The sequence below is a fragment of the Pseudomonas sp. W2-17 genome (genome assembly GCF_041060445.1).
Lineage (GTDB): Bacteria > Pseudomonadota > Gammaproteobacteria > Pseudomonadales > Pseudomonadaceae > Aquipseudomonas.
Genome location: NZ_JAUFNS010000009.1, coordinates 1 through 227,970 on the forward strand (window position 1 = coordinate 1; position 227,970 = coordinate 227,970).

General features: G+C 61.7%; 211 protein-coding genes, 1 tRNA gene, 1 pseudogene and 2 riboswitches (1 of these 215 only partly in view). Of the genes and pseudogenes, 102 read left to right on the plus strand and 111 right to left on the minus strand.

What is annotated here, in order from left to right; all coding sequences use genetic code 11:
• Positions 1-235: 235 nt before the first annotated feature.
• Positions 236-1,981, minus strand: a complete 1,746-nt coding sequence (locus tag QWI20_RS12900; RefSeq protein ID WP_369305803.1) for a phosphoethanolamine transferase CptA — start codon at positions 1,979-1,981, stop codon at positions 236-238.
• Positions 1,982-2,329: 348 nt separating this feature from the next.
• The gene (locus QWI20_RS12905) at positions 2,330-2,503 is read right to left on the minus strand and encodes a DUF6026 family protein (protein WP_108121958.1); all 174 of its coding nucleotides are present in this window, start codon (positions 2,501-2,503) and stop codon (positions 2,330-2,332) included.
• Between the two features lie 321 nt (positions 2,504-2,824).
• Between QWI20_RS12905 and gnd the strand changes: the two genes are divergently transcribed.
• The 4 genes from gnd (at position 2,825) to QWI20_RS12925 (ending at position 8,043) form a co-directional block, all read left to right on the plus strand.
• Entirely contained in the window at positions 2,825-3,802 is a 978-nt protein-coding gene (gene gnd / locus QWI20_RS12910; RefSeq protein WP_369305805.1) for a phosphogluconate dehydrogenase (NAD(+)-dependent, decarboxylating), read from the plus strand.
• A complete protein-coding gene (gene zwf, locus QWI20_RS12915) occupies positions 3,802-5,325 on the plus strand; it encodes a glucose-6-phosphate dehydrogenase (RefSeq protein WP_369305806.1) in 1,524 nt (507 codons plus the stop codon). The genes gnd and zwf overlap by 1 nt, the downstream gene beginning before the upstream one ends.
• Positions 5,322-6,140 (plus strand): HAD family hydrolase, encoded by an 819-nt coding sequence (locus QWI20_RS12920; RefSeq protein ID WP_369305807.1) that lies wholly within the window; start codon positions 5,322-5,324, stop codon positions 6,138-6,140. The genes zwf and QWI20_RS12920 overlap by 4 nt, the downstream gene beginning before the upstream one ends.
• 97 nt (positions 6,141-6,237) lie before the next feature.
• On the plus strand, positions 6,238-8,043 hold the full coding sequence (locus QWI20_RS12925; RefSeq protein WP_369305808.1) for a glycoside hydrolase family 15 protein: 1,806 nt from the start codon (positions 6,238-6,240) through the stop codon (positions 8,041-8,043).
• Positions 8,044-8,517: 474 nt separating this feature from the next.
• Here QWI20_RS12925 and alkB read toward each other — a convergent pair whose 3' ends face one another.
• The 3 genes from alkB to QWI20_RS12940 form a co-directional block, all read right to left on the minus strand.
• Complete coding sequence (gene alkB, locus QWI20_RS12930; RefSeq protein ID WP_369305809.1) at positions 8,518-9,201, minus strand: DNA oxidative demethylase AlkB; 684 nt, start codon at positions 9,199-9,201, stop codon at positions 8,518-8,520.
• Positions 9,202-9,224: 23 nt separating this feature from the next.
• The gene (locus tag QWI20_RS12935) at positions 9,225-9,404 is read right to left on the minus strand and encodes a hypothetical protein (RefSeq protein ID WP_192172114.1); all 180 of its coding nucleotides are present in this window, start codon (positions 9,402-9,404) and stop codon (positions 9,225-9,227) included.
• Between the two features lie 96 nt (positions 9,405-9,500).
• The gene (locus tag QWI20_RS12940; protein ID WP_037010615.1) at positions 9,501-9,806 is read right to left on the minus strand and encodes a DUF1883 domain-containing protein; all 306 of its coding nucleotides are present in this window, start codon (positions 9,804-9,806) and stop codon (positions 9,501-9,503) included.
• Between the two features lie 203 nt (positions 9,807-10,009).
• On the opposite strand from QWI20_RS12940, the gene QWI20_RS12945 reads away from it, so the two are divergent.
• The gene (locus QWI20_RS12945; protein ID WP_122534636.1) at positions 10,010-10,366 is read left to right on the plus strand and encodes a hypothetical protein; all 357 of its coding nucleotides are present in this window, start codon (positions 10,010-10,012) and stop codon (positions 10,364-10,366) included.
• Positions 10,367-10,422: 56 nt separating this feature from the next.
• Here the strand turns inward: QWI20_RS12945 and QWI20_RS12950 are convergent, their stop codons facing one another.
• Together QWI20_RS12950 and QWI20_RS12955 are read right to left on the minus strand one after the other, a co-directional pair.
• Positions 10,423-10,704, minus strand: coding sequence for a hypothetical protein (locus QWI20_RS12950; protein WP_065987192.1), 282 nt, complete (start codon positions 10,702-10,704; stop codon positions 10,423-10,425).
• 180 nt (positions 10,705-10,884) lie between these two features.
• The gene (locus QWI20_RS12955) at positions 10,885-11,070 is read right to left on the minus strand and encodes a hypothetical protein (RefSeq protein ID WP_369305811.1); all 186 of its coding nucleotides are present in this window, start codon (positions 11,068-11,070) and stop codon (positions 10,885-10,887) included.
• 372 nt (positions 11,071-11,442) lie between these two features.
• On the opposite strand from QWI20_RS12955, the gene galU reads away from it, so the two are divergent.
• From galU to QWI20_RS12985, 6 genes and pseudogenes are all read left to right on the plus strand, one after another.
• On the plus strand, positions 11,443-12,285 hold the full coding sequence (gene galU, locus QWI20_RS12960) for a UTP--glucose-1-phosphate uridylyltransferase GalU (RefSeq protein ID WP_369305812.1): 843 nt from the start codon (positions 11,443-11,445) through the stop codon (positions 12,283-12,285).
• 136 nt (positions 12,286-12,421) lie between these two features.
• Entirely contained in the window at positions 12,422-13,777 is a 1,356-nt protein-coding gene (gene gorA / locus QWI20_RS12965) for a glutathione-disulfide reductase (protein WP_369305813.1), read from the plus strand.
• Between the two features lie 192 nt (positions 13,778-13,969).
• Positions 13,970-15,595, plus strand: a pseudogene (locus QWI20_RS12970) (ATP-binding protein); the annotation flags it as partial.
• A gap of 179 nt (positions 15,596-15,774) precedes the next feature.
• Positions 15,775-16,338 (plus strand): alkyl hydroperoxide reductase subunit C, encoded by a 564-nt coding sequence (ahpC, locus tag QWI20_RS12975; RefSeq protein WP_065987199.1) that lies wholly within the window; start codon positions 15,775-15,777, stop codon positions 16,336-16,338.
• 158 nt (positions 16,339-16,496) lie between these two features.
• Entirely contained in the window at positions 16,497-18,059 is a 1,563-nt protein-coding gene (gene ahpF, locus QWI20_RS12980; RefSeq protein WP_369305814.1) for an alkyl hydroperoxide reductase subunit F, read from the plus strand.
• Positions 18,060-18,425: 366 nt separating this feature from the next.
• A complete protein-coding gene (locus QWI20_RS12985) occupies positions 18,426-18,731 on the plus strand; it encodes a DUF1883 domain-containing protein (protein WP_369305815.1) in 306 nt (101 codons plus the stop codon).
• A gap of 69 nt (positions 18,732-18,800) precedes the next feature.
• On the opposite strand, the gene QWI20_RS12990 is transcribed toward QWI20_RS12985, so the two are convergent.
• Both QWI20_RS12990 and QWI20_RS12995 read right to left on the minus strand, forming a co-directional pair.
• Positions 18,801-20,540: a dipeptidase gene (locus tag QWI20_RS12990; protein WP_369305816.1), complete on the minus strand. Its 1,740-nt coding sequence runs from the start codon at positions 20,538-20,540 to the stop codon at positions 18,801-18,803.
• A complete protein-coding gene (locus QWI20_RS12995) occupies positions 20,501-20,800 on the minus strand; it encodes a hypothetical protein (protein WP_369305817.1) in 300 nt (99 codons plus the stop codon). The genes QWI20_RS12990 and QWI20_RS12995 overlap by 40 nt, the downstream gene beginning before the upstream one ends.
• A 62-nt stretch (positions 20,801-20,862) precedes the next feature.
• Between QWI20_RS12995 and QWI20_RS13000 the strand changes: the two genes are divergently transcribed.
• Together QWI20_RS13000 and QWI20_RS13005 are read left to right on the plus strand one after the other, a co-directional pair.
• Positions 20,863-21,891: an alpha/beta fold hydrolase gene (locus tag QWI20_RS13000; protein ID WP_369305818.1), complete on the plus strand. Its 1,029-nt coding sequence runs from the start codon at positions 20,863-20,865 to the stop codon at positions 21,889-21,891.
• Between the two features lie 220 nt (positions 21,892-22,111).
• Complete coding sequence (locus tag QWI20_RS13005) at positions 22,112-22,726, plus strand: hypothetical protein (protein WP_369305820.1); 615 nt, start codon at positions 22,112-22,114, stop codon at positions 22,724-22,726.
• Between the two features lie 908 nt (positions 22,727-23,634).
• On the opposite strand, the gene QWI20_RS13010 is transcribed toward QWI20_RS13005, so the two are convergent.
• The 9 genes from QWI20_RS13010 to QWI20_RS13050 all read right to left on the minus strand — a co-directional run bounded on the left by QWI20_RS13010 (position 23,635) and on the right by QWI20_RS13050 (position 33,256).
• The gene (locus QWI20_RS13010; protein WP_369305821.1) at positions 23,635-24,570 is read right to left on the minus strand and encodes a carbohydrate kinase; all 936 of its coding nucleotides are present in this window, start codon (positions 24,568-24,570) and stop codon (positions 23,635-23,637) included.
• 32 nt (positions 24,571-24,602) lie between these two features.
• Positions 24,603-26,084 (minus strand): xylulokinase, encoded by a 1,482-nt coding sequence (gene xylB, locus QWI20_RS13015; RefSeq protein ID WP_369305822.1) that lies wholly within the window; start codon positions 26,082-26,084, stop codon positions 24,603-24,605.
• 23 nt (positions 26,085-26,107) lie between these two features.
• Positions 26,108-27,625: a mannitol dehydrogenase family protein gene (locus QWI20_RS13020; protein WP_369305824.1), complete on the minus strand. Its 1,518-nt coding sequence runs from the start codon at positions 27,623-27,625 to the stop codon at positions 26,108-26,110.
• A 34-nt stretch (positions 27,626-27,659) separates the two neighbouring features.
• Positions 27,660-28,763 (minus strand): ABC transporter ATP-binding protein, encoded by a 1,104-nt coding sequence (locus tag QWI20_RS13025; protein WP_074885476.1) that lies wholly within the window; start codon positions 28,761-28,763, stop codon positions 27,660-27,662.
• 164 nt (positions 28,764-28,927) lie between these two features.
• Positions 28,928-29,761: a carbohydrate ABC transporter permease gene (locus tag QWI20_RS13030; RefSeq protein ID WP_108121930.1), complete on the minus strand. Its 834-nt coding sequence runs from the start codon at positions 29,759-29,761 to the stop codon at positions 28,928-28,930.
• 10 nt (positions 29,762-29,771) lie between these two features.
• A complete protein-coding gene (locus tag QWI20_RS13035; RefSeq protein WP_133771368.1) occupies positions 29,772-30,704 on the minus strand; it encodes a carbohydrate ABC transporter permease in 933 nt (310 codons plus the stop codon).
• Between the two features lie 81 nt (positions 30,705-30,785).
• The gene (locus tag QWI20_RS13040) at positions 30,786-32,108 is read right to left on the minus strand and encodes a sugar ABC transporter substrate-binding protein (protein ID WP_369305826.1); all 1,323 of its coding nucleotides are present in this window, start codon (positions 32,106-32,108) and stop codon (positions 30,786-30,788) included.
• Between the two features lie 3 nt (positions 32,109-32,111).
• A complete protein-coding gene (locus QWI20_RS13045; protein WP_369305827.1) occupies positions 32,112-32,300 on the minus strand; it encodes a hypothetical protein in 189 nt (62 codons plus the stop codon).
• 50 nt (positions 32,301-32,350) lie between these two features.
• Positions 32,351-33,256, minus strand: a complete 906-nt coding sequence (locus QWI20_RS13050; RefSeq protein WP_369305828.1) for an AraC family transcriptional regulator — start codon at positions 33,254-33,256, stop codon at positions 32,351-32,353.
• 270 nt (positions 33,257-33,526) lie between these two features.
• Between QWI20_RS13050 and cobF the strand changes: the two genes are divergently transcribed.
• The gene (gene cobF / locus QWI20_RS13055; protein ID WP_369305829.1) at positions 33,527-34,288 is read left to right on the plus strand and encodes a precorrin-6A synthase (deacetylating); all 762 of its coding nucleotides are present in this window, start codon (positions 33,527-33,529) and stop codon (positions 34,286-34,288) included.
• A gap of 10 nt (positions 34,289-34,298) precedes the next feature.
• Here the strand turns inward: cobF and QWI20_RS13060 are convergent, their stop codons facing one another.
• Positions 34,299-35,504: a glycosyltransferase gene (locus QWI20_RS13060; protein WP_369306009.1), complete on the minus strand. Its 1,206-nt coding sequence runs from the start codon at positions 35,502-35,504 to the stop codon at positions 34,299-34,301.
• Between the two features lie 88 nt (positions 35,505-35,592).
• Entirely contained in the window at positions 35,593-35,955 is a 363-nt protein-coding gene (locus tag QWI20_RS13065) for a response regulator (RefSeq protein WP_369305830.1), read from the minus strand.
• 269 nt (positions 35,956-36,224) lie between these two features.
• On the opposite strand from QWI20_RS13065, the gene QWI20_RS13070 reads away from it, so the two are divergent.
• The 5 genes from QWI20_RS13070 (at position 36,225) to QWI20_RS13090 (ending at position 43,639) form a co-directional block, all read left to right on the plus strand.
• The gene (locus QWI20_RS13070; protein WP_369305831.1) at positions 36,225-39,734 is read left to right on the plus strand and encodes a response regulator; all 3,510 of its coding nucleotides are present in this window, start codon (positions 36,225-36,227) and stop codon (positions 39,732-39,734) included.
• 48 nt (positions 39,735-39,782) lie between these two features.
• Positions 39,783-40,604, plus strand: a complete 822-nt coding sequence (locus QWI20_RS13075; protein ID WP_369305833.1) for a protein-glutamate O-methyltransferase CheR — start codon at positions 39,783-39,785, stop codon at positions 40,602-40,604.
• Positions 40,601-41,218, plus strand: a complete 618-nt coding sequence (locus QWI20_RS13080; RefSeq protein WP_369305834.1) for a chemotaxis protein CheB — start codon at positions 40,601-40,603, stop codon at positions 41,216-41,218. The genes QWI20_RS13075 and QWI20_RS13080 overlap by 4 nt, the downstream gene beginning before the upstream one ends.
• The gene (locus QWI20_RS13085; RefSeq protein WP_369305835.1) at positions 41,212-42,393 is read left to right on the plus strand and encodes an ATP-binding protein; all 1,182 of its coding nucleotides are present in this window, start codon (positions 41,212-41,214) and stop codon (positions 42,391-42,393) included. Before QWI20_RS13080 ends, QWI20_RS13085 begins: the two co-directional genes overlap by 7 nt.
• A gap of 868 nt (positions 42,394-43,261) precedes the next feature.
• Positions 43,262-43,639: a response regulator gene (locus tag QWI20_RS13090; RefSeq protein ID WP_074885442.1), complete on the plus strand. Its 378-nt coding sequence runs from the start codon at positions 43,262-43,264 to the stop codon at positions 43,637-43,639.
• Between the two features lie 70 nt (positions 43,640-43,709).
• On the opposite strand, the gene QWI20_RS13095 is transcribed toward QWI20_RS13090, so the two are convergent.
• Both QWI20_RS13095 and QWI20_RS13100 read right to left on the minus strand, forming a co-directional pair.
• A complete protein-coding gene (locus QWI20_RS13095) occupies positions 43,710-45,740 on the minus strand; it encodes a response regulator (RefSeq protein WP_369305836.1) in 2,031 nt (676 codons plus the stop codon).
• Positions 45,737-47,221 (minus strand): ATPase domain-containing protein, encoded by a 1,485-nt coding sequence (locus tag QWI20_RS13100; protein ID WP_369305837.1) that lies wholly within the window; start codon positions 47,219-47,221, stop codon positions 45,737-45,739. Before QWI20_RS13100 ends, QWI20_RS13095 begins: the two co-directional genes overlap by 4 nt.
• A 281-nt stretch (positions 47,222-47,502) precedes the next feature.
• On the opposite strand from QWI20_RS13100, the gene QWI20_RS13105 reads away from it, so the two are divergent.
• Together QWI20_RS13105 and nudC are read left to right on the plus strand one after the other, a co-directional pair.
• Positions 47,503-48,315 (plus strand): crotonase/enoyl-CoA hydratase family protein, encoded by an 813-nt coding sequence (locus tag QWI20_RS13105; RefSeq protein WP_369305838.1) that lies wholly within the window; start codon positions 47,503-47,505, stop codon positions 48,313-48,315.
• A gap of 90 nt (positions 48,316-48,405) precedes the next feature.
• Positions 48,406-49,260, plus strand: coding sequence for an NAD(+) diphosphatase (gene nudC / locus QWI20_RS13110; protein ID WP_369305839.1), 855 nt, complete (start codon positions 48,406-48,408; stop codon positions 49,258-49,260).
• On the opposite strand, the gene QWI20_RS13115 is transcribed toward nudC, so the two are convergent.
• From QWI20_RS13115 to QWI20_RS13140, 6 genes are all read right to left on the minus strand, one after another.
• Entirely contained in the window at positions 49,222-49,995 is a 774-nt protein-coding gene (locus tag QWI20_RS13115; protein WP_369305840.1) for a TSUP family transporter, read from the minus strand. The genes nudC and QWI20_RS13115 overlap by 39 nt on opposite strands.
• Before the next feature lie 174 nt (positions 49,996-50,169).
• Positions 50,170-51,309, minus strand: coding sequence for a Gfo/Idh/MocA family protein (locus tag QWI20_RS13120; RefSeq protein WP_369305841.1), 1,140 nt, complete (start codon positions 51,307-51,309; stop codon positions 50,170-50,172).
• Positions 51,310-51,435: 126 nt separating this feature from the next.
• The gene (locus QWI20_RS13125; protein ID WP_122538346.1) at positions 51,436-52,203 is read right to left on the minus strand and encodes an SDR family oxidoreductase; all 768 of its coding nucleotides are present in this window, start codon (positions 52,201-52,203) and stop codon (positions 51,436-51,438) included.
• Positions 52,204-52,228: 25 nt separating this feature from the next.
• Positions 52,229-53,296 carry a phosphotransferase family protein gene (locus QWI20_RS13130; protein ID WP_369305843.1) on the minus strand — a complete coding sequence of 356 codons (1,068 nt, stop codon included), beginning with the start codon at positions 53,294-53,296 and terminating at the stop codon, positions 52,229-52,231.
• 205 nt (positions 53,297-53,501) lie between these two features.
• Entirely contained in the window at positions 53,502-53,816 is a 315-nt protein-coding gene (locus QWI20_RS13135; RefSeq protein ID WP_369305844.1) for an SCP2 sterol-binding domain-containing protein, read from the minus strand.
• Positions 53,817-53,873: 57 nt separating this feature from the next.
• Positions 53,874-54,584 (minus strand): histidine phosphatase family protein, encoded by a 711-nt coding sequence (locus QWI20_RS13140; RefSeq protein ID WP_369305845.1) that lies wholly within the window; start codon positions 54,582-54,584, stop codon positions 53,874-53,876.
• A 207-nt stretch (positions 54,585-54,791) separates the two neighbouring features.
• On the opposite strand from QWI20_RS13140, the gene sohB reads away from it, so the two are divergent.
• Positions 54,792-55,814, plus strand: a complete 1,023-nt coding sequence (gene sohB, locus QWI20_RS13145; RefSeq protein ID WP_369305846.1) for a protease SohB — start codon at positions 54,792-54,794, stop codon at positions 55,812-55,814.
• A gap of 105 nt (positions 55,815-55,919) precedes the next feature.
• On the opposite strand, the gene QWI20_RS13150 is transcribed toward sohB, so the two are convergent.
• The 3 genes from QWI20_RS13150 to metH all read right to left on the minus strand — a co-directional run bounded on the left by QWI20_RS13150 (position 55,920) and on the right by metH (position 62,365).
• Positions 55,920-56,414, minus strand: a complete 495-nt coding sequence (locus QWI20_RS13150) for a DUF934 domain-containing protein (protein WP_369305847.1) — start codon at positions 56,412-56,414, stop codon at positions 55,920-55,922.
• Positions 56,398-58,056: a nitrite/sulfite reductase gene (locus QWI20_RS13155; RefSeq protein WP_369305848.1), complete on the minus strand. Its 1,659-nt coding sequence runs from the start codon at positions 58,054-58,056 to the stop codon at positions 56,398-56,400. The genes QWI20_RS13150 and QWI20_RS13155 overlap by 17 nt, the downstream gene beginning before the upstream one ends.
• 598 nt (positions 58,057-58,654) lie before the next feature.
• A complete protein-coding gene (gene metH / locus QWI20_RS13160) occupies positions 58,655-62,365 on the minus strand; it encodes a methionine synthase (protein WP_369305849.1) in 3,711 nt (1,236 codons plus the stop codon).
• A gap of 169 nt (positions 62,366-62,534) precedes the next feature.
• On the opposite strand from metH, the gene QWI20_RS13165 reads away from it, so the two are divergent.
• The 3 genes from QWI20_RS13165 (at position 62,535) to nfuA (ending at position 66,784) form a co-directional block, all read left to right on the plus strand.
• A complete protein-coding gene (locus QWI20_RS13165; RefSeq protein WP_369305850.1) occupies positions 62,535-64,835 on the plus strand; it encodes a fatty acid cis/trans isomerase in 2,301 nt (766 codons plus the stop codon).
• Between the two features lie 230 nt (positions 64,836-65,065).
• A complete protein-coding gene (locus tag QWI20_RS13170; protein WP_369305851.1) occupies positions 65,066-66,085 on the plus strand; it encodes an acyltransferase family protein in 1,020 nt (339 codons plus the stop codon).
• Positions 66,086-66,190: 105 nt separating this feature from the next.
• On the plus strand, positions 66,191-66,784 hold the full coding sequence (gene nfuA, locus QWI20_RS13175) for a Fe-S biogenesis protein NfuA (protein ID WP_133771305.1): 594 nt from the start codon (positions 66,191-66,193) through the stop codon (positions 66,782-66,784).
• A gap of 78 nt (positions 66,785-66,862) precedes the next feature.
• On the opposite strand, the gene cobM is transcribed toward nfuA, so the two are convergent.
• From cobM to QWI20_RS13195, 4 genes are all read right to left on the minus strand, one after another.
• Complete coding sequence (cobM, locus tag QWI20_RS13180) at positions 66,863-67,609, minus strand: precorrin-4 C(11)-methyltransferase (protein WP_369305852.1); 747 nt, start codon at positions 67,607-67,609, stop codon at positions 66,863-66,865.
• A gap of 133 nt (positions 67,610-67,742) precedes the next feature.
• On the minus strand, positions 67,743-68,168 hold the full coding sequence (locus QWI20_RS13185) for a cobalamin biosynthesis protein (protein ID WP_369306010.1): 426 nt from the start codon (positions 68,166-68,168) through the stop codon (positions 67,743-67,745).
• Between the two features lie 5 nt (positions 68,169-68,173).
• A complete protein-coding gene (locus tag QWI20_RS13190; protein WP_369305853.1) occupies positions 68,174-68,893 on the minus strand; it encodes a CbtA family protein in 720 nt (239 codons plus the stop codon).
• A gap of 11 nt (positions 68,894-68,904) precedes the next feature.
• Positions 68,905-69,114 carry a CbtB-domain containing protein gene (locus QWI20_RS13195; RefSeq protein WP_369305854.1) on the minus strand — a complete coding sequence of 70 codons (210 nt, stop codon included), beginning with the start codon at positions 69,112-69,114 and terminating at the stop codon, positions 68,905-68,907.
• A gap of 96 nt (positions 69,115-69,210) precedes the next feature.
• A riboswitch (cobalamin riboswitch) is annotated at positions 69,211-69,444 on the minus strand.
• 159 nt (positions 69,445-69,603) lie between these two features.
• Positions 69,604-69,806: riboswitch (cobalamin riboswitch) on the plus strand.
• A gap of 125 nt (positions 69,807-69,931) precedes the next feature.
• Here QWI20_RS13195 and cobW point away from each other — a divergent pair.
• The 4 genes from cobW to QWI20_RS13215 all read left to right on the plus strand — a co-directional run bounded on the left by cobW (position 69,932) and on the right by QWI20_RS13215 (position 76,575).
• Entirely contained in the window at positions 69,932-71,023 is a 1,092-nt protein-coding gene (cobW, locus tag QWI20_RS13200) for a cobalamin biosynthesis protein CobW (protein WP_369305855.1), read from the plus strand.
• A gap of 2 nt (positions 71,024-71,025) precedes the next feature.
• Positions 71,026-74,790 carry a cobaltochelatase subunit CobN gene (gene cobN, locus QWI20_RS13205; protein WP_369305856.1) on the plus strand — a complete coding sequence of 1,255 codons (3,765 nt, stop codon included), beginning with the start codon at positions 71,026-71,028 and terminating at the stop codon, positions 74,788-74,790.
• 88 nt (positions 74,791-74,878) lie between these two features.
• Positions 74,879-75,919 carry an ATP-binding protein gene (locus QWI20_RS13210; protein ID WP_369305857.1) on the plus strand — a complete coding sequence of 347 codons (1,041 nt, stop codon included), beginning with the start codon at positions 74,879-74,881 and terminating at the stop codon, positions 75,917-75,919.
• A gap of 101 nt (positions 75,920-76,020) precedes the next feature.
• On the plus strand, positions 76,021-76,575 hold the full coding sequence (locus tag QWI20_RS13215) for a VWA domain-containing protein (RefSeq protein ID WP_369306011.1): 555 nt from the start codon (positions 76,021-76,023) through the stop codon (positions 76,573-76,575).
• Between the two features lie 36 nt (positions 76,576-76,611).
• Here the strand turns inward: QWI20_RS13215 and QWI20_RS13220 are convergent, their stop codons facing one another.
• Positions 76,612-76,878 carry a hypothetical protein gene (locus tag QWI20_RS13220; RefSeq protein WP_369305858.1) on the minus strand — a complete coding sequence of 89 codons (267 nt, stop codon included), beginning with the start codon at positions 76,876-76,878 and terminating at the stop codon, positions 76,612-76,614.
• Between the two features lie 397 nt (positions 76,879-77,275).
• On the opposite strand from QWI20_RS13220, the gene QWI20_RS13225 reads away from it, so the two are divergent.
• Positions 77,276-78,613 carry a sigma 54-interacting transcriptional regulator gene (locus tag QWI20_RS13225; protein ID WP_369305859.1) on the plus strand — a complete coding sequence of 446 codons (1,338 nt, stop codon included), beginning with the start codon at positions 77,276-77,278 and terminating at the stop codon, positions 78,611-78,613.
• Positions 78,614-78,664: 51 nt separating this feature from the next.
• On the opposite strand, the gene QWI20_RS13230 is transcribed toward QWI20_RS13225, so the two are convergent.
• On the minus strand, positions 78,665-79,189 hold the full coding sequence (locus QWI20_RS13230; protein ID WP_369305860.1) for an AAA family ATPase: 525 nt from the start codon (positions 79,187-79,189) through the stop codon (positions 78,665-78,667).
• A gap of 5 nt (positions 79,190-79,194) precedes the next feature.
• Positions 79,195-79,758: a nicotinamide riboside transporter PnuC gene (pnuC, locus tag QWI20_RS13235; protein WP_369305861.1), complete on the minus strand. Its 564-nt coding sequence runs from the start codon at positions 79,756-79,758 to the stop codon at positions 79,195-79,197.
• Between the two features lie 357 nt (positions 79,759-80,115).
• On the opposite strand from pnuC, the gene QWI20_RS13240 reads away from it, so the two are divergent.
• Both QWI20_RS13240 and QWI20_RS13245 read left to right on the plus strand, forming a co-directional pair.
• On the plus strand, positions 80,116-80,946 hold the full coding sequence (locus QWI20_RS13240) for an undecaprenyl-diphosphate phosphatase (RefSeq protein ID WP_369305862.1): 831 nt from the start codon (positions 80,116-80,118) through the stop codon (positions 80,944-80,946).
• A gap of 7 nt (positions 80,947-80,953) precedes the next feature.
• Entirely contained in the window at positions 80,954-81,397 is a 444-nt protein-coding gene (locus QWI20_RS13245; RefSeq protein WP_369305863.1) for a DUF1294 domain-containing protein, read from the plus strand.
• 31 nt (positions 81,398-81,428) lie between these two features.
• Here QWI20_RS13245 and QWI20_RS13250 read toward each other — a convergent pair whose 3' ends face one another.
• The 3 genes from QWI20_RS13250 to QWI20_RS13260 are packed head-to-tail and all read right to left on the minus strand — an operon-like array spanning position 81,429 to position 84,474.
• Entirely contained in the window at positions 81,429-81,773 is a 345-nt protein-coding gene (locus QWI20_RS13250; RefSeq protein WP_369305864.1) for an MmcQ/YjbR family DNA-binding protein, read from the minus strand.
• A 44-nt stretch (positions 81,774-81,817) separates the two neighbouring features.
• Positions 81,818-82,225 carry a Cu(I)-responsive transcriptional regulator gene (gene cueR, locus QWI20_RS13255; protein WP_369305865.1) on the minus strand — a complete coding sequence of 136 codons (408 nt, stop codon included), beginning with the start codon at positions 82,223-82,225 and terminating at the stop codon, positions 81,818-81,820.
• Positions 82,222-84,474 (minus strand): heavy metal translocating P-type ATPase, encoded by a 2,253-nt coding sequence (locus QWI20_RS13260; protein WP_369305866.1) that lies wholly within the window; start codon positions 84,472-84,474, stop codon positions 82,222-82,224. Before QWI20_RS13260 ends, cueR begins: the two co-directional genes overlap by 4 nt.
• A 175-nt stretch (positions 84,475-84,649) precedes the next feature.
• On the opposite strand from QWI20_RS13260, the gene QWI20_RS13265 reads away from it, so the two are divergent.
• The 3 genes from QWI20_RS13265 (at position 84,650) to QWI20_RS13275 (ending at position 88,220) form a co-directional block, all read left to right on the plus strand.
• Positions 84,650-85,585, plus strand: coding sequence for a LysR substrate-binding domain-containing protein (locus tag QWI20_RS13265; RefSeq protein WP_369306012.1), 936 nt, complete (start codon positions 84,650-84,652; stop codon positions 85,583-85,585).
• 565 nt (positions 85,586-86,150) lie between these two features.
• Positions 86,151-86,756: an FMN-dependent NADH-azoreductase gene (locus tag QWI20_RS13270; RefSeq protein WP_369305867.1), complete on the plus strand. Its 606-nt coding sequence runs from the start codon at positions 86,151-86,153 to the stop codon at positions 86,754-86,756.
• A gap of 396 nt (positions 86,757-87,152) precedes the next feature.
• Positions 87,153-88,220, plus strand: coding sequence for an alpha/beta hydrolase family protein (locus QWI20_RS13275; RefSeq protein WP_369305868.1), 1,068 nt, complete (start codon positions 87,153-87,155; stop codon positions 88,218-88,220).
• Positions 88,221-88,253: 33 nt separating this feature from the next.
• Here QWI20_RS13275 and QWI20_RS13280 read toward each other — a convergent pair whose 3' ends face one another.
• The 5 genes from QWI20_RS13280 to QWI20_RS13300 form a co-directional block, all read right to left on the minus strand.
• Positions 88,254-89,150, minus strand: a complete 897-nt coding sequence (locus tag QWI20_RS13280) for a TIGR03915 family putative DNA repair protein (protein ID WP_369305870.1) — start codon at positions 89,148-89,150, stop codon at positions 88,254-88,256.
• Positions 89,147-90,367: a putative DNA modification/repair radical SAM protein gene (locus tag QWI20_RS13285; RefSeq protein ID WP_369305871.1), complete on the minus strand. Its 1,221-nt coding sequence runs from the start codon at positions 90,365-90,367 to the stop codon at positions 89,147-89,149. Before QWI20_RS13285 ends, QWI20_RS13280 begins: the two co-directional genes overlap by 4 nt.
• Before the next feature lie 82 nt (positions 90,368-90,449).
• A complete protein-coding gene (locus tag QWI20_RS13290; RefSeq protein WP_369305872.1) occupies positions 90,450-91,094 on the minus strand; it encodes an HAD family hydrolase in 645 nt (214 codons plus the stop codon).
• 231 nt (positions 91,095-91,325) lie between these two features.
• Positions 91,326-92,279, minus strand: coding sequence for a 2-hydroxyacid dehydrogenase (locus QWI20_RS13295; protein ID WP_369305874.1), 954 nt, complete (start codon positions 92,277-92,279; stop codon positions 91,326-91,328).
• 14 nt (positions 92,280-92,293) lie between these two features.
• Positions 92,294-92,836, minus strand: a complete 543-nt coding sequence (locus QWI20_RS13300) for a cysteine hydrolase family protein (RefSeq protein ID WP_369305875.1) — start codon at positions 92,834-92,836, stop codon at positions 92,294-92,296.
• A 182-nt stretch (positions 92,837-93,018) separates the two neighbouring features.
• Here QWI20_RS13300 and QWI20_RS13305 point away from each other — a divergent pair, with 182 nt between their 5' ends.
• The 11 genes from QWI20_RS13305 to QWI20_RS13355 all read left to right on the plus strand — a co-directional run bounded on the left by QWI20_RS13305 (position 93,019) and on the right by QWI20_RS13355 (position 105,865).
• Positions 93,019-94,140 (plus strand): DUF1615 domain-containing protein, encoded by a 1,122-nt coding sequence (locus QWI20_RS13305; protein ID WP_369305877.1) that lies wholly within the window; start codon positions 93,019-93,021, stop codon positions 94,138-94,140.
• A 156-nt stretch (positions 94,141-94,296) separates the two neighbouring features.
• On the plus strand, positions 94,297-94,776 hold the full coding sequence (locus QWI20_RS13310) for a hypothetical protein (protein WP_192172290.1): 480 nt from the start codon (positions 94,297-94,299) through the stop codon (positions 94,774-94,776).
• A gap of 267 nt (positions 94,777-95,043) precedes the next feature.
• Positions 95,044-95,895 carry an STAS domain-containing protein gene (locus QWI20_RS13315; RefSeq protein WP_369305878.1) on the plus strand — a complete coding sequence of 284 codons (852 nt, stop codon included), beginning with the start codon at positions 95,044-95,046 and terminating at the stop codon, positions 95,893-95,895.
• 4 nt (positions 95,896-95,899) lie between these two features.
• The gene (locus QWI20_RS13320) at positions 95,900-96,262 is read left to right on the plus strand and encodes an STAS domain-containing protein (RefSeq protein ID WP_192172051.1); all 363 of its coding nucleotides are present in this window, start codon (positions 95,900-95,902) and stop codon (positions 96,260-96,262) included.
• A complete protein-coding gene (locus tag QWI20_RS13325; protein ID WP_369305879.1) occupies positions 96,259-96,663 on the plus strand; it encodes an anti-sigma regulatory factor in 405 nt (134 codons plus the stop codon). Before QWI20_RS13320 ends, QWI20_RS13325 begins: the two co-directional genes overlap by 4 nt.
• The gene (locus QWI20_RS13330; RefSeq protein ID WP_369305880.1) at positions 96,654-97,691 is read left to right on the plus strand and encodes an ATP-binding protein; all 1,038 of its coding nucleotides are present in this window, start codon (positions 96,654-96,656) and stop codon (positions 97,689-97,691) included. Before QWI20_RS13325 ends, QWI20_RS13330 begins: the two co-directional genes overlap by 10 nt.
• The gene (locus QWI20_RS13335) at positions 97,684-98,577 is read left to right on the plus strand and encodes a sensor histidine kinase (protein ID WP_369305881.1); all 894 of its coding nucleotides are present in this window, start codon (positions 97,684-97,686) and stop codon (positions 98,575-98,577) included. The genes QWI20_RS13330 and QWI20_RS13335 overlap by 8 nt, the downstream gene beginning before the upstream one ends.
• A complete protein-coding gene (locus QWI20_RS13340) occupies positions 98,567-100,507 on the plus strand; it encodes a response regulator (protein WP_369305882.1) in 1,941 nt (646 codons plus the stop codon). The genes QWI20_RS13335 and QWI20_RS13340 overlap by 11 nt, the downstream gene beginning before the upstream one ends.
• A 156-nt stretch (positions 100,508-100,663) precedes the next feature.
• Positions 100,664-102,919, plus strand: a complete 2,256-nt coding sequence (locus QWI20_RS13345) for an ATP-binding protein (protein WP_369305883.1) — start codon at positions 100,664-100,666, stop codon at positions 102,917-102,919.
• Positions 102,920-102,938: 19 nt separating this feature from the next.
• Complete coding sequence (locus QWI20_RS13350) at positions 102,939-103,400, plus strand: response regulator (RefSeq protein ID WP_369305884.1); 462 nt, start codon at positions 102,939-102,941, stop codon at positions 103,398-103,400.
• Between the two features lie 68 nt (positions 103,401-103,468).
• A complete protein-coding gene (locus tag QWI20_RS13355) occupies positions 103,469-105,865 on the plus strand; it encodes a response regulator (RefSeq protein WP_369305885.1) in 2,397 nt (798 codons plus the stop codon).
• A gap of 295 nt (positions 105,866-106,160) precedes the next feature.
• Here QWI20_RS13355 and QWI20_RS13360 read toward each other — a convergent pair whose 3' ends face one another.
• The 4 genes from QWI20_RS13360 to QWI20_RS13375 all read right to left on the minus strand — a co-directional run bounded on the left by QWI20_RS13360 (position 106,161) and on the right by QWI20_RS13375 (position 111,686).
• The gene (locus QWI20_RS13360; protein ID WP_369305887.1) at positions 106,161-106,502 is read right to left on the minus strand and encodes an FKBP-type peptidyl-prolyl cis-trans isomerase; all 342 of its coding nucleotides are present in this window, start codon (positions 106,500-106,502) and stop codon (positions 106,161-106,163) included.
• Between the two features lie 175 nt (positions 106,503-106,677).
• Entirely contained in the window at positions 106,678-108,261 is a 1,584-nt protein-coding gene (locus QWI20_RS13365) for an aldehyde dehydrogenase (NADP(+)) (RefSeq protein WP_369305888.1), read from the minus strand.
• A 251-nt stretch (positions 108,262-108,512) separates the two neighbouring features.
• Entirely contained in the window at positions 108,513-109,619 is a 1,107-nt protein-coding gene (locus QWI20_RS13370; protein WP_369305889.1) for a Gfo/Idh/MocA family protein, read from the minus strand.
• Positions 109,620-110,240: 621 nt separating this feature from the next.
• Positions 110,241-111,686, minus strand: coding sequence for a PLP-dependent aminotransferase family protein (locus tag QWI20_RS13375; RefSeq protein WP_369305890.1), 1,446 nt, complete (start codon positions 111,684-111,686; stop codon positions 110,241-110,243).
• 214 nt (positions 111,687-111,900) lie between these two features.
• Here QWI20_RS13375 and treS point away from each other — a divergent pair, with 214 nt between their 5' ends.
• The 4 genes from treS (at position 111,901) to mnmH (ending at position 117,722) form a co-directional block, all read left to right on the plus strand.
• On the plus strand, positions 111,901-113,970 hold the full coding sequence (treS, locus tag QWI20_RS13380) for a maltose alpha-D-glucosyltransferase (RefSeq protein WP_369305892.1): 2,070 nt from the start codon (positions 111,901-111,903) through the stop codon (positions 113,968-113,970).
• A 296-nt stretch (positions 113,971-114,266) separates the two neighbouring features.
• Entirely contained in the window at positions 114,267-115,415 is a 1,149-nt protein-coding gene (locus QWI20_RS13385) for an MFS transporter (protein WP_369305893.1), read from the plus strand.
• 163 nt (positions 115,416-115,578) lie between these two features.
• Positions 115,579-116,613 carry a selenide, water dikinase SelD gene (selD, locus tag QWI20_RS13390; RefSeq protein WP_369305894.1) on the plus strand — a complete coding sequence of 345 codons (1,035 nt, stop codon included), beginning with the start codon at positions 115,579-115,581 and terminating at the stop codon, positions 116,611-116,613.
• Entirely contained in the window at positions 116,613-117,722 is a 1,110-nt protein-coding gene (mnmH, locus tag QWI20_RS13395) for a tRNA 2-selenouridine(34) synthase MnmH (RefSeq protein ID WP_369305896.1), read from the plus strand. The genes selD and mnmH overlap by 1 nt, the downstream gene beginning before the upstream one ends.
• An 854-nt stretch (positions 117,723-118,576) precedes the next feature.
• On the opposite strand, the gene QWI20_RS13400 is transcribed toward mnmH, so the two are convergent.
• From QWI20_RS13400 to QWI20_RS13440, 9 genes are all read right to left on the minus strand, one after another.
• On the minus strand, positions 118,577-119,632 hold the full coding sequence (locus tag QWI20_RS13400) for a permease (protein ID WP_369305897.1): 1,056 nt from the start codon (positions 119,630-119,632) through the stop codon (positions 118,577-118,579).
• Between the two features lie 84 nt (positions 119,633-119,716).
• The gene (locus QWI20_RS13405; RefSeq protein ID WP_369305898.1) at positions 119,717-121,309 is read right to left on the minus strand and encodes an ABC transporter ATP-binding protein; all 1,593 of its coding nucleotides are present in this window, start codon (positions 121,307-121,309) and stop codon (positions 119,717-119,719) included.
• An 8-nt stretch (positions 121,310-121,317) separates the two neighbouring features.
• Positions 121,318-122,340, minus strand: coding sequence for an ABC transporter permease (locus QWI20_RS13410; protein ID WP_369305899.1), 1,023 nt, complete (start codon positions 122,338-122,340; stop codon positions 121,318-121,320).
• On the minus strand, positions 122,340-123,410 hold the full coding sequence (locus QWI20_RS13415) for a microcin C ABC transporter permease YejB (protein WP_369305900.1): 1,071 nt from the start codon (positions 123,408-123,410) through the stop codon (positions 122,340-122,342). Before QWI20_RS13415 ends, QWI20_RS13410 begins: the two co-directional genes overlap by 1 nt.
• A 1-nt stretch (position 123,411) precedes the next feature.
• Complete coding sequence (locus QWI20_RS13420; RefSeq protein ID WP_369305901.1) at positions 123,412-125,376, minus strand: extracellular solute-binding protein; 1,965 nt, start codon at positions 125,374-125,376, stop codon at positions 123,412-123,414.
• A gap of 147 nt (positions 125,377-125,523) precedes the next feature.
• Positions 125,524-128,265: a TonB-dependent receptor gene (locus QWI20_RS13425; protein ID WP_369305902.1), complete on the minus strand. Its 2,742-nt coding sequence runs from the start codon at positions 128,263-128,265 to the stop codon at positions 125,524-125,526.
• A gap of 216 nt (positions 128,266-128,481) precedes the next feature.
• Positions 128,482-128,883 (minus strand): biopolymer transporter ExbD, encoded by a 402-nt coding sequence (locus QWI20_RS13430; RefSeq protein ID WP_205483107.1) that lies wholly within the window; start codon positions 128,881-128,883, stop codon positions 128,482-128,484.
• Positions 128,883-129,590: a MotA/TolQ/ExbB proton channel family protein gene (locus QWI20_RS13435; RefSeq protein ID WP_369305903.1), complete on the minus strand. Its 708-nt coding sequence runs from the start codon at positions 129,588-129,590 to the stop codon at positions 128,883-128,885. Before QWI20_RS13435 ends, QWI20_RS13430 begins: the two co-directional genes overlap by 1 nt.
• Before the next feature lie 52 nt (positions 129,591-129,642).
• Positions 129,643-130,479, minus strand: coding sequence for an energy transducer TonB (locus QWI20_RS13440; RefSeq protein WP_369305904.1), 837 nt, complete (start codon positions 130,477-130,479; stop codon positions 129,643-129,645).
• A gap of 1,198 nt (positions 130,480-131,677) precedes the next feature.
• Between QWI20_RS13440 and QWI20_RS13445 the strand changes: the two genes are divergently transcribed.
• Complete coding sequence (locus QWI20_RS13445) at positions 131,678-132,799, plus strand: DUF2817 domain-containing protein (protein ID WP_369305906.1); 1,122 nt, start codon at positions 131,678-131,680, stop codon at positions 132,797-132,799.
• Between the two features lie 15 nt (positions 132,800-132,814).
• Here QWI20_RS13445 and QWI20_RS13450 read toward each other — a convergent pair whose 3' ends face one another.
• Together QWI20_RS13450 and QWI20_RS13455 are read right to left on the minus strand one after the other, a co-directional pair.
• A complete protein-coding gene (locus QWI20_RS13450) occupies positions 132,815-133,657 on the minus strand; it encodes an NAD-dependent protein deacetylase (protein WP_369305907.1) in 843 nt (280 codons plus the stop codon).
• Between the two features lie 253 nt (positions 133,658-133,910).
• The gene (locus QWI20_RS13455; RefSeq protein WP_369305908.1) at positions 133,911-134,780 is read right to left on the minus strand and encodes an HDOD domain-containing protein; all 870 of its coding nucleotides are present in this window, start codon (positions 134,778-134,780) and stop codon (positions 133,911-133,913) included.
• Positions 134,781-135,015: 235 nt separating this feature from the next.
• Between QWI20_RS13455 and QWI20_RS13460 the strand changes: the two genes are divergently transcribed.
• A complete protein-coding gene (locus QWI20_RS13460; protein ID WP_369306013.1) occupies positions 135,016-136,035 on the plus strand; it encodes a branched-chain amino acid aminotransferase in 1,020 nt (339 codons plus the stop codon).
• 1,299 nt (positions 136,036-137,334) lie between these two features.
• Here QWI20_RS13460 and QWI20_RS13465 read toward each other — a convergent pair.
• From QWI20_RS13465 to QWI20_RS13485, 5 genes are all read right to left on the minus strand, one after another.
• Positions 137,335-138,264 carry a LysR substrate-binding domain-containing protein gene (locus QWI20_RS13465; protein ID WP_369305909.1) on the minus strand — a complete coding sequence of 310 codons (930 nt, stop codon included), beginning with the start codon at positions 138,262-138,264 and terminating at the stop codon, positions 137,335-137,337.
• A 59-nt stretch (positions 138,265-138,323) separates the two neighbouring features.
• Complete coding sequence (locus QWI20_RS13470; RefSeq protein ID WP_369305910.1) at positions 138,324-139,253, minus strand: AEC family transporter; 930 nt, start codon at positions 139,251-139,253, stop codon at positions 138,324-138,326.
• Between the two features lie 171 nt (positions 139,254-139,424).
• Positions 139,425-139,745: an RcnB family protein gene (locus tag QWI20_RS13475; RefSeq protein ID WP_369305911.1), complete on the minus strand. Its 321-nt coding sequence runs from the start codon at positions 139,743-139,745 to the stop codon at positions 139,425-139,427.
• Positions 139,746-139,825: 80 nt separating this feature from the next.
• Entirely contained in the window at positions 139,826-140,134 is a 309-nt protein-coding gene (locus QWI20_RS13480) for an RcnB family protein (protein ID WP_369305912.1), read from the minus strand.
• Positions 140,135-140,253: 119 nt separating this feature from the next.
• Positions 140,254-141,111: an SDR family oxidoreductase gene (locus QWI20_RS13485; protein WP_369305913.1), complete on the minus strand. Its 858-nt coding sequence runs from the start codon at positions 141,109-141,111 to the stop codon at positions 140,254-140,256.
• Positions 141,112-141,195: 84 nt separating this feature from the next.
• Between QWI20_RS13485 and QWI20_RS13490 the strand changes: the two genes are divergently transcribed.
• Positions 141,196-141,609: a winged helix-turn-helix transcriptional regulator gene (locus QWI20_RS13490; RefSeq protein ID WP_369305914.1), complete on the plus strand. Its 414-nt coding sequence runs from the start codon at positions 141,196-141,198 to the stop codon at positions 141,607-141,609.
• A 116-nt stretch (positions 141,610-141,725) separates the two neighbouring features.
• Here QWI20_RS13490 and QWI20_RS13495 read toward each other — a convergent pair whose 3' ends face one another.
• On the minus strand, positions 141,726-142,910 hold the full coding sequence (locus QWI20_RS13495; protein ID WP_369305915.1) for an MFS transporter: 1,185 nt from the start codon (positions 142,908-142,910) through the stop codon (positions 141,726-141,728).
• A 106-nt stretch (positions 142,911-143,016) separates the two neighbouring features.
• On the opposite strand from QWI20_RS13495, the gene QWI20_RS13500 reads away from it, so the two are divergent.
• A complete protein-coding gene (locus QWI20_RS13500) occupies positions 143,017-143,958 on the plus strand; it encodes a LysR substrate-binding domain-containing protein (protein ID WP_369306014.1) in 942 nt (313 codons plus the stop codon).
• A 20-nt stretch (positions 143,959-143,978) separates the two neighbouring features.
• On the opposite strand, the gene QWI20_RS13505 is transcribed toward QWI20_RS13500, so the two are convergent.
• From QWI20_RS13505 to QWI20_RS13545, 9 genes are all read right to left on the minus strand, one after another.
• Positions 143,979-144,446, minus strand: a complete 468-nt coding sequence (locus tag QWI20_RS13505; RefSeq protein WP_369305916.1) for a GNAT family N-acetyltransferase — start codon at positions 144,444-144,446, stop codon at positions 143,979-143,981.
• On the minus strand, positions 144,443-148,120 hold the full coding sequence (locus tag QWI20_RS13510) for a transporter substrate-binding domain-containing protein (protein ID WP_369305917.1): 3,678 nt from the start codon (positions 148,118-148,120) through the stop codon (positions 144,443-144,445). Before QWI20_RS13510 ends, QWI20_RS13505 begins: the two co-directional genes overlap by 4 nt.
• An 8-nt stretch (positions 148,121-148,128) precedes the next feature.
• On the minus strand, positions 148,129-148,755 hold the full coding sequence (locus tag QWI20_RS13515) for a response regulator transcription factor (protein WP_065991486.1): 627 nt from the start codon (positions 148,753-148,755) through the stop codon (positions 148,129-148,131).
• Between the two features lie 342 nt (positions 148,756-149,097).
• A complete protein-coding gene (locus QWI20_RS13520) occupies positions 149,098-149,487 on the minus strand; it encodes a response regulator (RefSeq protein ID WP_369305918.1) in 390 nt (129 codons plus the stop codon).
• Between the two features lie 310 nt (positions 149,488-149,797).
• On the minus strand, positions 149,798-151,129 hold the full coding sequence (locus QWI20_RS13525) for a deoxyguanosinetriphosphate triphosphohydrolase (protein WP_192172014.1): 1,332 nt from the start codon (positions 151,127-151,129) through the stop codon (positions 149,798-149,800).
• 95 nt (positions 151,130-151,224) lie between these two features.
• Entirely contained in the window at positions 151,225-152,388 is a 1,164-nt protein-coding gene (locus QWI20_RS13530; RefSeq protein WP_369305919.1) for an EAL domain-containing protein, read from the minus strand.
• 142 nt (positions 152,389-152,530) lie between these two features.
• On the minus strand, positions 152,531-152,872 hold the full coding sequence (locus QWI20_RS13535; RefSeq protein ID WP_192172012.1) for a hypothetical protein: 342 nt from the start codon (positions 152,870-152,872) through the stop codon (positions 152,531-152,533).
• On the minus strand, positions 152,869-153,255 hold the full coding sequence (locus tag QWI20_RS13540; protein WP_369305920.1) for a phage holin family protein: 387 nt from the start codon (positions 153,253-153,255) through the stop codon (positions 152,869-152,871). The genes QWI20_RS13535 and QWI20_RS13540 overlap by 4 nt, the downstream gene beginning before the upstream one ends.
• Before the next feature lie 5 nt (positions 153,256-153,260).
• Positions 153,261-153,575, minus strand: coding sequence for a YqjD family protein (locus QWI20_RS13545; RefSeq protein ID WP_065991492.1), 315 nt, complete (start codon positions 153,573-153,575; stop codon positions 153,261-153,263).
• Between the two features lie 260 nt (positions 153,576-153,835).
• Between QWI20_RS13545 and QWI20_RS13550 the strand changes: the two genes are divergently transcribed.
• Positions 153,836-154,075, plus strand: coding sequence for a glutaredoxin family protein (locus QWI20_RS13550; protein WP_369305921.1), 240 nt, complete (start codon positions 153,836-153,838; stop codon positions 154,073-154,075).
• Positions 154,076-154,118: 43 nt separating this feature from the next.
• Here QWI20_RS13550 and QWI20_RS13555 read toward each other — a convergent pair whose 3' ends face one another.
• Entirely contained in the window at positions 154,119-154,385 is a 267-nt protein-coding gene (locus tag QWI20_RS13555) for a hypothetical protein (protein ID WP_133771176.1), read from the minus strand.
• 411 nt (positions 154,386-154,796) lie between these two features.
• On the opposite strand from QWI20_RS13555, the gene QWI20_RS13560 reads away from it, so the two are divergent.
• Complete coding sequence (locus QWI20_RS13560) at positions 154,797-155,687, plus strand: RluA family pseudouridine synthase (RefSeq protein ID WP_369305923.1); 891 nt, start codon at positions 154,797-154,799, stop codon at positions 155,685-155,687.
• Positions 155,688-155,799: 112 nt separating this feature from the next.
• Here QWI20_RS13560 and QWI20_RS13565 read toward each other — a convergent pair whose 3' ends face one another.
• Together QWI20_RS13565 and mobA are read right to left on the minus strand one after the other, a co-directional pair.
• Entirely contained in the window at positions 155,800-156,024 is a 225-nt protein-coding gene (locus QWI20_RS13565; protein WP_074887297.1) for a YgdI/YgdR family lipoprotein, read from the minus strand.
• An 84-nt stretch (positions 156,025-156,108) separates the two neighbouring features.
• Complete coding sequence (gene mobA / locus QWI20_RS13570) at positions 156,109-156,702, minus strand: molybdenum cofactor guanylyltransferase MobA (protein ID WP_369305924.1); 594 nt, start codon at positions 156,700-156,702, stop codon at positions 156,109-156,111.
• Between the two features lie 78 nt (positions 156,703-156,780).
• On the opposite strand from mobA, the gene moaB reads away from it, so the two are divergent.
• Positions 156,781-157,320 carry a molybdenum cofactor biosynthesis protein B gene (gene moaB, locus QWI20_RS13575; RefSeq protein WP_122538205.1) on the plus strand — a complete coding sequence of 180 codons (540 nt, stop codon included), beginning with the start codon at positions 156,781-156,783 and terminating at the stop codon, positions 157,318-157,320.
• Positions 157,321-157,326: 6 nt separating this feature from the next.
• Positions 157,327-158,541 (plus strand): gephyrin-like molybdotransferase Glp, encoded by a 1,215-nt coding sequence (glp, locus tag QWI20_RS13580; protein WP_369305925.1) that lies wholly within the window; start codon positions 157,327-157,329, stop codon positions 158,539-158,541.
• Positions 158,542-158,771: 230 nt separating this feature from the next.
• Here the strand turns inward: glp and QWI20_RS13585 are convergent, their stop codons facing one another.
• Positions 158,772-160,604, minus strand: a complete 1,833-nt coding sequence (locus QWI20_RS13585; protein WP_369305927.1) for a monovalent cation:proton antiporter-2 (CPA2) family protein — start codon at positions 160,602-160,604, stop codon at positions 158,772-158,774.
• Between the two features lie 254 nt (positions 160,605-160,858).
• Here QWI20_RS13585 and QWI20_RS13590 point away from each other — a divergent pair, with 254 nt between their 5' ends.
• The 3 genes from QWI20_RS13590 to QWI20_RS13600 all read left to right on the plus strand — a co-directional run bounded on the left by QWI20_RS13590 (position 160,859) and on the right by QWI20_RS13600 (position 162,053).
• Positions 160,859-161,047: a hypothetical protein gene (locus QWI20_RS13590; protein ID WP_122538211.1), complete on the plus strand. Its 189-nt coding sequence runs from the start codon at positions 160,859-160,861 to the stop codon at positions 161,045-161,047.
• 149 nt (positions 161,048-161,196) lie between these two features.
• Positions 161,197-161,463: a PepSY domain-containing protein gene (locus tag QWI20_RS13595; protein WP_346629863.1), complete on the plus strand. Its 267-nt coding sequence runs from the start codon at positions 161,197-161,199 to the stop codon at positions 161,461-161,463.
• Positions 161,464-161,621: 158 nt separating this feature from the next.
• Positions 161,622-162,053: a GNAT family N-acetyltransferase gene (locus QWI20_RS13600; RefSeq protein WP_369305931.1), complete on the plus strand. Its 432-nt coding sequence runs from the start codon at positions 161,622-161,624 to the stop codon at positions 162,051-162,053.
• An 18-nt stretch (positions 162,054-162,071) separates the two neighbouring features.
• On the opposite strand, the gene QWI20_RS13605 is transcribed toward QWI20_RS13600, so the two are convergent.
• The gene (locus QWI20_RS13605; protein ID WP_369306015.1) at positions 162,072-163,310 is read right to left on the minus strand and encodes an NAD(P)/FAD-dependent oxidoreductase; all 1,239 of its coding nucleotides are present in this window, start codon (positions 163,308-163,310) and stop codon (positions 162,072-162,074) included.
• A gap of 198 nt (positions 163,311-163,508) precedes the next feature.
• Here QWI20_RS13605 and QWI20_RS13610 point away from each other — a divergent pair, with 198 nt between their 5' ends.
• Positions 163,509-164,564: an Ldh family oxidoreductase gene (locus QWI20_RS13610; protein WP_369305932.1), complete on the plus strand. Its 1,056-nt coding sequence runs from the start codon at positions 163,509-163,511 to the stop codon at positions 164,562-164,564.
• Positions 164,565-164,700: 136 nt separating this feature from the next.
• On the plus strand, positions 164,701-164,937 hold the full coding sequence (locus tag QWI20_RS13615) for a hypothetical protein (protein ID WP_369305934.1): 237 nt from the start codon (positions 164,701-164,703) through the stop codon (positions 164,935-164,937).
• A 39-nt stretch (positions 164,938-164,976) separates the two neighbouring features.
• Here the strand turns inward: QWI20_RS13615 and QWI20_RS13620 are convergent, their stop codons facing one another.
• A complete protein-coding gene (locus tag QWI20_RS13620) occupies positions 164,977-165,132 on the minus strand; it encodes a hypothetical protein (RefSeq protein ID WP_369305935.1) in 156 nt (51 codons plus the stop codon).
• 193 nt (positions 165,133-165,325) lie between these two features.
• On the opposite strand from QWI20_RS13620, the gene QWI20_RS13625 reads away from it, so the two are divergent.
• From QWI20_RS13625 to map, 3 genes are all read left to right on the plus strand, one after another.
• Positions 165,326-165,670: a helix-turn-helix domain-containing protein gene (locus QWI20_RS13625; protein WP_192172000.1), complete on the plus strand. Its 345-nt coding sequence runs from the start codon at positions 165,326-165,328 to the stop codon at positions 165,668-165,670.
• A gap of 92 nt (positions 165,671-165,762) precedes the next feature.
• Positions 165,763-166,017, plus strand: coding sequence for a ParD-like family protein (locus tag QWI20_RS13630; RefSeq protein ID WP_265386147.1), 255 nt, complete (start codon positions 165,763-165,765; stop codon positions 166,015-166,017).
• On the plus strand, positions 166,014-166,799 hold the full coding sequence (map, locus tag QWI20_RS13635; RefSeq protein ID WP_369305936.1) for a type I methionyl aminopeptidase: 786 nt from the start codon (positions 166,014-166,016) through the stop codon (positions 166,797-166,799). Before QWI20_RS13630 ends, map begins: the two co-directional genes overlap by 4 nt.
• A 223-nt stretch (positions 166,800-167,022) precedes the next feature.
• Here the strand turns inward: map and QWI20_RS13640 are convergent, their stop codons facing one another.
• Positions 167,023-167,292 (minus strand): hypothetical protein, encoded by a 270-nt coding sequence (locus QWI20_RS13640; protein ID WP_369305937.1) that lies wholly within the window; start codon positions 167,290-167,292, stop codon positions 167,023-167,025.
• A gap of 83 nt (positions 167,293-167,375) precedes the next feature.
• A complete protein-coding gene (locus tag QWI20_RS13645) occupies positions 167,376-167,600 on the minus strand; it encodes a DUF6555 family protein (protein WP_369305939.1) in 225 nt (74 codons plus the stop codon).
• Positions 167,601-168,079: 479 nt separating this feature from the next.
• Here QWI20_RS13645 and QWI20_RS13650 point away from each other — a divergent pair, with 479 nt between their 5' ends.
• Positions 168,080-168,409, plus strand: coding sequence for a hypothetical protein (locus tag QWI20_RS13650; RefSeq protein ID WP_369305940.1), 330 nt, complete (start codon positions 168,080-168,082; stop codon positions 168,407-168,409).
• Positions 168,410-168,501: 92 nt separating this feature from the next.
• On the opposite strand, the gene QWI20_RS13655 is transcribed toward QWI20_RS13650, so the two are convergent.
• A complete protein-coding gene (locus tag QWI20_RS13655; RefSeq protein ID WP_369305941.1) occupies positions 168,502-169,551 on the minus strand; it encodes an endonuclease/exonuclease/phosphatase family protein in 1,050 nt (349 codons plus the stop codon).
• 172 nt (positions 169,552-169,723) lie between these two features.
• On the minus strand, positions 169,724-169,975 hold the full coding sequence (locus QWI20_RS13660; RefSeq protein ID WP_369305942.1) for a DUF1654 domain-containing protein: 252 nt from the start codon (positions 169,973-169,975) through the stop codon (positions 169,724-169,726).
• A 219-nt stretch (positions 169,976-170,194) separates the two neighbouring features.
• Between QWI20_RS13660 and QWI20_RS13665 the strand changes: the two genes are divergently transcribed.
• Both QWI20_RS13665 and QWI20_RS13670 read left to right on the plus strand, forming a co-directional pair.
• Complete coding sequence (locus QWI20_RS13665; RefSeq protein ID WP_037010898.1) at positions 170,195-170,419, plus strand: YgdI/YgdR family lipoprotein; 225 nt, start codon at positions 170,195-170,197, stop codon at positions 170,417-170,419.
• 141 nt (positions 170,420-170,560) lie between these two features.
• On the plus strand, positions 170,561-173,176 hold the full coding sequence (locus QWI20_RS13670) for a PAS domain-containing protein (RefSeq protein ID WP_369305944.1): 2,616 nt from the start codon (positions 170,561-170,563) through the stop codon (positions 173,174-173,176).
• Positions 173,177-173,244: 68 nt separating this feature from the next.
• On the opposite strand, the gene QWI20_RS13675 is transcribed toward QWI20_RS13670, so the two are convergent.
• Complete coding sequence (locus QWI20_RS13675; protein WP_346629870.1) at positions 173,245-173,916, minus strand: lipopolysaccharide kinase InaA family protein; 672 nt, start codon at positions 173,914-173,916, stop codon at positions 173,245-173,247.
• A gap of 371 nt (positions 173,917-174,287) precedes the next feature.
• On the opposite strand from QWI20_RS13675, the gene QWI20_RS13680 reads away from it, so the two are divergent.
• The 10 genes from QWI20_RS13680 to QWI20_RS13725 all read left to right on the plus strand — a co-directional run bounded on the left by QWI20_RS13680 (position 174,288) and on the right by QWI20_RS13725 (position 182,777).
• A complete protein-coding gene (locus tag QWI20_RS13680) occupies positions 174,288-174,551 on the plus strand; it encodes a DUF1652 domain-containing protein (RefSeq protein WP_369305945.1) in 264 nt (87 codons plus the stop codon).
• A gap of 244 nt (positions 174,552-174,795) precedes the next feature.
• Positions 174,796-175,755, plus strand: coding sequence for a sugar ABC transporter substrate-binding protein (locus tag QWI20_RS13685; RefSeq protein ID WP_192171991.1), 960 nt, complete (start codon positions 174,796-174,798; stop codon positions 175,753-175,755).
• 89 nt (positions 175,756-175,844) lie between these two features.
• On the plus strand, positions 175,845-177,395 hold the full coding sequence (locus QWI20_RS13690) for a sugar ABC transporter ATP-binding protein (RefSeq protein ID WP_369305946.1): 1,551 nt from the start codon (positions 175,845-175,847) through the stop codon (positions 177,393-177,395).
• Positions 177,392-178,390 carry an ABC transporter permease gene (locus QWI20_RS13695; RefSeq protein ID WP_172613085.1) on the plus strand — a complete coding sequence of 333 codons (999 nt, stop codon included), beginning with the start codon at positions 177,392-177,394 and terminating at the stop codon, positions 178,388-178,390. Before QWI20_RS13690 ends, QWI20_RS13695 begins: the two co-directional genes overlap by 4 nt.
• A gap of 1 nt (position 178,391) precedes the next feature.
• Positions 178,392-179,414, plus strand: coding sequence for a LacI family DNA-binding transcriptional regulator (locus QWI20_RS13700; RefSeq protein WP_369305947.1), 1,023 nt, complete (start codon positions 178,392-178,394; stop codon positions 179,412-179,414).
• Between the two features lie 47 nt (positions 179,415-179,461).
• A complete protein-coding gene (gene rbsK, locus QWI20_RS13705) occupies positions 179,462-180,394 on the plus strand; it encodes a ribokinase (RefSeq protein WP_369305948.1) in 933 nt (310 codons plus the stop codon).
• Positions 180,391-180,795 (plus strand): D-ribose pyranase, encoded by a 405-nt coding sequence (gene rbsD, locus QWI20_RS13710; protein WP_282373367.1) that lies wholly within the window; start codon positions 180,391-180,393, stop codon positions 180,793-180,795. Before rbsK ends, rbsD begins: the two co-directional genes overlap by 4 nt.
• 42 nt (positions 180,796-180,837) lie before the next feature.
• On the plus strand, positions 180,838-181,866 hold the full coding sequence (locus tag QWI20_RS13715; protein WP_369305949.1) for a nucleoside hydrolase: 1,029 nt from the start codon (positions 180,838-180,840) through the stop codon (positions 181,864-181,866).
• A 60-nt stretch (positions 181,867-181,926) separates the two neighbouring features.
• Positions 181,927-182,232 carry a hypothetical protein gene (locus tag QWI20_RS13720; RefSeq protein WP_369305950.1) on the plus strand — a complete coding sequence of 102 codons (306 nt, stop codon included), beginning with the start codon at positions 181,927-181,929 and terminating at the stop codon, positions 182,230-182,232.
• Between the two features lie 206 nt (positions 182,233-182,438).
• Positions 182,439-182,777 carry an I78 family peptidase inhibitor gene (locus tag QWI20_RS13725; protein ID WP_369305952.1) on the plus strand — a complete coding sequence of 113 codons (339 nt, stop codon included), beginning with the start codon at positions 182,439-182,441 and terminating at the stop codon, positions 182,775-182,777.
• Between the two features lie 71 nt (positions 182,778-182,848).
• Here the strand turns inward: QWI20_RS13725 and QWI20_RS13730 are convergent, their stop codons facing one another.
• Together QWI20_RS13730 and QWI20_RS13735 are read right to left on the minus strand one after the other, a co-directional pair.
• Positions 182,849-183,061 carry a cold-shock protein gene (locus QWI20_RS13730; protein WP_065991529.1) on the minus strand — a complete coding sequence of 71 codons (213 nt, stop codon included), beginning with the start codon at positions 183,059-183,061 and terminating at the stop codon, positions 182,849-182,851.
• Between the two features lie 297 nt (positions 183,062-183,358).
• On the minus strand, positions 183,359-183,673 hold the full coding sequence (locus tag QWI20_RS13735; RefSeq protein WP_369305953.1) for a hypothetical protein: 315 nt from the start codon (positions 183,671-183,673) through the stop codon (positions 183,359-183,361).
• Positions 183,674-184,062: 389 nt separating this feature from the next.
• On the opposite strand from QWI20_RS13735, the gene thrS reads away from it, so the two are divergent.
• The 14 genes from thrS (at position 184,063) to QWI20_RS13805 (ending at position 195,166) form a co-directional block, all read left to right on the plus strand.
• On the plus strand, positions 184,063-185,985 hold the full coding sequence (gene thrS / locus QWI20_RS13740) for a threonine--tRNA ligase (RefSeq protein ID WP_133771115.1): 1,923 nt from the start codon (positions 184,063-184,065) through the stop codon (positions 185,983-185,985).
• Positions 185,985-186,536, plus strand: a complete 552-nt coding sequence (gene infC, locus QWI20_RS13745; RefSeq protein WP_172613086.1) for a translation initiation factor IF-3 — start codon at positions 185,985-185,987, stop codon at positions 186,534-186,536. The genes thrS and infC overlap by 1 nt, the downstream gene beginning before the upstream one ends.
• Before the next feature lie 60 nt (positions 186,537-186,596).
• Entirely contained in the window at positions 186,597-186,791 is a 195-nt protein-coding gene (rpmI, locus tag QWI20_RS13750) for a 50S ribosomal protein L35 (protein ID WP_003442181.1), read from the plus strand.
• A gap of 28 nt (positions 186,792-186,819) precedes the next feature.
• The gene (rplT, locus tag QWI20_RS13755; protein WP_007905879.1) at positions 186,820-187,176 is read left to right on the plus strand and encodes a 50S ribosomal protein L20; all 357 of its coding nucleotides are present in this window, start codon (positions 186,820-186,822) and stop codon (positions 187,174-187,176) included.
• A 104-nt stretch (positions 187,177-187,280) separates the two neighbouring features.
• Entirely contained in the window at positions 187,281-188,297 is a 1,017-nt protein-coding gene (gene pheS, locus QWI20_RS13760) for a phenylalanine--tRNA ligase subunit alpha (protein WP_369305954.1), read from the plus strand.
• Positions 188,298-188,329: 32 nt separating this feature from the next.
• Positions 188,330-190,708 carry a phenylalanine--tRNA ligase subunit beta gene (gene pheT / locus QWI20_RS13765; RefSeq protein WP_369305955.1) on the plus strand — a complete coding sequence of 793 codons (2,379 nt, stop codon included), beginning with the start codon at positions 188,330-188,332 and terminating at the stop codon, positions 190,706-190,708.
• A gap of 3 nt (positions 190,709-190,711) precedes the next feature.
• Entirely contained in the window at positions 190,712-191,014 is a 303-nt protein-coding gene (ihfA, locus tag QWI20_RS13770; RefSeq protein WP_002553164.1) for an integration host factor subunit alpha, read from the plus strand.
• A complete protein-coding gene (locus QWI20_RS13775) occupies positions 190,995-191,351 on the plus strand; it encodes a MerR family transcriptional regulator (protein WP_074887387.1) in 357 nt (118 codons plus the stop codon). The genes ihfA and QWI20_RS13775 overlap by 20 nt, the downstream gene beginning before the upstream one ends.
• Positions 191,352-191,446: 95 nt before the next feature.
• Positions 191,447-191,523 (plus strand) — tRNA-Pro (locus tag QWI20_RS13780).
• A gap of 740 nt (positions 191,524-192,263) precedes the next feature.
• Positions 192,264-192,518 (plus strand): LexA family protein, encoded by a 255-nt coding sequence (locus QWI20_RS13785; protein WP_369306016.1) that lies wholly within the window; start codon positions 192,264-192,266, stop codon positions 192,516-192,518.
• Entirely contained in the window at positions 192,505-193,785 is a 1,281-nt protein-coding gene (gene umuC / locus QWI20_RS13790) for a translesion error-prone DNA polymerase V subunit UmuC (protein ID WP_369305956.1), read from the plus strand. Before QWI20_RS13785 ends, umuC begins: the two co-directional genes overlap by 14 nt.
• 490 nt (positions 193,786-194,275) lie before the next feature.
• Positions 194,276-194,515: a hypothetical protein gene (locus QWI20_RS13795; protein ID WP_369305957.1), complete on the plus strand. Its 240-nt coding sequence runs from the start codon at positions 194,276-194,278 to the stop codon at positions 194,513-194,515.
• A gap of 63 nt (positions 194,516-194,578) precedes the next feature.
• Positions 194,579-194,800 carry a hypothetical protein gene (locus QWI20_RS13800; protein WP_369305958.1) on the plus strand — a complete coding sequence of 74 codons (222 nt, stop codon included), beginning with the start codon at positions 194,579-194,581 and terminating at the stop codon, positions 194,798-194,800.
• 147 nt (positions 194,801-194,947) lie between these two features.
• Entirely contained in the window at positions 194,948-195,166 is a 219-nt protein-coding gene (locus tag QWI20_RS13805) for a hypothetical protein (protein ID WP_369305960.1), read from the plus strand.
• A 56-nt stretch (positions 195,167-195,222) separates the two neighbouring features.
• Here the strand turns inward: QWI20_RS13805 and pseH are convergent, their stop codons facing one another.
• Positions 195,223-195,777: a UDP-4-amino-4,6-dideoxy-N-acetyl-beta-L-altrosamine N-acetyltransferase gene (pseH, locus tag QWI20_RS13810; RefSeq protein ID WP_369305961.1), complete on the minus strand. Its 555-nt coding sequence runs from the start codon at positions 195,775-195,777 to the stop codon at positions 195,223-195,225.
• Positions 195,778-195,945: 168 nt separating this feature from the next.
• Here pseH and QWI20_RS13815 point away from each other — a divergent pair, with 168 nt between their 5' ends.
• Positions 195,946-196,278, plus strand: a complete 333-nt coding sequence (locus tag QWI20_RS13815; RefSeq protein WP_192131310.1) for a YqjD family protein — start codon at positions 195,946-195,948, stop codon at positions 196,276-196,278.
• A 121-nt stretch (positions 196,279-196,399) separates the two neighbouring features.
• On the plus strand, positions 196,400-196,687 hold the full coding sequence (locus tag QWI20_RS13820; RefSeq protein ID WP_369305962.1) for a DUF2934 domain-containing protein: 288 nt from the start codon (positions 196,400-196,402) through the stop codon (positions 196,685-196,687).
• Between the two features lie 74 nt (positions 196,688-196,761).
• Here the strand turns inward: QWI20_RS13820 and QWI20_RS13825 are convergent, their stop codons facing one another.
• The 3 genes from QWI20_RS13825 to QWI20_RS13835 all read right to left on the minus strand — a co-directional run bounded on the left by QWI20_RS13825 (position 196,762) and on the right by QWI20_RS13835 (position 199,856).
• On the minus strand, positions 196,762-197,973 hold the full coding sequence (locus QWI20_RS13825; RefSeq protein WP_369305963.1) for an MFS transporter: 1,212 nt from the start codon (positions 197,971-197,973) through the stop codon (positions 196,762-196,764).
• Between the two features lie 113 nt (positions 197,974-198,086).
• Positions 198,087-198,692 carry a GNAT family N-acetyltransferase gene (locus tag QWI20_RS13830; protein WP_369305964.1) on the minus strand — a complete coding sequence of 202 codons (606 nt, stop codon included), beginning with the start codon at positions 198,690-198,692 and terminating at the stop codon, positions 198,087-198,089.
• Positions 198,693-198,698: 6 nt separating this feature from the next.
• Positions 198,699-199,856 (minus strand): murein transglycosylase A, encoded by a 1,158-nt coding sequence (locus QWI20_RS13835; protein WP_369306017.1) that lies wholly within the window; start codon positions 199,854-199,856, stop codon positions 198,699-198,701.
• A 288-nt stretch (positions 199,857-200,144) separates the two neighbouring features.
• On the opposite strand from QWI20_RS13835, the gene QWI20_RS13840 reads away from it, so the two are divergent.
• Together QWI20_RS13840 and QWI20_RS13845 are read left to right on the plus strand one after the other, a co-directional pair.
• Positions 200,145-200,831, plus strand: a complete 687-nt coding sequence (locus tag QWI20_RS13840) for a hypothetical protein (protein ID WP_369306018.1) — start codon at positions 200,145-200,147, stop codon at positions 200,829-200,831.
• A 118-nt stretch (positions 200,832-200,949) separates the two neighbouring features.
• A complete protein-coding gene (locus tag QWI20_RS13845) occupies positions 200,950-202,944 on the plus strand; it encodes a methyl-accepting chemotaxis protein (RefSeq protein ID WP_369305965.1) in 1,995 nt (664 codons plus the stop codon).
• Between the two features lie 69 nt (positions 202,945-203,013).
• Here the strand turns inward: QWI20_RS13845 and QWI20_RS13850 are convergent, their stop codons facing one another.
• The 5 genes from QWI20_RS13850 to ppnN form a co-directional block, all read right to left on the minus strand.
• Positions 203,014-203,460, minus strand: coding sequence for a CBS domain-containing protein (locus QWI20_RS13850; RefSeq protein ID WP_369306019.1), 447 nt, complete (start codon positions 203,458-203,460; stop codon positions 203,014-203,016).
• Between the two features lie 157 nt (positions 203,461-203,617).
• Positions 203,618-204,073: a type III secretion system chaperone gene (locus QWI20_RS13855; protein ID WP_369305966.1), complete on the minus strand. Its 456-nt coding sequence runs from the start codon at positions 204,071-204,073 to the stop codon at positions 203,618-203,620.
• A gap of 56 nt (positions 204,074-204,129) precedes the next feature.
• Positions 204,130-209,052, minus strand: a complete 4,923-nt coding sequence (locus QWI20_RS13860; RefSeq protein WP_369305968.1) for an AvrE-family type 3 secretion system effector — start codon at positions 209,050-209,052, stop codon at positions 204,130-204,132.
• An 80-nt stretch (positions 209,053-209,132) separates the two neighbouring features.
• Positions 209,133-209,726: an N-acetyltransferase family protein gene (locus tag QWI20_RS13865; protein ID WP_369305969.1), complete on the minus strand. Its 594-nt coding sequence runs from the start codon at positions 209,724-209,726 to the stop codon at positions 209,133-209,135.
• A 110-nt stretch (positions 209,727-209,836) separates the two neighbouring features.
• Entirely contained in the window at positions 209,837-211,210 is a 1,374-nt protein-coding gene (gene ppnN / locus QWI20_RS13870) for a nucleotide 5'-monophosphate nucleosidase PpnN (RefSeq protein WP_172612611.1), read from the minus strand.
• 200 nt (positions 211,211-211,410) lie between these two features.
• On the opposite strand from ppnN, the gene QWI20_RS13875 reads away from it, so the two are divergent.
• A complete protein-coding gene (locus QWI20_RS13875; RefSeq protein ID WP_369306020.1) occupies positions 211,411-211,938 on the plus strand; it encodes a sterol desaturase family protein in 528 nt (175 codons plus the stop codon).
• 131 nt (positions 211,939-212,069) lie between these two features.
• Positions 212,070-212,789: a dienelactone hydrolase family protein gene (locus QWI20_RS13880; RefSeq protein ID WP_369305970.1), complete on the plus strand. Its 720-nt coding sequence runs from the start codon at positions 212,070-212,072 to the stop codon at positions 212,787-212,789.
• 21 nt (positions 212,790-212,810) lie between these two features.
• On the opposite strand, the gene QWI20_RS13885 is transcribed toward QWI20_RS13880, so the two are convergent.
• The 5 genes from QWI20_RS13885 to QWI20_RS13905 all read right to left on the minus strand — a co-directional run bounded on the left by QWI20_RS13885 (position 212,811) and on the right by QWI20_RS13905 (position 217,833).
• Positions 212,811-213,530 carry an SDR family oxidoreductase gene (locus QWI20_RS13885; RefSeq protein ID WP_369305971.1) on the minus strand — a complete coding sequence of 240 codons (720 nt, stop codon included), beginning with the start codon at positions 213,528-213,530 and terminating at the stop codon, positions 212,811-212,813.
• Between the two features lie 22 nt (positions 213,531-213,552).
• Positions 213,553-214,533 carry a sugar-binding transcriptional regulator gene (locus tag QWI20_RS13890; protein WP_369305972.1) on the minus strand — a complete coding sequence of 327 codons (981 nt, stop codon included), beginning with the start codon at positions 214,531-214,533 and terminating at the stop codon, positions 213,553-213,555.
• 36 nt (positions 214,534-214,569) lie between these two features.
• A complete protein-coding gene (locus QWI20_RS13895) occupies positions 214,570-215,436 on the minus strand; it encodes a carbohydrate ABC transporter permease (RefSeq protein ID WP_369305973.1) in 867 nt (288 codons plus the stop codon).
• A gap of 1 nt (position 215,437) precedes the next feature.
• The gene (locus QWI20_RS13900) at positions 215,438-216,343 is read right to left on the minus strand and encodes a carbohydrate ABC transporter permease (protein WP_369305974.1); all 906 of its coding nucleotides are present in this window, start codon (positions 216,341-216,343) and stop codon (positions 215,438-215,440) included.
• Between the two features lie 155 nt (positions 216,344-216,498).
• Entirely contained in the window at positions 216,499-217,833 is a 1,335-nt protein-coding gene (locus tag QWI20_RS13905; RefSeq protein WP_369305975.1) for a sugar ABC transporter substrate-binding protein, read from the minus strand.
• A 221-nt stretch (positions 217,834-218,054) separates the two neighbouring features.
• On the opposite strand from QWI20_RS13905, the gene QWI20_RS13910 reads away from it, so the two are divergent.
• Positions 218,055-219,206: an ABC transporter ATP-binding protein gene (locus tag QWI20_RS13910; protein ID WP_369305976.1), complete on the plus strand. Its 1,152-nt coding sequence runs from the start codon at positions 218,055-218,057 to the stop codon at positions 219,204-219,206.
• A 146-nt stretch (positions 219,207-219,352) separates the two neighbouring features.
• On the plus strand, positions 219,353-219,952 hold the full coding sequence (locus QWI20_RS13915) for a hypothetical protein (RefSeq protein ID WP_369305977.1): 600 nt from the start codon (positions 219,353-219,355) through the stop codon (positions 219,950-219,952).
• A 43-nt stretch (positions 219,953-219,995) separates the two neighbouring features.
• On the opposite strand, the gene QWI20_RS13920 is transcribed toward QWI20_RS13915, so the two are convergent.
• A complete protein-coding gene (locus tag QWI20_RS13920; RefSeq protein WP_369305978.1) occupies positions 219,996-220,847 on the minus strand; it encodes a CAP domain-containing protein in 852 nt (283 codons plus the stop codon).
• 266 nt (positions 220,848-221,113) lie between these two features.
• Between QWI20_RS13920 and QWI20_RS13925 the strand changes: the two genes are divergently transcribed.
• Positions 221,114-221,650, plus strand: coding sequence for an N-acetyltransferase family protein (locus QWI20_RS13925; RefSeq protein WP_369305979.1), 537 nt, complete (start codon positions 221,114-221,116; stop codon positions 221,648-221,650).
• A 291-nt stretch (positions 221,651-221,941) separates the two neighbouring features.
• Here QWI20_RS13925 and QWI20_RS13930 read toward each other — a convergent pair whose 3' ends face one another.
• The 7 genes in view from QWI20_RS13930 to QWI20_RS13960 are tightly spaced (at most 43 nt apart) and all read right to left on the minus strand, a layout consistent with a single transcriptional unit that may run on beyond the window.
• Positions 221,942-222,994 (minus strand): ABC transporter substrate-binding protein, encoded by a 1,053-nt coding sequence (locus QWI20_RS13930; protein ID WP_369305980.1) that lies wholly within the window; start codon positions 222,992-222,994, stop codon positions 221,942-221,944.
• On the minus strand, positions 222,991-224,187 hold the full coding sequence (locus QWI20_RS13935) for an NAD(P)/FAD-dependent oxidoreductase (protein ID WP_369305981.1): 1,197 nt from the start codon (positions 224,185-224,187) through the stop codon (positions 222,991-222,993). The genes QWI20_RS13930 and QWI20_RS13935 overlap by 4 nt, the downstream gene beginning before the upstream one ends.
• Positions 224,184-225,560, minus strand: a complete 1,377-nt coding sequence (locus QWI20_RS13940) for an FAD-dependent oxidoreductase (protein ID WP_369305982.1) — start codon at positions 225,558-225,560, stop codon at positions 224,184-224,186. The genes QWI20_RS13935 and QWI20_RS13940 overlap by 4 nt, the downstream gene beginning before the upstream one ends.
• Complete coding sequence (locus tag QWI20_RS13945) at positions 225,557-225,847, minus strand: (2Fe-2S)-binding protein (RefSeq protein ID WP_369305983.1); 291 nt, start codon at positions 225,845-225,847, stop codon at positions 225,557-225,559. The genes QWI20_RS13940 and QWI20_RS13945 overlap by 4 nt, the downstream gene beginning before the upstream one ends.
• Positions 225,848-225,890: 43 nt before the next feature.
• On the minus strand, positions 225,891-226,685 hold the full coding sequence (locus tag QWI20_RS13950; protein WP_122535809.1) for an ABC transporter permease: 795 nt from the start codon (positions 226,683-226,685) through the stop codon (positions 225,891-225,893).
• A gap of 3 nt (positions 226,686-226,688) precedes the next feature.
• Entirely contained in the window at positions 226,689-227,552 is an 864-nt protein-coding gene (locus QWI20_RS13955; protein WP_369305984.1) for an ABC transporter permease, read from the minus strand.
• Positions 227,549-227,970: the 3' portion of an ABC transporter ATP-binding protein gene (locus tag QWI20_RS13960; protein WP_369305985.1), read on the minus strand. It continues 607 nt past the right edge of the window; the window shows 422 of its 1,029 coding nt (coding positions 608-1,029); its start codon lies off the right edge, out of view; the stop codon is at positions 227,549-227,551. Before QWI20_RS13960 ends, QWI20_RS13955 begins: the two co-directional genes overlap by 4 nt.

Sequence of the window (227,970 nt, forward strand, 5' to 3'; positions counted from 1 at the left end):
AGCGCACTCGCTACCCACTCTATTGGGATGTTCTGAGTGAAGGTGCTCAGGTCAGAAAAGTTGAAGAGATCGCCAAGGTCGAGCAACTGCTGCTGAATGGGCATAAAAAAAATCCGATGCCAGGGGGCTGACATCGGATTCTCTATAAAGCCCGGCTTGGACTCAAATGCTTAAGTGAACAGCATTATGCATTGCGCAGGCCTTTTCGTTTGCAGCGGAGGTCAGCTCGCTTCTACTACTTCTGTACGACGTCGGGCATGGTGCCGGGCTGGCTGGCGGCTTTCTCCATGTGGGCAAAGTCGCTCAAGCCTTTCTGCGCGTAGGGATCGCCGATCAGGCGTGGGCGTGCCTTGAAGTCCAGGCTGACCAGGCTCTTGGTGGTATCGAGCTCGTCAAAACTCAGTCCCGCCAGTTGCGCCCAGGTGTGGATCAGGTTCGAGCTGGAGTAAGGGCGGTCGTGGATGCTCTCGAAGTTCCAGTCATGGGTCTGCCGCCATTTCGGCGAGGCGTAGGCAATGAAGGGCACGGTGTACATCGGGATGGTCGGCTTGTTCTCGTTGCGGCCCAGGGTGTTGCGGCCTGGCGAGTCATAGACGTCTTCGCCGTGGTCGGAGAGGTACAGCAGGAAGCCGTTCGGGTCGGCCTTGCCGTATTCCTTGATCAGGCTGGAGACGACGAAATCGTTGTACAGCACGGCGTTGTCGTAGCTGTTGTAGAACTCCAGCTTGCTGTCATCGATGTCCGCCGGCACGCCGTCACGGCCGCTGAACTTCGCGAACTCTTCCGGGAAGCGGTACTGATAAGCCATGTGCGTGCCGAGCAAGTGAACCACGATCAACTTGCGAGGTGCGGCATCGGTCAGCGCTTTGGTAAACGGCGCGATTACGTCGCCGTCGTACTGCCGGGCGTTCTGATTGCGGTTGTTGTTCAGGTAGACCTGTTCGTCAGCCTGTTCGGAAAAGGTGGTGAGCATCGTGTTGCGCTTGGTCATCGTCTGCTGGTTGGTGATCCAGAAGGTCTTGTAGCCCGCCTGTTTCATCACGCTGACGATCGACGGCGTCTTCAGGTAAAGGTCGGGGTTTTCCTCGTCGGCGAAGGTCAGCACCTGCTGCAGCGCCTCGATGGTGTATGGCCGAGGCGTGATGACGTTATTGAACACCTGCAACTGGTCCTTCATGGCGTCCAGGTTCGGGGTGGTCTGGCGCGGGTAGCCATAGAGGTGCATGCGCCCGCGGTTGGTCGACTCGCCGATCACCAGCACCAGGGTGGTGGGCAGATTGGCCTGTTGGTCCTTGAGGTTTTTCAGCGGCGCGATGTTGCTGCTGCTGGTCAGCATGTCCTGCATGCCATCCAGTTGCTGGGTGTAACGGTGATAGGCAACGATCATCTGCCACGGGACCGCCGGCTCGATGCGCGACTCGAAGGCTTCAAGCGCCGAGGCGGTGTCGTCATGGCGGGCGAACTGTTTGGCCAGCGGGTAACCGATGATGCCGATCAACAGCGCTGCCGCAACGGCGTAGGCGCGAGCGCGCGGCATGTACACCGGACGCAGGCGTGTCCACAGGAAGATCGCGAACGCAGTGTGGGCGATGAACGCCAGGACGATCCACCAGGCGAAGTACTGGGTCATGTACTCGCCGGCTTCCGAGATGTTCGATTCGAACATGATGAAGATGACGCTCTGGGAAAACTCCTGCTGGTAAATGAAGAAGTAACCCAGGCTTGCCATGGAGCAGGCCCACAGAATCACGCCGATGACCGCAGCCATGATGCGGGTCTTTTGCGGGAACATCAGCATGGGCGCGAGCCAGATGCCACTGATCACGAACGCCTGACGGAAGCCAGCAAAACCGGTGATGCCGGTCAGTTGGATAAGCAGTTGCGTGATGCCGGAGAAGTACCAGAAAAACACGAACAGCCAGATCACTCCCGCCCAGTCGAACCCTTTCGGAGTCGTGGTGCTCCGTTTCATCGTTGTCATCAAGCGCTCCGCTATAGACCGTTCAGGCGACCAAACACCGCCCGAATGAATTCAAGTGCCAGCATTTGGCCAGCAATCAATGTGTTGAGGGTCGGGATTATGTTTTCAACAGGGTGAAAATTTTGTCAGGAGGGTGTTGCGAAACCGCCAAAATCAGCTAGAGACGCGGAGGATAGAGCAGGGCGGGGAACGTAACGGCATGCGTCGGGTCCGACGGAGGGTCGAAAACCGCGCTACGTGTGCGGCAATGCAAGGCGCTGCCGAGGTACGGCGGGGGGGATTGAACGATGCGCCGGCAAGCCTGCAGATCGGGCTTGCCTTGAAGTGTATGGTGCGCAGAATCGCGAATCAGGCGTGCAGGGCGGTGCCGCTGCCGATGAGCTGGGCGTGTTGCAGCATCGAAGTCAGCTGGGCGACTTTGTTCTGCAATACGGCGCGTTCTTCCCTGAGCTGGCGCAGCTCGTCACGACGGATTGTGACGTAAAGGGTCTGTGGAGCATTGGCTGTCAGTACTGTGCCCATTGCACACCTCGCAAATGGCGGGTTCAACTTCATAAGGTTCAAGCGAGGAAGCCATCCACTTGGCATATCCTGCTCACTACCTCTATCGGCCGGAATTCTGATTTCTTTTGCGTAAAAAAGGAACTTTTTTATTTATGATTGTCGCGAACGTTTCTTGATCGCGAAAACCTGCGTCATAGGGCAGTCTTGCAGACCTCTGTGCCGATGCACATGAAACATTTTTCACCGGGAAACCATAGTTTGCCTCCCCGGACTAACCCACTATGCGGCACTGGGCTATAAACTGAGGCACCTCTGAATTTGATTAAGGAGCACCTCTACATGCAACTCGGGATTGTTGGACTAGGCCGCATGGGCGGCAACATCGCACGTCGACTGATGCTCAATGGCCACACGACCGTGGTCTATGATCGCGATGAGAAGTCTCGCACCGTGCTCGCCGCAGAAGGCTCGACCCCGGCAACAGACCTCGCCTCACTGGTCGCTGCCCTGGAAAAACCGCGAGCCGTCTGGGTGATGTTGCCTGCTGGCGCTCCAACCGAAGACACCATCAACGAGCTGGCCGACCTGCTCGATGCCGACGACGTGATCATCGACGGCGGCAACACCTTCTATAAGGACGACATACGTCGCTCCGTGGCGCTGAAAGACAAAAACCTGCACTACGTTGACGTGGGCACATCCGGCGGCGTCTGGGGCCTGGAACGTGGTTACTGCATGATGATCGGCGGTGAAACCGACGTCGTCACGCGCCTCGACCCGATCTTCAAGACCCTCGCCCCGGGCATCGGCGACATCCCGCGCACCAAGGACCGTTCCAAAGACGCCGATCCTCGCGCCGAGCACGGTTACATCCACGCCGGCCCGCCGGGCGCAGGCCACTTCGTCAAGATGATTCACAACGGCATCGAGTACGGCATGATGCAGGCCTTCGCCGAAGGCTTCGACATCCTCAAGACCAAGAACTCGGACAACCTCCCCGTCGAGCAGCGCTTTGACCTGAACCTGGGCGACATCGCCGAAGTCTGGCGTCGCGGCAGCGTGGTCTCCTCCTGGCTGCTGGACCTGACCGCCGACGCACTGGCCACCGACCCGCAGCTCAACGCCTATTCCGGCTCCGTCGCCGACAGCGGTGAAGGCCGCTGGACCATCGAAGCGGCCATGGAGCAGGCGGTGCCGGTTCCGGTGCTGTCCACTTCGCTGTTCGCTCGCTTCCGCTCCCGTCAACAAAGCACGTACGGCGACAAGATGCTGTCCGCCATGCGTTTCGGATTTGGTGGTCATAAGGAACCAAAATAATGGGTTTATCCCGCAGCAAGCAGAATGCTCCGGTCGCTCCGGCGACCACGCTGTTCCTCTTCGGCGCCCATGGTGACCTGGTCAAACGGCTATTGATGCCGGCCCTCTACAACCTGTTTCGCGACGGGTTGGTGGGGGAGGACCTGCACATTGTCGGCGTTGACCACAACACGGTCAGCGATGCCGATTTCGCCAAAAAGCTTGAGGATTTCATTCGTCAGGAGGCGGCCAGCAAGGTCGCCCAGGGCGGCGAAGAGCCTCTGGATCCGGCGCTGTGGGGCAGCCTGTCGAAGCGCATCACTTACATCACCGGCGATTTTCTCGACGATTCCACGTACGCGGACATCGACGCGAAGATCAAGAGCACGGGCACCCGCAACGCCGTGTTCTACCTGGCGACCGCGCCGCGTTTCTTCAGTGAAGTGACGCAGCGTCTGGGCTCTTCCGGGCTGATGGTCGAAGACGACGAGAGCTTCCGTCGCGTGGTGATCGAGAAGCCGTTCGGCCACGACCTGCCCAGTGCTGTGGCGCTGAACAATTGCTTGCTGAAGGTCATGAGCGAGAAACAGATCTACCGGATCGACCATTACCTGGGCAAGGAGACGGTGCAGAATATTCTGGTCAGCCGTTTCTCCAACGGTCTGTTCGAGTCGTTCTGGAACAACCATTACATCGATCACGTGCAGATCACCGCGGCCGAAACCGTGGGCGTCGAAACCCGTGGCAGCTTTTATGAAACCACCGGCGCGCTGCGGGACATGGTGCCCAATCACCTGTTCCAACTGCTGGCGATGGTGGCAATGGAACCGCCTGCCGCATTCGGCGCCGATGCCGTGCGCGGCGAGAAGGCCAAGGTGGTCGGTGCAATCCGGCCCTGGTCGGAAATGGAAGCGCTGGCCAATTCGGTGCGCGGTCAGTATTCCGAGAGCAGCATCGATGGCAAGGCCGTCACCGGCTACCGCCAGGAAGACCGTGTCGATCCCGAGAGCAACACCGAAACCTACGTCGCCCTCAAGGTGATGATCGACAACTGGCGCTGGATGGGCGTGCCGTTTTACCTGCGCACCGGCAAGCGCATGAGCGTGCGCGACACCGAGATCGCCATCTGCTTCAAGCCGGCGCCGTACGCGCAGTTCCGTGATACCGATGTCGACAGCGTCGCGCCGAATTTCCTGAAAATCCAGATCCAGCCTGACGAAGGCATGTGGTTTGATCTGCAGGCCAAAAAGCCCGGCCCGACCCTGGACATGCAGACCATCGAGCTGGGTTTTGCCTACAAGGACTTCTTCGAAATGCAGCCGTCGACCGGGTACGAAACCCTGATCTACGATTGCCTGACCGGTGACCAGACCCTGTTCCAGCGCGCCGACAACATCGAGAACGGCTGGCGTGCCGTGCAACCTTTCATTGATGCCTGGGCCAAGGATCCGCAAGTGGACCTTTATCACGCAGGCGAGGACGGGCCTGTGGAGGCCGATGAGTTGCTGGCCCGTGACGGCCGCACATGGCAGCGCCTGGGATGAGTGACGTTTCGCAGTCCCTCATCCAGTTCATGCTGTCCGATATCGACGGCACGCTGCTGCACCCCGATCACAGCCTGAGCCAGGCCAACATCGACGCCGTGCGTAAATTGCAGGAGGCCGGGATTCATTTCTCGGTCGCCAGCAGCCGTCCCCCGCGGGCCATGCGTCAGCAGATCGAAGCCCTGGGCATCACGCTGCCGACCGTGGCGTTCAACGGTGCCAACATCATCAACCCGGACGGCAGCCTGTTGAAGGCCCACCGCATTGATGCCGCAGCGGCGCGCACCAGTCTGGAGTTGTTCGCCAGCGAGGCGGTGGCGGTCTGGGTCTTTGCCGATGACCAGTGGCTGCTGCTCAATCCCGAAGGGGATTACGTTGACCACGAGCGCAACACGCTGGGCTACGACTTCGTTCAGGTCGACAGCTTCGACGAGTACCTGGACCGCATCGACAAGATCGTCGCGGCGAGCAAGGACTTCGAGCTGCTCAAGCGCCTTGAGGCCACGCTCAACCCGCTGATCGCCAAGTCTGCGTTGGCAGCCCGTTCACAATCCTACTACCTGGACGTTACCGCGCTGGACGCCAATAAGGGTACTGCCCTTGAGACGCTGGCCGATGCGTTGGGCGTGCCGCTGGCCCACACCGCAGCCATCGGCGACGCGGGCAACGATGTGGCGATGTTCCTTCGCGCCGGGCTGTCGATTGCGATGGGGCAGGCCGAGGTCGGCGTCAAGACCCAGGCCAACTACGTCACCGACAGCAATGCCGATGACGGGCTGGCCAGGGCCATCGAGCGTTACATTCTGCCCCGTTGATTCGGGGCGGCGGTTGCGCTGCTACTTATGGGTGCCGCTACTCAAGGGCCCGGCGCACAACAAGAATAAAGTGCTCACCAAGAGGGATAACTGCCCGATGGCTGTATTGATCGAAGATTACGCGCTGCTCGGCAACTGCCGGACCGCAGCGCTGGTGGCCCGCGACGGGTCGCTGGACTGGCTGTGTTTCCCGCGCTTCGATGCGCCGGCCTGTTTCGCCGCGCTACTGGGCGACAGCAACAACGGGCGCTGGAAGCTGGCGCCGGTTGACGGCAGCGCCCGGTCCCGCCGCAGCTATCGTGACGGCACACTGATTCTCGAAACCCTCTTCACCACCGACACCGGACAGGCGTTGCTTATCGACTTCATGCCCATGGAGATCGACAGCAGCGTGATGCGCATCGTCGTTGGCGTGGAAGGGCGTGTGGATTTCTCGATGGATCTGGCGATCCGCTTTGACTATGGCAGCACCGTGCCGTGGGTAGAGAAGCGCGATCCCCACACCATGACGGCCGTTGCCGGCCCCGACATGCTGGTGCTGCGCACGCCTGCCGAATTGCACCCGATGGACCATCACACCGAGAGCCTGTTCAGCGTTGAAGCCGGGCAGCGGCTGGGTTTCGCGCTGTCCTGGCAGGTCTCCCATGAGCCTGTGCGTCCGGGGTTCGACGTGGAATCGGCGCTGCAGCAGACCGAAACGTTCTGGCGTGATTTTTCGGACCGTTGTCCGGATGTCGGGCCCTGGACGGATCAGGTCAAGCGTTCGCTGATCACCCTCAAGGCCATGACCTATGCGCCGACCGGCGGGATCGTCGCGGCGGTGACCACGTCGCTGCCCGAGCAATTGGGCGGCGAGCGCAACTGGGATTACCGCTTCTGCTGGCTGCGCGATGCGACCATGACCCTGCTGGCGTTCATGAACCTGGGCTACTTTGAAGAAGCGACTGCATGGCGCAACTGGCTGCTGCGCTCGATCGCGGGCAATCCGGAACAGGTGCAGATCATGTACGGCCTGGCGGGGGAGCGGCGATTGCTGGAGTATGAGTTGCCATGGCTGGCCGGCTACGAGCACTCGCGCCCGGTGCGGGTCGGCAATGGTGCGGCCAGTCAGGTGCAGCTGGATGTGTACGGCGAAGTCGCCGACGCCATGACCCAAGCCCTTAAAAACGGTTTGCCGGCGCTGCCGCGCAGCACGGACATCCAGAAAGTGATCATGCCGTTTCTGGAAAACGTCTGGCATCAGCCGGACGCCGGCATCTGGGAAATCCGTTCGGCGCCACGGCATTTCACCCACTCCAAAGTCATGACGTGGGTGTCATTCGACCGCAATGCCGGGGTCTTGGCCAAGAGCGATAACCCGGAAGACCGCGAGCGCGGAAGGCATTATCGTGAGGTCGCCGATCAGATCCACGCCGACGTCTGCGCCAACGGTTACGACGCAGAATTGGGCAGCTTCGTGCAGACCTACGGCGGCACGGAGCTGGACGCCAGCCTCCTGCAGATCGCGCTGACCGGCTTCCTCCCCGTCGACGACCCCCGCGTCACCGGCACCGTCACACGGATTGAACAGTCGCTGATGAAAGACGGCCTGCTGCTGCGCTATGACAGCGAACGCAGCACCGATGGCGTGTCGGGCAGCGAAGGGACCTTCCTGGTGTGTTCGTTCTGGCTCGCCGACGTCTACGTGCTGCAAGGCCGCGACGACGAGGCCCAAATCCTCTTCGAACGTCTGTGTGGCCTGTGCAACGACGTCGGCCTCCTCGCCGAACAATACGACCCCCAGCAAAACCGCATGCTCGGCAACTTCCCCCAGGCCTTCAGCCACATCGGCATCATCAATACCGCCCTCAACCTTCACCGCGTCATCTGCCCCGTAAAAAGCCGCGCGGCCGCGCCCTCCTAGCGGGACCGGCTTTAGCCGGGAAGGCGTCAGGTATCACACCGCTGGATTGAGGGTGCCCACACCGGCCTCTTCCCGGCTAAAGCCGGTCCCACTAAAAAGCAGCGTATGCAGTCATTGAGATTGGCGGCGCACTCTGTGGGACCGGCTTCAGCCGGGAAGCTTTTGCCGTTGCTTTTGATCTTCTACGCAGGAAGTCCAGGCGACGACAATCGCGACTTGGGTGCAGGCTGAACGCAGGTCTCGCGCAGTGGGCCGAGCCGCATGGATGCGGCGAGAGCGCCGTCAGGACATGGATGTCCGTTCGGCGCGGGCCCACGGAGCGAGACCGGAGTGAAGGAACCCCGACGGAGGAGGGGCCTAGCCAGGAGCACAAGCCCCTGGTTACTTGGGGCTTTATCAAGTAACTCGCCGAAGGCGAAACAGTCTGCCCCCAGGCAAACGCCTTTGATCTTGATCTTGAGACGTAAAGCCCAATCACCGCGCCTTACGAAACGTAAAATTAATCCGCTGCTCCCCCAACTGCGGATGCTCCGCCTGCCGAATCGGCAATACCCCATGAAAGCGCAGCCGATCAACCCCGCCCCACACCACCACGTCCCCATGAAACAACGGCACCCGCTGAGTCGGATCACTGCGCCCAAGCCCGCCAAACAAAAACATCGCCGGCAAGCCCAGCGAAACCGACACCACCGGCCACTCCAAACCCCGCTCATCCTTATCCTGATGAAGCGACATCTTCGCCCCGGGGATGTAACGATTGATCAGACACGCATCCGGCACAAACCCCGCAAACCCGGCAGCCGAAGCCGCCGCCACCGCAAGCTCCATGAAAACCCCAGGCATCGCCGGCCATGGCTCACCCGTGAGCGGATCGATGGGGGAATATGTATAGCCACTCCGGTCAGTGGTCCAACCGAACTCGCCGCAACTGCTCAACGCCACCGACATCGTGTAACCACCGGGCGTAACCATGTTGCGGAACGGCGCCTGGCTCAGCACCGACTCCAGCGCAGGCAGCAATTGCTCGATGAAGGGCAGGGCGAAGCCACGAAACACAAACGACGCCGGCCCGATCTGCTCCCGTGAAGGCAGTTGCGGCGTATCCTCCGCGAACAGATCAAACGTCGCCGGCGTCGTGCCTTTGCGCTGCATCACCATGGGCTTCCCCGATTCAGTTTCGGCTACAGCGCTTTGCTGACCTTCACATCGCTGATGACATCAGTGCTGTCGCCGTGCATCTTCTGCAGGGCGGCCAGGGCCTCATCGGCGGAAGGCGACTGCAACAGGGCAAACTCGAAACGACGCTCGCCGTTGAGCTTGTAGCTGATTGCGTATTTGACGACGGGGGCAGGGGTGCTCACATTTTACTCCTGGAAAAAACTGACCGGATGTTCGCAAAAAAAATACAAAGATTTCACGCCAGCCGGTGTTCAATGGCGCTTTAGCTCAATGGCGCATCAGCTCAGACGCGAGGACGAGCGGCGGACGATTTTGATCGAATGGGTGAAGGCAGTCTTGCGCCCGCCATGGCTGTCGAGTTTGCGGCCGGCGGTGTCAATGGTGATGTTCCAGAAGCCGGTGCTGGGCACCGCAATCTTCGCGGGGAAACGGTCAAACGCGCCGCCGTGGTAGGTGTGACGACCGCCGTTTTTGAAGCTGCGGAAGTTGGCATCACTCATCAGGCGTATGTTGCAAAGCTGGGAGCATTCGATGACGACCATGTCGTCTTCGTTGAGGTGCTCGCGCTGATGTACGAATTTCATGGGTGTCTCCGGAGACAGCGTTCTCGAAAACCCGAAACCATAGCACGACGAGCCTGGGCATTGATCTTCCCGGCGGGTTTTATTGATCGAGGACTCGCTTGAATCGACGCAAGGCTGACAGCCAGGCTGGCAGTTAAAAAAGCAGACGCGCGGGATTTAATCCGGGTCGGGCTTGTCGTAAGCACCTTTACTGGAGGGATTGTATGAAATTGGCGGTTGTTATTCTGGCCCTGGCGATGACCGGTTGCGCCACAGTTACGGACATCGAACACACCCCGGCGACCATGAGCGTCATGTCCGGCAAGTCGCCGAAGGATTATGCCGCGTGCTTTGTCGGACGCATCTCTGACAGCCGCAAGCCGCCGCAGATCGAGCCGCACAAAGAGGGCCTGCGCATCATCGTTCCACAGAAGTTGCTGACCAGTGACCCTGCTGCCATCGTCGACATCGAGACCCGCTCCAGCGGCAGCTCGATCAAGCTGTTCGAACGCCTGTCGAACAACCCCCTGCGGCCCAAGGACGTGCAGCACGCCGTGACCGCCTGTATCTCGGGCGAGTGACGCGGTTGCGGGGCGGATCAAGGGTGACGCGGTTCAACAGTTAGACGGGCGAGACGTTATTTGCAAACCACCAGCACCGTACGGTTTTTGTAGTTGCCGACATCGACGCCCAGGGTCTTGTCGTCTTCCTTGGGTTGCGGTGTGCCGTTGGTGCTGACGATGTTATAGCCGGTGCCCGCGCAGGAGGCGTCAGCCTTTTCGTAGCAGGCGGCCCAGGACATGGCTTCGCCGGAGCAGTCGATGCTCAACGCCTGCTTGCCGTCTTTGAGGTAAGTGTTCTGCGCAGTCGCGCAGCCGGTCAGGGCCAGTACAGCAATGACGGATAAGATCTTGATCATGGTGGGATGCTTCGCGATGAGGGCCGGTGTGGGAATTGCTAGTCTGAGACTGAGAGGCGGTGCCATCGTTCCGGCATCACCGTAGATTTTTTGCAGGACTTCCTCGGCGACATCCGTGGCCGGGGCTGCGCAAGACGGGCCTCGGCCTCACTCCATTGCAGAGCGGGCCGGGCCGCCTGATCAGTCCTTCTTGTCAGCCCGACGACGCGGCGCTGGCGTGTCTTCGAACACGGCGGCGACTTCGATGGCGCTGCTCTCGCTGGAAAACGGGCCTGCCACGGCTTCACCGTCGTGACCGACCAGCCACCACTGGCCGTCCTGGAGATTTTTGATCTGGTAACCGTTCACGCTTTTGACTTCAGACATCGACTCGTCTCGATTAGTAATTCAGGCGCCCATGATAATCGGCAAATGCCAAAGGGCAATCGCACAATTTCCTGCCGGCGCTGGCGAACATTTCACCCGCGCGCTGCCGAACAGGGCTACGCTTGCGAAGGTCACCGAACGGCGGTTACGCGGCGCTGGATGCCCTCGTACGAAGGACAGCATGGAATTCCAATAATCAGTGGGTGAAGCGTAGCGAGTGAGCTGGTTGCTGAGCTATTGGTGGGACGATCTGCGGAACTATCTGCGTCAGCGTTCCTCTACCTAGGCAGCGAACGGCCAGTAGCGGCATTGTAAGGTTATCGCCGCCTCATTAGACTGCGCCGCAACACCCCCAGCTCATCAAGGATTTATATGATCAAGAAATGCTTGTTCCCTGCAGCCGGTTACGGCACTCGCTTCTTGCCAGCGACCAAGGCCATGCCCAAAGAGATGCTGGCCGTTGTCAACAAGCCACTGATCCAGTACGGCGTGGAAGAAGCACTTGCTGCGGGTTTGACTGAAATCTCCATTGTCACCGGCCGCGGCAAGCGCGCGCTGGAAGACCACTTCGATATCAGCTACGAGCTTGAGCACCAGATCAAGGGCACCGACAAGGAAAAATACCTCGTCGGCATCCGCAGACTGATCGACGAGTGCAGCTTTTCCTACACTCGCCAGACCGAAATGAAAGGTCTGGGTCACGCGATTCTGAGCGGTCGTCCGCTGATCGGGAACGAGGCATTCGCCGTGGTGTTGGCGGATGACCTGTGTGTCAACCTGGAAGGTGACGGCGTTCTGGCGCAGATGGTCAAGCTGCACCAGCAGTACAAGTGCTCGATCGTGGCGATTCAGGAAGTTGATCCGAACGAGACCAACAAGTACGGCGTGATTGCTGGCGAAGAAATCAAGCCGGGTCTGTTCCGCGTTACTGACATGGTCGAGAAGCCGGCACCGGATGTTGCTCCGTCCAACCTTGCCATCATTGGCCGCTACATCCTGACCCCGGACATTTTCGAAAAGATCGAAAACACCGAGCCAGGCAAAGGCGGCGAAATCCAGATCACCGACGCCCTGATGAAGCAGGCTGCCGAGGGCAACGTCCTGGCGTACAAATTCAAAGGCCAGCGTTTTGACTGCGGCGGTGCCGAAGGCTACGTGGAAGCGACCAACTTCTGCTTCGAGCACTTCTACAAGACCGGCAAATCGACTCAGTGATGCATCGGTATCGGTAGTTAGCGTCTAGCTGTGCTGTCAGACAAAGCCACCTTCGGGTGGCTTTGTCGTTTCTGTCCTGCGGAACTTGCCGAGCGCGCTCAAGCGGTTATGCTAGCGCATCGCTTGGGAGAGACACATGAGCTACGACTTTGACCTTTTTGTAATTGGCGCGGGCTCGGCCGGCGTCCGCGCAGCGCGGTTTTCCGCCGGTTTCGGCGCGCGCGTGGCCGTGGCCGAGAGCCGTTATCTGGGGGGCACCTGCGTCAACGTCGGTTGCGTACCGAAAAAGCTGATGGTCTACGGCGCGCATTACTCCGAAGACTTCGAACAGGCAAAAGGCTACGGCTGGAGCAGTGGCGAGGCGCATTTCGACTGGCCCACCCTGATCGCCAACAAGAACCGAGAAATCAGCCGCCTCAATGGCGTCTACCGCAAGCTGCTGGACAGCAGCGGCGTGACGCTGATGGAAGGCCATGCGCGCCTGCGCGGCCCCCACGAAGTCGAAATCAACGGCCAGGTTCACACCGCCGAGCACATCATGATCGCCACCGGTGGCTGGCCGCAGGTGCCGGACATTCCGGGCCGTGAGCACGCCATCACCTCCAACGAAGTGTTCTTCCTCGAACAGATGCCCAAGCGCGTCGTCGTGGTCGGCGGCGGCTACATCGCAGTCGAGTTCGCTTCGATCTTCAACGGCCTGGGTGCTGACGTCTCGCTGATGTACCGCGGCGAATTGTTCCTGCGCGGCTTCGACGAAAGCGTGCGCTCCCATCTGCACGAAGAACTCGCCAAGCGCGAGATGGACATCCGCTTCAAGACCGAAATCAACAGCATCGAAAAGCTGGCCGACGGCACCCTGCAACTGAGCCTGAACGACGGCACCTCGTTCAACACCGACTGCGTGTTCTACGCCACCGGCCGCCGTCCGATGCTCGATAACCTGGGCATGGACACCGTCAACGTCGAGCTGGATGAGAAAGGCTTCATCAAGGTCAACGGTGACTACCAGACCACCGAGCCATCGATCATCGCCGTCGGCGACATCATCGGTCGGGTGCAGTTGACGCCCGTGGCCCTGGCCGAAGGTATGGCCGTCGCGCGGCGCCTGTTCAAGCCCGAGCAGTACCGCCCCGTGGACTACCGCCACATTCCCACTGCCGTGTTCAGCCTGCCGAACATCGGCACGGTCGGTCTCACCGAGGCCGAAGCCATGAAGGACGGCTATGCGGTGCAGGTGTTCGAAAGCAAGTTCCGGCCGATGAAGCTGTCGCTGACCGACAATCAGGAGCGCACCCTGATGAAGCTGGTGGTCGACGCCAAAACCGATCGCGTGCTGGGTTGCCACATGGTCGGCCCGGACGCGGGCGAGATCATCCAGAGCCTGGCGATCGCGCTCAAGGCCGGGGCCACCAAACAGATTTTCGACGACACCATTGGCGTGCATCCTACGGCGGCGGAAGAATTCGTCACCATGCGCACACCGACGCGCTGAGGCTTGCATAACACGCGTTAATGAACACTGTACGGCACACGTAAACGGTCCGGCCTCCATGGAGGTAGCTGGACGAGCCATTGTTTTTAGGGAGGGACCCACTCTTTGACCAGCACGAGTTTTTCGGCAGCCATGCCCTTGAATCCAGCAGGACCTGACGACCAGGCGCTTTCCAGAACCGAAACGCTTGAGGAAAGTGAGCGGCAGTTTCGCAGCCTCGCCGACAACATGAGTCAGTTGGCCTGGATCGCTGACCCGGCCGGGCGCATCCATTGGTACAACGAGCGCTGGTACAGTTACACCGGCACCTCGTACGAGGCGATGATGGCGTTGGGCTGGCGATCGTTGCATGACCCTGACCATGGCCAGCGCGTCGAGTCGCGCCTGCAGCGCTGTTTCGCCACCGGGTCATTGTGGGAAGACACCTTTCCGCTGCGTGGCAAAGACGGCCAGTACCGCTGGTTCTTGTCCCGTGCGTTGCCCATCCGCGACGACCGTGGCAGCATCACCCATTGGCTGAGCACCAGCACGGACATCACCGCGCAAGTCAGTGCAGAAGATGCGCTGCGTGAGCTGAACGAGAGTCTTGAGCAGCGCGTCGCCGCGCGTACCCGTGAACTGGCCGAGAGCAATGAGCGCCTGCAGATCGAAATCAGCGAGCGTGCTCAGGCCGAAGAGGCCCTGCGCCACGCGCAGAAGATGGACGCCATCGGCCAGCTCACTGGCGGCATCGCCCACGATTTCAACAACATGCTGACCGGTGTGCTTGGGGCGCTGGACCTGATTCAGCGTCGGGTGGCCGCAGGCCGCGTGTCGGAGATCGATCGTTACATCGAGGCCGCCATGGGCTCGGCCAACCGCGCGGCCTCACTCACCCATCGCCTGCTTGCGTTCGCCCGTCGCCAGTCGCTCAATCAGTGCCCCGTGGACGTCAATCACATGGTGACGTCGATGGAAGAGTTGCTGCGCCGCACCATCGGCGAAAGCATCGAGCTGGAAGTGGACCTGCACGGGATCTCGTGCCTGACCAACACCGATGAGCACCAGATGGAAAACGCCTTACTCAATCTGGTGATCAATGCCCGCGACGCGATGCCCGATGGCGGGCGGCTGCTGATTCAGACCGAGCTGACCCACATTGCCCTGTTGCAGGATGCGCTGGCGCCGGGCGATTACGTGCGCCTTCGCGTACAGGACACCGGACTGGGCATGTCCAGCGAAGTCATCGCTCGGGCCTTCGATCCGTTCTTCACCACCAAGCCGATCGGGCAGGGCACCGGGCTGGGCCTGTCGATGGTCTACGGCTTCATCAACCAGACCGGCGGCCGGGTCAGTATTTCCAGCGAAGAAGGGCGCGGCACGCGGATCGATTTGCTGCTTCCCTGTCATGAGGCTGCCGCCGAGTGTGCGCCCGCCGTGAACCCCAGCATCGAGCCGCCTCGCGCCAGTCAGGGCGAGCGCGTGCTGGTGGTTGAAGACGAGCCTGACGTGCGCATGCTGGTGGTGGATGTGTTGAAGGAGCTGGGTTACCGCGTGATCGTGGCCTGCGACAGCCATGAGGCGCTCCCGGTCTTGCAGGGCCGCGATCCGGTCGATCTGCTGGTGACGGACGTCGGACTGCCGGGCTTGAATGGTCGTCAACTGGCGGAGGTGGCCCGTCAGCATCGCCCCGGGCTGAAGGTTCTGTTCATGACCGGCTATGCGCGCGAGGCTGAGGTACGTGGTGATTTTCTCGACGATGGCATGGATCTGCTTACCAAACCCTTCAGCATCGACGAACTTGCGGTACGCGTGCGAAGCCTGATCGAGTTGGACTGAACGCGCCTTGCCCGGTCCGGCCTGTTACGCAACAACGTCTTCTATTAATAAAGCATCCTTATAGTCAAAACCAATCGTTAGCATGAGCTTTGCCAATGAGTTCTTGCCGACGATTTTGCGTAGTATCCTCCCCATCGAATTTGTAACACCCATTTCCACAACCCTCAGGAGATTCACTGATGCCTATCATCAACAGCCAAGTCAAACCGTTCACGGCAACTGCTTTCAAGAACGGCAACTTCGTAGAAGTGTCGGACGCCGACCTGAAAGGCAAATGGTCTGTGGTGTTCTTCTACCCGGCTGACTTCACCTTCGTTTGCCCAACCGAGCTGGAAGACCTGGCGGACAACTACGCCGAGTTCCAGAAACTGGGCGTCGAGATCTACAGCGTTTCCACCGACACTCACTTTGCTCACGCTGCCTGGCACAACACTTCGCCAGCCATCGGTAAAATCCAGTACACCATGATCGGTGACCCAACCCTGAAAATCTCCCGCAACTTCGACGTCCTGATCGAAGAGGCAGGTCTGGCTGACCGCGGTACGTTCGTGATCAACCCGGAAGGCGAAATCAAAATCGTCGAGCTGAACGACGGCGGTGTTGGCCGTGACGCTTCCGAGCTGCTGCGCAAAATCAAGGCTGCTCAGTATGTCGCTGCTCACCCGGGCGAAGTCTGCCCAGCCAAGTGGAAAGAAGGCGAGGCCACTCTGGCACCGTCCCTGGACCTGGTTGGCAAGATCTAAGTCGTCATGACCGGATCGGGGGCGATGAGCCCGTAGGCACGTAAACCGCATCGCCCCCAAAAAACGCCCGGGCGGTTATCGCTCGGGCGTTTTTTTTGTAGAACTCGCTGGATTCCGAAGAGAATCCAGACCCTGAAAGTGAAGAAGGAAGCCGAACCATGTTGGACGCCAATCTTAAAGCTCAGTTGAAATCTTACCTGGAGCGGATCACTCGCCCGATCGAGATCATTGCGTCCCTTGATGACGGCGCAAAATCCCAGGAAATGCTGGCCCTGCTCAATGACATCGTCAGCAGCTCCGACAAGATCACCCTGGACACCAATGGCAGCGATGCCCGCACGCCGTCCTTTGCCCTGAATAGCCCGGGCCAGGACATCAAGCTGCGCTTCGCCGGTCTGCCAATGGGTCACGAATTCACCTCGCTGGTGCTGGCGCTGCTGCAAGTCGGCGGCTACCCGTCCAAATCCTCTGAGGACACCATCGAACAGGCCCGTAGCCTGACCGGTGAGTTCAAGTTTGAAACCTACTTCTCGCTGACCTGCCAGAACTGCCCGGACGTGGTTCAGGCCCTGAACCTGCTGGCCGTGCTCAACCCGAACGTGCAGCACGTCGCGATCGAGGGCAGCCTGTTCCAGCAAGAAGTCACCGACCGCCAGATCATGTCGGTGCCGAGCATTTACCTGAACGGCGAACTGTTCGGCCAGGGCCGCATGAACCTGGAAGAGATTCTGGCGAAGATCGACACCAGCGCCGGTGATCGTCAGGCAGAGAAGCTGAATGCCAAAGAAGCCTTCGACGTTCTGGTCGTCGGCGGTGGCCCGGCCGGTTCCGCTGCAGCCATCTACGCTGCCCGTAAAGGCATCCGCACCGCCGTGGCAGCGGAGCGTTTCGGTGGCCAGGTGCTGGACACCATGGCGATCGAGAACTTCATCTCGATGCAGCACACCGAAGGGCCGAAGCTGGTTGTTGCCCTCGAAGAGCACGTCAAGCAGTACGAAGTAGACGTCATCAACTTGCAGCGCGGCGAGCAGTTGATTCCGGGCAAGAATGGCGAGCTGCATCAGGTCAAGTTCGCCAGCGGCGGCGTGCTGAAAGGCAAGACCGTGATCCTGGCGACCGGCGCGCGCTGGCGTGAAATGAACGTCCCGGGCGAGCAGCAATACCGCAACAAGGGCGTGGCGTACTGCCCGCACTGTGACGGTCCGCTGTTCAAAGGCAAGCGCGTTGCGGTGATTGGCGGCGGCAACTCCGGTGTCGAGGCGGCCATCGACCTGGCCGGTATCGTGTCCCACGTCACCCTGCTGGAATTCGACGCCAACCTGCGCGCCGATGCGGTGCTGCAACGCAAGCTTCACAGCCTGCCCAACGTGACGGTCCTGACCAGCGCGTTGACCAGCGAAGTCACCGGCGACGGCCAGAAGGTCAACGGCCTGCGCTACAAGAACCGCCTCACCGGTGAGGAAATCACCGTTGAGCTGGAAGGTATCTTCGTGCAGATCGGCCTGCTGCCGAACACTGAATGGCTCAAGGGCACCGTCGAGCTGTCGCCACGGGGCGAGATCATCATCGACCAACGCGGCGAGACATCGATTCCGGGCATTTTCGCTGCTGGCGACGTGACCACCGTGCCGTACAAGCAGATCGTGATCGCGGTCGGCGAGGGCGCCAAAGCCTCCCTCAGCGCCTTCGACCACCTGATCCGCACCAGCGCCCCGGCGTGATGGTTTATTAGTGGGACCGGCTTCAGCCGGGAAGACTTCGGTTGCCACACTGCAAAATGATGGTGTACAGACCGGCCTCTTCCCGGCTAAAGCCAGTCCCACTAACAGCAGCCCATGCATCCAAGTGGCACCGGGTGTACGCCGACTTGTGGGACCGGCTTCAGCCGGGAAGGCGTCAGCAGCCACATCGCAAAAATGATGGCGTACAGACTGGACTCTTCCCGGCTAAAGCCGGTCCCACTAAAAGCAAAACCTCATGAGCGATCATCAGGTTTTTTTTTGTGCTGTCATTTAGGCGACCCCGCCTTGTGGGGCCAGGCCTGCATGATATTCTCGCGGCCGTTTCATCACTGCCGTGGGATCCCCGTGAAATTCATCCACCAACGCGAACACCTGAATGAAGGCGACATTGTGGTGATCGAGTCCTCGAACGCCTGCAATATCCGCCTCATGAGTGACGCCAACTTCCGCAGCTTCAAGAACGGCGGTCGCCACACCTATCACGGCGGCGCCTTCGACCGCTTTCCGGCGAAGATCGTCGTGCCCAGCACCGGCTTCTGGAACATTACCCTCGACACGGTCACCCAACGGGCGATCAGTGTGACGCGCAAGCCCAACCTCAAACACTCGATCAGGATCGTGCGCAGGACCGGTTCAAAGCTCCAAAACTGAGGGGCTGATGACTGCGCATTCAGCGGCCCGAATCAGGCCCGCCATTGCAGCGGGCCCAGGGCAGGGCGGTCAGAGTTTCGGCAACTGACCGATGCGGCCCATCATCTCGGTGACGATCTGCAAGTCCAGCAGGAACTGCTCGGTGGTCTTGAACTCGGCGTCGGTGTGACCGGTGTATTTGACGTCGGGTTTGGCCAGGCCGAACTGCACGCCGTTGGGCAGCTCATGCACGGACGTGGCGCCGGCGGAAGTGCCGAACTTGTGCTCCATGCCCAGGTTCTCGGTGGCCACGGCCAACAGCGCCTTGACCCACTCGCCTTCGGGATTGCGGTACATCGGTTCGGCGATCGAGTAATTGAAGCCCGGCGTGATATGGCTCTGCTGGGTCCACGCTGTCAGCTTCCGGGCGATGTCCGCCTTCAGCGCTTCCGGTGATTTACCCCGTGGCACGCGCAGGTTGACCGCCAGCTTGAAGGCCTTGTCGTCCATCGCCACGTAGGTCAGCGAGGCCGTCAGCGGCCCCATGAACTCATCGCTGAAGCCGACGCCCAGTTTGCTGCCCAGGTAATCGAGGCCCCAGTTTTCAGCGGCGTAGCGCGCGGCGTCAGTGATCGCGTTGTGCTTGAGCGCGACTTTACCGTCCAGGCCGTTGATGAAGTCGAGCATCCGCGCCACCGGGTTGACCCCCGATTCTGGCTCGGAGGAGTGGGCCGAGACGCCGGTGACGGTCAGCTTGACGTCCTTGCCGGCGACTTCTGTGTCGACCTTGAAGTTGCCACCGTTGCGCTGGGCGTAATCGACGCCGGCTTTCTGCAATTCGGCCGCGAGTTCAGCCGGGCGATCGCTCACCAGGGTAACGACTGATTTCGACGGGATCTGGTTGGTCGCCATGCCGCCGGTCATCGAGGTGATTTCCGCCCCCGTGCCTTCGGCGGTGCGACGGGGAAAGCTGGCCATGACTGTGCCGTAGCCTTTTTCCGCGATGACCACCGGGTAGCTGCCATCGAGGGCCAGGTTGTAGGCCGGCGTCGGGTTGCGCTCGAAGTAATAGGGAATGGCGTCGCCGGAGGTTTCTTCGGTGGTGTCGATCAGCAGCTTGAAATTGCGCGCCAGCGGCAGCTTCTCTTCCTTGATCACTTTCATGGCGTACAGCGCGACGACGATGCCGTTCTTGTCATCCTCGGTGCCGCGCCCGTACATGCGGTCGCCGATCAGGGTCACTTTGAACGGATCGAGGCGAGTGCCATCGGCCAGCACCCAGTTATCCGGGGTGACCGGGACGACGTCGGCGTGGGCATGAATCCCCACTACCTCAGGGCTTGAGCCCTCAAGGGAGACTTCATACACGCGGTTGTCGATGTTGCGGAAGGTCAGGTTGAACGACTGGGCGAGGGTTTTGATTTTCTCGGCAATCTTCACGAACGCCGGGTTGTCGTGCTGTGCGACGCCTTCGGTCTGGAACGTGGGAATGGCGACCAGCTCACGCAGGGTTTCGGTGGCGGCGGCGCCGTATTTCACCCGTGCATAAACCCCCAGCAGGCGATGGATATCGTTCTGCTCATCGGCGGAAAGCTTTTTATTGGCGAGGAAGGCGTTGATCGCCGGCTCGATGCCCGCAGCCTCGACCACGTCGGTGGTGCTGACGGTCTTGAGGAACTGGCGGAAATCAGTGACGGCGTTTTCTTTGAAACTGCCGACAATCGTGCTGCTCTGTTGCGCGGTGAGGTTGGCGAAGGCAGCAGGTGCGAAGGCGGAGACACCGGCGAACATCATTGTGGCGGCGGCGAGGTGCTTGAGCGAAAAGTCCATTGGGTGTGACATTCCTTGGCAGGCATGTTGAGAGAAATGTCTGATCGTTCGATCAGAAACCACAGCACGCTACCATCGCCGATGGAGCAGGGGGAGTCCTCATTCTGATATCTGTCGCCTTGAGGGGTGAAAGCGGCGCGGAACCATAAATGACTCAGGCTATTGAATGGCCTGAAAAAATAGTCATGAACCCGCCTGGCTCCTGCGACATAACCGTCTACGCTGATGGCGCAGCGCGACGGCATGGTGTTGATGTACATGGTTTTCCGTAGGCACAAACCTCTCAGGCGTATCACGCCGGGCTTTATCACTAAGGGACTCCATGAAACTGCGTCAATACGCTGACCGGGCACTGTGTGCATTGCTGGTCATGATGAGTGTGGGCATCTGCCAGGCGGCAGAGCAGCAGCGCGTGAACATCGGCTCGTTGAACATGACCGGGGGCAAGCTCACGCGATGCGCGTTGGGTTATCGCACCTACGGCACCCTGGCAGAAGATCGCAATAACGTCGTGTTGGTGACCACCTGGCTTGCCGGGCGGACGTCCGATCAGGCTGACATGATCGGCCCCGGCAAGTTGGTCGACACTGATCGCTGGTACGTGGTGGCGATGGACGCCCTCGGCAACGGCGTGTCCTGCTCTCCGTCCAACAGCCCCAGCGCGCCGGGCCTGAAATTTCCGCAGTTCGGCATTCGCGACATGGTCAAGGCGCAGCATCGGTTACTCGCCATGTACCTGGGCATCGATCACGCCCACGCTATCGTCGGCATTTCCATGGGCGGCATGCAGGCCTTGCAGTGGGCGGTGATGTACCCGGACTTCGCGAGCAAGGTGGTGACCATTGTCGGCACGCCACACCCGACCGAGCGCGATCTGCAGGCCTGGAATGCAGAACTTGCTGCCATCGAACACGCGCCCGGCTGGAACAACGGCAACTATGCGCCGGGCACGGTGTTCAAGCAGCTCACGGCGGTACACAACGGTTATCTATGGACGCCGGAGCGTGCTGCAGCCAACCCGGCGGGGAACAGGCCTGCGCCTGGCGGCAATGTTCCTGCTTCAACAGGTGGCCAGCCGTTCAGTACGGTCGATTGGTACCGGCAATTACAGGCCATGACGTCCTTTGATCTGTTGCGTCAGGGCGACATGGCCGCACTGGCCGGGAAGATCAAGGCGCAGCTGTTAGTCATCACGTCAGAACAGGACCGCATGGTAGACCCGGCGCCTTCCAAGGCGCTGGCCGCTCAAAAGCGCGCGCAATTGCTGGTGCTCAACAGCGATTGCGGGCACATGGCGCCGGCGTGTGAGGCAGACAAGGTGAATGAGGCGGTGAAGGGGTTCCTCAAATAGGACGGCGGCCTCCGGTTGTCAGCGGCGCACTGGCCAGTACGGCAAGCCGGCGGCGAGAACCTGCCGCAGACGGCAAGCATTGTCGATTATTGCGGCCAGTACCGGCTTGAGGGGTGGTGTGCAGGCCCGTGCTGGCGGGCCTTTCAGGCGGGGGCGGGCGGTATGGCATCGGTTTTGCTGTTGTCGGGGTACATCGGACAACCTGAACAGGAGGTGAAAGATGTTAATCGGCAACAGTGCCATCCAGCAGTTCGTGTCGAAGGCCGTAAGCCACACCCATTACGCCACGACGGACACGGATGCCTACAACAGCGCCATGGCCGGCGCTGCCACACCCGTGGCAGCGATTGCGAGCAATGGTGAAGGCGCGGCGCAAAGCAGCAATGACGGCAAGCAGGGCTACGACGAGTCGTTTGCCAAAATGATGGTGAACCTGAAAGCAGCGGCGGCCAACACGGCGCCGTCGGTGACGGATGATGACAAGGCGGCAGCGGCTGCGGCGTTTGTGTCCAGCGCTGACAAGCAGGTCGCGTCGTCTGACAGCGTCAGCAAGACCGTCTCCGATGAACTGGCGGCCAGCGATGGCACGGCGGGTTCTGACGGCGCGGGTTCGGTGAAGGATCAGTTTCTGTCCTACATGAACCAGACCGATGCGGAGAAGGTGCGGCAGCGGTTGACGGGTGTCACCAAGGCGGAATACGACGCCATGACGCCGCAGGAGCAGGCGGCGGTGGACAAGCAGGTGACCGAACTGCAGAAGCAGAAGACGGATCAGCAGGTCGCTGAGCAGGAGGTGAAGACCAGGATCGCCATGGCAAAGGCGGAAATGGCCTGATTGTTTTCTTCAGATCAAGGGCGTCTGCCTAACGGCAGACATTTCGCCTTCGGCGAGTTACTTTTAAAAGCACTAAAAGTAACCAAAAGTGCCTGCTCTCGGTTGGGCCCGACTTCGTCGGGTTCCTTCACTCCTGTCCCGCTCCGTGGGCCCGCGCCGAACGGACATCCATGTCCTGACGGCGCTCTCGCCGCATCCATGCGGCTCGACCCACTGCGCGAAACCTCCGTTCAGCCTGCACCCAAGTCGCGATAGGTGTCGTCTGAGGGTTATGTGTCTGAAGATCAAGATCAAGATCAAAAGCAGATCAGAAGCAGATCGAGGGCGGGTCAAGCGCCAAGGACTTGTGGGAGTGAGCTTGCTCACGAAGGGGCCGGTACATCCATCGGATATCTGGCGTGTTGGATAAAGCATTCGCGAGCAAGCTCGCTCCCACGGGGAGGGGGGTGTGATCAGCAAAAATGTCGGTGCCTGAGCTGGCCTCTTCCCGGCTAAAGCCGGTCCCACTAACAGCAGCGCGTGCAATCAGCGGGACTGGCTCCGACTGTGGGACCGGCTTCAGCCGGGAATCCGTTGATCTGCTTTAAAGCGCTTTTGATCTTCATACGCAAATGGCTCAAACACCGCCAATCGCGACTTGGGTGCAGGCTGAACGCAGACGGCGCGCAGTGGGCCGAGCCGCATGGATGCGGCGAGAGCGCCGTCAGGACATGGATGTCCGTTCGGCGCGGGCCCACGGAGCGTCGTCGGAGTGAGGGTATTCCGACGAAGGAGGAACCCAACCAGGAGCAAGCACCCTTGGTTACTTGGGGTGCTTTTCCAAGTAACTCGCCGAAGGCGAAACAGTCTGCCCCCAGGCAGACGCCTGTGATCTTGATCTTGATCTTGATCTGAAAAGGACCGGTCGCCTAGACCACCTCCGCCCGATAGGGCAAATCCGGCCCCTCCCGCGTACAGGTCACCGCCGCCGCTGCCACCGCAAACTCCAGCATCTTCGTCAGCGTCTCCCGATCTACGCCCGCCAGAGCAGAGGGCGCATCCAGACCCCGCTCCGTCAGAAACGCAATGAGCGCCGCCTGAAACGTATCACCGGCACCCACCGTATCAACCGTTTCCACCTTGCGCGCCGCCACCGACCACGTGCCCAGTGCCCGCGTAAATATCGTCGCGCCCTGACGACCGCGAGTCATGATCACCCACTGGCAATTGTCCTTCAGCCAGCCCTCGGCCACCGACGCCGCGTCCTTCTGCGGATACAACAGCTCCAGATCCTCATCACTGACTTTGATGATGTGCGCGTGCTCGGCAAACTTCGCCACCTGACTGCGCCACAACTCAATGCTCGGCGCCGGGTTCAAACGCACATTGGGGTCGAAGGTAATCAGCCGCTTGCCGCTTTCCCGCCGAACCAGCGTCAGGAGGGCATCGGCGACCGGCTGCACCACCAGCGAGAACGAACCCACGTGCAAGCCACGCACGCTGTCGTCCAGCGTCGGCAGATGCTCAACGCTCAGCATCCGGTCGGCGCAGCCTTCGCCGCGAAAACTGTACTGCGGCGAGCCGTCGGCACCCACGGCGACCATCGACAGCGTAGTCGGCGCGTCGATGTGCACGAGAAAGTCATCGCGCACGCCTTCTTCCGCCAGCACCTTCAACAATCGCTTGCCCAGGTAATCGCTGGAGATGCCGGCGAAGAACCCCGCATCGATGCCCAGCCGGCGCAGCCCGACGGCGACGTTGAACGGCGAACCGCCGGCGATGGCCTGGTAACCCACTTTGTTGCTTTGTCCGCTGTCCGGCTGACAGAAAAAGTCGAACAGTGCTTCGCCACAGACCAGATACATAGTTGCTCCATAAAGGCCGACGGGGCTGTCCGTCAGAGGCCCTGCAATTGAGTGCGATAGTGCTGATAAACCGACTGATACGCCGTAACGTGTTCGGCAACCGGCCGGGTTTCGCTGGCCGGATCGAGGCTGACGCAACGCTCGGTCAGCGCCTGCAGCGACTCACCGTCACCGCCGACGTGGGAATGACACCACGCCGCCTGAATCGCCGCGCCCAAGGCCGCCGCTTCGGTGCCGGTGGTGCAGATGACCGGCGTATCCATGATGTCGGCGACGATCTGCCGCCAGACCGCGCTTTTGGCGCCGCCGCCGATCAGGCGGATGTTATCGCTCTTGATGCCGCTGTCGCGCAACAGGTCCAGACCGTAACGCAGGCCGAAGGTAGTGCCCTCGACCACCGCGCGGCACAGGTTGGCCTGGGTCAGGTTGGTGCTGTCCAGCCCCAGAATGCTGCCGGTGGCGTGGGGCAGGGCGGGCACGCGTTCGCCGTTGAGGAACGGCAGCACGAGCACGCCCTGGGCGCCAATCGGTGAGGACGCGACCGCCGCGTTGAAAGCGCCGATGTCCAGCGCGAACAGCTCGCGGATGGCACTGGTGGCGTTGGTCAGGTTCATGGTGCAGATCAACGGCAGCCAGCCGCCCGACGAGGAGCAGAAGGTTGCCACCGACGGCTGCGCGCTGACGTTGCCTGCTTCAGCAAAGGCGTAGACCGTGCCCGACGAGCCCAGGCTCATGGTGATCGAGCCCGGTGCGATATTGCCGGTGCCGATGGCGCCCATCATGTTGTCGCCACCGCCGCTGGAGACGATGGCCTTCGGATTGAGGCCCAGCCGCTGAGCGATGGCAGGAAGAATCGCGCCCACCGGCTGGTGCGCCTCGATCAGTTCCGGGAGCGCCTTGACCAGCCGGCCGCTGGGGTCGATATGCTGAAGAATGTCGAGGTCCCACGCGCGGGTGCGCACGTTGAAATAACCGGTGCCCGACGCGTCGCCGAACTCGCTGCAGCTGCGGCCAGTCAGCCAGTAATTGAGGTAGTCGTGGGGCAGCAGAATTTTGTCGATGTGGGCAAACAGGTCGGGAAACTGCTCTTTGCTCCACAGCAGTTTGGAGACCGTGTAGCCCGGCGCGATGGCGATACCTAGGCGCTCCAGCGAACCGGCTTCACCGCCCAGATACGCCAGCAGCCGATCATTTTCCGGGGTGGATTCGGTGTCGCACCACAGCTTGGCCGGGCGCAGCACCTGGCCTGAGTCATCGAGCATGACCAGGCCATGTTGCTGGCCGGACACACCGATGGCCTGGATGTCCGCGCCGGACACCCCAGCCTGCTGCAAGGCCGCCGCCGTCGCCTGCTCGAACGCATCGAGCCATTCCTGCACATCCTGTTCGCGGCGACCGTTGGCGCCGCTGATCATGTGGTGGGCGCCCGAGCCTTCGCCCAGAACCTTGCCGCTGACCGCATCCAGAACAATCGCCTTGGTGCCTTGGGTGCCGCAATCGATGCCGAGAAACATGCCCACCTCTTTAGCTATGAAGCTCAGACGGCTTTCGCCAACAGGTTTTCCAGGGTTTTGCTGACGCCCCATTGCTTCAGGCTGTTCAGGTTGTGCTCGAACGATGCCACGAACTCGGCGGACTGGGGAATCGCCGCGCCGAAGATTTCTTCCACTTCAAGCAGCCGCTGGGTGACCAGCACGTCATCGGCGACCAGCGCCTTGCAGAAGTCGGCGCGCGGGTCGACCACGGTGTACGGCACGCCGTTCTCCCCGGTGAAGCCGCCCGTGCGGTTGCCCTGCAGGTACAGCGCCCAGGCCGCGACCACCAGCGAGGCGCGGTCCATGTTGCCGCCGTCGACGATCAGACGATTAATCGTCGGCACGGTGAATTTCGGAAATTTCGACGAGCCGTCGGAGCACACCCGCTCCAGCTGATCGGCGATGGCTTGGTTGGAGAAACGATCGATCAGGGTCTGTTTGTACTCGGTCAGGTCGATGCCCGGCACCGGCGCCAGCTGCGGCGTGACGTCCAGGTCCATGTAAGTTCGGATGTAGTCGACGAACAGCGGGTCGTTCATGGTTTCGTGGACGAAGCGATAGCCCTTCAGCGCGCCGAGATAGGTCAGGGCCAAGTGGCTGCCGTTGAGCAGCTTGATCTTCATTTCTTCGTACGGGGTCACGTCGTCGGTGAACTGCACGCCGACCTTTTCCCAGGCCGGACGGCCGTTGACGAACTTGTCTTCCAGCACCCATTGCACGAACGGCTCGCAGACCACCGGCCAGGCGTCGTCGATGCCTTTCTGGTCGTGCAGTTGCAGGCGGTGGGCGGTGCTGGTCATCGGCGTGATGCGGTCAACCATGGCGTTGGGGAAGCTGACGTTTTCAGCGATCCAGTCGTGCAGCTCCGGGTCGCGCAGTTGGGCGAAGGCGAGCAGGGCCTTGCGGGTCACGGCGCCGTTGTGCGGCAGGTTATCGCAGGACATCAGGGTGAACGCCGGCGTGCCTTCCGCGCGGCGGCGGGTCAGGGCGGCGCACAGATAACCAAAGACGGTTTTCGGTGTGGCAGGGTGTTCGAGGTCGTACTGGATCTGCGGCAGGTGGCTCATGAATTCGCCGGTGCTGTCATCGATGCAATAGCCGCCTTCGGTGATGGTCAGCGAGACAATGCGAATGTCGGCGCTGGCCAGTTTGTCGATCAGCGCCAGGTCACTGTCGCTGGACATGAGCATCTGGCTCATGGCCCCGATCACGCGGGTTTCGGTGTCCGGGGTGTCGCCCAGTTCGAACAGCGTGTAGAGGAAGTCCTGGCCTTTCAGCGCTTCAAAGTTGCTGCGGTCTTCCTCGCGCAGGCTGACCCCGCAGATGGCCCAGTCCAGGCCTTCGCCGCTGCCTTCATTGGCGCCGAGTGACATCAGCGCGTCGGTGTAAAACGCCTGGTGGGCGCGGTGGAAACCGCCGACGCCGATGTGAGCAATGCCTTGGCGACGATCATCGAGGGAGTAGGCGGGGATGGCAATGCCGGCGCCCAGGTTGGAGAGGTTCTGCTTGTTCAGTTTCATGACGGTGTTCCCGAATTCTGTGATGGGCGATGACTCAGGCAGCGGCCTGCAACGCGCGGCGGATGACCTGGCCCTGGGCGTCGAACAGGTGGCAGTGCGCGCTGTTCAAGTGCAGTTTCAGGGTCTCGCCGTACTGGCTGGCCAGGTCCCCACGAATACGCATGGTCAGCGGCTCGCCGGAAGTGGTGCGCACGTGGCAGTAAGTGTCGCTGCCCAGGCGTTCGCTGACGTCGGCGATCACGGTCAACTGGCAATCGCCCTCGTTGGCCAGCTCCAGGTGCTCGGGACGAATGCCCAAGGTCACTGAGTCGCCCACGCTCTGTTGCGCGTTGGTGAAGGGCAGCAGGACTTTCGTCCCGGCGTCTAGCGTGACTTCGCAGGCCGAGGCCTCGACGCCGCTGATGATGCCCTTGAGGAAGCCCATTTTCGGCGTGCCGAGAAAGCCCGCGACGAACAGGTTGGCCGGGTGGTGGTACAGCTCCAGCGGCGAGCCCACCTGTTCAACGCGACCGCCGTTGAGCACGACCACTTTGTCGGCCAGGGTCATGGCTTCGACCTGGTCGTGGGTGACGTAGATCATCGTTGCCTGCAGCTCTTTGTGCAGGCGCGACAGCTCCAGCCGGGTCTGCACCCGCAGGGCGGCGTCGAGGTTGGACAGGGGTTCATCGAACAGGAAAATTTTCGGGTTGCGCACGATGGCGCGACCGATCGCGACGCGCTGGCGCTGACCGCCCGACAGCTGCTTGGGCTTGCGCTCCAGCAACGGGCCGAGCTCGAGGATACGCGCGGCTTCATCGACCTTTTTCTTGACCTCGGCCTTTGGCGTGCCGGCCAGGTCCAGCGCGAACGACAGGTTTTTGCCAACGGTCATGTGCGGGTACAGCGCGTAGGTCTGGAACACCATCGCCAGGTCGCGCTTGGCCGGTGTCACTTGAGTGATCTCGCGGCCATCAAGTTCGATGCTGCCGCTGGTGACGTCTTCCAGGCCGGCGATCAGGCGCAGCAGGGTGGATTTGCCACAGCCCGAGGGACCGACGAAGACCACGAACTCACGGTCCTTCACGTCCAGGTCGATGCCTTTGATGATCTGGTGGCCGTCGAAGCCTTTTTGCAGATTTCTGATTGTCAGGTTAGCCATGATGGGCTCCAGTTTTATTCTTCAAAATGTCGAAATCATCAACGGCGGCATCGTTCCCACGCTCTGCGTGGTAACGCCGCCCTTGACGCTCTGCGTCGGCGCTTTGGACGCGGAGCGTCCGGTCGCTGGTTACCACGCAGAGCGTGGGAACCCTCCTGTTTCGGTTATTTCACGGCGCCAAACGACAGCCCGCGGACCAGTTGTTTCTGGCTGATCCAGCCGAAGATCAGGATCGGCGCGCAGGCCAGGGTCGACACCGCCGACAACTTGGCCCAGAACAAGCCTTCGGGGCTGGAGTACGAGGCGATCAACGCAGTCAACGGCGCGGCATTCGAGGAGGTCAGGTTCAGCGACCAGAACGCCTCGTTCCAGCACAGGATCAGCGACAGCAGCGCCGTCGAGGCCAGCCCGCCCTTGCAGATCGGAATCAGCACGCGAAAGATTTCCTGGCGCGTGGTGGCGCCGTCCAGCCGCGAGGCTTCGAGAATCTCACCGGGAATGTCCTTGAAGTAGGTGTAAATCATCCACACCACAATCGGCAGGTTGATCAGCGTGTAGATCACGATCAGCGCAATGCGCGAATCCAGCAGGCCAAAGGTCTTGGCCAGCAGGTAGATCGGCATCAGCACGCCCACCGGCGGCAGCATCTTGGTGGAGAGCATCCACAGCAGCGTGCCTTTGGTTCGCTTGGTTTCGAAAAACGCCATGGAGTAGGCCGCCGGCACCGCGATCAGCAGGCACAGGATGGTCGCGCTGAAAGAGATCAGAATCGAGTTCCAGGCGAAGTGGAAGTAGTCACTGCGCTCCTGGATGTGCAAGTAGTTTTCCAGGGTCGGCGTGAAGAAGAACTGCGGCGGCGTCGCGAACGCGTCGATCTCGGTCTTGAAGCTGGTCAGGACCATCCAGAAGATCGGGAAGAAAATCAGCGCCGCGATCAGCCACGACAAGGTGCCGAGCAGGGCACTTTGCAGGCGACGGGATTGTTTGAGCGTCATCATGGCCTTGCCCTCAAGACTTGTCGGTGAGGTTTTTGCCGATCATCCGTACCAGGATGATCGCGGCAATGTTGGCGATCACAACGGCAATCAAGCCGCCTGCCGATGCCATGCCCACGTCGAATTGCAGCAGTGCCTGGTTGTAGATCAGGTACGCCAGATTGGTGGAAGCGAAGCCCGGGCCGCCGTTGGTGGTGGTGAAGATTTCGGCGAACACCGAGAGCAGGAAGATCGTTTCGATCATCACCACCACGGCGATCGGGCGCGCCAGGTGCGGCAGGGTCAGGTGCCAGAAGATCGCGATCGGGCCGGCACCATCCAGACGCGCCGCTTCTTTCTGTTCCTGATCCAGGGACTGCATGGCGGTCATCAGAATCAGGATCGCGAAGGGCAGCCACTGCCACGACACGATGATGATGATCGACAGCATCGGGTAATTCGCCAGCCAGTCCACCGGCTGGGCGCCGAAGAGCTTCCAGACCCAGGCGAGGATGCCCGACACCGGGTGGAAAATCAGGTTCTTCCAGATCAGCGCGCTGACCGTAGGCATGATGAAGAACGGCGAGATCAGCAGCACGCGGACGATGCCGCGGCCGAAGAACTCACTGGCCTCCAACAGCGCCGAGATCAATACGCCGAGGATTACGCTGATGGCCAGCACGCTGCCGACCAGCAAGAGCGTGTTCATGGCACCGGGCAAAAAGCCTGCGTCGGTGACGAAGAATTCGAAGTTCTCCAGCCCGACGAATTCGTTTTCGCCGGGATTGAGCAGGTTGTAGCGGATCAGCGAAAAGTAGATGGTCATGCCCAGCGGCACGATCATCCAGACCAGCAGCAACAGCACCGAGGGGCTGACCAGAAACCAGCCGGGCTTGGTGACGCTGCCTTTGGCGGACGACTTGTCGTCGGCCGCAGCGGTGCGCGGGGTGAGGGTTGAGGTGTTCATGTTGACTCCGAACCGGGCAAAAGCGAGAGCGTGAACGTCGGCGGCAGGCATTCAGCGCCTGCCGCCTTCAAGCAGCGGGTGTCAGCCCTTCTTCGGGTAACCCGCGCGCTTCATGTCACGTTCGGTGGCGCTTTGCGCCTGAGCCAGCGCAGCGTCCACCGTGGTAGAACCTACCAGTGCGGCGGAGAACTGCTGACCGACATTCGTCCCGATCTGCTGGAACTCGGGGATGGTCACCAACTGGATGCCCACGTACGGCACCGGCTTGAGGGTCGGCGCTTTCGGCGTGACGGCCTTGAGGGATTCCAGGGTGATATTGGCGAACGGCGCAGCTTGTTTGTAGGCATCGGTGTAGGTCGATGCGCGGGTGCCTGGCGGCACGTTGGACACGCCGTCTTTCTCGGCGACCAGCGCGGCATACTCTTTGGACGTGGCCCATTCGGTGAAGGCGCGCGCGTCCTTGTCGTTCTTCGCGCTGGTCGGGATCGCCAGTGCCCACGAGTACAGCCACGCCGAGCCCTTGTCGGTCACTTCGTGCGGCGCGTAGGTAAAGCCAACGCTGTCAGCCACTTTGCTCTGAGATTTGTCTGTCACGAACGAGCCGGCAACGCTGGCATCCACCCAGATCGCGCATTTGCCGCTGTTGAACAGCGCGAGGTTTTCGTTGAAACCGTTGCTGGAGGCGCCCGGCGGGCCGTCCTTCTTCATCACGTTGGTGTAGAAGGTCAGCGCGTTCTTCCATTCAGGCTGGTCGAATTGCGGCTTCCATTGTTCGTCGAACCAGCGCGCGCCAAAGGAGTTGGCGATGGTGGTGATCAGCGCCATGTTCTCGCCCCAGCCGGCCTTGCCGCGCAGGCAGATGCCGTACTGTTCCTTGGACTTGTCGGTGAGTTTGTCGGCGAATTCGGAGATCTGCGTCCAGGTCGGACGCTCCGGCATGGTCAGGCCGGCTGCCTTGAACAGGTCTTTGCGGTAGTAGGTGATCGAGCTTTCTGCGTAGAACGGCAGGGCGAAGAGTTTGCCATCAACCGACAAGCCATCGCGTACCGAAGGAAACACGTCGTCCAGCGCGTAGGACGCAGGCAGATCGTTCATTTCCTTGAGCCAGCCCTTGGCGCCCCAGAGTGAGGCTTCGTACATACCGATGGTCAGCACGTCGAACTGGCCGCCCTTGGTGGCGATGTCGGTGGTCAGGCGCTGACGCAGCACGTTCTCTTCCAGCACGACCCACTTGAGCTTGATGTCCTTGTGCTGTTCTTCGAAGGTCTTGGACAGCCGCTGCATGCGGATCATGTCGCTGTTGTTGACGGTGGCGATGGTGACTTCACCGGCTGTGGCGGTGGTGCAGAGAGACAGGAGGGTCAGACAGGTACCGGCAAGGAGAACATGTGCAGAGGTCTTCATTTATCACTCCTCTTCTGCGCCAAGGCTGACGTCAGAAGCTTGGTTATTGTTTTTGTTTCTTCCGGAGGCCAGGAAGAATGTCAGCTGATTACAGCCTTGTACGCGCTGGTTGACAAATCCTGCGGCGCACTTGAACTGATACTTTTTTGCACCGGGATTTCCGGCGGCCACTTCATAGAACTGCGCCCGCACATGATGCGGGGCAGTTCCAGCGTAGTTGAAGGGCGCGAAGGGGTAACGAATCAGTACAGGTTTTGTTCGGTCAGGCGCTGTACGGCGAGGCGGCGATAGTGAGAGGGGGTCATGCCTTTGAGCTTCTGGAAGCGCCGATTGAAGTTGGAGATGTTATTGAAACCCGACTCGAAGCAGACGTCGGTCACCGGCCGGTCGCCGTCGGCGAGCAGTTCGCAGGACTTACTGATGCGCAGGCGGTTGACGAATTCGACGAAGCAACGTCCGGTCGCCTGCTTGAACACCCGAGAAAAGTACGTCGGCTTCATGCCCAGGTAGTCCGCCACTTCTTCCAGCGGCAACTCGCGGGCGTAGTGGGTGAAGATGTATTCCACGGCTTTGTTGGTGCGCTCCACGGCGTGATCGTCGGACAGCTGCGAGGCGGTAGTGCCCGACAGCAGCTGGAAATCATCACTGGCCGCCAGCAATTCCAACAGAATGAAGAAATGCCCCAAGCGGGTCATGCCCGTGGTGTCGGCGATTTTCTGCATCAGTTTGGTGGCTTGGCGGATGGTGCGCTTGCAGCGGAATTCGATGCCGTACCGTGCGCGTTCGAGCAGCGGCGCCAGGGTCTTGAGTTCGGCAAACACCTGATTGCCGCTTTCGAGCAGCTCTTCGGTGAAATTCACCAGCATGTCGCGCTTGGGCACGACCTCGTCTTCTTCGATCTGGCTGATCCAGTTGTGCGGAAGATTGGGGCCGGTGAGGAACAGGGTCTCAGGGTAGAAATTGCCGATGTAATCACCGACGAAGACCTTGCCGGAACTGGCAACGATCAGGTGCAGCTCGTATTCCTTGTGGAAATGCCAGCGCACCAGCGGGCAGGGAAACCCGTGCTCGCGGTAGATGATCGACAGACCGTTGTGGTCGTCCATCAGCTCGTAGGAAGGTTCGGTGACTCTTGTTGTTCTGGTCATGCGCGTGCCGGTCTGGAGAGTGGCGTGGGAATAATGTGCACTATTTGGTGGGCGGAATACAGATACAGGATTTAAACAGATGCAGCTGAACGCACGAATTCAGTGGGACCGCGGCGTTTCAGTAGGACCGGCTTCAGCCGGGCAGAGGCCCGTCTGAGCACCGTCAATTCAGCGGAGTGACGCTCATCTGCGCAGTGAACTAACCACACCCATCAACAACCCGATAGGCTGATGCACCTTCCGCGAATGCCTTCGGAGAACCGCCACCCCATGAAAAAAATCCTCGTGATCGGCATTGGCGCGGGCAATCCCGAGCACATCACTGTTCAGGCGATCAAGGCGCTGAACCGCACCCAGGTGTTTTTCATCCTCGACAAAGGCTACGCCAATGACGACTTGCTGGCGTTGCGCCGGGACATTTGCGAGCGCTACATCGAGGGGCATGACTATCGTCTGGTGCAGGTGAGCGATCCAAAGCGCAGGGACGACTCGGCGTCTTACCGCAGCGGCATCGAGCATTGGCACGAGCAGCGCGCCGTGCTGTTCGAGCAGTTGATTGCAGATGAAGTAAAGGCCGGCCAGACCGGGGCGTTTCTGGTGTGGGGCGACCCGGCGCTGTACGACAGCACGATGAGGATTCTCGATCAGGTGCTCGCCCGCGGCCGCGAGTCATTTGACTATGAAGTCATTCCCGGCATCACCAGCGTGCAGGCGCTGGCCGCCGGGCACCGCATCGGCCTGAACCGCATTGGCGAGCCGATCCACATCACCACCGGCCGGGAGCTTGCAGCGGAGCAGGGCGCGCACATTCGTAACAGCGTGGTGATGCTCGACGCCCATTGCACCTTCGAGCGGTTTATCGATGAAGATCTGCACATCTATTGGGGTGTTTATCTGGGCACCCCTGACGAAATGCTCATTTCAGGCCCGCTGCACGACGTCAGCGCGCAGATACGGCAGGCGCGTGAAACAGCGCGAGCGCAGAAGGGCTGGATCATGGACACCTACCTGCTGCGCCGCGCCGTCCGCTAGACACAATGACTCAGGCGTTTTTGTTTTTGGCTTCGATCCACTGCGACATGTATTGCGTGCTCTTGTGCTGATGGTGGCGAAGCATGGCGCCGGTGAAGTTGGCTGTGCGATGGGCCTGGAGCTTGTCACGCAACGCGAGGATGCGTTCGATGAGCGCGGCGCAATGGCGATCATGGCCAAAGCGCGCCGGCAGCAATTGCCAGCCGTCCCGTTGCGCCTGTTCCCAGCGCGCCTGGTCGGTGTAGAGGCTGACCGCCGCGTCGGCCAGCCCCTGCGCATCACAGGCCACGGCCCCGGGAAACGCCAGCTCGCCGTGCATGGCTTCGGCACCGATGGGCGTCGTGACGGTCGGCGTGCCGCAGACCATGGCGTCGATGATCTTGCCCTTGATCCCTGCGCCGAATCGCAACGGCGCAAGGGACATCCGCGCCGCGCCCATCACCTCCAGCGCATCTTCGGCCCAGTTCATGATGTGAAACCCCTGGGCGGCGTTATGCAGCGCTGCGGCCTTGGGCGGCGTATACGCGCCGTACACATGAACTTGAGCTGCGGGCAGCCGCGCGCGGATCAGCGGCCAGACCGTATTTTTCAGCCACAGCACCGCATCCCAGTTCGGCGCGTGGCGGAAGTTGCCGATGGTGATGAAATGGGCCCGCTCTTCAAAGGAGCGAGCGCCATCGGGCACCTCCCGTACAAGCAGCGGTACCCAATGCAATTGGGCGGCGGGCACTGAAAACAGCTCGGTCAGCAGGCCGATTTCGACATCCGACACCATCAGGCTCAGGTCACTGCGGTGGATTGCGGCGATCTCGCGCTGGGCCAAGTCAGTGGTTGCCATCCGGGTGAACAGCTGATCCCGTGACGACTGAAAATAATCAGTCAGGTCAGCATCGGGCTTGCCGTCGAGCCATTCCTTGACCGCCTGATGACGGGCATGGCGCAGGCTCTGCAGGTCGGAACTTTCAAGCAGACGGATCGCGCCAGGGCAATGTTTTTCCACCCGCCAGCCGAACTGCTCTTCCATCAGGAACTGGTCGAACAACACCACGTCGGGCTGCAGCTCACTGATGAAGGCGTCGAAGCTGCCGTGATTGAGGGCGATGGCGACTTCAGTGATGCCCAATGCGGCGAGATCGGCCTTGTGCTCGCCTTCGGTGGCGGCGCTGGCGAAAGTGATCCGCCAGCCCTGTTCGAGGAAACAGTCGATCAGCTGCATGACATGGCCGCTGGCCGCTGACGATCGCGGCTCTGGCCAGACGTAGCCGATAATCAGCACATGGATCGAGGGTCGCTGCGTCAGATGCTCAGTCGCCAAGAATGCCCTTTACCTTGTCACGCAGCTGGTCGATGGAAAACGGCTTGCCGATATTGTGCATGCCCTCTGGCACATCAACGGAATCCGCGTAGCCACTGGCGAACAGCACCGGAATGTCCGGGCGAATCTCACGTGCCTTCAGTGCGAGATCTTTCCCGTTCATGTCGGGCAGGCCCAGGTCAGTCATCATCAAGTCGATGGTCTGACCCGCGTTGTTCAGAACCGCAAGGGCCTCGGCGGCGTCGGCTGCTTCCAGCACTGAGTACTCAAGCTCCTCGAGGACGTCGACAATCAACATCCTGACGATGTCGTCATCTTCGACCACCAGAATCGTGCGGGGTGAATCGGACATGAAAAGTTCCTTAATTGGGCAGGGAGCGCATCGCACGGCAAGGGGGTGTACAGCATTTCGCTGCGGGCGCAATTGTGACAAGTTCCGCGCCGCAACAACACGATTCAATTGAGTGTAGTGGCTTTTGGAATGCACTCAAATGTACAGTTCGAGCCCGATTGTTCTCGATCTATTGTCAGAAAATTCAACCTTCTACGTCAGATGCTGGAGTTTTTGCCGAGATTTGCGGCAAACTCCGTCGTTTAGACGAATCCGCCTGAGCCCTTGCGATGATCACCAACTCTGCAGTCGATGAGCAACGTTTCCGCAAACTGTTAAGCCGCAACGTCAGTTTACCTTTGGCCGTCGGCGTACTGAGCGCGGCCTTCTTTGTCATTCTGATTTCCTACTTGTTGTCGGCGATCCAGTGGGTCGAACACACCGACCGGGTCATCAACAATCTAAATCGTTCGCTCAAGCTCTCGGTGGACATGGAAACCGGGATGCGCGGCTTCCTGCTGACCGGGGATGAGCGTTTCCTCGACCCCTACGAAGTGGCCAAACCGGCCATCAGCACCGAGCTTCAGGGCCTTGAAGAACTGGTCGCCGACAACCCGCCCCAGGTTGACCGCTTCAAGCGACTCGCGGCGCTGCAGTCGGCGTGGAACGACTTCGCCCAGGAGATGATCACCTTACGGCGCAGCGGAGGCGACTACCAGACGCCGATCAAGGACCGTCGCGGCAAGCGCCTGTCCGACGAGATACGCGAGGAGTACGACCAGGCCGCCAACGTCGAGCATCAACTGCGTCTGACCCGCAACACCGACGTGACCCACACCACGGTGATGTCAGTCTCGCTGTACATCACGTTCATTCTGATCGTCAGCGGTATCCTTGCCTGGGTCGGTCGTCGTGACATGACCACCTTGTCAGACACCTACGCCGCCAACCTCAGGGCGCAACAGCTGGACGCGGATCGCTTGTCCCACGTCGCCTGGCTGCGCAACGGTCAGAGCGAACTGGCCGAGCAGGTCATCGGCCAGCTCACCCTCAATTTGCTGGGCCGCAATGTGCTGCACTTCTTCGCCCAATACCTGGGCGCGGTGGTGGCGGCGGTGTACGTGCGTCAGGAGCACGGCGGTCTGGTGCGCGTCGCTTCCTACGGTTTCTCCCGGGAGCAGGAACAGCACGAGCAGTCGATCTACAGCGGTGAAGGCGTGGTCGGCAAAGCGGCCGAGCAGGATCAGATCATCACTCTGGACAACGTCCCCCAGGATTACTTCAAAGTCACCTCCGGCCTGGGCGAAGGCTCGCCGCGCAGTGTCGTGGTGGTGCCGACCAGCAATGATGACCACGTCAACGGCGTCATCGAGCTCGGCTTCCTTCGCGAGCTGACCCCCCGCGACCTGGAGTTCCTCGAACTGGTGGCCGAGAACGTCGGCACGTCCATCGAGGCTGCGCGCTACCGTCAGCGCTTGCAGGAAGTGCTCGCCGAGACCCAGCAGCTCAACGAAGAGCTCCAGGTGCAGCAGGAAGAACTGCGCACCGCCAACGAAGAGCTGGAAGAGCAGTCGCGGATCCTCAAGGAATCCCAGGCCCACCTGGAAACCCAACAGGCGGAGCTGGAGCAAACCAATGAGCAGTTGGCCGAGCAGGGCAAGGCACTCGCTGACCAGCGTGACGCCCTGGACCGCAATAACGAAGAATTGCACATCGCCCAGATTGAGCTGGAAGCACGCGCCGACGAGTTGCAGCGCTCCAGCAAATACAAATCCGAATTCCTCGCCAACATGTCCCACGAGCTGCGCACGCCGCTTAACAGCTCGTTGATTCTGGCCAAGCTGCTGTCGGAAAACCCCCAGGACAACCTCACCGCTGAACAGGTCAAGTTCGCCGAGTCGATCTACTCGGCCGGCAACGATTTGCTCAACCTGATCAACGACATTCTGGATATTTCCAAGGTCGAGGCCGGCAAGCTGGACATGCGTCCGGAAAACAGCAGCGTCAGCCGTCTGGTGGACGGCCTGCGCATGACCTTCGAACCGCTGGCGGCCGAGAAGAAGCTGGAGTTCTCGGTGGAGATTCAATCCGGCACGCCGGTGTCGCTGTACACCGATCGCCAGCGCCTGGAGCAGATCCTCAAGAACCTGCTGTCCAACGCGATCAAGTTCACCGAAAGCGGCGCGGTCAGCCTGACCGTGTCGCGGCAGCCCGGTGAAGGCGTCGCCTTCACCGTTCGCGACTCCGGTATCGGCATCGCCGAAGAGCAGCAGGAGAGTATTTTCGAAGCGTTCCGTCAGGCCGACGGCACCACCAATCGCCGCTACGGCGGCACTGGCCTGGGCCTGTCGATTTCCCGCGATCTGGCGCGCCTGCTTGGCGGCTCGATCAGCGTGACCAGCGCGCCGGGGCAGGGCAGCATTTTCACCCTGGTGGTGCCGGAAGAGTACGTCGAACAGGAGCCTTCGCAGTACGCCGAGGCGCCCGTGGTTGCCGTGCAGACTGCGCCCGTTGTGGCGCGCGTCACCCCACCGACGCCAACTCCCGCCAGGTCTGCACCTCCCGCAGCGCCGATTCCGCGTTTTGCCGATGACCGTGAAAAAGCGCCGTTCAGTAAACGCTGCATTCTGGTGATCGAAGACGAAGTGCGCTTTGCCCAGATCCTCTATGACCTGGCCCATGAGTTGGGCTACAACTGCCTGGTGGCCCACGCTGCCGACGAGGGCTTTGACCTGGCGTCCTCTTTTGTGCCTGACGCCGTGCTGCTCGACATGCGCCTGCCGGATCATTCCGGACTGACCGTCCTTCAGCGTCTTAAAGAACTGCCGAGCACCCGGCACATCCCGGTGCACGTGATTTCCGTCGAAGACCGTCAGGAAGCCGCGCTGCAAATGGGCGCCATCGGCTACGCCGTCAAGCCGACCACCCGCGAAGAGCTCAAGGACGTCTTCGCCCGCCTCGAAGCCAAGCTGACGCAGAAGGTCAAACGCATTCTGCTGGTGGAAGACGATGCCTTGCAGCGTGACAGCATCGCGCGTCTGATCGGTGACGACGACATCGAGATCACCGCCGTCGGTTTCGCTCAGGATGCCCTTGATCTGCTGCGCGACAACGCCTACGACTGCATGATCATCGACCTGAAACTGCCGGACATGCTCGGCAACGAGTTGCTCAAGCGCATGTCCACCGACGAGATTTGTGCGTTCCCGCCGGTCATCGTCTACACCGGGCGCAACCTGACCCGTGACGAAGAAGCGGAGCTGCTGAAGTACTCGCGCACCATCATCATCAAGGGTGCGCGCTCGCCGGAGCGCCTGCTCGACGAAGTGACGCTGTTCCTGCACAAGGTCGAATCGCAGCTCTCGAACGAGCGCCAGAAGATGCTCAAGACCGCGCGCAGCCGCGACCGGGTGTTCGAAGGGCGCAAGATCCTGGTGGTCGACGACGACGTGCGCAACATCTTCGCCCTGACCAGCGCGCTGGAGCACAAAGGCGCGATCGTCGAAGTCGGGCGCAATGGACTGGAAGCGATCGAGAAGCTCAATACCGTCGATGACATCGACCTGGTGCTGATGGACGTGATGATGCCGGAAATGGACGGCTACGAAGCCACCATCGAGATCCGCAAGAATCCTCGCTGGCGCAAGCTGCCGATCATCGCCGTGACTGCCAAGGCCATGAAGGATGACCAGGATCGCTGCCTGCAGGCCGGTTCCAACGACTATCTGGCGAAGCCGATCGACCTCGATCGCCTGTTCTCGCTGATTCGCGTGTGGCTGCCGAAGATGGAACGTATCTGAATGAACCGGATCAATTGACCGCCTTTTGCCCGATCCAGAGTGTTGCCGATGCACCAAGAACGAGACGCCGATATCGAGTTACGCTTGCTTATTGAAGCGATCTACTTGAAATACAGCTACGATTTCCGCGATTACTCGGGTGCGTCGGTGAAACGACGGGTCGCCCACGCGTTGCGTCAATTCGAACTGAAGACCATTTCCGCGTTGCAGGAGCGGGTGCTGCATGACCCTTCGGCGTTCATGCAGCTGCTGCAGTTCCTGACGATCCCGGTCAGCGAGATGTTCCGCGACCCGACGCACTTCCTGGCCATCCGCGAAGAAGTCGTGCCGCTGCTCAAGACTTACCCTTCGGTGAAAATCTGGATCGCCGGGTGCAGCACCGGTGAAGAGGTCTACTCGATGGCCATCCTGCTGCGCGAGGAAGGCCTGCTCGAGCGCACGATCATCTACGCCACCGACATCAATCCCCGTTCCCTGGAAAAGGCCAAGCAAGGCATTTTCTCGATGGAAAACATGCACGGCTACAACGAGAACTACCTGAAGGCTGGCGGCAAGCGGCTGTTTTCGGAGTACTACACGGCCGCCTACGATTACGCGATTTTCGACAAGACGCTTCGCGAGAATGTCACCTTCGCCGATCACAGTCTGGCGACGGACAGCGTGTTCTCCGAGACTCAGTTGATCTCCTGCCGCAACGTGCTTATCTATTTCAACAAGAAACTGCAGGACCGCGCGTTCGGGCTGTTTCACGAGTCCCTCTGCCACCGCGGGTTCCTCGTGCTTGGCAGCAAGGAAACCCTGGATTTTTCCGGGTACAAAAACCAGTTCGACCCTCTGGTCAAACTTGAGCGGATCTACCGCAAATCATGAGAACGTCGTTTCCTGGACCATCGCCCGAAAAGCCCTTGTTGCCCGTGGTGGACGCGATTGTGGTCGGCGCATCCGCCGGTGGTGTCGAAGCGCTGCTGAAGATTTTCCGTACGCTGCCCAGAGGCTTTCGCTTGCCGATACTCGCGGTGCTCCACGTGCCGGACCAGCGTCGCAGTCAGTTGGCCGAGGTCTTTGCCGTGAACCTGGCGATACCGGTCAAGGAAGCGGACGATAAAGAGACCATCAAACCCGGCACGCTGTATTTCGCCGGGCCGAGTTACCACCTGTCGATCGAGAATGATTTCAGCCTGTCCTTGAGTCAGGAAGAACGGGTGCATCATTCGCGCCCGAGCATCGACATCCTGTTCGAATCGGCTGCAGACGCCTATGGTGAACGGCTGGCAGGCGTGTTGCTGACCGGTGCAAACAGCGATGGCGCGCGCGGCATGGCACGAATCAAGGAGTACGGTGGTCTGACCGTGGTCCAGGACCCGGCCCAGGCGCTCGCGCGGACCATGCCCGAAGCGGCGCTTGCCCTTCATACGCCGGATTTTCTATTGCCTTTGCCCGACATTGGGTCCTTGCTTGTCGAGCTGGAACGAATTGCATGCTGAGTGAAATCAAAGCCAAACTGCTGATCGTGGATGATCTGCCGGAGAACCTGCTCGCCCTCGAAGCGTTGATCAAGCGTGAGGACCGTCAGGTGTTCAAGGCGTTGTCTGCGGACGAGGCGTTGTCGTTGTTGCTCGAACACGAGTTTGCGATGGCGATTCTCGACGTGCAGATGCCGGGGATGAACGGCTTCGAACTCGCCGAGCTGATGCGCAGTACCGAGAAGACCAAGAACATTCCCATCGTGTTCGTCAGCGCCGCCGGGCGCGAGCTGAATTACGCGTTCAAGGGCTATGAAAGTGGTGCAGTGGATTTCCTGCACAAGCCCCTCGATATTCATGCAGTCAAGAGCAAGGTCAATGTCTTCGTTGACCTGTATCGCCAGCGCAAGGCCCTGAAGCAGCAGCTCGAAGAGCTCGAACACAGCCGCGCGGAGCAGGAAGCCCTGATGCGCGAGTTGAAGTCGACGCAGAGCGAGCTGGAGCGTGCGATCCGCATGCGCGATGACTTCATGTCGATTGTCTCCCACGAGGTGCGCACGCCGCTCAATGGCCTGATTCTGGAAACCCAGCTGCGCAAATTGCATCTGGCCAAAGACAATGCCTCGGCGTTCACCATGGAAAAACTCCGGGCCATGGTGGATCGCGACGAGCGGCAGATCCAGAGCCTCATTCGCCTGATCGAGGACATGCTCGATGTGTCGCGGATCCGTACCGGCAAGTTGTCGATTCGTACCAGCCCCTTTGATTTGTCGGAGTTGGTGGTCAATCTGGTGGAAAGTTATTCCGCGCAGATCGCTGCGGCCGGCAGTGTGGTGACGCTGCACGCCACGACGCCGGTGATTGGCGTGTGGGATGAGTTTCGCATCGAGCAGGTGGTGGCGAATCTGTTGACCAATGCGTTGCGCTACGGCGCGCACAAGCCGATCGAGTTGCGGGTGTACAGCGAGGCTGGCGAGGCGCGGGTGGAGGTGCGCGATCACGGGATCGGGATCAGCGCGGAAAACCAGAAGCGTATTTTTCAGCAGTTCGAGCGGGTCGCGGCCAGTCATGCGGTGGCGGGGCTTGGTTTGGGGTTGTTCATTTCCGATCAGATCGTCAGCGCTCATGGCGGGCGGATCAGTGTCGAGAGCGAAGAAGGGGCGGGGTCGATGTTTCGGGTTTCATTGCCGCTTTGATCAGCGGCGTGGCTTAGAGAGATCAAGAGCGTCTGCCTGGGGGCAGATTGTTTCGCCTTCGGCGAGTTACTTGATAAAGCACCCCAAGTAACCAAGGGTGCCTGCTCTCGGTTGGGCCCGACTTCGTCGGGTTCCTTCACTCCGGTCTCGCTCCGTGGGCCCGCTGCCATCCGCCATCCATGGCGGGGGGCAGCTCTCGCCGCATCCATGCGGCTCGGCCCACTCCGCGAGACCTGCGTTCAGCCTGCACCCAAGTCGCGTTTGGTGTCGTCTGGGCTTCCTGCGTATGAAGATCAAAATCAACGGCAACGGCAACGGCAACGGCTTCCCGGCTAAAGCCGGTCCCACTGAATGCACGCGTTGCTGTTAGTGGGACCGGCTTCAGCCGGGAAGAGGCCAGCCCAGGCGCCAACAATTTTGCTGATGGCACCGCCTTCATGTGGGAGCGAGCTTGCTCGCGAATGCTGTTGCTGTTGCTGTTGCTGTTGCTGTTGCTGTGCTCTTGATCTTCATACGCAAACCTTCCAGACGACGCAAAGCGCGACTTGGGTGCAGGCTGAACGCAGGTCTCGTGGAGTGGGCCGAGCCGCATGGATGCGGCGAGAGCGCCGTCAGGACATGGATGTCCGTTCGGCGCGGGCCTACGGAGCGAGACCGGAGTGAAGGAACCCCGACGCAGGAGGGGCCCAACCGGGAGCAGGCACTTTTGGTTACTTTTAGTGCTTTTTAAAAGTAACTCGCCGAAGGCGAAACAGAGGCCGTTAGGCCGACCCATCCGGTGATCAATCAAATAACTGATCACTCTGCGCAACCTCCAGCGCGGGCCATGGTCGTAATGGCAGCTATCTATAAGATCAAAGGCGTTCAAATGAGCTCTGATGCAGAAAATGTCGTACTCATCGTCGAAGACGAGCCGCTCATTCTGATGCTGCTGTCCGACTACCTGTCGGGCGAAGGCTATCGGGTGTTGCAGGCGGAGAACGGGGAGCAGGCATTCGAAATTCTTGCCACCAAACCCCACCTCGATTTGATGATCACCGATTACCGCCTCCCCGGCGGGGTGTCTGGGGTGATGATTGCCGAGCCAGCCGTCAAGCTGCGACCGGAACTCAAGGTGATCTTCATCAGCGGCTACCCGGCAGAGATCGTCGATTGCGGCAGCCCGATCACCAAAAAGGCTCCAATCCTGGCCAAGCCGTTCACCATGGAAACCCTGCACTCGCAGATCCAGACCCTGCTCAACTGATTCCGCCGCCCTTCGGTTACAAACAACAAAGCCGGCATTCGCCGGCTTTTATGTGAAGACCCGTCTCGCGTCAGCCTTCGATCATCTCCCGCACCTTGGCCGTCAGTTGGTCAAAGGCGAACGGCTTGGTGATCATCTGCATCCCTTCCTCAAGGAAGCCCGAGCGGGCGCTGGCGTTTTCCGCGTAGCCGGTGATGAACAGCACTTTCAGGTCCGCGCGCAGTTGCCGGCCGATGTCGGCCAGTTGGCGGCCATTCATGCCCGGCAGGCCGACGTCGCTGATCATCAGGTCAATACGCTGGCCGGATTCCAGAATCGGAATCGCTCCGACCGCATCACCGGCCTCGACGTAGGCATAACCCAGCTCGCTCAGCACCTGGCTGACCAGCGCGCGCACGGCCGGATCGTCTTCGACCAGCAGAATGGTCTCGCCCTCACGGGCCTGCGCCGTGTCGTTGGGCAGGGCGGGAACATCTTGCTGCGCCGCCCCGTGATAACGCGGCAGGAACAGCTGAACCGTGGTGCCGTGGCCAACCTGGCTCTCGATCGCCACGTGTCCGTGGGACTGCTTGCTGAAGCCGTAGATCATCGACAACCCGAGGCCGGTGCCCTGGCCGATCGGCTTGGTGGTGAAAAAGGGATCGAACGCCCGGCTGATGACGTTCTCCGGCATCCCGCAGCCCGTGTCGCGCACGCTGAGCACCACGTAGTCGCCTGGCAGCAGGTTTTCGTAGGCGTTGGTGAAGTCGCGGTCAAGGCGGCGGTTGAAGGTTTCGATCATGAGCATGCCGCCATCGGGCATGGCGTCGCGGGCGTTGAGCACCAGGTTGAGCAGGGCGCTTTCGAGCTGATTCGGGTCAGCCTCGGCGGTCCACAATTCCGGGTCCAGGCACATGTCGAGGCGGATGCTCTCATTGACGCTGCGGTTCAGCAGTTCGCCCATGGAATTGACCAGATCGTTCATCAAGACCGGCTTGGGGTCCAGTGACTGACGGCGCGAGAACGCCAGCAAGCGGTGGGTCAGGGCGGCGGCACGATTCGCCGAAGTCACGCCCAGGTCGATCAGGCCATCGAGATCGTCGGTGCGACCCCGCGCCAGACGACGCCTGAGCAGTTCAAGGCTGCCGATGATGCCGGTCAGCATGTTGTTGAAGTCGTGGGCGATACCGCCGGTGAGCTGGCCCACCGCTTCCATCTTCTGCGACTGGCGCAGGACTTCTTCGTTGTGGCGCAGCTGGGAGGTGCGTTCCTCGACCTGTTGCTCCAGGGTTTCGTTGAGCCGGCGAAGTTGCTGTTCGGCCAGCTTGCGCTCGGTGATGTCGGAGGTCACGCCGGACAGCAGGCTGACACGGCCATTGCGCGCACGGATCGCCCGGGCGCGGATGTCGATCCAGTGCACCGAGCCGTCCGGCCAGACATTGCGAAACTCGATGATGAAATCGGCGCCGCTGTCCAGGGTGTACTGCAACACGGATTGCATGCGCGGCTGGTCTTCAGGGTGCACCGAACTCAGCCACTCGTGGTAGGAGAGGGGGGCTCGCTCATCCCGGCCAAAGTGCGCCTTGGTGATGTCCGAGCAATCCAGCTCGAGGAACTCGGTGTCCAGCTGCCACGACCCCAGCCGTCCGGCTTTCAGCGCATGTTGCAGGCGCTGCTCGCTTTCCAGCAGTTCTTCGAGTCGGGTGCGGGCTTCGTATTGTCGACGACGCCCGCGCACGGCGGTGCTGACCAGGCTGATGAGCGTGGCAGGGTGAAAGGGCCGCTCCAGAAACGTGACGTTGCCGAGCATCTTGCCCAGGTGCGCCGAGGGGTTCTGTTTCGGGCCGCCGTGATGGGTCAGCAACACAATAGGGAAGTCAGACCAGGCCGGTTGATTGGCCAGCAGGCTGAGCAGCGGGTTGATGTCCGCGCTGCGCAACGCCTCATCAGCGATGATCGCAAGCCCCGCACCGGACATCAGTTCACTGCACAGCTGCGGCAGATCGTGGGTGATGATCGCCGGGTAACCGGCTTCCTGTAGCATGGTCAACGCGATCTGGCTGTCCCGTCCGAGGGGGGCCAGGATAATGGCCCGTTCCGATAACTGTCCCGGAGTGCTCACGCGTCGGTGTCCCGCAGCAGCGGATTGTTCTCGCCGTGGTACTGGGGAATGCCACGCAACACGCCCTGAAAGGCTTCCAGCGGTTCGCCGATGGTCATGCCGGACGCACTGATGCGGTATTCACGAATGGTTGACTCATGGGTGCCTGTGCGTTTTTTGATGACGGAAATGGCCCGACGGACCTGACCCAGTGCTTCGAAGTACCGCAGCAGAATCACCGAATCCGCGAGGTAGGTAATGTCCACCGGCGTCTGCATGTCGCCGACCAGACCGTGCTGGGCGACGGTCATGAAGGTCGAGGCGCCATGACGATTGAGGTAGAGCAACAGTTCGTGCACGTGCAGGACCAGCGCGTTCTCTTCAGGCATCGCTGCCTGATAGCCGTTGAGGCTGTCGATTACCACGGTCTGGATGCCCAGTTCGTCGACACAGCGGCGAACGCGGTGGGCAAATTCACCGGGGGACAACTCAGCGGCGTCGACCTGCTCGATAAGCAGATTGCCGGTCGCTTGAAGAGCACGGAGATCAATGCCGAGTTTGCTCATACGCGTGTACAGCAGGCCGAGCTCTTCATCGAAGATGAACAGCGCCGCCTTCTCGCCACGCTCCACCGCCGCAGCGGCGAACGTCAGCGAAATCAGCGATTTACCGGTCCCTGCAGGCCCCAGAATCACAGTGCTCGAACCGCTGTCCAGCCCGCCGCCGAGCAGGGCGTCAATTTCTTTGATGCCGCTACTCGTCTGGCAGCTGACATACCCGGTGCGGTGTTCGGCCGCCACCAGACGCGGAAACACCTGAATCCCGTCGTCCATGATGTTGAAGTCGTGATAGCCACCGCGGTACTTCTGGCCGCGGTATTTCACTACCCGCAGGCGTCGACGCTCGGCGCCATAGGTCGGCGTCAGGCCTTCGAGACGGATGACACCGTGGGCAACGCTGTGCACGGTTTTGTCCAGGGATTCGGTGGTGAGGTCGTCGAGCAGTACCACCGTGGTGTCGTAGCGCGCGAAGTAATGCTTGATCGCCAGGATCTGCCGGCGATAACGCAACGAACTCTGCGCCAGCAGGCGGATTTCCGAAAGACTGTCGATGATCACCCGCGAAGGTTTGACCTGCTCGACAATTTGGAAAATCTGTTTTGTGGCCTCGCCCAGTTCAAGGTCCGAGGAGTACAGCAGACTCTGCTGATGGGCAGCGTCGAGCAAATTTTCAGGGGGCGTCAGCTCGAACACCGAGATGTTCTCGTTCAGTTCCCAGCCGTGGGAGCGCGCACCGTCGCGCAACTCGCGTTCGGTTTCAGACAGCGTGATATACAGACCCCGTTCGCCTGCCGTGGCGCCTGCCAGCAGGAACTGCAGCGCGACGGTGGTTTTGCCGGTGCCGGGCTCTCCTTCGAGGAGAAACACGTGACTGCGCGAAAGTCCACCCGCGAGGATGTCGTCCAGGCCCACGATACCGGTTGCCGCTTTTGATGTAGTCAAGAATCGCCCTCTTGCGACCTGAGAAAGGGTCGGGCGCCGAAACGGGTTCGACTGCCCAGGCTGTCATGGTCGGGAAGTCCTATTCCACGCAGCCATCACTCTGGACCGTTGCCAGCTGAGACCGTTCAGTTTACTGCTCGCCGACAGGTGGCATTTGCGGGGGGTTGGCGGATGCGCTGTCCGGCAAATGGCGCAACCGTGGCCTGCGGGCGCCCATACTGACTTGCTATGCTCCGGCGTCAAGGAATAAACCTCGTCTGGCCCTATAAGGATCTAAAGCCGTGTCTGACTACAGTGCGTTCAAGGTCGAACTGGCCGACCACATTGCCCACGTCCAGATTAATCGTCCGGAGAAAATCAACGCGATGAACGCAGCGTTCTGGCTGGAAATCATCGAGATTTTCCGCTGGGTCGAGGACACCGACGACGTCCGCGTGGTGGTGCTCAGTGGCGCAGGCAAACACTTCTCTTCCGGTATCGACCTGACACTGCTCGCGTCGGTGGCCAGTGAACTGGGCAAAGACGTAGGCCGCAACGCGCGCCTGCTGCGGCGCAAGATCCTGCAGATGCAGGAATCGTTCAGCGTGGTCGACCGCTGCAGAAAACCGGTGCTCGCTGCCATTCAGGGCTATTGCATCGGCGGCGCCATCGACCTGATCAGCGCCTGTGACATGCGCTACGCGGCGGACGATGCGCTGTTTTCCATCCGCGAAATCGACATGGGCATGGCGGCGGATGTTGGCACTTTGCAGCGGCTGCCGCGGCTGATCGGTGACGGCATGATGCGCGAAATGGCCTACACCGGCCGCAACGTTGGCGCCGAAGAAGCGCTGCGCATTGGCCTTGTCAATCGCACTTTCGCCGACCTGTCGCAGTTGCTCGAAGGCGTGTTCACCATCGCCCGGGACATCGCCAGTAAATCACCCATCGCCATCAGCGGCAGCAAGCGCATGATCGGCTATATGCGCGATCACAGCGTGGACGACGGCCTCGAATACGTTGCCACCTGGAACGCTGCCATGTTGCAATCGGCCGACCTGAAGCTGGCGATGGTGGCTCACATGAGCAAACAGAAGCCGGTCTTCGACAATTGACTGACCTATTTGAATACGTAACCGCCTGCCGCTTCTGAGCCTCTCTATCGAGCTGCAGAGGGGCAGGTCGGTGATCAGAGGAGTTGAGGCATGACGCGCCCGAAGCGTTGGACCACCGCCGTGCTTGATGTTCAGGCGCCCGGCGGTTGGGCTGTGGTTCAGAGTGACCAGGGCTTTTTGAAAGACAGTAACGGGATGCTGTTCCCCCGCGAATGGCTGAAGCGGCAGGATTTATCGTTGATGCATGAGCACGGCATTGGCCATTTCGATGGCGAGCCGGTGTACGTGCAGACCCTTCGCGATTCTCGGGCGTTGGCGCTGGAGGACGCCCAGTGGCAGACCCTGCGCCAGTTCATGCTGGTCGACGACGCCGATGTGTTCCAGATGCTCGGCTACGCGGCGCAGATCAGCACCTGGGCCCGTGAACACCGTTTTTGTGGCAGTTGCGGACAACCGGCCCGGCAGGTGCCGGGGGAGCGGGCGATGTATTGCCCGCACTGCGATCTGCGCGCCTATCCGCGGATCTCGCCGAGCATGATCGTACTGATCACCCGTGGCGATGAAGTGCTGCTGGCGCGCTCGCCGCGTTTTGTGACGGGGGTCTACAGCACCCTGGCCGGGTTCGCCGAGCCGGGTGAGTCGGCCGAGGATTGCGTGCGGCGCGAGGTGATGGAGGAGGTGCAGGTCACGGTCAAGAACATCCAGTACAAGGGCAGCCAGTGCTGGCCGTTTCCGCACTCGATGATGCTGGGCTTTCACGCCGAATACGACAGCGGCGACATCGTGCCCCAGGCGGACGAAATCGAAGACGCCCAGTGGTTCAGCATCCACGACCTGCCGCCGTTGCCGGCCAGTCGCTCGATCGCGCGCTACCTGATCGACCTGTATCTGGCCCAGCGCTCAGGGTCAGTTGAACCAGTGCTGCCAGGCCAGGCGGACGGTTAACCCCAGCACCACGGTGATGAACACAGGGCGGATGAACTTGGCGCCGCCCTTGATCGCTGTTTTAGCGCCCATAAAGGCGCCGGCCATCACCGCCACGCCCATCGTCAATCCGATGACCAAGTCCACCGAGCCGTTGATGGCGAAGATCATCAGCGCGGCGGCGTTGCTGACGAAGTTCATGCTGCGGGCGACGCCGCTGGCTTTCACCAGATCGACCGGGTAGATCAACAGCGTGCTGACTGTCCAGAACGCCCCGGTACCGGGACCGGCCACGCCGTCGTAAAAGCCCAGCCCCAGGCCTTGGGGCAACTGCCATTTGGTCTTGATCGGCGCGTTGCTGTCCAGCGGCGCCTTGGGCGTGCCGCCGAACAGCAGGTACAGCCCGCAGCCGAACACGATCACCGGGAGCATCTGGTTCAGCAGTTCGGCGGGCAGATAATGCGCGACCACCGCACCGATCAGCGCGCCCACTGCGGTACCGATCAGCGCGGGTTTCCACTGCGCCGGGTGAAACAGCTTGCGGCGGTAAAAGGTGTAGCCGGCGGTGGCCGAGCCGAAGGTCGAGCTGAGCTTGTTGGTGCCCAATACCAGGTGCGGCGGCAGACCGGCGGTGAGCAGGGCAGGCGTGGTCAACAGACCGCCGCCGCCGGCAATGGCATCGATGAAACCGGCGACAAAGGCAACGACAGCCAACACCAGCAGGGTGGTGGGTTCAACGGTGAGTTCGAACGGCATGGGAAGGCGCTTATCGGGCAGATGGGCAGAATGGCTGCCTGGAAGCGCAGCATTCTACCTGCAAGGCGTGGCAGCGGTGAATGGTTGATTGGGACTTGGGGCACACGGTGTGGGACCGGCTTCAGCCGGGAAGGGGCCGGTTTGCACGCCATCGATCCCGGGCTGCCACCCGACTCAAATATCCGAAACACTCACCCAACGCATCTCCTTCGCCGCGATGCGAATCGCTGTGGCCAGGCGCTCGACCTCCATGGCCTCGGCAAAATCCGTCCCGTTCGAACCCTGCCCACCCAGCGCCTTGATTAGTTCATACACTTCCAGCGTCTTCAGTTCGTTGTAGCCCAACTGATGCCCCGGCGCCGGGCAGAAAGACGCATACCCGGGTTGCGCAGGCCCCGCCAGAATCCGCTGGAAGCCGTCGCGTCCCGGGGCGCCGGCCCGGTACAGCCGCAGCTCGTTCAAGCGTTCCTGATCAAACGACAACGTACCTTCGGTGCCACCGATTTCGAAGCTCAAGTGATTCTTGTAGCCATGCTTGAGCCAACTGCTGCCGAACGTACCCCGCGCGCCGTTGGCAAAGCGCAGCAGGGCGTAGGTCTGGTCATCGATGCTGATCGCCCGTTGCTCTTCGCTGCCGCGGGTGGCCGGGCGCTGTGGGTGCACCGTTTGTGAATCCGCGCACACCGCGTCGACATCGCCGAGCAGGTACCGGGCCATCGCCAGCAAATGGCTGCCGAGGTCGGCCAACGCACCGCCGGCATGGGCCTCTTCGCAGCGCCAGGACCACGGCGACAGCCCATCGCCCATGAAGTCCTCGCTGAACTCCCCCTGAAAACTGACGATCCGCCCCAGCTCGCCGCCCTCGATCATCTGCTTCGCCAGCCCGATGATCGGATTGTGCTGGTAGTTGTAGCCCACCCTCGTCACGACGCCGGCCTTGCGCGCTGCCCCCTGCATCTCACGCGCCTGCTCCAGACTCACTGCCAGCGGCTTCTCGCAATACACCGCTTTGCCCGCTTCAAGGGCGGCCATCGCCATGGGGAAATGCAGCAGGTTCGGCGTGGTGATCGCCACCAGACTGACCGCCGGATCGCTGATCAACTGTTGCCAGTCGCCATGACTGCGTTCGAACCCCCAACTGCCTGCGCACTGTTCGGCGCGCGCAACATCCGCATCGGCCAGCGCGACGAGCTTGAGGTTGAAGGGGAGATCGAAGGTGGTGCGTGCGTTGTGAAACGCCAGGGCATGAGCCCGACCCATAAAGCCCGTGCCGATCAGGCCGACGCCCAATTCTGGAAGAGAATTCTCGCGCATGACAGCGTGTCCTTTGAGACCTGTTGTTGTGCGGAAAATGTAGGCGGTTGGGGGTTCCCGATGGAATCTTTATTCCATCAGGAACGCCTCAGTTTCACCTCAGCGGCTCAGGTGTGCTCAACAGGCTCAGGACAGGAACCCGCCATCCACATTCAATGCCACGCCCGTCGTGTAGCTCGAGGCATCGCTGGCCAGGTACAACACCGTCCCCGCCATTTCGCTCGGCGCCGCCACCCGCTTCAGGGGAATCTGCGCCAGGGCGGTGTTGAGGATCTTCTCGTTGCTCACCAGTGCCGAGGCGAATTTGGTGTCGGTCAGGCCCGGCAGCAGGGCGTTGCAGCGGATGCCGAACTGCGCGCATTCCTTGGCGAACACCTTGGTCATGTTGATCACCGCCGCCTTGGTCACCGAATAGATGCCCTGATACACGCCCGGCGAGACGCCATTGATCGACGCCACGTTAATGATGCTGCCGCCGCCGTGTTCGCGCATCAGCTTGCCGGCCTCCACGGACATGAAGAAGTAGCCGCGGATGTTCACGTCGACGGTCTTCTGGAACGCGCCGAGGTCAGTGTCCAGCACGTTGCAGAACTGCGGGTTGGTCGCCGCGTTGTTCACCAGAATGTCCAGCCGACCGAACTGCTCGCGGATCTGCGCGAACACCGCCGTGATCTGTTCCATTTCACCGATGTGGCAGGCAATGGCCGTGGCCTGGCCACCGTCGGCAATGATCGCGTCCGCCACTTGCTGGCAGCCGTCGATCCTGCGGCTCGAGACGATGACATGGGCGCCTTGCTGGGCCAGCAGTTTGGCGATCGCCTCGCCGATGCCACGGCTGGCCCCCGAGACAAAAGCGATCTTGCCGTCGAGGTCGAACAGTTGAGTCTTGGACATTGTTGTTTTCCTTGTCGTGTCGCAATCAGAGGCTGGAACGCTCAATCACTTGCAGGGCCATGCGTTCGAGCAGGGTATTCATGTGAATGAACTGGGCGAAGCGCTTGTCCTGGGTCTGGCCGTGGAAGAAGCGGTAATAGATTTGCTGGACGATGCCGGCCAGCCGGAACAGCCCGTAGGTGTAGTAAAAGTCGAAATTGTCGATGGCAATGCCCGAGCGCTCGGCGTAGTACGCCACGAACTGCTCGCGGGTGAGCATGCCCGGCGCATGGCTGGGCTGGCGCCGCATCAGTTGCACCGGCGCCGGGTCGTCCGCCTGAATCCAGTAGGCCAGGCTATTGCCCAGGTCCATCAGCGGATCGCCCAGGGTGGTCAGCTCCCAGTCCAGCACGCCGATGATCTGCATCGGGTTGTCGGGGTCGAGGATCACATTGTCAAAGCGGTAATCGTTGTGCACCAGGCTTGAAACCGGGTGGTCCGCCGGCTTTTTCTCGTCCAGCCAGCGGGCGACCTTTTCCCAGCTCGGCGCATCGGCGGTGCGCGCTTTCTCGTAGCGCTCGGTCCAGCCGCGAATCTGCCGCTCAACGTAACCCTGGGGCTTGCCCAGATCGCCGAGCCCACAGGCGGTGTAATCCACCTGATGCAGTTCGACCAGCCGATCGATGAAGCTCTTGCACAGGGTTTCGGTCTGCGCGGCATCGAGGTTCAGCTCGGCGGGCAACTCCGCGCGCAGGATGATGCCCTTGACCCGTTCCATCACGTAAAACTCGGCACCGATCACCGTCTCGTCGGTGCAGTGCAAATAGGCCTTGGGGCAATAAGGGAAGGCGTCGCGCAACTGATTGAGAATGCGGAATTCGCGGCCCATGTCGTGGGCGCTCTTCGCCTTGTGACCGAACGGCGGGCGGCGCAGAACGAATTCCTGCTCGGGGTACTTCAGCAGGTACGTCAGGTTCGACGCGCCACCGGGAAACTGGCTGATCTTCGCGCTGCCGCTCAGGCCGGGGATATGGGCTTTCAGGTAAGGGTCGATTAACCCGGCGTTGAGTTCTTCGCCGGATCGAACCTGAGTGGACTGGTCGGTGAGCGCCATATGTATCCCTGCAGATTATTTTGGTGGGCCAGGATCATTGGCTAATCTAATGCGCCCCGGCGCCAGCAAACAAGGGCTATTGGCGTGGGTGTTACGGGGCAATCAGCCGGCCTGATTCACGGCTGCTGTCGTTGTCCTGCGCACAGTCCGGACGAAAAAAAACCGAAGCCGGGCGGCTTCGGTTCTTTCGAAAGGCAAGGCGTTCTCAGGATGGGAACAGCTCGCTCAGTTTCATCGCCAGCATCATGTCGCCTTCAGCGCGCAGTTTGCCGCCCATGAACGCCTGCATGCCGTCGGTCTCGCCGCTGACGATGCCTTCCAGGGTTTCGCCGTCCATCACCAGCGTGACTTGAGCGTCCGGGTTTTCGCCTTCCTGCAATTCGCAGGTGCTGTCCTTGACGATCAGGGAAAAGTTCTTGGTGTCGTCGATGCGGAAACCGAACACCAGGTCCAGGCCCGCAGCAGCGGCTGGGTTGAACTTGGCTTTCATGGCTTGGACGGCGTTTTCTACGGAGCTCATGGTGTGATCCTTTAATATGAGTGATGACGAGCACTTTGCGAGTGCGATTGGCCGGGCTCAGCGGTAGGTGATGAGCTCCGGCGCCTTCATCAGTTGCAGGTGCGCGTAACTGTTGAAGGAAGCCAGGGACACCTCGCGCTCACGAAACTTCAGGAGGTTGAGCGAGGTGTTGACGATGTGCCAGTTGAGTTCGAAGGCCTGGGTGGCCGGCATTTGCGTGATCAGGTGGAGCAGGGCAGTGATGGTGCCGCCCGAGGTGAACACGGCGATGCGATCACTTGGCCCGGCGCTGTCGAGAATGCCGCTCAGGCCCGCTTCAACCTGCTCGACGAAGGCCTGCCAGCTCTGCAGCGCGGCGGCGTCGTGATCGCCCACCAGCCAGCGGCGAATGATCGCGGCAAACAGGCGCTGGAACTCGGCGCGGTTGTTGGCGGCGTCACGCATGATCTCGAAAGCTTCGGGTTCTTCATCCAGCATCGCGGGGAGTAGCGCGCGGATCACGCCTTCTGCATTGAATTCATTGAAGGCGATGTCGGTTTCGAGTTCGGCTGTAGCGAGGCCGGCGGCGTTGAGCTGGGCAATCACGGTTTCGGCCGTGTGGCGCTGGCGGAACAGGGCGCCGCTGATGCAGCGATCGAAGGTCAGGCCCAGCTGCGCCAGGTGCGCGCCGAGGATTTCCGACTGACGAAAACCGGTGGGCGACAGGACGTCGTAATCGTCCGCACCAAACGAGGCCTGGCCATGTCGTATGAGATAGATGCTGCCCACGACCGCGTCACCCTGGCACGTTGAAAGTGCTGGGAGGTTATGAGGACGGCCCGCGGTCTGTCAATGAAAAAACATACGCTCGTTTGAATTGGCCGATCTGTCCCGTGTTCACCCGTCTCGTCACTGGCCCGGCCATCGGCGCACCGGTATGCTTGGCCCCATTCGCGATCCTCTGCCGAGGATCTGCTGTACCGGTAAGGAGTTTCTGTGGAGTTCATTTTCGATTACGCCAGTTTCCTGGCAAAGACCGTCACCATCGTGATCGCGATCATTATGGTGCTGGTGGTCATCGGTTCGATGCGCGGTCGCGGGCGTCGTAGCGCAGGTGGCCAGTTGCATGTCACCAAGCTCAATGATTTCTACAAAGGGCTGCGTGATCGCCTCGAAGGCTCGCTGCTGGACAAGGCGCGGCTCAAGGCATTGCGCAAGGCCCAGGCCAAAGAGCTGAAGAAGGACAAGAAGTCCACCGAGGTCAAGTCTCGGGTTTACGTGCTGGATTTCGATGGCGACATCAAGGCCTCCGCCACCGAGAACATGCGCAACGAGATCACCGCGCTGCTGACCCTCGCCACGCCCAAGGATGAAGTGGTGCTGCGCCTCGAAAGCGGCGGCGGCATGGTGCATAGCTACGGCCTGGCGTCATCGCAACTGGCGCGGATTCGTCAAGCGGGGATTCCGCTGACCATCTGCATCGACAAGGTCGCGGCCAGCGGCGGCTACATGATGGCGTGCATCGGCACCCGGATCATCAGTGCGCCGTTCGCGATTCTCGGATCGATTGGCGTGGTTGCCCAGCTGCCCAACGTCAATCGCCTGCTGAAGAAGCACGACATCGATTTCGAAGTGCTGACCGCCGGCGAGTACAAACGCACGCTGACGGTGTTTGGCGAAAACACCGAGAAGGGCCGTGAGAAGTTTCAGGAGGACCTGGACATTACCCACGAGCTGTTCAAGAACTTCGTCGCCAGCTACCGCCCGCAGTTGCAGATCGACGAAGTCGCCACCGGCGAGATCTGGCTGGGGATCGCCGCCAAGGACAAACTGTTGGTGGATGAGCTGAAGACCAGCGATGAATACCTGTCGGAGAAGGCCAAGACCGCCGAGGTGTTCCATCTGCACTACGCCGAACGCAAAAGCCTGCAGCAGCGAGTAGGCATCGCCGCGAGCACGTCGGTTGATCACTGGGTGACGGGATGGTGGGGCAAGCTGACGCAGCAGCGGTTCTGGTAGGCGAGCTGATCTACATGAGTTTGTAGGAGCGTTCACCGCTTCAACTAAAAAGCCCCGGCTTCTCACGAAACCGGGGCTTTTTGTTGCCTGTCGATCAGTGCCGCATCAACGCCGCCGGAACAGCGGCAGCGGCTCGTCGGTAGCCGCCTGATAGGTCACGGAAAAGTCCTTCAGACCTTCCAGCGCTTCGTACGGGTCTTTGTCGGCACGAATCGCGAACGCATCGAACCCGCAGCGGTGCAGGTAAAACAACTGATCGCGCAACACATCGCCAATCGCCCGCAGCTCGCCCTTGTAACCGTAGCGGTCACGCAACAGGCGGGCGTTGGAGTAGCTGCGGCCGTCGGTGAATGCCGGGAAGTTCAGGGCGATGACCTGGAACTGATCCGCGTCGTCACCGATTTCCTCGGCTTCCTCGTCGCTGTCCAGCCAGACACCCAGACCGCCGTCGCGGGCCTTCAACGCATGGGCATGCTGGCGCCACAGGTTCAGCGGCACGATCAGGTCGTCGCAGTTGGACAGGCTGTCGAACGTCGTGTCCTTGGGCAGCAGATGCCAGGTCTCGTCGATGACCGCGTTGTTCTTAATGATTCGCTGCATAGACGCGCTCCTTGAAAGGGTCGATGCCAATACGCTGGTAGGTGTCGATGAAGCGCTCGTCTTCGTTGCGTTTCTCAACGTAGACGTTGATCAGCTTCTCGATCACGTCCGGCATGACGTCCTGGGCGAACGACGGGCCAAGGATCTTGCCCAGGCTGGCGTCGCGGCTGGCGCTGCCACCCAGGGACACCTGGTAGAACTCTTCGCCTTTCTTGTCCACGCCGAGAATGCCGATGTGGCCAACGTGGTGGTGGCCACAGGCGTTCATGCAACCGGAGATGTTCAGGTCCAGCTCGCCGATGTCGAACAGGTAATCAAGGTCGTCGAAACGGCGCTGGATCGACTCGGCAATCGGGATCGACTTGGCGTTGGCCAGGGAGCAGAAGTCGCCGCCCGGGCAGCAGATGATGTCCGTCAGCAGACCAATGTTCGGCGTCGCGAAGCCTTGCTCGCGCAGTTCGCCCCACATCGTGAACAGTTGGCTCTGCTCGACGTCGGCCAGGATGATGTTCTGCTCGTGGGACGTGCGCAGTTGACCGAAGCTGTAGGTGTCGGCGAGGTCGGCGATGCCGTCCAGTTGCTTGTCGGTGAGATCGCCCGGCGCAACGCCGGTGGGTTTCAGCGACAGCGTCACCGCTGCATAGCCCGGCTTTTTGTGGGCCAGGACGTTGCGCGAGCGCCAGCGGGCGAAACCGGGATGCTGTTGATCCAGCTTAGCCAGTTCGGCGCTGTAATCGGTCAGCGCCTTGTAGTCCGGGTCGACGAAGTGCTTGGCGACGCGATGCACTTCGGCCTCGGTCAGGGTGGTCTGGCCGCCGCGCAGGTGGGCCATCTCCGCCTCGACCTTCTCGGCGAACACTTCAGGCGTCAGTGCCTTGACCAGAATCTTGATGCGCGCCTTGTACTTGTTGTCACGACGGCCGTAGCGGTTGTACACACGCAGGATGGCGTCGAGGTAGCTCAACAGGTCCTGCCACGGCAGAAACTCGTTGATGAACGCGCCAACCACCGGCGTACGGCCGAGGCCGCCGCCGACCAGCACGCGGAAGCCCAGCTCGCCCGCAGCGTTCTTGACCGGCTCCAGGCCGATGTCGTGCACTTCGATGGCGGCGCGGTCGGACGTCGAGCCGTTGATCGCGATCTTGAACTTGCGCGGCAGGTAGGCGAATTCCGGGTGGAAGGTGGTCCACTGACGGACGATTTCACACCAGGGGCGCGGGTCTACCAGTTCGTCGGCAGCGACGCCGGCGAACTGGTCCGTGGTGACGTTGCGCAGGCAGTTGCCGCTGGTCTGGATCGCGTGCATCTGCACGGTGGCCAGCTCGGCGAGAATGTCGGGGATGTCTTCGAGTGCCGGCCAGTTGAACTGCACATTCTGGCGGGTACTGATGTGCGCGTAGCCCTTGTCGTAATCGCGGGCGATTTTCGCCAGCATGCGGGCCTGGCGTGAAGTCAGCTGGCCGTAAGGCACAGCGACGCGCAGCATCGGGGCGAAGCGTTGGATGTAGAGGCCGTTTTGCAGGCGAAGCGGGCGGAACTCTTCTTCGCTGAGCTCGCCGGCCAGATAGCGGCGGGTCTGGTCGCGGAACTGCTTGACGCGGTCCTCGACGATCCGCTGATCGTACTCGTCGTATACGTACATGGTGGTCCTGTTCTCAGGCGGTTCACTGCTGCTGGGCCAGCCGGGAAGGCGATGCGTTGTCGTCTGCTTCCAGGCTACCGAACAAATCTGCGCGCACGGCCGCGCACTCCTTGCGGAGCCGGGGGAGGTTACCAGTTTGCAGATATGCGCAAAAGTGATGTTTGAGTATATGCAAAGAACCAAAAGTGCTAAGCAGCACGTCGGACCGGCATAACCTCACTTGTGATAAGGGCATGGCTCGACTTTACTCTGGCAATGGCCGACGACGCCCGTCGCTGGTCCGCAAGTTTTGCGATCACCCATAAAACAGACAAAAGGCGATGCAATGCGAAATCACCCGAAAGTTGCCAAATCCGAGAGCCATGTGGATGCATGGGCCATTCTGTTCATTATTGTGCTGGTGGTGGGGGCGGCGGTGTTCTGGGTGACGCACCAGTAGCCAGGACCTCCAGCCAGTGGGAGCGAGCTTGCTCGCGATATTGGGCGGCAATCCACCCAATATTTCAGCGTCTGGAATGTCGGATTCGCGAGCAAGCAAGCTCCCACAGGTTCTGTAATGCCCGAATGATCGAGTCGGCCAATAACAAATCTGCCGCACTTACTCGTCATACCCCAGATTCGGCGCCAGCCAGCGCTCCGTCACGCTCAAATCCTGTTGCTTACGCGCCGTGTAGCTTTCCACCTGATCCTTGTCCACTTTCCCCACGGCAAAGTACTGGGCCTGCGGGTGGGCGAAGTACCAGCCGCTGACCGCCGCCGCCGGGAACATCGCGTAGTGCTCGGTGAGGAACACGCCGCTGACGCCGGGCTTGCCGTCGCCCTGGGCCGGGTCGAGGAGGCCGAACAGCACGCCTTTTTCCGTGTGGTCCGGGCAGGCCGGGTAACCGGGGGCAGGGCGGATGCCGGTGTATTGCTCCTTGATCAGCTCGTCGTTGCCCAACTGCTCATCGCGGGCGTAACCCCAATACTCTTTGCGCACCTGCTGGTGCAGCCACTCGGCGCAGGCCTCGGCCAGCCGGTCCGCCAGGGCCTTGACCATGATCGCGTTGTAGTCGTCACCTTTGTCCTGGTACGCCTTTGACACCTCTTCAGCGCCAATGCCGGCGGTGGTAATGAAGCCACCGACGTAATCGGTCACGCCGCTGCCCTGGGGCGCCACGAAGTCGGCCAGGGAGAAGTTCGGCTTACCGTCGGTCTTGATGATCTGCTGGCGCAGGTGATGCAGCTTGGCCAGTGGCGCGCCGTTATCGTCGAGCAATTGAATGTCGTCGTGATCGACCTGATTGGCCGGCCAGAAGCCGAACACGGCGCGGCTGCGGATCAGCTTCTCGTCGATCAGTTTGCGCAGCAGCTCCTGGGCGTCCTTGAACAGCGAGGTGGCCGCTTCGCCTACCACTTCGTCGGTGAGGATGCGCGGGTACTTGCCGGCCAGGTCCCAGGAAATGAAGAACGGCGTCCAGTCGATGTAATCCACCAGCACGTTCAGGTCGATGTCTTCCAGCACCTTGACCCCGGTGAATGTCGGCTTCACCGGCTGGTAGCTGGCCCAGTCGAACTGCGGCTTCTTGGCAATGGCCGCGCCGTAGCTCAGGCGCTCGGTGCGCGCGCTGCGGGCGGAGGTGCGTTCGCGGACCTCCACATACTCAGCGCGCGTCTTCTCGATGAAGCCGGCTTTCAGCTCCTTGGACAGCAACTGCGTCGCCACGCCCACGGCGCGGGAAGCGTCGGTGACGTAGATCACCGCGTCGTTGCTGTACTTGGGCTCGATCTTCACCGCTGTGTGCGCCTTGGAGGTGGTCGCGCCACCGATCATCAACGGCAGGTGGAAGTCCTGACGCTGCATCTCCCGGGCGACGTGAACCATTTCGTCCAGGGACGGGGTGATCAAGCCGGACAACCCGATGATGTCGCACTTCTGCTCACGGGCGACCTGCAGGATTTTCTCCGCCGGCACCATCACGCCGAGGTCGACGATGTCGTACCCGTTGCAACCCAGCACCACGCCGACGATGTTCTTGCCGATGTCGTGGACGTCGCCCTTGACCGTCGCCATCAGGATCTTGCCCTTGGCTTCGGGCTTGTCGACTTTCTCCTCTTCAATGAAAGGAATCAGGTGCGCCACGGCCTGCTTCATCACGCGGGCGGATTTGACGACTTGGGGCAGGAACATTTTGCCCGAGCCAAACAGGTCGCCGACCACGTTCATGCCGGCCATCAACGGGCCCTCGATGACCTCGATGGGGCGCTTGAACGATTGCCGCGACAGCTCGGTGTCTTCGACGATGTGCGTGGTGATGCCCTTGACCAGTGCGTGCTTGAGGCGCTCGTTGACCTCCCAGCCGCGCCACTCTTCGGTTTCCGCTTCCTTGACCGAGCCGTCACCCTTGTACTGGTCGGCGAGGGCCAGCAGGGCGTCGGTGCCTTCCGGCGTGCGGTTGAGCACCACGTCTTCCACCGCATCACGCAATTCGGCCGGGATCTGGTCGTAGATCTCCAGCTGGCCGGCGTTGACGATGCCCATGGTCAGGCCGTTGCGGATTGCGTGCAGCAGGAACACCGAGTGAATCGCTTCGCGCACGGGGTTGTTGCCGCGGAACGAGAACGACACGTTGGACACGCCGCCCGACGTCAACGCGTACGGCAGCTCGTCGCGGATGTACGCGCAGGCATTGATGAAGTCCACGGCGTAGTTGTTGTGCTCTTCGATGCCGGTGGCGATGGCGAAGATGTTCGGGTCGAAGATGATGTCTTCCGGCGGGAAGCCGACGTCGTTGACCAGAATGTCGTAGGAGCGCTTGCAGATTTCCTTCTTGCGCGCCTCGGTGTCGGCCTGGCCGGCTTCGTCGAAGGCCATCACCACCACCGCCGCGCCGTAGCGCTTGCACAGCTTGGCGTGATGAATGAACTGCTCGACGCCTTCTTTCATGCTGATCGAGTTGACGATGCCCTTGCCCTGAATACACTTGAGGCCGGCTTCGATGACTTCCCATTTCGACGAGTCGATCATGATCGGCACGCGAGAAATATCAGGCTCGCCGGCAATCAGGTTAAGGAAGGTCACCATGGCCTTCTTCGAATCCAGCATGCCCTCGTCCATGTTGATGTCGATCACCTGGGCGCCGGCCTCGACCTGCTGCAGGGCGACTTCCAGGGCTTCGGTGTAGTTGTCCTCGCGGATCAGGCGGGCGAAGCGGGCAGAGCCGGTGATGTTGGTGCGCTCGCCGACGTTGACGAACAGCGAACTGCGATCGATGGTGAACGGCTCCAGACCCGAGAGGCGGCAGGCCTTCGGGATGTCAGGAATCGGCCGCGGCGCATACGGGGCGACGGCGTTGGCGATGGCCTTGATGTGCGCCGGGGTGGTGCCGCAGCAACCGCCGACGATGTTGAGGAAGCCGCTCTGGGCGAACTCCTCGACGACTTTGGCCATCTCTGCCGGGGCTTCGTCGTATTCACCGAATTCGTTGGGCAGGCCGGCGTTCGGGTGCGCCGAGACGTGGGTCTCGGCCTTGTTCGACAGTTCTTCCAGATACGGCCGCAACTCGCTGGCGCCCAGCGCGCAGTTGAGGCCCACGGAGATCGGCTTGGCGTGGCGCACGGAGTTCCAGAACGCTTCGGTGGTCTGGCCGGAGAGGGTGCGGCCGGAGGCGTCGGTGATGGTCCCGGAAATCATGATCGGCAGCTCGAACCCCAGTTCGTCGAACACGCCCTGAACGGCAAAAATCGCTGCCTTGGCGTTCAACGTGTCGAAGATGGTTTCGATGAGGATCATGTCCGCACCGCCTTCGATCAGGCCTTTGGTGGCCTCGGTGTAGTTCTCCACCAGTTCGTCGAAGGTGACGTTGCGGTAGCCGGGGTTGTTGACGTCCGGCGACAGCGAGCAGGTGCGGCTGGTCGGGCCGAGCACGCCGGCGACGAAACGCGGCTTGTCGGGGGTTTCCAGGGTCTTGGCGTCGGCGACCTGGCGAGCCAGGCGCGCGCCTTCCACGTTGAGCTCGTAGACCAGCGCTTCCATGCCGTAGTCGGCCTGGGACACCTGGGTGGCGTTGAAGGTGTTGGTTTCGAGAATGTCGGCGCCGGCGTCGAGGTATTCCTTCTCGATCGCGCCAATCACGTCGGGCCGCGTCAGGATCAACAGGTCGTTATTGCCCTTGACGTCGCTCGGCCAGTCGGCAAAACGCTTGCCACGGTAGTCTTCCTCCTCCAGCCGATAGCTCTGGATCATCGTGCCCATGCCGCCATCGAGGATCAGGATTCGCTGTTGAAGAGCCTGCTGGAGTGCTTGAAGACGCGCGCTGCGATCTGACATGAGGTTACCCGGACGAAGAAGTACGAAATAAGGTGGCGCTGAAAAGAGCGAAATAATAGCAAACCTGCGCGGATTTAAATCATTCCGGGATTTACATGAATTCTGTTCATGTTGCAGGCCATTAGCCACAGGTAGAATTCGGCGGAATCATTTTCAGGACGCCCGTTCCATGTTGCATCGCGTGCTCGCCAGTTCCCTGGCCTTGTTGTTTTGCGGTGCAGCGTTCGCGCAGTCGCCCCTTCAGCCTCCGGCTATTTCCTACAGCCGTGATATCCAGCCGATCTTCACCGAGAAGTGCGTTGCCTGCCATGCGTGCAATGACGCCGCCTGCCAGCTGAATCTGGGCAGCGGCGAAGGTGTGCTGCGCGGTGCATCGAAGGTGCCGGTTTACGAAGGCGACCGCAGCAAGGCGGTCGCACCCACCCGGATTTTCGTCGACGCGCAGGGCCCTGACGCCTGGCGCAAAAAAGGCTTCTATTCGGTGCTGGACGGGCAGAGCAATCAGGCGGCGCTGATGGCAAAGATGCTCGAGTTCGGGCACAGCGCGCCGCTGGTGCCCAACGCGCGGCTGCCGGACGACATCGTGCTGGGCCTGAACCGCCAGAACATGTGCCCGCGGCCCAACGAGTTTGCCGCCTATGCCAAGGCGCGCCCGGGGCAGGGCATGCCGCTGGCGGTGACCGGCCTCACCGACGCTCAATACAGCATGCTGCAACGCTGGCTGGCAGCCGGGGCGCCGGTGGAACAGACGCCGCTGCAACCGAGTGCGCGCGAAGCGGTGCAGATCAACGAATGGGAAAGCCTGCTCGATCGTCCCGGATCGAGCGAAGCGCTGGTCGGCCGCTGGCTGTACGAACATCTGTTTCTCGCCCACGTGTATTTCACCGACGGCGAGCCGGGGCATTTCTTCCAGTGGGTGCGCTCGCGCACACCGAGCGGCCAACCCGTCGACCTGATCGCCACGCGCCGCCCCGACGATGATCCTGGCACCACCTTCTATTACCGCCTGATGCCGGTGCAGGGCGTCATCGTGCACAAGACCCACATCACCTACCCGATGGGCCCGCAGAAGCTGGCGCGGGTCAAGCAACTGTTCTATAGCGGCACCTGGCACGCCACCGAGCTGCCCGGCTATGGTCCGCAGCATCGGGCCAACCCGTTCGAAACGTTCCAGCAGATCCCGGCCGTCGCGCGTTACCAGTTCATGCTGGATAACGCCGAATACTTCGTGCGCACCTTCATTCGCGGCCCGGTATGTCGCGGCGAGATCGCCACGGACGTGATTCGCGATCATTTCTGGGCGTTGTTCCAGGAGCCCGGGCACGACCGGTACATCACCGATGCGGCCTATCGGGCCAAGGCCACGCCGTTGCTGGCGATGCCGGGGCAGGACGATGACATCGGCAGCGTACTCACCCTGTGGCACGACTACCGCGACAAGCGCAATCAATACGAAGACCTGCGCAGCGATGCCTACGCGCACATGCCGCCCCCCGGTTGGGCGACCCTGTGGGCGGGGAATGACAATGCGCTGCTGACCATTTTCCGCCACTTCGACAGCGCCTCGGTAAACAAGGGCCTGATCGGCGCGCTGCCCAACAGCGTCTGGCTGTTCGACTACCCCTTGCTGGAGCGCACCTATTACCAGCTGGCGGTCAATTTCGACGTCTACGGCAACGTTTCCCATCAGGTGCAGACGCGTCTGTATTTCGACCTGATCCGCAACGGCGCCGAGGTCAATTTCCTGCGACTGATGCCGGCGGACAAGCGTGACGACATCCTCGGCGACTGGTACCAGAACGGCGGCAAAGTGAAGATGTGGCTGGATTATCAGGCCATCGACGATGACACCCCGACCGGCCTGAAGCTCGATGAGCACAACCCCAAGCGTGATTTCGAGCGCAAGCTGGTCGAGCGCGCCGGCACCCTGAACGCGACCCCGGACCCGATCAATCGCTGCGACGGCGCCTACTGTTCGCGTGAGGGACTGGACCCGGTGTTCAGCGGGGTCGAGCAGACCCTGAGCCGGCTAACCTCGCGCCCGGCGGCGGGGCTGAAGGTCATTCACCAGTTGCCGGAGGCGACGATGCTGCGGATCCAGGATGGCAGCGGCAAACGCATCATTTACAGCATGCTGCGCAACCGCGCCCACAGCAACGTCGCCTTTCTGATGGGCGAGGATTACCGCTACCAGCCGGGCCTGGACACGCTGACGATTTACCCGGGAGTGCTGAGCAGCTACCCGAATTTCATGTTCAACGTGCCGGCCAGTGAAGTCGGCGCGTTCGTTGACGCGATGGAGCAGGCCCACGATCACAAGCGGGCGTTTGACGCCATCGTCCAGCGCTGGGGAGTGCGCCGCAGCCATCCATTATTCTGGACCTACTTCCACGACCTGGACCGCTACCTTCAGGAAACCGAGCCCCGCGAGGCAGGGGTGCTGGACATGAACCGGTACGAGAATCTGTGACTCGCAGGCGCGCCGTTATTTAAGGAATCTTCACATTCGGCGTCGGCCCGGCTGACGCTGGCCGAAACGGCGAAGCCTTATGGAACATGGCGTGCAGCCATTATGCAGCCCGTCAGTGGCGCCGAACCTTTTTGCAATTTTCGAAGTCGGACCCTGTGAGTCGCTCTCCGACGCCGTGCCTTTGCCGGTATGGCGCCAGGGGTCAATCCAGACGAAGCAAGAGGTTGCAGATGTTGATTTCGGTTCAGGCCCTGCGGGCACTCGCCGCGTGGGCTGTTGTGTGTCACCACTTCATGCAGATTTTTTTCGACTTCCATCCGAGTGGGCCGGTCGGGCGCTTTTTTACTGAAAAAGGCGCCGTCGGTGTCGACATTTTTTTCGTCATCAGCGGCTTGGTGATCTACCTGTCCACCGTCGACAAGGACATTCCTGCCGGCCGATTCATGCTCAACCGTGTCATTCGCATCGTCCCGGCGTACTGGCTGTATACCTTGGTGATGGGCCTTTTAGTCGTGGTAGCCCAGCCGCTGCTGCCCCACCAGGTCGTCGATTGGCAGAGCTTCGTGCTGTCGCTGCTCTTCATTCCTTCGGAAAACCCCGGCGGTTACGGCCTCTATCCCACCCTCAACGTGGGCTGGACGCTGAACTACGAGATGCTGTTCTACGTGCTGTTCTCGATGGTCTTTCTGTTTCAACAGCGTCTGCGCCCGTTGATTCTGGCGGCGGCGCTGTTTGCCATTACCGATGTGCTGGGTCGTTCCGGGCTTGTCAGCCGGTTCTACGCCAATGACATCGTTTACGAATTCCTGCTCGGCATCTTCGTCGGTGTGATGTATCGCCGGGGCTGGATCAGTGAACGGTTGTGGCTGCCATTGATCGCGATCGGCGCGGCGCTGTTCACCATCGACCACCTGCAACCGGCGCCTCGGATCATCAATTGGGGCCTGCCGAGTGCGGTGATCGTGGTGGCCTGCATCTCCCTTGAACCGTACCTGCGCGGCTACCGCCTGCTGAAAGTCATGGGCGACTGCTCGTATTCGGTTTATTTGCTCCACGTGCTGGTGCTGTATGCGGGATGGCTGGTGAGCGAGCGGTACGGCCTTAACCCGTACCTGGTGTTTGCCGTCTGTGTGCCGGTCATCGCCCTGGGGGCGTGGCTCAGTTATGAGTGGATCGAGAAGGGCCTGTACCGACGCATGAAAGGCTGGCTGGACCAGAGGAGGGCGAGCAAGGAGGCAGCGCTGTCCTGACAGACGCCGGGTAGCGGTCGGATCACTTACCCGACTAAAACACTAGGGCTTTGTCAGGCGCAGTTGATTGGCGTAAACTGCGCCCCACGTCTGCGAGGAATTTTCATGACCGCTATTACGATTACTGATGCCGCCCACGATTACCTGGCTGATCTGCTGGAAAAGCAGAACACCCCCGGCATCGGCATCCGCGTGTTTATTACCCAGCCTGGCACCCAATACGCTGAAACCTGCATTGCCTACTGCAAGCCGGGCGAAGAGAAACCTGAAGACACGGCCATCGGCCTGAAAAGCTTCACCGCCTGGATCGACGCATTCAGCGAAGCGTTTCTGGACGACGCCGTTGTCGATTACGCGACTGACCGCATGGGTGGTCAACTGACCATCAAGGCGCCAAACGCCAAAGTGCCGATGGTCAATGCCGACAGCCCGATCAACGAGCGTATCAATTACTACCTGCAAACCGAGATCAACCCGGGTCTCGCCAGTCACGGCGGCCAGGTGACCCTGATCGAGGTGGTGGAAGAAGATGAGGCAAATGTCGCCATTCTTCAGTTTGGCGGTGGTTGCCAGGGTTGCGGTCAGGCCGATGTGACGCTCAAGGAAGGCATCGAGCGCACGTTGCTGGAGCGCATCCCCGAGCTGACCGGTGTGCGCGACGTGACGGACCACACCCAGAAAGAAAACGCGTATTACTGAGAAGTGATGGTGTTGCAGGCAAGCCCCGATTGGTTCGGGGCTTTTTTGTGGGCGCTCGCCGGGGTACAGCGGCGCCTCCTAGGGCCTGAACACATGGGCATGGCCCGCGCGATAGAGCGATGACTCGCCGAACACGTCGTTGCCCAGCACCCGACCCACCAGGATCAGCGCGGTGCGACGAAATCCCTTGATCCGCACCTTCTTCTCGATGTCTGCCAGTGTGCCGGTGACCCAGTCCTGATCCGGCCAACTGGCGCGATGTACCACGGCGATCGGGCAGTCGGCGCCATAGTGTGGGGTCAACTCGGCGACGATCTTGCCTAGGTTATTGACCCCCAGATGGATCGCCATGGTCGCCCGGTGCCGGGCTAGGTCGCCCAGGCTTTCGCCTTCGGGCATGTCGGTTTTGTCGGCGTAGCGGGTCAGGATTACGCTCTGGGAAATGTCCGGCAGCGTCAGCTCTGTCCCGAGCAACGCGGCGCAGGCGGCGGTGGCGGTGACGCCGGGGATGATTTCGAAGGGGATCTGCAATTCGCGCAGGCAGCGGATTTGTTCGCCGATCGCGCCATACAGGCTCGGATCGCCGGAATGCACACGCGCCACGTCCTGGCCCTGTGCATGAGCGAATTTCATCAGCTCGATGATCTGCTCCAGGTGCAATGAAGCGCTGTTGGTGACCTGAGCCGCCTGATGACCTTCCAGCACTGCTTCAGGCACCAGGGAGCCGGCGTAAATGATCACCGGGCAATTGCGGATCAGCCGCTGGCCTTTGACAGTGATCAGGTCCGGATCGCCAGGGCCGGCGCCGATGAAAAAAACGGTCATGGGGTGTCCTGATTGGAATTCATTTGAGCACTGTTTGGATGGCTGCATGCGGTCCCACTAACAGCCCGCGTTCACATTTCGGCAGGTGTACGCGATTCGCTTCTGTGGGGCCGGTCTACAAGGTTGAGCCGGCCTATGAGATTGCTCCAGCCCTAACGTTTGCGGTAGCCAGAGCAAATGTCGCGTGTGGACTTTTTCGGCGGGGGATGACCAAGTTCGCGGGCGCGCCGGTCAACCGCGTGGCCATCGCCAACGCCGCGCTTTCCGCCACGCCGTAGCAGCCGGTGCGTTCGAAGGCGATGTCCGAGCGGTACGTCAGCTGTGCCTCGTAAGCCGCCAGATCACCCGCGCTGAAAAACCCGATCTTCAGCCCCAGCACATGACCCAGTTCCAGCAGTCCCACCTCAGCCGACTTGCCGTCAATGGAGGCGAGGGCGGCAACGTCTGTCAGCTCAAGACCACCCTCCCGCAACCCATCTTCCATCAACTGCCGAAGCTCCAGCGCCGAACAGCCGCGCTGGCAGCCCAGACCGACCACCCACAGCGGCCGATCGCGCACTTCATTCACAGAGCAGGCTTCAAACCGGCGTGCGTCGCGGTCGCTTCATGGCGCCGAAACAACCAGGCGCTGATCCAGCCCAGCGCGATCCAGAAAACCGCATTGGTCAGCAGCGAGGCGATCTTGAATTGCGCTTCGAGGGCTTCCGGCGCCAGTGCCGAATGCACCGCCGGCTGGGGCGCGCCGACGACGTGCGGCACCACCAGAATCAGGGCGCCCAAGGCCTTCAACAGCCAGTGCCGGGCAAACACCATCAATGCCAGGCCTGCAGCCGTCGAGGCGGCGGTGCCGACCCACCAGATCTGCCGTTGGGTCAGGTCCGCCGCGACAGTGCCGGGCAGTTCAGGCGGCAAACCCAGGGTCGGCGCCAGCACGAACACCGCATAACCGGCCAACCCCCACAGCACGCCTTCGCGGGCACTGGTCGGCGTACGCAGGGTGTACAACGCGGCCAGCATCAAGGCGAAGCCGACCGCGACCACCAGATTGCCGCCGGTGGTGGACAGCACGCGCTGCCAACCGTCTTCCGGCTCCCAGGCTTCGGCGTCATGGACGTGGCCGGCCATCTCACCCTCGGCGTGCTTGTGCATCTCAGTAGCCGGGGCCTTTTCGTAGGTCTCCGCCTGCAGGATCAGTGGCGCCACCGAGAAGCTCTGCAGCAGTGTCAACAGCAGGGCGGCGAGCAGTCCGGTGAACCCGGCCGTTTGCGCAATTCGCTTGAACATGGCGGCAGGTCTCAATGGCACGGGAAGGCGGAGCTGTGGCGGGTGTCGTGTGCCGCGTTGTGCACCGCATCGATGTGGGAGAAGCCGGCGAAGTACACCAGAAACGCACCGAGAAACATCGCGCTGACGGCGGCAACAAGGCGTTGGCTTTGCGTGGCGGTCACGGCCGTTGTGGTGTTTGTGGTGGTGCCGGACGTCTGGCGGGGTGTGCTGATGGACATGGCGCTTCCCTCTGAAGTGGATTCAGCGGACGGAAAGGCGCGAAGACACCGCAGGCGAAGGCCGGCAATGCTCAACAGCGCCCGCCCACCGCGGGTTGTTATAGTGCGTTGTCGGGCCGGTCTCCGGGCTCGCGAGGGGCGCATGCATCAGCCGTTACAGCCGTCGTGCCTTCAAGAATCGCCTTCCCATATCGTTGCCGACACAGTGGATCTGACTCTTCACTCGCTTACCGTTGCGGGGGCAGCACCGGACTGATACACACCCGAAGGTCTGCACGCACCGGTTTCCCGTTTCACCCTGTGAAGGGCACCCGTAACAAGGTGTGTAGGAGACCACGGGCTGTTTGGCTCGTCAATCGGCCCTTCAGCCGATGCGTCAATCGATGCAGCGATCGGTGCGTCAATTGGCGCGGCAATCATTGCAAAGCGCGATTGACCGGCCTCCAGTCACTGCGTAGCCTTGCGCACTTGAGGTTCGCCGGCCGCTCGGTTTCAAGTACGTCACAGGGCCACCGGCGCTAAGAAGGGAATGCGGTTCCAAGCCGCAGCTGCCCCCGCAACTGTAAACGGACAGCTTCATTGCACAGCCACTGCGCGAGCGGGAAGGCGCGATGAATGCCAGTCGCCTGACGATGCCTGTCAGCGACCGGCCGCCGTGAGCCAGGAGACCTGCCTCCATCGGACCGCCTGCAAGCGGCCGAGGAATTCCACTACAACCGGGCGGGGTGATCCGGTGGCGAATCGAACCGCGCGCCTGCTTCCGCCGGCCTGCGCTGTTTTCGTCCTCGTTGCCCCGCCGCACGCCTGAGGGCAACCGATGAAAACACTGGCCAAACTCCCCGTCACCATCGTCACCGGCTTTCTCGGCTCCGGCAAAACCACCTTGCTGCGGCACATGCTCGACAACGCCGAAGGCCGACGCATCGCCGTCATCGTCAATGAATTCGGCGAACTGGGCATCGATGGCGACATCCTCAAGCAATGCACCATCGGCTGCACCGAAGAAGAAGCCGTCGGTCGCGTGTACGAACTGGCCAACGGCTGCCTGTGCTGCACCGTTCAGGAAGAGTTTTTCCCGGTGATGCAGGAACTGGTCGCCCGTCGTGGCGACCTCGATCACATCCTCATCGAAACCTCGGGTCTGGCCCTGCCGAAACCCCTGGTCCAAGCCTTCCAGTGGCCGGAAATCCGCAACGCCTGCACCGTCGACGCCGTGATCACCGTGGTCGACAGCCCGGCCGTGCTCGCGGGCACCTTCGCCGCGTTCCCGGACCAAGTCGACGCCCAGCGCAAGCTCGACCCGAACCTGGATCACGAATCGCCGTTGCACGAGCTGTTCGCCGACCAACTGGCCAGCGCCGATCTCGTCGTGCTGAACAAGGCCGACATGCTTGACGCTGATGCTCTCGCCGCCGTGCGTGCCGAAGTCGCCGAAGAACTGCCGCCGGCGGTGAAGATCGTCGAAGCGAACCGGGGCCAGCTGCCGATCAGCGTATTGCTGGGCCTGGGCGCCGAGTCCGAGCTGCACATCGATGGCCGCAAGACCCACCACGATCACCACGAAGGCGACGATCATGATGATCACGACCATGACGCCTTCGACTCGATTTCCATCACGCTGCCCCAGGCCGACGAATCGCTGTTGCTCGACGCGCTGACCCAGGCCGTCGTCCAGCACGGCATCCTGCGCGTCAAAGGGTTCGCCGCCATTCCCGGCAAACCCATGCGCTTGCTGGTGCAAGGCGTCGGCACGCGTTTCGACAAGCATTTCGACCGCGCCTGGAAGCCAGACGAAGCCCGGGAAACCCACCTGGTGCTGATCGGCCAGGAACTGGACGCCGGCGTCCTGGAAGCGCAATTGCGCGACGCGGTGTCATCGCGCGACGCGGTCTCAGGCATAAAAGGCTAACCATGCACCTGCTGCGTACACAGCCCGGCGGCTTCGTTCCCGACGACAGCATCGCCGACCTGGGCCAGACGCCCGCCGAGCTGGTGATCCTGTGCAGCGCCGACTCGAATCTGGCGCTGCTGGCTGAAACCGCGCGGCAATTGCCGGATAGCTACCCGAGCCTGCGCCTGGCCAATCCGATGCAGGTGCAGAACCATGCATCGGTGGATCTGTACGTCGACGAGGTGCTGCGCCACGCCAAAGTCATTCTGATTTCGCTGCACGGCGGCATCGGCTACTGGCGTTACGGCGTCGAGCGGCTGGTGGAGCTGGCGGCCAAAGGCGTCAAGCTGATTCTGGTGCCCGGCTGCGACCGGCCGGACCCCGAGCTGAGCGGCCTGAGCACGGAATCCATCGAAGACCGCGAGCGGCTCTGGCATTACCTGCGTCAGGGCGGCAAGCACAACGCGCTGGCGCTGTTCAATTTCATCGCCACGCGCTGGCTGGGTGGCGACTACCCGTGGGCCGAGCCGCAAACCCTGCCGCGCACCGTGATTTATCACCCGCAGAACGCCAACGCCGACCTGGCCCGCTGGCAGGCCGACTGGCGCGCGGATCAGCCGGTCGCTGCCGTGCTGTTCTATCGCTCCCACCTGCAAGCCGCGAACACCGGGTTCATCGATGTGTTCTGTAAGCGCTTGTCGGCCCAGGGTCTGAATCCGTTGCCGATCGCCGTGGCCAGCCTCAAGGAAGCCGGCTGCATGAGCGCGATACAGGACTGGCTGGACGAGGTGGAGTGCGAGGTCATTCTCAACACCACCGGCTTCGCTCAATCCAGCCCGGAAGCGCCGGATGTGCGGCCGTTTCGTCGGGACATCCCAGTCATTCAGGCCATTTGCGCCCAGGACAACGAACCGGCCTGGCAGGCCAGCGCCCAAGGGCTGGGGCCCCGCGATCTGGCGATGCACATCGCGCTGCCGGAACTGGACGGTCGCATCATCAGCCGGCCGATCAGCTTCAAGGACCTGGCCTGGCACAGCGAGCGCAGTCAGTCCGACGTGGTTTGCTACCGCGCCCAGCCGGAACGCATGGATTTCGTCGCCGAACTGGCCCGGCGCTGGGTGCTGCTGGCCCGCACCGCCAACACCGACAAGCGCGTGGCGCTGATTCTGGCGAACTACCCGACCCGCGACGGGCGCATCGGCAACGGCGTCGGCCTCGATACCCCGGCGGCCGCGCTGAACATCCTCAAGGCGATGCAGGCCGAGGGTTACCCGGTCGACGACTTGCCCGAGACCGGTACTGCGCTGATTCACGCCTTGCTCGGCGGCGTCACCAACGACCCGGACAGCGTCGATCAACGGCCGTGCCATCAGAGCATGGCCATGGACGAGTACCTCGCGGCGTTTCAGGCATTGCCGCAGGCCAATCGCGATGCAGTCATCGCGCGATGGGGCGCCCCTGACACCGATCCCATGTGCCGGGACGGGCGGATGATGATCGCCGGCCTGCGTTTCGGCATGACCTTCGTCGGCATTCAACCGGCGCGTGGCTACAACGTCGATCACAGCGCGGTGTATCACGACCCTGATCTGGTCCCGCCCCACGGTTATCTGGCGTTCTACTTCTGGCTGCGCAAACGCTATGGCGCCCACGCCGTCATCCACGTCGGCAAGCACGGCAACCTGGAGTGGCTGCCGGGCAAGGGCGTCGGCCTGTCCGAGCATTGCTGGCCGGACGCAATCCTCGGGCCGATGCCGAATATCTACCCGTTCATCGTCAACGATCCGGGCGAGGGCGCCCAGGCCAAGCGCCGCACCCAGGCGGTGATCATCGACCACTTGATGCCACCGCTGACCCGCGCCGAAACCTACGGTCCGTTGCGCGATCTCGAACTGCTGGCCGACGAATACTACGAAGCGCAGCTGCTGGATCCGCGCCGCGCCCGGGAGCTGCAAAAGGACATCCTCAGGCTGGTGCGCGAGACACACATCGACCGCGAACTGGCGATGGACGGGGACGCCAACAGCGAGGACGACGCCGCCGTATGGCTACCGCGCCTGGACACCTATCTGTGTGACCTGAAGGAATCGCAGATCCGCGATGGCCTGCACGTGTTCGGCGAATCGCCCACCGGCCGGCTGCGCATCGACACGCTATTGGCGATGGTGCGCGTGCCTCGCGGCGATGGTCGCGGCGGTCAGGCCAGTCTGCTACGGGCGTTGAGTCAGGCGCTGGCGCTGGATTTCGACCCGCTGGACTGTGATCTCGGCGCGCCATGGACCGGCCACAAACCTCAGGCATTACATGAAGTCAGCGCTGAACCATGGCGCACCACCGGGGATACCCGCGAGCGGCTGGAGCTGTTGGCCGCGCAGATGATTGAGCAGATTGCCAGCGGTATGCCTCTCAGTAATCGCTTTGAAAACAACAGCTTGTCCGATGTTGTTCAGTCTCTGCATGAAGTGGTTATCCCTCGCCTTGACGCCTGCGGTCCAGCAGAAATGTCGAACCTGCTCAGCGCGCTAAGTGGGCGATTCGTCCCGGCCGGGCCGAGCGGCGCCCCCAGTCGTGGACGGCTGGACGTGTTGCCCACCGGGCGCAACTTCTTCTCCGTAGACGTGCGCAATCTGCCGACCATGACCGCGTGGCGCATTGGTTTCCAGTCGGCAAATCTGTTGCTGGAGAGGCACTTACAGGATCATGGTGATTATCTACGTCAACTGGGGCTTTCGGTCTGGGGCACGGCGACCATGCGCACCGGCGGTGATGACATCGCCCAGGCCATGGCGCTGATGGGCGTGCGGCCGGTGTGGGCGACGGGCAGTCAGCGCGTCGATGACTTTGAAATCCTGCCCCTGAGCCTGCTTGACCGGCCGCGGGTCGATGTCACCCTGCGGGTCTCCGGTTTCTTCCGCGATGCGTTCGCCAACCTGATTCGCCTGTTCGACGCCGCGGTGCAGGCCGTCGCCGCGCTGGACGAGCCCGACGACATGAACCCGCTGGCCGCCCGCGTGCGCCAGGAGCGCGAGCAATTGCAGCGCGACGGTGTGGATGCCGAGCAAGCGGCGAAGCAGGCTGGCTGGCGCATCTTCGGCGCCAAGCCAGGCGCGTATGGCGCAGGGGTTCAGAACGCCATCGACGGACGCTTGTGGCAAAGCCGCGAAGACCTCGCCGAGGTCTACCTGAACTGGGGCGGCTACGCCTACGGCGGCAGCGACGAAGGCACCCCGGCCCGTGGGGGTTTTGCCAAGCGGCTGAGCCAGGTTCAGGCGGTGCTGCAGAATCAGGACAACCGCGAGCACGACTTGCTCGATTCAAACGATTACTACCAGTTCCAGGGCGGCATGCTGGCGGCGGTGGAAAGCCTGTCCGGCGAGAAAGTTGCCAGTTATCACGGCGACCACAGCCAGCCTGATCTGCCGAAGATCCGTACGCTTAAAGAAGAGCTTAACCGGGTGGTGCGCTCCCGGGCGGCCAATCCGAAGTGGATCGAAGGGGTCAAGCGCCATGGCTACAAGGGCGCGTTCGAGATGGCGGCGACCGTGGATTTCCTGTTCGCCTTCGACGCCACCACCGAGCTGATCGACGATCACCAATACGCACTGGTGGCGGATGCCTATCTGCTGGACGCCTCAACCCGCGATTTCATCCAGCAGCACAACCCGGATGCGCTGCGGGACATGACCGAGCGCATGCTCGAAGCGCAGCAGCGCGGCCTGTGGCAGGAACCGGGGGAGTACCGCGAGGCGCTGGAGAATCTGTTGCTGGACATTGAAGAGTCATGAGCGTGAATGAGGGCCTGCACAGCAGCCCGTGAAGACGCCTGACTGGCTTGAACGACGTGACTGACCCGCAGCTTTACGAGAACCGACCATGACCGACACCCCACATTTTCCCCTCGCTGCCGTCGTCGGTGCCGACGACCTGAAGCTCGCCCTGTGCCTGACCGCCATCGACCCGAAAATCGGTGGCGTGCTGATTGAGGGCCCGCGGGGCATGGCCAAATCGACCCTGGCCCGAGGGCTGGCGGATCTGCTGGCCAGCGGTCAGTTCGTCACGCTGCCGCTGGGCGCCACCGAAGAGCGCCTGGTCGGCACCCTGGACCTTGACGCTGCGCTGGGTGAAGGCCGTGCGGCATTCTCGCCGGGGGTTCTGGCCAAGGCGGACGGCGGCGTGCTGTACGTCGACGAGGTCAATCTGCTGCCGGATCATCTGGTCGATCTGCTGCTGGATGTAGCGGCCAGCGGGGTCAATCTGGTGGAGCGCGACGGGATCTCCCATCGCCATGCCGCGCGCTTTGTGCTGATCGGCACCATGAACCCGGAAGAAGGCGAGCTGCGCCCGCAGTTGCTCGACCGTTTCGGCCTCAACGTGGCGTTGAGCGGGCAGACATTGCCGGAACAGCGCGGGCAGATCATTCGTCGCCGGCTGGATTTCGACGCCGCGCCTGAAGCGTTTTGTCAGCACTGGGCCCCGCAGCAGCAGGCGTTGCAGGCGCGGTGTGAAACCGCCCGGAGGCTGTTGCCGACCATCGAGCTGGATGACGTCAGTCTGGGCCTGATCACCGAGCGCTGTTTTGCGGCCGGGGTCGACGGTTTGCGTGCGGATCTGGTCTGGTTGCGCGCGGCCCGTGCCCATGCCGCCTGGCGCGGCGGTGCTCAGATCACCGAAATCGACATCGACGCCGTGGCCGATTTCGCCTTGCGCCATCGCCGTCGCGAGCCGCAGCCGCCGCATCAGTCCCCATCTCAACCCCCTGCGTCGTCAGAGCAAAACCCGCCGACACCCGACAACGGTGCTCAGCCGCAGCATGACGCGCCAGAAACCGGCGAAGGCAGTTGGGGTGAGTTACCCGCCCGCAGCGTGCAGACGGGCAGTCGCAAAGAAGTGCCCCACTGGCCAAAAAAGCCCTAGGCATTCGCCCCCGCCTGCCGAAGGGGGCGAATGCCAGCCCTCGACCGGGCGCACTCGGTGGCGGTAGAAACGGCGCTGCCCGTCCCGGCGCGGAGGGCGCCATTGCCTGGCTGCCGACCTTGCTGCGCGGCCGCCCTCGAGTTCGTGCTGATCTGGTACGCCAGCCCCGCAGTCGCCGGCCGGAGCAGCTCTGGCTGGTAATCGTCGACGCGTCGGCATCGACCCGGCGCAATCAGGCGTTGAGTCAGGCGAAGGGTTTATTGGCGGGGTTGTTCGATGATGCGTATCGGCAGCGCGCCAGGCTGGCGTTGCTCACCGCCAGTGGCAAGGGCGCCCGCTGGCAGCATCAGGGCCTGAAAGCCAGCACCGCGTTGCAGCCCTGGCTGGATGCATTGGGTGCTGGAGGCGGCACGCCGCTGTTTGATGCGATCAATCAAGGGGCGGACTGGTGTGCGATACGGCAGAAGCGTTACCCGGCGGAACAACAACGGGTGCTGATTCTCACGGACGGGCGCGTCAAGGACATGCCGGCGCTGAGCGTTTTCAGCGGCCCCGTGCTGCTGATCGACATCGAGCGCGGGCCCATTCGACTGGGCCGCGCCCGGGACATCGCCGCGCAGTTGGACGCTGACTACCGCCACATCGACGAGTGCTGAGCGCGCGTCGTCGGCAGGTGAGGAATCAGCAGCTATTCAGGCGGGCATGGTCCATGGCTCAAGGCTGTAGCCTTCGCCGCTGATCTCGGCACGGGCCTGTTCCAGGAACTGCGCCAGTTGTTTCGGATCGGAGTAGGCGCTGCTGGGGATCTGCTTGCGGCCAATGCGGGTGCGGGTGCGGTCGACGACGGTCAGGCTCAGTTCGCCGTTGCCGTCCTGTGGGGCCCAAGCCACGCACTGGAAGGGTTCAAAGGCGTGACCGGCAATCAGCAAAGCATCGTTGAAGCGCAAGGGGGCGTTCATGGACTGTCCTCAAAGTGCCCGTATCCGTTGGCACCGGCGGCGGGCGTTCGCTCGGTGGTTACTCGTATTGCTACTGGTGTTGCTACTTGTACTGATGACCGTCCCCCACGGCTGAGTCACACCCATTTTTGAAATTTCTTGATTTATTTTTAGCGTTGGTTCGGTCGCGCTTACTTGCCGCGCTTGGGCCAAACTTCTGCGACGCCTTGGCCGTGCACGCCAAATCGCCGTCGATCTCTGGCCATGCTGCTAAGCACGTTTCGATCTTAGGCTTATAGAGAATCGATCCAAGGGCGCGTCAAAAATCTTGCTATGGTGTCAATCGGCCTTCACAAGCTACTGTTTAAAAAACGTTTTCCCATGATCACTTCGCGACCCCGGCGCCAAGGAAACTCACATGCATGATCTGGCCTCCATCCGCCGCTTGCTGATCGTCGAACCGTGCGAGGAATGCCTGCAGTTGGTCCCCGGCTTGCGCATCGCGGGTTGGGATGTCGACAGCTGCACCCTTGAAGAGGCAGCGCTGCGTCCCTGTGACGTGGGCCTTATCCGCCTGCTGCCCGAGCATTTCGAACACCCCGAAGTGGTCAAATCCCTTATCTCCCGAAGCAATACAGAATGGATCGCGGTCCTGACCAGCGAGGACCTGCGCCGCGAGCACATCGGTGATTTGGTCTGTGAGTGGTTTTTTGATTTCCATACCTTGCCCTTCGACGTTGCCCGGGTGCAGGTGACATTAGGGCGCGCCTACGGCATGGCACGGCTGCGTGCCAAAGGCGCCAGTTATGCCAAAGGCGTCCCGTACGGAGAGAGCCCGAGTCCGCAACTGCTGGGGGAAAGCCGGCCCATGCGCGAGTTGCGGCGATTGCTGAGCAAGCTGGCGCCCACCGAATCGCCGGTGCTGATCCGTGGCGAAGGCGGTACGGGCAAGGAGCTGATCGCACGCACGCTGCATGCGCAGTCCCAGCGCCGCGAGCAGCCATTCATCTTGATCAATTGCGGGGCGACACCGGCACATTTGCTGCAGGTAGAACTCTTCGGCGAAGCAAGGGAGGGCGTCGACGCATCACGCCAGCGCAAGACAGGGCGCATCGAAGAAGCCAACGGCGGCACGCTGTTTCTAGACGAGATTGGCGATCTGCCCCTGGAGGTCCAGGCCAATCTGTTGCGGTTCCTCCAGGATCGGCACATCGAGGTCGCGGGCGAGCGGGTCCCGGTCGATGTGCGGGTGCTGGCGGCGACCAATGTCGATCTGGAAGCGGCGATTCGCATGAAGCGTTTTCGCGAAGACCTGTATTACCGGCTCAACGTCTTGCAGGTGGGCACCGCGCCGCTGCGCGAGCGGCACGGCGATCTGGCCTTGCTGGCCAATCACTTCGCCCAGTTCTACAGCCGGGAGACCGGCCGGCGGGCGCGTAATTTCAGTCAGGACGCGCTGGTTTCCATGGGCAAGCACGACTGGCCCGGCAACGTGCGAGAGCTGGAAAACCGCGTGCGTCGCGGGCTGGTGCTGGCGGAAGGGCGGCAGATCGAGGCGTTCGACCTCGGGCTGCTGGGCGAAGAAGAGATCAGCTCCAGCATGGCCACTCTCGATGAGTACAAGTCCCGGGCGGAACGGCAGGCGCTGTGCGATGTGTTGACCCGTCACAGCGACAACCTCAGCGTGGCGGCCAAAGTGCTGGGCATCTCTCGGCCGACGTTTTATCGCCTGCTGCACAAACATCAGATTCGCTGATCGAGAGTCGGGCGAGTTACTCGCCGGCGCTTATGTCTGGCTGGTAGGCATTCAGTCGTTAATCAGTTGGGCGACCCGTTGCAACACTCGCTCACTGCGGTAGCTCCAGCTCCCGCCAATCACTTCGAAGTTCTGCCCATGGGCCACCAGCCACTGCCGGCTGGCGTCGAAGAATGCCTGGCGTTCGCTCAGGTCTGGCTGGCAACGCTGGCCGTCGCCGATCCATTCGACGCCTTCCGGCGAAAGCAACAGGTGCAAATCGTAATGACGCTGTGAGAGTGCGGCTTCGAGCCAGCCCGGGCAGTCGTTGAACAACGCGCGACTCCAGAGGATGTTGCTCAGCAGGTGAGTGTCAAGAATCAGCAGCGCCGGCTTCAGCGACCGGGCGGCGTCTTCCCAGGCCAGCTGCTCATGGGCGATGACATCGATGTCCGCGTAAACGGTGTCCCGCTGCACCTCATCAATGAACTGGCGCACGTATTCACCCACCAGCACGCCACCGAACTGCCGTTGAATCTCTTCCGCCAGCCAGCTCTTGCCGCTGGACTCGGGCCCCGTCAGTACCAGCACTTTCATCCCGGTCAACGCGCCAGCGCGGGGTCGGCGCGCCAGTCACGCCAGCCTTGCACGGCGAGCAGGGTGAACAGCGCGTACAAGCCGGCGGTGAGGTACAGCGCTTTATAGAGAAACAGGCCGACGAAGACCACGTCGAGGAGGATCCACAGCGGCCAGCACTGCACGCGCTTCTGCGCCATCCATACCTGCGCCACCAGGCTGTAGCCGGTCAGTGTGGCGTCGAGCCAGGGTTGGGCGGCGTCGGTGAAATGGGCCATGGCCGCGCCGAGGACAAGGCTGACCAGCGCGCCGGCCACCAGACTGAGCAGCAAGCTGCCACTGCCCAGCGAGGTGACGATGCGGCCGTTGTCCGCCGCGCCCCGGCGGGTCCATTGCCACCAGCCATACACCTGGAGCCCGGCGTACACCACCTGCAGCAGCATGTCGGAGTAGAGCTTCACGTCGAAGAAGATCCAGGTGTAGAGCAGCACCATGACCAGCCCGATCGGCCAGCACCACGGGTTTTGTTTGACTGTCAGCCAGACGGCAATGACACCGAGTGCGGCGGCGAACAGTTCAAGCCCTGACATGGCAACTCCTGAGGAAACGATGAAAAAACCGGTCGGCGATTGTAGGCGCTTTATCGCCCGAGGTGGGGCGCGATGATGCGTCGGAAGCGTCTGAAAAGGCAGTGGAAAAACAGCCGGGGCAACCTGCGGGGCTCATAGAGGAAATGTAACGACGATGAGACAAACGTCAAAGCCTTCGCGCCATTATTCATGCTAGCGCGTTCGTCAAAAAGGTCTGCTAGCATCGCCGCGCTCATGCCCAAGCCTGACAGCCTGCGTTCATGCTTTTTTTACGCCCGACCGTTTATCGTTCGCGCAACAGTTTGTAATACAAATCAAGAGAACCTTTGCCATGAGCAGGTTCCAGCCGGGGGAATGATGGATCTTTGGACCGCTGCACAGGCGCTGATACTTGGAGTTGTAGAAGGGCTGACGGAGTTTTTGCCGATTTCCAGTACGGGCCATCAGATCATCGTTGCGGATCTGATCGGTTTTGGCGGCGAGCGCGCGATGGCGTTCAATATCATTATTCAGTTAGGGGCGATCCTGGCGGTGATGTGGGAGTTTCGTCGCAAGATCCTCGATGTCGTCACCGGGCTGCCGACCCGGCCCGAAGCCCGGCGTTTCACCGCCAACCTCATCGTCGGCGTGCTGCCGGCCATGGTCCTCGGGGTGCTGTTTTCCGATCTGATCCACGAATACCTGTTCAACCCGATCACCGTCGCAGTGGCGCTGGTGGTGGGCGGCTTCATCATGCTCTGGGCCGAGCGCCGCGAGCATGTGATTCACGCCGAGACCGTGGATGAGATGACCTGGGTGGACGCGTTGAAGGTCGGCTTCGCGCAATGCCTGGCGATGATTCCGGGAACTTCGCGGTCGGGCTCGACCATCATCGGCGGGCTGCTGTTCGGTCTGTCACGCAAGACCGCCACCGAGTTTTCGTTCTTTCTGGCGATGCCGACCATGATCGCGGCGTCGGTGTACTCGGGTTACAAATACCGTCACCTGTTCCAGCCCGACGACCTGCCGGTGTTCGCCATTGGCTTCATCGCGGCGTTCATCTTCGCGATGATCGCCGTGCGCGGTTTGCTCAAGTTCATCGCGACCCACAGCTACGATGTGTTCGCCTGGTACCGCATCGCGTTTGGCTTGCTGATCCTGGCGACTTGGCAATTCGGCTGGGTCGACTGGTCCAGCGTGCAGGGCTGATGTTCCGATGAATCAACGCTTCGAACCGCAACCCCCGGGTCGCCCGGCCGCTGGCAAACCCGTCGCCGTGCGCTTTCTGAAACTCAAGCTGCTGGCTCTGCTGTTGCTGTGCGGCCTGCCGGTTTACGGGGTCGTTACGTGCTGGACGAGCGGCGTCAGCTGGCTGCCGGCGGCGATCTACGCACTGATGAGCGTCGTCGCATTTGCCCTGTATGGATACGACAAGAAGCAGGCCCGGCACAGCGGACAGCGCACGCCGGAAAAGCTGCTGCACGGGATCGAACTGCTCGGTGGCTGGCCCGGCGCGCTGCTGGCTCAGCAGGTGTTTCGCCACAAGACCCGCAAGTTTTCCTACCAGTTGGTGTTCTGGCTGATTGTGCTGCTGCATGAACTGTTCTGGATGGACCGCCTGCTGTTCGGCGGCCGCCTGATCTCGCGCCACCTGTTTTAGACCACTGACGTCAAAGGCTGGACGAGCGCGGCTACAACTTAAGCGCCACTTGCCTGCGCTTCGACAGTTTGCCGACCACTAACTGGTGGGAGCGGGTCAGCAGTTCCTTCAGCTCCGCCTCGCCCATGGCGAACGGGTAGGTGAGGGTGACCCAGTGGGCGCGGGCCAGGTAGGGCGCCGGGCGCACGCCCGGACGGTCGACGTAGCCGAGGAACAGCTCGGCGCCGACCTTGAACGACAGATCGTTGCCCGCCAGGCCCATCACCGCGAACATCTTGGTGTCAGCGATGGAGAACACCCTGACGCCGCCCCATTTGTAATCCTCCCGCGCGCCCGGAAGATTCAGGCAGAACGCGGCGACTTCTTCAATCTGCATGGGAGTGTTCCTGAAGGCGGGTGAGGGGTGACCGGCAGCCTGCGTTAACCATGAGAACGACCGCCATTGGACGCCAGGTCCGCCAGAATCGGGCAGTCCGGGCGGCGGTCGCCCTGGCAGTGGCTGACCAGGTTCTGCAGGGTGTCGCGCAGCCCGGCCAGTTCCTCGATCTTCTGATTGAGTTCGACGATGTGCTTGTGGGCCAGCGCCTTGACGTCGGCGCTGGCGCGGCCGCGGTCCTGCCAGAGGGTCAGCAGTTTGCCGACTTCTTCCAGGGAAAACCCCAAGTCCCGCGAGCGTTTGATGAACGCCAGGGTGTGCAGCTCGTTCGGGCCGTACAGGCGATAGCCACTGTCGGTGCGGGTGGCGGCCGGAAGCAGGCCGATGGATTCGTAATAGCGAATCATCTTGGCGCTGAGGCCGCTGCGTTTGGCGGCTTGTCCGATGTTCATGAGGCGTCTCCCGTGTCGTAGGGTTTGTCTTTGGGGTCGTCTTTGGATTCGTTGTTGGGTGTCCAGGTTTTCAACAGCAGGGCGTTGCTCACCACACTGACGCTGGACAAGGCCATGGCCGCGCCTGCCAGCACCGGATTGAGCAGGCCGAACGCAGCCAGCGGAATGCCGATCAGGTTATAAACGAACGCCCAGAACAGGTTCTGGCGGATCTTCGCGTAGGTCTTGCGGCTGATGTCGAGGGCGGCGGGGATCAGCCGCGGGTCGCCGCGCATCAACGTGATGCCGGCCGCGTGCATGGCCACGTCCGTGCCGCCACCCATGGCGATGCCGATGTCGGCGGCAGCCAGGGCAGGGGCGTCGTTGATGCCGTCACCGACCATCGCCACCACGCCGGTTTTCTTCAGCGCCACGACGGTCGCGGCTTTGTCGGCGGGCAACACTTCGGCGTGCACGTCGCGGATGCCCAGCGCCTCGGCGACCACCCTGGCGCTGCCGCGATTGTCGCCCGTTAGCAAGTGGCTGCTGATGTGCCGGGCGTTCAGTTGCGCGATGGCCTCAACGGCGCCGGCCTTGAGGGTGTCGCCGAAAGCAAACAGGCCGAGCACTCGACGCTGCGGGCTCAGTTCGATCAGCCAGGACAGCGTGCGGCCTTCGGCTTCCCACGCCTGAGCGCGCTCGTGCAGAGCGTCCCCGGTCACGGCATTTTCTTCCAGCAAGCCGCTTTCCTGCAGCAAGCGCTGATTACCCAGCGCCAGTTCGCGGCCTTGCAGGGTGCCGGCGATACCGCGTCCGGCCAGCGCGCGGCTATTGCCGACGGCATCCAGGCTCAGCCCGCGTTCGGCGGTCACGTCCAGCACGGCTTTGGCCAACGGGTGCTCGCTGCCACGCTGCAGCCCACCGGCCAGTTGCAACAAGGTGTTTTCATCACCGTCGAGCGCGGCCATGTGGGCAATGCGTGGCCTGCCGGAAGTCAGCGTGCCGGTCTTGTCGAAGACCACCGTGGTGACTTCATGGGCGCGCTCCAGGGCTTCGGCGTCCTTGATCAAAATGCCGTGGCGCGCAGCGACGCCGGTGCCGGCCATGATCGCAGTCGGCGTGGCCAGCCCCAGCGCACAGGGGCAGGCAATGACCAGCACGGTGACGGCGTTGATCAGCGCAGCCTCCAGCGACGCGCCGGCCATCAGCCAGCCGGCCAGTGTCGCCAGGGCAATCAGCAGGACCACGGGCACGAACACCTGACTGACCTTGTCGACCAGCTTTTGAATCGGGGCCTTGGCAGACTGTGCGGCTTCTACCAGACGGATGATGCGCGCCAGCACGGTTTCCGCCCCCAGCGCCCGGGTGCTGATCAGCACCCGGCCCTCGCCATTGATCGCGCCGCCGGTGACCCTGTCGCCGGGCTGTTTCGGCACCGGCAGGCTCTCGCCGCTGATCAGGGCTTCGTCGGCGTGGCTCTGGCCTTCGAGCACCTGACCATCCACCGGAAAGCGCTCGCCGGGTTTGACCACCACACAATCGCCGACGCTCAGCGCGCTGATGGCGACGTCCGCTTCCTGCCCGTTAACCAGCCGGATCGCGCGGTCGGGGCGCAAGGCTTCCAGCGCCCGAATCGCGCTGGCGGTCTGGCGCTTGGCGTTGCTCTCCAGGTATTTGCCGAGCAGGACCAAGGCGATGACCACCGCCGAGGCCTCGAAATACAGGTGCGGCATCGTACCGGGCGCAGCGCTCAGCCACTGGTAAATGCTCAACCCATAACCGGCGCTGGTGCCCAACGCGACGAGCAGGTCCATATTGCCGGCACCGGCGCGCACGGCTTTCCAGGCGGCAACGTAAAAGCGCGCGCCGAGGAGGAATTGCACGGGGGTGGCCAGAGCAAACTGCAGCCACGCCGGCAGCATCCCGCGGGCGCCGAACGGCTGCAGAAGCATTGGCAAGACCAGCGGCAAGGCGAGAACGATGGCCACGATCAACTGCCAGCGCTCGGTTTCGTGGCGTTTGCGCCGGTCGGCTTGCCGGGTGGCTGAGTCCTGTTCGAGGCTGGCGCTGTAGCCGGCCTTGTCAACGGCGGCCACCAGCACGGCGGGATCGATCTGGCCGCTGACCTCGATGTGGGCGCGTTCGTTGGCGAGGTTGACCGTGGCGACCTCGACGCCGGGCACTTTGCGCAGCGCGCGCTCGACTCGGCCAGCGCAACTGGCGCAGGTCATGCCGGCAATGGGCAGGTCAAATGTGTGGGCACTGGGCATCGCGGGCACTCCGGCAAGTCTATTGCCAGTAAGGATCAACCTTGCCCTTCTGGCAAGGTCAAGAGGTGCGCGGCGTTGAATGTTTGGACTGGATCGTTTGCACGCGCCGACGCAGGACAGCCCATTGGCAACCTGCGACAATCCCAGCCCCTTTCGGCCAGGCGAGCGGCATACCGTGTACGACTTCAACGATTTGTACTATTTCGTGCAGGTGGTCGAGAACAAAGGGTTCGCGGCCGCCGCGCGCAAGATCGAGGTGCCGAAGACCAAGCTCAGCCGGCGCATCGCTCAGTTGGAGGATCGGCTGGGGGTGCGGCTGATCCAGCGCACCACGCGCAAATTCACGGTGACCGAGGTGGGACTGGATTATTACCGGCACTGTGTGGCGATGCTGGTGGAGGCCGATGCCGCCGAGAAAGTGGTCGAGCAGTCGAGGTCCGAGCCCCAAGGCATCGTGCGCATCAGTTGCCCGCCAGCGCTGGGTTCGATGGGGGTGAGTGACACGATCGCGAAGTTTCTGGTGCTGCACCCGAAAGTGCAGATTCAGGTGGAGAGCACGAACCGTCGGGTGGATGTGTTGGGGGAGGGGTATGACATCGCGCTGAGGGTGCGTTTTCCGCCGCTGGACGATGAGAATCTGGTGATGAAGGTGTTGGGCGAGAGCCATCAGCGGTTGGTGGTTCGCCCGTCGTTGCTGGAGGGCAGGACGATTCGAACGCCGCAGGCGTTGGTGGGGCTGCCGAGTATGGATCTGGCGCCGGCGAACCGTGAGCACCGTTGGGCGTTGATCGGGCCGGGGGGTGAGCGGATTGAGGTTGCTCATCAGCCGCGCTTTGTGACGTCGGATCTGGATGCGTTGCACCGGGCGGCGGTGGAGGGTGTGGGGGTGGTGCAGATGCCGGAGATTATGGTTCGGCATTCGTTGCATGAGGGGCGACTGGTTGAGTTGTTGCCGGGGTTTCGGCCGCCGAGTGGGTTGATTCATGCGGTGTTTCCTTCGCGGCGGGGGTTGTTGCCGTCGGTGCGGGGGTTGGTGGATTTGCTGGCGGAGGATTTTGGGGCGAATGAAAAGGCGGATCGGGAGGCGTGTGAGTTGGCGGGGCACCGGTAGGCTCTTTCAAGATCAAGATCTTTAACATCAAGAGCGTCTGCCTGGGGGCAGACTGTTTCGCCTTCGGCGACTTACTTTTGAAAAGCCCCAAAAGTAAGCAAAAGTGCCTGCTCTCGGTTGGGCCCTTCGTTCCTCAGGGTACCTTCACTCCGGTCTCGCTCCGTGGGCCCGCGCCGAACGGACATCCATGGCCCTCTCGCCGCATCCATGCGGCTCGGCCCACTGCGCGAGACCTGCGTTCAGCCTGCACCCAAGTCGCGATTGGCGGTGTCTGGACCTTTTGTGTTTGAAGATCAAGATCAAAAGCTTCCCGGCTGAAGCCGGTCCCACAGTGTGTACGCGCTGCTGTTAGTGGGACCGGCTTTAGCCGGGAAGGGGCCGGTGTGAACGCTGTCCATGTCGGGATTTTCTACAGATGCCTCCAACCCACATTGATCGCACATTTTGATTGTCCTGTGAGTGGGACGATCTATCGCATTTCCACCCTCTAATCACTTATTACTCCGCAAGGTAGGATGACGCCACTTGATCGCCAGGCGGCGATTCTCACCTTGGGAAGCACTTCATGAAACTCTTGCACATCGATTCCAGCATCCTCGGCGATCACTCCGCTTCGCGTCAGTTGAGCCGCAGTGTTGTTCAGTCTTTTACCGCTATCACCCCAGACACTCAGGTGGTGTACCGCGATCTGGCGAATGAGCCACTCAATCATTTCTCCGGCGCCACGCTGGCCGCTGCCGGTACGCCGGTGGAAGGGCGTGACGCGGCGCAGAGGCTGGAAGTGGAAACCAACGAAGCGACGCTGGAAGAGTTTCTGTCGTCGGACGTGGTGGTCATCGGTGCGCCGATGTACAACTTCAGCATCCCGAGCCAGTTGAAGGCGTGGATCGATCGCATCTGTGTGGCCGGCCGCACGTTCCGCTACACCGAAGCCGGTCCGGAAGGGCTGTGCAAGGGCAAGAAAGTGATCGTCGTGTCGACCACCGGCGGTTTGCATCAGGGCCTGCCGAGCGGTGCTGGCCATGACGACTTGCTCAAGGTGGTGTTTGGTTTCATTGGCGTCACCGACCTGCAATTTGTTGTCGCCGAAGGTCTGGCGTATGGCGACGAGCCGCGTGCCGCTGCCATGGCTGCCGCGCAGAAGACCATCAGCGAAACGCTGTTCGCTTAAGCCCGACCCGTCGAGCGTCCCCGCGAGGGGCTCGAAGCGTTAACAAAGCCGCACCCGAAAGCCCTGTCATCACCGGCCTGCACGCCGTCTGATGACGGGGCTTTCGTCGTTTTGCGGCCGCACGTTCAGCCGGGCGACAGCCTTTATGACTTCTTTGCGCGTAACCTCTTCGAAGCACCGTAGAATGCCGGCCCATCCGGTCGGTTCTGCGTAAAATGGCGGCCGACGTCTTCAATTCATCGAGCTTGGCCCGCCTTGTGCACCATTGATCCTCAAACGTTTCGGAATGTTATCGAACCCCACGGGTCAGATAGCGACAGACGCCGTTTTCGCGGGGCTTCGGCCCTTGAGCGTCTGAATCGGCAGGCATGGATTGATAAGGTGAGGGGCATTGCAATGATGCGTCTTTGTGCAGTGATGATGATCAGCCTGCTGGGCAGCCTGATTTCGGTGCAGGCCAGTGAGCTGCAGAGCTGGAGCGTGGGCTTTCACGAGCTGACGTTTCTCGATCCGCTGGATTCCCGGCCCATGCACGCCTACGCCTTTTACCCCTCCACCGACGATGAGCACATTACCCGCGTTCAGGGTTATCCGATTGAAGCGTCGGAAGACGCGACGATTGCCATGGGCCGTTTCCCGCTGCTGATGCTGTCCCACGGCAACACCGGCACGCCGCTGGCGCAACATGACCTGGCGACGTCATTGGCGCGCAAGGGCTTTGTCGTCGTGGCGGTGTTCCATCCGGGCGACAACTACATGGACCACAGCCGCCTGGGCAGCCTGAGCAATCTCTACGGTCGCCCGCTGCAAATATCCGAAGCCATCAGTGCCGCATTGATCGATCCGATGCTGTCGCCATATATCAGCGCGCGCCGGGTCGGGGTGATTGGTTATTCGGCGGGTGGCGAAACGGCGTTGATTCTCGCCGGTGCCCAGCCTGATCTGCAGCGTCTGCGCCATTACTGCACCGAGCGCCCGCAGGACCGCGATGCCTGCAAAACCCAGGGAGAACTGGTGGCGGACCGTGATGACCTGCACGCCCAGGCCGATCCCCGGGTGGGCGCATTGATGCTAATGGCGCCGCTGGGGTTGATGTTTGGTCGGCAGACGCTGGCGGATGTGCACGTCCCGGTGTTGCTGTACAGCGGCGACGGCGACGAACTGCTCGCCATCGACAAGAACGCCGAAGCGCTGGCGCGCAAGCTGCCCGATGTCTCGGATTTCAAATTGTTCGCCGGGGCAGGGCATTTCGTGTTCATGGCGCCCTGTGACGACGAGCAACGCGCCACCCAGCCCGGGCTGTGCACCGACGCCATTGGCGTCAATCGCGAAAGCATTCACCGCGACCTGAGCACGGAAGCCGTGCGCTTTTTCGGCACCGCTCTGGGCTCGCCGACCAGCACCGCCGGGATGCAGACCGCGGCGCATCGGGAATTTGAACCCGTCAACAGCTTGGATCAGTAAGGCTCACTTAGAAACTGAGCCCACCCGCGCTGCCTACTGGGCGTCCGCCGCGGGTGAGGGCGTGGGCTTGCCACGAATCACTTTGCCGCGCCGCTCGGCAATCTCCCGCGCCTGACCGTCACGCTGCCCGCCGGTACGTGCCTCGCTGATCAACGCCGGAATCAGCGGCCCTTCCGGCAGATTCTTCCAGAACCGCGCCGGCAGATGGCCCTGCATGACTTTGGGATTGAGCCGGGCCGGATTGAAGATGTGGCTGTAGTAGGTCAGCCAGAGATTGCCATGGGGATCGTCGGCATTGCGCGCCAGCGACTGCCACGCCTCCGGGCACACCGGCTGATGAATCAGCTGTTTGCCGTCATAAAACACACCGTCCTTGGGCGTCGCGATCATCCAGCGATGACGACCCATGCGCCCGATGAAATGCTCGCTGGCGGTGCGCAGAATATCGTGGGCGGGCTCGTGCCACGCGACGTATTCCGGCAGGCAGGTCATCTCCAACAGCGCCGCCTTGGCCGCGACGTCTTCGGCATTGTCGATCACCGGCAGCGCCACGAAACGCAAGAATGCATGCAGGTGGTGGGCTTCACGGCTGACCTGTTTCAGGCGCCGGTGCAGTTCGCTGCCCAGTTTGTCGCCGGCCAGCATGGCCGTGCGATCACCGTGGCTCACGCGCCATAGCACTTCATACAACAACGTCCAGCGCTGATCACCGCAAAATTGCGCCGCGTTTTGCAGCAGCTCCAGCAATTCCAGCGGAATGCGCGCGCGGAACGGACCGGGTTCGTCGGGGTAATCGGTGTCGCTGGCGAACAGGTCGGCGTCCTGCTGCACGCTCCAGCTGACCTGATCCGGGTTGATCTGGTGGCTCATCAGCCAGCGCGCCTGCTGCCGCCAGGTGTCGAATGAGTCGGCGCAATCGAGAATGATCATCCCCACAGCGCCATTTGTTGCGGCTGCGGTTTGTCGCGCAGTTGCTCGCGCAGATCGATGCTTGAGCTTTCGGCCTGACGCGGATGGTAGTCGCTGGTGATGATGAACGGCTTGGCCTTGGCCAGCACGCAGCGCAGACGGGTGAGGTCTTCGTATCGAATGCGACGTTGGCGGCGCAACTCGACCAGACGCTTGGTGGTGCGGATGCCAATGCCGGGGATCCGCGCGATCATCGCTGGCTCCGCGCGGTTGAGGTCCAGCGGGAAGATGTCGCGATGCTCCAGCGCCCAGGCCAGTTTAGGGTCGATGTCCAGGGCCAGGTCCCCCGGGCCTTGCAGCAGTTCGTTGGCGCTGTAGCCATAGCTGCGCAGCAGGAAGTCGGCCTGATACAGCCGGTGTTCGCGCATCAGTGGCGGCGCGGCGTGGGGCACGCTTTTCGGGCTGTTGGGAATCGGGCTGAACGCCGAGTAGTAGACGCGCTTGAGGCGGAAATCGCCGTACAGCGATTCAGCGGTATGCAGGATGGTGCTGTCATCGGTTTCGTCGGCACCGACAATCATCTGCGTGCTTTGCCCGGCCGGCGTAAATTTTGGCGCCCGCGGCTCGTTGAGAATGGTTTGCTGGCCGGTGTAGATGGTTTGCATGGCCTGCTTGATCGAGCCCATTTCCTTTTCCGGCGCCAGGGTTTGCAGCCCCAACTGGGTCGGCAGCTCGATGTTGACGCTCAGGCGATCGGCGTAGCGGCCGGCTTCTTCGATCAGCGCGGGATCGGCTTCGGGTATGGTCTTCAGGTGGATGTAGCCACGGAATTCGTGGTCTTCACGCAGCAGTTTGGCCACGCGAATCAGCTGTTCCATGGTGTAGTCCGCCGAGCGGATGATCCCGGAGCTGAGAAACAAACCGCTGACGCAGTTGCGGCGGTAGAAATCCATGGTCAACGTGACCACTTCTTCGGGGCTGAAACGTGCGCGGGGCACGTCGCTGGAACGGCGATTGACGCAGTACTGGCAGTCGTACAGACAGAAGTTGGTGAGGAGGATTTTCAGCAGCGAGACACAGCGTCCGTCAGGGGTGTAACTGTGGCAGATGCCCATGCCGGTGCTTGAGCCGAGGCCGGATTTGCCCTCGGAACTGCGCTTGGGTGCGGCACTGCTGGCGCAGGAAGCGTCGTACTTGGCCGCGTCGGCGAGGATGCTCAGCTTGTCGATCAGCTGCATGGATTTTCTCGATACTGTTTTTATGTACAGTATCGAGTTGTCCGGGGATGAACAAGGCCCGATCGGATGGATGGCCGGTCGATCAACTGATGCGCTGTACCAATTCCTTCAATTCGCCAAAATCTTTGACGCGATGGAAGTTGGCGTGGCCCATGAAGGCCGAAAAATCCGTGTCGCCATAACCCGCCACTTGCGCGCCGGCACCCAGTCCGGCCTCAACGCCCGGAATGCTGTCTTCCACCAGCAGGCACTGAGTCGGCGGCAGGCCCAGCAATTCTGCAGCGTGTTCGATCAGTATCGGGGACGGTTTCCACGATTGCACTTCATAGGCACTGACGATCAGGCCATGGAACACGTCCAGCAGGCCGACGGTGCTCAAACAGGTTTCGATCTTGCTGCGCGGGCCGTTGGAGGCGACGCATTTAGGCAGCGACAGGTTACGCACGAACTCGACCGCGCCGGGCATTTCTTCCAGCCGTTCCCTCAGCAGCGGCAGGGTGCGCGCGCGGAATTCGGTTTCGATGTCGTCGCTCGGCAGCCACGGATAATCGCGGCACAGGCCTTCCAGGCACAGCGCAAACTGCACGCCACGAAAGCGTTGCAGCACTTCGTCAACGGTCAGCAACACCTGGTGTTTGTTGAGGATGTCGCGCAGCAAGCCGGCGGCGAGCCGTTCGCTGTCAACCAGGGTTCCGTCGCAGTCAAAAATGACGCCGGCAATATTCAAACAGGGTTCTCCTTCTTTCTCGATCAGGTTGCTTGATCGGAATGCATGTGCAGATGTCTGGAATTCGGGTAGGGGCTGTTCGACCGGCATTATCCCGAAAAGTTGGCATCGATGTTCGGGCACTGACTTACGGTACGGCCTGTTCAATCCACCCTACGGCAGTGCAGGCCTTTGAACGGCATTGCGAGCAGGCCGACGGCTTCATCGTCAGGCCTGCACGTGAACCGCCGGTTACAGCTCGACCGGCGTGACCAGCGTCCCTTTCTCGAAATGACCACTGACGTTGGCGAACACCAGATCGGCCATGGCCTGACGCGTTTCGTAGGTCCCCGAGCCGATGTGCGGGGTGAGCACCACGTTGTCCAGCTTCAACAGCTCGGCGGGCACGTTGGGTTCGTCTTCGAACACGTCGAGGCCCGCGCCGGCGATTTCCGAGGCCAGCAGCGAGGCCACCAGGGCCTTCTCGTCGACAACGCTGCCGCGAGCGACGTTGATCAGAAACGACTTGGGTCCGAGCGCCCTAAGCACTTCGGCGTCGATCAGGTGCTGGGTGTCCGGGCCACCGGGGACGATGACAATCAGGTAGTCCGAGTCCTGAGCCAGGTGCTGAAGGTTGTCGTAGTGCTGGTAGGACACATCGTCATAGGCACGACCACGACGGAAGTAGGCGATGTTCATTTCGAAGGCCGCAGCGCGTTTGGCGATGGTCTTGCCGATCTTGCCCAGACCGACGATGCCGCAGGTCTTGCCGCACAGGTCGTTGCCCAGGGGAAATTTGCCGTTGGGCCACTGGCCGGCCCGCACGAAGCGCTCCGCTTCGCTGATGCGCCGGGACACGCCGAGCATCAGCGCCATGGCGGTTTCGGCGACGGCGTTGTTGAGCACGTCGGGGGTGTTGCTCAGTTTGATGCCACGGCGCGCCAGGTACTGAGTGTCGACCGCGTCATAGCCGACGCCGAAGCTGTTGACCACCTCCAGATTCGGCAGGCGATCGAGAATGGCGTTGTCGGTGCCGAACACGCCGCTGGTGACGACGCCGCGCACCTTGGTCCCGTGTTGGCTGGCCCAGGCGTCGATGTCATTGATGTCGGCGAGTTTGTGCACGCTGTAATCGCGCTCAAGGTTTTGCATCAGCGAGGCGTGCATCGGGCCCCAGACCAGAATGTCGGCTTTCTTGTCACTCATTGTTTTCTCCCTCGTCAGGCCAGATAGGTTTGGGTACTCAGCACCTCGGCATAGGCAAAGCCCAACGCTGACATGAATGCGGCGTGCACCTGGGCGGCAGGCACTACGCTGCCTTCGAATTCCAGGTCGCGGCTGGCGCAGGCGTCGTGGATGACTTTGACGGTGTAACCGAGGTCCGCCGCCGCACGGGTGGTGGCGTCGATGCACATGTGGCTCATGGAACCGATGATGACCAGGTTCTCGATGCCTTTGTCTTTGAGCAGCGCTTGCAGCCCGGTTTCGCGGAACGAGTTGGGGAAGTGCTTGAGCACCACCGTTTCGCTTTCAAGGTTCAGGACTTTGGGGTGCAGCTTTGCGCCATCGGAGCCGGGGGTGAAGAAGGGTGCGTCAGCGCCTGATTCATGGCGGATGAACACGACCGGATCCCCGGCATCCCGAGCGGCCTGAATCACCTTGGCGGCGTTGTCGGCGGCGGCATCCGCGCCTGCGAGGGGCCATTTGCCGCCGGGAAAGTAGTCGTTCTGGATATCGACTACGATGAGCGCTGTGGTGGACATTCGGGCTTCCTTGTTGAATGGGTGGGGTGGGTCAGAGTAATGCCTGCCCGAGCGTAGGGCCACTCCCGCTACACAGGTTGAACGCGATGTTTTTTGTGGGACCGGCTTCAGCCCCATTTGAATCAGCAGCGCTCCCCGCTGTCCATAGCCCGCCACCCCGTTTGAGTAACCAGCGAGAAGTCATGCCCGTGAATGGAATCAGCCGCCACCTCCATGCCCTAGCCAGCCTGATCCTGCTGGCGGTCCTCGCCGGTTGCAGCTCGCAACGCAGCCAGGAACCCGCGCCGGAACCCTCGGTGGTGCGCAGTGAAATCGTGCGGTTGTTGCCCGCCAATGTCGCCGACCGCCAGGGCTGGGCTCAGGACATTCAGCGGGCATTCGAGGCGCAGCACATCAACCCCAGCGTTGAAAACCTTTGTTCCGTGTTGGCCGTGACCGAGCAGGAATCCAACTTCCAGGTGGACCCGGCCGTCCCCGGCATGGGCAAGATCGCCCAGGATGAAATCGACCGTCGCGCCAGCAAGGCGCACATCCCCAACCTGCTGGTGCGCAGCGCACTGGACATCCGCTCCTCGACCGGCAAGACCTTCAACGAACGCCTCAGCGCCGCCCGCACGGAAAAAGACTTGAGCGCGATCTTCGATGACTTCATCGGCATGGTGCCGCTGGGTCGTACCCTGTTCGGCAATTTCAACCCCGTGCACACCGCAGGGCCCATGCAGGTCAGCATCGAATTTGCCGAGCGGCAGGCCCGGGATTATCCGTATCCGGTCGAGGGTTCTATTCGCCATGAAGTGTTCACCCGTCGCGGCGGCATGTACTTTGGCATCGCCCACCTGCTGGGTTATCCGGTCAGCTACGACAGGCCGCTGTACCGCTTCGCCGACTTCAACGCCGGCTGGTACGCCAGTCGCAATGCGGCGTTCCAGAGCGCTCTGGCGCGGGTTTCCGGCAAACGTCTGGCGCTGGATGGCGACCTGATCAGCTACGGTTTCGGCCCGGCGCTGGGGCAGACCGAACTGGCGGTTCGCAGCCTCTACCCGCAGCTGGACATGCGCAACACGACCATCCGCAGCCAGCTGGAGAAGGGCGAAACCCTGGCCTTCGAAGACACCGAGCTGTACGCGAAGATTTTCGCCATGGCCGATAAGGCCGCCGGCAAGCCGCTGCCGAGGGCGATTTTGCCGGGCATCGTACTGGAAAGTCCGAAGATCACCCGCAAGTTGACCACGGCCTGGTTCGCCCAGCGGGTGGAAGAGCGGCGGGTTCGCTGCATGGCGCGGGCGTCCGGGTCATTGAAGTGAGGGCGTGATTGTCAAAAGCTTCCCGGCTAAAGCCGGTCCCACATTCAATTTGCAGGAGGCACCCTTGTGAGCCGTGACATCGAAACACCCATCATCATCACCAGCAGCAACCCGGTGGCCGAAGAGCAGGCCGCGGATGCTCAGGTCGCTGACGCCATGCTGTTCGGATCGCCGAAGGACCGGCTGGACTTCTACCGCAAGGAAATCCAGTACGAGACGGCCATCCTCTCCAACCGCACCAATGCCTATTTGTCCGCGCAATCGTTTCTGGTCATCGCCTTTGCCTCGTCGATGGCCAACCTCAATCCCGAGTGGGGCAAGATGTTCACGCTGGTGGTTCCGCCATTTTTGACATTGCTCGGGCTGATCAGCTCCATGCACGCCTGGCCCGGCATCCGCGCCGCTTACGAAATCATCGATCACTGGCATTTCAAGCAGGCCCAGTTGCTCAGCAGCCAGCCGGCCATGGGACTCGCCTACGATGACTCGCCCCTGTTCAGCGAGCACGAATCCAGCGAGAAGGGCTATCGTAAATCGCTGATGTTCTCCATGCGCACGCCGTGGTTGTTCACCGTGTTCTGGTTTCTGCTGGGGGCCTTTTCCATCTACGTTCAAGTGGTCGACAGCGTGTTTTAAGTCCGCGACGATCGCGCCGATAAAGAAACAGCGAAAACAGGCTGATGCTACCTTGACACCAAGTCGCGGCAGGCGTATTTCGTCTGCCCGGTTCACGCCCGTTGCAGCGCCTGCAAACCCGTTAGCCAGACAGCCTGTTGGTCCGCGCCTTGCAACAACCTGCCGCTCAACGTTCTGTGCTGTTTTTTTGACTGTTACGCATATTTCACAGGCCCGCTCAAGTCGACCAACTCTAACTCTCGACGTGCACTCACTGGAGCCACCCTCATGGCAGCATTGCAACAAATCACCGTTGACGCGCTCAAGCGCTCGGAATCCCAGCTTGCCGTTCAGTGGCACGCCGACCTTGAAGCCAGCGGCGCGACCCGCAATCTCAAAACCGAAGAGATCCGCCAGCAAGTTACCGACTTCCTGCGCCTGCTGACGTCGACCCTTGAGAAGGGTGGCTCGGTCAACATCACCACCACCGAGTGGGATGACGTTCGCCACTTTCTGGAAAAACTCTCCACCCAGCGTGCGTTGGCCGGTCAGGATTCCCAACAGACCGCCAGCTTCATCTTCGCCCTCAAAGGCCCGCTGTTCGCACAACTGCAGCGCGACTTCGCCGAGCAGCCCGCGCTGGTTGCCGAGCAAGTGATGCAGATCTCCGAACTGCTCGACGGCCTCGGCCTGCACACCATTCGCACCTATCAGAAGTCCCGCGAGGCGGTCATCAAGCGTCAGCAGGAAGAGCTGCTCGAGCTGTCCACCCCCGTGGTGAAGCTGTGGGACGGCGTTCTGGCGTTGCCGATGATCGGCACGCTGGATTCGCAACGCACCCAAGTGGTCATGGAATCCCTGTTGCAGCGCATCGTCGACACCGGCGCGGAAATCGCGATCATCGACATCACCGGCGTGCCGACCGTCGACACCCTGGTGGCCCAGCACTTGCTCAAGACCGTCACGGCGATTCGCCTGATGGGCGCCGATTGCATCATCAGCGGTGTACGTCCGCAGATTGCCCAAACCATCGTCCACCTGGGTCTGGACCTGCAAGGCGTTGTCACCAAAGCCAACCTCGCCGACGCGCTGGCACTGGCCCTGCGCCGTCTCGGCGTCACCATCACCAAGGCGGTATGAGCCCATGGAGCGCATCCCGATTCTGCAGATGGGCGACTTTCTGCTCGTCACTATCCAGGTGGACATGCATGACCAACTGGCGATGACGCTGCAGGACGACCTGTCCGAACGCATCAGCCGTACCTCGGCCCGTGGCGTGCTGATCGACATCTCTGCACTGGACATGGTCGATTCGTTCATTGGCCGGATGATCGGCATGATTTCCGGCCTGTCGCGGATCATGGACGCCGAAACCGTGCTGGTCGGCATGCAGCCTGCTGTCGCCATCACCCTGGTCGAACTGGGCATGACCCTGCCGGGCGTCAGCACTGCGCTGAACGTCGAGCGCGGCATGAAACTGCTGCGCGAGAGAGCCTATTCCCAATGAGCGTGCGCAGCAGCGGCACTCAACCCATTCGCATCGAGCAGGACGTTGTGCTCGCCCGCCAGACCGCTCGCAAGCTCGCCCAGGAATGCGGCATGCGCTTGATCGACCTGACCAAACTGGTGACAGCGGTCAGCGAGCTGGCGCGCAACACCATGGTCTATGGCGGCGGCGGTGACATGGACTGGCAGATCATCGAGGACGGCGTGCGCGTTGGCCTGAGCCTGACCTTTCGCGACGAAGGTCCGGGGATTCCTGACCTGAAGCTGGCGATGACCGACGGCTGGACCTCCGGCGGCGGTCTGGGCCTTGGTCTGACCGGTGCCAAGCGGCTGGTGGACGACTTCGAACTGGACACCGCGCCCGGCGCAGGTACACGTGTGACGATCTGCAAATGGACGTGAGCCTGCACAGCCACTTGACTCAGGTGTTGCCGATCGAGGACATCAGTCAGGTCGGCCACGCCCGACGCACCGCGCAAAAGCTCGCCGAACAGGCCGGGTTCGACGAGGCCGACTGCGGCCGCGTTGCGCTGGTCACCACGGAGCTGGCGAGCAACATCCTCAAGCACGCGCACAGCGGCGAATTGCACGTGCGTGTGCTGCCCGGCGATGTCTGCGGCGACGCATCGGCTGCGGTGCCGGGCGTCGAGATCATTGCCATCGACCGGGGCAAGGGTTTCGACGTGCAGAATTGCATGGCCGACGGCTTCTCCAGCCGTGGCACCCAGGGCATCGGCCTGGGGTCGATTCTGCGTCAGGCGCAAGTGTTCGACGTGCACAGCGACGCTCGCGGCAGCGCCCTGCTGGCGCGTTTCTTTCCGCGCAAAAGCGTGGTGAAGGACCTGCGCATGGGCATCACGCAGCAGTCGCTGCACGATGACCCGGCCTGCGGCGATGTGTGGGAAGTCGCAGTCAAGGGCCAACAGGTGGCGATCATGATGATCGACGGCCTGGGCCATGGCCCTGAGGCCGAAGAGGCCGGGATGGCTGGCGCCCGGGTGTTCATGCAAAATCCCTTCGCCGATCCTGGCGTGCTGCTGGAAGACCTGCACTTCGACATGCGCGGCAGCCGGGGCGGCGCTGTTGCCCTGGCGCTGTTTGACGGCGCGTCGGGCAAGCTGCGCTTTATCGGCATCGGCAATATCGGCGCGACGCTGATCGGCGACGACAAAACCCGGGGCATACCCTCGCACCCGGGCATTGTCGGCCTGCAATACCGGAAGATTCCGCCGATGGACTACGCCGACTGCACCGGTCAGTTGCTGATCATGTTCAGCGACGGCCTGCAATCGCGTTGGAATCTTCGCGACTATCCGGGTCTGATGTACCGACACCCGGCGATCATTGCAGCGGTGTTACACCGCGATTATTGCCGGGGCAGGGACGATGTAACGGTATTGGTGATGGCTCTGGAGACGCTCGATGACTGACAACACTGCCCGCGAGCCGCTCGAGGGCTCCCCCGCACTGGCGACCGAACTCGAGCTTCAACGCGTGCGAGCCGAAGCGGCAGCCCTTCGCGCCGAGCTCGACGAGACCAATCAGGGCGTACTTGCCCTGTACGGCGAGCTCGACATGCAGGCCGAGCAGCTGCGCCAGGCGTCGGACCTGAAAAGCCGTTTTCTGGCCTACATGAGCCATGAGTTCCGCACGCCGCTGGGTTCGATCCTGAGCATCGCCAGCCTGCTGTCCGACGAGTTGGACGGCACGTTGAGCCCGGAACAGCACAAGCAGGTCGCCTTTGTCAGCAACGCCGCGCGGGAATTGAGCGACATGGTCGACGACCTGCTCGACCTGGCGAAGATCGAAGCGGGCCGCATTACCATCTCGCCGGCGTGGTTTGACATGTTCGATCTCTTTTCGGCGTTGCGCGGGATGTTCCGGCCTATCGTCGACACCTCGGCCGTGGACCTCATCTTCGAAGAGCCCGCGGGTCTGCCGAGGCTCTACACCGATGATCAGAAGCTCGGGCAGATCCTGCGCAACTTCATTTCCAACTCCCTGAAATTCACCCAGCGCGGCGAAGTACGGGTCTCGGCGCGGCTGGAGTCCGAGGACTCGATTCGCTTTGCGGTGACCGACACCGGCATCGGCATTCCTCAGGAACTCCATGGCGCGCTGTTTGAGGATTTCATTCAGGTCGACTCGCCGCTGCAAAAACGCCTGCGCGGGACGGGGCTGGGCTTGTCCCTGTGCAAACGCTTCGCCGAATTGCTCGGTGGCCACGTGGGCGTGGAGAGCGAGCCGGGTGTCGGCTCGACGTTTTATGTGGTGATCCCGTTGGCACTGGCCCAGGAGCCTGCGGATGAAGCCTGAAACCCGGTTGCTGATCGTTGATGACAACACCGCGACCCGCTACGCCCTGCGTAGACGCATGGAGCGCCAGGGCTTTGTGGTATCGGAAGCCGGCACCGGCACCGAAGGCCTTGCGCTGATCGCCGAGCAGCTTCCCGACGCGCTGATCCTCGACGTCAACCTGCCGGACATGAGCGGCTTCGACATCGTTCGGCAGTTGCGCGCTGCGCCCCGCACGGCGCTGTTGCCGGTGGTTCACGTCTCTGCGGCCTCGATCCAGACCGGCGACATTGTGACCGGCCTTGAAGCCGGTGCGGACGCGTATCTGGTGCACCCGGTCGACCCCGACGTGCTGCTCGCCACCCTGCGCACACTGCTGCGGGTGCGGGATACCGAATACGCGTTGCGTGACAGCGAAGAGCGCTTTCGCGAAATTTTCGCCAACGTCTCGGCGCCGATTGCGGTGATGGACGGCCATCTGAAAGTCCACGAAGCCAACCACGCCTTTGCCCAGTTGCTGGGGCAGGCCGCTGGCGACAATTCGGTGCTGCGCAGCTTCAGCGACGACCAGGGCTCGGCGCTGGACGGGCTGCGTGAAGCACTGGAAGCGGGCGAGCGCTGGATGGGCACGCTGAGCATGCGGGTCAAGGGCGAGCTGCGCGAAACCGAATGGCAGGTGTCGCCGTATCGGGTCAGCGGCATGAGCCTGGTCTTCATCGAAGACGTCACCGAGCACCGCCGCCGCGAACAGTCGCATCTGCAGCAACTGGACTCGGTCAACAGCCGGCTTGCTCACGAAGTCGCCGAGCGCGCGCGGACCGAAGAGCAGTTGCTGCAGGCGCAGAAAATGGACGCCATCGGCAAGCTCACCGGCGGCATCGCCCACGACTTCAACAACCTCTTGACGGGCATCGTCACCGGGCTTGAGCTGATCAAGAAGCGCACCGAAGACGGTCGCACCGGAAAAGTCATGACCTACGCCGACGCTGCACTGGCCTCGGCGAAAAGCGCGTCGGCATTGACCCATCGTCTGCTGGCCTTTGCTCGTCAGCAGCCCCTCGACACCCGCGCTGCGGACGTCAATCAGTACGTGCGCTCCCTTGAAGACCTGCTGGGCCGCACCATCGGCAAAGGCATCTGCCTGACCCTTGAGCTGACGTCGCGCAGCGCCGTGGCAATGGTCGACGCCGGCCAGCTCGAAAGCGCCGTGCTCAATCTGGTGATCAACGCCCGTGACGCGTTGCCAACGGGCGGCAACATCTGGATCAGTACTTTCGAGACCTATTCCCAGGGTCATTCACGGATGGAGGATGGCGCGTACATCGCCCTGACCGTGCGCGATGATGGCGTTGGTATCGAGCATCACCTGATCGACAAAGTGTTCGACCCGTTCTTCACCACCAAGCCCATCGGCCAGGGCACTGGCCTTGGCCTGTCGACGATCTACGGTTTCGCCCGCCAGTCGGGCGGAGACGTGCAGATTCGCAGCGTGGTGGGGCACGGCACCGAGGTCACGCTGCTGCTGCCGGCGGCGGACGATCAGCGCGTCGAGCCGCAGCAGCCCGCAGCCGTCGCCGCGAAGGGGGCAGGGGAGCACGTACTGATCGTCGAAGACACGGCGTCGGTGCGTATGTTCGTCAATGAAGTCCTCACCGATGCCGGTTATCGCTGCACCCCGGTTGCCGATGTCGGCACGGCGCTGTCCTGCCTGGAGCACGACGGCACTATCGACCTGTTGCTCACCGACGTCGGTATGCCGGAAATGAACGGCCGCGAGGTTGCCCAGCGCGGCCGAAGCTGGCGTCCAGACCTGCCGGTGCTGTTCATGACCGGCTACGCCGAGAACGCGCTCAATCGGCAGGACTTTCTGGGCGAACGGATGGACATGATCCTGAAACCCTTCCAGTTGGTGGAATTTCTGTCGAAGGTGAGGGCCATGCTCGACAGCTGATGCGAATGGATGGGTTTTTTCGCGGCAATCAGTCAGTTCGGAGTGTTTGCGCCGTGCGCTTTTTGTTACCGTGTAGGCCATTTCCATCCGTGCCGCTCACCCGCACACCATGCCGACGCCGTTTGCCCAAACGTTGAAGGTTGAAGGAGCCAAACCTTGACCCTCAGCGACGACGGCCTGAAGAGCGCGATCGAGCATTGCGCCCGTGAACCGATTCAGATCCCTGGAAGCATTCAGCCCCAGGGTTTTCTGCTGGTCATCGACGAAGCGGCGTCCACGGTCATTCAGGTCAGCGCCAACGTCAGCGACTGGCTTGGGCTGGACCCGCCGTCATTGATCGGTGCCGCGCTCACCGGCGTCTTCGCCGAGCCTGAGCGCCTGCTCCAGCGCCTGCATGCCTTGCCTGAAGAAGAACAGAACCCGTTCCACATCGGTGAAGTGCGGTTCCTTTCGGGTTCCAGCGCGGGTCAGCCGATGACCATGATGGTCCATCGTCACGATCAGGTCCTGATCGCCGAGTTCGAGCCGGCCGGGGACATGAGTACCGCCTACGGCAACGTGTATCCGCTCATGCGCGGCTTCATCAGCCAGATGAATGAGCTGGAAACCATCGATGCGCTGTGTCAGCGCGCGGCGGACGAGGTCAAGCGCATTACCGGTTTCGGCCGGATCCTGGCCTACCATTTCGACGCGGACGGTAACGGCCTGGTCAGCGCCGAAGTGGCCGAGGACGGCTATGAAAGCATGCTCGGCCTGAGCTTCCCGGCCTCCGACGTGCCGGCCCAGGCCCGGGCGCTGTATCTGGCCAACCGTATTCGTGTCATCGAAGACGCCAACTACCAGGCGTCGGCGCTGATACCGAGCAACAATCCTCTGACCGGCGCGCCGCTGGACCTCACCTTCGCCACCCTGCGCGCCGTGTCGCCCGTGCATTTGCAGTACATGCGCAACATGCAGACGCTGGCGTCGATGTCGATCTCCATCGTGGTGCGCGGGCAGTTGTGGGGCCTGGTGTCCTGTCACCATGCCACGCCCCGGCGGGTCAGTTTCCAGACCCGCACTGCCTGTGAGCTGCTGGGCAGCGTGTTGTCGCTGCAGATCGAGAGCAAGGAAGCCCACGCCGACAACCAGCGCATGCTCAGCCTGCGGCGGCAGATCGTGCAGATGCTGGCGGCCATGGCCGACCTCGACAGCGTGACCGGGGGGCTGCGCTCCATGCCTCAGGTGTTGCTGGATTTTGTGGGCGCGACCGGTGCCGCGGTGATTTCCGGCGCCAGCGTCGATGCCTACGGAGAAACGCCCGACCGTGAGCAGCTTGTAAAACTCTCCGACTGGCTGGGCGACCGCGACCCCCATGGGGTCTTTCGCTCGGACAACGTCAGCCGCGACATTCCCGAACTGCCCGCGCTGGCGGCCTCGGTCAGCGGCGTGCTGGCAACGACGATCTCCGAACTGCATTCCAACTTCATCGTCTGGTTCCGGCCCGAACAGACCCGCGTGGTCAACTGGGCCGGCAAACCGGAGAAAAGTGTCAGTCCGAGCGGTTCGTTGAACCCGCGCAACAGCTTCGCCTTATGGCAGCAGACCATGGGCGGGTTTTCCCGGCCCTGGGACGACATGGACTGCGAAGCAGTGATCGAGCTGCGGGCGGCGGTGCTCGGCATCGTCCTGCGCAAGGCTGAAGAAATGGCCGCACTGGCCGATGAATTGAAGAAATCCAACAAAGAGCTCGAAGCGTTTTCCTACAGCGTGTCCCATGATCTGCGTGCGCCGTTGCGCCACATCGCCGGCTACGCCGAGCTGTTGAGCGACATTGAAGGCAGCAAGTTGTCCGAGCGCGGCGTGCGCTTCCTGGAGAACATCAGTGACTCGGCGCGGTTTGCCGGCACGCTGGTCGACAACCTGCTGAGCTTCTCGCATATGGGCCGTTCGGCGATGCGCTTTTCCGACGTTGACCTGAATGCCATGGTCGAGTCGATTCGCCGGGAAATGCTGCCCGATTACGAAGGCCGCGCGCTGGAGTGGAAGGTTTCCGAGCCGCTGCCCGTGGTCATTGCCGACGCGGCGTTCCTGCACCTGGCGATGCGCAACCTGTTGTCCAACGCGATCAAGTACACGCGCAATCAGGACCCGGCAGTGATCGAGGTGGGCAGTTACGAGGAAGACGGCAAGGTCGTGGTGTATATCCGCGATAACGGCGTCGGCTTCGACATGGCCTATGCCAGCAAGCTGTTCGGTGTGTTCCAGCGCCTGCACCGCATGGAAGAATTCGAAGGCACCGGCATAGGGCTGGCAAGCGTGCGACGGATTGTCGAGCGCCATGACGGCACCGTATGGGCGCACAGCCAGTTGGGCCATGGCGCCACCTTTTACTTTGCGCTGCCAAAGCGCGGTTCGACCGTAACCCTTTGAGTGTCCAAGGAGACGCCCAATGCTTAAGCCCATTCTTCTGGTGGAAGACAATCCCAACGATCTCGAGCTGACCCTTGTCGCTCTTGAGCGTAGCCAGTTGGCCAACGAAGTGATCGTTCTGCGTGACGGTGCCGAAGCGCTTGATTACCTGCTGCGCCGCAACCACCATCACGATCGTGTGGCAGGCAACCCCGCGGTGATGCTGCTGGACCTGAAGCTGCCGAAAGTCGATGGCCTTGAAGTGCTCAAGGTCATCCGCGAAACCGAAGAACTGCGCAGCATTCCCGTGGTCATGCTGACGTCTTCCCGCGAAGAACCCGATTTGAACCGCGCCTACTCGCTGGGTGTGAACGCTTACGTGGTCAAGCCGGTCGAATTCAAGGAATTCGTCTCGGCGATCTCGGATCTTGGCGTGTTCTGGGCCGTATTGAACGAGCCACCACCGGGTTCTCTGCGACTCGTACGCCGTCCGGGCTCATGATTCAGGGCTTTGCGGCACTGCCTGAACGCACGCCGCACGGGCCCTTTTTGGAACAATGACTTTTATCCATGTCGTTATCGCAGCTTAAATTGCTTTTGGTCGAAGACAGTTCGCTCGATGCGGAGCTGATTCTCCTCATCCTCGAAAACAGTGGGCTGAAGGTCGACGCCACGCTGGTCTACAACCACCAGGACGTGGAGCGCGAGTTGCTGGCCGCGCGCTTCGACCTCATTCTCAGCGACTATCTGCTGCCAGGCTCGTCCGGAGCGGATGTGCTCAATAGCGCATTGCGGCTGGCCCCGAAGACGCCTTTCATTTTTCTGTCCGGGATTTTCGGCGAGCAGCATGCCGTCGAGATGATGCGCATGGGCGCCATCGATTACGTGCTCAAGCAGAACATGAAGATGCTGCCCAAGGCGGTGGTGCGCGCGGTGTCGGAAGTGCAGGAGCGGGAGAAGCGCCTGCACGCCGAGAAGACGCTGCAAGTCGCGGAAGTGCGGGCGCATCTGGCGATCGAGGCGGCCGACATGGGGGTCTGGACGTATGACCCGCGCACCGACACGCTGCTGTGGGATGAGCGCTGTAAAACGCTTTACGGCGTAGGCGCCGACACCTCCGTCAGCCTGGCTCTCATGTTTCTGCTCTGCCATCCGCACGACCGCGATCACTTGCACAGCAAGGTCATGGCCGCGCTGACGGTGGATACCTCGTTTCAGATCGAGCACCGCCTGATTACAGATGACGGCGAGGAGCGCTGGGTGTTCTCCAATGGCCGCTCGCTGTTCGAAGACGGTCAGTGCGTGCGCTTTACCGGCGTCATGCAGGACATCACCGAACGCAAAAATGCGACCCAGGCGCTGCACCAGCTCAACGAAATCCTGGGCGAACGCGTCGTCCAGCGAACCCGCGAGCGCGACCGCACCTGGGAGCTGTCCCGGGAGCTGCTTGGCGTGCTGCATTTCGACATGACACCCATCGCCCTCAACCCGGCGTGGGAGGCAACGCTGGGCTGGAGTCGGGATGAGGTGGGACGCCAGCGTTTAAGCGAGCTGATTCACCCGGAGGATCTGGAGGCCACGTTGCGCGAAACCGCCAGCGTCGCCGAAGGCCATGTCTCGACGCGTTTCGTCAATCGCATGCGCCATACCGATGGCGGATTTCGCTGGTTGTCCTGGACCATCGTGCCGGACGACGGCCTGATGTACGCCGCGGTCCGCGACATTACCGGCGAGCGGGCGGTGGTGGACGAACTGGCGGCGACCAACAAGCGTCTGCGCGACCAGATCAAGGAACGTGAGCGCGTCGAGGCCGCCCTGCAGCAGATGCAGCGGCTCGAGGTAGTGGGCCAGTTGACCGCCGGCGTCGCTCACGACTTCAACAACTTGCTGACGGTGATCCTGACCAGCGCGAATTTCCTCAGCCGGGATCTGGAAAAAGGCGTGTTCACCAAGTCGCCGCAGCGCCTGCAGAACATCCGCGAAGCGGGCGAGCGGGGCGCCAAGCTCACCAGTCAGTTGCTGTCGTTCTCCCGTCGCCAGCGTCTTGAGCCCGTTGCGCTGAACCTCAACGACACGATTGATGGCATGCGCGAACTGCTGGGTCGAGCGTTGGGCGGCAGCGTCTGGGTGGAAACTGAACTGGCGGATGACCTGTGGAGTGCGCTGGTCGACCCGACGCAGACCGAGATGATCATCCTCAACCTGGCGATCAATGCCCGGGACGCCATGCCCCAGGGCGGGGAACTGCGCTTGAGCACCTGGAACGAGATGGTCTATCGCTTGCCGCAGCGTCCCGAAGATCCGGAGCCCGGCGCGTACGTGGTGTTGTCGGTGAGTGACTCCGGTTGCGGCATGAGTGCGGAAGTGCTGGCCAAGGCCTTCGAACCCTTCTTCACCACCAAGGCGGTGGGCAAGGGCTCGGGGCTGGGCCTGGCGCAGGTGTTCGGCTTTGCCAAACAGTCGGGCGGCGGCGTGAGCATCGACACCGCCGAAAACGCCGGCACCACGCTGCGGGTGTACCTGCCCAGTGTGGCGCGCACGGCGGTCCCGGTGGTCAGCGCCTCCGACATGCCCGGCCGCGCCGATGCGGACACCCAGCACCGCACGATTCTGCTGGTTGACGACGACCCGGACGTACGCTCGGTGACGGCGATGATGCTGGTCTCGCTGGGGTATTCGGTGGTCGAAGCGGACAGCGGCGACGAAGCGCTGAAGAAGCTCGACCCCGGCATCGAACTGCTGCTGACCGACTTCGCCATGCCTAACATGACCGGTGGCGAACTCGCGGAAATCGTCCGCCGCGATCACCCGCAGCTTCCGATCATGTTCATCACCGGCTTCGCCGACATCGACATCCTCGACGTCGACCCGAAGCTGATCGTGCAGAAGCCGTACAAGGAAGAAGAACTGGCGAACAAACTGGCGCATGTTTTGATGATGGCGTCAGTCCAGAATTCTGCGGGCTGAAGCCGCTCCTACCGGGATTGCACTCATCTGCACGGCCTGCGACGGGCTCCCATTGTAGGGCCGGCCTTAGCCGGGAAGGCGTCGGATGTCACACCGCGAAATGGTTGGTGTACGCACTGGCCTCTTCCCGGCGGAAGCCGGTCCTGCTCCAGATCGGGCACACCCGCACGGCTCGTGGTCCTGGCGGGATTTTGGGTACGCCGCCATTCCCTGTGGGAGCGAGCTTGCTCGCGAAGGGGCCATAACATGCCGCTGAACACCCATCGGCTGAAACATTCATCGGCTGAAACATCCCTCAATCATCCCGCGTCAGCACTTCCAGCAATTCAATTTCAAACACGAGATTCGAATGGGGTTTGATGTGCGCGCCCATCGAACGCTCGCCGTACGCCAGCGCCGCAGGCACCCGCAACGTGCGTTTGCCGCCGACCTTCATGCCCATCAGTCCGATGTCCCAGCCCTTGATCACCCGCCCGGTGCCGATGACGCACTGAAACGGCTTGCCGCGCCCCCATGAGGAATCAAACACGGTGCCGTCTTCCAGGGTGCCGGTGTATTGCGTGGTGATCAGCGCGCCTTTGACGACGGCCTTGCCGGTGCCTTCCTGCAGATCGATGATGCTTAGTTCTTCAGTCATGTTCCGGTTTCCACAGCGAGATGGCGGGAGATGCTAGTCAGCCAATCGCTCACAGGCAATGCTCCACGCCAATCCCACGCAAAAAAACGGCGCGCCCCTCACAGGGTCGCGCCGTTTTTCGTGGCTCTGAGGAGTCAGGTCTGACGGATCGGACCTGACGAATCAGGCCCCCTCATCACGCGATGACGTCAGTGCTCCACTCGCCATTCACCAGGCGCTTGAGGCCCAGCGGGTTGGCGTTTTGCAGCGCCGCCGGCAGCAGGCTGTCCGGGTAGTTCTGGTAGCAGACCGGGCGCAGGAAACGATCGATCGCCAAGGTGCCTACCGACGTACCGCGCGCATCGGAGGTCGCCGGGTAAGGACCGCCGTGAACCATGGCATCGGACACTTCAACACCGGTTGGGTAGCCGTTGACCAGGATGCGGCCGACTTTCTCTTCCAGCACCGGCACTAGCCACTGGTACTTCTGCAGGTCGGCGGTTTCGCCGATCAGCGTGGCGGTCAACTGGCCGCGCAGGGCCAGCAGTGCGGCTTTCAGTTCCGCGTCGTCCGCCACTTCGATCAGCAGCGTGGTCGGGCCGAATACTTCTTCCTGCAGCAATTCGTCGCCGTTCAGCAACATGCTGACGTCAGCCTTGAACAGCTGAGCCTGGGCCTGCTTGCCTTCCTGCGGCTTGCCGGCCAGGTGCGTGACGCTCTTGTGCGCCAGTAGCTTCTCGACGCCTTTGCTGTAGCTGCGCAGGCCGCCTTCGTTGAGCATGGTCTGGGGTGGCTGACCGCCCATGTGCTCGGTCAGTTGCTCGGTGAACGCGGTCAGGGCAGGGGAACGAATGCCGATCACCACGCCCGGGTTGGTGCAGAACTGGCCTGCGCCCATGACCACGGAAGCGGCGAGTTCGCCAGCGATGGCAGTGCCGCGAGCCGTCAGCGCGCCGGGCAGCAGGACCACCGGGTTGATGCTCGACATTTCGGCGAACACCGGAATCGGCTGCGGACGCTCGGACGCCAGTTTGCACAGGGCGTTACCGCCATGCAGCGAACCGGTGAAACCCACGGCCTGAATGGCCGGGTGCTTGACCAGGCCTTCGCCGACGCCGCTGCCGAAGATCATGTTGAACACGCCCTTTGGCATGCCGGTCTTTTCGGCGGCGCGAACGATGGCGTTACCCACCAGATCAGCCGTCGCCATGTGGCCGCTGTGGGCTTTCACCACAACCGGGCAACCGGCGGCGAGTGCCGAAGCGGTGTCGCCACCAGCGGTGGAGAACGCCAGCGGGAAGTTACTGGCGCCGAACACGGCCACCGGGCCCACGCCGATGCGCTGCTGGCGCAGGTCGACGCGTGGCAGCGGCTTGCGATCCGGCAGCGCTTGGTCGATACGCGCGCCAAGGAAGTCGCCGCGACGCAGGACTTTGGCGAACAGGCGCATCTGGCCGGAGGTACGGCCACGCTCGCCCTGGATACGACCGGCCGGCAGCGCGGTTTCCTGGCAAACGAGGGCCACGAAATCGTCGCCCAGGGCGTCGAGTTCGTCAGCAATGGCATCAAGGAACTCGGCACGGCGGGCCGGGCTCAACTGGCGGAATTCAAGGAAGGCGTCTTTGGCGGCCGAGGCAGCGGCGTCGATTTCTGCGTCGGTGGCCTGATGGAAAGCGTAAGGCAGTGCTTCGCCAGTGGTGGCGTCGAGGCTTTTATGGCGTGCTTCGCCGAGGCCACTGCGGGCGCCGCCGATGAAGTTCTGACCGAGAACGGTAGGCATCTGCTTCTCCTGTTATTTTTGGGGCGAATCGATCAGGCGTTTAGCCTGATGGAGGAATTCGAAATCGTATGAAGCGTAGCGGCGACGAGCTCAGGGCTCATCGCAAAGTCGACAGTCATCATACAACTGCATTTTTTCAGCCGCAAGGCGCGCAGCCGTAAGGGGGCTGAGCAACGCCCGGCCATCAAAATAGCCGGGCGTTGAGCGGTGATCAACGTTCGTCAGGCAGTCATACCCGATCAATAATTCGATCAGGCGTTCGGCTCGTCCGTGTTGATGTACTCAGGCACCTTGGCCAGCGGCAGGCGACGGGCTTGCTCGATGCTGATGCCGGGGCGTTCCGGCAGGGGCTCGAGCTTCTGCGGCTGGCCGGTGGTCAGCGCGCGTTCGATGGCCTCGACCACCCGCACGTCGCGCCAGCCTTCGTCGCCGTCCGGCTCAGGTTCGCGGTCCTGCAGGATGCAGTCGGAGAAGTACTGGGTCTCGCCGCCGAACTGGTCGACCACCGGGTGGGTGTGCTCGGTGGTCTGGCCGTCGATGATCGCCCGGTAACCGATCGCCACGCCTTCGCCGAAACCGAAGCAGGGCGAGGCTTCAAACTCACCTTTGGTGCCGATCAGCTGGAAACGCTCGGTGGACGGCAGGCTGTAACTCACGGTGAAGGTGGCCAGGCGCTCTTCGGCAAAGCGCAGCGTCACGTTGACCGTGTCAAACGTATTGATTTCACGGCCCGGGGTCTTGATGCCGACGGCGTGAACCTCAATCGGTTCGGCGGCAAACAGGTTGCGCACGGCGTTGATCGGGTACGGACCCATGTCGGCCACGGGACCGGCGTCGAAGCCGCTCTGCATGCGGTGGTTGGCCGGGTCGGTGGTCTGGGCGAAGGTCGCGGTGAACAGGCGCAGATCGCCAAGGTCGCCGGCGCGCACGCGGTGGACCATTTCGACGGTGCCGGGCTCGAAGTGCAGGCGGTAGGCGACCATCAGTTTGGCGCCGGAGCGCTTGGCGGCTTCGGCGATGGCCAGGCAGTCTTCTTCGTTGGCGGCCATGGGCTTTTCGAGCAGCACGTGGACGCCGGCTTCGAGTGCCGGAACGGCGAATTCGCGGTGGCGGAAGTTGGGGGTTGCCAGGTAGATGGCGTCGATTTCGCCGGAGTTGAGCAGGGTGTCGAATTCGTCGTAGTGGTAGCTTTTGAGGTCGTAGAGTGCCGCGAGTTGGTCGGCCTTGACGGGGTCGCCGGTGACGAGGGCGGTCATGACGGAGTTGTCGGTTTGTTCGAGTCCCGGCATGAATGCGCCTTGGGAGATCCAGCCTCCAGCGACCACTGCGTAGCGGATTTTGCCGTTTGCGTCTGGCATGTATAAGCCTCCATTTCTCAGCGGACGGTGTGTCCGGCAGCTCTGTAGTCGGCAGGTTCCGGGGTTAGAAGTTCAATCCAATCGTTGGTCGCTTTTCAAGATCTAGATCTAGATCAAGATCAAGAGCGTCTGCCTGGTGGCAGACATTTCGCCTTCGGCGAGTTACTTGGAAAAGCACCCCAAGTAACCAAGGGTGCTTGCTCCTGGTTGGGCCCCTCCTGCGTCGGGGTTCCTTCACTCCGGTCTCGCTCCGTGGGCCCGCGCCGAACGGGCATCCATGCCCTGACGGCGCTCTCGCCGCATCCATGCGGCTCGGCCCACTGCGCGAGACCTGCGTTCAGCCTGCACCCAAGTCGCGATTGTCGTCGTCTGAGCGTTATGTGTATGAAGATCAAGATCAATAGCTTACCGGCTGACGCCGGTCCCACAGGGTGTACGCGGTCTGCTGTTAGTGGGACCGGCTTTAGCCGGGAAGCCTTTGATCTTGATCGTGCCCACGCTCTGCGTGGGAATGCATCCCATGACGCTCCGCGTCACCGGTCTCACTGATGCAACGCGCGCTGTTAGTGGGACCGGCTTCAGCCGGGAAGAGGCCGGTGTGAGCACCCTCAACTTCCCTGATCAACCAAACCCCATCAACAGGTCCCGCAACCGATCCAGCGCCGGGTCGATGTCGAGGAGGTCAATCGCACCAAAGCCCAGCATCAGCCCAGCGCGGGGTGGTGCGTCGATGTAGAAACCGTGGAGGGGGTAGATGCCCAGGGCCATATCCCGAGCGCGGTCGACCAGGATGTGCAGGTCGATCGCCGGCAGCAGCGAGGGCTTGAGCATGACCGCCATGTGAAACCCCGCCGTGCACGGGATGGTTTCCAGCCAGGGCGCCAGGTCGCCGGCGATGCGTGACAGGATGCGTTCGCGGCGCCCGGCGTAGGTGCTGTGGCAGCGGCGGATGTGCTTGTTGAGCAGGCCTTCGCTGATGAATTTGCTCAGCGCCCATTGCGGCAGGGTCGAGGTGTGCCAGTCGGTCAGTTGCTTGGCTTTGATCACCGCTTCGAGGATTGCCGCCGGCAGCACGGCGTACCCCAGGCGCAGTTCCGGCAGCAGGGTTTTCGAGAAGGTGCCGACGTAGGCGACGACGCCGTGCTCGTCCATGCTTTGCAGCGAGTCAGTGGGACGGCCTTCGTAGCGGAATTCGCTGTCGTAGTCGTCTTCGATGATGATCGCGCCGATGCGCCGGGCCTTCTCCAGCAGGGCGTGGCGGCGCGCGAGGCTCATGGGCATGCCCAGCGGCATCTGGTGGGACGGAGTGACGTAGATGGCGCAGACGTTGTCCGGGATTTCATCAACGATGATGCCTTCGCTGTCGACCGGCACACCGGCCACCTCGGCCCCTTGAGCGGCAAACAGCAGGCGCGCGGGTGTGTAGCCGGGGTCTTCCACGGCCACGCGGCTGCCAGGTTCGATCAGCACGCGGGCGATCAGGTCCAGTGCCTGTTGCGCGCCATTGCACACCACCACGTCATCGGCCCCGCAGCGGACGCCGCGGGCAAAGGCGATGTGCCCGGCAATGGCGGCGCGCAGGGCAGGCAGGCCTTCGGGCTGGCTGTAGAAGCCGCGTTCGGTGGACATCTGCCGCACTGCGTGGTGCACGCAGCGCCGCCATTCGTCATGGGGGAACTGGGTTTTCGCCGTCGCGCCGCCGAGAAAATCGTAGCGCAGGGTGCCCGCGCGGGTCGGGTGGCGCAGGGGCAGGGAGATGCGCTCCCATTTCGCCACGATGTGGGCGCTGGCCAGTTGGGAAGGCGCCGGCCGAGGCGGGCTGTAAGCGCTCAAGGCGTTGACGAACGTACCGCTGCCGACCTTGCCGACGAGGTAGTTTTCGTAGGTCAGTCGGCTGTAGGTGTCGGAAATGGTTTTGCGCGACAACCCCAGCTGCGCCGCCAGCAGGCGACTGGGCGGTAATTGAACACCCGCTGCCAGCCGGCCGGACACGATACTGTCGCGCAGCTGTTCATAGACTTGATGGGCGAGGTCCTTGCGGCCCTCGATAACGATGTGTAATTCCACGCAAACCCCTGAACAGCGCCGGCAGTGCGGATGCACACCGGTGGATTTTAGCCAGTGCAGCCGCGCGCGTCACAGCAACCGATGCAACGTTTACGCACCAAGGTGCTCTTAGAGTTAGGCATAAACCTGACACGCACAGGCAGGACGGTCCGGACAGCGCTCGCAGAGCCCTGGGCCGCCGCTCCCATCCACTTGAAGATGGAACCCCGAACACATGACCACCCCGGACAAGCAGTACGTGGAATGGCTGGTTGAGCAATCGATGCTCAACGCCGCAAAGCAACGCGCAAAGCTGTATGGCGGCCAGGGCCGTCTCTGGCAGCGGCCTTACGCCCAGGCCCGTCCACGGGACGCTTCGGCCATCGGCTCGGTCTGGTTCACCGCCTACCCGGCGTCGATCATCACCCGCGATGGCAGCTCGGTGCTCGAAGCGCTGGGCGATGAGCAGCTCTGGCACGCGCTGTCGGAAATCGGCATCCAGGGCATTCACAACGGCCCGTTGAAAGCCTCCGGCGGTTTGAAAGGCCGCGAGCGCACCCCAAGCATCGACGGCAACTTCGACCGCATCAGCTTCGAGGTGGATTCGTCCCTGGGCACCGACGCTCAGTTTCTCAACCTCAGCCGCATCGCCGCCGCCCACAACGCGATTGTCGTCGATGACGTGATCCCGTCCCACACCGGCAAGGGCGCGGACTTCCGCCTGGCCGAGATGGCCTACGAAGAGTACCCGGGCCTCTACCACATGGTGGAGATCAAGGAAGAAGACTGGTCGCTGCTGCCGGAAGTCCCGGCCGGCCGCGACGCCGTCAACCTGCAGCCTGCTACCGTCGATGCGCTGCGCGACAAGCATTACATCGTCGGCCAGTTGCAGCGGGTGATCTTCTTCGAACCCGGCGTCAAGGAGACCGACTGGAGCGCCACGCCCGTTGTCACCGGCGTCGACGGCAAAGACCGTCGCTGGGTCTATCTGCATTACTTCAAAGAAGGCCAGCCGTCGCTGAACTGGCTGGACCCGAGCTTTGCCGCGCAGCAGATGATCATCGGCGACGCCTTGCACGCCATTGACGTAATGGGCGCGCGAGTCTTGCGTCTGGACGCCAACGGCTTCCTCGGCGTCGAGCGCAAGGCCGACGGCACGGCGTGGTCCGAGAGCCACCCGCTGTCGATCACCGGCAACCAGTTGCTCGCCGGCGCGATTCGCAAGGCCGGTGGTTTCAGCTTCCAGGAGCTGAACCTGACCATCGACGACATTGCGGCGATGTCCCACGGCGGCGCCGATCTGTCCTACGACTTCATCACCCGTCCGGCGTATCAGCACGCGCTGTTGACCGGCCGTACGGAGTTCCTGCGGCTGATGCTGCGTCAGGTGCATGAGTTCGGCATCGACCCTGCGTCGCTGATTCACGCGCTTCAGAACCACGATGAACTGACCCTGGAGCTGGTGCATTTCTGGACGCTGCATGCCCACGATCAGTACCTGTATCAGGGCCAGACGTTCCCGGGCAACATCCTGCGCGAGCACATCCGCGAGGAGATGTACGAGCGTCTGGCCGGGGAGCACGCACCGTACAACTTGAAGTTCGTCACCAACGGCGTGTCTTGCACCACCGCAAGCATCATCACCGCAGCGCTGGGCATTCGCGAGCTGGACAGCATGACCGCCGCCGACATCGACAAGATCCAGCACATTCATTTGCTGCTGGTGATGTTCAACGCCATGCAGCCGGGCGTGTTCGCGCTGTCGGGCTGGGACTTGGTGGGCGCGTTGCCGCTGCCGGCCGAGCAGGTAGAGCACCTGATGGGTGACGGCGATACACGCTGGATCCATCGCGGTGGCTATGACCTGGTCGACATGGACCCGGACTGCGAGATCTCGGAGGGCGGCATGCCACGGGCTCGCGCGCTCTACGGCAGCCTCGTCGAGCAGTTGAAGCGGCCGGATTCGTTCGCCTCGCAGCTGAAGAAACTGCTGGCCGTACGCCGCGCCTACGACATCGCTGCCAGCCGGCAGATTCTGATTCCGGATGTCGAACACCCGGGGCTGCTGATCATGGTTCACGAACTGCCAGCCGGAAAGGGCACGCAGATCACCGCGCTGAACTTCAGCGCGGAGGCCATCGTCGAGACCCTGCACCTGCCGGGCATTGCACCGGGGCCGGTGGTGGACATCATCAACGAGCGGGTCGAAGGCGACCTGACCGAGGAGGGGGATTTCACCATTACGCTGGACGCCTATGAAGGCCTGGCGCTGCGCGTGGTGAGCATGGCGGCACCGATGATGTAAACGGGCCTTGCTTAGTGGGACCGGCTTCAGCCGGGAAAGCGTCAGTCGCCACACCGCGGAAGTGAGGGTGTACGGACTGGCCTCTTCCCGGCTGAAGCCGGTCCCACTGAATGCACGCGCCGTTATGAGTGGGACCGGCTTCAGCCGGGAAAGCGTCAGTCGTCACACCGCTGAAGTGAGGGTGTACGGGCTGGCCTCTTCCCGGCTACAGCCGGTCCTGCGAGGGAATGCGTGCAGTGAGGGATCACTTTTTTTCACCGTCTGCCGTTCGCGCAGACCCGTTCAGGTCGTTTTCTGTGTCAGTTGCTCAATCCGTTCGTGCCCCTGTCTTCGTTCACCTGTGGAGTTATCGCCTGACGTTCCTGCTGTCCGGGATGTCCTTGGGCGCGTGGGCGCCGCTGGTGCCTTTCGCCCGTGATCGCGCCGGGCTTGAGGAAGCTCAGCTCGGCCTGCTGCTGTTGTGCTTTGGCCTCGGCTCGATGCTGGCGATGCCGTTGGCGGGCATGCTCACCACGCGCAAGGGCTGCCGCTTTGTCTCGCTGATCGGCGGCGCATTGATCTGCTGCATGCTGCCGTTGCTCGCTACGCTGTCCTCCCTGCCGGCGCTGGCAGTAGCGCTGGCCGTGTTTGGCGCGGGGCTGGGCAGCATCGATGTGGCGATGAACGTGCAGGGCCTGATGGTCGAGCGCGATCACGGGCGGCCGATGATGTCGGGGTTCCACGGGCTGTTCAGCCTCGGCGGCATCAGCAGTGCGCTGTTGATGACCTTGCTACTGTGGCTGGGCGCGTCGCCGTTACTGGCGGTGGCCGTGGTGGTGGCGTTGATCGCCGGGATGTTGCTCTGGCACGCGCGCTACCTAGTGCCCCATGGCGCGGACGACCCATCAGCGCCGTTCGCTCGGCCGACCACCAAAGTGCTGATCGTCGGGATTCTCTGTTTCATCGCGCTGCTGGTGGAGGGCGCAATGCTGGACTGGAGCGCGGTCTTCCTCAACCGCATGCACCAGATTGATGTGTCGGTGGCCGGCGGCGCGTACGCGGTGTTTTCACTGGCGATGGCAGCCGGGCGTTTTTCCGGGGACTGGTTAAGGAACCGCTTCGGCGCGGTGAACCTGCTGATCGGCGGCGGCCTGCTGGTGATGGTCGGGTTTGCCATGGCCATCCTGCTGGATCCGTGGCCGCTGTTCCTATTGGGCTTCGCGCTGATCGGGCTGGGGTTGTCCAACACGTTTCCGGTGTATTGCTCGGTGGTCGGTGCGCAGACCAAAATGCCAGCGGGGCTGGCGATCGCGGTGATTACCGGGATTGGATATTGCGGGATTCTGCTGGGTCCCGCGTTGATTGGTTTTGCTGCCCACGTGATTGGCTTGCGCGAGGCATTGCTGTGCGTGGGTGCGTTGATGCTGGCGCAGGTGCTGACGGCACGGCGGATGGCGAAGGGCTGAGGAAAGCCATCAACTTTGCGGTGTGGCATCTGACGCTTTCCCGGCTGAAGCCGGTCCTACGAAAATCGCGTGCCCAGCCGTCCAGCCATCCAGCCATCCAGCAAATCTTCAACCCACTGGCGCCTCTGGTAGACTTCGGCGCCTTGAAACTCAGGGGCTTCCCATGACCGACCCGATTCGTCTTACCCAATACAGCCACGGCGCCGGCTGCGGCTGCAAGATCTCGCCCAAGGTGCTGGAAACCATCCTCGCCGGCAGCGGCGCGCAGAACCTCGACCCGCGCCTGTGGGTCGGCAATGCCTCCCGCGATGATGCAGCGGTCTATGCCATCGACGACGAAAAGGGCGTCGTCTCCACCACCGATTTCTTCATGCCCATCGTCGACGACCCGTTCGACTTCGGCCGCATCGCCGCCACCAACGCCATCAGCGACATCTACGCCATGGGCGGCGATCCGTTGATGGCCATCGCCATTCTGGGCTGGCCGGTCAACGTGCTGGCCCCGGAAATCGCCCGCGAAGTCATCCGCGGCGGGCGTGCGGTGTGCGATGCAGCGGGCATCCCTCTGGCCGGAGGTCACTCCATCGACGCGCCCGAGCCGATCTTCGGCCTGGCCGTCACCGGGCTGGTGGAAAAGCGCTTCATGAAGCGCAACGACACCGCCACCGTGGGCTGCAAGCTGTTCCTGACCAAGCCCCTGGGCATCGGCATTCTCACCACCGCCGAGAAAAAAGGCCTGCTGCGCGATGAAGACATCGGCCTGGCCCGTGACGTGATGTGCACACTGAACAAGCCCGGCAGCCGTTTCTCCCGACTGGCCGGCGTCACTGCAATGACCGACGTCACCGGCTTCGGCTTGCTCGGCCATCTGGTTGAAATGGCCGATGGCAGTCAGGTCACCGCGCGGTTGAGCGCCGCCGCCGTGCCGCGTCTGGGCAGTGTGGATTTCTACATCGAGCAGGATTGCATCCCCGGCGGCACCCACCGCAACCACGACAGCTATGGCGAGCGCATCGGCGCGTTGACCGAGGCGCAGAAGTTGTTGCTGTGCGACCCGCAAACCAGCGGCGGCCTGCTGATTGCCGTTGAGCCCGCCGAAGAAGCGGCGTTCCTGGCCATGGCCGACGAACTGGGCCTGAGCCTTGCGCCGATTGGCGAGCTGGTGGAGCGACAGCCACTCGCGGTCGAGGTGTTCTGATGCGCGACAACAGCGCCGACCTGCGCGAGATTTTCCTCAACGACGTGCCGATGATGGACGTGCGTGCGCCGGTCGAGTTCACCAAAGGCGCGTTCCCCGGGGTGATCAATCTGCCGCTGATGAACGATGTCGAGCGGCAAAAGGTCGGCACCAGCTACAAACAGGACGGGCAGCAGGCCGCCATCGAACTGGGCCACAAATTAGTGTCAGGCGACTTGAAAGAGGCGCGGATCGAGGCATGGGCGAGTTTTGCCCGCAACCATCCCGACGGTTTTTTGTATTGCCTTCGCGGCGGCTTGCGTTCGCAGATCACCCAGCAGTGGCTCAAGAGCGAAGCGGGCATCGAGTACCCCCGGATCATCGGTGGCTACAAGGCGATGCGCAGCTTTTTGATTGAGGTGACCGAGCAGGCCGTGGCCGAGTGCGAGTTCGTGGTGATCGGCGGCCTGACTGGCAGCGGCAAGACCGAGGTGCTGCAGGCGCTCGACAACGGGCTGGATCTGGAAGGGCATGCCAATCATCGCGGCTCGAGCTTCGGCAAACATGCCACGCCGCAGCCGGGGCAGATTGATTTCGAGAATCTGCTGGCCGTGGACATTCTGAAGAAGCGCGCCCGGAACCTGAATCAGTTCGTGGTCGAGGATGAAGGGCGGATCGTGGGCAGTCGTGCGGTGCCGCTTGAGTTGTACCGGACGATGCAGGACGCGCCGCTGGTGTGGCTGGAGGACAGTTTCGAGAGTCGCGTCGAGCGGATTCTGAAGGATTATGTGACCGATCTGTGTGCGGAGTTCATCGCCGTGCAGGGTGTCGAGACGGGCTTCGCGGCGTACGCCGAGCGGTTGAAGCAAAGCCTGTCGAGCATCGTTCGGCGGTTGGGCGGTGAGCGTTATCAGCGGCTGGCGGCGATCATGGACAGTGCCTTGGCCGAGCAGGCGCGCAGCGGGGGAGTGGATCAGCATCGGGGCTGGATCAGCGGGATGTTGAGCGAGTATTACGATCCGATGTATGCGTTTCAGCGGGACAGCAAGAACCCCAGGATCGAGTTTGCCGGAGATCAGAGGGCTGTTGTCGAGTATCTGAAACAGCGGAAACTGAACTGCCGCGGTTGAAGATCAAGATCAAGAGCGTCTGCCTGGGGGCAGACGTTTCGCCTTCGGCGAGTTACTTGATAAAGCCCCAAGTAACCAAGGGCTTGTGCTCCTGGTTGGGCCCCTCGTTCCTCGGGGTTCCCTCACTCCGGTCCCGCTCCGTGGGCCCGCGCCGAACGGACATCCATGTCCTGACGGCGCTCTCGCCGCATCCATGCGGCTCGGCCCACTCCGCGAGACCTGCGTTCAGCCTGCACCCAAGTCGCGATTGGCGGTGTCTGGGCGTTATGTGTATGAAGATCAAGATCAAAAGCTTCCCGGCTGAAGCCGGTCCTACAGTCGGAGCCAATCCCACTGGATGCATGCGGTGCTGTTAGTGGGACCGGCTTTAGCCGGGAAGAGGCCAGCCCAAGCGCCACCAATTTTGCTCATCTCACGCCCATCCTGTGGGAGCGAGCTTGCTCGCGAATGCTTTATCTCGCACACCTGATATTCGGTGGATGTACCAACCCCTTCGTGAGCAAGCTCACTCCCACAAGTCCTTAGCGACTGATCTGCCCTTGATCTGCTCTTGATCTTGATCTTCTTCCGCAATGGGTCAAACACCACAAAACGCGACTTTGGTGCAGGCCGAACGCAGACGACGCGGAGTGGGTCGAGCGGCATGGATGCCGCGAGAGCGCCGTCAGGACATGGATGTCCGTTCGGCGCGGGCCCACGGAGCGTCGTCGGAGTGAGGGTATTCCGACGAAGGAGGAACCCAACCAAGAGCAGGCACCTTTGGTTACTTGGGGTGCTTTTCCAAGTAACTCGCCGAAGGCGAAATGCTCTGCCGTTAGGCAGAGCCGCTGTAGATTTTGATCTTAATCCTGGCGTTACAACAAAGCGGCGCCGACCAGGCCACTCAGGACCCCGACCAGCATGGTCAGCACCCCAACGGTCACCAGCACCTTGGCGTCGAAAGACTTACGCAGCATCAACAGCGACGGCAGGCTCACGCTCGGCATGGTCATCAGCAACGCCACCGCCGGCGCAGTGCCGAGGCCCAACGTCAGCAGCGTTTGCACGATCGGGATTTCGGCGGCGGTCGGGATCACAAACAACGTGCCGACAATCGCCAACGGCACCAGCCACAACAGGCTGTTGCCCATTGCGCCGTCAACGTGAGGGAACAGCCAGACCCGCGCGGCGCCCAGAATCAGCACGGCGATGACGTAGATCGGGATGGTGGTCCAGAACAACTGCCAAATCGTCTTGCCCCAACGCACCAGCAGGCTGCCTTCCTCCGGCGTCTCGGCATTGGCCACGGCTTCCAGCGCCTGCTCAGGCACGGCTTCCGGGCGCGAGATGCGCTGCGCCACCAGCGAAACACCGATCACCAGCACCAGGCCCGCCACCAGCCGCAGCGCGGTGAAGCCCCAGCCCAGCACGAAGCCCATGAACACCAGCGTGGCCGGGTTGAGCACCGGGTTGGCGATCCAGAAGGCCAGCGCCGCGCCCACCGACACGTTCTGCTTGCGCAAGCCTGCAGCCACCGGCGCCGCGCAGCAGCTGCACATCATGCCGGGCAGGGCGAACAGGCCGCCGCGAAGGGTGGAGCCGAGTCCGGCGCGGCCGAACAGTTTCAGCAGCCAGTCACGGGGAATCAGCACCTGCAACAGCGAACCGAGGATCACTGCCAGCACGGCGGCTTTCCAGATCGCCAGGAAGTAGACCTGCGCATAGGCCAGAGCGGCAGCCCACGGCGTGGCCGGGTTGTCGTTGATGATCGAGCCGCCGATGTTATGGGTGTCGGCCGCGATGAAGGATTTCAGGTAATACGGCGACCACTTGACGTAGTACAAGCCGATGGCAGCCACCAGCAGGAACGCCAGGGGTTTCCACCAGAACGACCAGCCGCGGCGTTCGGAGGTGAGCGGAAGGGCAGTCATGACAGGCACCAGAGCAGGAAATCGAGGGGGCGCGATGATACGCCGTGGCCGGGCATTATAGTAGGTGTCGCAAGGTGTGTCGGCTCACGCCCGTTTGCCGAAATCCAGCCCGGAAGCGCGCAGTAGCTCCTGGGTGTAGGGCTGCCGCGGGTGGCTGAAGATCTCCCGCGCCGCGCCTTGCTCGACCACTTTGCCGTCCTTGATCACGAGCACGTCATGGGCCAAGGCGTGAACCACCGCCAGGTCATGGCTGATGAACAGATAACTGAGGCCGTGACGGATCTGCAAATCCCGCAGCAGCGCGATGATCTGCTTTTGCACCGTGCGGTCCAGCGCCGAGGTGGGTTCGTCGAGCAGAATCAGCTCCGGCTCCAGCACCAGCGCCCGGGCGATGGCCACGCGCTGGCGCTGCCCACCGGAGAATTCGTGGGGGTAACGGTGACGGCTGTCCGGGTCCAGGCCGACTTCGCCGAGCACGCGGATGACGGTCTGCTCACGCTGGGCCGGGGTGCCGATGGCGTGGGTCAGCAGCCCTTCGGCGATGATCTGCTGGACGGTCATGCGCGGGCTGAGGCTGCCGAACGGGTCCTGAAACACCACTTGGATGCGCTTGCGCAACGGCCGCATCAACTGTTGGCTGCGTAGGCTCAGCTCCTTGTTGGCGAAGCGGATGCTCCCTTCGGAATCGATCAGCCGCAGAATCGCCTGGCCCAGGGTCGATTTGCCCGAGCCGGACTCGCCGACGATGCCGAGGGTCTGGCCTTTCAACAGTTCGAAACTCACCCCGTCCACCGCCTTGATGTACTGCCGCTCGCGCCGCAGCAGGGGTTTGGGCAGGGGAAACCAGACCTTCAGCGCGTCTACCGACAGCAGCGTCTGGGTGTGCTCGCCGGGCACCGGTTCGCCGTCGGGTTCGGCGTTGATCAGCAGGCGGCTGTAGGGATGTTGCGGATTGGCGAACAGCGTCTGGCAGTCAGCCTGTTCGACGATCTCGCCCGCGCGCATCACGCAGACCCGCTGGGCGACGCGCCGCACCAGATTAAGGTCATGGCTGATCAGCAGCAGCGACATGCCCAGCCGCTGTTGCAGGGATTTGAGCAGTTCGAGAATCTTCAGCTGCACCGTGACGTCCAGCGCCGTGGTCGGTTCGTCGGCGATCAGCAGTTCAGGTTCGTTGGCCAGGGCCATGGCGATCATCACCCGCTGACGCTGTCCGCCGGACAGTTGATGGGGCAGGGCCTTGAGCCGTTGTGGCGGGTTCTGAATTCCCACCAGCCCGAGTAATTCCAGGGTGCGCTCGCGGGCGGCCTTGCCCTTGAGGCCCTTGTGCATGGCGAGGATTTCGCCGATCTGTTTCTCGACGGTATGTAGCGGGTTCAGCGAGGTCATCGGCTCCTGAAAGATCATGGCGATGCGGTTGCCGCGCAGGCCCCGCAGTGCTTTGTCGCTGGCTTTAAACAGGTCGACGCCCTTGTAGCGAATGCTGCCCTGGGTGCTGACAGACTTGGCCGGCAACAGGCGCAGGATCGAGTGCGCGGTCACCGACTTGCCCGAGCCGGACTCGCCGACCAGCGCCAGGCATTCGCCGGGCTGAATGTCGAGGTCGATGCCGTGCACCACCTCGGCGCCGTTGAAGGCCACGCGCAGGTTGCGGATCTGGATCAGAGGGTCAGTCATGGCGGCGCTCATGTGCGGGGGTCGAAGGCGTCACGGCAGGCTTCGCCGATGAACACCAGTAGCGTGAGGATCAGCGCCAGGGCGCAGAACGCGGTGACGCCCAGCCATGGCGCCTGCAAGTTGCGTTTGGCCTGGCCGATCAGCTCGCCGAGGGACGCGCTTTCGGCGGGCATGCCGAAGCCGAGAAAATCCAGCGCGGTGAGTGTGGCGATGGCGCCGGTGACGATGAACGGCAGGTAGGTGAGGGTGCTGGTCATGGCGTTGGGCAGGATGTGCCGCCACATCAGCGCACCGTCGCTGAGACCCAGGGCGCGGGCGGCTTTGACGTATTCCAGATTGCGCCCACGGAGGAACTCGGCGCGGACCACGTCGACCAGCGCCAGCCAGGAAAACAGCGACATGATCCCCAGCAGCCACCAGAAATCCGGCTCGACGAAGCCCGACAGAATGATCAGCAGGTACAGCACCGGCAGCCCCGACCAGACTTCCTGCAAGCGCTGGCCGATCAAATCCGCCAGCCCGCCGTAATAACCTTGTATCGCCCCGGCGAACACGCCGATCACCGTGCTGATGGCGGTCAGCGCCAACGCGAAGAGTATCGATACGCGGGTGCCGAACAGCACCCGCGCCATGACGTCCCGGGCCTGGTCGTCGGTGCCCAGCCAGTTGCGCGCGCTGGGCGGGCTGGGGGAGGGCTCGCGGAGTTCGTAATTGACCGTGTCATAGCTGAACGGGATCGGCGCGAAGAGCATCCAGCCGCCCTTGTTGGCGATCAGTTTGCGCACGTAGTCGCTGGAATAGTCCGGCTCGAAGGGCAGTTCGCCGCCGAAGTCGGTCTCCAGGTATTGATGCACGGCCGGGAAATACAGCTCGCCCTGGTAGCGGACGATCAACGGCTTGTCGTTGGCGATCAGTTCGCCGCACAGGCAGATGATCAACAGCGCCACGAACAGCCACAGCGACCACCAGCCACGCCGGTTGGCCTTGAAGTTGGCGATGCGGCGCCGGTTTTGCGGGGAAAACTCGAACATCAGGCGCTCCTCGCGGAAAAGTCGATGCGCGGGTCGACCAGCGTGTAGCACAGGTCGCCCACCAGCTTGATCAACAGGCCGAACAGGGTGAACAGAAACAGCGTGCCAAACACCACCGGGTAGTCCCGGGACACGGCCGCTTCGTAGCTCATGCGGCCGATGCCATCGAGTCCGAAGATGGTTTCGATCAGCAGCGAGCCGGCGAAGAACACCTCGATCAGCGCCTGGGGAATGCCCGCCACCACCAGCAGCATGGCGTTGCGGAACACGTGGCCGTAAAGCACGCGCTGCTCGCTGAGGCCCTTGGCCCGGGCGGTGACCACGTACTGGCGGCCGATCTCGTTGAGAAAGCTGTTTTTCGTGAGGATGGTCGGGGTCGCGAAGCCGCCGATGACCAGCGCACTGACCGGCAGCACCAGATGCCACAGGTAATCGCGCAGCTTGCCGAAGGGCGAGAGGCTGTCGAAGTCGTCGGAGAACAGCCCCTGGGCCGGAAACCAGCTCCAGTAGCTGCCGCCGGCAAACACCACGATCAGCAGAATGGCGAACAGAAACGCCGGGATGGCGTAGCCGATGATGATCACCGTGCTGCTCCAGACATCAAAACGGCTGCCATGCAGGACGGCCTTGCGGATGCCCAGCGGGATCGAGATCAGGTAAGTGATCAGCGTCGCCCACAGCCCGAGGGATAGGGTCACCGGCAGCTTTTGCAGTATCAGCCCGGTCACCGTGGCGCCGCGAAAAAAGCTGCTGCCGAAGTCCAGCTGCGCGTAGTGGATGAGCATCAGCCACAGGCGCTCGTGCAGCGGTTTGTCGAAGCCGTATTGGTGCTTGATCGCTTCGACCAGCTCCGGGTCCAGCCCTTGAGCGCCCCGGCTGATCCCGCCGGTCGCCGCCACTTCGCCACCGCCGCCACCAATCCCGCCCGTTGGGCCCATGCCCTGAACCCGGGCGATGGCTTGCTCGACGGGACCACCCGGCGCGGCCTGCACGATAAGGAAATTGACCACCAGAATGCACAGCAGCGTGGGAATGATCAGCGCCAACCGGCGCAGGGTGTAGGCGAACATGTCACTGGCCCTCCGTTTCTGGCATCGATGCAGGCGCAGGACGGTCGTTCGACACACTCCGTTGTGGCTTCAGACGCGCGGCCATCTGCGCGGCCATCTGCACGTTGCTCAGCGGCACGCGGCTGACCTCCCACCAGCTTTCCAGGCCGACGTCGTAGACCGGCTCGATCGCCGGCCGGCCAAACCGGTTGGCGTAGACCACCGGTGTGCCTTGGGAGTAATAGTTCGGAATCATGTAGAAACCCCAGAGCAGCACGCGATCGAGAGCGCGGGCGTAATGCAGCATGTCGTTGCGGTTATTGGCCGCGACCAGACCGTCGATAAGGTGATCGACCGCCGGATTGCGCAGCACCATGGCGTTGGAACTGCCGACCTGACGGGCGCTTTGCGAGCCGAACAGGTTGTACAGCTCACGGCCGGGGGAGAGGATCGGGTTGCCGTTGGCGGGCAGCGTGACCACGATCATGTCGTAGTCCCGGGCGTTCAGGCGGTTCATGTACTGCGCCGAATCCACCCGGCGGAAATTCAGGGTGATGCCGATCTGGGCCAGCACGCGCTTGTACGGCAGCACCAGCCGCTCGAAACCGCCCTGGCCGTCGAGGAAGGAGAACTCCAGCGGCTGACCGTCGGCGTTGACCAACCGGTTGTTCTTCGCGTGCCAGCCGGCGTCGGCCAGCAGCTTGAGGGCCTTGAGCTGTTTGTCGCGGATGTAGCCGCTGCCGTCGGTCTTCGGTGCGCGCCAGACCTGATCGAACACCTCGTCCGGAATCTGCCCGCGCAAGGGTTCGAGGATGCTCAGCTCTTTGGCGTCCGGCAGCTCGGTGGCGGCCATCTCGCTTTTCGGGAAGTAGGTTTGTTCGCGCACATAGAAGTTGCGCATGATCTGCCCGTTGACCCACTCGAAATCCCAGAGCATGGCCAGGGCTTCGCGCACGCGTCGGTCCTGGAACATCGGCTTGTCGAGATTGAACACGAAGCCCTGACCGGCGACCGGGCGGCGTTTGGCCAGAATGGTCTTTTGCAGACGGCCGTCCTGCAGGCTCGGCGCGGTATAGCCGACGACGTAACCGGCCGAGGAGAACTCGCGGTTGTAATCGAAATTGCCGGCCTGGACCAACTGACGGGCCACGTCCACATCGCCATAGAAATTCACCGTCAGCGCGTCGAAGTTGTACAAACCACGGCTGACCGGCAGGTCTTTGCCCCACCAATCCCTGACCCGCTCGAAGCTGACGCTGCGCCCCGCGTCGACCCGCGAGACCCGATATGGGCCGCTGCCCAGTGGCGGTTCGAAGCCGCCGCCCTTGGTGAAGTCGCGGGTTTTCCACCAGTGCTCGGGCAGGATGCGCAGGCTGGCGAGGTCCAGCGCGAGGGTGCGGTTGGTGCCGGTCTTGAAGTCGAAACGGATCTGCCCCGGCGCTTCGATGACCGCGTCCTTGACGTCGGCGTACAGCGGTCGATAGCTGAAGCTGCCCTGGGTGATCAGGGTTTGCCAGGTGTAGCGCACGTCTTCGGCGGTGATCGGCGTGCCGTCATCGAAACGTGCCTTGGGGTTCAGATAGAAGCGCACCCAGAGATTGTCGGGATCGCGTTCCATCTTCTCGGCGACCAGCCCGTAAACGGTGTAGGGCTCGTCCAGTGAGCGATAGGCCAGCGGCGCATACACCCACGTATCGATTTGGCTCACGGAAATGCCCTGATCAACATAGGGCGTGAGGTAGTTGAACTGGCCGATCTCTTCCGACGCGCGGCTCATGGAACCCCCTTTGGGCGCGTCAGGGTCGACGTAATCGAAGTGCTGGAAATCAGCGGCGTATTTCGGCGCTTCGCCATAGACGGTCAGTGCATGCACCGGTGCAGCGAACACCTGAGGCGCGCCAAACAGCAGCGAGGTAAAAAACAGCACCGTGTACAGCAATGCCACGCCCGGCAGCAGGCGTGGCAATGAAAGAGGAGGGGTGCACATGGGCGGACAATCCTTGAGTGCAGGTCGAGGCATCAGTGGCGCCGCGAAAAATCCCTGATCCGGTCCAGTGGATGAGGCCGGGTCAGGGGTGCGATTCCGCAGGAGCAGCCCGACGCGCCGGAGCATGGGCGCGTCGGGCAGTGGCGCTTAGAAGTGGTACGTCGCCCGCGCAAACAGCGTGCGGCCCAGTGGATCGGCGTAACGAGGGTCATAGCCGGACTGGAAGTTGTAGGCCTGGTTGGTGAACGGCGGGTCGCGGTCGAACAGGTTGCGCACGCCGGCATCGACGTCCAGCACCTTCTCGAAGGTGTGGCCCACCGACAGGTCCCACAGCGAGTACGACGGTACGGTGCCGTTGGTGCTGCGGTCGTAGTCGTTGTAGCCGCTGGTGAAGCGGTTGGTCAGGGAGGCACGGCTGTCGCCCAGGGTCCAGCTGCCGATCAGCACGTGTTTCCAGCGCGCGATCACGCCATCACCCTGGAAGTCGCCGACCTTGTCGGTGTACGGACCGTCGATGATGTTCTGGAAGTCGTAGCGATTGACGTACGTACCGGTCAGCCCCAGACCGAACTGGCCATACGGCGTGTTCGGGAAGCGGTAGTCCAGGGTCACGTCGACACCGTTGGTCTTGACGATGCCCAGGTTGGAATTGCCGGTGACGATGTTGGCGATGGAGCCGTCGGCGTTGCGGATGATGCGGTCGCCATACAGATCCGATTGATCGAACACGGTGGATTCAGGAAACGACTGGATCTGGTTGGAGATGTGAATCCACCAGAAATCCAGGCCCATGGAGAGGTTGTTCATCGGCTGATAAACAAAGCCCAGGGTCACGTTGCGGGCTTTCTCCGGGGACAGGCTCGCGTTGCCGCCGCTGCGGTTGAGGAACTGCTGATTACAGTCACGACCCGCCTGACCGCCCGGTTGCACGGTGCCGCCGGCGCACAGCGTCGGGTCATCGTAGTAACCCTGGCTGTAGGCCAGACTCTGCGGGGCATACAGCTCGTACAGCGACGGCGCACGGAAACCTTCGCTGTAGGCGCCGCGCATGACCAGCTCTTTGAACGGCTGGAAACGGAACGAGTATTTCGGGTTGGTGGTGCTGCCGAAGTCGCTGTATTTGTCGTGGCGCACGGCAGCGGTCAGTTCCAGGCTGTCAATGACGGGAACGTTCAGCTCGGCGTATTCGGCCTTGACGGTACGATCGCCGGACACCGAGCCTGCCGAGTCCAGCCCCAGGCTGTTGATGTCGTCGACGAAGTCCTCGTAATCCTGGTGCAGTTTCTCCTTGCGGTATTCGCCGCCCAGCGCCAGGCCGGATTCGCCGGCACCGAACCAGTTGCCGATCTCGCGGCTGATACGTCCATCCACCCCGTAAACGCGGCCGACGGCGGTGGAGTATTCGCCGTGGTACGCGGCGTCGTCGATGAACTGCTGACCCGCCGCCGATTGCGCGCCGAACGGGTTGAGCAGGCCGCTGGCCAGGCCTGCCTTGAGGGCAGCGTCACTGGCGTAACCCGAGGTCACGCTTGAAACGACCTTGCTCTGGTTGTAGTTGGCGCCGAGGTTGTAATCCCAGCCGCCGACGGTGCCGTCGAAGGTCAGCAGCAGGCGCTGGTTGGTGTTCTGGTCCTTGCTGCCACGGGGGCCGGCGGCCGTCTCACGCCAGGCGGTGTCCACCGGCTGGGTTGGGTCGAGGGCGAAGTTGTTCGGGCCGGGGGTGATGCCGTTGCCCGGGTAGTAGGGCGACGACGGGTCGATGCTCAGGCCGGTCAGTGGCGCCGGGCCGATGCTGGTGGCGTTGTTATTGCGGGCAAAGAAGTATTCGAGGCTGACGTTATGGTCTTCGGCCAGCTTGCCGGTGGCGCGACCGAAGAACGAGGTCTTCTCGGTCTGCGGCACCAAGTCGATGTAATCGCGGGTGCTGAACCGGCACAGCCCGTTCACGCTCACCAGGCCCGGTCCGGCGCAGTTCGGCGCGAGCGGGTTGCTGCTGTTGTTGCCCTGATAGTAGTTGCCAGGGTAGGCCGTGCCGGAAGTCTGGTTGAGGCCACGGCCCGGGACGTAATCCTTGTCGAAAGAGCGGTCGTTGGCGTCGAGGTTCTGCTGCTTGTTGTAGTTGAACACGCCCATGACGTTGAAGCGGTCTTCGTCCAGATCGCCGAAACCCCAGCTGGCGCTGACGTCCTTGCTGGCGCCGCCACCGCTGGCCGTCGGGGTGTCGCCGCCGAGGCTCAGGGTGCCGTCGGTCAGGGATTTCTTGGTGATGAAGTTGATCACGCCGCCGATGGCGTCGGTGCCGTACAGCGCCGAGGCACCGTCGCGCAGCACTTCGATGCGGTCGATGGCGGCGAACGGAATCATGTTCAGGTCGATGGCACTGCCGTTGGGCGTGCCGACGCCGGACAAGGCATTGTTGGCCAGACGACGGCCGTTGAGCAGGATCAGGGTCTTGTTGGCGCCGATGCCGCGCATGTCGGCATAGGAAGCGCCACCGGTGGACGCGCCGACCGAGCCTGCGCTGTTCATCATCGACTGGCTGCCGGTGATGCGCTGGACCATCTGCTCGGTGGTGGTCACGCCCTGTTTCTTCAGCTCGTCGGCACGCAGGATGGTCACCGGCACGGCGGTTTCCGCGTCGGCCCGGCGCACCGCCGAACCGGTCACTTCCACACGTTTGAGTTGCGTGGTCGCCGGCGCGGCAGCCACCGCCGCAGCAGCAGGAACAGCGGCTTCACCGCCGGTCGCGGCATCGGCTGCGCCGTCCGTGCTGTCGGCGCCATAGGCCGGGCTCATGCCGACCGCCAGTGCGCAAATCAGCGCACGGGGGTGGCGTTGTACGGCAACAACAAGGGGCTTGAGGGTAAAACCGGGAAAGCTCATCAGCATGGTAGTTTCCGACTTATTCCAGATGTTATTGAAATGGCCTTGTGAGCCCTCGTTGCTCCGAGGCGGTTGTAGCGCTCGGGAATTTCCGTATTTCAAGCAAGCCGCTCCCCTCCGGGGCAAAAACCCGGACGGCGGTGAATCGGGAGTAGGGTGTGCAGCGCCGCAGCAGGTACGACGCCTGTTTCAAGTGCAGATCAACTGCCGGTCATGGGCCGATCATTTCGAGGTCATCACTGAAATCTTGGTGATGCCCGAGCGCTCGATCGACGCCATCGCCTTGGCCACCTGGCCGTAGTTGACGTTGGTGTCGGCCTGCAATTGCACGCGCACCTCCGGGTCCTTGGCCTTGACGTCCTTGAGGCTGAGCTCCAGGGATTCCGGCGCGACTTCGGACTTGGCCAGGTAGAACTTGCCGTCCTGATCAACGCTGACCACCACCGGGTCTTTCTTGTCGGCGGCGGCGACGGCGTCGGTTTTCGGCAGGTTGACCTTGATGGCGTTGGTCATCAGCGGCGCGGTGACGATGAACACCACCAGCAGCACCAGCATCACGTCCACCAGCGGCGTGACGTTCATTTCGCTGAGCACTTCATCGCTGTCTTGAGTGGAGAACGACATCAGCTCGCCTCCCGCACAGCCTGGCTGTGCTTGCTGGCGATGGCCTGACGGTTGATGGCGAAGGCGCTGCGCTGGGCGAGGGCGTCGAAATCGTGGGCGAAATCATCCATGTCGGCGACGGCGAGCTTGAGGCGGCGCAGGAAGAAGTTGTAGATCAGCACCGCCGGGACCGCGACGGCGATGCCGACCCCGGTGGCAATCAGGGCGTGACCGATGGGGCCGGCCACGGTTTCCAGGCTCGCCGAACCGCTGGCGCCGATGCTTTGCAGCGCTTCCATGATCCCCCAGACGGTACCGAACAGGCCGATGAACGGCGCCGTGCTGCCAATACTGGCGAGGATGGCCTGACCGGCTTCCAGAGCGCGGCGTTCTTTCTGGATCTGCTGGCGCAGGTTGCGTTCCAGGCGGTCGGAGCGGTTGATGGTGTGGGCGAGCTGCTGGGTGTTGCGCGGTGTTTCGTCGACCGCCATGGCTTCGAAACCGCTGTTGGCGATCCGCGCCAGTGAGCCCGGGTATTGGCTGGAGTGCTCGGCGGCGGTGAGCAGATCCGGCGCTGCCCAGAACGCTTTGGCGAACTGTTTGTTTTGGGTCTTCAAGCGTAAGTACTGTGCGGATTTGATCAGCAGCAGTCCCCAGCTCAGCACCGAAAACACCACCAGCGCCCAGAGTACGCCGGGGACAATCATCGAAGAGATCGATTCGTTCATGGTTACACCTCACCCGCTATATAAAGAGTTGTTGTTGATGGGCTGACCGTTTTCATTCGGGCAGCTTGAAGTCGATGGTTTGCGTCGCGAAGCCTTCGATCGGGGTGTCACCGCGCTTGGCCGGAATAAATTTCCAGTTGCGTACCGTCTGCACCGCCGCGTCGTCCAGCACCTGTTTGCCGCTGGATTTGGTCACCTCGACCGTGCCGGCGCGGCCATTCGGTAGCACCTTGATGCGCAGGATCACGCGGCCTTCCATGCCTTTTCGCAGCGCCGCGCCGGGGTATTCCGGTGGCGGGTTGCCCAGGCTGGCGAGCCCGGAGATCGCGGCCGATTCCTTGGCCGGTGCCGCCGGTGCAGCAGCAGGCGCGGGTGGCGCGGGTGACGGCGACGGCGCTGCAGGCGCAGGCGGGCTCGGCGCTGCAGGTGCAGCCGGCGCGGGCGGTGTCGGCTTTTTCACCGGTTCAGGTTTCTTCACCGGTTTGGGCTTCTCGACCTTGGGTTTTTCCACCGGCTTTGGCGGCGGCTTGGCGGCGTCGGGGTCCTCGACAGGCTGCTCCGGTTCAGGGGGAGGCGGTGGAGGCGGTGGCGGCTCAGGCGGAGGCGGCGGGGGTGGCGGCTCCGGGGTCGGCGGTGTCGGGCTGGTCAATTCCACGGTCATCTCGGGCACTTGCGGCGCAACTTCCGGGACGTCGGCTTTGGCGGTCTGCATATACCACCAGATGGCGCCGTGAATAAGGACCGAGGCGGCAATCAATACCAACACGTGCGTCCGGCTGAGTTCACCAGGGCGCGATGTGTTTTCCTTGAAAGGAATACGCGGCCAGGCCATGGACAGTTCGTCCGGTGCCGGGTCAGGTATGGCTTTCGTTTTTACCGCGTCATTCATTAAAGCTCCCTCGGGTAGTTGAAGGGCAATAAGGGTCCGTTCAAACAAGTTGCCCTGTTTGAAGTTGACGTCCGTGCTGTCGGGAGCACGAGGCCTGGGGGAGCAGGTCACCAAGGAACCACTCTTATATAAGTGCTGCTGCGTGTGAGCTATGGAGACGACATTGCAGTTCCCTGAATGCTTGTTGAGTACGAAGAAGTACGGCTTTATTTCAGAATGACTACGTAACGATCATCGCTATTGCAACCGCTATGCCAGTGCAGGGCTCTAGTCCGACGTTTCTGGGTCGGAGCAGGGCGATGTCGCATTCCTGTAACTTTTTAACGAATCTCAACCGATCTGGCTCAGTTCGCTCTAGAGACGCCGGGCAATTTTCCTAAAAAGGGGGCGAACCTATCCACCCAGGTTCGCCGCATGCTTGCGCGTTGACCTGTTCGGATTCAATCAGAAGTGCAATGCACCAAACGGGATTAAGTGGGTGCAAGTTGGTGCGTGAGTGTTCAAGTGATCATTGTGATGAGTCCTGAAAGTGTGACTTGTCAGTCAGATAATGAAGTGTCGTTAACAGTGAAGTGCGCTTAATAAAAATGATCAGTGATAGGTTTTAGTGTGCGTAGATCAACAGTGAGCGATCCCGCGCGTTATTCAAAACTTGATGGGAGCAGGCGCACCTGTGCCGAACAGGAACAATAAAAAGTGGCTACGGATCGCTATAAAAGCGACAGCCATTGAAGCGAGACAAATGTCGGGCACTGCAGCGAATTGACGCTGACTTTCAGCCGGAGCGCTGAAGGGAGATGGGGCAGATGGCAGGCTCGCTGACGGATGCGTGCAGCGGGAAAGGCAAGGCGCGGCGTGGGCGGATCGGGTGTGAAATGCGCATGTCTGGCACGAATCGAATTCCTTATCGACGGACGCCCGACTTCTGGTCGGCGTCCTGCACTGTTTCGGACGGGGTAATGTCCGGTTCCTGCACACGGGTGCGTGGTGCGCACCGTTTGGCAGCGTAGACTCGCGGCAGCCTGGGCTGGACGCAAAGCGTTTCGTGGTACTGACGTTCTACAAGAGAAACACTAGAAAGAAGTGTGCCAAAACGTGTCCGGTTGTAACATTTCTGACGCAGTGTCCCTTTTTCGTGGCGGTCGGCCTGTCAATTACGGGCCTCTACGCGCGGTGTCATCGATTCTGGAGCGCATCAATGAGCCACTTTTTCCCAGTTCGTCCGGGTTATCGCCAGCTACGCGAGCGTTTCATTGCCGCAGCCACGGCCGCTGGCGCGCGGTTGAGTGAATACGTCCATCCGATGCCGGGGCCGTTCGGCGAGACGCTGGCCACGGACGTCGCCTGGCTGGGCGATCCGCAGGCGCGGCGGGTGTTGGTGGCGTTGAGCGGCACCCATGGCGTCGAGGGCTATTACGGTTCCGACTGCCAGAGCCGCTGGCTCGAGGGTTTTGATCCACGCGCGCTGCCCAAGGGCGTTGCGATCCTGATCATTCACCTGATCAACCCCTGGGGCACGGCGTGGATGCGCCGGGTCAACGAGGACAACCTCGATCAGAACCGCAACTACCTGGACTTCAGCCGGCCATTGCCGGACAACATCGCCTATGCCGACGTCCACGGGATTTACGCCTGCGAGCAGTTGCGCGGCCCAAAGCGCGATCAGGCCGATGCGTTGTTTCAGGCAGCGATCAACGCGCGGGGCTGGTCAGGGCTGATGTCGGTGGTCGAGGCGGGGCAGTACGCATACCCCGATGGGCTGTTTTTCGGCGGCAGCGGGCCGAGCTGGTCCAATCGCACCCTGCGCAGCATCGTCGGGCAGTACTTGCAGGACGCCGAGGTGGTGACCTGCTTCGACCTGCACACCGGCGCGGGGGATTACGGCCATCCCATGCTGATGAGCATCGTCGAGTCGGCCTACCCCGCGCTCAATGACGCGAAGGCATTGTTCGGGCCGTGGCTGTTCACGCTGATCACCGGCGCCAATCGCGTCAGCGAAACCGGTGTCGCCGCGACGTCAACCGGCTACACCTCGCAGATGCTCCTCGACGCCTTGCCGGTCGTGCACCTGATGCCGTTTGTCATCGAGTGCGGCACGTACCCGGGCGCAGAGGTGCATGGGCATTTGCGTGATGATCACTGGCTGCACCTGCACGGCGATCCTCTGGACGAGACCGGTCGAAGGATCAAGGAAGGGCTGCTGGAGCAGTTTTACCCGGCGGACCCGGACTGGCAGGAAGTGGCGTGGGTGAGGACGCGGCAGGTGTGGGACAGGGCGCTGGCGGCGTTGCCGGGGATTCGCCCATCCACTCCAGGGTGATGAGTGACTCAGCGGCTAAACACTCAGCAGCCGCTTGGCCAGTGCTGGCAATAACACCTCGCACGACGCTTCGATCTTGAGATCTAGCAGATCATCGGCCCGGGTTTTACCCAGGTTGATGGCGATCAGCGGTTTGCCCTGATCCTTCATCGCGCGGCACAGGCGGAAGGCGGAGAACGCCATCAGCGACGACCCCACCACCAGCAGTCCCTGGGCTTCTTCCACCCGATGCATGGCCTTGGCTGCAGTGGGCGGTGCGACGTTTTCACCGAAAAATACCACGTCCGGCTTCATCCGCTCGCCGCCGCAATGGGGACAGTGGGGCACCTGGAAACGTTCTTCGAAGGCCGGGTCGAGCAAGGTGTCGCCATCGGGCGCCTGCACCGCATCGACGCCCGCCAGATACGGGTTTTGCTCGATCAGGGTCAACTGAATGATGTCGCGTTCGGTGCGGTGGTGGCAGTCCAGGCACAGCACCCAATGCAGGCTGCCGTGCAATTCCACGACGTCATGACTGCCGGCCTGATCGTGCAAGGTGTCGACGTTATGAGTGATCACCCCGCTGATGAGATCGTGCTGCTGCAAGCGGGCAATCGCTTCGTGGGCCGGATTGGGTTGCGCGGCGCGAACCCGGGGCCAGCCGAGCATTGCCCGGGCCCAGTAGCGACGTCGGGCCTCGGGCGCATTGAGGAATTCCTGAAACATCATCGGCTGCCGACCCCGGCGCACGCCCTCACTGTCGCGGTAATCCGGAATCCCGGAAGACGTGCTGATCCCGGCGCCGGTCAGCACGAGGAACGAGCGTTCGTGCATCCAGTGCAGCAGGGTGTCGACGTGGGTGTCAGGAACATCAGGCATGCACAGGTCCTCAAGAGCGGCTGTGCGCTGATACTAGAGGGACAGGCTTCAGCCGGGAAGGCGCCAGATGCAACATTGCAGAACTGGTGGTGTTCACACTGGCCTCTTCCCGGCTGAAGCCGGTCCCACAGTTGACTGCAGTGTGTCAGTCGGACCGCGATCTCCAGTGGGACTGCGATCTATTAGTGGGACAGGCTTCAGCCGGGAAGAGGCGGCATCAACACCATCAATCTCAAACCATCCCTGACCCGATCTAACTCAACAACTTCGCAAACGCCTTGTCGTCCTCCAATACCTTCGGCAGCGCCGCGAACACCGCATCCAAATCAACCCCCTCCAGCAACGGGCCGTCCACTTCCTGCTTCGCCTGCGCCGTGGCGCCTCCGTGATTTTCCAGCGCAGCGGAAATGGTCAACGCCTGGGCAACTATTCGTGGCTGGGTCGCGTCTCCCGGCGCCTGCATGGGCCGCGCCTGATAGGCGATGGCGTTCTGAATGACCTCCGGCAATCCCCAGCGCCGGGCCAGTTCCGCGCCGACCTCCGGGTAACCAAAACCCAACTGCAAGGTTTCAATCGCTGCACGGCCGGTTGTCCCGGTCTTGGTCACGCTGTTGATGCGCTCGGCAACGGCGGGCGCGCCGGTCTGGATCAGCAGCTCGCCGATGTCATGCATGACCCCGCAGGTGAAGGCGATTTCCGCATCGGCGCCGGACTGCTTCGCCAGCAAGCGGCAGATCCCGGCCACCTGAAAACTCTTCAGCCAGAAGCCCTTCAGGTCAAAACTCGGCCCTGCCTTGAACGCGCCGGTGACTGCGGAGGCCAGCACCAGCGTGCGCAAGGTGTTGAAGCCCAGACGCATGGCCGCGTCCTCGATGCTCGACGACTCTCGCGCACCGCGAAAACGCGCGGAGTTGGCCAGCCGCAGAATTTTCGCCGCGATCACCGGGTCTTTTTCGATATTGCCGGCAATGCTGCCCAGGTCCGACGACGGGCTGTCGAATTGCTTGATCAGGTCCTGCGCCACCTTGGGAATGCTGGGAAGACTGCTCAAATCGGCGAACAACTGATCGATACCCATGGGTGCTGCTCCTGTCTCAGACGATTTACACACCTTAGGCAACATTGGCGAAACTGCACGCGCCTCTGGGCGGTTTTGCTACAGACGGCACAAACCGGCGCGCACAGGCACGCTAGCGGCGGATCTTTTTCAGCTCATCGGCCGCCGAGGCGGTTTGCAGGGAGAAAAATCAGTAATATGGCGACACACCGGAACGGGTCGTGTCCTGCTCCGGGCCTTATCGATGAAACGCCAGACGCCGGAGACTCCCGGCCGCGCTGGCCTGGACATAGAGGGTGTCATGGGTAACGACAGCATTAATTGGGACAAGCTCGGCTTCGACTACATCAAGACCGACAAACGCTACCTGGCACACTGGCGTGATGGTGAGTGGGACCAAGGCACCCTGACCGAAGACAACGTGCTGCACATCAGCGAAGGCTCGACCGCGCTGCATTACGGCCAGCAATGCTTCGAAGGCCTCAAGGCCTATCGCGCCAAAGACGGCTCGATCAATCTGTTTCGCCCCGACCAGAATGCCGCGCGCATACAGCGCAGTTGCAGCCGACTGCTCATGCCCCACGTGCCGACCGAGCAGTTCATCGAAGCGTGCAAGCAAGTGGTTCGCGCCAACGAGCGCTTCATCCCGCCATACGGCACCGGCGGCGCGCTGTACCTGCGCCCGTTCGTGATCGGCGTCGGCGACAACATCGGCGTGCGCGCTGCGCCCGAGTTCATCTTCTCGGTGTTCTGCATCCCGGTTGGCCCGTACTTCAAGGGCGGCATGAAACCCCACAACTTCGTGATCTCCAGCTACGACCGCGCCGCGCCACAAGGCACCGGCGCTGCGAAAGTCGGCGGTAACTATGCCGCGAGCATGATGCCGGGCAGTGAGGCCAAGAAAGCCAACTTCGCCGACGCCATCTACCTCGATCCGCTGACCCACACCAAGATCGAAGAAGTCGGCTCGGCCAACTTCTTCGGGATTACCCACGACGACGAGTTCATCACGCCGAAGTCGCCGTCCGTGCTGCCAGGCATTACTCGCCTGTCATTGCTCGAACTGGCGCAGAGCCGCCTGGGCCTGAAGGTCATCGAAGGCGAGGTGTTCATCGACAACCTCAACCTGTTCAAGGAAGCCGGCGCGTGCGGCACTGCGGCGGTGATCACCCCGATCGGCGGCATCAGCTACAAGGACAAGCTGCACGTGTTCCACAGCGAAACCGACGTCGGGCCCGTGACTCAGCGCCTGTACAAAGAGCTGACCGGCATTCAGTACGGCGACATCGAGGGCCCGGCGGGCTGGATCGTCAAAGTCTGATCCGACGCGTCCTGCAAGCCTGAAAAGCCACCGCCTTCGTGCGGTGGTTTTTTTTGCCTTCGATTCGGTCAGGTGTGCAATCGCAGACGTCAGGGTATCCAAGGGAATACATTTTTGGTGCGCTTTTATGGATGAGCCGACATTACAGCCTCATGAGCACTTTTACGTAAAAAAGCGCACTGCTTCAGCCGCTTCCTTCGACCTCCGGTAGATGTTCGAACCGAGCAGGCATGTCTTCATGGTCGTCTATTTTTAGAGCTCAATGCTGTACCGCTTGTGTAAAATCTTAAGCTTCAAGCGGTGTTATGCTTCGTCGTTAAAGCGAGCAGACGAGTTTGTGATGAGTAGTGGAACTCTCTTATTTTTTTCCGAAAAAACTGATCCAACCTATGGATGAATCTACAACGATACTGTCTCCAGACCGCCAAGTTTTAGCACAGTTAAGAATCCCGAAGAGTTCCAATGCAGCCGATCTAGATAACTGCCCCACAGTGAAAAAAGTCGAGATTCCGTCAGCAATTACTCTCTTCGTAAATGGCCGACTTGACTGCTCTCGAGCCAGGCGCGCGTTTTATTGCGGATAAGATTGTCGGGTCAATGATTAAGTTCGATTCGGGGCGCGCTGTATTTTTGGCGGTACAGCTGACAGTAGCGTCTCGTTTGATGCAAGAGGTACGGTACCCTGCAACGAGCAGCTAGCGATAAGACACTACTCCGGTCTAATATAACTCATACGCGTCATGCAGAGTTGGAGTTGCTATCGTTATGTCAAAGCCATTGTCCCTTGTGATATGTATTTTACTGGCACTGACGGTGGGTCTTCTGGGTTGTTTTTTGACCGACCCAGTAGGCTATTGCTCAAGTGAAGATCGAAAACTTCAGGATTTGGAATTTCAACGAGTTACATACAATATCTTAAAAATGCAACGTCAGTTAGTGTTTTCTGTTAAACAATTAGGCGGTGCTACACGGTATAACATCAGACCCTACGATGAACGATACTCGAAATGGAATAAAAGTTTTGACGCTAACAACTGTTGCGATGTGGAAAGAAATGCCAGCTTTATTCGAAGAGTGTTGAAGCTCCAAGAGGTGGTGGTGAGAGTTAATCCGCACGCGCCCGAGTGGTACGACGATTGGCTTACATTCAGGTATGACGTATGCGGTAACTTAAAAAGTTCAGACGCTGGTGTTCCGTCCGCTGAAATACATAATGTAAAGACGACAAGTAAGGACTTGCAGGACGACAGCAACAGTTTTTGATTTTGAACTTCTCGACATCTAATCTGCTACCAACTTTCATCTGCGCTGCCCCCGCGAGCCCTTCGACATCACCCCATATTCCTCCAGCAATTGCTCCAGCCAATCCATGAACACCCGGCACCGCTGGGGCAGGTGGCGGCGATGGGCGTAAAGGAGCGACACCGGCATCGCCGTTGGCCGGTATTCCGGGAGAATTTCGATCAAGGCGCCGCGTTGCTGCTGGTAAGCGTCAGCCAGGCGCGGAATCTGGATGATCCCGAGCCCGCCGACACACGCCGCCTCGTAGGCTTCGATGTTGTTCACCGTCACGCTGCAGGGCATCGACACGTGGAAATCCTTGCCTTCGCGGCAGTACTCGAACAGCGCATCGGCAGCGCCAAAGGCTGGTGCGTAGTTAATGAGCCGATGCTGCTGGAGCTCTTCCAGATTCTGCGGAATACCAAAACGCTCGGCATAGCCCTCGCTGACGCAGTTGATCATCCCGAACAGGCCGACGTTGCGCGCGATCAGCGGCGTGTCCGGCAGGGCGCCAATGCGCAGCACGCAATCAAAGCCCTCGCGGACCAGATCGACGCGCCGGTCGGTGCTGCTGATCTCGAGCTCGATCAGCGGGTGCCGCTCAAGGAATTCACCCAGCCGGGGCATCACCAGCCGCCGGGCAATGGCGGTGGGCATGTCCACCCGCAGCCGCCCGCTGAGCGCCGAGTTGTCCTGGCGGAACAGGCCTTCCAGCTCGTCCATCTGACTGAGCACATCCTTGCTGCGCTCATACAGCGCCTGGCCATCGGGGGTCACCTGCACCTTGCGCGTGGTGCGCAGCAGCAGTCGCGCGCCGAGCAGTTCTTCGAGGCTGCGCACATGCTCCGACACCGTGGAACGCGGCAGGCCCAAGGCGTCGCCGGCGTGGGTGAAGCTCGACAGCTCGGCGACCCTGACGAAGGTTTTCAGCAAATCCAGCTTGTTCATTTTGACGCACCCATCTTGTGCCCGAGGCTATGCCCGAGCTTGAGCCTGACCGCTGCCCGTCAACCGTTGATGTAGTAAATGCACAGCGACAGCGTCACCAGCGAGCCCAGCGTCGAGATCAGAATCGTGCTCGACACCACCGACGCCTCGCGCTTGTAATACTCGGCCAGCATGAACGGCCCGGTGCCGGTGGGCAGGGCGCTTAACAGCAGGGCAGAGTTGGCCCACAGCGGCGGCAGGTGAAAGACCCGAAACGCCAGAAACCAGGTCAGCAGCGGGTGGGCAATCAGCTTGATCAGCACCAGCAGCGTCGTGCCTTCACGCGGGCCTTGCTGTTTCTGAGCGAGAAACAGGCCCAGGGAAATCAGCGCGCAGGGCGTCGTCGCGGCACCCAGCAGGCTGAGGAATTTATCCAGTGCGCCCGGCAATGCCACGCCGGTCGATGCCCAGCAGGCGCCCAGTATCGGCGAGACCACCAGCGGGTTTTTCAACAGCGCCAGCAGCACTTTGAGCACGATGCGGTGCACCCGGGCCTCGCTTTGCAACCCGATTTCGATGCACACCAGGGCGATGCCGAACACCACGCAGACCACCAGCAACGAGGCGATGAGCGCCGGTTCCAGGCCGTCCTGCCCCAAGACCATGACGCACAGGGGAATGCCGATGTAGCCGGTGTTGGCGTAGGAGGCGCTGAGGGCGTCTATGCTGGCATCGGCGAAATGCCCGGCCTTCCGGCGCCGCAGCAGCACGGTAATGACGAACATCGCCATAGTCGACAGGGTGAAGGTCAGCACGAAACCCGGGTGCCAGATCTGCGCCCAGGTGGCGTGGGCAGTGGCGGTGAACAGCAGTGCCGGCAAACACAGCCAGACCACCATTCGGTTGATTTCAGAGGCGGCGGTCGGTCCGAGGCGGTTGGTGCGGCGACACAGGTAGCCCACCAGAATGAGGGCGAAGATGGGCAGCAAGACATTCAAGACGGAAGACATCGAACCCGGGCCTATGGCGCAACAAACAAGAGCCGCAGAGTAGAGGGCGCAATCGTTAGGGTGCAACCTTTCTTGTCAGCCGTAGCAAAGAGGGGGCCGAGCGTTTGGAAGAGGGGGAAAGGTAAAGCGGTGCCCGAGGGATGTCGGGCACGGTGGACGTTACGTCGGCAATTACTTTTTCAGCGGTTTGAGATTGCCCGGCGCGATGTCGAGGACCTTGCCGTCTTCCATGTTGATGAGCGCGTACTTATCGCTGATCAGCACCCACTGCGTGCCTTCTTTGGGGGCGGTCAGGCCTTTGCCCTGCCAGTCCTTGACGCCGACGCGCTCGTCTTTGTACAGGTCATGGGTGGTGTCGCCGACCTTGTACTGTACGTTGGTGTGTTCCGCCTGCACGCTTTTGGTTGCAGGGGTTTGCGCCATCGCCGCGAAGCTGGTGCCGCTCAGACAAGTGACCACTGCCGCGCAAGCCATCAGTTTTTTGATGTTCATGGGAATTCCTTTGGTCGTCCGTATAGGTTCTTTCCTGGTGCGCGCCACATGGACCCGACGCGCTGGGTCAATGCCTCAATTTATTTTTCGATCGGGACAATCTTGGTGATCTGGCCGTTGGTGGTCTGCACTTCGACGTATTTGTCGTGGATGCGCGTCCACTGGCTCATTTTGGCCGGCTCTTCCAGGCCCTTGGCTTTCCAGTCCTTGATCGCGGCGTCTGGACGCTGAAATTCCTGCGGCGAACGGCTGCCGACTTCGAGCTCCCGCATATTGTCTCTGGAAGGTTGAATGGTCGGCTCCGTTGCGTTGGCGGCCTGCACCGGGAAACTTGCAACGGAAACGCTACCCAGAATCGCCAGACCGGCAATGAGCGATTTGCTGTTCATTCGAAACTCCTTGGCCAGCGCGTGGTGCGCTGTCATTGGTTTCGACCCTGGGGGGCGCAAATCATTCAGTGCCCGTGCTGGCGCGCCGCCCGGGTGCAGCTGCGAGGCGGCAGCGAAGGTTACCGGGGCAGCGCTTCGGCAATGCTGGCCGACAGCGGTTCGGTCGGCCGGCCAATCAGGCGGCTCAATTGGCGACTGTCGTCGAACAGCGCACCTTTGGCCGCAGCGGCATCGGAGTTGGCGAGCAACTCGGCGACGAATTCCGGCAGCCCGGCGTGCAGCAACGCAGCCCTGTAATCGGCCTCGGGAAGATCGGTGTAGACGACAGGCTTGCCGGATTGCTGCGCGATTTGAGCGGCAAATTCCTTCAGCGTGTAGGACTCGTCGCCGGCCAGCTCGTAGACCTTGCCCGCCTGATTCTCAGGGGATGTCAGTACGACGGCCGCTGCCGCTGCGTAGTCTGCCCGGGCGGCGGAGCTGATCCGGCCTTCACCCGCGCTGCCGTAATGGGCGCCGTTCTCCACCGCGTGGGCGACGCCGGCCGTGTAGTTTTCGTGATACCAGCCATTGCGCAGCACCACCGCCGGAACGCCTGATTTCGCCAGGGCCGCCTCGGTCTGCTTGTGTTCTTCGGCCAGGCCCAGCGCCGAGGTATCAGCGTGGAGCACGCTGGTGTAGCCCAGCAGTTTCGCGCCGGCACGTTTGGCCGCGTCGATCACCGCCTGATGCTGAGCGACCCGCTGGCCCACTTCATTGGACGAGATCAGCAGGACTTTCTCCGCGCCTTCAAAGGCCTGGTCCAGGGTGGCCGGCTGTGAGTAATTGGCCTGGCGAACCTGCACACCCCTGGCGGCGAGATCGGCCACTTTTCCGGGGTCACGGGCGGCCGCAACGATCTGCGAGGCAGGCACGGTTTCGAGCAGTTGAGCGATGACGAGGCGGCCCAGTTGGCCTGATGCACCGGTGATGACGATCATGATGATTCCCGAACGAAGTTGATTGAGCGATCAGCATAGTCACCGTGCTAACCTTTCGTAAGTACGTACGAAAAGGTAAGTGTCATGAACGATATTGCTTCGCCCTCTGCAGGCTCCGTCTCACTGCTCGAGCGTATTCGTACCGGAGCGGTGCTGGCCCGGGACTGCCCGTCGCGGGAAATCCTCAATCATGTGTGCAGCCGCTGGGGCGTGCTGGTGGTGGTGGTGTTGCTGGACGGCATGCACCGGTTCAGTGAACTGCGGCGCAAGATCGGCGGCGTCAGCGAAAAGATGCTGTCGCAGACGTTGCAGAGCCTGGAACAGGATGGGTTTGTCGACCGCACAGCGCTGCCGGTGGTGCCGCCCCATGTCGAATACCGTCTGACGGCGATGGGCGAGGAGGTCGCGTTGCAGATGGACGGGCTGACCACTTGGATCGAGGACAATCTGCCGCGCATTCTGGCGGCGCGGGAAGGGAAAGCGTCGGCACTTGAGTGACCGGTTCTTCTCATTGGCAGATTCGGGATGCCGCGCTCAAAAAGCGGCATCCCGACGCTGCGTGTTCTGCCTGGCAAGACAGCAGCCCAACATCGCTTCACTGCCAGAGCGAGCCCTTAACGCTTACGCATCATCAACAGCGCAACCACAATCGCCAGGGCGGCGATCCCGGTCGCGATCCAGCCCAGCGACCCCAGTCCGAAGTGGCCGATACCCAGCCCGCCAAAAATCGCACCCAAGCCAATGCCGGCGTTAGCCGCCGAAATGTTCATGGTTGCCGCCAGTGCCTGAGCCTTGGCACCGGCCTGCATCACGCGCACCTGGCACACCGGAAACAGCGCGGTGTACGCAACGCCCCACAAGACCAGCGCGGCGATCAGCCAGACGTGGTCCGTGGCCAATGGAATGGCGGCGGCCATGCCGATACTCAGAATCACCAGGAACAGCACCATCGCGCCCAGCGGGCTGCGATCGACCAACTTTCCGCCCCATTGGTTGCCGATCATGCCGACCGCGCCGAAGCCCATCAGCCACCAGCCGACCTGATTGGTCGGAACGCCGGCCAGGGTCTGGAGGATATCGGCCAGATAGGTGTAAGCCGTGAACATCGCGGTGAACGCGAGCACCGACAGCAGCACGTGGGCGAGGAAGCGCGGCTGTTTGAGGATGTCGGTCTGCTTCTCGCCGTGCTTGGCAGGCGAAGAGGGCAAGGTCGGCATGCACAGCTGCATCAAGATGGCGATGACCAAGGAGATGACCGCCAGCACCCAGAAGCTGCCGCGCCAGCCGAGGGTATCGGCGGCGACGGTGCCCAACGGCACACCGAACACCAAGGCGGCGGAAATGCCCAGGTAAACCCGCGACACCGCCTGACCTGATTTGCCGGGTGCTGCCAGTTGCCCGGCAGTTTCGCTGGCGGTGCCCCAGAACACAGGCAGACCCAACGCCGGAATGAAGCGCGCGAGGGCCATGACCCAGATGTTGGTGGAGAGTGCTGCGAGGACGTTGGACGCGGCGAACACCAGCAGGATGATGGTGAAGAGTTTCTTGCGCTCGACGCCGGCCAGTTTTGCCGTGAGGCACGGCCCGCACAACATCACGGTAAAGGCGAACAGTGTCACCACTTGGCCAGCCACGGCGATCGACACGCCCAGGTCCTTGGCCATGGCCGGAAGCAGGCCGACGATGAGGAATTCAGTGGTGACGATGATGAATGCAGCGATCGCCATGATCAGGATTTGTATTCCTGATCGAGACGTGGCATCCGGCGCGGACGCCGTTGCGGAATGTGAAGGTTGCATAGAAGAAGCTCCAAGAGTCGTTGCCATAGCCTATTGGAGATCTATGTTCTCATCCGCGACATAAATGACTTACTATCGCGAACTCAGTTCAGCAATGGTAATGGCCGTGTTCTCATCCGAGCGTCTCAAGGGCATTGACGTATTTGTGGCGGTGGCTGATTTCGGCAGCTTCGCCAACGCGGCATTGAAACTGAACCTGACGGCATCGGCGGTCAGCAAAAGCATTGCCCGCCTGGAGCAGCGATTGGGCCAGCGCCTGTTCAATCGCACCACGCGCCGCCTGGCCCTCACTGAAGCCGGCGTGAAGTTCTACGCCACCTGCAGCGGCGTGCTGGCTGATCTCGAAGAAGCCGAGCTGGCGCTCGCATCGGAGCGGCATGAGCCCCATGGCCGTGTGCGGATTGATTTGCCGGCCTCCTACGGACGTCTCCACGTGTTGCCGCTGATCCTTAATTTCGTCAGGGAATACCCGCTGCTGCAGCCGCACATTTCGTTCTCCGACCGGTTCATCGACCCGGTGCATGAAGGCATCGATATCGTGGTCAGAATCGGCGGGCGCGATGCATGGGCGGCGGGGTTGGGGCATCGTTTCATCGGCGCTCAGCGACTGGTGTTCTGCGCCGCGCCGAGTTACATCGCCGAGCACGGTCGGCCCGAGACGGACGCCGATCTTGAGCATCATCATTGCATCGCCTACGGCCAGTCCGACGGGCAGGTCGGGCCCTGGTATTTTCGCGGGCGCGTGCCGGGGGATCAGGAGCGGCGCGTCATTCATCCGCGCATTGCCGTCGGCGACGGGGAGGGCGAAGTATCGGCCACGCTGGCGGGGCATGGCATCGCGCAATTGCCGACCTGGCTGGTGCAAACCCACCTCAACGAAGGCCGGCTGGTTGAAGTGCTGCCGGAGCTTGCCACCGATGGACTGCCGATGAATCTGGTCTGGCTGAAAACCCGAGAAGCGCTGCCGAAAGTGAGCATTCTGCTGAAGTACCTGAGCGAACACCTGGCGCCCTACGGCAGCGTCGATTCTGCTACCGGGCCGGGGTGATCGGGGGCACACATGGGCGGCTATAAATCCTTGCCCATGGTCATTTCACAGACAGCCATCCCCGACGTTTCGTACAGCCTCCGCGCTGCACGGTTATCGGAAAACACGTTCAACTTCAGACGCAGAATGCCGCGCTCAATGGCCCATGCTTCGACAGCAATCAGTGCTTGCCTGGCCAAACCCTGACGTCTGAAGGCCGGATGAATCTCCAGGTCGTAGATGAACAGCGTCGCCGGCAACGGCGGGTCCTCCACGACGCCGAGCCACAGGCTGCCCACCTCAACGCCTTCGTCAGTGCATAAGCTATAGAACCAATGTCCCTCGGTTTCCAGACCCTCCGTCAACAGGTCGTTGAAGTCAGCGCTGGCGCTTTTGACGGCCGGCGCCTCAGACAATCCGTAGGTGCGCGCGATATCCCGGGCATACCCGGCGACCGAGCGGGCAGCAAATGCCTGAAAATCAGCGGCGGTCATTGGCATCAGCTTCATGTCTGCGTCCCCGCCTGGGGCACAAGCGCTTTCCCGCGATAAGCCACCAACGCCTGCTCCAGCGCGCCCATCGCCTCATAAAGTGCTGACTGCCGCTCGCCGATAGTGGCGGCCGGCGCCTCGGTCTCGCAGGCCGCCTCCAGCGCTTCGCAGCCCTCGATAACAGCCGTCGCGGAAATGATGTTGGCGGCGCCGCGCACCTTGTGGCCGATGTCTTTCAGCTGCTCCGGGCGCGTGGTCGCGTTCAGCTCGGCGCGGTCCTGACGAATGCTGGCGATGAGTTGAGCGAGCAACCGCTCGTTCATGTCGGCCCTGCCGCCGGTCAGCGCTTCGATGGTGTGCGGATCGAACACAGCCTGGGGCGGCTGAACGGGAGAGGCAGACAGCGTGCCCGACGCAGGCGAAGCTCGCAGCGGCATGACCTTGCTCAGGCGGTCGTTCAGCGCGGTCAGGCTGATGGGTTTGAACAGGCAGTCATCCATGCCGGCATCACGGCAGCGTTGCTTTTCCTCCGGCTGCGCATTGGCGGTGTAGCCCAGCACGGTGCAGCGCGGACGTGCCTCGGTTTGCTCCAGCTGGCGGATGGCCCGCGTCAGGTCGTAGCCGTTCATGACGGGCATGTTGCAGTCGGCGATCACCAGATCGAACCGCTCTGCACGCCAGCGCTCCAGGGCTTCGGCGCCCTGAAGCGCCATGTCGCAACGATGCCCGAGGAAGCACAGTTGCTCGAACAGCAGCAGGCGGTTGGCCGGGTGATCGTCGACGATCAGGATGTGCAGCTGGCCCGAGGCGTGGGGTGCCGCTTCGCGGGCAATGCTTTTCGCATCGAGCGGCTCCAGGGTAGTGAATTCGAAGGTCATCTCGATTCGCGTGCCGTCCCCGGGACGGCTGCTCAGCGTCAGGTTTCCGCCCATCATTTCGCACAGACTGCGACAGATCACCAGACCCAGCCCTGCGCCAGTGCGCGCCAGCTGCCCTGATTGATCGACCTGGGCGAAGGGCGCAAACAGCCGCTGCTGGTCCTGTTCGGTAATCCCGATGCCGCTGTCGTGAATCACCACCTGCACGCGCATTTGCTGCGGGCTGCGGCCGGCTTCGGTCTGCAGGCTGATCTTGACCTGGCCCATTTCGGTGAATTTGATGGCATTGCTGATGAGATTGGAAAGGATCTGCTTGAAGCGCAGCGGGTCGATCAGCACGTCCGTGTTGGTTCGCGCGTCCAGATCCAGCGCCAGCGTGAGGTTTTTTTGCCGAGCCAGGCCATCGAACACCCGCACCACGGATTCGACCAATTGGCGCAAATTGGCGCGCTCGGGGCTCAGGCTCAATCGGCCGGACTCGATGCGCGCGATGTCGAGAATATCGCCGATCAGTTCCAGCAAATCCTTCGCCGAGCTGTAGGCCACTTCAATGGCCGGGCGGTCCAGGTGACCATGATCGGCACGCTTCAGGGCCAGCTCGAGCATGCCGATGACGGCGTTCATGGGCGTGCGGATCTCGTGGCTCATCGTCGCCAGAAAGGTGCTTTTCGCGCGGTTGGCATCGTCCGCCAGGTCCTTGGCCGTCTGCAGCTGCTCGATCAATTGCCGCCGTTCGCTGATGTCGATCCAGCCGCCAATGATGCCTTGCACTTTGCCGAGGGAGTCGCGGAACGGCAGGATCCAGTGGTAGATCGTCAGCTCGCGGCCGCCGATGTGCAGCGAGCGATCAAGAATCAGCGGCTCGTTGTCGGCCATGACCCGCTTGTAATCCTCGACGTAGCCCAGGGCCTCTTCGGTATCGCTTAGCACACCGTCCAGAATGCTTTTGCCGATCACGTCCTCGCGCCGCTCGGCGAAGGCGGCGAGGTAGCTTTCGTTGCACATTTTCAGCAGGCCGTCGCGGTCGCGGACGTAGATGGGATGAGGCGTGCCGTTGACCAGCGCGCTCATGAATTCGAACTGATCGTTGAGCGCCCGCTCGGCGCGCTCGCGCTGTTTGATCTGCCGACGCATCCAGGCGTTCCAGGCCAGCGAGCCCAACAGCAAAAGGCTGGCGCCGCCGATGATTTGGTAGATCAACAGCTCATAGTCGTGCCACGCGCCGCTGCTTGGCGGGGTATAGGTGCGCCAGCGATTGTTGATCGCGGCCAGGTCCTCCGGGGCGATGCTCGACAGCGCCTTGTCAAGAATCGAGGTCAGCTCGGTGGCATTGCGTGATGTGGCCATGGCAATGCGCGCCGGTTCCTGCCCGACCGTCACGCGCATCTGCAGCGTGTCGTTCAACGCCCGGGAGGACAGAAAATAACTGGCGCTGAACAGCGACGTGATGGCGCCCTCTGCCCGGCCGTGGGCGAGCATGTCCAGGGCTTGCGCCGGGTTGTCGACCTCCACCGGATAAATGCCCGGGTGGTGGTCGCGCAGGAAGGGCAGGATCGGGCTGCTGAGGGCCAGCGCCACCCGCTTGCCGTCCAGCTGATCGAGATTGGAGGGCGCCGAGGTTTCCTTGCGCGTGACCAGCACGAACACGTTGTCCATGTAGGGACGGCTGAAATTGAAGCGGTTCTGGCGCTCGTCGCTGGGGATCATCGCGCCGATCAGGTCGGCCTGGCCCTGGCTCAACTGATTGGTCATGTCGTTCATGCTGGCGGCATGGCTGACTTTAAAGGTGAGCCCGGTGCGCAGGCGGATGAGTTCGAGCAAATCGGCGGTGACGCCGCTGAAATTGCCGGCCGCATCAAAGAACGTCAGCGGCGCGTAGGCTTCGTTGAACACCACGCGAACGGTCGGATGCTGGGCGATCCAGCGTTCTTCCCGTTGATTGAGCTGCAGCTTCTGGTCGGTCAGCATCAGGTCGCTGCCGGCGCCCCAGCGTTTGGAAATGGCGATGCGCTCCTCCACCGGAATGCCCTTGAGCACCCGATTGACGATGTCCAGCAGTACCGGGTTGGACGCCTCCACCGCGAAGCTGAAACCGTTTGCCTCGTGCTTGCCGAAATTGGCCATCTGCACGTTGTTCAGATAGCCCTTGTTGATCACGTAGTGGGTTGAAATCGTGTCCCCCAGAAACACGTCGGCCTGGTTGAAGGCCACGGCGTTGATCGCACTCTGGAAGGAGGGGAAGGTCTGCAGGCGCGCCTTGGGATACAGCGCGGCGATTTCGTCGGGCGGCAGGTAGTGATAAACCATGCTCAGGCGCAAACCGTTGAGGTCGCCGCTCAAGGGCCGGGTTTCTCCGGCGCGGGTCACCAGCACGGGCTGATCAACGGCGTAGGGCGTGGACAGCACGATCCCGCGCGACGCCGCCTCATAGCCATTGGCGCTGCCCAGCAGGTCGATTTCGCCGTTGCTCAGCGCCTGAACCGCCTCGTCGCGGCTGGCGAAACGCAGGACCTTGACCGGCAGGTCGAGTACGCGCCCGAGAATGCCGACGTAATCGGCGGTAAAGCCTTCATAGTCGTGCCCGGTCAGGGTCATGTCGAAAGGCGGATAGTCCGGCGCGGAGGTGCCGACCACCAGCTCGCGCTTGTTGCGCACCCATTGCCACTGGGCGCGCTCCAGCGTCACGTCCATGTGCGCAGGGTTGGAGCGGCTCAGCAGCGTGTAGCGTTCCGGCGCCAGGGGATCTGCCTGGGTGTCGAAGCCCAGGCAGACCATCACGGCTGCTATCCAATAGTCCTTTAACGCCTTTGGCATCCTGTCTCTCACACTAGCGAATTGCGTTTTGCCATCTCGATAAGTTCTACCAGAGTCTTGGCCTTGAGTTTTTGCATCAATCGGGTTTTGTAAGTGCTGACCGTTTTGTTGCTGAGGAACATGCCTTTGGCGATTTCCTTGTTTGTCCGCCCTTGGGCAAACAGTTGCAACACCATCAGTTCGCGGTCATTGACGAGTTTGAAGCGCTCAAGCTCGTTGGGGTCACCCTCTTTTTTGATCGACGCGGCAAGGGCCTGACTGGGAAAGTAATTGTAGCCGGATAATACCGCCTTGACCGAGCTGACAAGTTCGCTGAGGTCTTCCTGCTTGCACACATAACCCGAGGCCCCCGACTGCATGCATCGGATGGCGAACAGGCTCGGCGCCTGAGCGGTGAGCACGAGAATCTTTGAGGGCAGGTTCATGGCGTTGAAGCGGGCGAGGACTTCGAGCCCGTCCAGCTTGGGGATGCTGATGTCGAGGATGATCAGGTCGGGCATGCATTCACGGACCATCTGCATGGCGTCGACGCCGTTGTCGGTCTCTCCGACCACCTCATAATTTTCGTTTTCCAGAAGCATGCGTATGGCCATGCGTATGACCGGGTGGTCGTCGATAATAAAAATTGAGTTCATGATCAATCCATAACGGGTGGCAAGAAAGCGCGCACCTTATCTCAGATGTTCAAGGCGCACATAAGGAGATCATGCCCGAAGCGCTATATAGGAATGTTCCTACAGAAATAAGCGTATGTGCGTACATGGATGCACGCAGCGGTCATGAATGTTTAATGCGTAACTGCAGTTACCATTGAATTAAATGCATTTAAACGCGCGTGTTTATTTCGAATCGGAATAACCCTACACATTCGCGAAACTGTGCCTACATTTTTAAAAACGTCGCTTTCCGGATATCAACGGCACGTCAGAAATGCGCACTCGGCAGTGGCACTCGATGAGTGCTGACAGATACAAACATTACGCAGGTGCGGACAGCAGACTGATCAGCTCCAGGGTGTTGAGCGGTTTGCTCAGGCACCCCAGCACTGGCAGGCCCATCGCTTTGGCTTCCAACTCAAGGGTCGCCAGGGGATCGGCATCGAGGCCGCTGAGCAGCACGGCGCGCTGGATCAACCCGCGCTGATTCGCCGTCTGTATCAGCTCCAGGCCGCACATGCCGGGCAGACGCTGGTCGCAGAGCAGCAGGTCATAGGGTTCGGCGCTGCGCTCCATGGCCCCGAGTGCTTCGCTGGCATTGAGCGCCGGCGTGATGCGGTACAGGCCGTGGTTGTTCAGCAGGATTTGCAAGGCGATCAGTTGAAACGGATGATCCTCTACCAGCAGGATTCGGAAATCTTTAGTGAACATCGGCGGTTCCAGACGTAGGGGAAGTGAGCGCCGCTGTTTGAAGGCGGGCCGGCGGCGCGCTCGCAGGGCGAGCGGTGTTTTCGGGAGGTAATGGGTCGAGTTGTCCCAAGGCTCGGAATGGCGCGGATTATTCGGCAGGGATGTACGACCAGCGATAAGGGTATTCCGACGGTTGTGTAGGAAATATCCGAAGTTGCTGTTGGATTGCCTGAAGCCCCAACGACAAAGGCCCGAATCCGGGCCCTGATTCAGGGCCTGATTCGGGCTTTTGCCAGCGCTTTCGAAACGGCGGGACCGCTACAAGGCGCCCCTAGACGGGGCTGGAGTGCCCGGTCATCTCACGGGCCATTTCGCTGGCGTAGCTGTCGGTCATGCCAGCGATGAAATCGATGACCCGGAGAAAGGACGTGTGCAGCGGCCAGCTCGGGTCGGGCGCGTTGTTGCCGAGCAGATCGAGAATGCGCCGGCTCTTGAACGACAGGTCATGCCCGCCGAATTGCTCCAGTGCCGCGCCGCAGAACGCATTGAGCAGGATCTCCAGCGTGGTGTAGGCGCCGATTTCGTGGAGCGTCTTGCGCTTGTCCTGAAAGATCTTCTTGCGCGCCATGTCCTTGGCATTAAGCACGCAGCGTTTGGCCGGCCCGTGCATGTGCTCGACCAGATCACCGTGCAGCGTGCCGGCCAGCAGCGCGTCCTGCTGTTCAACGAACGCGCGGGCGGCGGCGTTGGTCAGGTGCTCGATGGCCTTGCCCCGCAGAATCGCGAGCTTGCGACGGCGGGAGTCATTGGGCCCCAATTGGCGATAAGTCTCCGGCAGGTCATCGCCCACCAGACCCAGCAGCAGCGACTCCACTTCGTCGTAGGTGAGCAACTCCATTTCCAGGCCGTCTTCGAGATCGATCAGCGCGTAGCAAATGTCGTCGGCCGCTTCCATCAGGTACACCAGCGGATGCCGTGCCCAACGTTGGTCCTCGATCTGCGGCAGGCCGAGTTTGCCGGCGATCTGCTCGAGGATCGGCAGCTCGCTCTGGTAGCAACCGAACTTGTGCTTCTTGTAGCCCAGCGAGTCGGCGTGACGCGCCGTCCACGGGTATTTCAGGTAGGTGCCGAGGGTGGCGTAGGTCAGCCGCGTGCCGCCTTCGAACTGGTGGTATTCCAGCTGAGTCAGGACGCGGAAGCCCTGGGCATTGCCTTCGAAATTGAGGAAGTCATTGCGCTCGACCTCGCTCATCGCGTCCAGCCAGCCACGGCCGGCGGCCTGTTTGAACCAGTTGCGAATGGCGTCTTCGCCGGAGTGGCCGAACGGCGGGTTGCCGATGTCGTGGGCCAGGCAGGCCGATTGCACGACCATGCCCAGATCGCTGGGGTCACACCAGTCGGGCAGGGCGCTGCGCAGGGTTTCGCCGACGCGCATGCCCAGCGAGCGGCCGACGCAGCTGACCTCCAGCGAGTGGGTCAGGCGCGTATGGATGTGGTCGTTGCTGGTGACCGGGTGAACCTGGGTCTTGCGGCCAAGACGGCGAAAGGCGCCGGAGAAAATGATCCGGTCGTGATCCTTGTGGAACGGGCTGCGCCCCAATTCTTCAGGGCTGTGCAGGGTCTTGCCGAGGCGCTCGCGGGTGAGCAGGGTTTGCCAATCCAAGGCCGGTACTCCGTCGGGTGATTACCGCGCTAGCTTCCCGGTTCGCCCCGCACGCTGCAAGCACAAGATCGCCGACGCGGGATCAAGAAGCCTGATCAAAACCCGGCCGCGTCGACGTCGATCAGTAACAGTCGCTCGCCGTTGTCGAAAAACTGCCCGGCCGTCAGGCAGTACTGATTGCTGGTGGCGTCGCGGTAGGTGCTCGACAGCGTCAGGCGCCGCTCGTGCCAGCCCTCGGCGAGCAGGTGATAGAAGTAGGGCCGCCAGGACCAGTTATGGCCCAGATACCGGGCGTCCGCGGTCCACGCCCCGTTGCGCCACTCCAGATTGGGCGTGAGCTGCGTGCCGTGGCGGTCGCACTGATAAAAGCGCAATAGCCACGGGAAGTCCGTGACCTGGGGCAAATCACTCAGCGGCGCATTGCCTTCGGCCCAGCGCTGCAGCCGGGACATCAATTGCGTGAGTTGCCTGCGCAGGGCCATCAGCTGTTCCCGCTCGGCGACTTTCTTCATCACGTAGCGATCGCGCAGGGCAGCGAAGCGGTCGACGAACGCATCGGCTGCGAAGAAATCCAGCTGCGCCGGGGCGAACAGATAGCCCTGGACATAACGCGATCCGCATTCGAGGGCGAAGTCCAGTTCGGCTTCTGTTTCGACGCCTTCGGCGATGATCCAGCACCCGGTTTTCTCCGCCATCTGCGCAAGGGCCTTGACCACATCGCTGCTGGGGCCGCCCCGCGCTGCGGCCTGAAACAGGCGCATGTCGAGCTTGAGAATGTCGGGTTGCAATGCCAGCACCCGGTCCAGCTGCGAATAGCCGGCGCCGAAATCATCGATGGCGATGCGTGCGCCGGCATCGCGGTAGCGGGCCGCTACCTCATTGAGGCGCTGGCCGTCGCCGCTCAACTCGGTGATTTCGAAAACGATCCGTTCTGCGGGGATCCCATAGCTCTGCAGCTGTTTGAGGCTGGGTGGCGATTCATCGGGGCGCAGGCGGCTGATCCAGCGCGGGGAGATGTTCAGGCTGAGGAACCAGTCGCCCGGCGCCTCATGGAAGCGGCTCAGGGCATTGTCGCGCACCTGCCGGTCCAGCCGACGCAATTGCACGGCCGGGCGCCGCGGATCCGCAAACAGTGGGCCGACCGATTGCAGGCTGCCATCCGCCTGGCGCAGGCGGCCCAGGGCTTCAATGCCGGCGATGCGCCCGGTCGCGGTGTCGATGAACGGCTGAAAACAGGCGAGGGGTTGCCCATCGAACACATGGCCTCCTTAGTGGCGATTGAGTGGAGTGGCGTTGGCGAGGGATTGGCTGCGGGTGTTCGTTCGACAAGCACCGTCGCCTCACCCGATACGCATATTGGGCAAGGCGGGGTTTGTTAGCAAGAATGCAGCCAGAAGGTGTTTAGCGACGGCGGGACGAGTTCTGCAGGGCCATTTTGATCAACGGCAAAACGGTTGCGCTGAACTTGATCAGCCGGGTAACGCTGCCGGTTTTTTTGCTGCGCGTGCCCTTGCCGGTGAGAAATCCCAGCAGGGTGACGACGCCGACGCCCCACAGCGGCCCATGCTTGATGCCGAGGGAGCCGGGCAGGTCGGAGGCCATGCCGCGCATGCGTTGCAGGGGATGCATCAATCGCGAGGATTCCTGACGAATCTCTTGACGGTGCATCTCCATGCGCAGGCGGATCAGCGCCTTGCGCAGCTCGCGACGATTGTGGGTCTGGGGCAATTGAGGTGTGCTCATGGCATCAGTCGCTCGCGGTCGTTAGCCAGTTCTTCCAGGGTCGAATGGAAGGGTGAAGACTCATCGAATACAGCTGCCTTGAGCCGCATTGCACAGAAGATCGCCGCCAGGGTGTAGAACCCGCACAAGCCGATGATCCCGTAGAGGCGATAGCTGTCCCAGACGAGAACCAGCAGCAGCGCGGACAGGCCGATGAGCAGCAGCAACGCGAAAACCAGCGCCAGGCCTGCGAACAGCAGCAGGCTGACCGTGCGGGCCTTCTGTTCCTGAAGCTCGATGCCGAACAGCTCGACATGTGTGTGCAGCAGCCCCAGAAAGGCCGCACCCAACCGCCGTGGCGAAGAGGATTGATCGGTCCCGGTCGGACCTGTCGGCTGCGTCATGGCCGTTAGCGCCGGGTGGCCAGCAGGCCCAGCAGGAAGCCGACGCCAGCTGCGATGCCTACCGATTGCCATGGATTGTTCTGGACATAGTCCTCAGTGACGATGACCGCTTCCTTGCCCCGTGCGCGCAGGGTTTCTTCGGTCAACTTGAGGGTCTCGCGGGCACGGAGCAGGCTTTCGCGAATCTGCTCACGCAGCTCGTCAGCCTGTTCACCGGCCAGAGAGGCCGTGTGCGCCAGCAGTTTTTCCGTATCGGCAACCAGCGTCTGGAAGTCAGACATCAAAATGTCCTGGGCTTTTTCTGCTGTAGGTCGAGCCATGGTTTTCTCCTTAGGGGATGACGATATGGGGTTTCGAGTATGGCGCATTCCTGAAGGTTCATTCCAATCGCGTCAACTGAGCCACCGTTTCGCCTGAAGCGGTTCTGCGCTGTTCCGGTGCACTGGCCGTACGACGCGCTCCAGTGTGGGCGGGCGATTCGAGGAACATCAGGACGCGAGCGCGGACTCGACGGTATGGGCGGCCGGTTCTAGACTTGTCGATCCAACCCTTGGAATCGCAACCACAGAGGGGCCGAGCCATGCCACCGGAATGTCAGCTGTTCGGAACGTTGGGGTGTCATTTGTGCGAGGTGGCCGAGGCCGTACTGATGCCGCTGGTGGAACACGGCTTGATGGTGGAGCTGGTCGACATCGCCGAGCGCGAGGCGCACTACGAAACCTATGGCCTGAGGATTCCCGTGCTGAGGCGGGCAGACACCGGTGCCGAACTGGACTGGCCGTTCGACACCGATCAGGTCGTGCTGTTTCTGAGTGACTGAAGCACACGTGATCAGGGCATGACCACCCGCTTCAACATCGGCTTCAGAGGTATTGCGTGTCGACCACCATGGCTTGAGCGACGGCGGCTTTCTGCTCGTCGGTCATGCCGTCCCAGACGTGCACTTTGGCGTAGTAGCCCAGGCCGGCGACGATATACAGGCTCAGGGTGAGCACGATGAACACCGACATGAACGTCCAGCGACCCACGTCATGGTCTTCGTTGGAAAAGGACTGGGAGTAGTTTTCATCGTTCTGCGATGAAGTCCCGGTGGAGAGACGTTTGATCCATTGAAAGAATTGAACCAGCATGGGCGTAACCTCAAAAGTTGCGAAAGGAAATCAGTGGCCGGCAGCAGCGCTCAGTGCGCGGTACAAATCCTGAAAACGAAAAAAGCCCGTCGATGACGGGCTTTCTTTTTATGAGTTTCAGGTCTGGCAGGCGTTTTCGATTTCGATCACGAGGGTGCTCGTGTCCGCTCGGATTCGCGCCTGCATGCCGATTTCGAAACATTTTAGGACAAATCAATTTGCGCATCCAGCGCTGACCTGTGGTTGTCAGACAACTGGCGCCGGATTTCCGTGCGACATAACGTCGCGCACTTCTGTGTAGCGCGTGCTAGAGCCTTCCGGCAAAACTGTTATTTGCCCGGTCGCGCAAAGATTCTTCGGCGTAGATAATGCCAGCCTTGCCGCCATCACTCTTTTTATTCTGAGCCGTTTATGCCCGCACCTGTGTTTACCGCCGCTCACCGTCAAGCCAGCACGTTGTATCTGCCGCCCGGGCCTTGGCCGACGGTGCTTGAGTGCCTGTGCGAGCGCTTCAGTGCCATCAGCCGCGAGCAGTGGCTGGACCGGATCGCGCGGGGCAAGGTGCTCGACGCTGACGGCCAGCCGATCGCGGTGGACCTTGAGTACCGCGAAGGCCTGCGTATCCATTACTTTCGCGAAGTGCCCAACGAAACGCCGATCCCGGTGCAGGAGTCGATCCTGTACGCCGACGAGCATCTGGTGGTCGCCGACAAGCCGCATTTTTTGCCCGTCACCCCGGCGGGTGAGTACGTCGAGCAGACCCTGCTGCGGCGACTGATTCGCACCCTCGACAATCCCGACCTGGTGCCCTTGCACCGCATCGACCGGCACACGGCGGGCCTGGTGCTGTTCTCGGCCAATAAGCAAACACGGTCGGCGTATCAGGCGCTGTTTCCGACCCGGCAGATTGATAAGCGCTACGAAGCGATCGCGCCTGCGCTCCCGGACATGGCGTTCCCGCGCGTTCACAAAAGCCGGCTGGTCGACGGCGAACCGTTCTTCCGCATGCAGGAAGGCGAGGGGCCGAGCAACACGGAAACCCGCGTCGAAGTCAGCGAACAAAATGGCGGGCTCTGGCGCTACGCGCTGTATCCGGTGACCGGCAAAAAACATCAGCTGCGCGTGCACATGGCCGCTCTGGGCGCCGGCATCTGCAACGACCCGTTCTACCCAAATGTGCTCAAGGATGCCGTGGACGACTACGCCAATCCGCTCAAACTGCTCGCCCAGGGACTGCGCTTCATTGATCCGGTGACGGGAGAGGAAAGGGTTTTCGAGAGCCGGATCACACTGGATTGGTAACGCTGCTCTAGCCGGCGCGGCCCGATTATTTCAGGCAAAAAAAGACCCGCTCGATTGGCGGGTCTTTTACTTTCAGCGGCGGTCTTTTCAAACCGTCGCGATCAAGCGCGGATCACAGTTCTTTAACGGTGCGAACCTGATCTTTGTTGATGCGGGTTTCTTTACCGTCCAGCTGCTTGAACTCGTAGAAGCCCGACTCTTCGTCGTACTTCGGCTCGTCGGTTGCCTGGATTTCACGGCCGTCGTTCAGCGTGATCACCGTTGGCGAAGAGCAACCGGCCAAAGAGGCGAGGCTCAGCGCGAGCAGGAAGGCGGCAGGAAGAGTCCGTTGTTTCATTGCTGTGTCTCCGGGGTATTTTGTTTAGTGATGTGTCTGACGCAGAGTGTAACGGCAAAGTTCCATGAAACCTGCCTGCTGCGCTCAGGGCTTGATCTCGGTCAATAGATCCGGCGTGTTCAGGTTGGCGAGACGCGGGTCGTCGGCCTCGCATTGCAACCCGACGGCGCGCAATTCTGCCAGGGTCCGGCGCGGGCTGCGCTGTCCTTCCTGCCAGTGCTGTTCGAACACCTGCGCGTGACAGGTGGGAATGCAGCACAGAAGCGGCTCCCACTGCTCGCCCTGACGGACCATGACCGGTACGCCCGGATTCGCGGCAGCGGTCTGGCGCAGGCCATCGAGAAGGGCGCGATCCAGGAGCGGCATGTCGCAGGGAATGACCAGCAGATAGTCATGTTTCGCCACGGCAAGGCCGGCGCGAATACCCGCGTAGGGGCCGGGGAAGTCCTGTTGCTCATCCTCGACCAGGCGGTCGGCGTAGCGCGCGTATTGTTCGTGATTGCGATTACACGAAACGATCAGGTCGTCCGTGAGCGGTCGCAGCAGCCCATACAAATGCTCGATAAAAGGCTTGTCGCGCCATGTGATCAGGCCTTTGTCACGCCCGCCCATGCGCCGGCCCTGACCCCCGGCGAGCAGTAGGATGGAGCAGGGCGGCAGGGCTTCGGACGGGGTCATGATCAGCTCGGTCAGCGCGGTAAAAAACAGGTGCTGTGATATAACACCGCCCTGTTTCCTCTACAACCGGACCTCTTCATGAAAGCCAAGGCAGACTCGCCTTTCGTACCCCTGAATATCGCTGTTCTGACCGTCAGCGACACTCGCACCTTTGAAACCGATACCTCCGGCCAGATGTTCGTCGACCGCCTGACCGCCGCAGGTCATGGCCTGATCGAGCGCGTGCTGCTCAAGGATGACCTGTACAAGATTCGCGCCCAGGTGGCGACCTGGATTGCCGATGATGAAGTGCAGGTCGTGCTGATCACCGGCGGCACCGGTTTTACCGGCCGCGACAGCACGCCGGAAGCCGTGGCGTGCCTGCTGGACAAACAGGTGGACGGTTTTGGTGAGCTGTTCCGCCAGATCTCCCTGCCTGACATCGGCACCTCGACCATTCAGTCCCGCGCCCTTGCCGGTCTGGCCAATGGCACGCTGGTGTGCTGCCTGCCGGGCTCGACCAACGCCGTGCGCACCGGCTGGGACGGCATTCTCGCCGACCAGTTGAACAACAGCTTTCGCCCGTGCAACTTCGTGCCGCACCTGAAGAAGGCCGAACCCTGCGCGACGCGCGGGTGAGCCGCCATGAGCGCACCTGAAATGAGTGGTCTCATGCCGGTCGAAGAGGCTATGCAACGATTGATGGACCTCGCCGCCGCCGCACCGATCACCGAGCGTGAAACCGTGGCGCTGGCCGATGCCCAAGGGCGCGTGCTGGCCGAGGATCTGGTCTCGACGCTGGACTTGCCGCCGTGGCCGAACAGCGCCATGGACGGTTATGCGATGCGCGTCGCGGACTGGACCGGCGAGCCGCTGCCGGTGAGCCAGCGCATTTTCGCCGGGCAGGCGCCTGAGCCGTTGCAGCCGGGCACCTGCGCGCGAATCTTCACCGGCGCACCGGTTCCTGAGGGGGCTGACTGCGTCGAGATGCAGGAGAACGCCGAGGTCCAGGCGGACGCGACAGTGCGCTTTCTCGAGCCGTTGAGCACCGGTCAGAACATCCGCCCCAAAGGGCAGGAAACCACCGTGGGCGACAAGGTACTGGACGCCGGTACGGTCATGAACCCGATCGAACTGGGCCTGGCCGCGACCATGGGTTTTGGCCATGTGCAGGTCGTGCGCCGCGCCCGGGTGGCTGTTTTGTCCACGGGTGACGAGTTGATCGAGCCGGGGCAGCCCCTGGGCCCAGGGCAGATCTACAACAGCAATCGCGTGTTGCTGTGCAGCTGGTTGACGCGACTGGGCTGCGAAGTGGTCGATGCGGGCATCCTTCCCGACAACCTCGAGAAAACCCGCGCAGCGCTGGGCAGCCTGAACAACGTTGACTTTATCCTCTCCACGGGCGGCGTGTCCGTCGGCGAAGCGGATTTTCTCGGCCACGCGCTGCGGGAAGAAGGCGAGATTGCGCTGTGGAAACTGGCGATCAAACCCGGCAAACCGCTGACCTTCGGCCATTTTCGTGGCGTGCCGGTGATCGGTCTGCCCGGCAATCCGGCGTCGACGCTGGTGACCTTCGCGTTGCTGGCCCGGCCCTATCTGCTCAGACGCCTGGGCGTGCAGGCCGTCAAGCCGCTGCAGTTCCAGGTGCCTGCTGCATTCACCTGGACCAAACCGGGGAACCGGCGCGAGTACCTGCGCGGACGCCTTGAGCAGGGCCGGCTGGTTGCCTACCGCAATCAGAGTTCGGGCGTGCTGCGCAGCGCCGCCTGGGCCGACGGGCTGATCGAGATTGTGGAAGGGACGACGGTGACGGAGGGCGACCTGCTCAACTTCATTCCGCTGAGCGAAGTTATGGGCTGAAGAGGTGAGCCTTCTTCAAAAGGCTCAATTACACAAGCGGGGAGTGGGCGGGAGTTTTCACCCGCACCGCATAACGTGTGGGAGCGAGCTTGCTCGCGAAAGGGCCGGTGTTCGCTCCACATTTCCGGCGGCCAAAACACTGCCTTCGTGAGCAAGCTCACTCCCACAAGGTCCCATGCGCCGGTGATCGTGGCATGGGCCTGATCTTGCACGTCGAAATTCCGCTTGGCCTACTTCTTGGCCTTGGCTGCAGGCTGCGCATCACTTGCTTCTTCGTCCATCCGGTCGGATTCAAACAGCTCGGACAATTCAGTCCGGGCTTCCAGCGCGCTTTGCATGACCTTCGCGGCATCGTCGTAGATCAGGTGCTGGCGATTCAGCACTTGTTCGTCATGACGCTTGAATCGATCGATGCGCGCGGCCGCCTGGGTTTCACTCAGGCCCAGTCCGATCAGCGTGCGACGGGTCATTTCCAGGCTCGAATAGAACGTCTCCCTTACCGCTTCGGCGTCCAGATCCAGCAAGCGGTGAACGTGCTGGCGGTTACGGGCCCGGGCGATGATCTTCATATGCGGGTACAGCCTGCGCACCAGTTCGGCGGTCTTGATGTTGGTGTCCGGGTCGTCCGTGGCGATGACGAAATATTCGGCCTGGTCGACCTTCGCCGCGCGCAGAATTTCCGGGCGCAGGGGGTCGCCGTAGAACACCGGCACATTACCGAAGCTGCGGGTGAACTCGATGGTTTCCACCGACGTGTCCAGCGCAATGAACGGGATGTTCTGCGCGCGCAGGATACGCGCAACGATCTGCCCCATCCGGCCCATGCCGGCGATGACCACGCGCGGGTTGTCGGATTCGATCTCCTTGTACTCGGCCGGCACTTCCTTGACCACCGCCTTGGGCTTGAGCCAGCGTGCCATGACCAGCAGCAACAGCGGCGTCAGTGCCATGGACAAAGTGATCGTCAGCACCAGGGTGTCGTACAGCGCGGCATCGAACAGGCCCTGATCGCGACCGATCTTGAACACCACGAAAGCAAATTCACCGCCCGCCGCCAGGACCAGCCCGAGACGCAGCGCGCTTTGCTTGCCCAGCCCGCCCGCCAGGCGACCGACGAAAAACAGCAGCGGCAGCTTCAGGCCGATCAACAGCAGCGTCAGGCCCAGCACGGTGAACGGCGAGTTGATCAGCAGGCCGATGTTGGCGCCCATCCCGACGCTGATGAAGAACAACCCCAGCAGCAGGCCCTTGAACGGCTCGATCTGCGCCTCCAGCTCGTGGCGGTACTCAGAGTCCGCCAGCAGCAGACCTGCAAGAAACGCCCCCAGCGCCATGGACACGCCCACCAGGTCCATCAGCCACGCCGTGCCGATCACCACCAGCAGGGCGGTCGCCGTGGAGACTTCCTGCAGCTTGGTTTTGGCGACGATGCGGAACACCGGCCGCAGCAGGTAGCGACCGCCGACCACCACAATGGCGATGCCACCGAGCACTTGCAGGCCGTGACGCAGGGAATCGCCGGAACTGGCATCGTGGGAACCGCCAGCCAGCATCGGCACCAGCGCGATCAGCGGGATGGCCGCAATGTCCTGGAACAGCAGAATGGCAAAGGCCAGGCGACCGTGGGGCGCGTTGAGCTCCTTGCGTTCGGCCAGGCTTTGCAGGCCAAAGGCGGTCGAAGACAGCGCCAGCCCCAGGCCGAGCACCACGGCGCTGTTGAGCGGCTGATTGAAGCCCAGCAAAGCGACGGCGCCAATGACCACCCCCGTTAGCAGCACCTGTGCCATGCCAACGCCGAATACCGATTTGCGCATGGTCCAGAGGCGTCGCGGCGACAACTCCAGGCCAATGATGAACAGCAGCAGCACCACGCCCAGTTCGGAGATGTGCGCGACGCTTTGCGGATCGCCGATCAGGCCCAGGCAAGACGGGCCGATGATCACGCCCGCGATCAGGTAGCCAATCACGGCGCCCAGTTGCAGGCGTTTGGCCAGAGGAACCGTGAGAACGGCGGCGAGCAGGAACACGACTGCGGCCTGCAACAGGCTGCCTTCATGGGGCATTGGGAACTCCTTGTTGAAAGAGGGCAGAGGAAGAATTCTGCGTTTTTTGCAGACCCGTCCTACTGCCCTGAAAACGCTTGAACGACTGAAAAGTGCGCGTATTAAACCACGTGAAAGTGACGGACATCAGCGACCGAGACGCTTCGTCGCAGGCCTGGCGCGGGTGGTGGCGTGTCAGCGTCGACGTGAGCAGGTACCATGTCCGCACATTTGTACCGCGCCCCACATCTCGACCGGTTTTCAGGAATCCCGCAATGACCAACAAACAGCGTCTGATTTACTCGATCATCATCGCCTTGAGCGTTCTGGCGATCATGCTTGGCCTGTCCCATCTGCAGACCACCGGCGTGCTCAGCGAAAAGACCTTTCAATACATCGCGATCTTTGTCGCTGTCGTCGTAGTGGTGCTGAACGGCGTGCTGCGGCGCAAGGTCAAGCGCTGATCCGCGTTGGCGCCGTTTTAGCCGGCGTCGGCGCTGCGATCTAATGCGGCAGCATCAAGCGGTTACAAACGCCGGATGAACTATTTTTCTGGTCACGAACTCCAAAAATTCGCCTTTAAAAAGCCCGAAAAGGGAAATGGAGTTCAATCATGATCAAGAAACTTACCGCTGCCGTCCTCGCCACCGCTGCCCTGACCACTGCTCAGTTCGCTCTGGCGGACAAGCCGGGCGCTGGCTGGATCACCATCGAGAAAGCGATCGAAAAAGCCAAGTCGGCGGGTTACACCGAGATCTACAAGATCGAAGCCGACGACAAAGGCTACTGGGAAGGCGAAGGCCGCAAGGCGGACAGCCTGACCTACGAATTCCGCATCGACGGCACCTCCGGCAACGTCCTGCGCGATCAGAAAGACTGATCACCCCGGCGCTTGCGCGCGTGTGGGAGCCCCCCGGGCTTCCACATCCATCCTCACCGAATTCCTCGCACTGCTTCGCTTTAACCCTTCTCGGCTTTACTCCCGCCTGTATATCCGACAACCTTGCCGTCCCCATTTCCGTCAGCAGGAAGCGACGCATGAGTGTCCGGATCGAATTCAAATCCAACCCCTCCGAAGAAGAACGCCTGCAGATCCTCGAGCCATTGAAGGATTACAACGCAGCCATGGCCGGCGACGGCAAGTCAGAAAAGTTTGCGCTGTTTGTCCGCGACGAGCAGACCGATGCCGTGCTCGGTGGCCTGCACGGCCGAATCCTCTATAGCTGGTTGTTCATTGAACTGCTGGTGGTGCCTGAACAGGCCCGGGGGCAGCGCATGGGCACCCAGTTGATGAAGATGGCCGAAGACCTTGCCCGCGAACGGGGCCTGGTTGGCGTGTGGCTCGATACCTTTGATTTCCAGGCGCCCGAGTTCTATCGCAAGCATGGCTATGAGCAATTTGGTCAGCTGGATGACTATCCGCCCGGGCACCAGCGGCTGTTCTTCCAGAAGCGCTTGCAGGCAGAGTAGTCGGCGGTGTGCTGAGGTTTACCTGAATCGGCCCGGGCTGTAAGGCGCGGGATCGGTGAACGGCGTGGCGCCGGTCATCATTTCCGCCAGCAGTCGGCCTGTCACCGGGCCGAGAGTCAGGCCATGGTGGGCGTGCCCGAAGTTGAACCACAGCCCTTTGTGGGAAGCCGCCGGCCCAATGACCGGGCGCATGTCTGGCAAACACGGGCGACGCCCCAGCCAGGGTTCAGCGTCCAGCCGCTCGCCTAACGGATACAACCTTCGGGCTATCGCTTCGCAGCGGCGCAGCTGGATTTCGTTGATCGGCGCGTCTGGTGCGGCGAATTCGACGCCGGTGGTGAGACGAATCCCCCGCGCCATGGGCGCCAGCACATACCCCGCCTGGGCGTCGATGATCGAGTGCTGCAACGGCGTATCCGGGTTTGCCGCGTAATGCATGTGATAACCGCGCTTGATCCCCAGGGGAATAGGGTACCCAAGGCGAACGGTCACCTCTGTCGATTGCGGGCCCAACGCCACGACTGCGTTTCGCGCCTGCACATGTCCTTCGCGTGTTTCCACCCGCCAGCCGTCGTTGTGCTGACAAAGACTGCGCGCGTCACCCTTGAGCAACAGGCCGCCACGCTCGACGAACAGCGCGGCATAACCACGGACCAGTGCACCCGGATCGCTCACGCTTTTCGGGTCGAGCCAGTGAATGGCGCCCAGCGCTCCACTCAGGCAAGGTTCACGCTCGCGCAATTGGCCCGCATCAAGCACCTCGTAACGCAGCCCGTGACGGTCATAAGTGCGGGCGTCGGCCACTGCCAGATCAAATTCCGCCTGATCGCGATAGAACTCGATCCAGCCCTTGGCGCGGATCAGCGAGGTCATGCCTGAGGCCTCGGCCAGCCGGTCGTGCTCGCTCACGCAGCGTTCAATCAGCGGCAGCATTGCACGGCTGGCGCTGGCCAGATTGGCGGGCGAGGAGTTTTGCCAGTACTGAAACAGCCAGGGCGCGATCTTAGGCAGCCAGGTCGGGCTGAAACGCATGGAGGATTGCCGGTTCAGCGCATAGCGCGCCAGCCGCGACCACTCGCGGGGAAAGGCGTAGGGGACGATGCTGGACCGTTCGATCAGGCCGGCATTGCCGTGGCTGGTACCGGCGCCGGGTTCATCGCGGTCCAGCAAGACGACCCGCTGGCCTGCCGCTTGCAGGTGCAGTGCAGAACAGACGCCGACGATACCGGCGCCGAGGACGACGGTTTGGCAATCCACGATCTGGCTATCAGCGGTGAGCGAATCCATTGAGCGGTCCTCGTTCGGTTGAGGGCAGGGCGGCCATTGCGCGAGGCCTGCAGTTTACCCGCTGGTTGCTGCGCATTACTCTTAAACAAGAGTTCTCCAGAAAGAGCCCTCCAGACGCCCGCCGATTCTGTTTCGCTTCCACTTCCAATAATCACAACGGAGCTTCAGATGCCTTCCACCCACGATCGCCAGGCCACCCGGACGATTTCCTTTACTGATCTCACGGAGCTGCTGCGGCAGATCTTTGTGCAACACGGCACCTCGCCAGAAGTAGCGCGGGTGCTGGCCGCCAACTGCGCGTCCGCCGAGCGCGACGGTTCCCACAGCCATGGCATCTTCCGCATCAAGGGGTATCTGTCGTCGCTGGCAGCGGGCTGGGTGGATGGTCGGGCTGAGCCAAAGGTCGAGGACGTCGGCGCAGCGTTTGTGCGCGTCGATGCCATGGGCGGTTTTGCCCAACCGGCGATGCAGGCCGCCAAGGCCCTTGTGATCGAGAAAGCACGCAGCGCCGGGATCGCCATTCTGGCCATCCGCAACTCCCATCACTTCGCCGCGCTGTGGCCGGACGTCGAGCCGTTCGCCCAGGAGGGGTTGGTGGCCTTGAGCGTGGTCAACAGCATGACCTGCGTCGTGCCCCACGATGCGCAAAAACCCTTGTTTGGCACCAATCCCATCGCCTTCGCCGCGCCACGCGCCGACGGTCAACCCATCGTTTTCGATATGGCCACCAGCGCCATCGCCCATGGCGACGTGCAGATCGCCGCCCGAGAGGGGCGCATGCTGCCGCCGGGGATGGGCGTCGACCACAAGGGCCACCCGACCGAAGACCCTAAAGCCATTCTCGACGGCGGCGCGCTGCTGCCTTTCGGCGGTTACAAGGGATCGGCGCTGTCGATGATGGTGGAGCTGCTGTCCGCCGCACTCACCGGCGGCAACTTCTCCTTCGAGTTCGACATGTCGAAGTCACCCGGTGCGCAAACCCCCTGGACCGGCCAGGTGATCATCGTCATTGATCCGGACAAGGGCAGCGGCCAGGCATTTGCCGAGCGCAGCGAGGAGCTGGTCCGGCAGATGCACGGCGTCGGCCAGCAGCGCATGCCGGGTGATCGCCGCTATCGTCAGCGTGAGCGGTCGTTGAAGGACGGGATTGCGTTGTCGGCAGAGGATCTTGATCGGCTGGAAGCGTTGGCTAAACGTCAACGGCTGGACGCTGAAGCGACGTAAAGAAACGTCGCGGAGGCTGCCTCAGTGAGCCCAAAACTCAGGCTCATCCCATGACCATTCGTCGCAACAGGACTTGCGCTGGAGGGGCGATGAAAATACTGTATGTTTAAACAGTATCGAGAAGAAGAGAGCAGCCATGCAAACCAATCAAGTCAACACCCGTCAGGAATTCGCTGCGCAGAAAAACGAGTCGTCATTCAGCAGCGTGTGGGGCAACGAGATGCAGCGTGAGGACTTTCTTGCTCTTGCGTCGGGACTTCGCCAGTTCAGTGCGAGTCAGGCCGATATCGCATTTGTGCCATCAAGCGCGGGTTACGCCACGGGCAACGCCAACGTCTATGGGGCTGAACTGGGTCAGCTCGCAGGGGAATAATGTCATGAGCGTGCTCCCGGCAAGACAGCCGGGATTGATTCAGGGTTTGAATCGCACCAGGACCGGGACGGGCGTCTGACCGTTCACCGTGGCGTCTGCGTCAGGCTGGCGCATTTTACCGGTGCGAATCATCGCCAGGGCGATCAATGTGCCCACGGCCGATAGCGCCAACCAACCCAGTAAGAAAGAAATCATAGTCTGGTTCTCCGAACTACAGAAATCGGGCTGCCATTCAAAAAGAATAGCGGTACATCAGAACCTATCGGCCACGAAGGTGATTCCTTGAGCCGTCAATTCGGAAGATTGACCAATTGAGCCCAAGGGCGCAACTCCCTCGGACCAATGGGGTCTTGCTCTTTGAACACAGTCAACTTCAGGACCCTCGTTTATGAAAGATCTCGGCTCACGTCTGAAAGAAGAACGCAAACGGCTCGGGCTGTCGCAACAGGACTTCGGCTCCATCGGTGGCGTTGAGGCCAACGCCCAGGGCAAATACGAAAGCGGTGAACGCATCCCGCGTTCGGATTACCTGGCGGCGCTGGGCAAGAAAGGCATCGACGTCATGTACGTGCTGTCAGGCGAGAGGACACCGATCGCTACCGACACGCTGAACGACGCGGAGCGGGCAGTCATTACTCATTACCGGGCGCTCAGCGAAGATGACCGCGAGGCGATTTCGCAATTGGCTACGTCGCTTTCAGAGTGCGCGACCGAGTTTTCCCGCTCTGCGTAAGAAGGGCACGCTTTGCGCAGAGGAGTCACGAGGGCCGGTTGCAAGAAAATATATGGAACGTATATGCTCCGTATATTCTTCGAGAGGTCGGTATGGGACTGGTAAAAATTTCCGAACAGATGCACGCCAACATACGTTGCGCCAGCGCGGCCTTGAGTCGCTCGATCAATGCTCAGGCCGAACACTGGATGCGGGTGGGCATGCTCGCCGAGCTGCACCCCGGTCTGAATTACAGCGAAATATGCCAGTTACTGATCCGCGCTGAAACCTCCGGCGGTGCCGTATTGAGCCTTCAGCCCTGCGATCTGGTACCGGATCTGGCTCCGGCCCGGGCGGTGTCCCGATGAGCATTAGTCTCAAAACCGAAGCCGATCTGGTCGGGTTGCGTGTGGCGGGGCGCCTTGCCGCCGATGTCCTGGCGATGATCGCAGAGCACGTCAAGCCGGGTATTAGCACAGAAGCGCTGGATGACATTTGCAACGCCTACATTGTCAACGAGCTGAAAGTGATCCCTGCCAACGTGGGCTACCACGGGTTTACCAAAACCACCTGTATCTCGCCCAACACCGTCGTCTGCCATGGCATCCCCTCAGCGGATGACGTGCTTAAGGACGGCGATATCGTCAATATCGACGTCGCGGTCATCAAGGATGGCTGGTACGGCGATACCAGCCGCATGTACTACGTCGGGGAGGTCAGCCCGCTCGCCCGGCGCCTGGTTGAAACCACGTACGAAGCTACGCTGGCGGGGATACACGCGGTGAGACCCGGTGCGACCCTGGGCGACATCGGCCATGCCATCCAGAGCGTGGCCTACCGCGAAGGCTTCAGCGTAGTGCGTGAATACTGCGGGCATGGGATCGGTCGCAAATACCACGAAGAACCTCAAGTGCTGCATTACGGCGCGGCGGGCAAGGGGTTGAAGCTCAGGACCGGCATGGTCTTCACCATCGAGCCGATGATCAACGCCGGCAAACCGGGCACTTATGTGCTGGATGATGGCTGGACCGTGCTCACCCGCGATCAGTCATTGTCGGCGCAGTGGGAACACATGGTGGCGGTGACCGAGACGGGCTTCGAGCTACTGACCCCGTGGCCGGACGGCACGGGCGACTACCCGCCGGTCTAAGCGCGGGCGTTGAGCAAGGTTGAGCAAAGGGGTCTGGACGCATGAAGTCACAATAGCGAGCGTGACGAAAACGGGACTTGGCTTGTAGGCTCTTTCTCGTTCCCCTGTGGTGCTGCTTCCTGACAGGCTTGGAATGATCAGTGCAGGTAGCACCAGGGGAGAACACCACTTATCGAACACAAAAAAACCGGCCTTGGCCGGTTTTTTGTTGCCTGCGTAAACCTTAATGTCTGGATGGCTCAGCTTCCAACTGCCTGGCAGCCACGACCCCGGAAGAACTGAGCTTAACGGGGTACTTCAACGTGCGATCCCCTTCAGCAGGTCGGTTAACGCACCCGTCGTGAATCAATCCGGCCGCCTGCAAATGCTCGAGGGTGTCTGCAACCGCATTCTCCCCTCGGTAGTTGTCCAGAACTTCCTTGCCCAGGCCTGCCGGGTGGGCATGCAGCAATCGGGTCAGGACTTCCTGCTTCAGTGCGTTATCGATGGTCATGTTTATCTCGCTTTGCTGGTGTGATGAGCGCTGCTTGTAAATTCCGACCACGTGAATCCGGGTTTGTTTGCAGTTTTCCTCGATCAGGTGCGTTTCCATTGCACCTGCGTGACGCCCAGGCCTTCGGCGTAAAGCAGCGCGCGTTTCACCGGCCCCGCGCAGATGTGGCCCTCGACGGCGCCCACCCCTGCGTGCAAGGTCGCAAAATGCAGCACGTCACTTTCGCAGAGATGATTGCCTTGATGATTGAAGTGCCGCGGCTCGCCCTGAAACCAGTAATGAATTTCAAAATCCTTATAGTCATTCATGGTGCTGGCCTGTAGGGGCGTGCGTTAACGCCGGCTGAATGAGGGGCTTGCTTCATGTACCTGACAGCCTGCACGTCGACTGCATCGGCATTGCTGTCACTTCATTTCGAGATCGATACAGGCTGATCAACTCTCAATGGCCTGGGACCGTAATGCATCTCTACCTGAGACGGGCCATCCGCAATCGGGTTGCGAAGCGGCCGACCGGCGCAGAATTGCACACCTTCACAAGGGTTTGAAATCGTTGGTCGATGGGCGGCCATGTGCCATATCGATATGGATATTCGCCATACATCCAGACGCGTTGACTGGGGATAACAGGGCGTTTTCGAGGGGATGCCGGGGATTAAACTTGCCCGCGAAGGTGAATGCTGGAGGGGTCGGAAATGTTTTGTGTGGAAAAGGCAAATTGATGGCCCGCTTCGGCCGGCTTTTCTGAAAAAATCCTTTTTTATCAATTGATTCCGGGATGAACGGGTATGCGCAGTGTGGGCGTGGCGGTAGTGGCGGTTTTTCTGGCAGCGGTGTCTGTGACCACGCAGGCCAAGGACCTCAGCAAGAACGACCTGCAGGTCTGCAAATGGGGAGCAGGTGTCGCGGGGGCGGCGCAGCAGTCGAAGCTCTCTGGCACCACCCTCTACAGCGCGCGCAAAAAACTGCAGAGCCGTAAGTTCGCCAAGCCGTGGATGAGCAAGATGGCGCTGGGCATCACGGAACAGACCTACAAAAGCCCATCGAAGCTGAAACCTGCCGCGGTCAAGCAAACCTACTACGAGGGCTGCATCCAGCACGACCTGGCGCGTAAATGACTGGCGGATTATTCGGCGTTAGACAGCCATTCAAGTCGCCTTCCACAGCGTGGCAGGCGACTTGAGTAGGGATCAGCGCGCGCTGCTGCGGATCAATGGCAGTTGCCGGCCAAATGATAATGCTGCGCTTCGGCAGCCGCCGGGCTGTTGAACTCCACCCGGTTTTTCTCGGCAATCGCGTTGTACGAAGGGCAGTCAGGACGGTGGTACACCATGGTCTTCTTGTTGCCGCGAATCGCCAGCGTCAGGTTGGCCGGGTTGCCGCCGGCACTCGCGGCAGGCTTCATCGGATTGCTTGCAGTGGCCGGTGCCTTGGCCGTCACGGCAGACGCCCCGGCAGTACCGTTGCCACCGCTCAAATTGGCGCTGAGGAAAATCGGTGCATGGTCGGACACGCTGTCACGGCCCTTGGCGTGGGTCACGCCGAGGAATGTCGGGTAATCGAACACCTCGACCTTGTTCACCCGGATCGCCGACTGCTTGCTGATGAAGATGTTGTCGTAGAGGTTGGCGAATTTACCGTCCTTCGTCGACAGCGTGCTCGCGCCATCAAGTACCAGCGGCCTGGCGCTGCTGTCGAGCTTGTCCCACGCGGGCGAGTTGGGCGGGGTGTTGAAGTCGCCCATCAACATGATCCGGTTGTTGCCCGGGTAGGTTTCCTGCAGCCAGGTCCAGTAATTGGACAGCGCGACGATTTCCGAAGCACGGTCCGCCTGGTTCTTGCCATACAGGATGTGCACGGTGGCCACGACAAAATTCTTGCCGTCCTTGAGCGAGCGGAACTGCGCAGAGTAGGGCTCACGCTCGAAGGTGTCGCTGCGGTCCAGGTAGCTCACGGCGCCGTCTTCATACGCAACGGCATCATCCCGCCAGACGAATCCGTACATTTCCTTGTAGGAAGAGCGGCCCACGGCATGGGACGCCATTGAGCTCCAGTGCTTGCCGGTTTGCCGGGTCAGCTCCTTGGCCAGGGCCTCCAGCGCGTCTTCGCTCATCAGCTCCTGCACCGCGAGAAAGTCGACTTTCTGCGCGACTTTGGCGATGCCCTGAAAGTCCTTGTTCGGGCGCACGCTCAAGTGCTCCAGGTTCCAGGTGCCAATGTTGACGTCAGCGCAAGCGGTTTGCAGGAAAGTGAAAGACAAAAGCAGAGCGACACAAAATCTGAGCATGTTCATCCAACTGGGTTATTCATCGAGGGAGTTTGATTCGGGGTGCAGCGGTGGCGGGTCGATGGCCGTGAGCTGTGCGCCTGCGGCCACCCCTGCCGTCGCGGGGATGTCTGGCCATGACCTCGGCCTCAAGGACGCCGGCAGGTCAATCTTCCTTGGGCACGGTCCAGAAAATCTGCACACCGCCGTCGTCCCGCCAGGCCAGGGTCACGTTGTCGTTCTCGTCGATCTCTTCCAGTAACTGTTTCCAGTCGTCTTCGAGTTCGTCCGCAAGCCGGAAAATCAGTGCCGCGCGGGCTTTCTGTGCGCTCTGCGAGTTGATGATTTTCTGCACCCGCATGGCCATGCGCTCGTAGTGCCCTGGCGATGCTGCGGTTGACGCGTTGGTGTCAGACACGACGTGACCCTCCTGTTCGCTGTATGCGCATACAGTATTTGAGTGTCGGACGTTTCGCAACAGCGGATCGGACAAAAACCTCCTTTGACCCAAGTCGCTGATTTTTCGGTTGATTGTCCGGGGTTGCGAACCAAAGTCGATGGCGCTGATCTGATCTGCTAGATGACGATTCAGCGTTTGAGCGCATGACGCTCGAGCCCTACACACCAGGAGGCTTTTATGAAGATTCAATCATTGCTGATGCCGGTCGCGTTCGCCTGTTGTGCAGCGTTGGCGGGTTGCTCTACGTCGACCGTGGTTACCTTGCAGAACGGCACGCAGTACGTGACCAAGGATGCGCCGAAGACCAAGAGCAAAGACGGCTTTTATGAGTTCGAGGACATCTCCGGCAAAACCATCCGCGTGCGCGCTGACGAGGTAGCCACCGTCAAAGAAGAGGACTGAGCCACGCCGGAGGGCCCGGCTGGCATGGCCGCCGGGCCCACGCTCTGTGCAAATTCATCCCGATCTGAATGGAACGTCTTCGCATTGCCGTCGCTCTAAGCGAGGCTTTCTGCTCACGATATTTCCTCTCAGGCCCTAATTATGGATACCCCACCCAACACCGGGTTCAGCGCAGAACCCCTGCGTTTCCTTGCCAACGGCGGTGCGGTCGGTGATCTGCTTCAGTCCCCATTGATGGACGGCTTGCCCCTCGGCGCGCCCTCTGACTGGCCGGACAGTCTGAAGGCCCTCATGGGCACGATTCTCCCTGTGCAGGCGCAGATTGTGCTGTTTTGGGGACCCGAATTCGTGGCGCTCTACAACGACGCCTATGCGCCGAGCATCGGCGAGAAACATCCCCGCGCCCTTGGCCGGCCTGCGGTCGAGAACTGGCGCGAGTTGTGGGACGACCTCGAGCCGCTGCTGCGCGGCGTGCGGGAAACCGGGCAAACGTTTGCTGCCACGGACCGTGCCTTTTATATCGAACGCCACGGCTACGGCGAAACCGTTTACTTTGACGTCTCCTATTCTGCGGTACACCAGAGCGACGGGGCCGTGGGCGGCGTGCTCTGCGTTGTGACCGAAACCACCGAGCGCGTGCATTTCGAACGTCGTCAGGCACTGCTGCTTGAGCTGGGCCAGGCCTTGCCGTCCATTCGCGACCCCGAGCAGATCGAAGCGGACGTCATCCGGCGTATCGGGCGCGAACTGGGCGCCGCCCGAGTCCACCTCGCGGAGGCTGACGAGCAGGGCGACTTCGTCATTCGCCGTGAATACCGGCAGGGTGACGTGACGACCCGATCAGGGCTGATCGCCGTCAGCGATGACAGCTGTTCTGCGTTGCGCCAGGGCGTTACCGTGCAAGCGGCGATGAAGGCTGATGCCGTTCTGGCTGACCCTCGCGACGTTGCTCTTCAGCAGGACCACACAACGAGTCTGGCCGTGCATGTGCCGTTGATGCGCCATGACGTCCTGGCCGGCGTGTTCACTGTTGAGTTCGACGGGCAACGGGTCTGCAGCCCCCATGACATTCACATCATCGAAGAAACAGCCAAGCTGGGCTGGCAATGGATCAACCACACGCGGGCTGAATCGGCGCTGCACGCCAGTTCCGCGCAACTGGCCGGGATGTTCGAACAGGCAGGCGCCGGGATTGCGCTGTGTGATCACCGAGGCGTTTTTCAGCAGGTCAATGATCGCTACTGCGACATCATGGGGCTGCAGCGCCGGGCCATCGACGGCCGCTCAATCCTCGATCTACAGAACGACCTCGCACCTGACACGCAGTCGATGTTCCATGAGAATTTCTTGACCGCCGAAGCGCCCTTCGAGCTGACCCAGCACCACGTGCGCGCCAACGGCTCCGTGGTGTGGGTGCAGACCCACGTGACGCCGCTGCTCGACGCGGAACAACACCTCAGTGGCTTGCTGTTCGTTTGCGTCGACATTACCGCGCGCGTGGGCGCCGAACATCAACTGATCGAGCTCAACGAAAGCCTCGAACAGCGCGTTGCCACCATGGTGTCCGAGCGCGAGGCGGCCATTTCGCTGCTGCACGAGTCGCGCAAAATCGAGATGGTCGGTCAGCTCGGCGGCGGCATCGCCCATGACTTCAATAATCTGCTGACGCCGATCATGACCTCGCTGGAGTTGCTGCGGCGCCAGCCGGTCAGCAATGACCGTTCCCATCGGCTGATCGACGCCGCACTGCAGGCCGCAGATCGCGCGCGAATTCTGGTCGGCCGTTTGCTGACTTTCGCTCGCAGGCAGACGCTCAAGCCTCAGGTGGTGGCGCTGGACAGCCTGGTCAACGACATGCGTGACCTTATCCAGCGCTCGCTGGGTCCGACCATCGAAGTGATCGTTGAGATTCCTGCCGATCTGCCCAACATCCTCATCGATCCCCATCAGCTTGAACTGGGCGTGCTCAATCTCGCGGTCAATGCCCGGGACGCGATCGCCGAACGCGGCTACCTGAAAATCAGCGCGCGCCCCGAGGTGATTGCCGACAGTCCGGGGTTGGGCCCGGCGCCGGCGCAGGGTTGTTACGTCAGGCTGACAGTGTCGGATAACGGCAGCGGCATGACCGAGGAAGTGCTGCAACGCTGCGTCGAGCCGTTCTACTCAACCAAAGGCGTCGGCAAGGGCACCGGTCTCGGATTGTCGATGGTGCAGGGGCTGGTGCTGCAATCGGGCGGTGGTTTTGATATTCAGTCGGCGCCGGGTCTCGGCACGCGCGTTGACATCTGGTTGCCCGTGTCGAGCGCGGATGTGCTGGCACCGGTAGAAGGCGAGGGCGACTCGGCGCCCGCCGCGGATCACCCTTTTCACGTGCTGGTGGTGGATGATGAGGAACTGGTCCGCTACACCGTTGCGCTGCAACTGCGTGACCTGGGCTATCGGGTGACCGAAGCGGCGTCGCCGTCCGCTGCCGAGCAGATGGTCAGCGCCGGGTTGCGGCCGGACGTGCTGATCACCGATCAGTTGATGGCCGAGAAAAGCGGTACCCAGCTCGCGTTGAGTCTGCGCGAAGTCCTGCCTGCGCTGCCGGTGCTGGTCGTCACGGGGTACACCAGCGATTCGTCGACGCAGATTGCCGGTTTCGAGATGCTGGCCAAGCCGTTCAGCCGCGCTGACATTGCGTCGAAAGTGGCGCAGGTGATCAACGACCGGAAAGCACCGGCATTGATCAGCGAGCAGGCCGGTCACGGCTCTTGATGGGGTGAGCCCTTCACGCCGCGCCCTTCATGCCACGTGCTGCATGGCATGAAGGGTGGCTGCTTCGCCTAAACGGCTCGGCCGATGGCCTGTTCGTAGCACGACAGGAAATACTGCCACTGGGACTCGTCCCAGAATGAGTGCCTTCTGAGTTGCGGAATGTCGTGACGCGCCGCGCCCAGGGTGGTGATCCGGCCGTGGGATTTTTCCAGATCCAGCAGCGCCAGCTCAAAATCAAATCGCGTGTCGGTGACCGTCGCCTTGATGAAGATGTGCTTGGAGCGCATGCAGCCATGCTGCCACTTGCCCAGGTGCATCTTTGCCAGGGTCTCGGCCAGACGCTTGAAGAGTCGCTGATGTTGCTCGACGCTCAAGGTGCTGGCACCGCCCTGGGCATACCAGGTATCAAGATCGATGAAACCGCCCAGATCCTTGGTCACCAGAACGCCTTGCCATACACCGGCAACCTTGCGTGCGCCATAAAAAACCGGTCGTGGTGCGTTGACGCCCAGTTCCTCGAGTTTTGTCAGCGCAATGCCCTCACGCAGTGCAGTCGGGCGGCCTGTGGGGTAACGGAAGCTGCGAAACAGGTGGCCCGTCTGGCGTTTCACGTAAAGCGTCTTGCCGTCATGCACAACGCGTTGCACACCGCTGGTGCCGTTGCGGCGCACGTTTGGTGGCTCGACCCAAGGCCCCGACGTGCCCCACCAGAACTCAAACTCGTTGTTTGCCCGACCCATCATGCGCTCCGAATACTGTAGAAATCTTGCTTGTGCAGCGACTGCCATGTTGCAGTGCGAGCCCCTCTGGCCGTCGCGGGCCTGATTAGTTCACTGCCGCTCAAGGATATTGGCGAATGGCCATTTTGAAGGCGCCCAGCTTACTGGCTTGGCGGGTTCATTAACCAGTCAAACCTGCGGCATTTCCGCCATCCAGCAGACCGTACATGCCGCTTTTGTCTGGTTACGCCGCCAGGCATTCGCGTTGAATGACCCTTGGGACGTGTCCTTCGTGAGCCGCCTCATGCCCGTTCGTCCCATTCCTGTGAAACTCGCGGAATTGCTGGAACCCGGCGACATCCACCGTGCATAACTAAATAAGGAAATTTGCCATGATCTCCACACTTGAACTTTGCCATATCGTCGAATCAGGTTTTCTGCCTGCCAAGTGCAAATGCACCATCGATGCCAACGATCAAATAATGGTGCAGATTTTTGACCGCGAAAGGGGGCATGCCGATCTCTTGGCCGGGGGTATCCCGGTCAGCTCGCTCAACTCCAGCCGCGCCATCGCCAACCTCATTGCCTCGCTCAAAGAAGACTTGAAGCTCCATTCAGCCAGCCGACGTCCGACCGCCCATCAGGAACGTGCGTGACGTAAGCGGCACAACTGATCATTCCTTTCTATCCTCCGATTCAGGGTGCAGGCCACCAGCGCTGCAACGGTGATCGGAGGAGCAGGGCAACACACGGCCCGCCTCTTTTCACCGCTTTGCACAGTTGACAAATCCCTGATCGGTTCCCATAGTTTCGCTCACGCAAACGTTTGCGATTCCGTCGATGCTTCCCCTGACGCGTAAACGCTGCCGATAACAACAATCATAATGTCGGAGTGATTCCATGAAGCTGCCATTCGCTGCACGCCTTCTTGCTGTTGCCATGCTTACCGCTTCCGCTGCAACCCTGCCTCTCTCATCCGCCTTTGCCGACGACGCTAAAAAGCCGACCGTCGCGCTGGTGATGAAATCCCTCGCCAACGAATTCTTCCTGACCATGGAAGACGGCGCGAAGGTCTATCAGAAAGAACATTCCGCTGACTTTGACCTGATTTCCAATGGCATCAAGAACGAGTCCGACACGGCCGCGCAGATCGACATCGTCAACCAGATGATCGTCAAGAAAGTCGACGCGCTGGTCATTGCCCCGGCCGATTCCAAGGCCTTGGCGTCGGTTCTGAAGAAGGCCATGGACGCGGGCATCAAAGTCGTCAACATCGACAACCAGCTTGACGCCGACGTGCTGAAAAGCAAGGGCATGGAAGTGCCGTTCGTAGGCCCGAACAACCGCAAGGGCGCCAAGCTGGTGGGCGACTACCTGGCCAAGCAACTGACCGCGGGTGATGAAGTCGGGATCATCGAAGGCGTGCCGACCACCACCAACGCGCAGCAACGCACTGCGGGCTTCAAGGACGCGATGGACGCTGCGCAGATGAAGATCGTTTCCACCCAGTCGGGTAACTGGGAAATCGACAAGGGCAACGCGGTCGCGTCCGCCATGCTCAACGAATACCCGAACCTGAAAGCGCTGCTGGCCGGCAACGACAGCATGGCACTAGGCGCGGTCTCGGCAGTGCGTGCAGCGGGCAAGGCAGGCAAGGTTCAGGTCGTCGGCTACGACAACATCAACGCCATCAAGCCGATGCTCAAAGACGGCCGTATTCTGGCCACCGCTGACCAGTTCGCGGCGCGTCAGGCCGTGTTCGGTATCGACACCGCTTTGAAGATGGTCAAGGGCGAGAAGCTCGAGATCACCAACGGCGTGATCGAAACCCCGGTCGAGCTGGTGACCAAGCCGCAATAAGCCGGCCTGGTTTTCAGCCAACACATTCCAAACCCGCAGTTTCCAAATATGTACCGCCTGCCCGTGAGGGCAGGTGCGTGGAGATCGTTATGTCAGCGTCTGCTCAGGCCGCTGTTCTATCTGTCAGTGGTATTGGCAAAACCTACGCCCAACCCGTACTCGGTGACATCGACCTGACGCTGATGCGCGGGGAAGTGCTGGCCTTGACCGGGGAAAACGGCGCCGGTAAAAGCACGCTGTCGAAAATCATCGGCGGCCTGGTCACACCGACCACCGGCCAGATGCACTTTCAGGGGCAGCCCTATCAGCCTGCCAGCCGCACCCAGGCTGAAAAGCTCGGCGTGCGCATGGTCATGCAAGAACTCAATCTGCTGCCGACGCTGTCGGTGGCGGAAAACCTGTTTCTCGACAACCTGCCCAGCCGCGCCGGTTTCATCAATCGCCGCAAGCTGCGTGAAGACGCGATCAAGGCCATGGCCCAGGTCGGCCTTGAGGCCATTGACCCGGACACGCTGGTCAGCGAACTGGGCATTGGCCATCAACAGATGGTCGAAATCGCCCGCAACCTGATTGGCGACTGCCATGTGCTGATCCTCGACGAGCCAACGGCGATGCTCACGGCGCGCGAGGTGGAAATGCTCTTCGAGCAGATCACTCGCCTTCAGGACCGTGGCGTTTCCATCATCTACATCTCTCACCGCCTGGAAGAGCTGGCCCGCGTTGCTCAGCGCATCGCCGTGCTGCGCGACGGCAAGCTGGTCTGCGTCGACTTCATGGCCAATTACAACAGCGAGCAACTGGTCACGTTGATGGTGGGCCGTGAACTGGGCGAGAAGATCGACCTGGGCGAGCGCAAGATCGGCGCGGTGGCGCTGTCGGTCAAAGGCTTGAACCGCTCCGACAAGGTCCGCGACGTTTCCTTTGATGTCCGGGCCGGGGAAATTTTCGGGATTTCCGGGCTGATCGGCGCCGGACGTACCGAGTTGCTGCGGCTGATCTACGGCGCGGACGTGGCCGACAGCGGCAGCATCGAAGTCGGCAGCCCGCTGCGCAGCGTGCAGATCAAATCACCGGTGGACGCCGTGGGTCATGGCATTGCCTTGATCACCGAAGACCGCAAGGGCGAGGGGTTGCTGCTGTCGCAATCGATCAGCGCCAACATTGCGCTGGGCAACATGGAAGCCATTTCCAGTGCCGGCGTGGTCAACGGCAACTCGGAGATCGCGCTGGCTCAGCGTCAGGTGGGCGCCATGCGCATTCGCAGTTCCAGCCCGACGCAACTGGTGTCGGAGCTGTCGGGCGGCAACCAGCAGAAGGTCGTGATCGGCCGCTGGCTGGAGCGCGATTGCCAGGTGATGTTGTTCGACGAGCCCACGCGCGGCATTGACGTCGGCGCCAAGTTCGACATCTACGCGCTGCTGGGTGAACTGACCCGTCAGGGCAGGGCGCTGGTGGTGGTGTCCAGTGATCTGCGCGAGCTGATGCTGATCTGCGACCGCATCGGCGTGCTGTCTGCCGGGCGTCTGATCGACACCTTCGAGCGCGACACCTGGACCCAGGATGAACTGCTTGCCGCTGCCTTCGCGGGCTATCAAAAACGTGACGCGCTGCTGTCTGAAGCCGCGCCCAGGATCGACTGATGAAAACTTCTACTTCTCCTGCCGCGCTGCCGTCTCCGGGCAAGCGCAGCGGCAACTACTTCGGCCTGGGCACTTACCTGGGGCTGGCGGGCGCACTGCTGGCGATGATCGTGTTGTTCTCGCTGCTCAGCGATCATTTCCTGTCGTACGAAACCTTCAGCACCCTGGCCAATCAAATTCCCGACCTGATGGTGCTGGCGGTCGGCATGACCTTCATCCTGATCATCGGTGGCATCGACCTGTCGGTGGGTTCGGTGCTGGCGCTGGCTGCCTCGGCGGTCAGTGTGGCCATGCTCGGCTGGGGCTGGGGCGTGTTTCCGTCGGCGTTGCTGGGCATTGCCTGCGCAACGGCGGCCGGTACGCTGACCGGCTCGATCACCGTGGCGTGGCGCATTCCCTCGTTCATCGTGTCCCTCGGCGTGCTGGAAATGGCCCGCGGCGTGGCGTATCAACTGACCGACTCGCGCACCGCGTACATCGGTGACTCGTTCGCGTGGCTGTCCAATCCCTTTGCCTTTGGCATCTCGCCGTCGTTCGTCATTGCCCTGATCGTCATCTTCGCCGCCCAGGCCGTGCTGACCCGTACCGTGTTCGGCCGCTATCTGATCGGCATCGGCACCAACGAGGAAGCCGTGCGTCTGGCGGGCATCAATCCCAAGCCTTACAAGATCCTGGTGTTCTCGCTGATGGGCCTGCTGGCGGGCGTTGCCGCGCTGTTCCAGATTTCGCGCCTGGAAGCCGCTGACCCTAACGCCGGCTCGGGCCTTGAACTGCAAGTGATTGCGGCGGTGGTCATCGGCGGCACCAGCCTGATGGGCGGGCGCGGTTCGGTGATCAGCACCTTTTTCGGCGTGCTGATCATCTCGGTCCTCGCGGCAGGGCTGGCGCAGATCGGCGCGACCGAGCCGACCAAACGCATCATCACCGGCGCTGTCATCGTGGTTGCAGTGGTCCTCGACACCTACCGCAGCAATCGCGCGCGGCGGCGCGGCTGACATGGCCACCATCAAGGATGTAGCGGCGATTGCCGGGATTTCCTACACCACGGTGTCACATGTCCTTAACCGCACCCGACCGGTCAGCGAAGAGGTGCGCAAGAAGGTCGAAGCCGCCATCGTGCAGCTCGACTACGTGCCCAGCGCCGTTGCGCGGTCGCTCAAGGCCAAGGCCACGGCGACCATCGGCCTGTTGATTCCCAACGGCATCAACCCGTACTTCGCCGAACTGGCACGGGGCATCGAGGATTACTGCGAGCGCAACGGTTTCTGCGTGATCCTCTGCAATTCCGATGACAACCCCGACAAGCAGCGCAGCTATCTGCGCGTGCTCCTTGAAAAACGCGTCGACGGCCTGATCGTGTCATCGGTGGGCGGCGGAGACAGCCTCGTCGAGGGCTTGTCCGCGGTGCGCACGCCGCTGGTCATCGTCGACCGCGATCTGGATGGCGTCACGGCTGATCTGGTGCGCATCGATCATGAGCTGGGCGCGTATCTGGCGACGTCGCATTTGCTGTCCCTGGGCCACCGGAAAATCGCCTGTATCTGCGGCCCGGCGCAGACCAGCGTGGCGAAGATGCGTCTGGCGGGGTATCACCGGGCGATGCAGGAAGCTTCGGTCGACGTGCCGGAAAGCTGGGTGGTAGAAAGCGATTTCACCGGGCCCAGCGGCTATCTTGCTGCGGTGAAACTGCTGGAGCAGGATCCGCCGACGGCGATTTTTGCGGCCAACGACATGGTCGGGATCGGCGTGTTGCGCGCTGCTGCCGAGCGGAACGTGCGGGTCCCTGCGGATCTGTCGGTCATCGGCTTCGACGACATCCAGATGAGCCAATACGTTTACCCGGCCCTGACCACCGTCGGCCAATCCATTCTGCAACTGGGCGAGCGTGCTGCCGAGATGCTGCTGCGGCGGATCTCCTCGCAGGGCGAAACCGCTGTCGAACACCTGGTCGTTGCGCCGAGTATCGTGCTGCGCGAATCCACAGCGCCTCCACCCCAGGTATTTACCGAATATCGTTAAGCCGAGCGCTTCGCCCGGTCTAGAAAGTGTTCTGAAGAGTAGACGTCATGCAAGCAAAAGTAGTGATAGTGGGCAGCCTGAACATGGACCTGGTGACGCGCGCGCCGCGTTTGCCCCGGGCCGGAGAAACCCTGGCCGGGCAGTCTTTCGTTACTGTGCCGGGCGGCAAGGGCGCCAATCAGGCGGTAGCGGCGGCGCGACTGGGCGCCAGTGTGGCCATGATCGGTTGCGTCGGCGATGATGCCTACGGCGAACAACTTCGCACTGCGCTGCTGGCCGAAGGCATCGATTGCCAGGCAGTCACCCGGGTCTCCGGCGAGTCCACCGGCGTCGCGTTGATCGTCGTCGATGACAGCAGCCAGAACGCCATCGTCATCGTGGCGGGCGGCAACGGCCACGTGACCGCGTCCGTGGTGGACAGCTTTGATGCGCTGCTGTCCGGGGCCGAAGTCATCATCTGCCAGCTTGAAGTGCCGCTCGACACCGTCGGCCATGTGCTCAAGCGCGGCCACGAATTGGGCAAGACCGTCATCCTCAACCCGGCGCCGGCCAGTGGCCCGCTCCCGGCCGAATGGTTCGCCTGGATCGATTACCTGATCCCCAATGAAAGCGAGGCCACCGCGCTGACCGGTTTGCCCGTCGACAGCACCGCCAGCGCAGACGCCGCTGCATCAGCACTGCTGAAAGCCGGCGTTAGCAAGGTGATTGTGACGCTGGGCGAGCAGGGCGCCCTGTTCGCCAGCGCGTCACGCTCCGAGCACTTCCCGGCGCCCAAAGTGCAGCCCGTTGACACCACGGCGGCAGGCGATACCTTTGTCGGCGGCTTCGCGGCGGCGCTGGCCGATGGCAAATCAGAATCGGACGCCATTCGCTTCGGTCAGGTCGCAGCGGCGCTGTCCGTGACCCGTTCCGGCGCCCAACCTTCCATTCCGACATTTGCCGAGGTTCAGGCCTCTGCGGCACAAGGGCATTCATCATGAAAAAAACCCCACTGCTCAACATTGCCTTGTCCCGCGCCATCGCGTCTCTCGGCCATGGCGACATCCTGATGATTGTCGATGCGGGCATGCCCGTACCGGCTGGCGTCGAGCTGATCGATCTGGCCCTGACCCACGGGGTGCCCGATTTCCTCAGCGTGCTGAATGTGGTGCTGACTGAAATGCAGGTCGAGAGTCACGTCCTCGCCGAAGAGATGCTGTCGAAACAACCGCCAGCGTTGGCCACTGTTTCGAGCTTGCAGGCCTCGGGCAGCCTCGGTGAGCAACGCCTGGTGAGTCATGAGGCATTGAAGCAGCTCAGCCGCGGCGCTCGGGCTATCATCCGCACCGGCGAATGCCAGCCCTACACCAACATCGCGCTGGTGGCGGGCGTGGTTTTTTAACACCGGTTTTTTATTTTCAGCCGTCAGGAACAAGGAGTTCCCATGAATACAACCCGTCATTTTTTCACCGGACTGATCAGGAGTGCCGCGCTGTTGGCCATTTTATCCGCCACGTCGGTTCATGCCGGCGAGAAGCGCGACGTGATCATCGACACCGACCCGGGCGCCGATGACGTCGTCGCACTGCTCCTGGCGCTGGCGTCGCCGCAAGAACTCAACGTCATGGCGATCACCACCGTGGCGGGCAACGTGCGCATCGACAAGACCTCGCGCAATGCCCGGCTGGCTCGGGAATGGGCTGGCCGTGAAGAAGTGCCGGTGTACGCAGGCGCCGGCAAGCCACTGGTGCGCACACCGATCTACGCCGAAAACATCCATGGCAAGGAAGGGCTGCCGGGCGTGGAAGTGCACGAGCCGAAGAAGCCGTTGGCTGAAGGCAACGCCGTGCAGTACCTGGTCGACACCCTGAAGAAAGCTGCGCCCCACAGCATCACCATCGCCATGCTCGGGCCGCAGACCAATCTGGCGCTCGCGCTGATTCAGGCGCCGGAGATCACAGAGGGCATCAAGGAAGTCGTGGTCATGGGCGGCGCCCACTTCAACGGCGGCAACATTACCCCGGTGGCCGAATTCAATATCTTCGCCGACCCCGATGCGGCGAAGGTGGTGCTGGCCAGCGGCGTGAAGCTGACCTACGTGCCGCTGGATGTCACCCACAAGATCCTCACCAGCGAAGCGCGCATCAAGCAGATCGATGGCCTGAACAATCAGGCTGGCAAGCTGGTCAGCGGCATCCTCAATGAGTACGTCAAAGCTGACATGGTCCATTACGGCCTGCCTGGCGGGCCGGTACATGATGCGAGCGTAATTGCCTGGCTGATCAAGCCCGAGTTGTTCAGCGGCAGGGAGGTGAATCTGGTGGTCGATAACCGCGAGGGTCCCACCCATGGCCAGACCATTGCCGACTGGTACGACACTCTCGCTCAGAACAAAAATGTGTTCTGGGTCGAAAACGGCGATGCCCAGGGCTTTTTTGACCTGTTGACTCAGCGCCTGGGTCTATTGAAGTAACAACAGTGCTGCGCTGCGTGGCCTCCCGCTGCGCAGTGCAACGCAACGAGAATGAAAACCGTGTCTATCGATCTCAATAATCCCGATTCCTTCACCCACGATGCAGTTCGGCAAATGATCGCGGCTGCACGGGACAGTGCGCACAACCAGCTGCGTGTCGGTCGCGACGGTCGTGCATGGATCTCCAGCGATGCGGTGGGTGGCGCGGACATCGGCGGACTGCTGTTTCGCCTGGAAACCTGGGCTGCCGGGTCAGGGTGCGTCGGCCCGGTGGCGGCCAGCGATGCCGTGTGGGTAACGCAGATCTACAACGCCCTTCGCGACAACTGGGCCAACCCCACTACCGATTACGTCGACGTTTATTGAGTCGCGCCCGCTTGTTCAACGCGTCCTGCGGGCGCCGCTTTAACGTTTTGTCACGATTTGGATGCGCCGGGCAGGTGATGCTTGGGGCAGACTCCTGCGCTGTCTTCAACAGGGCGCGTGTCCATGCCCTGGCCCGGACATGGCGAAACGAAGCCGCTGGACCGCTGTCGCAGAGGTTCTGCTTTAGATAAATGTTAGGAGGTTGTATGCCCTGGAAATACGCATCATCGGGTCTGGTGCTCGCCGCAGCGCTGCTGGCCGGTTGCAGCAGCACGTCGGAGTCCACGAGTCAGCCCGAGGAGAGCGTCGCCAGTTCCCCGGCCAGTTCCGCGGGTGGTTATGCGCGTTGTGATGCTGCAGCGGTGCAGTTCGCAGTGGGTAAGCTGGCGTCAGCGGCATTGCTCGATCAGGCGAAGGCCAAGGCTGGCGCGCAGACCGCCAGAGTGCTCGGGCCCAATGACATCGTGACACTGGAATACCGCTCGGACCGTCTGAATCTGAACACTGATGATTCAGGGACGGTAAACCGCGTCAATTGCGGGTAGCGTCACCGCAAAATGAAATCGCAGGCATAAAAAAACCCCGTCAGTGACGGGGTTTTTTCAGATCGCTGGGATTACTCCGCGCGAACCTGAGCAGCTTGCATGCCCTTTTGGCCTTTCTCAGCCACGAAGGAAACAGTCTGGCCTTCTTTCAAGCTTTTGAAACCGTCGGATTCAATGGCTTTGAAATGTACAAAAAGGTCGTCGCCGCCACCCTGTGGGGTGATGAAGCCGAAGCCTTTTTCATCGTTGAACCATTTTACGGTGCCGGATTGGCGATTAGACATGGTGTATCTCCAGGAACATAATTTTCAGTAGTGCTGTGTTGCTCAGGCCAACTGGGCACACGAGCGCTATCATAGTCGAATTGTGTGAATGCTGGACTTTTTCGATTAGAACTTTGCGTCAGCATCTTCGATATAACGCCCCAAATGGGCCCTGTAGGCCTGTTTAGCCCGGTCGGCGTGTTCAGCGGCAAACCCTTCTTCAACCCCTGAAACCCGCTGAATTCGCGGGCTTCAGGGTGTCGGTCGATAGGTCCTTCTTTACGCCCCGGTCTGGGGCATCAAGGAAATGTAAATTTTTTATTTTTTGCCATTCAGGCAATTTTTGCTCACCGCAGCCTGCAGACGAGAGGTCATATCGGTACTGGGAGGCGTCGTTTTGTCATTGAGTGACGCGATCTCCTTGTCCGAGAACTTCTGGTTGATCTGTTGAGCGCCGCACTCGCAGTGCGCTTTCACTGCATTGGCGTCCATCGATGGATTGCTCTGGGTGGCTGCGGTGGTGCATTCGTTCATGTAGCTGGTCTTGGTTTTCGCATCCATCGCGGCATGAGCGCTGAGGGGCAGTGTCAGGGCAAGCGGGGCGATAAGGGCGGCAACGCGTAGAAGCTTCATGGTGGATTCCTTTTTGTCGGTGGCCGTCGAGGTGTCAGGCCTTGAACAGGTACTACCGATAATCTGAGGCCCTTGAAGCGCACCAGTTCCGTGGCGCCGCTGCGTCTCGGTTCATTTGCCGATCCCCGTGCAGCACCCACCACCGTTTAGCTGACCCTGCCGTAACGCTGTGATAGCATGCGCGCCTGCAGATTAGCTCGCGTCTCGCGGGGCCCCGTTGCCCTGCTGCAAGTTCTGTCGATTTCGTAAGTTCCAGTCACTCTGGTTCGGTCTTCAGGTTGGCCTTCGGGCTCCTGCCACTGTGAGGCAGGCATACCACCGAATCGCGTACTGGCTCTATCCCACCCACGTGACCTTTGGTAGGGGTCACCACTAGGAGAGGAGGCGCCATGCCAACTATTACTCTTCCCGACGGCAGTCAACGTTCTTTCGATCACCCGGTATCCGTTGCCGAGGTCGCCGCCTCCATTGGTGCGGGCCTGGCCAAAGCCACCGTGGCCGGCAAGGTCAACGGTCAACTGGTTGATGCCAGCGACATCATTGATACCGATGCGAGCCTGCAAATCATCACCCCCAAGGATCAGGAAGGCCTGGAGATCATTCGTCACTCCTGCGCGCACCTGGTCGGCCATGCCGTCAAGCAGCTCTATCCGACGGCAAAGATGGTCATCGGCCCTGTCATCGATGATGGCTTCTATTACGACATCGCCTATGAGCGTCCATTTACACCGGACGACATGGCCGCGATCGAGCAGCGCATGCAGCAGCTGATCGAAAAGGATTACGACGTCATCAAGAAGGTCACGCCGCGTGCGGAAGTGATCGAAGTGTTCACGGCCCGTGGCGAAGACTACAAGCTGCGTCTGGTCGAAGACATGCCGAACGAGCAGGCCATGGGCCTGTATTACCACGAAGAATACGTCGACATGTGCCGCGGTCCGCACGTGCCGAACACGCGTTTTCTGAAGTCATTCAAGCTGACCAAGTTGTCCGGCGCCTATTGGCGCGGCGATGCCAAGAACGAGCAATTGCAGCGCGTTTATGGCACGGCGTGGGCTGACAAGAAGCAACTGGCGGCTTACATCCAGCGCATCGAAGAAGCCGAAAAACGCGATCACCGCAAGATCGGCAAGCGCCTGGGCCTGTTCCATACCCAGGAAGAAGCGCCGGGCATGGTGTTCTGGCACCCGAACGGCTGGACGCTCTACCAGGTTCTTGAGCAATACATGCGCAAGACCCAGCGCGAAAACGGCTACCTCGAGATCAAGACGCCTCAGGTTGTCGACCGCTCCCTGTGGGAGAAGTCCGGGCACTGGGCGAACTACGCCGAGAACATGTTCACCACCGAATCGGAAAACCGCGACTACGCGATCAAGCCGATGAACTGCCCTTGCCACGTGCAGGTGTTCAATCAGGGCCTGAAAAGCTACCGCGAGTTGCCGCTGCGTCTGGCCGAATTCGGCGCGTGCCACCGCAACGAACCGTCGGGTGCGCTGCACGGCATCATGCGGGTGCGGGCGTTTACCCAGGACGACGCGCACATCTTCTGCACCGAAGAACAGATGCAGGCTGAATCCGCCGCGTTCATCAAGCTGACCATGGCTGTCTATGCCGATTTCGGTTTCAAAGACATCGAGATGAAGCTGTCGACCCGTCCAGAGAAGCGTGTCGGTTCCGATGAATTGTGGGATCGCGCCGAGTCCGCACTGGCTGCAGCCCTTGACAGCGCTGGTCTGCCGTACGATCTGCAACCGGGCGAGGGTGCGTTCTACGGTCCGAAGATCGAATTTTCTCTCAAGGATTGCTTGGGTCGCGTCTGGCAATGCGGTACTCTGCAGCTCGATTTCAACCTGCCGATCCGTCTGGGCGCCGAATTCGTGTCGGAAGACAACGGTCGCAAGCACCCGGTCATGTTGCACCGCGCAATCCTTGGCTCCTTCGAGCGCTTCATCGGAATCCTGATCGAGCATTACGAAGGCGCCTTCCCTGCGTGGCTTGCTCCAACTCAAGCAGTGATCATGAATATCACTGATAAACAGGCTGATTTTGCCCTTGAGGTGGAAAAAACATTGGCGCAAAGCGGATTCCGTGCCAAGTCCGACTTGAGAAATGAAAAGATCGGCTTTAAAATCCGCGAGCATACGTTGCTCAAAATTCCGTATCTCCTCGTGATTGGGGATCGGGAGGTTGAAACACAAACTGTCGCTGTGCGTACACGTGAAGGCGCAGACCTTGGCTCGATGCCGGTCGCCCAGTTCTCGGAGTTCCTTGCACAAGCGGTTTCCCGGCGTGGTCGCCAAGATTCGGAGTAATTATTATTAAGCGTGAAATGAGACAAGATAAACGAGCTGCACCGAAAGCCCCGATCAACGAGAATATCTCGGCACGTGAGGTTCGTTTAATTGGGGCTGAGGGTGAGCAGCTTGGGATTGTGTCAATTGAAGACGCGCTTCTTAAGGCTGAAGAGGCCAAACTGGATTTGGTGGAAATTTCCGCCGATGCAGTACCCCCTGTTTGCAAACTGATGGACTACGGCAAATCGATCTTCGAGAAGAAGAAACAGGTTGCTGCCGCCAAGAAGAATCAGAAGCAGATCCAGGTTAAAGAAATCAAGTTTCGTCCAGGGACGGAGGAAGGGGATTACCAGGTAAAACTACGCAACCTGGTACGTTTCCTGAGTGACGGGGACAGGGCCAAGATTTCCTTGAGATTTCGCGGTCGTGAGATGGCCCACCAGGAGCTGGGGATGGAGCTGTTGAAGCGGGTTGAAGCTGACCTGCTCGAATACGGCTCGGTCGAACAGCATCCTAAGATGGAAGGACGCCAGCTGATCATGGTCATCGCCCCGAAAAAGAAGAAATAACCACCAGGGCACGGCAGGCCTTGCGGTTATGTTTATCAACTGAATGCGGAGTATCCGAACATGCCAAAGATGAAGACTAAAAGTGGTGCAGCTAAACGGTTTTTGAAAACCGCGAATGGCATCAAGCACAAGCACGCTTTCAAGAGCCATATCCTGACCAAAATGTCGACAAAGCGTAAGCGTCAATTGCGTGGAAGCAGCTTGCTGCATCCGTCCGACGTGGCAAAAGTCAAGCGCATGCTGCGCCTTTGCTAATTTTGATCAAGAACAGAGGAATTAACTCATGGCTCGTGTAAAGCGTGGCGTCATTGCCCGTAAGCGTCACAAAAAAATTCTGAAACTTGCTAAAGGCTACTACGGCGCGCGCTCACGCGTATTCCGTGTTGCCAAGCAAGCGGTAATCAAGGCTGGCCAATACGCCTACCGTGACCGTCGTCAGAAAAAACGTCAGTTCCGCGCTCTGTGGATCGCTCGTATCAACGCTGGTGCGCGTATCAACGGTCTGTCCTACAGCCGTTTCATCGCTGGCCTGAAAAAAGCGTCGATCGAGATCGACCGCAAGGTTCTGGCTGATCTGGCAGTGAACGAAAAAGCGGCGTTTGCTGCGATTGTCGAGAAAGCTAAAGCCACTTTGGCCTAAGTCCCCGGCAATCACCGGACCCCGCTCGGGGTTCGGTGTTAAACGTCATAAATAGGGGAAGAGCCTTGTAAGCTCTTCCCCTATTTTGTATCTGGAGTCTGTACATGGAAAACCTGGACGCGCTGGTCTCTCAAGCACTTGAGGCTGTGCAAAGCGCCGAAGATATCAATGCCCTGGAGCAAATCCGGGTTCTGTACCTTGGCAAGAAGGGCGAATTGACTCAGGTGATGAAGACCCTGGGGAATCTGCCTGCTGATGAGCGTCCGAAAATCGGCGCGCTGATCAATGAAGCCAAGGAGCGTGTCACAGAGGTTCTCAATGCGCGCAAGGCGTCGTTCGAGGAGGCCGATCTTGCGGCCAAGCTCGCGGCCGAATCCATTGACGTGACCCTGCCTGGCCGTGGCCAGACCACTGGCGGTCTGCACCCGGTTACCCGCACTCTGGAACGAATCGAGCAGTTCTTCACCCACATCGGCTACGGCATCGCCGAAGGCCCTGAGGTCGAAGACGATTACCACAACTTCGAAGCGCTCAACATCCCAGGCCATCACCCGGCCCGGTCGATGCACGACACTTTCTATTTCAATGCGAACATGCTGCTGCGCACCCATACCTCGCCGGTTCAGGTCCGCACCATGGAATCGCAGAAGCCTCCGATCCGCATCGTCTGCCCGGGCCGTGTGTATCGCAGTGACTCCGATATCACCCATTCCCCGATGTTCCATCAGGTCGAAGGCCTGCTGGTCGACCGCGATATCAATTTCGCCGACCTGAAAGGCACCATCGAGGAATTCCTGCGCGTGTTCTTTGAAAAAGAGCTGGCAGTGCGTTTCCGTCCTTCGTATTTCCCGTTCACCGAGCCTTCGGCCGAAGTCGACATGGAATGCGTGATGTGCAGTGGCAAAGGCTGCCGCGTGTGCAAGCAGACCGGCTGGCTTGAAGTCATGGGCTGCGGCATGGTCCACCCGAACGTGCTGCGCATGTCGGGCATCGATCCGGAAGAATTCCAGGGCTTCGCCTTCGGCATGGGCGTAGAGCGTCTGGCGATGCTGCGCTATGGCGTCAACGACTTGCGCCTGTTCTTCGACAACGACTTGCGGTTCCTCGCGCAATTTCGCTAGGTCGGCCGTAACGAATTCTTTAGGAGAGCAGGATGAAATTCAGTGAACAATGGCTGCGTGGCTGGGTAAGCCCGCAAGTGTCCCGCGACGAGCTGGTTGCGCGTCTGTCGATGGCCGGCCTTGAAGTAGACAGCGTCACCCCGGCAGCGGGCGTTTTCAGCGGTGTTGTGGTGGGCGAGGTCTTGAGCACCGAGCAACACCCGGACGCTGACAAGCTGCGTGTTTGCCAGGTCAGCAATGGCGCCGAGACCTTTCAGGTTGTGTGTGGCGCGCCAAACGTACGTCCCGGTCTGAAGATTCCATTCGCCATGATCGGCGCCGAATTGCCGGGCGATTTCAAAATCAAGAAAGCCAAGCTGCGGGGCGTCGAGTCCAACGGCATGCTGTGCTCGCAGGCCGAGTTGCAGGTGGGTGAGGGCAACGACGGACTGATGGAGCTGCCGGCCGACGCGCCGGTGGGTCAGGATGTGCGCGTTTATCTGGAGCTGGACGACGCAAGCATCGAAGTCGACCTGACGCCCAACCGCGGTGACTGCCTGTCGGTCGCGGGCCTGGCCCGTGAAGTGGGTGCGCTCTATGACGCAGTCGTCACGCGTCCACAGGTGGCAGTGGTTCCGGCGGTGCACGATGAAGTGCGTCCTGTAGACGTGATCGCTTCTGCGGCATGCCCACGTTACCTGGGTCGCGTCATCCGCAACGTGGACCTGTCACGTCCTACGCCGTTGTGGATGGTTGAGCGCCTGCGTCGCTCGGACGTGCGCAGCATCGACGCCGCAGTCGACATCACCAACTACGTGATGCTTGAGCTGGGTCAGCCGCTGCACGCGTTTGACCTTGCCGAGATCAACGGCGGCATTCGTGTGCGCATGGCGGAAGAGGGCGAGAAGCTCGTGCTTCTGGATGGTCAGGAAGTCAGCCTGCGCGCTGATACCCTGGTCATTGCCGACCACCAGCGTGCTTTGGCCATCGCCGGCGTCATGGGTGGCGAGCACAGCGGCGTGTCCGCGACCACTCGCGATATCTTCCTCGAAAGCGCCTTTTTCGATCAGATTGCCGTTGCCGGCAAGGCACGGTCCTACGGCCTTCACACCGACGCGTCCCATCGCTATGAGCGAGGCGTTGACTGGCAGCTGGCCCGCGAAGCCATGGAGCGTGCCACTGGCCTGCTTCTGGAAATCACCGGTGGCGAAGCTGGTCCGGTCATTGAGACTGTCAGCGATCAGCACCTGCCTTCGGTTGAGCCGATCATTTTGCGTGCCGAGCGTATCGAGCAGATGCTGGGCATGAAGATGGACGCAGCGGAGATCGAGCGCCTGCTGACCGCGCTCGGCCTGACCGTCGCGCCTCACGCCAGCGAGCAATGGCGCGTTGAAGTGCCGAGCCACCGCTTCGATATCACCCTCGAAGTCGATCTGATCGAAGAGCTGGCCCGCCTTCACGGTTACAACCGTTTGCCGGTTCGCTATCCGCAGGCGCGTCTGGCGCCACAACCGCGTGCCGAGGCGCAGAGTGATCTGCCAGCCCTGCGTCGTTTGTTGGTCGCCCGCGGCTATCAGGAAGCGATCACCTACAGTTTCATCGATCAGAAATGGTTCGAGCTGTTCAGCCCGGGTGTTGAGCCGCTGTTGCTGGCCAATCCGATCTCGGCAGACATGTCGGCAATGCGCTCGTCCCTGTGGCCGGGTCTGGTGAAGTCGCTGCAACATAACCTCAATCGCCAGCAGGACCGCGTGCGCCTGTTCGAGAGCGGCCTGCGTTTCGTCGGTCAACTGGAAGGCTTGAAGCAAGAGCCGATGCTGGCCGGCGTGATCTGTGGCAGCCGTCTGCCGGAAGGCTGGGCGCAAGGCCGCGATGTCGTCGACTTCTTCGACGTCAAGGCCGACGTCGAGGCAGTGCTGGGCTTCGCCGGTGCGCAGGATGATTTCCGCTTCGTACCCGGAACCCATCCCGCGTTGCACCCGGGTCAGACCGCGCGTATCGAGCGTGACGGGCGTGAAGTGGGCTACATCGGCGCGCTGCACCCGGAACTGTCGAAGACCCTGGGCCTTGATCGTCCGGTGTTTGTCTTCGAGCTGGTGCTGGCTGAAGTGGCGACCGGTCGCCTGCCGAAATTCCATGAGCTTTCACGCTTCCCGGAAGTGCGTCGCGACCTGGCGCTGCTGGCTGATCGTGATGTTTCTGCGACTGCTGTGCTGGACGTTATTCGTGAGAATGCAGGGGAATGGCTCACAGACCTCAGGCTGTTTGATGTTTACCAGGGTAAAGGTATTGATCCGCTTAGAAAAAGCCTTGCAGTCGGCTTGACCTGGCAACATGCATCGCGCACTCTTACCGACGATGAGGTAAACGCTTCGACGCAGCAAATTCTCACCTCGCTAGAGGCAAGGTTAAACGCCACGTTAAGGATGTAGCGTATGGGGGCTCTGACGAAAGCTGAGATGGCCGAACGTCTGTACGAAGAGCTAGGCCTGAACAAACGAGAAGCCAAGGAACTGGTCGAGCTGTTCTTTGAGGAAATCAGGCACGCTCTGGAAGATAACGAGCAGGTTAAATTGTCCGGATTCGGCAATTTTGATCTGCGCGATAAACGCCAGCGACCGGGCCGAAATCCCAAGACAGGGGAAGAAATCCCGATTACCGCTCGCCGTGTGGTCACCTTTCGTCCAGGGCAGAAACTGAAGGCCCGAGTTGAGGCTTATGCTGGAACCAAGTCATAACGACGAGCTACCGCCTATCCCCGGCAAACGCTACTTCACCATTGGTGAAGTCAGCGAGCTCTGCGCGGTCAAACCGCACGTTCTGCGTTATTGGGAGCAGGAGTTTCCTCAGCTCAACCCGGTAAAGCGCCGCGGAAACCGCCGGTATTATCAGCGACAGGATGTGCTGATGATCCGCCAGATCCGCGCGCTGCTTTACGATCAGGGCTTCACCATTGGCGGCGCGCGTTTGCGTATGTCCAGCGATGAGGTCAAGGATGATTCGCTGCAGTACAAGCAGTTGATCAAACAGATGATTGTCGAGCTGGAAGATGTGCTGGTTGTGCTGCGTAAATGACACGGCGCGGCAAGTCAAAATACTTCCATCATTCAAAAGCTTAGGGTATATTCCTCGACGCTTTCGCAAGAACCCGCAACACCTTAACGCCTAGTCGGGGCGTAGCGCAGTCCGGTAGCGCACTAGCATGGGGTGCTAGGGGTCGAGTGTTCGAATCACTCCGTCCCGACCATATTTTTCAATGACTTAGCCCAATCTTCTCAGGTTGGGCTTTTTCATGCGCGTAAGTTTTGCGGGACTTGTCTGAGCCCCGCCTGGAACCAGGTTTGAGCGTTGCTCAGACGTACCTCAGGGATGTGGGCCTTCAATAACAGCCTGGCTGATTCGGTGGTGTGCCATTGCAAGGGATGGTTCCGGCTCTGTGTATGCCCCGATAATCGCCCTGGCTGAAATGGTTACACCCCGAAAGCATAACAACTGCAATGGCCAGTGCCAGGATCCTGAGTTTCATCGTGTTCTCCCTGTAAGTTTGACTTTCATAATGAGTGAAGCAGCCATCGGTTGGCATTGATCGGCACGCTGCGCGCCTCTGTCGCCTGAAGCTGATTATCCAGATCACTCGACAGGTTCTTCAAGGGGGATCGACCCACTGCATCCTCTGATTTCTTACACTCCCACGTCCTTGCCACTTCAAACCAAGTGAATTGCGCGGCTAGCATGCCGCACATCTTCATAATCTCAACCCCGAGTCGTCGGCGCGACGCTGTAGCACTCGATCGGCCAAAAGTCGTATTCATCAAACATCCACTGCTCTGGCGCAAGCTTCTTGAGGCAATGTTCCATAGGCTGTTGGGTCGAGCAGCGTCCGCACATGCGGTCACCCGTCGAAATTTCCTGCACAGAACATTGACCGGACGCAGGCTAGAACGTTAACTGTATATAAATACAGTTATTCACAACTAGGCTTGTATCATTAGCGTCACTGTCCTCGGCCCACTGTCGGCCAGCGGCGAAAAGCTGCGTCTTTACGCCTTTCACGTACCTGCCGGCTCTGCATCGCCGGCGGCTGATCACATCGGGAAGCGCATCGCTCTGCACATGCGCGGGGAACAGGTTGTTCTGAAGTCGGAAAACCCGAAGTACCCCTCTCGCCATGTGATGGAAGGGGATGAGTTGGTGATCTGGGGCGTGGTGAAATACAGCGTCCGCGATCATGACAAAGCCTGAGCCCGTCTTTGCGTTGATCGACTGCAACAGCTTTTATGCCAGTTGCGAGCGTGTCTTTCGGCCTGACCTCGCCAAAACGCCCATTGTGGTGCTGTCCAATAACGATGGCTGTGTGATTGCTCGAAGCTATGACGCAAAGCCGTTCGTGAAAATGGGTGCGCCTTACTTTCAGATCAAGGATCAACTGCGCCGAGACGGTGTGATCGCGTTCAGCAGCAATTACGCACTGTATGGCGACATGAGCGAGCGGGTCATGAGCATCATCGAATCGATGGTCCCCGCGCTGGAGGTCTACAGCATCGACGAGGCCTTCGCTGACCTTTCTGGCATCCCCGGCGACCTGACGGCTTTCGGAAGACAGATTCGGTCGACCATTTACAAGCGCACCGGCATCCCGGTGGGCGTGGGCATAGCGCGTACCAAAACACTGGCAAAACTCGCAAATCACACGGCAAAACGCCTGCTGGCGAAAACCGGCGGGGTAGTCGACATCTGTGACCCGTTCAACCGTGACTGGACGTTGCGTAACACCGAGGTCGGCGCGGTATGGGGCGTGGGCAAGCGTATGAAGGCCCACCTCGACGTCATGGGGATCAAGACCGCGATGGACCTGGCGAAGGCTGATCCCTGGACGCTGAGGCAGAAATTCAGCGTTGTGATCGAGAAGACTGCGCGCGAATTATCGGGGACGTCATGCCTGGAATTGGAAGAGCCTGATCCGCCCAAGCAAGAGATCTGCTGCAGCCGAATGTTTGGAAGCCGTTTGACGACTATCGAGCCCATCAAGGAAGCCGTCGCTACATACACCCAGCGCGCCGCGGAAAAGCTCCGGTTACAGAACTCGCTGTGCAAGAGAATCCGGGTCAGTATCCGAACGGGGATGTTCAACCCTGAGGAGGCCAAATATGCCAACGGCGCGATGGTTGAGCTGCCGTATCCCACCAATGACGTGCGCCTGATGACGAAGGCTGCGACAGAGGCGGTCAATCGCCTGTTCCGGCCGGGCTTCAAGTACAGCAAGGCCGAGGTGCTGCTGATGGATCTGCGCCAGCCCGGCGAATTTACCGACGACCTGTTTGCCCATTCGCAACCCATGGAAGCCGAGAAGGTGATGAACGTGCTTGATGAGATCAATGCCAAGTGGGGGCGTGGAACGTTGCGCGCGGCAAGTGTGCCTGCTGCTCCTGGTTGGGCAATGCGTCAAGACCTAATGAGTCAAAGCTTCACGACGCAAATGGATCAGCTGTGGATCGTGAGGTGCAATTAGGTTGTGATGTTCGGCAGAACGCTGGGGGAGGGTCGAAAAGCCTCAGTGACTTTCCGAGTAACTTAGTGATTGGTCGTGTAGCGCGGTTGAGCATCGTTGCAGCGAGCGCCAAACCGGAGAGCCTTACGTTTAGCGGCCTGTAGCGAGGTCCGCTTGCACGGGGTGCTAGGGGTCGAGTGATCGAATCATTTCGTCCCGACCCTATTTCAAAAGGGAGTCAGCCAGTTACCGGCTCGATTCCCTTTTTCATTTTCAGCTTACGCAAAAGTTGCGCAAAGCTGTCTGGCAGCTGCGCTCTCACGAAGTGGTTGAGGTCTATGACCCGGTCACTCCAGCATACTCAGTCGAATACCTGATTAACCTTCTCAACTCACCGCCATTCGCGCGATCAAATGACGGCCAATGGCTACCGCCCGTCCGGCCCTCACGTCGATTTGCAATGAAGCGCTAATCACGGGGTCAGAGTTATCCCTTCGTTACGAGCAAAAATATGCTTGCTTCAGATATGAACGCCGAAGATAGCGGGCGCCTGCTGGATGAGCTCAACCGAGCCACGGCAGAGCTGATGTCCATGGACAGTGCCGCTTTCGGCCGTGAGCAATGGCAGCTGGCGCATCGTCGTCAGCAAGCTGCCTTTGCCGCGTGGCTGCTGTACATCAGAAAAGACCCTGTGTTTCAGCACCGGTCAAACAGCACGCCGCTAAACCGCTCATCCATCACCCGGCACTAATCCTCCTCAACCCACCTCTGTCCTATAAGCGCAGATTTCCTGCGTCTCGTATTGGAGATGATCATGGGTATCGAAGACAACGGGCCGGAGAACGCGTATCCAGGCCCTGCCGAGCCGGGTAGCGAAGAAGAGGTCTATCCCGACGCAAGTGTAGACTCGGCTGAAGGCATCGACAATGAAGAGGATGCCGCCATCGCAGCCCGAAACAAGGGGCTGGATGAGATGGAGATTCCTGACAATCCGCCTGTCGACGAGGACGAAGAACCCTCTCCAGGTAACAGCTAGCGGCCGATGTCACACCAAACCCCACCCAGCGTGGGGTTTTTCTTACAACACGTCGAATGTGTTACACAAATGAGCCACTCGTCGGAACGCGCGCACTATCAACGCGTTGGCTACTCAATTCTGTAGCCAAAAAAAAACGGACCGATTATGCGACCTCAGACTTTCGATATTCCGAACGCACTCGACCTGATCAGCGAACTGGATCAGGCGACCGAGCAAATGATGTCTATCCCCGTTGACCATATTGGGGGCGTCCAGTGGGAAGAGGCGTTCGTCCGGCAGCAGAGCGCCTTCAGAAAATGGCGCGACTATCTGTATTGCAAGGCCGATGAACGTCCCGCTGTCCGGTTGATGAATATCGCGTGATGCGCGGCTGAGTGTTAGGGAATCCTGGCGCCCAGCTTCGAAGCTCGCGCGACTTTTTACCGCCGCCCGGCAATCCGCTCCACTGCGGCTAGCACCTTGGGCCGCTGCGCCTGCCATTCACTTTTGGTGATACCCAGCAGCACTGCGCCGATACGCTTGCCATCGCGCATGATGTGTTCCCGCCGTACGCCTTCTATCACGAAGCCGAATTTCTGGTGCATCTTGATCACCGCCGCGTTGATCTCAAGCACTTCGCAATTGAGTTTTTCCAGTCCTGCGGCACCAAACGCGTGGTCGAGCATCCAAAACTCCACCTGACTGCCGAGCCCTTTGCCCTGCAGCGTGGTGTCGAGGTAGAAGGCCCATTCCGCCGTGCCGTGGGTGGTGTTGATGGCACTCAGGGACACAACACCGACGGGCGCATCTTCCATCACGATGGCGAACACCTGCTGCCGGGCACTGCCACGCAGCGCCTCAAGCCAGTTCAGATGCTCGGCCTCGCCGATTTCATGGTCCGTGTACATGAACTTGCGCACGTCTGGCTGGTTGCGCAGTTGCCGAATGCTGGCCTGTTGATCGGCGGGCAGTTCGAGGATCGGCACGACTTTCATTGAGTCCCTTTTAAACACGTCATACGGCTGTTGAATCTCGATTCAGGCTGCACCGCGAGCGGTGCATGATCAATTGCGGTGCGGCGAAGAGAGGTTTTTTCGAAGTCACTGGAACGAATCGATTAGCGATTTAGTCAACCTTTCTCACACCCAGGAGGCAAAAATATTATGGCAAGCGATATCACTGAAAAACTGCGTGACGATCTTTATCAGAAAACCCGTTCCGAGCTGAACACTTTTCTCGACGAGACCAATGCCTTGCTGGCGGCAGGGGATGCCTTGAATGAGGATCGCACCACTCAGGCCCGTGAGCGGCTGAAGGATTTTCTGGCCCGCGGCACCAGCGCAGTCACCGAGATCGAAATGGACGCTCAACCAGCGCTGACCCGTGCGGTGGGCAATGCCAAATCCTACGTGACGACCCATCCCTGGGCCGCCGTCGGCGTGGCTGCAGGTCTGGGCCTGGTTGCCAGCCTGTTGCTCAAACGCAACAGGGATTGAGGAGGCCATCGTGGTTCGCCGCAGATTTCCGGTGGATCCGTTAAGTCCGACCAGCGGCCGGCATGCGTTCGCCGGCCTTTGCACGCCCGTCATTTACCCTCGTTATCGGCTGGTACTATTCATGGCGGGTACCGTAGCGGACGCTGGATTCGGCACCGCCCTGGCGCCGTCCAATGTCTTGCGCAAGCACAAATGGGGGATACGCATGAATGTCGACGAAGACACTGTTCGTCAGTTGGCCCAGTTGATCTGGGAGACCGAAGGCAAGCCTGAAGGGCAGGAATCCCGTCACTGGGAAATGGCCACACGCCTGGCGGAGTCCGCTGCCATGGCGCCGGTTCGCACTTCAAGCAAGCACAAGGTCGATACGTTGTTCCCGTCGCCCGATGAGGCAGACCCCAACGTGTGATGGGTTTAGAGCTCGCCCGGACGCAGTGTCGGGGCAGAGCTCGGATCAACCGCGCAATCAAACAGCTCGCGGCTTCAGACTGACCCGGAAGCCTGCCGGGCAACGCGGCGATCACCTTGCCGCGCATCCATCAGCGCCCAATACCACATGCCCAGACCGCCCAGCGTCAATGCCGCTGCCACATAGCCCGTGGCCGGCAGACCGTAGCCTGCGGCGATCGCCAAGCCGCCCGCCAGCGGCCCAATCGCGTTGGCCATATTGAACGCGCTCTGCACCAGTGCGCCCGCGAGAGATTGCGCATGGGGCGCAACGTCCATCAGGCGGGTTTGCAGGATCGCCGCCAGGCCCACGCCACAGCCAATGAAAAACACCAGCGGAATGAGCAGCCACAGGTTGTCCGTGGCCGAGGGATACAGCGCCAGCACCAGCGCTGTAAAGCCCAGCGACACGCCAGCGGCGAGCATCGTGGCGCGGTCGGCGGCCCAGCCACAGACCAGGTTGCCTACGGTGGTGCCCAAGCCGAACACGGCCATTACCACCGGGATCATGAAACTCGAGGCATGGGTGACGTCGATCAGCGTGGCAGCCAGATAGGTGTACACGCAGAAGATCCCGCCGAAGCCGATGCCGGCGATGCCCAGGGTCAGCCACACCTGCCGCGAGCGCAGGGCATTGAGTTCGCGCAACGGGCTGGCGTCGGTATCCGCTGGGGACGCGGGCGCGAGGCAGCGGATCAGCACCGCCGTGATGGCAGCCAGCCCGGCAACAATGGCCATGCCCCAGCGCCAGCCGATGGTCTGGCCGATCCAGGTAGCGAACGGCACGCCGATGATGGTGGCGATGGTCAGCCCCATGAACACGCGGGAAACCGCTTGGGCACGGCGATTCTTCGGCACCAGTGACGCGGCCAGCAGCATCGCCACGCCAAAGTAGGCGCCATGGGGGAAACCGCTGAGAAAGCGGAAAAACACCAGCCATGGCAGCGAAGGGGCGACGGCGCTCAGCGCGTTGGCGATCCCGATGAAGGCGGCGAGAGCCACCAACAAGGCGCGACGGGGCAGTCGTACCCCGAGCACCATGATCACCGGCGAACCTATGACCACGCCCAGGGCGTAGGCACTGATGGCATGCCCGGCCAGCGGCTGGGTGACATGGAAGTCGCTGGCAATAAACGGCAGCAGGGTCATCGACGCAAATTCGGTGGTGCCGATGGCAAACGCGCCCATGGCGAGGGCGAAGAGCAGCCAGCCCATGTTGAATTCATGCGGGGTGTGGGAGATATTCATGGGAGATCGAGAAGGGTTTCCGGGAAGAAGCATGCTGTGATACCTGAAACCGATTTCAGTTCAACCTGCATTCGGCGGCCTGGGTTACACGTGGTCTCTGACGCAACATTGCCTCAGATGAACCGCGCCATACGCGCCGCCAGCGTCTTCTTCACCTCGGGCCATTCGTCATCGATGATGCTGAAGCGCACGGAGTTGCGTTTGCGACCGTCGGGCATGATCCGCTCGTGGCGCACGATGCCTTCCTGACGCGCGCCGATGCGCAGAATCGCGGCGCGGGAATTCTCGTTCAGCTCGTCGGTAGTGAACTGTACCCGGACGCATTGCATCACCTCGAAGGCGTAACGTAGCAGCAGGTATTTCATCTCGGTGTTCAGCCCCGAGCGCTGCACTGATTGCCCGAGCCAGGTATGCCCAATTTCCAGCTTGCGGTTATGGCGGTCGATCTTCCAGAACCGCGTACTGCCGACGACCTCACCTGAACTGCGCTGCACAATCGCGAAAGGCATGACGGTGCCGGCGGCTCGACCGGCCAATGCAGTGTCCACATAGTGCTGCACCGTGGACGGCCCCGGAATCACTGTCACCTTCATGTTCCACAGCTCACCGTCCTCGGCCGCGCGCACCAGCAGTGACGCATGATGCGTTTCGAGTGGCACGAGTTCCACTCGCTCGCCGGTCAAGGTCACGTGCTCGCTGGAAACGGTGGCTGGGCTCATGGGTTATCAGTCCTTGGACTTGGCATCGGGCAGGGCGGCGCCCTTGGGCCACAGCATCCAGATCTGGCCTTGCTGCTTCATATTGCCAGCCAGCTCGCCGGCCGCGTCGCCGGTGCCCCAGAACATATCGGCCCGGACCTCGCCGGCGATGGCGCCGCCGGTGTCCTGCGCCGCAACCGGGCGTACCAGCGGCGTGCCGTCGGGGCGGGTCGAAGACAGCCACAACAAGCTGCCGAGGGGAATGACCTTGCGATCAATCGCCACGCTGTAACCGGCGGTCAGCGGTACATTCAGCGAGCCGCGCGGGCCTTCGGTGCTGTCCGGGCGCTGAGTGAAGAATACGTAGCTCGGGTTGCTGCCCAGCAGTTCATTCACGCGTTCGGGGTGCGCAATCGCCCAGTCGCGGATGCGGCCCATGGACACTTCGTCCTTGGTCAATTGCCCTTGCTCCACCAGCCAGCGGCCGATCGGCTTGTAGGGATAGCCGTTCTGATCGGCGTAGGCGATGCGCAGCTGACGGCCGTTCTCCAGCTGAACCCGACCCGATCCCTGGATTTGCAGGAACTGCAGGTCGATGGGGTTCTCCAGCCAGGCCAGCACGGGGGCATTGGCGCCTTTGTTGCCGATGGTGGCGGCGTCGTCGTAGGGCCGCAGCACGCGGCCGTCAAGCCGCCCGCGCAGGCGCTTGCCCTTGAGCTCGGGATAGATGCTGTCGAGGTTGACGATGATCAGGTCGTCGGGCACGCCATAGACCGCGACCGGGTGTGCGTCGTTGCGCTGCTCGCTGCCTTTGTAGATGGGTTCGTAATAGCCGGTGATCAGGCCGTTGGCGCCGTGCTCGGAGGAACGCAGGCTGTAGACCTGCAGCTGATTCTTGAGAAAGTCGCGCACCGCCGCAGGGTTTTGTGGCACCTGGGCGGCGAGGGCGCACGTGCCGCCCCAGACCGGGTCCTTGGCCAGACGCTTGCACGCCGAGAACCAGCTGCTGTAGCCCGCCATCAGGTCGGTGTCGTTTACCGCCGGCAGTTTGTCCCACTCGACGCTGACGTAGGTCGTCGCTTCGGAGGGTTTGGTCTTCGGCGCACCGCCGTCACAGGCGGCGAGCAGGGCGATCAGGGGAGCGAGGCAGAATACGAAACGGCGCCAGTGCAGGCTTGTGGTCATCACGCGGGGTGTTTCCTGAGAATCATGCGAAGGCGGCTAGCTTGGTGAAAGCGGACGGCGGCGTCAAATGGATGAGGGAATCATTTGCATGAAAGCTCACATGCCGCCGAATCGCTTTAAACGCGGATTTGCCGCCGACATTGCACTTTTTTGCCTTCAGCCGTTCTGACTTTGGCCGGGACGCGGCAATTGACGCGGCGTCCCGTTCGTTGCAACCTGGGGTTGATGCTCGCCGTGTTCACTGTTTTATCCGTTTGCCGTCGCCTGCGCCCGCTGTTTGCCCTGTGCATGCTCGGGCTCTGCGCGGCGGGTTGTACGCGCCAGGACGGCCGGGATGTCGCCACGCAGTTCAGCGAGACCCGCCCCCAGGAGTTCTTCCAGACCAGTGTCGACCGCATGGCGACGCTGGCCATGGCCGACAACCTCGACAGCCTCTATCTGCTGATGAACAAACTCTACCTGCGCAATCCCGGCGAATGGCGCAAGTCCGGCTTCGTCGACGCCGCAGGGGCGGAGCGCAATGTGCGACAGGCTATCGAGCAACAAAAGCCGTTGCCGCAGTTGGGCACCCGGCGTGACCTCGCCGCGCTGAGCTACGCCCTGAGCCCGGAATTTCTCGGTGACCGCGTCGGTGCCTTCATTTATGCCATCGGCAGCATGCTGGTCACGGCCCACGGCGGGCGCCTGGAATTCTTCATGACCGACCAGATCAACCCGACCTTCGTCAGCAACGCCGCGCGCAATATCGAGAAGGCCACCTGGCTGTTGAGCCAGCGGCAGAACGCCAATGGCGAGCTGCTGCTGTTCTCCAACGAAATTTCGGAGGAGGGCAGCAACCTCAGTTTCGCCACCGAATTCGGCAAGATCGTGGCGCGCCTCGACCTGCTCACCCAGATGCTCGACGAGCGATATAGACGCATCGGTTTGAATTACGCCCAAAGCCTGCTGTTCCTGAACTTCCTCCCGGTGCAATGACGCCCCGCAGGGCCGGGGGAAAAACCTTTTTTTGTGCCCCTCATCCTTGGCGACTTTCGGTCGATAGCCCATCAGGAGTATGCAAAACAATTACAAAATATTTGGCATGGGGACGACGATGTTTAAAACAGTGCAGGCGCGCTATACGGTCATATTTGTGGCCTTGATTGTGGTGATCGCGGTGATCACCGAACAGGGCATCGTTCACTTGGTCACGCCCAAGGTCCGCGCGACCCAGGAGCAGGTGGTGCTGAGCCAGGTTGATCAGATCGGCACGCGTATCCTGTCGGACCTGGCCCGTGTAGAGGCCCAGTCCCGGGCGATCACCCAGGCGGTGCCGCTGCTGGACAGCGATGGCATCGACAAGGTGCTGCCAGGGCTGGTTGACCAATACGGCGATCAGAAAGTCTTCGGCGGCGGCGTCTGGCCGATGCCGGACAAACGCACCCCGGGGCGCAACAAGCACAGCTCGTTTTTCCACCGTGACGGCAGTGGCCAGCTGGTAGTAAGCACGTTCTGGAACTCCGACCCTGCGCCCAACTACTGGGAACAGCCGTGGCACCGCGCCGGGCAGAACGCACCCAAGGGCAAATGCGCCTGGGCCGCGGCCTATCAGGACGAAGCCAGCCCGCAGCCGCGCACCAACTGCGCCATGGGCATCTACAAGGATGGCGCGCTGTACGGCGTTTCGACCATCGACGTCACCCTGGGCTTCTTCAACGGCCTGATCCAGGAAAAGGAAAAAGACATTCAGGGTCAGGTGATGATCGTCGAGCGCGACGGCAAGATCCTCACCAACCAGAGCCGCATCCCCGGCGAAATCATCCTCAAGAACATTTCCGGCTTCAGCGGCCAGTCGATGTTCGCCAAGGCCATTCAGGAGGGTCTGGGCAAGATCTCCGGCGACGCCGTGTATTCCCAGGAATACATCGACCCGCAACTGGGTGATCTGACCTTCTTCCTGCGTCCGGTCGCGGGCACGCCGTGGGTCATCGCCACGTCGCTGCCGACCGCCATGCTCACCGCCAGCAGCACTGAAGTGCTGAAGACCCTGGGCTGGCTGCAGATCCCGCTGGTCATTCTGTTGCTGGTGGTGCTGGGCTTTGCCTTCCACCGTCTGCTGGCACGCCTGACCGTTCTGCGCACCAACATCGACGCGCTGTCTTCGGGTGAAGCTGACCTGACCCGCCGCATCCCGATCAAAGGCCAGGACGAACTGGACGCTGTCGGCCACTCGGTCAACAAGTTCATCGCCTTCCAGCAAGCCATGATCGTGGAAGTGCGCAACGGCACCGAGCAGATCTCGGCCGGACTGGTGCAGTTGCAGGATCAGTCGCGCAACATCAACCAGATCCTTAACCGTCACGCTTCTGAAACCGATCAGGCCGTGACCGCGATCAACGAGATGAGCGCCACCGCCGACAGCGTCGCCGAGAGCGCGACGCAGACGGCGAGCTTTACCCAATCGGCCAATGACGCAGCGCAGCGTTCCCGTGACGTCGTCGACGAAGCGTCGGTCAGCGTGCGGGCTTTGGTGGCGGAAGTTGAAGACGCGACCAAATACGTGCAGGAAATGCAGGTCGACGCCAAGCGCATCACCGATGTGCTCGGGGTTATCGGCGGCATCGCCCAGCAAACCAACCTGCTGGCCCTCAACGCGGCCATTGAAGCGGCGCGGGCGGGTGAGCAGGGCCGCGGCTTTGCCGTGGTGGCTGACGAGGTGCGGGCGCTGGCCGGTCGTACCCAGCAGAGCACGTCAGAGATCAACGAGATGCTCGCGCGGCTGGAGCAGGGCGTGAGCACTGCGGTGGGCGCCATGGAAAAAACCAAAGTCAGCTGCCAGTCCACCGCCGACCGGACGTCGCGGGTCAACGAAGGCCTGGATGGCATGGCAGGTTCCGTGCTGCGCATTCATGATCTGAGCGCGCACATTGCAACGGCGGCAGAGGAGCAGAGCGCGGTGACCGAGGAGATCAACCAGAACATGATCGCCATCCGGCACATGGTCGGTGAACTGGTGGGCTGTGGTCACCAGACCGACACCAGCGTAGACGCGCTGATGGCGTCCAACGAGCGGCTAGTGGCGATGATCGATCGCTTCAAGGTTCGCTAACCGGCGATTCATTCACTCGCACGACACAAAGCCGGAGCCCTTGAAGCTCCGGCTTTTTCGTGTGGGGGCTCAGTAGCTTTCGCCGCGAATGTATTCCTGCATTTTTTCGATCAGCCTGGCCTGCTCGGCGATGGCCGCCTTGACCAGGTCGCCGATCGACAGCAGACCGATCAACTGGCCTTCGTCCACCACCGGTAAATGGCGCAGGCGGCGGTCGGTCATGATGTTCATGCAGTGCTCGACGGTGTGCTGCGAACCCACGGTCTGTACGTCGTGGGTCATGATGTCGCTGACGGGGGTCCCGGCCGAAGCGCGGCCCTTGAGCTCCATCTTGCGGGCGTAATCCCGCTCGCTGACGATGCCAACCACCTTGCCATCGCGCACCACCGGCACGGCGCCGATGTTCTTTTCGGCCATCAACTTGATCGCCTCGAGGACCATCTCCCCAGGCCCGACGGTGTGAACGTCAGCGTGATGCGGGTCTTTCAACTTCAGTAGTTCGGCTACGGTCGTCATGCTGGCCTCTCCGGCGCGTTTCTTGTGAGCACGGCCGTCTGGCCGTGCATAGAGAATCGTCGAGAGATGGCATTCCGGCAAGTTTGAAAGCGCCATGCCCGGCCCTGAAAACGTCACCGGCCCGGTTTCCCGGTGCAGCATCGGCGCCGGCGCGATGTCAGCCGATCCGCCGCGACAGGCCGCCGTGTCCCTGGGCATGAGTCGGTGCCTTTGCCGGCAATGAAGGGCGCTGTTGCAGCAGGCCGGCAACGTCACGGGTCTGCAGGACGAACCCTTGCACCCAGTCCACGAAGGTCAGCTCATCCAGGGCCTTGAGCGGCAGTTGTGTGCACAGGCGCACCGAGTGTTGTTCATCCAGCGCCAGCCAGCAGCCGCTCATGGCGCCGCTGTCGAAGTTGAGCCTCATCAGCCGCTCGTACAGGCTCGGGTCGGGGCGCAGCGACAGTTTGCAATGCAGGATCGCGACGTCGCCGCCCGCCGGGATCTCGATGATGACCACTTCGCGGCCCTCGTCGAACAGCGCGCACACGCCGTTTTCGAGTTGCAACGCCGTGCCCAGTTGTTTGCCCAGTGCCTGAATGCAGGCGTCTGCTTGTGTCGTCGTGGTCATCATTTGCGGTGTCCTGTCCTGGGTTTCGATTGGATCAATGGAAAGTCATGGGCGTCGGCCTAGCGCGGCCGGAAGGCGCCGTTGCCGACCTGGCCCAGTTCAAGGGCGGGCTGCGCGTCGCCACGGTCGGCAATGTCGCCGTCGGCGGTGGCCTTTTTCGGGTTCGTCGGGTCCATGCCGTACTCGAAGGTGACTTCGCCCATCAGGCGTTCGATGCTCAGGGCGCTGCCGCTCTTGTAGCTGACGAACGGGAAGGGCGTGCCGAACGAGTCTTCCTTGGCTGCGGTCTTGAACACCGCGATGCTCTTGATGCGCAGATTGTTCTTGTCGCTGAGCATGTCCTTGAGCATCGCGTCGGTCAGGCTTCCGTCCAACGCGCCGGTTTCGATGCGTTCCTTGATGTCGTCGCGGACCTCAAGCTTGATTTCCGCGCGGGTGGTGCCCCTGGTGTCCTTCATCGCGTCGAGCAGGCCCTTGAACTGCGGGTCGGCGCTCATCATGTCGTGAATGCGCTGAGCGTTGCCTTCATTGCAGTCGCGGCCGAGCATCTGTTTGACGCGGTCGATCTGCCGCTTGGACGGCGCGGCCTGATCCAGTCGGTTGACGTTGTTGTGCTTGACCACCATGTCCATCAGCGACATCAGGCTCGAGCCCTGGCCGGCCGCGGTGTTCTGCCGATCAAGTTGGCGCAGGCTCTGGCGCGCGGCGTATTGCGCGTCGTTCTCGGCTGGCGTGTCCGTCAGGTATTTGCCCTTGAGTTCCCGCAGCACCTGCTCAGGATTCTTGCCTTCAGGCGACGGATTCTTGCTCATACCGGGGAAGGCCTTCTCCAGGCTCTCGCTCAGGGTTTTGACGTCGGCGTTTTGCAGCGGCAGGGCGTTCTTGAAGCGCACGTCGTAGCTCTTGCCGGTCTTGTTGTCGAACGCCAGTGTCGCGCTGACCCCCAAGGGTGCACCGCCCGCCACGAACAGGTTGCTGGGGCGCGACGTAAACACGGTGCTGAACATCCGCGCATAGACGGTCACCGAGCCTTTTTCGAGGAAGCGGGCGCGGTTGCTGCTGTAGATGTCGGTGTGCAGGCCGTCGCTGCCATGGCCCTCGGTGCGTTCCCGTTCGGCGCTGAGCAGTGACAGGGTTCCCAGCAGGCCGGCGCCGAAGCGCATGAAGCCGGCGACGGGTTCTGCATCGGTCTGGCCCTTGTTGGTACGGGATTCCAGGTTGACCCCGGCATCCAGGTCGAACGCGTGCTTGCCGGTGGTGCGCACTTCCTTCTCGACGCCACGATCCATCAGCTCCATGGGTTTGAGGCCAGCCTGGGTCGGGCGTTTGCTGCTGGCCAGCGGCGTCTGCATCAGGTCGGCCATGAAATCATCGATTTCGTCGTCACGGATGAAAAAGCTCAGCGCCGTGCTGTTGGCGTATTTGTACTTGGCATCCAGGCTGCCGCCGAACCAGCCACCATTAGTCTGGAGGTTGGCGTGGCTGTCGCCGGGTGTGGTTTTGGTGTCGCTTTTCCCGCCGCCAAAACCGAAGCTTCCCGTGCCGCTGATGGCGCCTTCGCGGCTCATCGACACTTTCAGGCCGCGGTCAAAGCGGGTGAAGGTGAGGCCGTAGGTGCGCTCCGGATCGATATTGCCGCGAAAGCCGAGGAAGGCCGGTTCCGCCGGGCCCGCCACGCCACCGGTGACGCCGCCGCCGTAGTTGCGGTTCAGCTTGACGCTTTCCCGGGGTTCAAGGTCCCGAAGTGCCTGGGTCAGGCTGCGCGTGACGTCGGCGTTGTTGGGGCCGGCAGCGGTTTCCAGGCCCTGCAATATGTTGCGCTTGAGCGGGTGGTTGTCCTTGCGGAGGTGCTTGAGCAGGTTCTTGGTGGCGTCGTAGCTGGCTTCGAGGGAGGCGTGGTCACGAAAGCCCGCGTCGGTGTAGCGTTTGACCGGGCTGCCTTCATAGGTGTCGTTGTGCAGCGCGGCCAGCGCCGTGGCGATGGGGGCGAAATCCTTGGCGCCCGGTTTTTTCACTTCATCGGCGAACCCGTCGAGGGCGGTGCTGATGTCGTTGAGCACCTTGACGTCCAAGGCCAGGCGGGCGCGCAGCAGCGCCTGTTTATCGCCCTGGGTGCGGGAGCCATCCAGCGGTTTCTCCGTGTTGCGACGCTCCAGGGTGAAATGCGCATTCTCCAGCGAGTCGAGCAACTGCCCCAGCTCATGGGCGTTGTCGATGCCGCTGTGACGCAGGACGCCGGCCACTTGCGGCAGCATGTCGTTGGTGCGCGGCTTGCCCCGGAAGGCCGGATTGAGGGCACCGTTCTTCAGCAACGCACCCTCGTCCTGAGCCAGTTCACGAAGGGTTTTCTGCAGGTCCTCGGTGACGCTGGTCTGGAACCAGTTGAACAGCTCCGCCAGCTCGCCCGATTCAGGTGACGTCAGGCGGGGCGCCAGGTCATCAATGCGCTGGGCCATTGGCCGCCCCGCAGCGCCAGTCGCCGCCGTCGCGCGGGTGTGGAGTTCGCGCAGCAGCGCGGTTTCTTCGGCGTAGATCGGCCTCAGGCCTTCGCGGCCTTTCCAGGCGTGCTGGAGGCTGTCGGCCGGCACTTTTGCCGCACCGGTCAATGACAGATGAGCCGTCAGGTAATTCTGCCTGAGGGTGGCGGGGGCATATTGCTTCACCTTCATGCTCTCGACGTTGTTGCTGCCCATCACGTTGACGGTGAGCTTGGCCGAGCCCCTGCGCAGGGTTTCCGGCTCGGCCGCTGCCAGCCGATTGAAGGCCGCGTGGTCATTGCGCGGGGCCGCCGGGGCGGGTGTTGCGGCTTCCCACCCGGTCGCGGTTTTGACGAATTCTCCGGCGCTGGTGGTGGCCAGCAAACGTCCGTCGTGATTGGGGCGCAGGTCCTGAAGAACGGCGCCCGGTGGGGTGGTCGGGCCCTGAACCGCTTGCCAGGTCCGCTGGGGATTGAGCTTTCGAGCGTTGGCATCGTCGCCGCTCAGCTGGAACAGGGCGCCGCCGCGCAGGGCGAACCAATCCTTGCCGCCCGTGCTGATCGCTTGGATATCGCCGGTGCCGGGTGGCTTGGGCAACTGCGCGCGTTCGCCGTTCTGGTCATGCAAACGCAGTTCACCGTCGCTCAGGGTCATGAAATTCTGATCGTTCTGAACCGCCAGCTTGTCTGACACCAGATGCTCGGCGCCGCGCAGGGCGGTGCCCTTGGCTTCGGTCCCGCGACCCTGCAGGGCCAGATCGGCACCGCGACCCATGTCATGGGCGGCGGCCTGGGGCGCCACTTTCAACTGTTTGAGCTTTCCGTCCTTGTCGATGATGTAAGCGAAGCCGTCCTGACCTGCCTGCAGGGCTTTGATGTCCTTTTCGGTGGTCTTCTTCCATTCCTCGGTGCGCGGGTCTTGCACCAACAGCGTCTTTTCGACGGTTTCCTGCAATTCTTCCGTGCGCGGGTTGAGCACCAAACGCTTGTCGTCGGGACGTACGTATTCGCCGCGCGGGAGCTGAACTTGCACTGACCGTCTTTCCTCGTGGAGAGCGATTTTGCCGCGCGGCAGCTGAATCTGGGTGGCGGGGTCAGGGGTCAGGGCGGGCAAGCCGCGCTGGCGATCCATGATCAGCGGCGCCATGACCCAGCCAGGCACGAAGTCGTGCGTTGCCTCATCCCACGATGCGCTGTGCTCTACGCCCTGATGGTCCTTCACTTTGGCGTGCAGGACGTTTTTGTCGTCATGAAAAAAGTCGCTGATGGTGTGGTTGCCAAAGGCGTTTTGCAGGGCTGCCGAGGGGCGCGCTGGCTGCAGCGTGAGCTCACCCGCGACGAAAAGATTGTCGCGTCGCTCGGCCACGGTCGGTAGATCCCCCTCCAGGAGTTTGCCCGAGGCGGTAGTCACCAGCAGACGATCACCGATGAGCGCCACGGATTTGGCTTTCATGGCCTCGTCGTTATCCGTGCCGGTGGGGGCAATGAGCTGGAGCTCATCATTGTGGCCGGGGCCTAGCCTGTTGCGCAGTTGGAGTAACTGGTTGCCTGAGGTGTCTTCGCTGAGCGCCATCAGTTCACCGGCGGTGGAGCGTCCGAGGGCCGTGACCTTTTCCTTGAGATTCAACGGCGTGGCTAGGTCATTCAGCGAGTACACCTTACCTTTGTCATTGAGCCCGAACAGGCTGCCAGCCCCGATGTCGTGCAAGGTTTTCAGCGTTGCGCCCTGGGTGTTCTCCTGCCACTGGCCCCCTTGCAACGCGTACAGCTTATTTTCGTGAATGCGCCAAGCGGTGTTGTTCGCGTCTTTGTGCACGCCGGTGATCTGCGCGCGATGGGCATCGGTGGGCATCGCCACATCGAAGGCGTTGTTGGCGCGTTTTTCACTGCTTTTGAACAGGGAAATGGCCGCATCACTGGCATGGGCGTGCATCAGCCGGTTCTGGGTGTCGACCAGCAGGTATTCGGTTTTTTCGGTGCTCTGATTGAGCTCCGCCAGGCCCTGATAACGCTGGTCGTGCTTGCTCAGAATGCCTTCGAGCAGGCGCTCGGTGCGGTTGGGCTGGCCAGGGGCGCCAAAGGCCAGTTTTTGATTGTGCAGCGCCATGCTCAGCCGCGGTGTCAGCGGGACGGAGGGTTGCTGGCCTGTCGGCGGGCCGGTGGGTACCGGGCCTGTCGGCGGCACCGGTGCGTGCCCCTGTGCCGTGCCTGTGGCCGTTGTTGCGGCTGCCGTGGTTGAAGCGTTCGCCGCATTGGGTGCTAGCGCAGTGTGCGTAGTGTTCCCAGCCCCGGAGGCGCGTGGTATCGACGAGGCATCGCCCGGCCGGGCCTTGAACAGACCGCCTGCGAAGTGGCGGCTTTTCTGCAGCGTTGACCGGCTGGCAGTGGCCATGCGCGCCAGGACATTTTTGCGCTGCGTGGGGCCGGTTGCCGTTGCAGCGGCAGGGTTCAGATGGGTGGTGCCGACATTGGTGGTCTGGCCACGTAAGACTGGAGGTAAAGCCATGCTGACGCCGTCCGTGCAAGTGAGTGCTTTGCAGGGTGAGTGGCGTCAGGCAGGCAGGTGGTTCCCGATTTCCGGAAAGATCAGGCAGGTCCGTCAGAGGGCTTGCGCCGGGGGCGTGAGATCACCGATTCGATGTTCTTGCGCCCGATCAGCAACGGGCTTTTGGCTTTGCGCGAGGCCGGCATGTCGGCCAGCCATTTGTACATCACCAGACAATCCACCAGCCCGAGCCGGGCATGGCGGTAAGCGCGGGGCAGACGGCCGACGATCTCAAAACCGAGTTTCTGCCAGAGCGCGACCGCGACGTCGTTGGTGGCGACCACGGAGTTGAACTGCATGGCCGAGAAGCCGCTGTCCAGCGCCAGTTGCTGGGAGTGCTCGCACATCAGGCGCGCGACGCCACGACCCCGCGCGACCGGGGTGACCATGTAGCCGCAGTTGCTGACATGGCTGCCGGGGCCGGCAGCGTTGGCCTTGAGGTAATAGCTGCCCAGCAATATGCCGTCTTCTTCGGCGATCAGCGTGTGCAGCGGGTATTCCAGCCACAGGTGCCGGGCTTGCTCGAACGTCACGTCGGGGGCGTAGGCGTAGGTTTCCTGCGCCTGGACCACGGCCTGAAAGGTGGGCCAGAAGACCGCGAAGTCGTCGGCGGTCATGGGGCGGATGTGGATCATGTGTGGGTTCCGGAACTCTGAAGATGCAGGTTGTGGGAGTGACCGCAATGGCGCCCCCACAGGGTGGTGCGGTGTTGTCGCCTGGAGTGTGACCCCTGGCCTCTGCAGTATTAAGAAACCACCCGATAACACGGCACATACGCCGCGCCGCCCGGCAGTTTCATCCGGTGCTGTTCGACGAACGCCTGCAACAGCTTGTCCAGCGGCTGCATTACTTCCGCGTCGCCGTGGATTTCATACGGGCCGTGTTCCTCGATCAGGCGAATGCCCTTGTCCTTGACGTTGCCCGCCACAATCCCGGAAAACGCCCGGCGCAGGTTGGCCGCCAGTTCGTGGGGCGGCAGGTCGCGGCGCAGTTGCAGGCTGGCCATGTTGGCGTGGGTCGGGTCGAACGGACGCTGGAAGCTCTCTTCGATCTTCAGCAGCCAGTTGAAGTGGAACGCGTCGGCGCGGTCGCGGCGGAACTGGCGCACCGACGCAAGGCCCAGGGTCATCTGCCGCGCCACTTCCGACGGGTCGTCGATGATGATCTGGTAATGCTTGTGCGCGGCGTCGCCCAGTGTCGCGCCGACGAACGCGTGCAACTGCTCCAGATAAGGCGCGGTGCTTTTCGGGCCGGTCAGGATGACCGGGAACGGCAGGTCCTGATTGTCCGGGTGCATGAGGATGCCGAGCAGGTAGAGGAATTCCTCCGCCGTGCCCGCCCCACCCGGGAAAATGATGATGCCGTGGCCGACGCGCACAAAGGCTTCCAGGCGCTTTTCGATGTCCGGCAGGATCACCAGTTCGTTGACGATCGGGTTCGGCGCTTCGGCGGCGATGATGCCCGGCTCGGTCAGACCCAGGTAACGGCCGCCGGTGATGCGTTGCTTGGCGTGGGCAATGGTCGCGCCCTTCATCGGGCCTTTCATCACGCCAGGGCCGCAGCCGGTGCAAATGTCCAGCTTGCGCAGGCCCAGCTCATGGCCGACCTTCTTGGTGTATTTGTATTCTTCGGTGTTGATCGAGTGGCCGCCCCAGCACACCACCATCTTCGGTTCGACGCCAGGGCGCAGTGTGCGGGCGTTGCGCAGCAGGTGGAAAACGTAATCGGTGATGCCCTGGGAGCTGCTCAGGTCGATGCGCTGGCTGTCGAGCTCGCTCTCGGTGTAGACGATGTCGCGCAGGGCGCTGAACAGCATTTCCCGGGTGCTGGCGATCATCTCGCCGTCGACGAAGGCGTCGGCCGGGGCGTTCAGCAGTTCGAGGCGCACGCCACGGTCCTGCTGGTGGATGCGCACTTCGAAGTCCTGGTAGGCCTCGAGGATGGTCTTGGCGTTATCGACATGGGCGCCGGTGTTGAGAATGGCCAGGGCGCACTGGCGGAACAGGGTGTAGATGCTGCCGGAGCCTGCGGCGCTGAGTTGCTGGACTTCACGTTGCGACAGTGTTTCCAGGCTGCCCTTGGGGCTGACCGAAGCGTTGATGACGTGTCTTGGAGCCATGCTTGATTCCTTGAAAGCGGTGCCGGCCGCCGCGAGGGGGCAGGGCACGAATACAGTGAGCGTTCGAGACGCTCACCCATGGGGCCATTTTTTACATCGGTTGGTCAGGAAAGCAAACGTTGTGAGCGCGAATCTGGAAATTTCCCGTGGCCCCGGTATGCTGCACGTCGACGTCCAGACCCATCGGCCTTCCCGACGCTATGATCTTCAACTTCACGATTTTTCTCCTCACCCTTGCCGCCATGGAAGGGGTCGGCTTTCTCGCCCACAAGTACGTCATGCACGGCTGGGGCTGGTTCCTGCACAAGTCCCACCACGAAGAACAGCTCGGCGCCTTCGAAACCAACGACCTCTATCTGCTGGCGCTGGGCATGGTGGCGATCGCGCTGATCGTCGCCGGCAACAGCGGCCATGACCCGCTGCAATGGGTGGGCGCAGGCGTCGCGGCATTCGGCCTGATTTACATGCTGGTTCACGACGGCATGGTCCATCGCCATTGGCCTGCGCGACCACGGCCGCGCAGTCGCTACCTCAAACGCCTCTACCACGCGCACTTGATGCACCACGCGGTGAAAGGCCGACGCAACAGCGTGTCGTTCGGCTTTCTCTACGCGCCTTCGGCGGCCACCCTGAAAAAGCAGTTGCGCGAGCATCGCTCGGCCCCACGTGACGAGCGTAGCCGAGACAGGACCGGCGCTGCCATGGGCACGGATCTGCAGAACGGTTGAACGGGGTCCACGCCGAACCTGTCAGTAATCTCACGTGGGTCACGCTGTTCACCGTCGTGTTGCTGCCGTAGAACTGACGGTCAGTCGTCTCGCGCTGTTAATCCAACCGAATTTCTTATCCGGAGAACCCCATGACTCAAGCATCGACACAGGCAACGGGCAAGACCGTCACGTTCAAACGCCCGGACGGCAAAGAGTTGAGTGGCTACCTGGCCAGCCCGGCCAAGACCGAAGGCGCACCCGCCGTGGTGGTGATTCAGGAATGGTGGGGCCTCAACGATCAGATCCGGGGCGTGGCCGACCGGCTCGCGGCGTCCGGTTATCTGGCGCTGGTGCCGGATCTGTACCGTGGCGAAATGACGGTCGAGGAAGAAGAAGCCCACCACTTGATGGATAAACTCGACTTCGCCGACGCCGCCACCCAGGACATTCGCGGCGCCGTGCAATACCTCAAGGGCCACAGCCAGAAAGTCGGTGTCACCGGTTTTTGCATGGGCGGCGCGCTGACCCTGCTGGCACTCAACTTCATCCCCGAGCTGTCCGCCGGCGTGGTGTTCTACGGCATGCCGCCGCTGGAATTCCTCGACCCTGCGGCAATCAAGGTGCCGATGCAGGCGCACTGGGGCACTCAGGATGAATTCTTCCCGGCGGACGGCGTCGATCAGCTGGAAGCCAAACTCAGCGAAGGCGGCGTCGATCTGGAATTCCACCGCTACCTGGCCCACCACGCCTTTGCCAACGAAGAAGCCGTCGGCCCTGGCCGGATAGCGGGTACGCAATACGACCCGGTCTGGGCGCAGCTGGCCATGGACCGCACGTTGACCTTCTTCGGCCGCACCTTGTGGGGCTGAGCGAAGATTTAGTCCTCCCCATCAACCCGCGCTGAAACCGCCGTCCACGGTCAGCGTCACGCCGTTGATCATCCCGGCGTCGTCGCTGAGCAAAAAGGCGATGGTCGCGGCGATTTCCCCGGGCTGTACAAAACGGCCCAGGGGAATCCGCGACAGCATCGCGCCGGCCTTGACCGGGTCACTCCAGGCCTTGTCTGCCATCGGCGTCAGTGTCACCACCGGATTCACACTGTTGACCCGAATGCCCTGGGGGCCTAGCTCAACAGCCATCACTCGAGTCATGGCATCCAGCGCGGCTTTCGACGCGCAGTAGGCCAGATGATCCCGGGTGCCGACCGCCGCGGCCAGGCTTGAGACGTTGACGATGGCCCCCGGTACACCGCGCGCAATCAGATCACGGGCGACAATTTGCGCCACGACCATGGGCGCCCGGGTGTTGACCGCCATCAAGTGATCGAAGGTCTCGACCGACGTGTCGAGAAACGACTCCAGCTCGACCACCCCCGCGCAGTTAACCAACAGGTCGATGGGCAGCACCGAGGCCACGGCCGCGCGGGTCGCATCGACGTCGGCCAGGTCCGCCACCGCTGAGTGCGCGCAATAAGCCAGATCCTCCGGATTGCGTCCCATGGCGATCACCTCTGCACCGCAGCGCTCCAGCCACTGCACGGTTTCGCGGCCAATGCCCTTGCCCGCGCCGGTGACCAGAATCCGCTTGCCGCCAAGGTCATGATGGGCCATCGCGATCGCTCCAGAAGGGGATTTATTTGTCCTGATCGAGCAGTTGCCGGGCCGCGCTTTCGTCGATGACCAGTTCGTGGACGAAATTGCGCAGCAGCACCGCGCGAATGATGTCGGCCTTGTACGGCCCGCCGGAGACCAGCACGACCTTCTTGATCCGCCGCAGGTCTTCGAGGTCCAGAGAGACGGCGCGGCGGTTCAGCGGGTGATTGACTTCGATGCCGTCGCGGTCCAGCCAGCGGCCGAGCAGGTCACCGACGGCACCGGCGGCGCGCAACGAGCGCGCGTCCTCATCGTTGACCAGCCCCAGTTCCAGCATTAGTGAACGCTCGCTCAAATCACCGACCGTGAGCAAGGCCAGGTCGGCCAGCCGCGCCTTGCCGAGCACGGCCTGCACCGAGGCCTCTTCGAGGTACATGTCGCGGTATTGCTCTGAAGGTGCGAACACCGGCGCGGCGAGGTAGTACCAGGAGCCGCCGAACAGGCCGGCAAAACTCGAGGCGATCTCCACCGTGTTGTTGGCCGAGCCGTAATGCAGGCCGCCGAGCAGCGACAGCACGGTCAGGTTCGGCAGCGATCGCGCCGACAGTTCACGCACCGCCTGGCGCAACGTGCGGCCCCAGCCCACGGCGACGATGCTGCCGTCAGTGAGGTATTCCTCGATGCTCGGGGCAATGCCGACGCCGAGCACGCGGAAGATGGTCGACGGATCGTCGGGCGAGGGCACGACGGTGACGCGGCGCAGGCCGAAGCGGTTCTGCAGACGCTCTTCCAGTTCGATGCAGGCCGCCAGCGGCGAGGTGATGCGAATCTGCACCACGCCGGTTTCGCGGCAGGTCGCCAGGGCCTTGTTGACTCGCACGCGGGTGATGCCCAGCCGGTCGGCGATCTGCTGCTGGGTCATGCTGTTGACGTAATAGGACCACGCGATGCGGATATTGAGCTGATCCTCGGCGTTGACCGGTTCGGTGGTGAAGGGGGTGTCCGGGTAAAGGTTTTGCACGGCGGTGTCCTTACTGTGGCCGGTAAAGCGGGGCGTCTATTTCACGGCGCCCATGGTCAGCCCTTGCACCAGATGCTTGGAAACCATCAACGCGAAAATAATCACCGGGAACACGATTAGCGTGCCGGTGGCCATGATCTCGCCCCAGGGCAAGTCGTAGCCGCTCATGAAACTGGTGGCGGTCACCGGCGCGGTGCGGGCGGCGTTGCGCGTCAGCACCAGCGCATACAGCAGCTCGTTCCAGGAAAAGATGAACGAGAAGATCGCCGACACCGCCACCCCTGGCATCGCCAGCGGCAGAGCGATGCGCCAGAAGATGGTGAAGCGTGACGCGCCCGAGAGCCGCGCGGCTTCGTCCAGGTCCTTCGGCACGCCGCGAAACTGGTCGGTGCAGATCCACACCACGATGGGCAGGTTGAAGGTCAGGTAGATCAGGATCAGCACCAGATGGGTGTCGATCAGGCCCATGTTGCGCGCCATCAGAAAGATCGGCAGTGCCACGACGATGGGGCTGAGCATGCGGTTAGTGATGAACCAGAACCACAGGTCCTCCTTGCCTTTGAATTCAAACCGCGCCAGCGCGTAGGCCGCCGGTGTGCCGAGGCCGACGGCGAGCACCGTGGTGCAGACCGCGACGATCAGCGAGTTGCCGAGGCTTTTCAGCACGTCGCGCTCGAACAGCACTTTCACGTAGTTATCCAAGTGCGGTGTGAACGCCCAGATTGGCGGCGAGGCGAGGGCTTCGGCCTGGGTCTTGAGACTGGTGGCAACCATCCAGTAGAACGGAAACACCGCGAACAGGAAGATCGCCAGCAGACCGACCAGATGCCAGGCATTGACCCTGGCCCGAGGGCGCACGAAGGCGGGTGTCGCCGGGCTTTTTGCAGTCGCAACGGTGGCCATGTCAGATCTCCCGATAAACGAATTTGATGTACAGCCGGGCCAGCACGATGGTCAGGATCAGCATGAGGATCGCCTGCGCCGACGCGACGCCCTGATCGAACACGCGAAAGCCGATGCGCTGGATATAGACGCTGACCAGTTCAGTCGCGGCTCCCGGCCCACCACGGGTCATGGTGAACACGGTGTCGAACATCTTCAGGATGTCAGCGGTGCGCAGAATTAAGATCACCGTCGCGCTGGGCAGCAGAAACGGCAGTTGCACGTAACGCACGATCTGCCAGCGGCTGCGGGTTTCCAGGCGCGCGGCTTCTTCGATTTCGTTGGGCACCATGGTCAGCCCGGCGAGCAGCACCAGCGCGCAGAAGGGCGTCCATTGCCAGATGTCCATCAGCGCCACGGCAATGAACGCGTTGGTGGTGTCGCCCAGCCATTCGACCGGCCCGGCATTGACCAGTGAGAGCAGGGCGTTGGCGACGCCGAAATCGCGGTTGAAGATCAGCCGGCCAATCAGCCCTGCCACGGCGGGCGCAGTGGCCAGCGGGATGACCAGGCTCATGCGCGCCAGCAGTTTGAACCCGGAGAGGCCGGGCTTGTGCAGCATCAGCGCGATGATCAGCCCCAGCGCCAGCTGGATCGGCACCACGGTGATGAGAAACAGCCCGGTTCGCCCCAGCGCGGCCCAGAACGAAGCGTCGTTGAGCACGTTGAGGTAGTTGTCGAAGCCGATGAAAGGCGTCGCGTCTTTTGGCCGGGCCAGGTTGTACTGGCGGAACGAATTGACCAGCGCGAACACCGTCGGAAAGATGCCGATCAGCGCCAGGGCAACAGTGGCCGGCGCGAGAAAGGCAAAGGCCGCGCGGGTGTTGTTCCACAGGGTCGGGAAGGGTGGTTTTTTCGTGTTCGGCATGTGGTGGGTCTCGAAGGTGCGCACATCTCACGGCATTACGCTGAGCCCCTGTGGGAGTCAGCTTGCTGGCGAATACGCTGTGTCATTCACCGCAGAGGTGTCAGACATTTTCCATTCGCCAGCAAGCCTGCTCTTACGGGAGTGTGGTCAAACCGTCACTTCAGCAATTTGACCTTGCCGTCGTAATACCCTGCCTTCTTCAGGATCTCCTCCATCCTGCTCCCAATCGCCTTGGCACCGTCTTCCACACTGGTTTTGCCGAGCATGATCGCGGTGCCGTTTTCGCCGACGACTTCGGATATTTCCGGCCATTGCGGGAAGCGCGGGCGGTAGTCAGGCACGCCGCCTTCCCACGAGGTCACCATCGGCAGCACGAACGGGTATTTCTTCTGCACGTCGGCGTCCTTGTACACCGACATCCGCCCGCTCACGCCACCGGCGTCCAGGTAAGGCTTGGCCATGGCTTCGGAGGTGACCCACTGGATGAACAGCCACGCCGCGGCCTTCTGCTTGTCGTCGGACTTGGCGTTCACGCCCAGGGAGAACCCGCCAAGCGCCGGCTTCAAACCGGCCGGGCCTTTGGGCTCGGTGGCCACGGCGAGGCAGTCGGTGATTTTCGATTTCGTCGGGTCGGCCAGGGTGCCGTAGAACGCCGACCATTCGGTGATCATCGCCACCTTGCCTTGGGCGAGGGCGTTGACCGCTTCGTTGTGGTCGTAATCGACGATGCCCGGCGGCATGTATTTCATCAGGTCCTGACGAAATTGCAGGCCTTGCTGAGATGCCTTGGAGTTGAGGTTGGATTTGAACTGATCGTCCAGCAACGAGCCGCCGAACGGCCAGAGGAAACGCATGAAGCTGTCCGCCGACTGCGTTTCACCGCGCCGCGATTGCAGGGCGTAGGCGTAGCGGTCCTTGGTCTTGTCGGTGAGTTTGGGCGCGTAGTCCTTGAGCAGTTCGTCCCACGTGGCCGGCGGCTTGTCGAAGCCGGCGTCCTTGAGCATGCACTTGTTGTAGAACAGCAGGCCGGAGTAGTTATCGAACGGCAGGCCGTAGGTCTGTTTGTCCCAGCTGCCGAAGGATTCCAGCAGGATCGGGAAGAAACCCTCCAGCTTGAGGTCCGGGTCGGCGAGCTTCGCGTCCTGGGTGAAGGTGGTGACCGGTTCAAGCCAGCCGTTGCCGGCGAATTCGCCGATCCACACCACGTCCGTCAGCACGACGTCGAGCTGCTCGCCGGAGGTGAAACTCAGCACCTCGCGTTCGCGGCTATTCTCGTAGGGGATGGTTTCGTAGCTGACCTTGATGCCGGTTTTCTTTTCGAACTCCGGCAGCAGTTTTATGGCGGCGGCGTAACCGGGACGGTCGAGGAAAATCGCCTTGATTTCGGTGCCCTTGTACGGCGCGGCGGCCTCTTCCAGCGTCCAGGCCTGTGCGGCGCCGGAACCCAGCGCAATCGACAGGGCGAGGGCATTCCAAACCAGCTTCTTCATTTACGTGACCTCATTATTGTTGTGGGTGAGGGTTACGCGGGGACAGGTGTTAACCGTGCATACAGGTGAATCAACGGGGCAGTTAATCCGGTTCGGGCGAGTTCCTTGACATTTGTAATTTACGAATTACAAATGATCGTAGGACAAAATGCATTGCTGTCAAATCAGCGCGCCGTTGCCACGAGAAATGCCCAAACAACAATAATTCAGGGGATACGATTTTGACTGAGCTCAGTTTGAGTGGCGTCGAGAAGGCCTATGGCGAGATCAAGGTCTTGCATGACATCCACCTGAGTATCGAGAGCCGCGAGTTCGTGGTGTTCGTCGGACCTTCGGGGTGCGGCAAGTCAACCCTGCTGCGCTGTATCGCGGGCCTGGAGAGCATTACCCAGGGTCAGATTCGCATCGGCGCCCGGGACGTGACATACCTGGAGCCGGCCGATCGCGGCGTGGCCATGGTGTTCCAGTCCTACGCGCTGTACCCGCACATGTCGGTCTACGCCAACATCGCCTTCGGGCTGAAGATGCAAAAGACCCCCAAGGACCAGATCGAAGCCAAGGTGCGCAATGCCGCGCGCATCCTGCAGCTCGAACCGCTGCTCGACCGCAAGCCCAAGGCATTGTCTGGCGGCCAGCGTCAGCGCGTCGCCATCGGCCGGGCCATCGTCCATGAGCCCGAAGTCTTTCTGTTCGACGAACCGCTGTCCAACCTCGATGCCTCCCTGCGGGTGCAGATGCGCATCGAGATCGCCAAGCTGCACGCTGACCTCCAGGCGACCATGGTCTACGTCACCCATGACCAGGTCGAAGCCATGACCCTGGCTGACAAGATCGTCGTGCTCAACAAGGGTTGCATCGAACAGGTGGGCTCGCCGCTGGAGCTGTATCACCATCCGCGCAACCGCTTTGTCGCGGGCTTCATCGGCTCGCCGCAGATGAGTTTTCTACCAGTCACGGCGGTAGACATCAGTGCCGAAGGCGTCCAGGTCAGCCTGCCGGGTGGCGAGCTGTTATGGGTCCCGGTGATGGCCGAACACGTCAAGGCGGGCGACCCATTGACCCTGGGCCTGCGTCCCGAGCATCTGTCGGATCGGGGCGAGGGCGATGCGCAGATTCCGGTAAAAACCCTGGTGGTCGAGCATCTGGGCGGGGAGACGTTTACCCACGCGCAGACCGACGACGGCCATGATCTGATGGTCAAGGGCGAGGGAATGTCGGCGGTCAAGGCGGGGCAACTGCTGCGTGTCGGTGTCCAGGGCCACCGTTGCCATCTGTTCGATGAACAGGGTCAGGCACTGGCGCACCGGCGGCATTACACCGAGGCGAACGTGGGCGACGGGCAGGTTCCGGCGTCGGCGATCCAGGCGGGATAATCGGCCTGTGCGTTGATCAGGGCGCCTTGGGACGCCGGTTCCAGAGCCCTCGCGGTGTTTTTTTCATTCAAGAGAAAAGTGTCAGCGCCGATACAGCCCCGGGCCCGATCCGTTTTCGGGCCGGATATTTTCCCAAGGAGCTGTAAATGCGCATTACCCACATTCTGGCGTTGGTTGGCACACTGGTGCTGACCGGCTGTTCGTCCATGATGAAACCCGCCGACAATCAAGCCATCGAAGCCAGTCCCCAGGACAGTACCCAGGTCGTGTTCATGCGCAGCGCGTTCATGGCCAAGGCCATCGACGCGTCCGTGTATGACGTGACCGGCGGCAAGACCCAGTTCATCGGCATCCTCGCCAATGGCACCAAGGTCGCCTACCCAACGACGCCGGGCCACCACACCTTCATGGTGGTCTCGGAAGCGGCGGACTTCATGGAAGCCGACCTGGCGCCGGGCAAGACCTACTATTCGATGGTCATCCCGCGCATGGGCATGTGGAAAGCGCGCTTCTCACTGTGGCCGGTGGCCCGCGATCCGAAAGCGGAATACAGCTCGCAGTCCGGCGATTTCAAGGACTGGATCGCCGACACCAAGCGTGTGACCAACTCGCCGAAATCCCTGAGCTGGTTCGAGAGCAACAAGACCTCGGTCGAGTCCAAGCGGGTTGAGTACTGGCCGGTCTGGCAGAAGAAAAGCGCGGCGGACGTTGAGCTGCGCACATTGCACGCCGCTGACGGGCTGTAATCGCCGAGCCGCTTGGTAAGGCGGCTCGCAAGCCCATCAGCGCTTACTGCACCCCGAACAGCGCCGTCCAGTAAATGCCGGCGTCGCTTTTCGGGTCGGTGGCGTACGCAGCGCCGAGGTCATGAAACTGCGGGTTCATGAGGTTGGCGCAGTGGCCGGGGCTGGCCAGCCAGCCTTCGACCACCTTGCGCGCATTGTCCTGCCCGGCGGCAATGTTCTCGCCGATCTGCTGGCCGATATACCCGGCCAGCTCCGCACGGTCCCCCGGCGTCCCGCCGTTGCGACCCTTGTGATCAAAATAATTGTTATTGGCCATGGAGCGTGAGTGGCTTTCGGCTGCGCTCATCAACGTGTCGTTCCACACCAGCGGGGCAGCAGCGGAAAACGACTGGGTGCCACATTGCTGCGGTTGCTTGCGCGCTTCATTGATCAGCCCCAGCAGTTTCTGGCCCTCGGCCTGCGCGTTACCCAGCCCGCCCGCCAGCAGTGGGCGCGCCAGCACGATGCGCCAGTCACGATCGTTGCGGCTGACGCCGATGTCGACGAACTGCGGATTGAGCACCACCTGACAAAAGCTTTCCTGAATCGCCGCCATGGCCGCTTGTGCGTCGCGCGGGCCCGAGAGGGTGATGGCCTGGACGCTGACCATCGGATACGACGCCCGGGCCAGCATCGGCTGCAGATCCACCGTGCCACTGGCGGGCAGGTTCAGGCGCGGGTCGCTGTTCAGCGGCGGCAGCTCGGTCGACGCCACATTGGCGCAGGGCTGGGCCTGGCTGCGGTAGGAATTGATTGACTGGATCAGCTGCGTTTCTTCGCTGGCCACGGCCGTCCCTGCCATCAGCAGCGCCAGGGGCACAACAGCGAGACACTGGATGAATGATCTGAAACGCATGGAAATCTCCCTCGAACTGACGCGCCCACGGTGCGCGATTTTACCTGTCGCGAAATAGTCTGAGCCGCACAAACCGTGGAGGTTGCAGCGATGAGCAGGGTTTTTGCAATAGCCGGCGTGAAAACCTGGTGTTTTGCCGTCTGGTGCACATTGATGCATGAACGAACGGGTACGACGGGAGGGTGTTTGTTTATTCTGCGCCCCGGTGATAGTCGTCACGCGGCCTGCGACCCATAATCAGCGCTCGACCCTGCAGTGTGACTTTGATGACCACGACCATTCAGCGACTGACCCCGGAATATGCCTCGGCTTACCGAGCCCTGATGCTTGAAGCCTATGCCCTCCATCCTGATGCGTTTACCTCCGACGTCGGCGAGCGCGAAGCCTTGCCGATCAGTTGGTGGGAAAAGCGCCTTGTGGTCGGGCCTGAGGCGACGGAAGTGGTGTTCGGCGCCGTAGAAGCAGGGAGACTGCTGGGGGTTGCCGGCCTTTCTCTTGAAAGCAGAAAAAAGGCGCGTCACAAATCCACGCTGTTCGGGATGTACGTGCCCCACGCCCATCGGGGGAAAGGCGTCGGGCATGACCTGGTCTGCAGTGTGTTGGCCTATACGCGGAGCGTGCCGCAGCTGTTACTCGTCCAGTTGACGGTGACCGACGGCAATCGCGGCGCGCAGGACTTGTATGAGCGGATGGGGTTTGAGACGTTCGGGGTCGAGCCGTATGCCGTGGCGGTGGGGGATCAGTACGTCTCCAAGGTGCATATGTGGTGTGATTTAAGACGTTCCGGGTCAGAGAGCGGCTGAAGCTGATCCCACTAATCGATCGCGTACACAGTGTAGGACCGGCTTTAGCCGGGAAGAGGCCAGCGTGCGCGCCATCCATTTGTCGGCATGGCCTCCGACGCCTTCCCGGCTGAAGCCGGTCCCACTATGGGATCGCGGTCGATTTCTTACTATTGGATCGCGGTTGATTAGTGGGACTGGCTTTAGCCGGGAAGAGGCCAGCGGGTGCGCCATCCATTTTGCGGCATGGCCTCCGACGCTTTCCCGGCTGAAGCCGGTCCTACTACTGGATCGCGGTCCAACCTTAATCATCTACCGCTCGATCGAGCGGCTCCAGCGGGCGTTCCATTCCGGGCGGACCTGGTTGACCTGATCCCAGTCGATGGTCACGGCGGTTTCCAGGTATTTGTTCATGGCTTCCACCTGACCGCGGGTCTTGTCGGTGGTCGGGGTTTTCGGGTTGGACGGGATCTGGTCGCCCATTTCCAGGGCCGGCGCCTGGGCTTCCGGGGTCAGCAGGAACGCCGCGAGCTTCTGCGCCAGTTCCGGCTGGTCGTTGTTGGCGATGGTGCATTCGGCCACGTTCAACACCACACCGCCTTCCTTCGGCGGCGCGTATTCCACCGGCACGCCCTTGAGCTTGAGCGCGGTCACCTGGGTCGGCGTCAGCGGGAACAGCGCCGCTTCACCGGTCTGCACCATCTCCGAGATCTTCGCGGAGCTGGCGATGTACTCCAGCACGTTCGGGCCCACCGTCTTCGGCCATGCTTTGAAACCCGGCTCGACGTTGGTTTCGTTGCCACCCTGCAGCCGGTTGAACATCAGAAAGCCGTGCAGCCCGAAGGTGGAGGAGGCCAGCGACTGGAACACCAGCTTCTCCTTGTATTTAGGGTCGGCCATGTCGGCCCAGGACGTCGGCGCGCTCCAGCCGTTGTCCTTGAACATCTTGGTGTTGTAGGCCAAGCCGGTGACGCCAAGGCTCACGGCCACCGCTTCTTCCTTGATCTTGCCCTTGGCCGGAATGTCCGCCAGGCTCGCGCTCGGGTTCAGCTTGCCGCACAGACCCATGGAAATGGCGCGGTACATGATGCCGTCGTCGAGGAACATCACGTGCATCTGTGGGTTGTCCTTGCTGGCCTGGACCTTGGCGAGGATGTCCGAGGACGTGCCCGGCACGATCACCACCTTGACGTTGTTGGCCTTCTCGAACGCGGGCAGCACATTGTCGGCGTACAAGCGCTCCATGGTGCCGCCGTTCATGCCCAGGTACAGCGTCGGTTCGGCCTGTGCGGGCATCGAAGCAAGCAACATAGCGAACGGCAGGCAAGACAAGCCGGTCAGGGCAACACGTTTCGTGTGAGTCATGGGTTCGACCTTCCTCTGAGCAATGGAATGACGTTATCGGTGCCGGACGGCACAACGATGGCATGCGATGAAATGTGCGGTTGCGATTGAAAGCGGGTGATCGAGAACGGCGTCAGGTTGATGTTCGAGGCCCCAACGCAGACGATCTGCGCCAAAGCCTCGCCCGCCGCCGGGCCAATCTGAAAGCCCGATCCGGCAAAGCCGAAGCCGTGCAGCAGACCGGGTTGCGTCGAACTGGCCCCCAGCACCGGCTCGCGGTCGGGCAGGTACCCTTCGGTGCCGCTCCAGGTGCGAATGGCCTGGGCACCGGCCAGCGGCGGATACAGTTCAACGGCGTTGCGCAGGATCTCCAGAATCGCCGCCTGACCCGGGCGGGCGGTGGCCAGGTCCAGCGGAAATCCCTGACCGCCGCCCAGCACGCAATTGCCCCGCGCCACCTGCCGCGCATAAATCCCGCCGCCTTCGACGCCAGTGCTGACGTCCATGAACATCGGCAGCGGTTCGGTCACCAGCATCGCCGGGTGGCCCGCGCGCATTGGCACCGGTTCGTCGAACTGATTGGCCAGTTGCGCCGCCCAGGCACCGGCGCAATTGAGCAGCCACGGCGCTCGAAAGCTCAGGCCGCTGGCGGTCCTCACCCGAAAAGACTGCCCGTCATGGGCGACCTCACTGACGTGGGCCTGCTCGACGGTCTGCGCACCGGCGCGGCGTGCGGCAGAGGCAAACGCCGGGGAGACGAGGCGCGGATTGGCATGGCCGTCGTCAGCACACAACGAAGCGCCCACCGCCACATCGCCCGCCCAGGGGAAGCGCGCCCGCAACTGGGCGTGATCGAGCAGCTGCAGTTCCATCCCGAACCCGCGCGACGCCTCTTCATACGCAACCAGCGCGGCCATGTCCTTGTCGCTGCGGGCCAGCTTGAGATGCCCGGAGCGCACGTATTCGCCGTCAGTGCCGATGAACGCGCGCAGGTCCCCCCAGATTTCGTGAGCGCGCCGGGACAGCGGCAGTTGCGACAGCGGGCGGCCCTGACGGCGCACGCCGCCGTAGTTCACACCACTGGAATGCGAACCGAAAAAGTCCCGCTCCAGCAACGCCACGTGTTTCCCGCTCAAGGCCAGAAACAGCGCCGCCGAGGCGCCGACGATCCCGCCGCCAATAATCACCGCATCCACTTCAATGGGCTGGCTCATTGTTCTGCCTCCACGCCAAACGGCAGCGGCTTGATTGGCGCCTGCCCGCGCAAACGACCCACGCTGGAAATCTCCCGCCCCGACGCCTGAGCGACGATTTCCGTCGCGGCCAGGCCGCACATGCGCCCCTGACAACGGCCCATGCCGACCCGGCACATGGCCTTGACCCGGTTGATTTCCCAATGACCCTCGGCCACGGTCTGACGGATATCGCCGGCGCTGACTTCTTCGCAGCGGCACACGGTCAGGCTGTCCGGCGCCTTGGCCGCCCAGTCTTCGGGGAAGGGGAACGCCGTTTCCAGTCCCTGGCGAAACCGCTGAATGCCTTCCAGTTGCCGCTGCAATTCGATGCTGCGGGCGCGGTCGATGCGGTAACCGATGTCGCCGAGCAAGGTCAGCGCCGCCAGTTCGCCGGCCATTTCCGCAGCGTCGGCGCCCATGATCCCGGCCCCATCACCGGCCAGATAAACCCCCTCGACACTGCTGCGGCCGGCCGCGTCGCGGGTGGGCAGCCAGGCGCGATTCAATGGGCTCCAGGCAAATTCGCAGCCGAGCAGATCGGCCAATTGGGTTTCGCTGCGCAGGGCATGGGCGAAGGCGACGGCGTCACAGGCGAGGTTTTTCCGCTGATTGCCCTGTTGCCAACTGACCCCGCTGACCCGTCGCTCGCCCTGAATGTCGTGCAGATGAACGCCTTGATGGACCGGCACGCCGCGGGCGGTCAGCCACGCGCGGTAATAAAGCCCTTTGGCCAGTGTCGACGGTTGCCCGAGCAGCGCGGGCAGGGCGCGGGTCTGGGCGGAAAAGGGCGAGCTGTCGAGCACTGCCGCCACCGTCGCACCGGCCTTGGCGTACTGATACGCCACCAGATACAGCAGCGGCCCGCTGCCGGCAAAGACCACGCGTTGACCGATGGCGCAGCCCTGAAACTTCAGCGCGATCTGCGCCGCGCCGAGGCTGTAGACACCGGGCAGCGTCCAGCCCGGCACCGGCAGGATGCGGTCGGTGGCGCCGGTGGCCACGATCAGATGCTTGAACGGCACCTGCGCGGCGCGGCCATTGCGCAGGGTGTCGAGGGTGCGTGCTTCGGCGTTCCACACCAGCGTCTCGGCGCGGTAGTCGATTTCGGTCTGCAACTGATCGAGGGTGGCGTGAACCGACTCGGCTTTGCCTGCTTCGAAACCGTACAGCGCCTTTGCCGAGCGTTTGAAATGCTCCGGCTGGCGACGATAGACCTGACCGCCGCCACGCAGGCTTTCATCCAGCAGACAAGGGCGCAGGCCGTGGGCGAGCAGCGTCTGCGCCGCGCGAATCCCGGCCGGGCCAGCGCCGACGATGACGGTGTTGATGGCCTGAAGGGTCGGCGCATTCATACGCTGCGCCCCGGTTCACGACTCACGCACACGCCAGCTTCCAGCAGCGTCGAACAGGCCCGCACCCGCCGACCGTCGCCCAGTTTCACCCAGCAATCCTGGCACGCGCCCATCAGGCAGAAACCGGCGCGGGGTTCGCCGCTGAAGTCGCTGCCGCGCAACGAATCCTCTACGGTCAGCACCGCCGTGAGCAGCGTGTCGCCCTGCAATCCACTGGCCGGCTGACCGTCGAGGGTGAAGGCGACCACGGCGCGATCGCGTTCGGCCAGTCGTTTCAGCAGCGCCATGGCGCGCCCTCCCTGAGACAGATGTCAATGGATGAAAGAGTCATCAATGCCTCCCCACCAGCACACGGTCCAGGCCGTACACCCGGTCGAGGATGATCATGGTGGCCGCCGTCAGGGCGATAACCAGCGCGGACACCGCCGCCATCATCGGGTCGATGGATTCGGTGGCGTACACGTACATGCGCACCGGCAGGGTCTGGGTCGAGGGCGAGGTGACAAAGATCGACAGCGTCACTTCGTCGAAGCTGTTGATGAACGCCAGCAGCCAGCCACCGGCCACGCCGGGCAGGATCATCGGCAAGGTGATTAGGCGAAACAACGTGAAGCGGCTGGCACCGAGGGATTCAGCGGCCTGCTCGGCGCTGCGGTCCATGCCGATGGAGGCGGCGATCACCAGCCGCAGCACGTACGGCGTGATCACCACCACGTGGGCGAACATCAGCCAGACGAAACTGCCGTTCACGCCCATCAGCGCGAACAGGCGTAGCATCGCAACCCCCAGCACCAGATGGGGAATGATGATCGGCGACAGGAACAGGCCGTTGAGAAAGTCGCGGCCGGGAAAGCGATAGCGGGTGATCGCCAACGCCGCCGGCACCGCAATCAACGTTGCCAGGGTGGCCGCGACCACCGCCAGAATCAGGCTGTTGTAGAAGGACTGAATGAAGTCGGCGCGCTCGAACACCGCCCTGAACCAGCGCAGGGAAAACCCGTGCCACGGCAGGCTGAGGGTGTTTTCCGGGGTGAAGGCCACCAGGCAGACCACCACCAGCGGCGCCAGCATGAAAATCACCACCAGGGCATGAAACGACAGGGCCAGAGGACCGTTCTTGGACATGGCTCATTCCCCCAGGGATTTTTTGTAGCGGCCTTCAACCAGCCGGTTCCACGACAGCATGACCAACAGGTTGATCAGCAGCAGCGCCACGGCAATCGCCGCGCCCATGGGCCAGTTGAGTTCCGAAAGGTATTGGTCGTAGACGACGGTGGCGACCATCTTCAGCCGGCGTCCGCCAAGCAGGCCGGGGATGGCAAACGAACTGGCCGACAGGCCGAAGACGATCAGCGTCCCCGACAGCACGCCCGGCATCACCTGCGGCAGCACCACCATGCGCATCACTTGCGCCTGAGTGGCGCCGAGGGACAGCGCGGCTTGTTCGGCGGAGGCGTCGAGTTTCTGCAGCGAGGTCCACACCGGGATGATCATGAACGGCAGCATCACGTGGACCAGCGCCAGAATCACCGCGAACGGCGTGTAGAGCATCTTGATCGGGCGACCGCCGAGGGCCTGGATCGCCTGATTGATCAGACCGTCCGCGCCCAGCAACAGGCCCCATCCAAACGCCCGCACCACCACCGAAATCAGCAGCGGCGTGAGGATCAGGATCAGGAAAATCGAGCGCCACGGGGTGCCCATGCGGCTAAGGATGTAGGCCTCGGGCACGCCGATCACCACGCACAGCAGGGTCACCAGGGCGCTGATCCAGAAGGTGCGCAGGAAGATCTCGTAGAAGTACGAATCGGTGAGCAGATTGGCGTACTGGGCCAGGGTCCATTCACCGCTTTTGACTCCGACTTCGTAGTCGAACACGTTGAACGAGAGCACCAGCGTCAACGCCAATGGCAGCAACAGCAGGCCGAAGAACAGCGCCAGGGCCGGGGCCGATAGCAGGTAGCCGCGTCCGGTGTCGCGCAGCACACTCATGCCGGCACCTCGTCGACGCTTAACACCCGCAGCAGATCGGACGGCCAGTCCAACCCTACCGCGAAGCCTTCGTTCATCGGCGCGTCGCCATCGTTGCGGCGCACCACGGTGATTTCGCCGATGGGCGTTTCGATGCGGTACAGCCACTGGCTGCCGAGGAAGTAGCGCATGACCACGCGCCCTTGCAGCCGCCCGGTCCCCGCAGGCACCAAGTCAATTTTCTCCGGGCGCAGGCTCAGCACCAGTTCGCCGTCGCCTGGCTCGTGGCGCACCTGGGCCGCGCCGCTGGCATCGCGATCGCCGCGCAGCAGATTGGCCTTGCCGACGAAGCCGGAGATGAAACGGGTACGGGGGTGTTCGTAGAGGTTGTAGGGCTCGTCGATTTGGGTGATACGCCCGGCCTGCATGACCACGACGC

Coding starts and splice junctions, on each gene's coding strand:
- cobW (WP_369305855.1), top strand. CDS start 69,932: ATGAAAACACTGGCCAAACTCCCCGTCACCATCGTCACCGGCTTTCTC.
- QWI20_RS13840 (WP_369306018.1), top strand. CDS start 200,145: ATGCTCGGGCTCTGCGCGGCGGGTTGTACGCGCCAGGACGGCCGGGAT.
- QWI20_RS13155 (WP_369305848.1), bottom strand. CDS start 58,056: ATGTACGTATACGACGAGTACGATCAGCGGATCGTCGAGGACCGCGTC.
- QWI20_RS12995 (WP_369305817.1), bottom strand. CDS start 20,800: ATGTACATCAACACCATGCCGTCGCGCTGCGCCATCAGCGTAGACGGT.
- QWI20_RS13455 (WP_369305908.1), bottom strand. CDS start 134,780: ATGTTGCCTAAGGTGTGTAAATCGTCTGAGACAGGAGCAGCACCCATG.
- QWI20_RS13850 (WP_369306019.1), bottom strand. CDS start 203,460: ATGACGACCGTAGCCGAACTACTGAAGTTGAAAGACCCGCATCACGCT.
- QWI20_RS12990 (WP_369305816.1), bottom strand. CDS start 20,540: ATGGACTTTTCGCTCAAGCACCTCGCCGCCGCCACAATGATGTTCGCC.
- QWI20_RS13630 (WP_265386147.1), top strand. CDS start 165,763: ATGGGACTGGTAAAAATTTCCGAACAGATGCACGCCAACATACGTTGC.
- QWI20_RS13220 (WP_369305858.1), bottom strand. CDS start 76,878: ATGAACGCCCCCTTGCGCTTCAACGATGCTTTGCTGATTGCCGGTCAC.
- QWI20_RS12945 (WP_122534636.1), top strand. CDS start 10,010: ATGAAATTGGCGGTTGTTATTCTGGCCCTGGCGATGACCGGTTGCGCC.
- QWI20_RS13260 (WP_369305866.1), bottom strand. CDS start 84,474: ATGCCCAGTGCCCACACATTTGACCTGCCCATTGCCGGCATGACCTGC.
- QWI20_RS13035 (WP_133771368.1), bottom strand. CDS start 30,704: ATGAACACCTCAACCCTCACCCCGCGCACCGCTGCGGCCGACGACAAG.
- pseH (WP_369305961.1), bottom strand. CDS start 195,777: ATGAAAGTCGTGCCGATCCTCGAACTGCCCGCCGATCAACAGGCCAGC.
- QWI20_RS13275 (WP_369305868.1), top strand. CDS start 87,153: ATGATGCGTCTTTGTGCAGTGATGATGATCAGCCTGCTGGGCAGCCTG.
- QWI20_RS13925 (WP_369305979.1), top strand. CDS start 221,114: ATGACCACGACCATTCAGCGACTGACCCCGGAATATGCCTCGGCTTAC.
- gorA (WP_369305813.1), top strand. CDS start 12,422: ATGAGCTACGACTTTGACCTTTTTGTAATTGGCGCGGGCTCGGCCGGC.
- QWI20_RS13875 (WP_369306020.1), top strand. CDS start 211,411: ATGATCTTCAACTTCACGATTTTTCTCCTCACCCTTGCCGCCATGGAA.
- ahpF (WP_369305814.1), top strand. CDS start 16,497: ATGTTGGACGCCAATCTTAAAGCTCAGTTGAAATCTTACCTGGAGCGG.
- QWI20_RS13865 (WP_369305969.1), bottom strand. CDS start 209,726: ATGATCCACATCCGCCCCATGACCGCCGACGACTTCGCGGTCTTCTGG.
- ahpC (WP_065987199.1), top strand. CDS start 15,775: ATGCCTATCATCAACAGCCAAGTCAAACCGTTCACGGCAACTGCTTTC.
- QWI20_RS13585 (WP_369305927.1), bottom strand. CDS start 160,604: ATGCCCCATGAAGGCAGCCTGTTGCAGGCCGCAGTCGTGTTCCTGCTC.
- QWI20_RS13775 (WP_074887387.1), top strand. CDS start 190,995: ATGCTGGAACCAAGTCATAACGACGAGCTACCGCCTATCCCCGGCAAA.
- QWI20_RS13050 (WP_369305828.1), bottom strand. CDS start 33,256: ATGACCAGAACAACAAGAGTCACCGAACCTTCCTACGAGCTGATGGAC.
- QWI20_RS13885 (WP_369305971.1), bottom strand. CDS start 213,530: ATGGCCCATCATGACCTTGGCGGCAAGCGGATTCTGGTCACCGGCGCG.
- QWI20_RS13895 (WP_369305973.1), bottom strand. CDS start 215,436: ATGGCCACCGTTGCGACTGCAAAAAGCCCGGCGACACCCGCCTTCGTG.
- QWI20_RS12925 (WP_369305808.1), top strand. CDS start 6,238: ATGGCTGTATTGATCGAAGATTACGCGCTGCTCGGCAACTGCCGGACC.
- QWI20_RS13590 (WP_122538211.1), top strand. CDS start 160,859: ATGACCAACAAACAGCGTCTGATTTACTCGATCATCATCGCCTTGAGC.
- ihfA (WP_002553164.1), top strand. CDS start 190,712: ATGGGGGCTCTGACGAAAGCTGAGATGGCCGAACGTCTGTACGAAGAG.
- QWI20_RS13430 (WP_205483107.1), bottom strand. CDS start 128,883: ATGTCGTTCTCCACTCAAGACAGCGATGAAGTGCTCAGCGAAATGAAC.
- rbsD (WP_282373367.1), top strand. CDS start 180,391: ATGAAAAAAACCCCACTGCTCAACATTGCCTTGTCCCGCGCCATCGCG.
- QWI20_RS13480 (WP_369305912.1), bottom strand. CDS start 140,134: ATGAACAGCAAATCGCTCATTGCCGGTCTGGCGATTCTGGGTAGCGTT.
- QWI20_RS12900 (WP_369305803.1), bottom strand. CDS start 1,981: ATGACAACGATGAAACGGAGCACCACGACTCCGAAAGGGTTCGACTGG.
- QWI20_RS13505 (WP_369305916.1), bottom strand. CDS start 144,446: ATGAAGCTGATGCCAATGACCGCCGCTGATTTTCAGGCATTTGCTGCC.
- thrS (WP_133771115.1), top strand. CDS start 184,063: ATGCCAACTATTACTCTTCCCGACGGCAGTCAACGTTCTTTCGATCAC.
- QWI20_RS13955 (WP_369305984.1), bottom strand. CDS start 227,552: ATGAGTGTGCTGCGCGACACCGGACGCGGCTACCTGCTATCGGCCCCG.
- QWI20_RS13165 (WP_369305850.1), top strand. CDS start 62,535: ATGTTGCATCGCGTGCTCGCCAGTTCCCTGGCCTTGTTGTTTTGCGGT.
- QWI20_RS13315 (WP_369305878.1), top strand. CDS start 95,044: ATGGCAGCATTGCAACAAATCACCGTTGACGCGCTCAAGCGCTCGGAA.
- QWI20_RS13335 (WP_369305881.1), top strand. CDS start 97,684: ATGACTGACAACACTGCCCGCGAGCCGCTCGAGGGCTCCCCCGCACTG.
- QWI20_RS13435 (WP_369305903.1), bottom strand. CDS start 129,590: ATGAACGAATCGATCTCTTCGATGATTGTCCCCGGCGTACTCTGGGCG.
- QWI20_RS13470 (WP_369305910.1), bottom strand. CDS start 139,253: ATGTCTTCCGTCTTGAATGTCTTGCTGCCCATCTTCGCCCTCATTCTG.
- QWI20_RS13245 (WP_369305863.1), top strand. CDS start 80,954: ATGAATCAACGCTTCGAACCGCAACCCCCGGGTCGCCCGGCCGCTGGC.
- QWI20_RS13085 (WP_369305835.1), top strand. CDS start 41,212: ATGCTGAGTGAAATCAAAGCCAAACTGCTGATCGTGGATGATCTGCCG.
- gnd (WP_369305805.1), top strand. CDS start 2,825: ATGCAACTCGGGATTGTTGGACTAGGCCGCATGGGCGGCAACATCGCA.
- QWI20_RS13825 (WP_369305963.1), bottom strand. CDS start 197,973: ATGAATATCTCCCACACCCCGCATGAATTCAACATGGGCTGGCTGCTC.
- QWI20_RS13300 (WP_369305875.1), bottom strand. CDS start 92,836: ATGTCCACCACAGCGCTCATCGTAGTCGATATCCAGAACGACTACTTT.
- QWI20_RS13860 (WP_369305968.1), bottom strand. CDS start 209,052: ATGGCTTTACCTCCAGTCTTACGTGGCCAGACCACCAATGTCGGCACC.
- QWI20_RS13640 (WP_369305937.1), bottom strand. CDS start 167,292: ATGACCATCGATAACGCACTGAAGCAGGAAGTCCTGACCCGATTGCTG.
- QWI20_RS13915 (WP_369305977.1), top strand. CDS start 219,353: ATGCGCATTACCCACATTCTGGCGTTGGTTGGCACACTGGTGCTGACC.
- alkB (WP_369305809.1), bottom strand. CDS start 9,201: ATGGTGATGCAGCGCAAAGGCACGACGCCGGCGACGTTTGATCTGTTC.
- QWI20_RS13020 (WP_369305824.1), bottom strand. CDS start 27,625: ATGAAACTGAACAAGCAGAACCTCTCCAACCTGGGCGCCGGCATTGCC.
- QWI20_RS13555 (WP_133771176.1), bottom strand. CDS start 154,385: ATGCTGGTTCAATTCTTTCAATGGATCAAACGTCTCTCCACCGGGACT.
- QWI20_RS13320 (WP_192172051.1), top strand. CDS start 95,900: ATGGAGCGCATCCCGATTCTGCAGATGGGCGACTTTCTGCTCGTCACT.
- QWI20_RS13460 (WP_369306013.1), top strand. CDS start 135,016: ATGGGTAACGACAGCATTAATTGGGACAAGCTCGGCTTCGACTACATC.
- QWI20_RS13075 (WP_369305833.1), top strand. CDS start 39,783: ATGCACCAAGAACGAGACGCCGATATCGAGTTACGCTTGCTTATTGAA.
- QWI20_RS13000 (WP_369305818.1), top strand. CDS start 20,863: ATGAAACTGCGTCAATACGCTGACCGGGCACTGTGTGCATTGCTGGTC.
- QWI20_RS13310 (WP_192172290.1), top strand. CDS start 94,297: ATGCTGTTCGGATCGCCGAAGGACCGGCTGGACTTCTACCGCAAGGAA.
- QWI20_RS13675 (WP_346629870.1), bottom strand. CDS start 173,916: ATGGGTCGGGCAAACAACGAGTTTGAGTTCTGGTGGGGCACGTCGGGG.
- QWI20_RS13540 (WP_369305920.1), bottom strand. CDS start 153,255: ATGACGCAGCCGACAGGTCCGACCGGGACCGATCAATCCTCTTCGCCA.
- QWI20_RS13365 (WP_369305888.1), bottom strand. CDS start 108,261: ATGCCTACCGTTCTCGGTCAGAACTTCATCGGCGGCGCCCGCAGTGGC.
- QWI20_RS12940 (WP_037010615.1), bottom strand. CDS start 9,806: ATGAAATTCGTACATCAGCGCGAGCACCTCAACGAAGACGACATGGTC.
- QWI20_RS13405 (WP_369305898.1), bottom strand. CDS start 121,309: ATGACTGACCCTCTGATCCAGATCCGCAACCTGCGCGTGGCCTTCAAC.
- QWI20_RS13560 (WP_369305923.1), top strand. CDS start 154,797: ATGCCCGCACCTGTGTTTACCGCCGCTCACCGTCAAGCCAGCACGTTG.
- QWI20_RS13250 (WP_369305864.1), bottom strand. CDS start 81,773: ATGCAGATTGAAGAAGTCGCCGCGTTCTGCCTGAATCTTCCGGGCGCG.
- metH (WP_369305849.1), bottom strand. CDS start 62,365: ATGTCAGATCGCAGCGCGCGTCTTCAAGCACTCCAGCAGGCTCTTCAA.
- QWI20_RS13845 (WP_369305965.1), top strand. CDS start 200,950: ATGTTTAAAACAGTGCAGGCGCGCTATACGGTCATATTTGTGGCCTTG.
- QWI20_RS13595 (WP_346629863.1), top strand. CDS start 161,197: ATGATCAAGAAACTTACCGCTGCCGTCCTCGCCACCGCTGCCCTGACC.
- QWI20_RS12905 (WP_108121958.1), bottom strand. CDS start 2,503: ATGGGCACAGTACTGACAGCCAATGCTCCACAGACCCTTTACGTCACA.
- QWI20_RS13360 (WP_369305887.1), bottom strand. CDS start 106,502: ATGACTGAAGAACTAAGCATCATCGATCTGCAGGAAGGCACCGGCAAG.
- QWI20_RS13230 (WP_369305860.1), bottom strand. CDS start 79,189: ATGAAAGTGCTGGTACTGACGGGGCCCGAGTCCAGCGGCAAGAGCTGG.
- QWI20_RS13615 (WP_369305934.1), top strand. CDS start 164,701: ATGCAAACCAATCAAGTCAACACCCGTCAGGAATTCGCTGCGCAGAAA.
- QWI20_RS12955 (WP_369305811.1), bottom strand. CDS start 11,070: ATGTCTGAAGTCAAAAGCGTGAACGGTTACCAGATCAAAAATCTCCAG.
- QWI20_RS13465 (WP_369305909.1), bottom strand. CDS start 138,264: ATGAACAAGCTGGATTTGCTGAAAACCTTCGTCAGGGTCGCCGAGCTG.
- QWI20_RS13120 (WP_369305841.1), bottom strand. CDS start 51,309: ATGCGCGAGAATTCTCTTCCAGAATTGGGCGTCGGCCTGATCGGCACG.
- QWI20_RS13600 (WP_369305931.1), top strand. CDS start 161,622: ATGAGTGTCCGGATCGAATTCAAATCCAACCCCTCCGAAGAAGAACGC.
- QWI20_RS13135 (WP_369305844.1), bottom strand. CDS start 53,816: ATGAGCTCCGTAGAAAACGCCGTCCAAGCCATGAAAGCCAAGTTCAAC.
- QWI20_RS13060 (WP_369306009.1), bottom strand. CDS start 35,504: ATGCAGCTGATCGACTGTTTCCTCGAACAGGGCTGGCGGATCACTTTC.
- QWI20_RS13005 (WP_369305820.1), top strand. CDS start 22,112: ATGTTAATCGGCAACAGTGCCATCCAGCAGTTCGTGTCGAAGGCCGTA.
- QWI20_RS13795 (WP_369305957.1), top strand. CDS start 194,276: ATGCTTGCTTCAGATATGAACGCCGAAGATAGCGGGCGCCTGCTGGAT.
- moaB (WP_122538205.1), top strand. CDS start 156,781: ATGAAAGCCAAGGCAGACTCGCCTTTCGTACCCCTGAATATCGCTGTT.
- QWI20_RS13945 (WP_369305983.1), bottom strand. CDS start 225,847: ATGGCGCTGCTGAAACGACTGGCCGAACGCGATCGCGCCGTGGTCGCC.
- QWI20_RS13195 (WP_369305854.1), bottom strand. CDS start 69,114: ATGTCCATCAGCACACCCCGCCAGACGTCCGGCACCACCACAAACACC.
- QWI20_RS13450 (WP_369305907.1), bottom strand. CDS start 133,657: ATGCCTGATGTTCCTGACACCCACGTCGACACCCTGCTGCACTGGATG.
- QWI20_RS13650 (WP_369305940.1), top strand. CDS start 168,080: ATGCGCAGTGTGGGCGTGGCGGTAGTGGCGGTTTTTCTGGCAGCGGTG.
- QWI20_RS13670 (WP_369305944.1), top strand. CDS start 170,561: ATGGATACCCCACCCAACACCGGGTTCAGCGCAGAACCCCTGCGTTTC.
- QWI20_RS13440 (WP_369305904.1), bottom strand. CDS start 130,479: ATGAATGACGCGGTAAAAACGAAAGCCATACCTGACCCGGCACCGGAC.
- QWI20_RS13930 (WP_369305980.1), bottom strand. CDS start 222,994: ATGACTCACACGAAACGTGTTGCCCTGACCGGCTTGTCTTGCCTGCCG.
- QWI20_RS13685 (WP_192171991.1), top strand. CDS start 174,796: ATGAAGCTGCCATTCGCTGCACGCCTTCTTGCTGTTGCCATGCTTACC.
- QWI20_RS13150 (WP_369305847.1), bottom strand. CDS start 56,414: ATGCAGCGAATCATTAAGAACAACGCGGTCATCGACGAGACCTGGCAT.
- QWI20_RS13900 (WP_369305974.1), bottom strand. CDS start 216,343: ATGCCGAACACGAAAAAACCACCCTTCCCGACCCTGTGGAACAACACC.
- QWI20_RS13355 (WP_369305885.1), top strand. CDS start 103,469: ATGTCGTTATCGCAGCTTAAATTGCTTTTGGTCGAAGACAGTTCGCTC.
- galU (WP_369305812.1), top strand. CDS start 11,443: ATGATCAAGAAATGCTTGTTCCCTGCAGCCGGTTACGGCACTCGCTTC.
- nfuA (WP_133771305.1), top strand. CDS start 66,191: ATGACCGCTATTACGATTACTGATGCCGCCCACGATTACCTGGCTGAT.
- QWI20_RS13815 (WP_192131310.1), top strand. CDS start 195,946: ATGGCAAGCGATATCACTGAAAAACTGCGTGACGATCTTTATCAGAAA.
- QWI20_RS13445 (WP_369305906.1), top strand. CDS start 131,678: ATGAGCCACTTTTTCCCAGTTCGTCCGGGTTATCGCCAGCTACGCGAG.
- QWI20_RS13830 (WP_369305964.1), bottom strand. CDS start 198,692: ATGAGCCCAGCCACCGTTTCCAGCGAGCACGTGACCTTGACCGGCGAG.
- QWI20_RS13350 (WP_369305884.1), top strand. CDS start 102,939: ATGCTTAAGCCCATTCTTCTGGTGGAAGACAATCCCAACGATCTCGAG.
- rplT (WP_007905879.1), top strand. CDS start 186,820: ATGGCTCGTGTAAAGCGTGGCGTCATTGCCCGTAAGCGTCACAAAAAA.
- QWI20_RS13610 (WP_369305932.1), top strand. CDS start 163,509: ATGCCTTCCACCCACGATCGCCAGGCCACCCGGACGATTTCCTTTACT.
- QWI20_RS13325 (WP_369305879.1), top strand. CDS start 96,259: ATGAGCGTGCGCAGCAGCGGCACTCAACCCATTCGCATCGAGCAGGAC.
- QWI20_RS13625 (WP_192172000.1), top strand. CDS start 165,326: ATGAAAGATCTCGGCTCACGTCTGAAAGAAGAACGCAAACGGCTCGGG.
- QWI20_RS13665 (WP_037010898.1), top strand. CDS start 170,195: ATGAAGATTCAATCATTGCTGATGCCGGTCGCGTTCGCCTGTTGTGCA.
- QWI20_RS13905 (WP_369305975.1), bottom strand. CDS start 217,833: ATGAAGAAGCTGGTTTGGAATGCCCTCGCCCTGTCGATTGCGCTGGGT.
- QWI20_RS13715 (WP_369305949.1), top strand. CDS start 180,838: ATGAATACAACCCGTCATTTTTTCACCGGACTGATCAGGAGTGCCGCG.
- QWI20_RS13080 (WP_369305834.1), top strand. CDS start 40,601: ATGAGAACGTCGTTTCCTGGACCATCGCCCGAAAAGCCCTTGTTGCCC.
- treS (WP_369305892.1), top strand. CDS start 111,901: ATGACCACCCCGGACAAGCAGTACGTGGAATGGCTGGTTGAGCAATCG.
- QWI20_RS13730 (WP_065991529.1), bottom strand. CDS start 183,061: ATGTCTAATCGCCAATCCGGCACCGTAAAATGGTTCAACGATGAAAAA.
- QWI20_RS13420 (WP_369305901.1), bottom strand. CDS start 125,376: ATGTGCACCCCTCCTCTTTCATTGCCACGCCTGCTGCCGGGCGTGGCA.
- QWI20_RS13680 (WP_369305945.1), top strand. CDS start 174,288: ATGATCTCCACACTTGAACTTTGCCATATCGTCGAATCAGGTTTTCTG.
- QWI20_RS13190 (WP_369305853.1), bottom strand. CDS start 68,893: ATGTTCAAGCGAATTGCGCAAACGGCCGGGTTCACCGGACTGCTCGCC.
- QWI20_RS13545 (WP_065991492.1), bottom strand. CDS start 153,575: ATGGCTCGACCTACAGCAGAAAAAGCCCAGGACATTTTGATGTCTGAC.
- QWI20_RS13835 (WP_369306017.1), bottom strand. CDS start 199,856: ATGACCACAAGCCTGCACTGGCGCCGTTTCGTATTCTGCCTCGCTCCC.
- QWI20_RS13125 (WP_122538346.1), bottom strand. CDS start 52,203: ATGTCCAAGACTCAACTGTTCGACCTCGACGGCAAGATCGCTTTTGTC.
- QWI20_RS13010 (WP_369305821.1), bottom strand. CDS start 24,570: ATGTATCTGGTCTGTGGCGAAGCACTGTTCGACTTTTTCTGTCAGCCG.
- QWI20_RS13800 (WP_369305958.1), top strand. CDS start 194,579: ATGGGTATCGAAGACAACGGGCCGGAGAACGCGTATCCAGGCCCTGCC.
- QWI20_RS13410 (WP_369305899.1), bottom strand. CDS start 122,340: ATGTTCGAGTTTTCCCCGCAAAACCGGCGCCGCATCGCCAACTTCAAG.
- QWI20_RS13735 (WP_369305953.1), bottom strand. CDS start 183,673: ATGAAGCTTCTACGCGTTGCCGCCCTTATCGCCCCGCTTGCCCTGACA.
- QWI20_RS12920 (WP_369305807.1), top strand. CDS start 5,322: ATGAGTGACGTTTCGCAGTCCCTCATCCAGTTCATGCTGTCCGATATC.
- QWI20_RS13855 (WP_369305966.1), bottom strand. CDS start 204,073: ATGATGACCACGACGACACAAGCAGACGCCTGCATTCAGGCACTGGGC.
- QWI20_RS13950 (WP_122535809.1), bottom strand. CDS start 226,685: ATGTCCAAGAACGGTCCTCTGGCCCTGTCGTTTCATGCCCTGGTGGTG.
- map (WP_369305936.1), top strand. CDS start 166,014: ATGAGCATTAGTCTCAAAACCGAAGCCGATCTGGTCGGGTTGCGTGTG.
- QWI20_RS13490 (WP_369305914.1), top strand. CDS start 141,196: ATGAACGATATTGCTTCGCCCTCTGCAGGCTCCGTCTCACTGCTCGAG.
- pheT (WP_369305955.1), top strand. CDS start 188,330: ATGAAATTCAGTGAACAATGGCTGCGTGGCTGGGTAAGCCCGCAAGTG.
- QWI20_RS13690 (WP_369305946.1), top strand. CDS start 175,845: ATGTCAGCGTCTGCTCAGGCCGCTGTTCTATCTGTCAGTGGTATTGGC.
- nudC (WP_369305839.1), top strand. CDS start 48,406: ATGACGCGCCCGAAGCGTTGGACCACCGCCGTGCTTGATGTTCAGGCG.
- QWI20_RS13040 (WP_369305826.1), bottom strand. CDS start 32,108: ATGAAGACCTCTGCACATGTTCTCCTTGCCGGTACCTGTCTGACCCTC.
- cobF (WP_369305829.1), top strand. CDS start 33,527: ATGAAAAAAATCCTCGTGATCGGCATTGGCGCGGGCAATCCCGAGCAC.
- QWI20_RS13920 (WP_369305978.1), bottom strand. CDS start 220,847: ATGCGTTTCAGATCATTCATCCAGTGTCTCGCTGTTGTGCCCCTGGCG.
- QWI20_RS13645 (WP_369305939.1), bottom strand. CDS start 167,600: ATGAATGACTATAAGGATTTTGAAATTCATTACTGGTTTCAGGGCGAG.
- QWI20_RS13620 (WP_369305935.1), bottom strand. CDS start 165,132: ATGATTTCTTTCTTACTGGGTTGGTTGGCGCTATCGGCCGTGGGCACA.
- QWI20_RS13820 (WP_369305962.1), top strand. CDS start 196,400: ATGGCGGGTACCGTAGCGGACGCTGGATTCGGCACCGCCCTGGCGCCG.
- xylB (WP_369305822.1), bottom strand. CDS start 26,084: ATGTTTCTCGGCATCGATTGCGGCACCCAAGGCACCAAGGCGATTGTT.
- pnuC (WP_369305861.1), bottom strand. CDS start 79,758: ATGTCAGGGCTTGAACTGTTCGCCGCCGCACTCGGTGTCATTGCCGTC.
- QWI20_RS13425 (WP_369305902.1), bottom strand. CDS start 128,265: ATGCTGATGAGCTTTCCCGGTTTTACCCTCAAGCCCCTTGTTGTTGCC.
- QWI20_RS13565 (WP_074887297.1), bottom strand. CDS start 156,024: ATGAAACAACGGACTCTTCCTGCCGCCTTCCTGCTCGCGCTGAGCCTC.
- QWI20_RS13285 (WP_369305871.1), bottom strand. CDS start 90,367: ATGCAGCTGATCGACAAGCTGAGCATCCTCGCCGACGCGGCCAAGTAC.
- glp (WP_369305925.1), top strand. CDS start 157,327: ATGAGCGCACCTGAAATGAGTGGTCTCATGCCGGTCGAAGAGGCTATG.
- rbsK (WP_369305948.1), top strand. CDS start 179,462: ATGCAAGCAAAAGTAGTGATAGTGGGCAGCCTGAACATGGACCTGGTG.
- rpmI (WP_003442181.1), top strand. CDS start 186,597: ATGCCAAAGATGAAGACTAAAAGTGGTGCAGCTAAACGGTTTTTGAAA.
- QWI20_RS13510 (WP_369305917.1), bottom strand. CDS start 148,120: ATGCCAAAGGCGTTAAAGGACTATTGGATAGCAGCCGTGATGGTCTGC.
- QWI20_RS13025 (WP_074885476.1), bottom strand. CDS start 28,763: ATGGCTAACCTGACAATCAGAAATCTGCAAAAAGGCTTCGACGGCCAC.
- cueR (WP_369305865.1), bottom strand. CDS start 82,225: ATGAACATCGGACAAGCCGCCAAACGCAGCGGCCTCAGCGCCAAGATG.
- cobN (WP_369305856.1), top strand. CDS start 71,026: ATGCACCTGCTGCGTACACAGCCCGGCGGCTTCGTTCCCGACGACAGC.
- QWI20_RS13130 (WP_369305843.1), bottom strand. CDS start 53,296: ATGGCGCTCACCGACCAGTCCACTCAGGTTCGATCCGGCGAAGAACTC.
- QWI20_RS13330 (WP_369305880.1), top strand. CDS start 96,654: ATGGACGTGAGCCTGCACAGCCACTTGACTCAGGTGTTGCCGATCGAG.
- QWI20_RS13210 (WP_369305857.1), top strand. CDS start 74,879: ATGACCGACACCCCACATTTTCCCCTCGCTGCCGTCGTCGGTGCCGAC.
- mnmH (WP_369305896.1), top strand. CDS start 116,613: ATGCGCGACAACAGCGCCGACCTGCGCGAGATTTTCCTCAACGACGTG.
- QWI20_RS13935 (WP_369305981.1), bottom strand. CDS start 224,187: ATGAGCCAGCCCATTGAAGTGGATGCGGTGATTATTGGCGGCGGGATC.
- QWI20_RS13070 (WP_369305831.1), top strand. CDS start 36,225: ATGATCACCAACTCTGCAGTCGATGAGCAACGTTTCCGCAAACTGTTA.
- QWI20_RS13550 (WP_369305921.1), top strand. CDS start 153,836: ATGCCACCGGAATGTCAGCTGTTCGGAACGTTGGGGTGTCATTTGTGC.
- QWI20_RS13880 (WP_369305970.1), top strand. CDS start 212,070: ATGACTCAAGCATCGACACAGGCAACGGGCAAGACCGTCACGTTCAAA.
- QWI20_RS13225 (WP_369305859.1), top strand. CDS start 77,276: ATGCATGATCTGGCCTCCATCCGCCGCTTGCTGATCGTCGAACCGTGC.
- QWI20_RS13520 (WP_369305918.1), bottom strand. CDS start 149,487: ATGTTCACTAAAGATTTCCGAATCCTGCTGGTAGAGGATCATCCGTTT.
- umuC (WP_369305956.1), top strand. CDS start 192,505: ATGACAAAGCCTGAGCCCGTCTTTGCGTTGATCGACTGCAACAGCTTT.
- QWI20_RS13295 (WP_369305874.1), bottom strand. CDS start 92,279: ATGAGTGACAAGAAAGCCGACATTCTGGTCTGGGGCCCGATGCACGCC.
- mobA (WP_369305924.1), bottom strand. CDS start 156,702: ATGACCCCGTCCGAAGCCCTGCCGCCCTGCTCCATCCTACTGCTCGCC.
- cobM (WP_369305852.1), bottom strand. CDS start 67,609: ATGACCGTTTTTTTCATCGGCGCCGGCCCTGGCGATCCGGACCTGATC.
- QWI20_RS13940 (WP_369305982.1), bottom strand. CDS start 225,560: ATGAATGCGCCGACCCTTCAGGCCATCAACACCGTCATCGTCGGCGCT.
- QWI20_RS13515 (WP_065991486.1), bottom strand. CDS start 148,755: ATGAACTCAATTTTTATTATCGACGACCACCCGGTCATACGCATGGCC.
- QWI20_RS13700 (WP_369305947.1), top strand. CDS start 178,392: ATGGCCACCATCAAGGATGTAGCGGCGATTGCCGGGATTTCCTACACC.
- QWI20_RS13370 (WP_369305889.1), bottom strand. CDS start 109,619: ATGCCAGACGCAAACGGCAAAATCCGCTACGCAGTGGTCGCTGGAGGC.
- QWI20_RS13535 (WP_192172012.1), bottom strand. CDS start 152,872: ATGAGCACACCTCAATTGCCCCAGACCCACAATCGTCGCGAGCTGCGC.
- QWI20_RS13400 (WP_369305897.1), bottom strand. CDS start 119,632: ATGACTGCCCTTCCGCTCACCTCCGAACGCCGCGGCTGGTCGTTCTGG.
- QWI20_RS13805 (WP_369305960.1), top strand. CDS start 194,948: ATGCGACCTCAGACTTTCGATATTCCGAACGCACTCGACCTGATCAGC.
- QWI20_RS13115 (WP_369305840.1), bottom strand. CDS start 49,995: ATGCCGTTCGAACTCACCGTTGAACCCACCACCCTGCTGGTGTTGGCT.
- QWI20_RS12950 (WP_065987192.1), bottom strand. CDS start 10,704: ATGATCAAGATCTTATCCGTCATTGCTGTACTGGCCCTGACCGGCTGC.
- QWI20_RS13170 (WP_369305851.1), top strand. CDS start 65,066: ATGTTGATTTCGGTTCAGGCCCTGCGGGCACTCGCCGCGTGGGCTGTT.
- QWI20_RS13475 (WP_369305911.1), bottom strand. CDS start 139,745: ATGAACATCAAAAAACTGATGGCTTGCGCGGCAGTGGTCACTTGTCTG.
- selD (WP_369305894.1), top strand. CDS start 115,579: ATGACCGACCCGATTCGTCTTACCCAATACAGCCACGGCGCCGGCTGC.
- QWI20_RS13280 (WP_369305870.1), bottom strand. CDS start 89,150: ATGATCATTCTCGATTGCGCCGACTCATTCGACACCTGGCGGCAGCAG.
- QWI20_RS13415 (WP_369305900.1), bottom strand. CDS start 123,410: ATGTTCGCCTACACCCTGCGCCGGTTGGCGCTGATCATTCCCACGCTG.
- QWI20_RS13495 (WP_369305915.1), bottom strand. CDS start 142,910: ATGCAACCTTCACATTCCGCAACGGCGTCCGCGCCGGATGCCACGTCT.
- QWI20_RS13240 (WP_369305862.1), top strand. CDS start 80,116: ATGGATCTTTGGACCGCTGCACAGGCGCTGATACTTGGAGTTGTAGAA.
- QWI20_RS13030 (WP_108121930.1), bottom strand. CDS start 29,761: ATGATGACGCTCAAACAATCCCGTCGCCTGCAAAGTGCCCTGCTCGGC.
- zwf (WP_369305806.1), top strand. CDS start 3,802: ATGGGTTTATCCCGCAGCAAGCAGAATGCTCCGGTCGCTCCGGCGACC.
- QWI20_RS13305 (WP_369305877.1), top strand. CDS start 93,019: ATGCCCGTGAATGGAATCAGCCGCCACCTCCATGCCCTAGCCAGCCTG.
- QWI20_RS13340 (WP_369305882.1), top strand. CDS start 98,567: ATGAAGCCTGAAACCCGGTTGCTGATCGTTGATGACAACACCGCGACC.
- QWI20_RS13485 (WP_369305913.1), bottom strand. CDS start 141,111: ATGATCGTCATCACCGGTGCATCAGGCCAACTGGGCCGCCTCGTCATC.
- pheS (WP_369305954.1), top strand. CDS start 187,281: ATGGAAAACCTGGACGCGCTGGTCTCTCAAGCACTTGAGGCTGTGCAA.
- QWI20_RS13090 (WP_074885442.1), top strand. CDS start 43,262: ATGAGCTCTGATGCAGAAAATGTCGTACTCATCGTCGAAGACGAGCCG.
- QWI20_RS13270 (WP_369305867.1), top strand. CDS start 86,151: ATGAAACTCTTGCACATCGATTCCAGCATCCTCGGCGATCACTCCGCT.
- QWI20_RS13065 (WP_369305830.1), bottom strand. CDS start 35,955: ATGTCCGATTCACCCCGCACGATTCTGGTGGTCGAAGATGACGACATC.
- ppnN (WP_172612611.1), bottom strand. CDS start 211,210: ATGGCTCCAAGACACGTCATCAACGCTTCGGTCAGCCCCAAGGGCAGC.
- QWI20_RS13725 (WP_369305952.1), top strand. CDS start 182,439: ATGCCCTGGAAATACGCATCATCGGGTCTGGTGCTCGCCGCAGCGCTG.